198 protein-coding genes, 5 tRNA genes, 3 pseudogenes and 1 riboswitch are annotated in these 210,393 nt (G+C 69.8%); of the genes and pseudogenes, 102 read left to right on the top strand and 104 right to left on the bottom strand.

Features of this window, described 5'->3' with window-relative positions:
- Positions 1 to 18: 18 nt before the first annotated feature.
- Positions 19 to 498 carry an Lrp/AsnC family transcriptional regulator gene (locus AQJ67_RS23110; protein WP_062720961.1) on the bottom strand — a complete coding sequence of 160 codons (480 nt, stop codon included), beginning with the start codon at positions 496 to 498 and terminating at the stop codon, positions 19 to 21.
- A 127-nt stretch (positions 499 to 625) separates the two neighbouring features.
- Between AQJ67_RS23110 and hppD the strand changes: the two genes are divergently transcribed.
- The 3 genes from hppD to AQJ67_RS23095 all read left to right on the top strand — a co-directional run bounded on the left by hppD (position 626) and on the right by AQJ67_RS23095 (position 3,026).
- Positions 626 to 1,771: a 4-hydroxyphenylpyruvate dioxygenase gene (gene hppD, locus AQJ67_RS23105; protein WP_062720960.1), complete on the top strand. Its 1,146-nt coding sequence runs from the start codon at positions 626 to 628 to the stop codon at positions 1,769 to 1,771.
- A 155-nt stretch (positions 1,772 to 1,926) separates the two neighbouring features.
- Positions 1,927 to 2,787 (top strand): phage baseplate protein, encoded by an 861-nt coding sequence (locus tag AQJ67_RS23100; protein ID WP_062720959.1) that lies wholly within the window; start codon positions 1,927 to 1,929, stop codon positions 2,785 to 2,787.
- A 20-nt stretch (positions 2,788 to 2,807) separates the two neighbouring features.
- Positions 2,808 to 3,026: a hypothetical protein gene (locus AQJ67_RS23095; protein ID WP_062720958.1), complete on the top strand. Its 219-nt coding sequence runs from the start codon at positions 2,808 to 2,810 to the stop codon at positions 3,024 to 3,026.
- Here the strand turns inward: AQJ67_RS23095 and AQJ67_RS23090 are convergent.
- On the bottom strand, positions 2,984 to 4,513 hold the full coding sequence (locus AQJ67_RS23090; protein ID WP_079056103.1) for a tetratricopeptide repeat protein: 1,530 nt from the start codon (positions 4,511 to 4,513) through the stop codon (positions 2,984 to 2,986). The genes AQJ67_RS23095 and AQJ67_RS23090 overlap by 43 nt on opposite strands.
- A gap of 103 nt (positions 4,514 to 4,616) precedes the next feature.
- On the opposite strand from AQJ67_RS23090, the gene AQJ67_RS23085 reads away from it, so the two are divergent.
- Positions 4,617 to 6,023, top strand: coding sequence for an FAD-binding oxidoreductase (locus AQJ67_RS23085; protein ID WP_062720957.1), 1,407 nt, complete (start codon positions 4,617 to 4,619; stop codon positions 6,021 to 6,023).
- Between the two features lie 10 nt (positions 6,024 to 6,033).
- Here AQJ67_RS23085 and AQJ67_RS23080 read toward each other — a convergent pair whose 3' ends face one another.
- Complete coding sequence (locus AQJ67_RS23080; RefSeq protein WP_062721077.1) at positions 6,034 to 6,447, bottom strand: SsgA family sporulation/cell division regulator; 414 nt, start codon at positions 6,445 to 6,447, stop codon at positions 6,034 to 6,036.
- A 296-nt stretch (positions 6,448 to 6,743) separates the two neighbouring features.
- On the opposite strand from AQJ67_RS23080, the gene AQJ67_RS23075 reads away from it, so the two are divergent.
- Both AQJ67_RS23075 and AQJ67_RS23070 read left to right on the top strand, forming a co-directional pair.
- Positions 6,744 to 8,303, top strand: a complete 1,560-nt coding sequence (locus AQJ67_RS23075; RefSeq protein ID WP_062720956.1) for an RDD family protein — start codon at positions 6,744 to 6,746, stop codon at positions 8,301 to 8,303.
- A gap of 89 nt (positions 8,304 to 8,392) precedes the next feature.
- Positions 8,393 to 9,067: an RDD family protein gene (locus AQJ67_RS23070; protein ID WP_062720955.1), complete on the top strand. Its 675-nt coding sequence runs from the start codon at positions 8,393 to 8,395 to the stop codon at positions 9,065 to 9,067.
- A gap of 54 nt (positions 9,068 to 9,121) precedes the next feature.
- Here the strand turns inward: AQJ67_RS23070 and AQJ67_RS23065 are convergent, their stop codons facing one another.
- Positions 9,122 to 9,373 carry a hypothetical protein gene (locus tag AQJ67_RS23065; protein WP_062721076.1) on the bottom strand — a complete coding sequence of 84 codons (252 nt, stop codon included), beginning with the start codon at positions 9,371 to 9,373 and terminating at the stop codon, positions 9,122 to 9,124.
- A 398-nt stretch (positions 9,374 to 9,771) separates the two neighbouring features.
- Between AQJ67_RS23065 and AQJ67_RS23060 the strand changes: the two genes are divergently transcribed.
- On the top strand, positions 9,772 to 12,117 hold the full coding sequence (locus AQJ67_RS23060; protein ID WP_062720954.1) for an immune inhibitor A domain-containing protein: 2,346 nt from the start codon (positions 9,772 to 9,774) through the stop codon (positions 12,115 to 12,117).
- Between the two features lie 123 nt (positions 12,118 to 12,240).
- Positions 12,241 to 12,585 carry a hypothetical protein gene (locus AQJ67_RS23055; RefSeq protein WP_062720953.1) on the top strand — a complete coding sequence of 115 codons (345 nt, stop codon included), beginning with the start codon at positions 12,241 to 12,243 and terminating at the stop codon, positions 12,583 to 12,585.
- A gap of 77 nt (positions 12,586 to 12,662) precedes the next feature.
- Here AQJ67_RS23055 and AQJ67_RS23050 read toward each other — a convergent pair whose 3' ends face one another.
- Both AQJ67_RS23050 and AQJ67_RS23045 read right to left on the bottom strand, forming a co-directional pair.
- Positions 12,663 to 13,253 (bottom strand): isochorismatase family protein, encoded by a 591-nt coding sequence (locus AQJ67_RS23050; RefSeq protein ID WP_062720952.1) that lies wholly within the window; start codon positions 13,251 to 13,253, stop codon positions 12,663 to 12,665.
- 138 nt (positions 13,254 to 13,391) lie between these two features.
- Positions 13,392 to 14,750, bottom strand: coding sequence for a nicotinate phosphoribosyltransferase (locus AQJ67_RS23045; RefSeq protein ID WP_062720951.1), 1,359 nt, complete (start codon positions 14,748 to 14,750; stop codon positions 13,392 to 13,394).
- A 109-nt stretch (positions 14,751 to 14,859) separates the two neighbouring features.
- On the opposite strand from AQJ67_RS23045, the gene clpS reads away from it, so the two are divergent.
- Together clpS and AQJ67_RS23035 are read left to right on the top strand one after the other, a co-directional pair.
- Positions 14,860 to 15,177, top strand: coding sequence for an ATP-dependent Clp protease adapter ClpS (gene clpS, locus AQJ67_RS23040; protein ID WP_030053518.1), 318 nt, complete (start codon positions 14,860 to 14,862; stop codon positions 15,175 to 15,177).
- A gap of 41 nt (positions 15,178 to 15,218) precedes the next feature.
- On the top strand, positions 15,219 to 15,827 hold the full coding sequence (locus tag AQJ67_RS23035; RefSeq protein WP_062720950.1) for a DUF2017 domain-containing protein: 609 nt from the start codon (positions 15,219 to 15,221) through the stop codon (positions 15,825 to 15,827).
- A 69-nt stretch (positions 15,828 to 15,896) separates the two neighbouring features.
- Here the strand turns inward: AQJ67_RS23035 and AQJ67_RS23030 are convergent, their stop codons facing one another.
- Complete coding sequence (locus AQJ67_RS23030; protein ID WP_062720949.1) at positions 15,897 to 16,241, bottom strand: hypothetical protein; 345 nt, start codon at positions 16,239 to 16,241, stop codon at positions 15,897 to 15,899.
- A gap of 497 nt (positions 16,242 to 16,738) precedes the next feature.
- Here AQJ67_RS23030 and AQJ67_RS23025 point away from each other — a divergent pair, with 497 nt between their 5' ends.
- From AQJ67_RS23025 to AQJ67_RS23010, 5 genes are all read left to right on the top strand, one after another.
- Entirely contained in the window at positions 16,739 to 18,172 is a 1,434-nt protein-coding gene (locus tag AQJ67_RS23025) for an amino acid permease (protein ID WP_062720948.1), read from the top strand.
- A 136-nt stretch (positions 18,173 to 18,308) separates the two neighbouring features.
- Positions 18,309 to 18,731: a M67 family metallopeptidase gene (locus tag AQJ67_RS23020; RefSeq protein WP_062720947.1), complete on the top strand. Its 423-nt coding sequence runs from the start codon at positions 18,309 to 18,311 to the stop codon at positions 18,729 to 18,731.
- A 110-nt stretch (positions 18,732 to 18,841) separates the two neighbouring features.
- Positions 18,842 to 18,937, top strand: coding sequence for a putative leader peptide (locus AQJ67_RS50460; protein WP_316959376.1), 96 nt, complete (start codon positions 18,842 to 18,844; stop codon positions 18,935 to 18,937).
- Between the two features lie 116 nt (positions 18,938 to 19,053).
- A complete protein-coding gene (locus tag AQJ67_RS23015) occupies positions 19,054 to 19,332 on the top strand; it encodes a MoaD/ThiS family protein (protein ID WP_062720946.1) in 279 nt (92 codons plus the stop codon).
- A gap of 5 nt (positions 19,333 to 19,337) precedes the next feature.
- Entirely contained in the window at positions 19,338 to 20,288 is a 951-nt protein-coding gene (locus AQJ67_RS23010) for a PLP-dependent cysteine synthase family protein (protein WP_062720945.1), read from the top strand.
- Positions 20,289 to 20,342: 54 nt separating this feature from the next.
- On the opposite strand, the gene AQJ67_RS23005 is transcribed toward AQJ67_RS23010, so the two are convergent.
- Positions 20,343 to 20,804: a type II toxin-antitoxin system PemK/MazF family toxin gene (locus tag AQJ67_RS23005; RefSeq protein ID WP_062720944.1), complete on the bottom strand. Its 462-nt coding sequence runs from the start codon at positions 20,802 to 20,804 to the stop codon at positions 20,343 to 20,345.
- Positions 20,805 to 20,994: 190 nt separating this feature from the next.
- Here AQJ67_RS23005 and AQJ67_RS23000 point away from each other — a divergent pair, with 190 nt between their 5' ends.
- Positions 20,995 to 21,186 carry a hypothetical protein gene (locus AQJ67_RS23000; RefSeq protein WP_062720943.1) on the top strand — a complete coding sequence of 64 codons (192 nt, stop codon included), beginning with the start codon at positions 20,995 to 20,997 and terminating at the stop codon, positions 21,184 to 21,186.
- A gap of 33 nt (positions 21,187 to 21,219) precedes the next feature.
- Positions 21,220 to 21,468 carry a hypothetical protein gene (locus AQJ67_RS22995; protein WP_159058810.1) on the top strand — a complete coding sequence of 83 codons (249 nt, stop codon included), beginning with the start codon at positions 21,220 to 21,222 and terminating at the stop codon, positions 21,466 to 21,468.
- A 202-nt stretch (positions 21,469 to 21,670) separates the two neighbouring features.
- Here the strand turns inward: AQJ67_RS22995 and AQJ67_RS22990 are convergent, their stop codons facing one another.
- The 3 genes from AQJ67_RS22990 to AQJ67_RS22980 all read right to left on the bottom strand — a co-directional run bounded on the left by AQJ67_RS22990 (position 21,671) and on the right by AQJ67_RS22980 (position 24,505).
- On the bottom strand, positions 21,671 to 22,855 hold the full coding sequence (locus AQJ67_RS22990; protein ID WP_062720941.1) for a hypothetical protein: 1,185 nt from the start codon (positions 22,853 to 22,855) through the stop codon (positions 21,671 to 21,673).
- Positions 22,852 to 23,991: a hypothetical protein gene (locus AQJ67_RS22985; RefSeq protein WP_244190556.1), complete on the bottom strand. Its 1,140-nt coding sequence runs from the start codon at positions 23,989 to 23,991 to the stop codon at positions 22,852 to 22,854. The genes AQJ67_RS22990 and AQJ67_RS22985 overlap by 4 nt, the downstream gene beginning before the upstream one ends.
- Positions 23,992 to 24,067: 76 nt before the next feature.
- On the bottom strand, positions 24,068 to 24,505 hold the full coding sequence (locus tag AQJ67_RS22980; protein ID WP_062720939.1) for an ATP-binding protein: 438 nt from the start codon (positions 24,503 to 24,505) through the stop codon (positions 24,068 to 24,070).
- Positions 24,506 to 24,735: 230 nt separating this feature from the next.
- Between AQJ67_RS22980 and AQJ67_RS22975 the strand changes: the two genes are divergently transcribed.
- From AQJ67_RS22975 to AQJ67_RS48655, 3 genes are all read left to right on the top strand, one after another.
- Positions 24,736 to 25,587 (top strand): helix-turn-helix domain-containing protein, encoded by an 852-nt coding sequence (locus AQJ67_RS22975; protein ID WP_062720938.1) that lies wholly within the window; start codon positions 24,736 to 24,738, stop codon positions 25,585 to 25,587.
- Between the two features lie 10 nt (positions 25,588 to 25,597).
- Positions 25,598 to 25,789 carry a hypothetical protein gene (locus AQJ67_RS22970; protein ID WP_062720937.1) on the top strand — a complete coding sequence of 64 codons (192 nt, stop codon included), beginning with the start codon at positions 25,598 to 25,600 and terminating at the stop codon, positions 25,787 to 25,789.
- 286 nt (positions 25,790 to 26,075) lie between these two features.
- A complete protein-coding gene (locus AQJ67_RS48655; RefSeq protein WP_062720936.1) occupies positions 26,076 to 26,663 on the top strand; it encodes a hypothetical protein in 588 nt (195 codons plus the stop codon).
- 139 nt (positions 26,664 to 26,802) lie between these two features.
- On the opposite strand, the gene AQJ67_RS22960 is transcribed toward AQJ67_RS48655, so the two are convergent.
- Positions 26,803 to 27,066 (bottom strand): hypothetical protein, encoded by a 264-nt coding sequence (locus AQJ67_RS22960; RefSeq protein ID WP_062720935.1) that lies wholly within the window; start codon positions 27,064 to 27,066, stop codon positions 26,803 to 26,805.
- Between the two features lie 1,457 nt (positions 27,067 to 28,523).
- Here AQJ67_RS22960 and mycP (AQJ67_RS45455) point away from each other — a divergent pair.
- The 8 genes from mycP (AQJ67_RS45455) (at position 28,524) to AQJ67_RS22920 (ending at position 35,031) form a co-directional block, all read left to right on the top strand.
- A complete protein-coding gene (mycP, locus tag AQJ67_RS45455) occupies positions 28,524 to 29,732 on the top strand; it encodes a type VII secretion-associated serine protease mycosin (RefSeq protein ID WP_079056119.1) in 1,209 nt (402 codons plus the stop codon).
- A 146-nt stretch (positions 29,733 to 29,878) separates the two neighbouring features.
- A complete protein-coding gene (locus tag AQJ67_RS22950) occupies positions 29,879 to 30,349 on the top strand; it encodes a hypothetical protein (protein WP_062720933.1) in 471 nt (156 codons plus the stop codon).
- A gap of 9 nt (positions 30,350 to 30,358) precedes the next feature.
- The gene (locus AQJ67_RS22945) at positions 30,359 to 32,167 is read left to right on the top strand and encodes an alpha/beta hydrolase (protein WP_062720932.1); all 1,809 of its coding nucleotides are present in this window, start codon (positions 30,359 to 30,361) and stop codon (positions 32,165 to 32,167) included.
- A 79-nt stretch (positions 32,168 to 32,246) separates the two neighbouring features.
- Positions 32,247 to 32,666, top strand: a complete 420-nt coding sequence (locus AQJ67_RS22940) for a hypothetical protein (RefSeq protein WP_062720931.1) — start codon at positions 32,247 to 32,249, stop codon at positions 32,664 to 32,666.
- A 267-nt stretch (positions 32,667 to 32,933) separates the two neighbouring features.
- Positions 32,934 to 33,302 (top strand): WXG100 family type VII secretion target, encoded by a 369-nt coding sequence (locus tag AQJ67_RS22935; RefSeq protein WP_062720930.1) that lies wholly within the window; start codon positions 32,934 to 32,936, stop codon positions 33,300 to 33,302.
- Positions 33,303 to 33,385: 83 nt separating this feature from the next.
- The gene (locus AQJ67_RS22930; protein ID WP_062720929.1) at positions 33,386 to 33,682 is read left to right on the top strand and encodes a WXG100 family type VII secretion target; all 297 of its coding nucleotides are present in this window, start codon (positions 33,386 to 33,388) and stop codon (positions 33,680 to 33,682) included.
- Positions 33,683 to 33,827: 145 nt separating this feature from the next.
- The gene (locus AQJ67_RS22925; protein WP_062720928.1) at positions 33,828 to 34,520 is read left to right on the top strand and encodes a hypothetical protein; all 693 of its coding nucleotides are present in this window, start codon (positions 33,828 to 33,830) and stop codon (positions 34,518 to 34,520) included.
- 139 nt (positions 34,521 to 34,659) lie between these two features.
- Positions 34,660 to 35,031 (top strand): hypothetical protein, encoded by a 372-nt coding sequence (locus AQJ67_RS22920; protein WP_244190555.1) that lies wholly within the window; start codon positions 34,660 to 34,662, stop codon positions 35,029 to 35,031.
- A 258-nt stretch (positions 35,032 to 35,289) separates the two neighbouring features.
- On the opposite strand, the gene AQJ67_RS22915 is transcribed toward AQJ67_RS22920, so the two are convergent.
- The 4 genes from AQJ67_RS22915 to eccD all read right to left on the bottom strand — a co-directional run bounded on the left by AQJ67_RS22915 (position 35,290) and on the right by eccD (position 40,049).
- Positions 35,290 to 35,574: a hypothetical protein gene (locus AQJ67_RS22915; RefSeq protein ID WP_062720927.1), complete on the bottom strand. Its 285-nt coding sequence runs from the start codon at positions 35,572 to 35,574 to the stop codon at positions 35,290 to 35,292.
- A gap of 125 nt (positions 35,575 to 35,699) precedes the next feature.
- Positions 35,700 to 36,962, bottom strand: a complete 1,263-nt coding sequence (gene mycP, locus AQJ67_RS22910) for a type VII secretion-associated serine protease mycosin (RefSeq protein WP_062720926.1) — start codon at positions 36,960 to 36,962, stop codon at positions 35,700 to 35,702.
- 15 nt (positions 36,963 to 36,977) lie between these two features.
- A complete protein-coding gene (gene eccB, locus AQJ67_RS22905; protein WP_062720925.1) occupies positions 36,978 to 38,522 on the bottom strand; it encodes a type VII secretion protein EccB in 1,545 nt (514 codons plus the stop codon).
- Positions 38,523 to 38,582: 60 nt separating this feature from the next.
- Complete coding sequence (gene eccD, locus AQJ67_RS22900; protein ID WP_062720924.1) at positions 38,583 to 40,049, bottom strand: type VII secretion integral membrane protein EccD; 1,467 nt, start codon at positions 40,047 to 40,049, stop codon at positions 38,583 to 38,585.
- Positions 40,050 to 40,424: 375 nt separating this feature from the next.
- Here eccD and eccCa point away from each other — a divergent pair, with 375 nt between their 5' ends.
- A complete protein-coding gene (gene eccCa / locus AQJ67_RS22895) occupies positions 40,425 to 44,390 on the top strand; it encodes a type VII secretion protein EccCa (RefSeq protein ID WP_079056101.1) in 3,966 nt (1,321 codons plus the stop codon).
- 513 nt (positions 44,391 to 44,903) lie between these two features.
- On the top strand, positions 44,904 to 45,656 hold the full coding sequence (locus AQJ67_RS22890) for an MBL fold metallo-hydrolase (protein ID WP_062720923.1): 753 nt from the start codon (positions 44,904 to 44,906) through the stop codon (positions 45,654 to 45,656).
- A gap of 134 nt (positions 45,657 to 45,790) precedes the next feature.
- Here AQJ67_RS22890 and AQJ67_RS22885 read toward each other — a convergent pair whose 3' ends face one another.
- The 3 genes and pseudogenes from AQJ67_RS22885 to AQJ67_RS49485 all read right to left on the bottom strand — a co-directional run bounded on the left by AQJ67_RS22885 (position 45,791) and on the right by AQJ67_RS49485 (position 48,553).
- On the bottom strand, positions 45,791 to 47,056 hold the full coding sequence (locus AQJ67_RS22885) for a PTS transporter subunit EIIC (RefSeq protein WP_062720922.1): 1,266 nt from the start codon (positions 47,054 to 47,056) through the stop codon (positions 45,791 to 45,793).
- Between the two features lie 209 nt (positions 47,057 to 47,265).
- A pseudogene (locus tag AQJ67_RS22880) lies at positions 47,266 to 48,365 on the bottom strand (PTS transporter subunit EIIC).
- On the bottom strand, positions 48,365 to 48,553 hold the full coding sequence (locus AQJ67_RS49485; protein WP_244190554.1) for a hypothetical protein: 189 nt from the start codon (positions 48,551 to 48,553) through the stop codon (positions 48,365 to 48,367). Before AQJ67_RS49485 ends, AQJ67_RS22880 begins: the two are co-directional and overlap by 1 nt.
- A gap of 127 nt (positions 48,554 to 48,680) precedes the next feature.
- Between AQJ67_RS49485 and AQJ67_RS22875 the strand changes: the two genes are divergently transcribed.
- From AQJ67_RS22875 to rdgB, 4 genes are all read left to right on the top strand, one after another.
- Positions 48,681 to 48,914 (top strand): PTS sugar transporter subunit IIB, encoded by a 234-nt coding sequence (locus AQJ67_RS22875; protein WP_062720921.1) that lies wholly within the window; start codon positions 48,681 to 48,683, stop codon positions 48,912 to 48,914.
- Between the two features lie 112 nt (positions 48,915 to 49,026).
- On the top strand, positions 49,027 to 49,779 hold the full coding sequence (gene rph / locus AQJ67_RS22870; RefSeq protein WP_062720920.1) for a ribonuclease PH: 753 nt from the start codon (positions 49,027 to 49,029) through the stop codon (positions 49,777 to 49,779).
- A gap of 151 nt (positions 49,780 to 49,930) precedes the next feature.
- Entirely contained in the window at positions 49,931 to 50,335 is a 405-nt protein-coding gene (locus tag AQJ67_RS22865) for a hypothetical protein (protein ID WP_062720919.1), read from the top strand.
- Positions 50,336 to 50,464: 129 nt separating this feature from the next.
- On the top strand, positions 50,465 to 51,070 hold the full coding sequence (gene rdgB / locus AQJ67_RS22860; protein ID WP_062720918.1) for an RdgB/HAM1 family non-canonical purine NTP pyrophosphatase: 606 nt from the start codon (positions 50,465 to 50,467) through the stop codon (positions 51,068 to 51,070).
- An 8-nt stretch (positions 51,071 to 51,078) separates the two neighbouring features.
- On the opposite strand, the gene AQJ67_RS22855 is transcribed toward rdgB, so the two are convergent.
- Both AQJ67_RS22855 and bcp read right to left on the bottom strand, forming a co-directional pair.
- A tRNA-Leu gene (locus AQJ67_RS22855) sits at positions 51,079 to 51,165 on the bottom strand.
- Positions 51,166 to 51,204: 39 nt separating this feature from the next.
- The gene (gene bcp, locus AQJ67_RS22850) at positions 51,205 to 51,672 is read right to left on the bottom strand and encodes a thioredoxin-dependent thiol peroxidase (protein ID WP_062720917.1); all 468 of its coding nucleotides are present in this window, start codon (positions 51,670 to 51,672) and stop codon (positions 51,205 to 51,207) included.
- Between the two features lie 95 nt (positions 51,673 to 51,767).
- Here bcp and AQJ67_RS22845 point away from each other — a divergent pair, with 95 nt between their 5' ends.
- From AQJ67_RS22845 to AQJ67_RS22835, 3 genes and pseudogenes are all read left to right on the top strand, one after another.
- Positions 51,768 to 52,097 (top strand): DUF3618 domain-containing protein, encoded by a 330-nt coding sequence (locus AQJ67_RS22845; RefSeq protein WP_062720916.1) that lies wholly within the window; start codon positions 51,768 to 51,770, stop codon positions 52,095 to 52,097.
- Between the two features lie 55 nt (positions 52,098 to 52,152).
- Positions 52,153 to 52,509, top strand: coding sequence for a GroES family chaperonin (locus tag AQJ67_RS22840; RefSeq protein WP_048583239.1), 357 nt, complete (start codon positions 52,153 to 52,155; stop codon positions 52,507 to 52,509).
- 58 nt (positions 52,510 to 52,567) lie between these two features.
- A riboswitch (guanidine-III (ykkC-III) riboswitch) is annotated at positions 52,568 to 52,637 on the top strand.
- Positions 52,638 to 52,670: 33 nt separating this feature from the next.
- A pseudogene (locus AQJ67_RS22835) lies at positions 52,671 to 53,022 on the top strand (DMT family transporter).
- A 16-nt stretch (positions 53,023 to 53,038) separates the two neighbouring features.
- Here the strand turns inward: AQJ67_RS22835 and AQJ67_RS22830 are convergent.
- Complete coding sequence (locus AQJ67_RS22830; RefSeq protein WP_062720915.1) at positions 53,039 to 55,447, bottom strand: transglycosylase domain-containing protein; 2,409 nt, start codon at positions 55,445 to 55,447, stop codon at positions 53,039 to 53,041.
- Between the two features lie 235 nt (positions 55,448 to 55,682).
- Here AQJ67_RS22830 and AQJ67_RS22825 point away from each other — a divergent pair, with 235 nt between their 5' ends.
- The 4 genes from AQJ67_RS22825 (at position 55,683) to AQJ67_RS22810 (ending at position 59,208) form a co-directional block, all read left to right on the top strand.
- On the top strand, positions 55,683 to 56,483 hold the full coding sequence (locus tag AQJ67_RS22825; protein ID WP_062720914.1) for an ABC transporter permease: 801 nt from the start codon (positions 55,683 to 55,685) through the stop codon (positions 56,481 to 56,483).
- Between the two features lie 106 nt (positions 56,484 to 56,589).
- Positions 56,590 to 57,354 (top strand): ABC transporter permease, encoded by a 765-nt coding sequence (locus AQJ67_RS22820; protein ID WP_062721073.1) that lies wholly within the window; start codon positions 56,590 to 56,592, stop codon positions 57,352 to 57,354.
- 9 nt (positions 57,355 to 57,363) lie between these two features.
- The gene (locus AQJ67_RS22815) at positions 57,364 to 58,380 is read left to right on the top strand and encodes an ABC transporter ATP-binding protein (protein WP_062720913.1); all 1,017 of its coding nucleotides are present in this window, start codon (positions 57,364 to 57,366) and stop codon (positions 58,378 to 58,380) included.
- Positions 58,381 to 58,413: 33 nt separating this feature from the next.
- Positions 58,414 to 59,208 carry a DUF1707 SHOCT-like domain-containing protein gene (locus AQJ67_RS22810; protein WP_062720912.1) on the top strand — a complete coding sequence of 265 codons (795 nt, stop codon included), beginning with the start codon at positions 58,414 to 58,416 and terminating at the stop codon, positions 59,206 to 59,208.
- A 43-nt stretch (positions 59,209 to 59,251) separates the two neighbouring features.
- On the opposite strand, the gene AQJ67_RS22805 is transcribed toward AQJ67_RS22810, so the two are convergent.
- Positions 59,252 to 60,589, bottom strand: coding sequence for an SGNH/GDSL hydrolase family protein (locus AQJ67_RS22805; RefSeq protein WP_062720911.1), 1,338 nt, complete (start codon positions 60,587 to 60,589; stop codon positions 59,252 to 59,254).
- A gap of 339 nt (positions 60,590 to 60,928) precedes the next feature.
- Here AQJ67_RS22805 and AQJ67_RS22800 point away from each other — a divergent pair, with 339 nt between their 5' ends.
- Both AQJ67_RS22800 and AQJ67_RS22795 read left to right on the top strand, forming a co-directional pair.
- Positions 60,929 to 62,191, top strand: a complete 1,263-nt coding sequence (locus AQJ67_RS22800; protein WP_062720910.1) for a DUF445 domain-containing protein — start codon at positions 60,929 to 60,931, stop codon at positions 62,189 to 62,191.
- Between the two features lie 98 nt (positions 62,192 to 62,289).
- Positions 62,290 to 63,855: an MFS transporter gene (locus AQJ67_RS22795; RefSeq protein WP_062720909.1), complete on the top strand. Its 1,566-nt coding sequence runs from the start codon at positions 62,290 to 62,292 to the stop codon at positions 63,853 to 63,855.
- A 66-nt stretch (positions 63,856 to 63,921) separates the two neighbouring features.
- Here AQJ67_RS22795 and AQJ67_RS22790 read toward each other — a convergent pair whose 3' ends face one another.
- Positions 63,922 to 65,412 carry an alginate lyase family protein gene (locus AQJ67_RS22790; protein ID WP_062720908.1) on the bottom strand — a complete coding sequence of 497 codons (1,491 nt, stop codon included), beginning with the start codon at positions 65,410 to 65,412 and terminating at the stop codon, positions 63,922 to 63,924.
- A gap of 137 nt (positions 65,413 to 65,549) precedes the next feature.
- Between AQJ67_RS22790 and AQJ67_RS22785 the strand changes: the two genes are divergently transcribed.
- Positions 65,550 to 65,909, top strand: a complete 360-nt coding sequence (locus tag AQJ67_RS22785) for a VOC family protein (protein ID WP_062720907.1) — start codon at positions 65,550 to 65,552, stop codon at positions 65,907 to 65,909.
- A 394-nt stretch (positions 65,910 to 66,303) separates the two neighbouring features.
- Here AQJ67_RS22785 and AQJ67_RS22780 read toward each other — a convergent pair whose 3' ends face one another.
- The 3 genes from AQJ67_RS22780 to AQJ67_RS22770 form a co-directional block, all read right to left on the bottom strand.
- The gene (locus AQJ67_RS22780) at positions 66,304 to 66,603 is read right to left on the bottom strand and encodes a hypothetical protein (protein WP_062720906.1); all 300 of its coding nucleotides are present in this window, start codon (positions 66,601 to 66,603) and stop codon (positions 66,304 to 66,306) included.
- A 54-nt stretch (positions 66,604 to 66,657) separates the two neighbouring features.
- A complete protein-coding gene (locus AQJ67_RS22775; protein ID WP_062720905.1) occupies positions 66,658 to 67,155 on the bottom strand; it encodes a hypothetical protein in 498 nt (165 codons plus the stop codon).
- A 197-nt stretch (positions 67,156 to 67,352) separates the two neighbouring features.
- Positions 67,353 to 68,210: an LLM class flavin-dependent oxidoreductase gene (locus tag AQJ67_RS22770; protein WP_062720904.1), complete on the bottom strand. Its 858-nt coding sequence runs from the start codon at positions 68,208 to 68,210 to the stop codon at positions 67,353 to 67,355.
- 192 nt (positions 68,211 to 68,402) lie between these two features.
- On the opposite strand from AQJ67_RS22770, the gene AQJ67_RS22765 reads away from it, so the two are divergent.
- A complete protein-coding gene (locus AQJ67_RS22765) occupies positions 68,403 to 68,915 on the top strand; it encodes a hypothetical protein (protein ID WP_062720903.1) in 513 nt (170 codons plus the stop codon).
- Here AQJ67_RS22765 and AQJ67_RS22760 read toward each other — a convergent pair.
- The gene (locus AQJ67_RS22760) at positions 68,886 to 69,785 is read right to left on the bottom strand and encodes a class I SAM-dependent methyltransferase (RefSeq protein WP_079056100.1); all 900 of its coding nucleotides are present in this window, start codon (positions 69,783 to 69,785) and stop codon (positions 68,886 to 68,888) included. The genes AQJ67_RS22765 and AQJ67_RS22760 overlap by 30 nt on opposite strands.
- Before the next feature lie 152 nt (positions 69,786 to 69,937).
- Here AQJ67_RS22760 and AQJ67_RS22755 point away from each other — a divergent pair, with 152 nt between their 5' ends.
- Positions 69,938 to 70,399 (top strand): Lrp/AsnC family transcriptional regulator, encoded by a 462-nt coding sequence (locus tag AQJ67_RS22755; RefSeq protein WP_062721071.1) that lies wholly within the window; start codon positions 69,938 to 69,940, stop codon positions 70,397 to 70,399.
- A gap of 161 nt (positions 70,400 to 70,560) precedes the next feature.
- On the opposite strand, the gene AQJ67_RS22750 is transcribed toward AQJ67_RS22755, so the two are convergent.
- Positions 70,561 to 70,974: an SsgA family sporulation/cell division regulator gene (locus AQJ67_RS22750; protein ID WP_062720902.1), complete on the bottom strand. Its 414-nt coding sequence runs from the start codon at positions 70,972 to 70,974 to the stop codon at positions 70,561 to 70,563.
- A 207-nt stretch (positions 70,975 to 71,181) separates the two neighbouring features.
- Between AQJ67_RS22750 and AQJ67_RS22745 the strand changes: the two genes are divergently transcribed.
- Together AQJ67_RS22745 and AQJ67_RS22740 are read left to right on the top strand one after the other, a co-directional pair.
- Positions 71,182 to 73,068: a sigma-70 family RNA polymerase sigma factor gene (locus AQJ67_RS22745; RefSeq protein ID WP_062720901.1), complete on the top strand. Its 1,887-nt coding sequence runs from the start codon at positions 71,182 to 71,184 to the stop codon at positions 73,066 to 73,068.
- 261 nt (positions 73,069 to 73,329) lie between these two features.
- On the top strand, positions 73,330 to 74,064 hold the full coding sequence (locus AQJ67_RS22740) for a dienelactone hydrolase family protein (protein WP_062720900.1): 735 nt from the start codon (positions 73,330 to 73,332) through the stop codon (positions 74,062 to 74,064).
- A gap of 304 nt (positions 74,065 to 74,368) precedes the next feature.
- On the opposite strand, the gene AQJ67_RS22735 is transcribed toward AQJ67_RS22740, so the two are convergent.
- The 12 genes from AQJ67_RS22735 to AQJ67_RS22685 all read right to left on the bottom strand — a co-directional run bounded on the left by AQJ67_RS22735 (position 74,369) and on the right by AQJ67_RS22685 (position 82,288).
- Positions 74,369 to 74,569, bottom strand: coding sequence for a hypothetical protein (locus AQJ67_RS22735; RefSeq protein ID WP_062720899.1), 201 nt, complete (start codon positions 74,567 to 74,569; stop codon positions 74,369 to 74,371).
- 115 nt (positions 74,570 to 74,684) lie between these two features.
- Complete coding sequence (locus AQJ67_RS22730; RefSeq protein WP_062720898.1) at positions 74,685 to 75,422, bottom strand: YqeB family protein; 738 nt, start codon at positions 75,420 to 75,422, stop codon at positions 74,685 to 74,687.
- A 326-nt stretch (positions 75,423 to 75,748) separates the two neighbouring features.
- Positions 75,749 to 75,991, bottom strand: coding sequence for a hypothetical protein (locus AQJ67_RS22725; RefSeq protein WP_062720897.1), 243 nt, complete (start codon positions 75,989 to 75,991; stop codon positions 75,749 to 75,751).
- Positions 75,992 to 76,232: 241 nt separating this feature from the next.
- Entirely contained in the window at positions 76,233 to 76,838 is a 606-nt protein-coding gene (locus AQJ67_RS22720; RefSeq protein WP_062720896.1) for a DUF5753 domain-containing protein, read from the bottom strand.
- Positions 76,835 to 77,251, bottom strand: a complete 417-nt coding sequence (locus tag AQJ67_RS22715) for a hypothetical protein (protein WP_062720895.1) — start codon at positions 77,249 to 77,251, stop codon at positions 76,835 to 76,837. Before AQJ67_RS22715 ends, AQJ67_RS22720 begins: the two co-directional genes overlap by 4 nt.
- A gap of 84 nt (positions 77,252 to 77,335) precedes the next feature.
- Complete coding sequence (locus tag AQJ67_RS22710) at positions 77,336 to 77,773, bottom strand: glycine-rich domain-containing protein (protein WP_062720894.1); 438 nt, start codon at positions 77,771 to 77,773, stop codon at positions 77,336 to 77,338.
- Between the two features lie 768 nt (positions 77,774 to 78,541).
- Positions 78,542 to 79,372: a helix-turn-helix domain-containing protein gene (locus AQJ67_RS22705; RefSeq protein WP_079056098.1), complete on the bottom strand. Its 831-nt coding sequence runs from the start codon at positions 79,370 to 79,372 to the stop codon at positions 78,542 to 78,544.
- Positions 79,356 to 79,889, bottom strand: coding sequence for a DUF6879 family protein (locus tag AQJ67_RS22700; RefSeq protein ID WP_062720892.1), 534 nt, complete (start codon positions 79,887 to 79,889; stop codon positions 79,356 to 79,358). Before AQJ67_RS22700 ends, AQJ67_RS22705 begins: the two co-directional genes overlap by 17 nt.
- Positions 79,873 to 80,082: a hypothetical protein gene (locus tag AQJ67_RS49480; RefSeq protein ID WP_079056097.1), complete on the bottom strand. Its 210-nt coding sequence runs from the start codon at positions 80,080 to 80,082 to the stop codon at positions 79,873 to 79,875. The genes AQJ67_RS22700 and AQJ67_RS49480 overlap by 17 nt, the downstream gene beginning before the upstream one ends.
- A 614-nt stretch (positions 80,083 to 80,696) precedes the next feature.
- Positions 80,697 to 80,948, bottom strand: coding sequence for a hypothetical protein (locus AQJ67_RS22695; protein ID WP_062720891.1), 252 nt, complete (start codon positions 80,946 to 80,948; stop codon positions 80,697 to 80,699).
- Between the two features lie 290 nt (positions 80,949 to 81,238).
- Positions 81,239 to 81,442, bottom strand: coding sequence for a DUF397 domain-containing protein (locus tag AQJ67_RS22690; RefSeq protein ID WP_062720890.1), 204 nt, complete (start codon positions 81,440 to 81,442; stop codon positions 81,239 to 81,241).
- Positions 81,443 to 82,288: a helix-turn-helix domain-containing protein gene (locus AQJ67_RS22685; RefSeq protein ID WP_062720889.1), complete on the bottom strand. Its 846-nt coding sequence runs from the start codon at positions 82,286 to 82,288 to the stop codon at positions 81,443 to 81,445.
- Between the two features lie 219 nt (positions 82,289 to 82,507).
- Here AQJ67_RS22685 and AQJ67_RS22680 point away from each other — a divergent pair, with 219 nt between their 5' ends.
- Entirely contained in the window at positions 82,508 to 83,134 is a 627-nt protein-coding gene (locus tag AQJ67_RS22680; protein WP_062720888.1) for an ATP-binding protein, read from the top strand.
- Between the two features lie 27 nt (positions 83,135 to 83,161).
- Here the strand turns inward: AQJ67_RS22680 and AQJ67_RS22675 are convergent, their stop codons facing one another.
- The gene (locus tag AQJ67_RS22675) at positions 83,162 to 83,983 is read right to left on the bottom strand and encodes a hypothetical protein (protein ID WP_062720887.1); all 822 of its coding nucleotides are present in this window, start codon (positions 83,981 to 83,983) and stop codon (positions 83,162 to 83,164) included.
- Between the two features lie 546 nt (positions 83,984 to 84,529).
- Here AQJ67_RS22675 and AQJ67_RS22670 point away from each other — a divergent pair.
- The 4 genes from AQJ67_RS22670 to AQJ67_RS45440 all read left to right on the top strand — a co-directional run bounded on the left by AQJ67_RS22670 (position 84,530) and on the right by AQJ67_RS45440 (position 89,001).
- Complete coding sequence (locus AQJ67_RS22670; RefSeq protein ID WP_062720886.1) at positions 84,530 to 85,237, top strand: hypothetical protein; 708 nt, start codon at positions 84,530 to 84,532, stop codon at positions 85,235 to 85,237.
- Positions 85,238 to 85,325: 88 nt separating this feature from the next.
- Complete coding sequence (locus AQJ67_RS22665; protein WP_341846164.1) at positions 85,326 to 86,684, top strand: ParB N-terminal domain-containing protein; 1,359 nt, start codon at positions 85,326 to 85,328, stop codon at positions 86,682 to 86,684.
- On the top strand, positions 86,681 to 88,498 hold the full coding sequence (locus tag AQJ67_RS22660) for a DEAD/DEAH box helicase (protein WP_062720884.1): 1,818 nt from the start codon (positions 86,681 to 86,683) through the stop codon (positions 88,496 to 88,498). Before AQJ67_RS22665 ends, AQJ67_RS22660 begins: the two co-directional genes overlap by 4 nt.
- 53 nt (positions 88,499 to 88,551) lie before the next feature.
- Complete coding sequence (locus AQJ67_RS45440; RefSeq protein WP_079056096.1) at positions 88,552 to 89,001, top strand: very short patch repair endonuclease; 450 nt, start codon at positions 88,552 to 88,554, stop codon at positions 88,999 to 89,001.
- Here the strand turns inward: AQJ67_RS45440 and AQJ67_RS45435 are convergent.
- From AQJ67_RS45435 to AQJ67_RS22645, 4 genes are all read right to left on the bottom strand, one after another.
- Positions 88,945 to 90,288 (bottom strand): DNA cytosine methyltransferase, encoded by a 1,344-nt coding sequence (locus tag AQJ67_RS45435; protein ID WP_079056095.1) that lies wholly within the window; start codon positions 90,286 to 90,288, stop codon positions 88,945 to 88,947. The two genes, AQJ67_RS45440 and AQJ67_RS45435, sit on opposite strands and share 57 nt — an antisense overlap.
- A gap of 174 nt (positions 90,289 to 90,462) precedes the next feature.
- Complete coding sequence (locus AQJ67_RS22655) at positions 90,463 to 91,470, bottom strand: tetratricopeptide repeat protein (RefSeq protein ID WP_062720883.1); 1,008 nt, start codon at positions 91,468 to 91,470, stop codon at positions 90,463 to 90,465.
- Positions 91,471 to 91,567: 97 nt separating this feature from the next.
- Positions 91,568 to 91,960, bottom strand: a complete 393-nt coding sequence (locus tag AQJ67_RS22650; RefSeq protein WP_159058809.1) for a hypothetical protein — start codon at positions 91,958 to 91,960, stop codon at positions 91,568 to 91,570.
- Positions 91,961 to 92,105: 145 nt separating this feature from the next.
- Positions 92,106 to 93,578, bottom strand: a complete 1,473-nt coding sequence (locus tag AQJ67_RS22645) for a glycoside hydrolase (protein ID WP_062720881.1) — start codon at positions 93,576 to 93,578, stop codon at positions 92,106 to 92,108.
- 287 nt (positions 93,579 to 93,865) lie between these two features.
- On the opposite strand from AQJ67_RS22645, the gene AQJ67_RS22640 reads away from it, so the two are divergent.
- The 4 genes from AQJ67_RS22640 to AQJ67_RS22625 all read left to right on the top strand — a co-directional run bounded on the left by AQJ67_RS22640 (position 93,866) and on the right by AQJ67_RS22625 (position 97,016).
- Positions 93,866 to 94,678 (top strand): class E sortase, encoded by an 813-nt coding sequence (locus tag AQJ67_RS22640; RefSeq protein WP_062720880.1) that lies wholly within the window; start codon positions 93,866 to 93,868, stop codon positions 94,676 to 94,678.
- A 61-nt stretch (positions 94,679 to 94,739) separates the two neighbouring features.
- Positions 94,740 to 95,063, top strand: coding sequence for a DUF6412 domain-containing protein (locus AQJ67_RS22635; protein ID WP_062721070.1), 324 nt, complete (start codon positions 94,740 to 94,742; stop codon positions 95,061 to 95,063).
- A 228-nt stretch (positions 95,064 to 95,291) separates the two neighbouring features.
- Positions 95,292 to 96,011 carry a YidC/Oxa1 family membrane protein insertase gene (locus AQJ67_RS22630; RefSeq protein ID WP_062720879.1) on the top strand — a complete coding sequence of 240 codons (720 nt, stop codon included), beginning with the start codon at positions 95,292 to 95,294 and terminating at the stop codon, positions 96,009 to 96,011.
- Between the two features lie 147 nt (positions 96,012 to 96,158).
- Positions 96,159 to 97,016 (top strand): fumarylacetoacetate hydrolase family protein, encoded by an 858-nt coding sequence (locus AQJ67_RS22625; RefSeq protein ID WP_062720878.1) that lies wholly within the window; start codon positions 96,159 to 96,161, stop codon positions 97,014 to 97,016.
- Between the two features lie 374 nt (positions 97,017 to 97,390).
- Here the strand turns inward: AQJ67_RS22625 and AQJ67_RS22620 are convergent, their stop codons facing one another.
- The 3 genes from AQJ67_RS22620 to AQJ67_RS22610 all read right to left on the bottom strand — a co-directional run bounded on the left by AQJ67_RS22620 (position 97,391) and on the right by AQJ67_RS22610 (position 100,086).
- Positions 97,391 to 98,245 (bottom strand): LLM class F420-dependent oxidoreductase, encoded by an 855-nt coding sequence (locus tag AQJ67_RS22620; protein WP_079056117.1) that lies wholly within the window; start codon positions 98,243 to 98,245, stop codon positions 97,391 to 97,393.
- A gap of 228 nt (positions 98,246 to 98,473) precedes the next feature.
- Complete coding sequence (locus AQJ67_RS22615; RefSeq protein ID WP_062720877.1) at positions 98,474 to 98,998, bottom strand: heme-degrading domain-containing protein; 525 nt, start codon at positions 98,996 to 98,998, stop codon at positions 98,474 to 98,476.
- Entirely contained in the window at positions 98,995 to 100,086 is a 1,092-nt protein-coding gene (locus AQJ67_RS22610) for a Gfo/Idh/MocA family protein (protein WP_062720876.1), read from the bottom strand. Before AQJ67_RS22610 ends, AQJ67_RS22615 begins: the two co-directional genes overlap by 4 nt.
- A gap of 48 nt (positions 100,087 to 100,134) precedes the next feature.
- Here AQJ67_RS22610 and AQJ67_RS22605 point away from each other — a divergent pair, with 48 nt between their 5' ends.
- The 5 genes from AQJ67_RS22605 (at position 100,135) to AQJ67_RS22585 (ending at position 104,804) form a co-directional block, all read left to right on the top strand.
- Positions 100,135 to 101,418 (top strand): ROK family transcriptional regulator, encoded by a 1,284-nt coding sequence (locus AQJ67_RS22605; protein ID WP_425264172.1) that lies wholly within the window; start codon positions 100,135 to 100,137, stop codon positions 101,416 to 101,418.
- Positions 101,419 to 101,640: 222 nt separating this feature from the next.
- Positions 101,641 to 102,516: a hypothetical protein gene (locus AQJ67_RS22600; RefSeq protein WP_062720875.1), complete on the top strand. Its 876-nt coding sequence runs from the start codon at positions 101,641 to 101,643 to the stop codon at positions 102,514 to 102,516.
- Between the two features lie 193 nt (positions 102,517 to 102,709).
- The gene (locus AQJ67_RS22595; protein ID WP_062720874.1) at positions 102,710 to 103,489 is read left to right on the top strand and encodes an HAD-IIA family hydrolase; all 780 of its coding nucleotides are present in this window, start codon (positions 102,710 to 102,712) and stop codon (positions 103,487 to 103,489) included.
- Between the two features lie 104 nt (positions 103,490 to 103,593).
- The gene (locus AQJ67_RS22590) at positions 103,594 to 104,136 is read left to right on the top strand and encodes a hypothetical protein (RefSeq protein ID WP_062720873.1); all 543 of its coding nucleotides are present in this window, start codon (positions 103,594 to 103,596) and stop codon (positions 104,134 to 104,136) included.
- Between the two features lie 2 nt (positions 104,137 to 104,138).
- Positions 104,139 to 104,804: a class F sortase gene (locus tag AQJ67_RS22585; protein ID WP_062720872.1), complete on the top strand. Its 666-nt coding sequence runs from the start codon at positions 104,139 to 104,141 to the stop codon at positions 104,802 to 104,804.
- A 264-nt stretch (positions 104,805 to 105,068) separates the two neighbouring features.
- Here AQJ67_RS22585 and AQJ67_RS22580 read toward each other — a convergent pair whose 3' ends face one another.
- On the bottom strand, positions 105,069 to 105,848 hold the full coding sequence (locus AQJ67_RS22580; RefSeq protein WP_062720871.1) for a GAF and ANTAR domain-containing protein: 780 nt from the start codon (positions 105,846 to 105,848) through the stop codon (positions 105,069 to 105,071).
- A 164-nt stretch (positions 105,849 to 106,012) separates the two neighbouring features.
- Here AQJ67_RS22580 and AQJ67_RS22575 point away from each other — a divergent pair, with 164 nt between their 5' ends.
- Positions 106,013 to 107,044, top strand: a complete 1,032-nt coding sequence (locus AQJ67_RS22575) for a glycoside hydrolase family 6 protein (protein WP_062720870.1) — start codon at positions 106,013 to 106,015, stop codon at positions 107,042 to 107,044.
- A gap of 97 nt (positions 107,045 to 107,141) precedes the next feature.
- Here AQJ67_RS22575 and glxA read toward each other — a convergent pair whose 3' ends face one another.
- From glxA to AQJ67_RS22555, 4 genes are all read right to left on the bottom strand, one after another.
- Entirely contained in the window at positions 107,142 to 109,079 is a 1,938-nt protein-coding gene (glxA, locus tag AQJ67_RS22570; protein WP_062720869.1) for a radical copper oxidase GlxA, read from the bottom strand.
- Complete coding sequence (locus AQJ67_RS22565) at positions 109,076 to 111,115, bottom strand: glycosyltransferase family 2 protein (RefSeq protein WP_062720868.1); 2,040 nt, start codon at positions 111,113 to 111,115, stop codon at positions 109,076 to 109,078. Before AQJ67_RS22565 ends, glxA begins: the two co-directional genes overlap by 4 nt.
- A gap of 326 nt (positions 111,116 to 111,441) precedes the next feature.
- Positions 111,442 to 112,158, bottom strand: coding sequence for a FadR/GntR family transcriptional regulator (locus tag AQJ67_RS22560; protein WP_062720867.1), 717 nt, complete (start codon positions 112,156 to 112,158; stop codon positions 111,442 to 111,444).
- 205 nt (positions 112,159 to 112,363) lie between these two features.
- Positions 112,364 to 112,437: transfer RNA gene (locus tag AQJ67_RS22555), tRNA-Lys, on the bottom strand.
- A gap of 184 nt (positions 112,438 to 112,621) precedes the next feature.
- Between AQJ67_RS22555 and AQJ67_RS22550 the strand changes: the two genes are divergently transcribed.
- The 5 genes from AQJ67_RS22550 (at position 112,622) to AQJ67_RS22530 (ending at position 118,422) form a co-directional block, all read left to right on the top strand.
- Complete coding sequence (locus tag AQJ67_RS22550) at positions 112,622 to 114,151, top strand: peptidoglycan-binding protein (RefSeq protein WP_062720866.1); 1,530 nt, start codon at positions 112,622 to 112,624, stop codon at positions 114,149 to 114,151.
- A gap of 57 nt (positions 114,152 to 114,208) precedes the next feature.
- A complete protein-coding gene (locus AQJ67_RS22545) occupies positions 114,209 to 115,318 on the top strand; it encodes an SPFH domain-containing protein (protein WP_062720865.1) in 1,110 nt (369 codons plus the stop codon).
- Positions 115,319 to 115,516: 198 nt separating this feature from the next.
- Positions 115,517 to 116,122 carry a lytic polysaccharide monooxygenase auxiliary activity family 9 protein gene (locus AQJ67_RS22540; protein ID WP_062720864.1) on the top strand — a complete coding sequence of 202 codons (606 nt, stop codon included), beginning with the start codon at positions 115,517 to 115,519 and terminating at the stop codon, positions 116,120 to 116,122.
- Positions 116,123 to 116,214: 92 nt separating this feature from the next.
- Positions 116,215 to 116,706 (top strand): DUF3592 domain-containing protein, encoded by a 492-nt coding sequence (locus tag AQJ67_RS22535; protein ID WP_062720863.1) that lies wholly within the window; start codon positions 116,215 to 116,217, stop codon positions 116,704 to 116,706.
- A gap of 63 nt (positions 116,707 to 116,769) precedes the next feature.
- A complete protein-coding gene (locus AQJ67_RS22530; protein WP_062720862.1) occupies positions 116,770 to 118,422 on the top strand; it encodes a long-chain-fatty-acid--CoA ligase in 1,653 nt (550 codons plus the stop codon).
- Positions 118,423 to 118,542: 120 nt separating this feature from the next.
- On the opposite strand, the gene AQJ67_RS22525 is transcribed toward AQJ67_RS22530, so the two are convergent.
- From AQJ67_RS22525 to ehuB, 6 genes are all read right to left on the bottom strand, one after another.
- A tRNA-Lys gene (locus AQJ67_RS22525) sits at positions 118,543 to 118,616 on the bottom strand.
- A gap of 110 nt (positions 118,617 to 118,726) precedes the next feature.
- Positions 118,727 to 119,485 (bottom strand): IclR family transcriptional regulator, encoded by a 759-nt coding sequence (locus AQJ67_RS22520; protein ID WP_062720861.1) that lies wholly within the window; start codon positions 119,483 to 119,485, stop codon positions 118,727 to 118,729.
- A gap of 178 nt (positions 119,486 to 119,663) precedes the next feature.
- Positions 119,664 to 120,440: an ectoine/hydroxyectoine ABC transporter ATP-binding protein EhuA gene (gene ehuA / locus AQJ67_RS22515; protein WP_062721067.1), complete on the bottom strand. Its 777-nt coding sequence runs from the start codon at positions 120,438 to 120,440 to the stop codon at positions 119,664 to 119,666.
- Between the two features lie 10 nt (positions 120,441 to 120,450).
- Positions 120,451 to 121,101, bottom strand: a complete 651-nt coding sequence (gene ehuD, locus AQJ67_RS22510) for an ectoine/hydroxyectoine ABC transporter permease subunit EhuD (RefSeq protein WP_062720860.1) — start codon at positions 121,099 to 121,101, stop codon at positions 120,451 to 120,453.
- Positions 121,101 to 121,832, bottom strand: a complete 732-nt coding sequence (gene ehuC / locus AQJ67_RS22505; protein ID WP_062720859.1) for an ectoine/hydroxyectoine ABC transporter permease subunit EhuC — start codon at positions 121,830 to 121,832, stop codon at positions 121,101 to 121,103. Before ehuC ends, ehuD begins: the two co-directional genes overlap by 1 nt.
- A complete protein-coding gene (gene ehuB / locus AQJ67_RS22500) occupies positions 121,832 to 122,761 on the bottom strand; it encodes an ectoine/hydroxyectoine ABC transporter substrate-binding protein EhuB (protein WP_208615024.1) in 930 nt (309 codons plus the stop codon). The genes ehuC and ehuB overlap by 1 nt, the downstream gene beginning before the upstream one ends.
- Positions 122,762 to 122,808: 47 nt before the next feature.
- Between ehuB and AQJ67_RS22495 the strand changes: the two genes are divergently transcribed.
- Positions 122,809 to 123,303, top strand: a complete 495-nt coding sequence (locus AQJ67_RS22495) for a DUF3830 family protein (protein WP_062720857.1) — start codon at positions 122,809 to 122,811, stop codon at positions 123,301 to 123,303.
- On the opposite strand, the gene AQJ67_RS22490 is transcribed toward AQJ67_RS22495, so the two are convergent.
- Entirely contained in the window at positions 123,284 to 124,693 is a 1,410-nt protein-coding gene (locus AQJ67_RS22490) for an amidase (protein WP_062720856.1), read from the bottom strand. The two genes, AQJ67_RS22495 and AQJ67_RS22490, sit on opposite strands and share 20 nt — an antisense overlap.
- A gap of 23 nt (positions 124,694 to 124,716) precedes the next feature.
- Positions 124,717 to 125,700 carry a D-2-hydroxyacid dehydrogenase gene (locus AQJ67_RS22485; RefSeq protein WP_062720855.1) on the bottom strand — a complete coding sequence of 328 codons (984 nt, stop codon included), beginning with the start codon at positions 125,698 to 125,700 and terminating at the stop codon, positions 124,717 to 124,719.
- Positions 125,701 to 125,905: 205 nt separating this feature from the next.
- On the opposite strand from AQJ67_RS22485, the gene AQJ67_RS22480 reads away from it, so the two are divergent.
- From AQJ67_RS22480 to AQJ67_RS22470, 3 genes are all read left to right on the top strand, one after another.
- Positions 125,906 to 126,715 (top strand): maleate cis-trans isomerase family protein, encoded by an 810-nt coding sequence (locus tag AQJ67_RS22480; RefSeq protein ID WP_062721066.1) that lies wholly within the window; start codon positions 125,906 to 125,908, stop codon positions 126,713 to 126,715.
- A gap of 73 nt (positions 126,716 to 126,788) precedes the next feature.
- Positions 126,789 to 127,520, top strand: a complete 732-nt coding sequence (locus AQJ67_RS22475) for a maleate cis-trans isomerase family protein (protein ID WP_062720854.1) — start codon at positions 126,789 to 126,791, stop codon at positions 127,518 to 127,520.
- A gap of 374 nt (positions 127,521 to 127,894) precedes the next feature.
- Positions 127,895 to 128,983 carry an LLM class flavin-dependent oxidoreductase gene (locus tag AQJ67_RS22470; protein ID WP_062720853.1) on the top strand — a complete coding sequence of 363 codons (1,089 nt, stop codon included), beginning with the start codon at positions 127,895 to 127,897 and terminating at the stop codon, positions 128,981 to 128,983.
- Between the two features lie 32 nt (positions 128,984 to 129,015).
- On the opposite strand, the gene AQJ67_RS22465 is transcribed toward AQJ67_RS22470, so the two are convergent.
- A complete protein-coding gene (locus tag AQJ67_RS22465) occupies positions 129,016 to 130,914 on the bottom strand; it encodes a putative bifunctional diguanylate cyclase/phosphodiesterase (RefSeq protein WP_244190551.1) in 1,899 nt (632 codons plus the stop codon).
- A 345-nt stretch (positions 130,915 to 131,259) separates the two neighbouring features.
- Between AQJ67_RS22465 and AQJ67_RS22460 the strand changes: the two genes are divergently transcribed.
- Positions 131,260 to 132,666: a M6 family metalloprotease domain-containing protein gene (locus AQJ67_RS22460; protein ID WP_062720851.1), complete on the top strand. Its 1,407-nt coding sequence runs from the start codon at positions 131,260 to 131,262 to the stop codon at positions 132,664 to 132,666.
- Positions 132,667 to 133,192: 526 nt separating this feature from the next.
- Here AQJ67_RS22460 and AQJ67_RS22455 read toward each other — a convergent pair.
- The 8 genes from AQJ67_RS22455 to AQJ67_RS22420 form a co-directional block, all read right to left on the bottom strand.
- Positions 133,193 to 133,266, bottom strand: a tRNA-Lys gene (locus tag AQJ67_RS22455).
- Entirely contained in the window at positions 133,257 to 133,832 is a 576-nt protein-coding gene (locus AQJ67_RS22450; RefSeq protein WP_062720850.1) for a bifunctional DNA primase/polymerase, read from the bottom strand. Before AQJ67_RS22450 ends, AQJ67_RS22455 begins: the two co-directional genes overlap by 10 nt.
- Positions 133,833 to 133,965: 133 nt before the next feature.
- Positions 133,966 to 134,331 (bottom strand): hypothetical protein, encoded by a 366-nt coding sequence (locus AQJ67_RS22445; protein WP_062720849.1) that lies wholly within the window; start codon positions 134,329 to 134,331, stop codon positions 133,966 to 133,968.
- Between the two features lie 143 nt (positions 134,332 to 134,474).
- Complete coding sequence (locus AQJ67_RS22440; RefSeq protein WP_159058807.1) at positions 134,475 to 134,648, bottom strand: hypothetical protein; 174 nt, start codon at positions 134,646 to 134,648, stop codon at positions 134,475 to 134,477.
- A complete protein-coding gene (locus AQJ67_RS22435; RefSeq protein WP_062720847.1) occupies positions 134,645 to 135,982 on the bottom strand; it encodes an AAA domain-containing protein in 1,338 nt (445 codons plus the stop codon). The genes AQJ67_RS22440 and AQJ67_RS22435 overlap by 4 nt, the downstream gene beginning before the upstream one ends.
- On the bottom strand, positions 135,979 to 137,583 hold the full coding sequence (locus AQJ67_RS22430) for a hypothetical protein (RefSeq protein WP_062720846.1): 1,605 nt from the start codon (positions 137,581 to 137,583) through the stop codon (positions 135,979 to 135,981). The genes AQJ67_RS22435 and AQJ67_RS22430 overlap by 4 nt, the downstream gene beginning before the upstream one ends.
- Positions 137,574 to 138,707, bottom strand: a complete 1,134-nt coding sequence (locus AQJ67_RS22425) for a hypothetical protein (RefSeq protein WP_062720845.1) — start codon at positions 138,705 to 138,707, stop codon at positions 137,574 to 137,576. The genes AQJ67_RS22430 and AQJ67_RS22425 overlap by 10 nt, the downstream gene beginning before the upstream one ends.
- Positions 138,658 to 139,668: a phosphatase PAP2 family protein gene (locus tag AQJ67_RS22420; RefSeq protein WP_062720844.1), complete on the bottom strand. Its 1,011-nt coding sequence runs from the start codon at positions 139,666 to 139,668 to the stop codon at positions 138,658 to 138,660. Before AQJ67_RS22420 ends, AQJ67_RS22425 begins: the two co-directional genes overlap by 50 nt.
- Positions 139,669 to 139,855: 187 nt before the next feature.
- Between AQJ67_RS22420 and AQJ67_RS22415 the strand changes: the two genes are divergently transcribed.
- On the top strand, positions 139,856 to 140,452 hold the full coding sequence (locus AQJ67_RS22415; protein WP_062720843.1) for a histidine phosphatase family protein: 597 nt from the start codon (positions 139,856 to 139,858) through the stop codon (positions 140,450 to 140,452).
- Positions 140,453 to 140,491: 39 nt separating this feature from the next.
- Here the strand turns inward: AQJ67_RS22415 and AQJ67_RS22410 are convergent, their stop codons facing one another.
- Positions 140,492 to 141,970, bottom strand: coding sequence for an NsdA family TPR-like regulatory protein (locus AQJ67_RS22410; protein ID WP_062720842.1), 1,479 nt, complete (start codon positions 141,968 to 141,970; stop codon positions 140,492 to 140,494).
- 300 nt (positions 141,971 to 142,270) lie between these two features.
- Here AQJ67_RS22410 and AQJ67_RS22405 point away from each other — a divergent pair, with 300 nt between their 5' ends.
- Both AQJ67_RS22405 and AQJ67_RS22400 read left to right on the top strand, forming a co-directional pair.
- Positions 142,271 to 142,726, top strand: coding sequence for a hypothetical protein (locus AQJ67_RS22405; protein WP_208615023.1), 456 nt, complete (start codon positions 142,271 to 142,273; stop codon positions 142,724 to 142,726).
- 46 nt (positions 142,727 to 142,772) lie between these two features.
- Positions 142,773 to 143,642, top strand: a complete 870-nt coding sequence (locus AQJ67_RS22400; RefSeq protein WP_062720841.1) for a spermidine synthase — start codon at positions 142,773 to 142,775, stop codon at positions 143,640 to 143,642.
- Positions 143,643 to 143,657: 15 nt separating this feature from the next.
- Here AQJ67_RS22400 and AQJ67_RS22395 read toward each other — a convergent pair whose 3' ends face one another.
- On the bottom strand, positions 143,658 to 144,188 hold the full coding sequence (locus AQJ67_RS22395; protein WP_062720840.1) for a hypothetical protein: 531 nt from the start codon (positions 144,186 to 144,188) through the stop codon (positions 143,658 to 143,660).
- 146 nt (positions 144,189 to 144,334) lie between these two features.
- Between AQJ67_RS22395 and AQJ67_RS22390 the strand changes: the two genes are divergently transcribed.
- The 4 genes from AQJ67_RS22390 to AQJ67_RS22375 all read left to right on the top strand — a co-directional run bounded on the left by AQJ67_RS22390 (position 144,335) and on the right by AQJ67_RS22375 (position 148,340).
- Positions 144,335 to 145,039, top strand: coding sequence for a response regulator transcription factor (locus AQJ67_RS22390; RefSeq protein WP_062720839.1), 705 nt, complete (start codon positions 144,335 to 144,337; stop codon positions 145,037 to 145,039).
- Positions 145,036 to 146,439 carry a sensor histidine kinase gene (locus AQJ67_RS22385; RefSeq protein ID WP_062720838.1) on the top strand — a complete coding sequence of 468 codons (1,404 nt, stop codon included), beginning with the start codon at positions 145,036 to 145,038 and terminating at the stop codon, positions 146,437 to 146,439. The genes AQJ67_RS22390 and AQJ67_RS22385 overlap by 4 nt, the downstream gene beginning before the upstream one ends.
- Positions 146,440 to 146,559: 120 nt before the next feature.
- Positions 146,560 to 148,035 carry a glycoside hydrolase family 18 protein gene (locus AQJ67_RS22380; protein WP_062721064.1) on the top strand — a complete coding sequence of 492 codons (1,476 nt, stop codon included), beginning with the start codon at positions 146,560 to 146,562 and terminating at the stop codon, positions 148,033 to 148,035.
- 11 nt (positions 148,036 to 148,046) lie between these two features.
- Positions 148,047 to 148,340, top strand: a complete 294-nt coding sequence (locus tag AQJ67_RS22375; RefSeq protein WP_062720837.1) for a trypco2 family protein — start codon at positions 148,047 to 148,049, stop codon at positions 148,338 to 148,340.
- A 147-nt stretch (positions 148,341 to 148,487) separates the two neighbouring features.
- On the opposite strand, the gene AQJ67_RS22370 is transcribed toward AQJ67_RS22375, so the two are convergent.
- The 4 genes from AQJ67_RS22370 to AQJ67_RS22355 all read right to left on the bottom strand — a co-directional run bounded on the left by AQJ67_RS22370 (position 148,488) and on the right by AQJ67_RS22355 (position 153,285).
- On the bottom strand, positions 148,488 to 149,906 hold the full coding sequence (locus AQJ67_RS22370; RefSeq protein WP_107122952.1) for a GH1 family beta-glucosidase: 1,419 nt from the start codon (positions 149,904 to 149,906) through the stop codon (positions 148,488 to 148,490).
- 132 nt (positions 149,907 to 150,038) lie between these two features.
- Positions 150,039 to 150,941, bottom strand: coding sequence for a carbohydrate ABC transporter permease (locus AQJ67_RS22365; protein ID WP_062720835.1), 903 nt, complete (start codon positions 150,939 to 150,941; stop codon positions 150,039 to 150,041).
- Entirely contained in the window at positions 150,938 to 151,966 is a 1,029-nt protein-coding gene (locus AQJ67_RS22360) for a carbohydrate ABC transporter permease (RefSeq protein WP_062720834.1), read from the bottom strand. Before AQJ67_RS22360 ends, AQJ67_RS22365 begins: the two co-directional genes overlap by 4 nt.
- Entirely contained in the window at positions 151,963 to 153,285 is a 1,323-nt protein-coding gene (locus tag AQJ67_RS22355) for an ABC transporter substrate-binding protein (RefSeq protein WP_062720833.1), read from the bottom strand. Before AQJ67_RS22355 ends, AQJ67_RS22360 begins: the two co-directional genes overlap by 4 nt.
- Positions 153,286 to 153,656: 371 nt before the next feature.
- Here AQJ67_RS22355 and AQJ67_RS22350 point away from each other — a divergent pair, with 371 nt between their 5' ends.
- Entirely contained in the window at positions 153,657 to 154,712 is a 1,056-nt protein-coding gene (locus tag AQJ67_RS22350; RefSeq protein WP_062720832.1) for a LacI family DNA-binding transcriptional regulator, read from the top strand.
- A gap of 147 nt (positions 154,713 to 154,859) precedes the next feature.
- Here the strand turns inward: AQJ67_RS22350 and AQJ67_RS22345 are convergent.
- From AQJ67_RS22345 to AQJ67_RS22330, 4 genes are all read right to left on the bottom strand, one after another.
- Positions 154,860 to 154,932, bottom strand: a tRNA-His gene (locus AQJ67_RS22345).
- A gap of 107 nt (positions 154,933 to 155,039) precedes the next feature.
- Positions 155,040 to 155,642 carry an oligoribonuclease gene (gene orn / locus AQJ67_RS22340; RefSeq protein WP_062720831.1) on the bottom strand — a complete coding sequence of 201 codons (603 nt, stop codon included), beginning with the start codon at positions 155,640 to 155,642 and terminating at the stop codon, positions 155,040 to 155,042.
- Between the two features lie 154 nt (positions 155,643 to 155,796).
- Entirely contained in the window at positions 155,797 to 157,023 is a 1,227-nt protein-coding gene (locus AQJ67_RS22335; RefSeq protein ID WP_062720830.1) for a GlxA family transcriptional regulator, read from the bottom strand.
- 377 nt (positions 157,024 to 157,400) lie between these two features.
- Complete coding sequence (locus AQJ67_RS22330; protein WP_062720829.1) at positions 157,401 to 157,715, bottom strand: hypothetical protein; 315 nt, start codon at positions 157,713 to 157,715, stop codon at positions 157,401 to 157,403.
- 356 nt (positions 157,716 to 158,071) lie between these two features.
- Between AQJ67_RS22330 and AQJ67_RS22325 the strand changes: the two genes are divergently transcribed.
- Both AQJ67_RS22325 and AQJ67_RS22320 read left to right on the top strand, forming a co-directional pair.
- Positions 158,072 to 158,599 carry a universal stress protein gene (locus AQJ67_RS22325; RefSeq protein ID WP_062720828.1) on the top strand — a complete coding sequence of 176 codons (528 nt, stop codon included), beginning with the start codon at positions 158,072 to 158,074 and terminating at the stop codon, positions 158,597 to 158,599.
- A 116-nt stretch (positions 158,600 to 158,715) separates the two neighbouring features.
- Positions 158,716 to 159,282, top strand: a complete 567-nt coding sequence (locus AQJ67_RS22320) for a GPR1/FUN34/YaaH family transporter (RefSeq protein WP_062720827.1) — start codon at positions 158,716 to 158,718, stop codon at positions 159,280 to 159,282.
- Positions 159,283 to 159,443: 161 nt separating this feature from the next.
- On the opposite strand, the gene glmS is transcribed toward AQJ67_RS22320, so the two are convergent.
- Positions 159,444 to 161,261: a glutamine--fructose-6-phosphate transaminase (isomerizing) gene (gene glmS / locus AQJ67_RS22315; protein ID WP_062720826.1), complete on the bottom strand. Its 1,818-nt coding sequence runs from the start codon at positions 161,259 to 161,261 to the stop codon at positions 159,444 to 159,446.
- Positions 161,262 to 161,275: 14 nt separating this feature from the next.
- Entirely contained in the window at positions 161,276 to 161,533 is a 258-nt protein-coding gene (locus AQJ67_RS22310; protein WP_062720825.1) for a hypothetical protein, read from the bottom strand.
- A 185-nt stretch (positions 161,534 to 161,718) separates the two neighbouring features.
- Here AQJ67_RS22310 and AQJ67_RS22305 point away from each other — a divergent pair, with 185 nt between their 5' ends.
- The gene (locus AQJ67_RS22305) at positions 161,719 to 163,293 is read left to right on the top strand and encodes a purple acid phosphatase family protein (protein WP_062720824.1); all 1,575 of its coding nucleotides are present in this window, start codon (positions 161,719 to 161,721) and stop codon (positions 163,291 to 163,293) included.
- 33 nt (positions 163,294 to 163,326) lie between these two features.
- On the opposite strand, the gene AQJ67_RS22300 is transcribed toward AQJ67_RS22305, so the two are convergent.
- The gene (locus AQJ67_RS22300; RefSeq protein ID WP_062720823.1) at positions 163,327 to 164,211 is read right to left on the bottom strand and encodes a DUF4429 domain-containing protein; all 885 of its coding nucleotides are present in this window, start codon (positions 164,209 to 164,211) and stop codon (positions 163,327 to 163,329) included.
- A gap of 123 nt (positions 164,212 to 164,334) precedes the next feature.
- Here AQJ67_RS22300 and AQJ67_RS22295 point away from each other — a divergent pair, with 123 nt between their 5' ends.
- The gene (locus tag AQJ67_RS22295; protein WP_062720822.1) at positions 164,335 to 165,909 is read left to right on the top strand and encodes a beta-N-acetylhexosaminidase; all 1,575 of its coding nucleotides are present in this window, start codon (positions 164,335 to 164,337) and stop codon (positions 165,907 to 165,909) included.
- A gap of 134 nt (positions 165,910 to 166,043) precedes the next feature.
- Here the strand turns inward: AQJ67_RS22295 and AQJ67_RS22290 are convergent, their stop codons facing one another.
- From AQJ67_RS22290 to AQJ67_RS22245, 10 genes are all read right to left on the bottom strand, one after another.
- Complete coding sequence (locus AQJ67_RS22290) at positions 166,044 to 167,816, bottom strand: IucA/IucC family protein (RefSeq protein WP_062720821.1); 1,773 nt, start codon at positions 167,814 to 167,816, stop codon at positions 166,044 to 166,046.
- Positions 167,813 to 168,355 carry a GNAT family N-acetyltransferase gene (locus tag AQJ67_RS22285; protein WP_062720820.1) on the bottom strand — a complete coding sequence of 181 codons (543 nt, stop codon included), beginning with the start codon at positions 168,353 to 168,355 and terminating at the stop codon, positions 167,813 to 167,815. Before AQJ67_RS22285 ends, AQJ67_RS22290 begins: the two co-directional genes overlap by 4 nt.
- A complete protein-coding gene (locus AQJ67_RS22280; RefSeq protein WP_062720819.1) occupies positions 168,352 to 169,635 on the bottom strand; it encodes a lysine N(6)-hydroxylase/L-ornithine N(5)-oxygenase family protein in 1,284 nt (427 codons plus the stop codon). Before AQJ67_RS22280 ends, AQJ67_RS22285 begins: the two co-directional genes overlap by 4 nt.
- Positions 169,619 to 171,061: a lysine decarboxylase DesA gene (gene desA, locus AQJ67_RS22275; RefSeq protein ID WP_062720818.1), complete on the bottom strand. Its 1,443-nt coding sequence runs from the start codon at positions 171,059 to 171,061 to the stop codon at positions 169,619 to 169,621. The genes AQJ67_RS22280 and desA overlap by 17 nt, the downstream gene beginning before the upstream one ends.
- A 140-nt stretch (positions 171,062 to 171,201) precedes the next feature.
- The gene (locus AQJ67_RS22270) at positions 171,202 to 172,011 is read right to left on the bottom strand and encodes a siderophore-interacting protein (protein ID WP_062720817.1); all 810 of its coding nucleotides are present in this window, start codon (positions 172,009 to 172,011) and stop codon (positions 171,202 to 171,204) included.
- 141 nt (positions 172,012 to 172,152) lie between these two features.
- Complete coding sequence (locus AQJ67_RS22265) at positions 172,153 to 173,199, bottom strand: ABC transporter substrate-binding protein (RefSeq protein ID WP_062720816.1); 1,047 nt, start codon at positions 173,197 to 173,199, stop codon at positions 172,153 to 172,155.
- Positions 173,200 to 173,397: 198 nt separating this feature from the next.
- Positions 173,398 to 174,558 (bottom strand): acyl-CoA dehydrogenase family protein, encoded by a 1,161-nt coding sequence (locus AQJ67_RS22260; protein WP_062720815.1) that lies wholly within the window; start codon positions 174,556 to 174,558, stop codon positions 173,398 to 173,400.
- Positions 174,559 to 174,564: 6 nt separating this feature from the next.
- Positions 174,565 to 175,503: a hydroxymethylglutaryl-CoA lyase gene (locus AQJ67_RS22255; RefSeq protein WP_062720814.1), complete on the bottom strand. Its 939-nt coding sequence runs from the start codon at positions 175,501 to 175,503 to the stop codon at positions 174,565 to 174,567.
- Between the two features lie 2 nt (positions 175,504 to 175,505).
- A complete protein-coding gene (locus AQJ67_RS22250; RefSeq protein ID WP_062720813.1) occupies positions 175,506 to 177,434 on the bottom strand; it encodes an acetyl/propionyl/methylcrotonyl-CoA carboxylase subunit alpha in 1,929 nt (642 codons plus the stop codon).
- Between the two features lie 14 nt (positions 177,435 to 177,448).
- A complete protein-coding gene (locus tag AQJ67_RS22245) occupies positions 177,449 to 179,065 on the bottom strand; it encodes a carboxyl transferase domain-containing protein (RefSeq protein WP_062720812.1) in 1,617 nt (538 codons plus the stop codon).
- 96 nt (positions 179,066 to 179,161) lie between these two features.
- On the opposite strand from AQJ67_RS22245, the gene AQJ67_RS22240 reads away from it, so the two are divergent.
- The 4 genes from AQJ67_RS22240 (at position 179,162) to AQJ67_RS22225 (ending at position 182,714) form a co-directional block, all read left to right on the top strand.
- The gene (locus AQJ67_RS22240; protein WP_062720811.1) at positions 179,162 to 179,758 is read left to right on the top strand and encodes an SACE_7040 family transcriptional regulator; all 597 of its coding nucleotides are present in this window, start codon (positions 179,162 to 179,164) and stop codon (positions 179,756 to 179,758) included.
- Positions 179,759 to 179,820: 62 nt separating this feature from the next.
- Entirely contained in the window at positions 179,821 to 180,504 is a 684-nt protein-coding gene (locus tag AQJ67_RS22235; RefSeq protein WP_062720810.1) for a DedA family protein, read from the top strand.
- Positions 180,505 to 180,625: 121 nt separating this feature from the next.
- Positions 180,626 to 181,783: an acyl-CoA dehydrogenase family protein gene (locus tag AQJ67_RS22230; RefSeq protein WP_048584058.1), complete on the top strand. Its 1,158-nt coding sequence runs from the start codon at positions 180,626 to 180,628 to the stop codon at positions 181,781 to 181,783.
- Between the two features lie 64 nt (positions 181,784 to 181,847).
- Positions 181,848 to 182,714, top strand: a complete 867-nt coding sequence (locus tag AQJ67_RS22225) for an acyl-CoA thioesterase (protein ID WP_062720809.1) — start codon at positions 181,848 to 181,850, stop codon at positions 182,712 to 182,714.
- Positions 182,715 to 182,780: 66 nt separating this feature from the next.
- Here the strand turns inward: AQJ67_RS22225 and AQJ67_RS22220 are convergent, their stop codons facing one another.
- Together AQJ67_RS22220 and AQJ67_RS22215 are read right to left on the bottom strand one after the other, a co-directional pair.
- Positions 182,781 to 183,572 carry a phosphatase gene (locus AQJ67_RS22220; protein ID WP_062720808.1) on the bottom strand — a complete coding sequence of 264 codons (792 nt, stop codon included), beginning with the start codon at positions 183,570 to 183,572 and terminating at the stop codon, positions 182,781 to 182,783.
- Positions 183,573 to 183,646: 74 nt separating this feature from the next.
- Positions 183,647 to 185,323, bottom strand: a complete 1,677-nt coding sequence (locus AQJ67_RS22215) for a helix-turn-helix domain-containing protein (protein ID WP_062720807.1) — start codon at positions 185,321 to 185,323, stop codon at positions 183,647 to 183,649.
- Positions 185,324 to 185,514: 191 nt separating this feature from the next.
- Here AQJ67_RS22215 and AQJ67_RS22210 point away from each other — a divergent pair.
- From AQJ67_RS22210 to AQJ67_RS22200, 3 genes and pseudogenes are all read left to right on the top strand, one after another.
- Positions 185,515 to 186,992 (top strand): annotated as a pseudogene (locus AQJ67_RS22210) (sodium:solute symporter family protein).
- Between the two features lie 54 nt (positions 186,993 to 187,046).
- Positions 187,047 to 188,027, top strand: coding sequence for an agmatinase (gene speB / locus AQJ67_RS22205; RefSeq protein ID WP_062720806.1), 981 nt, complete (start codon positions 187,047 to 187,049; stop codon positions 188,025 to 188,027).
- A complete protein-coding gene (locus tag AQJ67_RS22200; RefSeq protein ID WP_062720805.1) occupies positions 188,024 to 189,712 on the top strand; it encodes a thiamine pyrophosphate-binding protein in 1,689 nt (562 codons plus the stop codon). Before speB ends, AQJ67_RS22200 begins: the two co-directional genes overlap by 4 nt.
- On the opposite strand, the gene AQJ67_RS22195 is transcribed toward AQJ67_RS22200, so the two are convergent.
- Positions 189,702 to 189,947 carry a hypothetical protein gene (locus AQJ67_RS22195; RefSeq protein WP_062720804.1) on the bottom strand — a complete coding sequence of 82 codons (246 nt, stop codon included), beginning with the start codon at positions 189,945 to 189,947 and terminating at the stop codon, positions 189,702 to 189,704. The genes AQJ67_RS22200 and AQJ67_RS22195 overlap by 11 nt on opposite strands.
- Positions 189,948 to 190,107: 160 nt before the next feature.
- Between AQJ67_RS22195 and AQJ67_RS50225 the strand changes: the two genes are divergently transcribed.
- Positions 190,108 to 190,533 carry an effector-associated constant component EACC1 gene (locus AQJ67_RS50225; protein ID WP_167366217.1) on the top strand — a complete coding sequence of 142 codons (426 nt, stop codon included), beginning with the start codon at positions 190,108 to 190,110 and terminating at the stop codon, positions 190,531 to 190,533.
- Positions 190,520 to 193,282: a serine/threonine-protein kinase gene (locus tag AQJ67_RS22185; RefSeq protein ID WP_062720802.1), complete on the top strand. Its 2,763-nt coding sequence runs from the start codon at positions 190,520 to 190,522 to the stop codon at positions 193,280 to 193,282. Before AQJ67_RS50225 ends, AQJ67_RS22185 begins: the two co-directional genes overlap by 14 nt.
- A 63-nt stretch (positions 193,283 to 193,345) precedes the next feature.
- On the opposite strand, the gene AQJ67_RS22180 is transcribed toward AQJ67_RS22185, so the two are convergent.
- Both AQJ67_RS22180 and AQJ67_RS22175 read right to left on the bottom strand, forming a co-directional pair.
- Positions 193,346 to 194,155 carry an endonuclease I family protein gene (locus tag AQJ67_RS22180; RefSeq protein WP_062720801.1) on the bottom strand — a complete coding sequence of 270 codons (810 nt, stop codon included), beginning with the start codon at positions 194,153 to 194,155 and terminating at the stop codon, positions 193,346 to 193,348.
- Between the two features lie 209 nt (positions 194,156 to 194,364).
- A complete protein-coding gene (locus tag AQJ67_RS22175) occupies positions 194,365 to 196,683 on the bottom strand; it encodes an ArnT family glycosyltransferase (RefSeq protein ID WP_062720800.1) in 2,319 nt (772 codons plus the stop codon).
- A gap of 152 nt (positions 196,684 to 196,835) precedes the next feature.
- Here AQJ67_RS22175 and AQJ67_RS22170 point away from each other — a divergent pair, with 152 nt between their 5' ends.
- Complete coding sequence (locus tag AQJ67_RS22170; RefSeq protein ID WP_062720799.1) at positions 196,836 to 197,297, top strand: hypothetical protein; 462 nt, start codon at positions 196,836 to 196,838, stop codon at positions 197,295 to 197,297.
- A 7-nt stretch (positions 197,298 to 197,304) separates the two neighbouring features.
- Here the strand turns inward: AQJ67_RS22170 and AQJ67_RS22165 are convergent, their stop codons facing one another.
- A complete protein-coding gene (locus AQJ67_RS22165; protein WP_062720798.1) occupies positions 197,305 to 197,520 on the bottom strand; it encodes a DUF397 domain-containing protein in 216 nt (71 codons plus the stop codon).
- Positions 197,513 to 198,307, bottom strand: a complete 795-nt coding sequence (locus AQJ67_RS22160) for a helix-turn-helix domain-containing protein (protein WP_062720797.1) — start codon at positions 198,305 to 198,307, stop codon at positions 197,513 to 197,515. The genes AQJ67_RS22165 and AQJ67_RS22160 overlap by 8 nt, the downstream gene beginning before the upstream one ends.
- Before the next feature lie 117 nt (positions 198,308 to 198,424).
- Between AQJ67_RS22160 and AQJ67_RS47760 the strand changes: the two genes are divergently transcribed.
- Positions 198,425 to 198,610 (top strand): hypothetical protein, encoded by a 186-nt coding sequence (locus AQJ67_RS47760; RefSeq protein WP_159058806.1) that lies wholly within the window; start codon positions 198,425 to 198,427, stop codon positions 198,608 to 198,610.
- A gap of 8 nt (positions 198,611 to 198,618) precedes the next feature.
- Positions 198,619 to 198,954: a hypothetical protein gene (locus AQJ67_RS22155; RefSeq protein WP_062720796.1), complete on the top strand. Its 336-nt coding sequence runs from the start codon at positions 198,619 to 198,621 to the stop codon at positions 198,952 to 198,954.
- On the opposite strand, the gene AQJ67_RS22150 is transcribed toward AQJ67_RS22155, so the two are convergent.
- Positions 198,915 to 199,409, bottom strand: a complete 495-nt coding sequence (locus AQJ67_RS22150; protein ID WP_062720795.1) for a nucleotidyltransferase domain-containing protein — start codon at positions 199,407 to 199,409, stop codon at positions 198,915 to 198,917. The genes AQJ67_RS22155 and AQJ67_RS22150 overlap by 40 nt on opposite strands.
- A 135-nt stretch (positions 199,410 to 199,544) precedes the next feature.
- Between AQJ67_RS22150 and AQJ67_RS22145 the strand changes: the two genes are divergently transcribed.
- From AQJ67_RS22145 to AQJ67_RS22125, 5 genes are all read left to right on the top strand, one after another.
- Positions 199,545 to 200,336 carry a serine hydrolase gene (locus AQJ67_RS22145; RefSeq protein WP_062721063.1) on the top strand — a complete coding sequence of 264 codons (792 nt, stop codon included), beginning with the start codon at positions 199,545 to 199,547 and terminating at the stop codon, positions 200,334 to 200,336.
- 53 nt (positions 200,337 to 200,389) lie between these two features.
- Positions 200,390 to 201,460, top strand: a complete 1,071-nt coding sequence (locus AQJ67_RS22140) for an esterase-like activity of phytase family protein (protein WP_062720794.1) — start codon at positions 200,390 to 200,392, stop codon at positions 201,458 to 201,460.
- A gap of 92 nt (positions 201,461 to 201,552) precedes the next feature.
- On the top strand, positions 201,553 to 205,314 hold the full coding sequence (locus AQJ67_RS22135) for an ABC transporter ATP-binding protein (RefSeq protein WP_062720793.1): 3,762 nt from the start codon (positions 201,553 to 201,555) through the stop codon (positions 205,312 to 205,314).
- A 106-nt stretch (positions 205,315 to 205,420) separates the two neighbouring features.
- Complete coding sequence (locus AQJ67_RS22130; protein WP_062720792.1) at positions 205,421 to 205,813, top strand: hypothetical protein; 393 nt, start codon at positions 205,421 to 205,423, stop codon at positions 205,811 to 205,813.
- Positions 205,814 to 205,972: 159 nt separating this feature from the next.
- On the top strand, positions 205,973 to 207,418 hold the full coding sequence (locus AQJ67_RS22125) for a S28 family serine protease (protein ID WP_062720791.1): 1,446 nt from the start codon (positions 205,973 to 205,975) through the stop codon (positions 207,416 to 207,418).
- A gap of 31 nt (positions 207,419 to 207,449) precedes the next feature.
- On the opposite strand, the gene AQJ67_RS22120 is transcribed toward AQJ67_RS22125, so the two are convergent.
- Both AQJ67_RS22120 and AQJ67_RS22115 read right to left on the bottom strand, forming a co-directional pair.
- Positions 207,450 to 208,115: a hypothetical protein gene (locus AQJ67_RS22120; RefSeq protein WP_062720790.1), complete on the bottom strand. Its 666-nt coding sequence runs from the start codon at positions 208,113 to 208,115 to the stop codon at positions 207,450 to 207,452.
- A 131-nt stretch (positions 208,116 to 208,246) separates the two neighbouring features.
- Positions 208,247 to 210,103 carry a glycoside hydrolase family 3 protein gene (locus AQJ67_RS22115; RefSeq protein ID WP_062720789.1) on the bottom strand — a complete coding sequence of 619 codons (1,857 nt, stop codon included), beginning with the start codon at positions 210,101 to 210,103 and terminating at the stop codon, positions 208,247 to 208,249.
- Positions 210,104 to 210,393 lie beyond the last annotated feature (290 nt).

The raw sequence follows: 210,393 nt of genomic DNA, 5'->3' as shown, positions 1-210,393 counted from the left end.
TGTCGTTCGGATCAGGCCCTAGCTCTGCTCCCGGTCCTCCGCCGCCTGCTCCACCAGCGGGATGATCCGCAGCGGAACGGGGTTCTCCATCACGATCGCGGTAGAGGCCCGGACGATCCCATCGAAACCGACAACCCGGTCGATCACACGCTGGAGATCGGCGTTGGAACGCGCCACGAGACGGCACATCATGTCCCCGGTCCCGGTGGTGGTGTGCAGCTCCAGGACCTCCGGCACGGTCGCCAAGTGCGCCCGTACGTCGGCCCCTTGCCCCTGTCGGATCTGCAGCGTGGCGAAGGCGGTGACGGGATACCCGAGCGCGGCCGGATCAACCTCGGGACCGAACCCGCGGATGACTCCGTTCGACTGAAGCCGGTCCAGTCGCGCCTGCGCGGTCCCGCGGGCCACCCCCAGCCGCCGGGACATCTCCAGCACCCCGATCCGCGGCTCCCGCGCGAGCAGCACGATGATCCGCCCGTCCAGATGATCGATCGCCACAGCAGCCTCCCGAGTGGGTGGTCATCCTGTACAGAAAGCCCGCCGAAGCGGGTCCCTCGCTGAGCAGATTGCCCAGCCCTGAACCAATCTATTGCGCACCTTGCCGTGCCGGAGTGAGGCTGCGCCTATGACGCAGACCACACACCACACTCCCGACACCGCCCGGCAGGCCGACCCCTTCCCGGTCAAGGGAATGGACGCGGTCGTCTTCGCCGTGGGCAACGCCAAGCAGGCGGCGCACTACTACTCGACCGCTTTCGGCATGCGTCTCGTGGCCTACTCCGGACCGGAGAACGGCAGCCGCGAGACCGCGAGCTACGTGCTGGAGAACGGCTCCGCCCGTTTCGTCCTCACCTCCGTCATCAAGCCCGCCACCACCTGGGGCCACTTCCTCGCCCAGCACGTGGCCGAGCACGGCGACGGCGTCGTCGACCTCGCCATCGAGGTCCCGGACGCGCGCCGGGCGTACGAGTACGCGCTCGAACACGGCGCCACGTCCGTCACCGAGCCGTACGAGCTGAAGGACGAGCACGGCACGGTCGTCCTGGCCGCCATCGCGACCTACGGCCAGACCCGCCACACCCTCGTCGAGCGCACCGGCTACGACGGCCCGTACCTCCCCGGCTATGTGGCGGCGAGCCCCATGGTCGAACCGCCCGCCCAGCGCACCTTCCAGGCCATCGACCACTGCGTCGGCAACGTCGAGCTCGGCCGGATGAACGAATGGGTCGGCTTCTACAACAAGGTCATGGGCTTCACGAACATGAAGGAGTTCGTGGGCGACGACATCGCGACCGAGTACAGCGCGCTGATGTCGAAGGTCGTGGCCGACGGGACGCTCAAGGTCAAGTTCCCGATCAACGAGCCCGCCATCGCCAAGAAGAAGTCCCAGATCGACGAGTACCTGGAGTTCTACGGCGACGCGGGCGTCCAGCACATCGCGCTGAACACGAACGACATCGTGGCGACGGTCCGGACGATGCGCGCGGCCGGCGTGCAGTTCCTCGACACCCCGGACTCGTACTACGACACCCTCGGCGAGTGGGTCGGCGACACCCGCGTCCCCGTCGAGACCCTGCGCGAGCTGAAGATCCTCGCCGACCGCGACGAGGACGGCTATCTGCTGCAGATCTTCACCAAGCCGGTCCAGGACCGTCCGACGGTCTTCTTCGAGATCATCGAGCGGCACGGCTCCATGGGCTTCGGCAAGGGCAACTTCAAGGCCCTGTTCGAGGCGATCGAGCGGGAGCAGGCCAAGCGGGGCAACCTCTGAGGCCCGTCGCGGCAACCTCTACGGCCTGTCGCGGCAACCTCTGAGGCCGGTGCGCGGCCTGTGAGTTCGTAGAAAGCGCAACCATTCCGGCCCGCTCGGGCCTCTCCAGTCGTGCGGGCGTCACGGGGCGCCCGCACGACCTCGGGGAGACGAGAGTGGCCGACCCCTTCGACCTGTCCACGGCGGCCGAGCGCTGGCTGTGGAAGAAGGACACGCTGAAGGAACCCACGATCCTTCAGTCCTTCGCCTTCGACGAGGCGAACGAGCATCTGTACGTCCTTCAGCTCACCCGGGGCGGCTCCCCGGCCGGCGACCTCTGCCTCAACCGGCTCGACCACCACGGCAAGCGGCTCGGCCACATGTACCTGCGCGGCTTCGGACACGGCGTCAGCATGGGCGTACAGCGCACGTCCGACGGCACCGTGTGGATCTGGACCGAGGCCGCCGCCAAGAACGGCTACGGCACCGGCGTCACCCGCTTCCGCTTCTCCGACGGCGCCGTCCGCACCCGCGACGACGTCAAGGTCCGCCACCCCGTCCCCGGCTCCACCCACAACCAGCCGTCCATCTGCATGGCCTCGCAGCGCATCGCCGTCCGCCACCACGTCGACGGCCGCCCCCGCTACCGGATCTGGGACCTCGACGCCTTCGTCGCCCGCGACTACGCCGACCCGATCGCCGACTTCCCGCAGACCGGCGCCCATCCCGACCCGAAGGTGCCGTTCCAGGGGTACGCCCTGCACGGCGACCACCTCTACCAGGTGGCCGGGACCGCGTACGACGCCAAGACCAACCCGCCGGCCAGGCGCGGCAACGTCCACCTCTCCTGCCTCGACATCCGTACCGGCGAACTGCTCGACCGGCAGCGCACCGAGGCCGGCTACTCCCTCGACCACCGCGAACCGGAGGGCCTCGCCGTACTCCGTGGCTCCCGGCCCCGGCTCTGTCTGGGCCTCGCGTCCGGGCCGGCGGGGGACCGCAGGTTCTCCCTCTACTACAAGCCGCACACCGGTTGAGGCGGCCGTACGCCGACCCCATGGCCAGGATCAACGACGTGGGCGGTACGCAGGGGTTCGGCGCCATCGACACCGCCGGCGACACCGATCCGTTCCTCGCGGACCGGGAGGCCGCGAACCCCGCGCGGTCCTCGCCGAGTTCGGCCCGTGACGCGCAACGCGCTGATCGGCACGGCGGCGGTGGGAAAGCCCCGGGTCACTTCCGCCGCGGCTTGGCGTCCATGTCCGGTACGTCCTGAACGGACGGCTCCCCGAGCTCCTCCAGCGCCGCCTGTGCCAGCGGCACCCGCGTCGGCGAGAAGTGCGGATTGATCCGCAGCGCCTCCTCCAGGTGCCGTCGCGCCGGCCCCGCCAGCTCCAGCGACCGCTCGATCATCCCCCGGTGATAGGCGTACAGCGCGCTGCGCACCCCGCCCCCCTTCTGCCGGTCGGTCGCCCGCCGGGCGAACTTCAGCGCCTCCTTGTCCTCCCCGGCCCGGTGCAGCGCCCACCCCAGCGCGTCGGCCACCGGGATCCCCGGCTGCCGGCGCCACTCGACCCTGAGCCGCCGTACGGCCATCTCCGTGTCGCCGTGGTCCGCCTCGTAGAGGCCCAGCACCAGCTCCTCGTCCACCCCGCCGGCCGCGGCCCGCGCCGCCCGCTCGCGCAGCAGGTCGTACTGCACGCGAGCCGCCTGACCCAGCCCCAGCGACTCGTACAACTCGCCCAGTTCCAGGGCGTATTCGGGCCGCGGCTGCTTGGCGAGGGCCGCCCGGTAGGCGTTCAGGGCTTCCGTCGAACGGCCCAGTGCCGCCAGCGTCCGCCCCTGCCCGGCGAGCGCGGCCCGCTGGTCGGGGTCGAGGCGCACCGCCTCCTGGAAGTGGCGCAGGGCCACCTCCAGGTCGCCGCGTTCCCAGGCGAGTTGCCCGGCCCGTTCGAGATACGCCGCCCGCTCGGCCGGGGCCCCGGTGGCCGCCGCAGCGTCGGAGAGGGCCGCCGCCGCGTCCTCCCGCCAGCCCCGGTCCCGGTAGAGGGCCGCCGCCCGGGCCTGCACCGCCGGTCCGGAGCGCAGCTTCAGCAGCCGGTCCAGGGTCCGCTTGGCGGCCCTGTAGTCACCCATCCCGGTCTGCGCTTCGATCAGCAGCGGATACGTCGTCCACCGCTTCCGGTCGACCTTCAGCGCCGCCTCGCCCCACGTCCGCGCCGCGTGGAAGTCCCGTCGGGCGTTGGCCAGCGCCGCCATGCCGTCCAGCGCCTCGGCGTTGCGCTCCCGCACCCGCAGCGACGCCCGCAGCGCGTTCTCGGCCTTCGGGTAGTTCGCCGGGTCCGCGGTCCGCCGCCCCTGTTCGACGTACGCCGCCCCCAGCACCGCCCACGCCCGGGCGTCCTTGGGATGCGTCCGCAGGTGGGTCTCGTGCTCGTCGATCAGCAGCGCCAGATCGGGCAGCGCGGCGGTCACCCCCGTGGTGACGGCGGCCAGCGCCTGCGCCCCCGGTGCCGGCGGGGCGGCCCGCGTCCCGCTCGGTCCCCACGGCAACAGCGTCAGCACCCCGCCGAGCACGGCACACCCCGCGACGGAGGCGATCAGCACGCGCAGCCGCTTGCGCGGGCGGCGGTCCGGCGGGCCCTGCCGGTCGTTCGCGGCGTCGTTCTCGGACCCGGCGTTCTCAGAGCCGGTGTTCGCAGACCCGGTGTTCGCAGACGCGGTGTTCGCAGACCCGGCGTTCTTCGGGGCGCTGTTCTCCATGGCGATCACTGTGCGTGAAACCTTGCGTCAATACGACGACCACACCCGTCCGACCCCGGCTGCCGTACTCGGGGTTCACACCGATGGCCCCGGGTGTCACTCTGTGATCATGAGCCGTACCGAAGCCGCACTCGACCAGGCCCGGGGTGACCTCACCGAGCGGCTGCTCGCGGGCCTGCCCGCCGAGGCCGTCCTCACCGACCCCGACATCACGGCCTCCTACGCCAACGACATGGCCAGCTTCTGCCCGGCCGGCGCCCCCGCCGTGGTCGTGCTGCCGCGCACGGCCGAAGAGGTCCAGCACGTCATGCGCACCGCCACCGAGCTGCGCGTCCCGGTCGTCCCGCAGGGCGCCCGCACGGGCCTGTCGGGCGGCGCCAACGCCTCCGAGGGCTGCATCGTGCTGTCCCTGACCAAGATGGACCGCATCCTGGAAATCAACCCGGTCGACCGCATCGCCGTCGTCGAGCCCGGCGTCATCAACGCCACGCTCTCCCGCGCGGTGGGCGAACTCGGCCTGTACTACCCGCCGGACCCCTCCAGCTGGGAGATGTGCACGATCGGCGGCAACATCGGCACGGCCTCCGGCGGCCTGTGCTGTGTGAAGTACGGGGTGACGGCGGAGTACGTCCTCGGCCTGGACGTCGTCCTCGCCGACGGCCGCCTGATGACCACCGGCCGTCGCACGGCCAAGGGCGTCGCCGGATACGACCTGACCCGCCTGTTCGTCGGCTCCGAGGGCTCGCTCGGCATCGTCGTACGGGCCGTCCTGGCGCTGAAGCCGCAGCCGCCGCGGCAACTGGTGCTGGCCGCCGAGTTCGCGACCGCGGCGGCCGCCTGTGACGCGGTGTGCCGGATCATGGAGGGCGGGCACGTCCCGTCGCTGCTGGAACTGATGGACCGTACGACCGTCAAGGCGGTCAACGACATCGCGAACATGGGACTGCCGGAGACGACAGAGGCCCTCCTCCTGGCCGCCTTCGACACCCCGGACCCCACCGCCGACCTCGCGGCCGTCGGCGCGCTGTGCGAGGCGGCCGGCGCCACCCAGGTGGTCCCGGCGGACGACGCGGCCGAGTCCGAACTCCTGCTCCAGGCACGGCGGTTGTCCCTCACCGCGCTCGAAGCCGTGCGGGGCGTGACGATGATCGACGACGTGTGCGTGCCACGGTCCAGGCTCGCCGACCTGATCGAGGGCGTCGAGCGGATCGCCGACAAGCACCAGCTCACCATCGGCGTCGTCGCCCACGCCGGTGACGGCAACACGCACCCCACCGTCTGCTTCGACGCGACCGACGCCGACGAGTCCCGGCGCGCCCGCGAATCCTTCGACGAGATCATGGCGCTCGGCCTGGAACTCGGCGGCACGATCACCGGCGAGCACGGCGTGGGCGTCCTGAAGAAGGAGTGGCTGGCGCGCGAGATCGGCCCGGTCGGGGTCGAGATGCAGCGCGGGATCAAGCAGGTCTTCGACCCGCTGGGCATCCTGAACCCGGGCAAGCTGTTCTGACCGGCAGGGCTCACTGGGCGAGCAGCTGGTCGAGCGCGTCGTCGATCCCCAGCTGCTCGCCCTCGGCCCCCGGCGGCACCAGCCGCAGCGTCCGCTCCAGCCACGCCGACACCTGCGCCGCCGGCGCCTCCAGCAGCGCGTCCCCGTCGGGCGAGCTCAGCCCCATGAGCACCAGGCTGCGCCCGTCCACCTTCGACGGCCACACCCGCACGTCCCCGTGCCCGCTCGGCCGGAACACCCCCTCCACGAGCAGGTCGCGCGAGAAGGTCCAGTGCACCGGGTGGTCGGAGTTGGTGTGAAAGGCGACGTGCACGGCGTACGGGTCGTCCCTGTGATAGCTCAGCAGCGCCGGCACGGGGATGCTCCGCTCGGGCGACAGCACGAGCCGCAGCTCCAGCTCGCGCTCCACGACGGTCTGATGCATGGCGTCCATGTCCTCTCTCGTGACTCGTACGAGCCCTGAGAGCGGGCCCGTACGAGTGGAGAGGGAGCAGCCCCCCGATTCATTACGCGACTTCCCAGAACTTTTTCCCACGCCCCTCCCAGCCCTGCCCCAGCCCTGCCCCGAGCCGCTCCCGGGCCGGGTTCCGCTCGTGTGCGGTACGTGTGCGAGGTTGCCCGGAAAGGAGTGGGTCCTACGGGACGGGCGGTGCTTGTTGCGTCGGTCTGATAGATGTGGAGGCCCCTATTTGACCCACGAGCAGATACCGGACGACGGACATGAGCGCCCCAACCCCGGCCCCCGGTGACGACAGGCCCCGCGAAGGGTATTACCCGGACCCGTCCATTCCTGGATATGTCCGGTACTGGAACGGCGCCTCCTGGGTGCCGGGCACCAGCCGTCCGGCGCCGGCGGACGGCGAACCGCTCGCCCCGCCGCCGGGCGCCCACCCGGACGGGCCCGCCGCCCCGGCCGCCTCGGTCGAGGAGACCGGCCCGCACTTCTTCGACGAGGAGCCGACGCAGGAACCCGCGTCGGGCCAGGCCCGGCACGGCAGCCGCCCGGAACCCGCGTCGGGCCAGGCCCGGCACGGCAGCCGCCCGGAGCCGGCGTCCGCGTGGGGCGCCGACCCCGCGCACCAGGGCGGCTTCGGCGGCGACCAGGACCACCGCGTCTCCTGGGGCGCCCCGCAGGAGCCCGACCCGAGGGACCCGCGCGCGGCGGCCCAGCCGGACGGCACGGCCGCCGTCCCGCCCGCCGAGCCGGACGCCGCCTCCGGTGGCGTCGCCTCCGGGGACACGTTCATGATCCGTCGGCCCGTGCCGGGCGGAGCGCAGTCCTCCGGCACCGGCATCCCCAACCCCGGCGGCCCCGCCCCCGCCGACGGCACCATGGCCATCCGCGCGGTGTCCCCGCACACGGGGGCGCAGGGCGGAAGCACGGGCGCGTCCGCCGGATCGGGCGCCGCACGTACGGACTCCGCGGCCGGCGCGCCGCAGGGCCCCGGCTTCGGCGCCGGGAAGGCCGCCGCCGAACGGGCCGCGGTGGCCCAAGGACAGGCCCAGACGGCCGCCGGAGCCGCTGCCGCCGCCCAGGCGGCCGGCGCCTCTCCCACGGCCCTCTCCGGCCCGCAGCAGGCCCAGCAGGCGGCCGCCCCGAGCATCCCGCAGCAGTCGGGCGGCCCGCAGTCCGCGGCGGACGCCTCCGGCGCGCCCATGACGTCGGGCCCCGGCGGCGGCCAGTCCTCCTGGGCGCAGCAGGTCCACCGGCTCGCGGGCCCCGGCGAGGATCAGCCGGTCGCGCCGTGGAAGCCCCCGACCTTGGACCCGTTCCAGGCCGCCGCCATGCGCCAGGCCGCCGCCCGCCCCGCCGGTCTCGGCAAGCGGCTGGCCGCACGGCTGCTGGACACGGTCGTCCTGGCCGCCGTCACCGCGGTGGCCGCCGTACCGCTCGGCACCAAGGCGCTCGACCACGTCAACGGCAAGATCGACGCCGCCAAGCTGTCCGGCGAGACGGTCACCGTGTGGCTGCTCGACGGCACCACGTCGGTCTACCTAGGCATCATCCTGGCCGTCCTGCTCCTGTTCGGCGCGGCCTACGAGGTCCTGCCCACCGTCAAGTGGGGCCGCACGCTGGGCAAGAAGGTGCTCGGCCTGGAGGTGCGGGACATCGAGGCCCACGAACCCCCGGAGTTCGGCGCGGCCCTGAAGCGCTGGCTCGTCTACAGCATCCCCGGCCTGCTCGTCGTCGGTGTCGTCGGCGTGCTGTGGTGCGTGTTCGACCGGCCCTGGCGCCAGTGCTGGCACGACAAGGCGGCGCGTACGTTCGTCGCGGGCTGACCGCCTACCGCGAACGGCCCGGAAGATTCCGTACCCCGGACGGCCCCGCGCCGGATGCGAAGCCGGACGGTTCGCGGTCGACTCGGGCCATGAGCAGCGAACCGCCTCCCGGCTCCGGTCAGCAACCCCCGGAAGACGATCCGTTCAGGAAGCAGCCCCCGCCGCCCGAGGGCGAGGGCTCGGGTCCGCCGTACGGTGACCAGCCCCCGTACGGCGGTCAACCCCCGCCCTACGGGGGCGGCCCCTACGGCGGTGGTCCCTACGGCGGTGACCCGTACGGCGGCGGAGGCGGGCCCGCCGACCCCCTCGCCGGGATGCCGCCGCTCGCCGACAGCGGCAAGCGCACGCTGGCCCGCATCATCGACATGATCCTGGTGGGTGTCGTCGTCTGGCTGCTCACCTGGGGATTCGGCGTCACCGAGTACAACGTCGACACCGACCAGGTGGAGTACGGCAAGTCCTTCGTGCAGTCGCTGGTCGCCGCCGTGCTGTTCATCGGCTACGACACCGTCATGACTGCCCGGACCGGGCAGACGCTCGGCAAGAAGCTGCTCAACATGCGCACGGCCAACCTCGACAACGGCGCCACCCCGTCCGTGCAGACCTCGCTGATCCGGGCGGCGGTGCTGTGGATCCCGTTCGCGTTCTGCTGCGCCTGCATCTGGACCGTGATCTGCGGCGGCTGGAGCTTCTTCGACAAGCCCTACAAACAGGGCCTGCACGACAAGGCGGCGAAGACGGTTGTCGTCAGCACCGGCAACTGACGGACGGCAGGCGGCCGTACGACCGACGCGCGGCCGGCGCCCGGCCGACCCGCGTCAGGACTGCGTCAGTACGGGTTCCTCCGCCTGTTCGCGTTCGGTGGGAGCGGGCTTGCGGACCGCCACCACGCGGGGCTTTTTCGGCATGGGCACCGTCATGGCGACCAGCAAACCGAGCAGGAGCGCCGCGACGGCGATGACCGCGATCCCCACACCCGTACTCGTCTGTGACAGCAGCAGCATGGCGAGCGTCGAGAAGATCACGGTGCACGAGCCGTAAGCGAGCTGTGCGGCAGTCGGACGAGGCATGATCATCGTGTCCTCGGAATCAGGGGTGCACGGGGGTCTCGGCCTGGCTTTCCGCCGACGTCCGGGCGTTCCGCCATCCGACTCTAACCGCGTGCATGCCCGAGAGGAACAAACCGTAAGCGTGACCTAACCAACAGTGCCGGTGCACAGGGGGCGCACGGAGTCATCGCGTCCAACAGGTGGACGGCGCAACGCGCCCGTCGTCGAAAGGTGGTTGTCCGCTAAATGAACATCAACTCCGCATAGTGCAATTGACCTGTCCAAGTCAAGGTCTGTTTTTTCTGCTTAACCTCTAGTCAAATGTCGTCACTTGACTACACGCGTTGATCAGGCGCCCGCGGAACCTCCAGGACCAGGAACCCTTCCTTCCGCGCGCCCGGACGCGGGGGAGGAAGCAAGTGACCAGTAGACCCTGGACGTTCAGAACGGCGGCAACAGCCGTCGCGCTCACGACGGCGGCGGCGACGTTCTCGACCTTCGCGGTGGCTCAGGCCGACGAAGGCGCGCCGGCGTCCGTGGAGCGGCACGACCCGGCGGAGCACACTCACGCCGACCACAACCTCGACGGCCCCATGAGCCGGACGCAGGAGGCCCAGCGCGAGGAGGCCCTGAACCAGGTCATATCCGGCCGGAGCAAGGTCACCAAGCGCGACGGCTCGCAGGTCGTCGAGCTCAAGAGCAAGAAGGGCGACAGCAAGTACGTCGAGCTGGGCCGCGAGAAGACCGACAAGATCTTCACGATCCTGGTCGAGTTCGGCGACCAGATCAGCGAGTTCGGCGGCACGCCCGGCCCGGCCCACAACCAGATAGCCGAGCCCGACCGCGAGAAGGACAACTCGACCGCCTGGCAGGCGGACTACAACAAGAAGCACTTCGAGGACCTCTACTTCGGCACCGGCAACAAGACCGAGTCGCTGAAGAAGTACTACGAGAAGCAGTCCTCGGGCCGCTACTCGGTCGAGGGCGAGGTCACCGACTGGGTGAAGGTCCCCTACAACGAGGCCCGCTACGGCAACAACGCCTGCGGTGACACCAACTGCGCCAGCGTGTGGAACGTCGTCAGCGACGGTCTGAACGCGTGGGTCGCCCAGCAGAAGGCGGCTGGGCGGACCGACGCCGAGATCAAGGCGGACGTCACACAGTTCGACCAGTGGGACCGCTACGACTTCGACGGCGACGGCGACTTCAACGAGGCCGACGGCTACATCGACCACTTCCAGATCGTGCACGCCGGTGAGGACGAGTCCGCGGGCGGCGGCGCCCAGGGCGAGGACGCGATCTGGGCCCACCGCTGGTACGCGTTCGGCACCGACGCCGGTGCCACCGGCCCCGCGAACAACAGGCTGGGCGGCGCGCAGATCGGCTCCACCGGCATCTGGGTCGGCGACTACACCGTCCAGCCGGAGAACGGCGGCCTCGGCGTCTACGCCCACGAGTACGGCCACGACCTCGGTCTGCCGGACCACTACGACACCGCCGGCGGCGAGAACTCCACCGGTTTCTGGACGCTGATGTCCTCCGGTTCCTGGCTGGGCACCGGCAAGAAGGAGATCGGTGACCTGCCCGGCGACATGACCGCCTGGGACAAGCTCCAGCTGGGCTGGCTCAACTACGACACGGCCAAGGCCGCGACGACGTCCGAGCACAAGCTGGGCCTGGCCGAGTACAACACCCGGCACAAGCAGGCCCTCGTGGTCAACCTGCCCAAGAAGGCCGTCACCACCGAACTCGTCACTCCCGCCCAGGGCGCGACCCAGTGGTGGAGCGGCAGCGGCAACAACCTGAAGAACACGCTGAGCCGGTCCGTCGACCTGACCGGCAAGTCCTCCGCGAGCCTCACCCTGGACGGCTGGTGGGACATCGAGAAGGGCTACGACTACCTCTACACCGAGGTGTCGACCGACGGCGGCGCCAACTGGACGGCGATCGACGGCACCGCGAACGGCAACCCGATCAGCCGTGACGGCAGCGACAAGCCCGCGCTCGACGGCACGGTGGACGCGTACCAGAAGCTCGTCTACCCGCTGGACGCCTACGCCGGCATGAAGATCGACCTGCGCTTCCGCTACGCGACCGACGGCGGCCTGGCGATGAAGGGCTTCGCGGCCGACCGCATCACGGTCACCGCCGACGGCTCCGCGGTCTTCTCGGACGACGTCGAGAGCGTGGACAACGCCTGGACGGCGACCGGCTTCTCGCGCATGGGTGCCTCGTTCACCAAGGACTACGCGCAGTACTACATCGCCGAGAACCGTCAGTACGTGTCGTACGACAAGACCCTGAAGACGGGCCCGTACAACTTCGGCTTCTCGTCGACCCGTCCGGACTGGGTGGAGCACTACGCGTACCAGAACGGCCTGTTGATCTGGAAGTGGGACACCTCCCAGGCGGACAACAACACCAGCCAGCACCAGGGTGTCGGTCTGATCCTCCCGGTCGACTCCCACCCGACGCCGCTGAAGTGGTCCGACGGCACGCTGATGCGCAACCGCATCCAGTCCTACGACTCGCCCTTCAGCACGTTCCGCACGGACGGCATGACGCTGCACAACGCGGACGTCGCGACCCGGATCCCGTCGCGTGCCGGGGTGCCGGTCTTCAACGACCACACCAGCACGTACTACAGCGCCGAGACGCCCACCGCGGGCGTCAAGATCACTGACACCAACACCAAGATCAAGATCATCAAGGAGCCGCGCGACGGCTCGACGATCACGGTCGAGGTCGGCGCCGCAGTGAAGTAAACGGCATATTCGCAGGTCAGAGCGCGATCGGCGGCAACCCTCTTGGCGGGTTGCCGCCGGTCGTGTTTAGGTGCACCCTGTGTTTCCGTTATTGACACCGACTCGCACGGGGGTGTGACCAGCATGGCCGCAGGAGGTTTCTGCAAGCTGCCGACCGGCAGCGTGGTGGTGGCTCTGAACCTGCCCAGACCCATCGCCAACGGCACGGGCAGCGTCCGTGTCCTCGTCCACGCCCAGAACCGCGCCCGAGCCCTGACCAGGCTCCGCAACCTCGGCATGCGCGCGGTCTACCTGCGCGGCAACGCAGCCCCACCGTCGCCCGACGAGATCACGGCCGTCCTGCACCACCCCGACGGCCTGATATGGCGCACGGCCCCTGACAACGGTGTCGCCCTGGGCCCTGAGCTGGCCCAGGAGCTGTGGCACCCGATCCGAGCGCTGCTGAGAAGGCCCGCTGCAACGCCGTAAGGGGCGCGGGGAACTGCGCGACCAGCCACGACGGGGCCGCACCCGCCAGGCGACCGGTCAAGGCACCCCGTAGGGCGCTACGCGACGACCGGCTTTCCGGACAGCTCGACGCCGGCCTCCCGCATGTCCTCCAGCGCCCGCTCCGTCGTCTCGGAAGCCACCCCGGCCGTCAGATCCAGCAGCACCTGCGTACGGAACCCCTCCCGCACCGCATCCACGGCAGTGGCCCGCACACAGTGATCCGTGGCGATCCCCACCACGTCCACCTCCGAGACATCCCGCGCCCGCAGCCAGTCCGCCAGCCGCACCCCGTTCTCGTCGGCCCCTTCGAACCCGCTGTACGCCGCCGCGTACGCCCCCTTGTCGAACACCGCGTCGATCGCGCCGGAGGCGACCGCGGGGGCGAAGTTCGGGTGGAACCCGACACCCTCGGTACCGGCGACGCAGTGCGCCGGCCAGGAGTGGGCGAAGTCGGGGTTGGTGGAGAAGTGACCGCCGGGGGCGATGTGGTGGTCGCGGGTGGCGACGACGTGCTGGTAGCCGGACCCGGCCGCCTGCCCGATCAGCTCGGTGACGGCGGCGGCCACGTCGGCACCGCCGGCCACCGCGAGGCTGCCCCCCTCGCAGAAGTCGTTCTGCACATCTACGACGATCAAGGCGCGGCGCATGGTCGGTGTCCTTCGGTTATGGACGCTGGGGCTGGGACGGTGGAAAAGGCTGCTGGCCCGGCCGTGAACTTCCGAGCCTAGAGACTTCGGGTGCGCTGCGGGAGGGGGCATGGCGCGCGCACGCCGGGCGCGCTCGCTTCACGCCCCCGTCCGGCTCCCCGAGCGCCCGTTGACATACTCGGTCGGGATGACAGGTTCCCCGCGCGAGAGCTGCGTGGCGGACAGCGGCAGATTCGCGCGAGCGGCCGTGTGCCGGTCCCGTACGACGTCCAGCGGCTCACGGGCCACCACGTCACCGCCCTCGATCAGCCGCACCAGCAGCTGCCGGTCGGCGAGCCCGTCCGGAACCGGCCCGGTGCCGACGACCTCGGCCTCGGCGACGCCGTACTCGTCGAGGCGGCGCGCGGCCCACTTGCGGCCGCCGACGGACGTCTTCCCGCCGCTCGACTTCTTCGCCACCGGCACCAGCGGCGCCGCGGCGTCGCCGGACTCGGCGCGGGCGACCAGCTTGTAGACCATCGAGCAGGTCGGATGCCCCGACCCGGTCACCAGCTGGGTGCCGACGCCGTACGCGTCCACCGGGGCCGCCGCCAGCGAGGCGATGGCGTACTCGTCCAGGTCGGAGGTCACGATGATCTTCGTGCCGGCGGCGCCCAGCTCGTCCAGCTGCTGGCGGACCCGGTGCGCGACCAGCAGCAGGTCGCCCGAGTCGATGCGCACGGCGCCCAGCTCGGGCCCGGCGACCTCCACGGCCGTACGGACCGCCTCGGCGACGTCGTAGGTGTCCACCAGCAGTGTGGTGCCGCGGCCCATGGAGTCCACCTGGGCCCGGAAGGCGTCGCGCTCGCGGTCGTGCAGCAGGGTGAAGGCGTGGGCGCTGGTGCCGACGGTGGGAATGCCGTAGCGGAAGCCGGCGGCGAGGTCGGAGGTGGAGGTGAAGCCGCCGAGGTAGGCGGCCCTGGACGCCGCCACCGCGGCCAGCTCGTGGGTGCGGCGGGCGCCCATCTCGATGAGCGGGCGTTCCCCGGCGGCCGACGCCATCCGGGAGGCGGCCGCGGCGATGGCGGAGTCGTGGTTGAGGATGGAGAGGATCACCGTCTCCAGCAGCACGCACTCGGCGAAGGTGCCCTCGACCCGCATGATCGGCGAGCCCGGGAAGTAGACCTCGCCCTCGGGGTAGCCCCAGACGTCGCCGGAGAAGCGGTAGTCCGCGAGCCACTTCAGGGTCTGCTCGTCGAGGATGTTCCGCTCGCGCAGGAAGCCGAGGACGCCGGCGTCGAAGCGGAAGTTCTCGACGGCGTCCAGGACCCGGCCGGTGCCGGCCACGACGCCGTAGCGCCGCCCCTCGGGCAGCCGCCGGGTGAAGACCTCGAAGACGCTGCGCCGCTCGGCGGTGCCGGCCTTCAGGGCGGCCTGAAGCATCGTGAGCTCGTACTGATCCGTGAAGAGCGCCGTCGAGGGAACATCCACCGGCAGCCCAAGGTCCGCTGTGTTCATGACTAGGGATGGTACCCCCATTTCGTCACTCTGACGATTTGTGCGGCCGAGGTCACAACAGGCGCCCTTGCCCAGCCCGTTTGTGCGACCACCCCCCTCGGGTGGCAGCATGGGCTCTGTGACGTCACCCGCACCCCTGGAGATCGAACGCACCGAGTCGGCGGAGGAGGTCTTCGCCGTCCCCGAGCCGGACGTCCCCTGGGTCACGATCGTCCACAACGACCCGGTCAACCTCATGAGCTATGTGACCTACGTCTTCCAGTCCTACTTCGGCTACACCAAGGACAAGGCGACCAAGCTCATGCTCGACGTCCACCACAAGGGCCGGGCGGTCGTCTCCAGCGGTACCCGCGAGGAGATGGAACGCGACGTGCAGGCCATGCACGGCTACGGTCTGTGGGCCACCCTCCAGCACGACCGCAAGTGACCCGTACGCCCGCGCAGGACCGGAAGTAGCGAATCGTCCCTATGCCAGGAACCTTCGAACCGCTCCCCGGCGGCGGCGCGGCCGTCGCCCTCGACGACGTCGAGATCTCCATCATCCGGTCGCTGGCCGTCCAGCTCCTGGAACTCATCGGCCCCGGCCCCGCCGCGGACGCCCCCGACGACCCGCTCGCCGAGCTGTTCGCCGACGGGCCGAGCGAGCCGCCCGCCGACCCGGTCCTCAGGCGCCTGTTCCCGGACGCGTACGGCGACCCCGAGGGGACACCGCAGGCCAAGGAGGCCGAGGAGCAGAAGGCGTACTCCGCGGAGTTCCGCCGCTACACCGAGAACGACCTGCGGGCCGGCAAGCGCGACAACGCCCTCGCGGTGGTCCGCGCCCTGGACGAGCTCAGCTCCGCCTCCGCCGGCGAGGGCGGCGCGGTGCTCAAGCTCTCCCCGGAGGAGTCCCAGCGGTGGCTCGGCGCCCTCAACGACCTGCGTCTCGCCATCGGCTCCCGGCTGGAGATCACCGACGAGGACGACACCGACCTGCTCTACCGGCTGCCGGACGAGGACCCGCGCAAGCCGATGGTGATGGCGTATCTGTGGCTGGGCGGACTCCAGGAGACGCTGGTCGCGACGCTCATGCCGTGAGGTCTCCGCGGGACGGCCAGTGGGCCCTGCCGTCCACCGGCAGGGCCCACTGGCCGTCGTTCGATTCAGTCAGTTCAGCAACGCGGTGATGCAGCCGGTCGCTCCCGCACCCACGGCCTGCTTGGCGACCTTGCTCGCCAGATCCTTGTTGAACCTGCCGACGACCAGCGAGATCGCGGCTCCGACCGACGCGTTGACGAGGCACTTCTTCGTCTTCTTGCTCATCTTGAGTCCGCCGACCAGCAGCGCGCAGGACTCCTTGTCGCCGTAGTGGCACTTGCTGGCGGCGATGTCCTGCCAGGTGTCGATCCTGGGCGTCCGCGACGTCGAGCTGTGCTGCGGCTGGGCGACGGCCGGGGCGGCCCCCAGGGCCAGCGAGCCGAGTACGGCGAGGGAGACGATCTTGAGCTTCATTGGTGTTCCCCTGTGGTGGTGCGTGGTGCGAGCCCGCGGTGGCGGTCGACCACCGCTGGTCAGCGGCCCGCGCCGAGCACGCTAGGAGCGTTGGCATGTGCAAGGCCAGAAAATTGATCAAGATCTGAGGAATGTGCCGGCCTCGGGGTGGGGACGTTTTTTGTTCATCTGTTAACCATTTGCGATTCAGCGTCTGTTCGCTCAGGGGATGCTCAGATCCGAATAACGATCCAGTCACCACCCAGGCTCCTTGTGCGGCGGTTTGCGCCTCATGTCCGGACCTCCTTGTGGCGTGGGCCACGCCGCTCCGGTCGATCACTGCAACGGCCGTGATAGATCTTCTCGACCGCCCGGGGACGCCACCCCTGTCCACGGGGGCGCCACCATGCCGGCGGATCGTCGGCTCGGCACCGCTCCATCCACATCCGGGGGGGATCGTGACCCGATCCGGGGCCGCTTCGCAGGCTCGGATCACCATGGAGAAAGGCGCACCATTCATGACCTCAGTGCAGGTCGACAAGCATCGTGACGGCGACGGGGCCGACGGTGCCGCGACGGAGGACGGCGAGGGGTATCAGCGCGGGCTAGGGGCCCGGCAGATCCAGATGATCGCCATCGGCGGTGCCATCGGTACCGGCCTGTTCCTCGGTGCGGGCAAGGGCATCTCCAAGGCCGGGCCCAGTCTGATCCTGGCGTATGCCATCGCGGGCCTCGTGATCTTCTTCATCATGCGGGCGCTGGGCGAACTGCTGCTGTACCGCCCGGTCTCCGGCTCCTTCGCGGACTACGCCCGTGAGTTCATCGGTCCGTTCGCGGGGTTCGTCACCGGCTGGACGTACTGGCTGTTCTGGGTCGTCACCGGCATCACCGAGGTCACCGCCGCGGCTGCCTACATGACGTACTGGTTCGACATGCCGCAGTGGGTCTCGGCACTGATCTTCACCGTCATCCTCTACGGCGCCAATCTGATCTCCGTGAAGCTCTTCGGTGAGCTGGAGTTCTGGTTCTCGATGGTCAAGGTCACTGCGATCATCGGCATGATCCTCATCTGCGCGGGCATCCTGACGCTCGGCTTCTCGGACGCCGGCGACACCGCTTCGGTGACCCACCTGTGGAGCGAAGGCGGATTCTTCCCGCACGGCATCGGCAGCACGCTGATGACCTTGCAGATGGTGATGTTCGCCTTCCTCGCCGTCGAGCTGGTCGGCGTCACCGCGGGCGAGTCCAAGGACCCCAGGACCGTGCTGCCCAAGGCGATCAACACCGTGCCGTGGCGTATCGCCGTCTTCTACGTCGGCGCCCTGATCATGATCCTCTCGGTGGTGCCCTGGACCCAATTCCAGCCCGGCATCAGCCCCTTCGTGGCCGCCTTCGAGAAGATGGGCCTCGCCGCCGGCGCGGGCATCGTGAACTTCGTCGTCCTGACCGCCGCCCTGTCGTCCTGCAACTCCGGCATGTACTCCACGGGCCGCATGCTGCGCAATCTCGCGCTCAACAGCCAGGGGCCGAAGCTCTTCACCGGGCTCACGAAGAACGGCCTGCCGCTGGCGGGCACCACGTTCTCCGCCGCGCTGATGCTGGTCGGTGTCTGGATCAACTACCAGTGGCCGGGCAAGGCGTTCGACTACGTGGTGTCCTTCGCGACCATCTCCGGCATGTGGGCCTGGATCGTCATCCTGATCTGCCAGCTTCGCTACCGTGCCAAGGCCGACCGCGGCGAACTGCCCCGGTCGGAGTTCCGGACGCCCGGCGCCCCCGTCACCAGCTGGTTCGCGCTCGCCTTCATCGGCATGGTGATCGTGCTGATGGGCATCGACAAGGACGCCCGTATCTCGCTGTACTGCGCACCGCTGTGGGGGCTGATCCTCGGCGTCTCCTACCTGGTGCTCAAGCGCCGCAATCCGCAGGCCGCGGCGTTCAACAAGCGCTGACGAAGCCTCCCCGAGGACGTCCAGCAGGGCGGGGCACTCGTGGCGCCCTCTTCCGCTGCCGCTCAAGGCGTCCGGTATATGGGCCGCCCCGTACCACTCTTCGGTACGGGGCGGCCCTCTGCTTATCCTGACGAGCATGCTGACCATCACCCAGGCCCTCGTCGACCAGATCGTCGCCCACGCGCGCAAGGACCACCCCGACGAGGCGTGCGGCGTCGTCGCGGGGCCGGCCGGCTCGGACCGTCCCGAGCGCTTCATCCCGATGCTGAACGCCGCGATGTCGCCCACGTTCTACGAGTTCGACTCCCAAGACCTGCTCAAGCTCTACCGCGAGATGGACGACCGCGACGAGGAGCCCGTGGTCATCTACCACTCCCACACGGCCACCGAGGCCCACCCCTCGCGCACCGACATCTCCTACGCCAACGAGCCCGGCGCGCACTACGTCCTCGTCTCCACGGCCGACACCGACGGCCTCGGCGAGTTCCAGTTCCGCTCCTTCCGGATCGTCGACGGCGAGGTGACGGAGGAGGAGGTCAAGATCGTCGAGGCGTACTGAGCCCCCCCGACGGCCGACCTGAACAGCGCGGTCTCACTCTCCGGCCCTCATCCGTCCGCGATGTGGGATCACATTCCAAAAGCCGGACCGGGAATCGATACGATGACCCCATGGTTTTCCACGACGTGAGCGAAAAGACGCCGGGCATGCTGCTCGTGGCGCGGCTGCACGTCGACCTGTGCAGGCTCGCCAGCGCCATCTGTTGACGCGACACCCTGCCGCCGTACGGCCGTGAGCCGCGGCGCTGCACGACGCACCACCCCTGCTGCACTTGCGCTGCCGCGCGCCCCCGACTGACTACTCCCGACAGGAGCCCTGAGCCATGGCCATCGAGGTCCGCATCCCCACCATCCTCCGCACCTACACCGACGGTCAGAAGGCCGTGGAGGGCAACGGGGGCACCCTCGCCGAGCTGTTCACCGACCTCGAGACCCGGCACACGGGCATCCAGGCCCGCATCGTGGAGGGCGAGCAGCTGCGCCGCTTCGTCAACGTCTACCTGAACGACGAGGACGTCCGCTTCCTCGACGGCATCAACACCAAGCTCGCCGACGGCGACAACGTCACGATCCTGCCGGCCGTGGCCGGCGGCATGGCCTGATCCGGATGCGTTACGACTCCCCGCTGGCCGCGGTGGGCAACACCCCTCTGGTGTGCCTGCCGCGGCTGTCGCCGTCCGCCGACGTCCGCATCTGGGCCAAGCTGGAGGACCGCAACCCCACCGGCTCGGTCAAGGACCGCCCGGCCCTGCACATGATCGAGCAGGCGGAGAAGGACGGCCGTCTGACGCCGGGCTGCACCATCCTGGAGCCCACCTCCGGCAACACCGGCATCTCCCTGGCGATGGCGGCGAAGCTCAAGGGCTACCGGATCGTGTGCGTGATGCCCGAGAACACCTCGCAGGAGCGCCGGGACCTGCTCGCGATGTGGGGCGCGGAGATCATCTCCAGCCCGGCCGCGGGCGGCTCCAACACCGCCGTACGGGTAGCCAAGGAACTCTCCGCCGAGCACCCCGACTGGGTGATGCTCTACCAGTACGGCAACCCGGACAACGCGGGCGCCCACTACGCCACGACCGGCCCGGAGATCCTCACCGACCTCCCGTCGGTCACCCACTTCGTCGCCGGCCTCGGCACCACCGGCACCCTGATGGGCGTCGGCCGCTACCTGCGCGAGCACAAGCCGGACGTCAAGATCGTCGCGGCGGAGCCCCGCTACGACGACTTGGTCTACGGCCTGCGCAACCTCGACGAGGGCTTCGTACCCGAGCTGTACGACGCCTCCGTCCTGACCACCCGCTTCTCGGTCGGCTCGGCCGACGCGGTCACCCGCACCCGTGAACTCCTCCAGCAGGAGGGCATCTTCGCGGGCATCTCCACCGGGGCCGCGCTGCACGCCGCGATCGGCGTCGGAAACAAGGCGGTCAAGGCGGGGGAGTCCGCCGACATCGTGTTCGTCGTGGCCGACGGCGGCTGGAAGTACCTCTCGACCGGCGTCTACACGGCCGCCACGACGGAGGCGGCCATCGAGACCCTGCAGGGACAACTCTGGGCGTGAGCCGGCCCGGTCGGCCCAGGGTCCGCGAGGCCCTGGCGGGCGAGTGACGGCGCCCTACGCGAGGTGACGGACCTGGTCCCACACGACCGGGTCCATCACCCCCACCCGCCGCCGGAAGTCCGACACCGGTACGTCCCGAAGTTCGCCCGTCTCCAGGAAGCTGGCCCGCCCCCGGGTGTCCCCGACGGAGCCCGGCGGCAACGGGATCACGCCGTAGCGCTCGTCCCGGTACTTGCTGGTGATCTTGGCGACGGTGACCCGCTGCCCGCGCACCGCGAGCACCAGACACGGCCGGTCCTTCGCACCGGGCCCGTCCTCGTACGGCACGTTCGCCCACCAGATCTCCGCAGGCGCGGGACGCGTGCCCGCACGCCCCCGCGAACGCCCCGCGGGCCGCCCGGGCGGCCGGCTGCGTCGCCCCTTCGGCCGACGCCCACGCCCCCACCCGTCGAGGAGCGTGGCGACCAGCGCCAGCAGCACCACCGCCGCGAGCGCGAGCCACCATGACGTGTCCATACGCACGAAGGTACCGGCGCCCGCCGCCCCGCGCGCGCCTCAGTGGTTCTCACGGTTTCGCGGCGATTCCCGCATCGATGTGCCCTCGATGTGCCCTCGATGTGCCCTCGATGTGCCCTCGATGTGCCCTCGGCTGGATGCCCGGAGCGGGGCGCACACTGGAAAGACAACCCCGAGGGGGCTGGTCACGATGACTCTCCGCACCATCGCCCATCACCTTGGTCTGCCCGTCCGGCGCGATCCGCAGGAGGTCGCGAAGATCATCGAGGGGCTCCGGCCCAACCTGGACGAGCTTCCTCACGACAGGCGGGAGCGGCTCGCTGCCGAGTGGACCAAGGTCCTCAGTGAACGGCACTGGCACCGGCCATACCTCCGGGACTGAGTGCCGTGTCCTCTGCGCGAAGAAGTGATCACCATGGCCGGCGACGACAAAGAACTCACGTTCGCGGAGGAGATCGACCCCGACCTGGCGAAGATCCTGGCCGAGATCCGCGAGTACTGCGAGACCATGCCGCCCGAGGAGGCTCTCGATCTGATCGACAAGTGCAGGATGGTCGTGGCGCTCTACCGTGATCTCTGGCAGCTGGACGGCGACGCGGCCGATCAGACGGGGTCAGGTTCGTTAGAGCCGGGAGGGGCGCCGGAGGCCCTGAGCTCCCGTTGACATACGGGGGTCTTCGAAGTGAGCCGGGGCACAACCCGCACCGCCCGGTCCCGTCAGAGGCATCCGGCCCATCGGCAGCCCCTCTGAACAGCGAGGGCCCTCCTCGTAGACAGCGCCCCGGCATTCGAGCGGCCGAGGGCATGGCGTTTCGCATCATTGCGGCACGACGGCCGGGCGGGAGTCAGCGGCTCCCGCCCCCCGGCTATGGCAGTTTCAGCTTCAGCGGGCCGCAGCCGAGGCGGGTAGCCTCGGCCTCGACGTAGCGGGGGAAGAGGGTGCGCACGTCCGCGCTCATCCCGCCGTCGTTGGCCTGTACGAGGAACACGGTCGTGCCCGCCTGGCAACGGGCCCGGAAGACACCGAGGTTGGGGCCGAGACCGCCGTAGCCGACGGCGGAGGTCACCTGGTCGCCCTCGTGCAGCGTCATCCCAGTGAAGATCGCGGCCAGCCGCGGGTCCTCGACGGTCATCAGGCGCTGCTTCCATTGCGAGCCGGTGATGTCGCGGTCGCAGGTGCGTACCGGGCCGTCCCCGTCGGTGATCATGGGGTACTTGCTCGGCTTCCGCTTCTTGCCCAGGGTCAGCCCCTTGATGCCGCAGAGCGCGTCCGGCTTCTCCGTGCGGGTGTAGCGGGCGGCTTTCGGAAGGCGTTCGACCGGATCGGCGATCGTGCCCGTGCAGCCCAGGTCCGCACTGACCTTGTTGACGAGCTTCACGACCATGCGGGCCATCGAATCCCGCTCCTGGGGTCGCGGCTCCATGTCGCTGATCCAGTTGCCCTGGGCGATGTCCACGACGGTCGGCCCGTCGAAGTCGTCGGGGCGGCCCAGGCAGCCGTCCGGGATGGCGAGCCAGGCGCGGTTGTCCGAGGCCATGCCCAAGAGGCCGCCGCCGAGCGGGGTGAGGCGGGCGGAGAGGAACTCGTCGGCCCACTTGCCGTCGTCGCCGGCCCGGTCGTCCAGCCGGTGCACCCGGGCGGTGAGCGCCCATTCATCGCCGTCGCTGTTCGTCAACTGGCAGCTGCCGATGGGGCCGTCCATGGAGCGCGCACCGTGCAACACGGGCGCCTCGACCGCCTTGACGTTCTCCGGCTCCCGGAACGTCGTGGCAAGGTCATCGCGGGACAACGCGCCCCAGCACACCTCGTCCGGCGCGAACGGCCCGGCCTGCGCCTGCCAGGCCATGCCGCCGGCACCGAGCAGCACCCCGGCGAGCCCTGCGGCCAGCAGTGGCCGGACCCGGCCGCGCAGCAGCCTGCGCCAGTGCCAACGCTGACGGCGTCGGCGCCACCGCTCCCGGCGCAGGCGCCGATACCGCTCGCTGAGCGACTCCCGGTCGGCGGGCACGGGCTGGTCGTAGCGGTTCGGCTGGTCCGCGGTGCTGCTCACCGGGCGGCTCCCTCGGGGGCGATGGGGGCGCAGCCCAGGCGGGCGGCGGCCGCGTTGGCGAAGGCGGCGAGGTGGTCGGGGTCGGTGGAGGCGCCCATCAGGAAGGTGGTGGGCCGGCCGGCACAGTCGGCTCGTACGATCGCGTGGTCCTCGCCGAGGGAGCCCGTGCCGCGCCAGCCGCGGGCCACGGGGCGTTCACCCGCGATGCCGTCGAACACCGCGACCAGCCGGGGCTGCGCGACCATCGCCAGCTGCAGGTACGGCACACCGTCGCCACGGACGCTGCACGTCTGCAGGTCGCGGGTGACCGCGCCGGTCTGGTCCGTGATGTCCTCCGTGCCGAGGCTCAGGCCGCGGATGCCGCAGACGTCTTCAGAGGCGCCGTAGATGTCCTCCGGATTGCCCGGCAGGTCGTAGACGGGCGAGCTGACCCTCAGCGGCTCGTCCGGCTCGCAACCGGCCGCCGCCATCCCACGGTTGGCCGCCGCGACGAGCAGCACCGCCGCCTGTTGGGCGCCGCCCAGATCCGCCGGATCGTTCTGGCTGTACGAGGGGCCGCTGGCGTAAGTGCCGGACGCGTCCATGGTGACGACGGTCGGCCGGCCATCAGGCGTGTCGCAGGACTTGGGGAGCACCAGCAGACCGCCACCCCCGTTCACCGTGCCCGGCAGGCCGTCCGGGAGCGGAACCATGTCACCGCCCAGGAATCCGTCCTGGACCATCGCCAGCCGGTCCTCCGCGGCCTTGGGGACCGGGCCGTACGTGACGGACACCTGCTGGCGGATGGAGACCTCGTCACCGTCGTGGCGGCTCTTGTAGTCGCCGGCGATGGTGAGCTCGCAGCTGCCGGTCGGACGCTGGCGGGTGGGCGCGGTCTCCTCGCTTGTGCGTGCCCCGTCGTCATCCTCGCCGAAGGCCTCGTCGCCGAGGAAGCCCGGACCGCTGTCCTCCTCCCACGCACCCCAGCAGTAACGCTCCTTCGGCCACGGCCAGGTGTCCGCCGCCCATGTCCCGAGACCGGTGCCCGCAAGCGCGAGCACCAGCGCGGATATCAGCAACAACCGTCCACGCCTGCCGTCCGGCAGCGCCCGCCGCAGCCGACCAGGCACCGCGGACGCCTCGTCTGTCTCACTCACCCCGTGATCCCCCTTCGGCGCAGGATTTTATCCCCGTCGTCAGTCGGGAGCAGGCTCGCTCCGACCCCGCATGACCTCACTCCCGCCCGGCGGCGTCGGACAACTCGAACCACACGACCTTCCAGCCGGGCGTGGGGGAGCGGTCGATCACCGGGTAGCGGCCCCATGCGTCCGCCAGCGCTTGCACCAGGTAGAGGCCGCGGCCGAAGTCCTGGTCGGGGGTGCAGGGTAGGGGGTCGGGGAGTTCCGGATGGTTGTCCATGACTCCGATGCGTACGACGGGTACCGCGCGTACGGCGCCGGGGCGGGAGCGGAGTCTGACGGTGAGCGGGCCGTCGGAGTGCTTGACGCCGTTGGAGACGAGCTCGGAGGTCAACAGCTCGGCGGTGTCGGTGAGTTCGGGTGTGTGGGCGTGGCCGAGGAGTGCGGTGCGGATGGTGTGGCGGGCGATGTGGGGGGCTCGCTGGTCGTTGGTGAGGTGGAGGTGGCATTGCCAGGTGGCGGGTTCGGGCATGGGGTCTGTCCTCGCTGTTCGGGGGAGGGGGGCAGTCGGTGGCTCGTCTCCCTGGCGCGGCCTGCCCCTCCCAGGGAAGGAGGGCGCGGGCAGGGGCGCGCGACGCACTGCCAACTGCCGTGTGTAGCTTGTGCGTTACTGACTGTAGGGCATGGGGGGCTATGTTGCCCTCACGTCGGGGAAACTGAAGCCCCTATGTGGGGTGCCGCACGCCACGAGAAAGGAACGGCATGGCAGCGAGGACGTCGCCGACGGAGCGCCAGAAGAGGCTCGGGGCGGAGGTGCGTAGGATCCGCACCGCTGCCGGCGTGACCGGGGAGTACGCCGCAGGCCTCCTCGGCGTGGACCGGGGCAAGATCTCCAACATCGAGTTGGGTGCGCGCCCCATCAGCCCCGAGCGGCTGCGCACGTTGGCCTGCAACTGTGACTGTGACGACGAGGCGTACATCAACGCCCTGATGGAGCTGGCGCAGCCCGCCGAGCGTGGCTGGTGGGAGAGGTACCGCGGCAGTCTTCCGGCCGGGCTCCTCGATATTGCCGAGTTGGAGCACCATGCGGTGCGGTTGCGCAGCGTGCACCTGATCCACATGCCTGGCCTGCTGCAGTCCAGTGATCACGCTCAGGCCGTCTTCAGGGCCGCGATGCCGCCGCTGCCCGAGCATGAGATCGCCCTGCGTCTTGCTCACCGACTTGAGCGCCAACGGGTCCTCGAAGGCGAGAACCCCATCGAATACGTCGGGATACTGCACGAGGCGGCGCTGCGTATGCAGTTCGGTGGGCGCAAGGTCGCCCGAGCGCAGCTGGAGTACTTGCTCGCCATGTCGGAGCGGGCCAACGTGTCACTGAGCGTCATCCCTTTCGAAGCGGGCTCCTTCCCGGGCGCGGGGCAGACCGTGATCTACATGGAAGGGCCCGTGCCGAAACTCGACACGGTTCAGATCGACAGTGCCCACGGCCCGGAATTTCTTTACCAGGAGGCCCAGTTGTCCAAGTACCGAGCACAACTGGACTGGATGGAAGAGCGCGCGCTGTCGCACCAGGAGTCGCATGACTTCATCCAGGACATCGCCAGCCACCTCTGAGGAGACGACCATGGCCGACATCACGTGGGAAGAGCCGTTCTGTGCCGAGGGTTCGGCCTGCTTCCGCCTTGGCGTGGACGGTGACGGCAATGCCTACGTGGCCATAGCCGGCGCCGAGGACACCTACCTCACCGACACCCGCGAAGCCCTCCGGACGCTGATCCTCGACATCAAGGCGGGCAAGGTGGACCACCTCCTCTGAGGCGCCGTGCCGCCGCCGTGAGGGCCTCAGGTGTTCGCATCACGAAAACCCAAGTGCTGAGCGGTATGCGACATCGCGAGAGGGCATCGGCTGGTGGGCATGATTTTCAGCCATCGACGGTGCCATTGACCGCATTACCTGTCACTGATTCGTGACGTTCGGACGTGACCGGCTGTGCCCAACTTGCCCTCATGTAAGCCCACTTGCATGCGCGAAGTGAGTGTACGAATTGTCAGTGCCCGTAGCTAAAGTGACAGCTGACGCTTTGGCTAACGGGGAGGGTGCTGTGGCGGACGACGGGGCGATCGACGTACCGGTGGCGGACCCGGCCGCATACGCGGAGGGCTTTTGGGGACCGGCTGCGTCGGCGGCCGCAGATGTGTTCGGCGTCGAGTCAGGCCTCCAGACAGCCGTCTCGGCTGTTGGTGATGTCATCACCGAGCTGCAGTCGTTCACGAAGTTCCGGGACCGTATCGATGCGCTGCTGCGGGAGCTGCAGGAGGGCCCGGCGGGTCCGAAGCAGGTGGGGCAGGATGCGATGGCGCGGGCCAGTTTCGGTGGCGGAGCCGGTGGCTGGGGCGAGGCGGCCGGCGTGTTCACCTCGTACGAGACGGTGATCTCGGAGTTGGAGAAGCTGTCCAAGCTGCTCACGGACTCCATCGAGGGCATGAGCATCGCGGTCTTGGCCTCGCACAAGGGCTACGAGAACGTGGATGCGGACGTCCGCCAACGCATGCTGGCGATCAGCACGGGCACGACGAAGCAATACGGCGGTAGCTACGAGCCGCAGGTTCCGGCTGGGACAGGTGGGGAGACCACGAAGCCAGGCGGCACCTTGGGAAGCGGCGACACGTCCGGAGCATCGGGCTTCTGACTGACGGCCGCTCACGCAGTACGGGGACACACGGGGACTACGGGGACACGCGGGGAGACGAGATGGGCAAGGCGGGCAGGGGCAGCGGCCGGACGTCGTTCGAGGGCATGAGCCACGAGGAGATGCTGGCCTGGCTGGATCAGGCCGACGCGGGCGCGGTCGTCGCCGCCGCGGCCAAGCTCAAGAAGGTCGCCGCAGAGATCGAGAAGGCGGGCGAGGAGCTGAAGACGCGCCCGCAGTGGGTGGCCTGGAAGGGCAAGGGCGCTGATGAGTTCCGCAGTTGGAGCGGGGATCTGGCGAACGCGACGTTGAGGCTGGCGGAGTACAGCGCGGGCGCGGCGAAGTGGCTGGACCAGGCAGCCAGCACGATCGCGAATGTCCAGGCGTCGATTCCCCGGAACACGAAGTACGGTCAGTCCCTCCTGAACACGGCGCAGGCCAACCTCGAAGCGGCGAAGGCCGCGCCGAAGGACCCCGATGCGGCGTCCGCTGCCCGTGACTCCACCCGGGACATTCAGGCGGTCATGGGCCAGCGGGAGGCGGACCGGCAAGAGGCTGCCCAGCATATGAGGAAGCTCGGCGAGTCGTACACGTTGTCCGCGCAGCAGATGGACGCGTTGGAGAAGCCGCGTTTTCCACCGCCGCCCAAGGCTGTGCTGCCGCCGAAGGACATCATCACAAGTGAAGGTCTCGCGCGTTCTGGTGGTGCCGCTGGCACAGATGGAACCGGCACTACCGGATCGGCTACTGGCGAACGTGCCTATGGCTCGGTAAGCCCAGGTAATGGAGCTGGTGGGTCGGTTGGCGCTCCCGAGAACTCCGGCCATGCTCCCGGAACCCCTGCCGGGGGAACCCTGCGCCCGCATTCCCCCACGGGAGTGGAGATCGACAGCGTCGCTACCTTGCCCGAGGCGCCAGTTGCGCCGTCGGGGCCGCCGAGTGGCCCGCCACTCGCAGGAGGACGACCGGATGGACCGACGACCATGCCTCCTGGAGTGGTACCTCCGGTGGTCGGAGGTACGCAAAAGCCGACCAGCCCTTCAGCTGGGGCAGGCCGCCCCACTCCTGGAGTCCGGCCGCCGGTGCCCCCTGGGCAACGTCCGATGGGCACCGGGCCTTCCGTCCAGCGCCCCACAGCAGGAGGAGGCATCACGGGCGGGCGGCCAGTGCCCCCGTCTCCGGGACGGGCCAATGGCGGCATCCCTCGGGGCACGGTGATCGGCGGTGAGGGTGTGCATGGCCGTGGCCCCGCGGGCCAGCCCGTCGGTACAGGAAGGCCTGGGACCGTCCAGGGCGGATCGGGGAGTGGCCGTCGCATCGCAGGACAGCCCGAAGGCATTGTTGGTGGTCGCCCTCAGGGGCCGGGCGGCGTGAACGCCCGCCCCATCAGTGCCGGCGGCTCCACCACGGCACGGGGCACGACTCCCGCCACGCCAGGCGGCGGGACGGCTGGTCGCCGCTTCTCCCCGGAAACTGGAGGCATCGTCGGCGGCCGTCCGCAGCAGGCTGGGACGGGGAGTACACGCCCCTTCACCCCAGGCGGCTCTGGAGCGGTACACGGTGCTCCCGGAGACAGCAGGCGTCCTGCAAACCCTGCAGCTCAGGGCGGAACGCGCGGCGAACGGGCAGCTTCAGGCGCGGCACGCCGGCCAGGCGAGCCACAGCAGGGGGCCGGACCGGTTGGCCGTGGCGGACATGCGGTGCCGCCGGGCTCTCGCCCCGCCGAGTCCCGTCGTGAGGATCGCAGAGGCGAGCGCCCCGACTACCTCACCGAAGACGAAGAGACCTGGCAGCAGGGCGCTCGTCGCGCGACACCGCCCGTCATTGACTGAACTCATAAGGATCGCAAGAAGAATGCCGATGCCCACCAGCAACACGCAGCGTCTCACTCAGAGGACCCTGATCCCGGGAGTACTGGCAACCCTGCTGGTGGGTATCGCCGCCGCGCCGTCCCATGCGGAGTCCATCCGTTCCAAGCAGTGGCATCTGACCGCCATGAAGGCGGAAGAGATGTGGAAGATCACCAAGGGGGAGGGCGTCACGGTCGCAGTCATCGACAGCGGGGTCGACGACAAGAACCCCGATCTCCCCGGGCGGGTGCTGGAGGGAAAGGACTTCGCGCCAGAAGCGCCGGGCGATCAGCACACTGACTACCGCAGCCACGGGACAGGTATAGCTGGATTGATCGCCGGAACCGGCGAGAGCGGGGCCGGGGATGGAGCTTTCGGCCTCGCCCCAGGGGCGAAGATCCTGCCCATTCGGGTACCACTGAACGCCACCGTATTCGCCAAAGCGATCAGGTATGCCGTCGATGCAGGAGCCAAGGTCATCAATATTTCCATGGCGGGAGGAGGAACCGCCGTATGGAAACCAGAGAGCGAGGCTGTGAAGTATGCCTTGAGTAAGGGAGCTTTGATCTTCGCAGGCGTTGGCAACGACGGAGACTCTTCTCTCGCTTACCCTGCCGCCACTCCAGGAGTCGTCGGAGTAGGGGCGATCGGCCAAGACCTCCGCAAGACCGCCGAGTCACAGTACGGTCCCCAGGTAGACCTGACCGCGCCGGGCACCGATTTGGTCCACGCTTGCCGTTACAAGACGGGCCTGTGCAACTCCCATGGCACGAGTGGCGCCACCGCCCTTGTCTCGGCAAGCGCGGCTCTGATCTGGTCGAAGCACCCAGGTTGGACCAACAACCAGGTCCTCAGGGTGATGCTCAACACCGCTGGCGGACCAACGAGCGGCGCGAAGCGGAACGACTCCATCGGCTACGGAATCGTGCGTCCACGGATCGCCCTGACGACTCCCGGCGATCCCGGCCCAGCCGACGAGTACCCTCTCCCAGACCTTGCCGCTGCAGACGCCAAGTCCCCGTCCCCACAGGCCTCTGAGCCCGCTGGAAACAAGAACGAGGAAGACAAGCAGTCCGCCGCCGTCCCCGCACGCGACGACGACAGCGACACGGCGCTCTGGATCAGTCTGGGCGTGGGCGCTGCCGCCCTACTGGGCGCTGCAACCGCCATCCCTCTAGTGCGCGCCCGACGCCGCAACACGACGTCCAACGTTCACTGAGTACGGATACTCAGTCGCGCTGGTGGCAGATGCGGATGGGGCACGTGATGCAGCGGCACTACCGTATTTCGCGACCACCGCAGCGTCGCGGTCGCACGTTCACAACCGTTCGACGGCATTGAACAAGACACGGGGAGGGGCCACGCATGGCGTGGGACGAATGGGAGCAGCTCAAGGCTGCGGTGGCCGAGCGGCACACCGCGCAGGTGCAGCTCAACCAGTTGCCGGCCGACCAGGGGAGCAGCGGCACGAGCGGTGTCTACGGTCCTCCTTCCGGCAGGATGCGGTCGGACAGGGACGCGTGGTCCAAGGCGGGGCAGGGCGTCGGCGCGCTGCGGGGGAACATCAGCACGGCGCTGACGAAGCTTGAGGACGGGCAGAAGGGTTTCGGTGGTGACTCCGGGTGTCTGACTGCTGCCGCCCAGCGGGACGTGTACGGCTCCTGGGAGCGCTACATCAAAGATGTGAGCGGGCGGTGCGAGACGCTGGCGGAGCTGTTCGAGAAGGTGGGCAACGATCTGTTGAGGACCGACGAGGCGATCAAGGGTGAGATTGCTCGGGTGGAGGTCCAGTACAAGGACACGCCTGGCGTCGGCGGCCAGGCCGGGGGCCGGTGATCGGAGACCATGGACTACACGACACTCAAGGCCCTCAGGCCCTCCGAGTACTCGGACGCGGCGGACGGATATCGCAGAACCAGCGACATGGCCAGCGCGGCCAAGGACCGCATCGAGAACCAGATCGCCGCGGCCCTGCAGAAGGACAACGAGGGCGAAGCACTGGACTCAGCGCTCAAGCAACTGCGTGAGCTGGGAGGGAACCTCCACTACGTGCAGGTGGAGTGCGGTCTGGTCGCCACGGCGCTCGACGGGTTCGCATACGAGTTGGAGGCGGCCAAGAAGAAGTTGGAGGCGGCGGTCGAGGGCGCGCAGGCCCAGAGGCTCACCGTGCACTCTGATGGCTCGATCAGCTATCCGCCAGGCGGGGAGAAGGCTGACGGCAAGCTCTCCGTCGGCGGCACGGTGACCGGTCTGACGGACTCGGTGGCCTCCGCCGTGGGCCGTCAGGCGGCCAACGTCGACCCCAATCCCAACCACCTTCTGGCACGGGACTACGCCGACCAGATCGCCACCGCTATCGAGGAGGCCACGGAGGCCGACGAGAAGTGGGCGCCGAAGCTGCAGGCGTTGAAGGCCGATGACGACCTGACCGTTAGCGACCGGGACTGGGCCGATGCGTCCTCGGACACGAAGGGTGTGCAGACGGCAGGCAAGGAGTACCTCGACTCGCTGCCGCAGCCTCCCAAGGACGGCAGTCCCGAGGACAATGCGGAGTGGTGGAAGAAACTCAGCCCCGAGGAACAGGCTGCGTGGATATCCACCAACCCGGAGACTGTCGGAAAGCTCAACGGACTGCCGTCAGAGGTCCGGGACGAAGCCAACCGCATCGTTTTCAGCGAGACGCGCGCACGCCTCCAGATGGAACTGGACTCCATCCCGAAGTCGCCGACCAATGAGTGGACGTGGATCACATCGGGTCCGTACCCGTCCAAAGTGCACACCGACGAATGGATGGAGTGGTATCGACAGTACGGCGACCGCCAACAGCAGCTGAACACGACCCTCAAGGGAATGCAGTACATCCAGGATCGATTCGATCGAACCGGTGAAGGAGGCCTGCCCGAGGCGTACCTGCTCGGCTTTGATCCAACTGGACTGGGTGATGGAAAGGTCATCATCGCCAACGGTAATCCAGACCAGGCGGACCATACGGCTGTTTATGTCCCCGGTACGTTCTCCGGTCTCGATAAGATTGGGGAAGGAGATAACCACGGAGACATCGGTCGAGGGGAGCGGCTATGGTCGGAGAGCAACACGTTCTCTCCGACCCAGAAAATCTCTACGATCACCTGGCTCGACTACAACGCCCCGGACAGTATCGTTCCACAAGCAAGTAGCGGCAAGTACGCGGAGGAGGGCGGTCCGCGTCTGTACGACTTCCTGCAGGGGAACAGGGCAGCCCACGAGAACGTCACTGGTAGCACTGCCCATACGACGGTCATCGGGCACAGCTATGGCAGCACGGTTGTGGGTGTTTCGGCACAGTCCGGGAGTTGGAACGACTCGGTGGCGGTCAACGACTACATCTTCGCCGGGAGCCCGGGCGTCCAAGCGGACCACGCAGCAGATCTAGGGGCGGGTGCGGATCATGTTTGGGCGATGGGCGGTCCTGGAGATGACCAGGTTGTCCGGCAAGGCGGTCGTCTGATGGGGCTCGGCGACAACTTGACCATTCCCACCGATAAATCGTTTGGTGGAAACGTCATGAAGAGCGACTCGGACGGGCACAGCGGATTCTGGAATCAGGAATCCGTGAGCCTCAGTAATCAGGCCGCTGTGATCACCGGCAATTACCATAGGGTTGAACTTGAATAGGCGAATTTGGGGATTTGCACACGCTGCTGCGGCCTGTGCTCTGCTGGCTGCATGCGCGCAGGGAAGTGAGGCATCCGGAATGAAAGTGCGCGATGGGGATACGGTCAAGGCGGAGACCGAGCAGGCATCCAGTCAGATCCTGGAGATGATGGCCCTCAAGGGTAAGGTGACCGACACTGGGGCCATGGCCATGGGGTGCACAGACGACGACTCGGACGAGGAAGTCTACCGCGCCCGCCATTCCTGGAGCGTCTATCAGGTTCCTGTCGCGGACATGGAGAAGGCCATGAACCGCGTTCGCGACGGCCTGCCCAAGAAGGGCTGGAAGATCGTAAAGGACGGCGTGGACGACAGCCCAGCCAAGAGTCCGCAGATCATCGCCGAGTCCAAGGGGAAGGAATTCGCGGTGGATGTTCGGCTTTACGATGAGCGAAAGTACAGCGACAATCCTTCACTCATCAAGGTAGCAGTGGAATCAGCCTGCTATCGGTCCAAGTGATTTCGACTCCCGCCTCTCCGGCGTGGCGCAAGCCGATGATGCCTTTGTCAAGACCTGGCCCAAGCATTACTAGGACACCGCGGGGTGGAGACGCTGCCAGCATCGAAGTCGATCTTCATTCCTCCGACGGGCGATGTTCTGAGGGGTGGGGCTCAACTACGGAACCACTACGCGGCGAAGCGTGACGAGGCTGCTACGAAGCCCCTGCGGCCTCTCCAAGCCGTCGAGCCCACCACAACACCGGAAAGCACCAGAAGGGAAAAATAAATGGCAGGAACCCAGAAGGTCACAGATGACGTACTGCGGAAGTTCGAGCAGGAACTCAACGAACGCTTCGGATCGGTGAAGCAGCAACTGCAGCAGCTGCACGCCGTGATCGACGGCGTGGAAGGCAAGTGGCAGGGCCAGGGCGCCGTGTCCTTCGACCGCAAGCAGACTGAAATCAACGAGCGCATGGCCTACATCGGCAACCTGCTCGTCCGCTTCCAGAGCGCGGTCAACGACAACCGCCGCATCGCCGGCAGCACCGACGAAGAGATCTTCCAGGCCCTGGCAGGCATCGACACCGGCTCCGCTTCCGGCTCAGCCGGGGGCACCGCCCCGGCCAGCAAGACCTCGGCCTTCTCCGGCATGTAACTCGCGCACGGCCGGGCGGCGCCCCAACCGGCGGTCGCATCAGCACCTCAACACATCAGCCATGAAAAGCAGTTGGAGGAGCCATGGCAGTAGACAACGGCACAATGCTCGTCACCTACGCGGAACTTGAGAGGGCCGCCGGGGACATCACCAGCCAGGCCAAGAAGCTGGACACGGACCTGGAAGCCCTCCAGCAGCGGATGAAGGACCTCTCCGCCTTCTTCGAGGGCGAGGCCAAGACCGCAGCGGACGGTCTCCACCGTGAGTGGGACATCAAGGCCAGGGAGATCCACCAGGCCCTGAACGCCATCGCGAACGCGGTACGCGAGGCGAGCGCGGCGTACAGCGCTGCGGACAGGAAGGCTGCCGCCAACTACTGACGGTCAGCGACTCAGCGGAGCTTGCTTCAGGGTGGGTACGCACGGGAGGTACCCACCCTGAGTGGCTTCGGCTGAGTACGTGCACCGACTCCCGCTGGGTATCCGCGCCCATCCAGCGCGCTCCTCGCAGGCATACCGTCCCCCTATGCCCGAGCAGACCGTACCGACCAGCACCACCACCGCATCGACTGGGTCCAGCTCCCCCTCTACCGGCCTCACTGCCCTCGGATGCGGTTGCGCCGCGCTCATCGGCATACCCCTGGTGGCCGTACTCGTTCTTATCGGCACGCTCGCCTGGGACAACCGGGGATCGTCCGACTTCCCCCGCGTCGCTCCCGAGGACATGGCGAGCCGCGTTTTCAAGCGCTCCCAGGAGGCGTACGACGTCATGGGGTTCAAGCGCACGGTGGAACCGGGAGTCGAGGACATCGGCGTCAGCACGGAGAACACGCTCAGCTCCGACCTTTGCTGGACAAGCGGTTCGCTGGGGCTGGAGGACAAGACCGTCGACGGCGCCTACGAGATGAGCCACGACTGGGCGCTGGACCACGTGCCCGCGAGCCAGGCCGTCTCCGGCCTCCGCCGACTGGACCAGCACTTGAAGGACGACGGCTGGGAGGTCACGGCCTACCGTGAGGGCGGGCAAGCCAAGTCCTGGAACCTGTACGTGCAGCGGGATAACGAGGACGAGCGGATGTCCTTCACCTGGTACCCGGACCGGGAGTACTTCACCGGCGGCGCCACCATGCCTTGCGCCTACGATCCCGGATGGGAGACCGGCGACACCGACCCGTCCGACGACCGCCAGACGCCACCCGTCCTCGGGCCCGGGCAGTAGGGCGGAACCCCGTTCCAGGATTCCGTGGGTGACATGTCCAGTTGAGTACGAGTCCGCTTGAGGTGAGTATCCGGCCCCCATTCCGTGGCGCTGTCTTCGCGACGAAGATCGCGCACACCTCACAAGGAAGGAACCGACGGTGAATCTGAGCCCCAAGGCCCACGCCGCCCTGTACAGCCCCTATCGGCCGACACACCAACCCAGCCGGGGCGAGACCGTCGTCGCCCTGCTGGCCGGCGGACTGTGGGCGCTCACCCTCGGGTCACTTGCCTGGTTGACGTTTCTCGTGGGCATGGTGGCGGTCTGGGGAGCGGCGGCAGGGCAACCGATCGGAGACCTCCTGCGACCGTTCTTCCTGACCGTCGCCGCCGCTGCCGCCACGCTGATCGCCCTCGCCTTCGCGCCCGGCATTCGCCGTCTCGCGCCGGCGACCCGTCTGCTCTTCCTGGGCGCCCTGGCATGTCCGGTACCCACCTGCCTCGCGATCCTGACCTGGACTCAGACCGGCTGACGGCGCACCAGGGCGACTGCCCCGGGCGCACGACCTCCCCGAGCATTGTGGCCGCGAGCCCGGCGCGGTCTCATCGTCGCTGGCAGGACGCCTGGAGGCGCTACGGGGCGACAACGACGATCCCGTCGGCTGGGAGTTGCACCAGCTGCACGCCGTGTCAAGCGTCGCAGCGACGTCGACAGGGATTCGAGTACGGTCGCGCTGATGGCCGAGCAGGACCAAGGGCGGGGTTCGTGACGTACGCGTCCAGGATTCCCCTCACTTGGCCTCTGGCTTGGTTTGGCGGGCCAGGCGGAACAGGACCTGGGAGTACACGATGGTCGTTGCCCCGGTGATCGTCGGGATGACCGCGAGCGCGAGTATGCCCACCAGTGTGTGGCTGTCTTCGGCGTATCTGCCGAACATGCCATATCCCCGGTCGTCGTCCATCAGCCACCGATAGCCGAACCACCCCCACATCGCCAGCGACAGCAGCATCCACCCGATCGACCACTTCTCGATCCGATGCGCGTCCCGGCGGAACTTTTCCATGTCGACTGTCATCTCTCTCCCCGTTCAGCGGTGATCAGTGGCCAGTTCACCACGCCCCGTACATGACCGCGGCAGAGCCCTCATGTTCACGTAGGCACCCGTTGGCCCCTGGTGGTGCAGCACTGCCATGAAAACCGTCACTTCAGCCCTTTGACCTGCGACGAGCCCTCGGCCCTCCTCCGGCCGTCCCGCATCGCCACAGACCCGCCCGCGATGACTGCCACCAGTAGCAAGCTGCCCACCACCACATAGGTCCCGAGCCGTACCGCCCGTTCCTGCGGGGTTTCTCCGAGCGGGAGTTGAGCCACCGTGGGGGCCTCGGCGCGCCCGGCACCCTCGTTGCTCGGTACCGGGTGGTCGATCGGTTTGTCGTCCTCGGTCAGGGCGCGTACGGGGTCGACCACACCCCAGCCGACCAGACGGTCATGGCCGGGGATGGAGCGTTCCGCGGTCTGCATGATCTGGGCGGCGATCTGCTTCTGAGTCCAGTCCGGGTGCTTGGCTTTGATGAGGGCGGCGACTCCGGCGACGTAGGGCGCGGAGAAGCTGGTGCCGTTGTCGGCGCAGTGTCCCCCGCCGGGGACGGTGGAGACCATGTCGACGCCGGGGGCGGCGACGTCGACGAAGTCGCCGGACTGGGAGAAGGCGGCGCGTTCGTTGTTGCGGTCGGAGGCGGCCACGGCCAGGACGCCGTCGTATGAGGCCGGGTAGGTCTTCTTCACGTTGCCGTCGAGGCCGTCGTTGCCCGCCGAGGCCACGATGACGATGTTCTTGGCCAGGGCGTTGTCCACCGCGCCTTTCAGCGTGGAGGTGGCTGTGATCGGGTTGACCGTGTCCTGGGAGATGTTGATGACGTCGGCCTTGGCCTCGTTGGCGGCGTGATTGATGGCCCTGGCCAGGCTGTCGGTGTCGCCGTGGCCCTCGGCGTCGTTCTGCTGGATCGGGATGATCGTCGCCTCGGGGGCGAGGCCGACGAAGCCTGTGCCCTTCGCCGGCCTGGCGGCGATGATTCCGGCGACCTTCGTGCCGTGACCCACGGTGTCGGTGGTGCCGTTGTCGCTGCCGCGCTCGATTTTGTTGCCGTTGTCGTCCTTGAGGTTCGGCGGCAGATAATTGCGGCCGCTCTTGACGTCCACCGCCGGGGCGAGCTGGCGGTTCTTGACGTCCACACCGGTGTCGATGACCGCGACACGGACACCCTCGCCCGTGGACTGCTTCCACAGCTCGTCCAGCATGACCCGTTGCAGCGCCCAGGGGCGGCCCTCGTATGTCTTGCCCGGGAAGGTGCACTGACCGGCCGTGCCGGCGGCGGTGGCGATGGGCGCCGGGGACGCCGCCGCGAAGGCGAGAGCGGCGGCGGCCGTTCCGACGATCCGGCGCACGCGGGGATGCCTACGCATTGCTCGGTCCGCCTCTCACGAGCCCTGCGGCTGTCGTGCCGCGCCCGTCGACAGCCGCGGCCCCGTGGGCAGGAACGCCGACCAGGCGGCCGGGATCGGGGCCGGTGTGACGTCTTTGTAGCCGAGGCGGTTCTGTGCCTGCTGCGCCTCCTGCAGTGCCGCCTCGCGCTGTTCCCGTCGCTCTGTGGCCGAGCCGGAGGAGCCGATGCCGGCGTCGTCCGACTCGCTGTCGCCGTTGGACTGCATCGCATAGCGCAGACCGGTGTCGGTGACCAGGAAGAAGAAGCCGGAACGGGTCGACGAGCCCGTGAACTGGCGGAAGAACTGGCCCGAGCCGGGAGTGACGTACGCGCTGCTCGAACCGGTGGGGAGGGTGGCCGGGAAGTCCTTGCCCGCCCAGGTGCTGAGGGTCGTGGCGCCATTGTCCTGGTCCACGTCGCGCAGAATGTTGCACACGGTGTTGCGGCTGCCCTCGTCGGTGCTCGCCGAGTTGACCGGCTCAGGCTTCTGCTGGGGCCAGGTCTTCTCGGCGCCGAAGGGTGCCCCGGGTGTGAAGCTGCCGGCGCTGACGGGCGTCGCACGGCTCGCCTGTCCGAGGTCGGTCAGGGCTTTGCTGCTGAGCAGGAGCTTCGCTGTGAAGTCGGAGACCGGGGCGACCCGTCCCCGCAGGACGACGTACTGCTGGATCCTGGTGCCGGAGGGGGCCTGGAGGACCATGCCCACCTTGTTGGCCGCCGTCGGCAGCTGGCCCTGGATCCCGGCGTCGGCGCCGGGCCGGCCCGGGATCTCCGGGAAGGTGATGGGGTCGCCCTTGTGCAGGGTTGCCAGCCAGCCGGCTGACACCCGCTGGGGCTCCAGGCCTTCGCCGACGACTGTGCGCAGCAGCAGTTCCTCGTTCTGGACGGGGTACGCCGTCCCCTTGGCGTCGACGACGTAGCGGGTGCGCTCCGGGCCCGGGCCTTCCACGTACATCAGCTCGCCGCCGCGCAGCCGCTCCGCGCCCTCGGTCCGGTCCATGTCGCGAGCGGCGAGGACGAAGGCCGCCTTCTGGATGGCACGGCCGCCTTCGCCAGGGCGCTCGCAGACCACCCAGCGCTTCTTCGACCCGGCTTCGCCGGCATCGGGCAGACGGTCGGGGGCATAGGGGATACCGAGGGTGGGGCCGTGCGGGATCTTGCCGTTGTCGAGGACCGATTCGTCGACGTTGATGACCTTGCCCTTGTCGGGCGCCAGCAGCAGCTTCGCCGAGGACATGTTGAGCACCGGGTGCAACTGCGTCTTGTCGTCGGTCGTCAGGATCACGTACCGGGTGGTCGACTTGCTGGAGATGATGATGTTCTCTTCGGGCTTGTCCCAGCCCTGCGGTGCGGCGGGCTTGAACATGCCCCAGGCCCCGAAGGCCGCGAGGACGACCGTCGCGACGATCGCGCCCGGCACGACCGCGCGCAGGGGGCGGGGCCAGCCCTCTTCCGTGCCGTTCGGATTCGGCTGCAGGAACTGGCCGACCAGGCGCCGCCGCGCGAAGGTGTAGGCGTTGAGCTCATCCCGCCGTGATGCCATCGTTCTGCTGCCTCTTTCCCCCGCTGGTTGTTCTGGTTGTTCTGGTCCCGTACGAGGAACTCACGATGAGAGCGAGCGCATCTGCTGGTAGGCGCCGAAAACCGCAAGACACAGCGGCAGCAGCGTCAGCAGCACGAAACTCTCGGCGATCTCCAGGAATCGGCCCCAGAACGGGGTGACCCCCTTGCGGGGAACGATCAGCGCGATCGAGGCGATCGCCCCGGCGACGACGGCGACCGCGACCGACAGCCACACCAGCCTGACCGCCATGGCCGTGCCGTCACCCCGTAGAGCCTCCAGGACCATTCGGCCGGGCGGGTTGAGGGAGAGCCCGAGCCCCAGGAGCACCAGCGAGGCAAGGCCCGCCGCGAGCGTGCAACCCACCTGAACCGTGTGCCGGAACAGGTGGGCGCGCATCAGCAGGGCCAAACCCGTGGCGAACGCGAGGAGCTGGGCCCAGACATCGTCGGAGAACCCGAGTACCGCGGCTGCAGCCGCTGCGATCAACGCACATCCGCCCACCAGGCCGAGCAGCAGCTCGTGGCCGCGCCGCGCTTGCGCGGCGATGCGCTCGGCGTCGATGACGGCCGACACCTCAGCGGCTTCATCATCGGTGTCGTCGTAGTCGCTGCCGATGGCGGTGCGCGGCGGGTCGAAGCCGATGGGAAGGCGGGCGAAGCGGGTGGCCAGGCCCGGCAGGAAGGCGAGAGCGCCCAGGGCGAGCGGGGAGCAGACCGCCGCGATCTCCGCCGGCCGCATTTCGGCGAGGATCGCGACGAACGTCAGCAGCATGCCGATAGCCGAAGCGAACGCAAAGGCGACGAAGGGGCCGTCGCCGCTCGGTGTGAGGAAGACCAGTACCACGGATCCCACCAGCACGGCGGCGCAGGCGAGCAGGAACTGCAGCCTGCCGATGCCCTCCCCGGCCGGCAGCGCGAGCAGACCGCTGCCCGCGACTCCCAGGTTCGCGAGGGCGCCGACACCGAAGGCCACCGACGAGCCGCGGTCGTCGTACACCCGGGCGCGGACCGTGGCGATCGCCAGCAGGACCAGGCCCGAGACCGCGGCCACGATGCCCGGAAGCCCGTTCATGTCGTGCCGGACGTCGGAACTCCAGGCCACGAAGGCGAGCAGCATCAGCAGCACACAGCTACCGAAGAGGCCTGCGGTGCGCAGGAGTTCGTCGTTCCACAGCGTGCGGTCGCGGGTGACGGCGCTGGCCGTGGCGTGCGAGACGTCGTCGAACACCGCGGGCGGGAGGGAGTCGGCGAAGGGACGCAGCAGGAGGAAGTCGCCGTCGGCGATGCGCTGTGCGGCGAGCGAGCGTGCCTCGTCGAGCACCGTGCCGTCCCGGCGTACCAGGTGATAGCCGACCGGGGCCCCGGGCGCCGGCGTCTGTCCGGACAGGCGCAGGATCTCCGGGAAGAGGTGCGCGAGGGGAATGTCGTCGGGCAGTGCCACATCGATCCGACTGTCGGGTGCGGCCACGATGATCCGGCGGAAGCCGGTGCTGCGAACGGTCGGCATCCCTGGTCCCCAGTGCTGCCCCGGTCCCGGATGAGCCCCCGCCCCCGGATGGCCCCCTGGTCCCGGGTGACCGCCGGTGTTTCCTGCCGCTCGAACTGTCGCAGGCACGTACTTCTCCCCCTCGCGGTGCTTCTCAACTCGCGGGCCCCGCCCCTGTCCCGTTCGTGTGTCCGTTCCCGCGCCCGCTCCCATTCGGGTTCCGAATTTCCGTGAATGACCCCGAATTCGTTGGTTGTTCGCGGGTGCGCACACGCGTGGCCGTCACCCTACCGTCCGCAATGTCAGTGCCCGCCAGTAGGATCCGACCCGGATGGAGTCGGCGCCACGGGGGTGCGGACAAGGGCTCTTGAAGTCCGCGAGGGGGACGGGTCAGCTTTGAGCCAGATCGTCGTCAAACGGCCACCAAGGACTTTGCCGACCGAGGTGCCCGCCGATCCAGTGCAGTTGCAATCCCCGCCCGAGCTGCCCAGAGGGCAGCAGGAGGGCGCGCTGATGCAGCTGCTCCCCATGCTGGGCATGGGTGGGTCCGTCGTCTTCTTCTTCATGACGCCGAACCCGGTGATGCGCATCATGGGCATGGTCATGATCGCATCGACGATCGCCATGGCCATCGCCATGCTCGTCCGCTACCGGCGCGGCACCCAGGGCCAACTCGCCGATATGCGACGGGACTACCTGAAGTACCTGGCCAAAACCCGTCGCACGGTGCTGCGTACGGCCCGGCTTCAGCGCGACGCCCAGTTCTATCTGCATCCGGCTCCCGAACAGTTGTGGGCCCTGGTCGCCGAGGGCAGCCGCGTCTGGGAGCGGCGTATCAGCGACGACGACTTCGGGCAGGTCCGGATCGGTCTGGGTGGCCAGCAGCTCGCCACCCCCTTGGTCGCGCCCGAGACCGCTCCGGTGGACGAGCTGGAGCCGCTCACCGCCGGGGCCATGAAGCAGTTCCTCACCGCCCACAGCACCATCGAGGGCCTGCCCATGGCGATCTCGTTGCGGGCCTTCTACCACCTCACCCTCAGCGGGGACGAGACTCACGTCAGGGCATCGGCGCGCGCGATGGTGGCATCCCTGGCCTCTCTGCACTCTCCTGACGACCTGGTCGTCGCCATCGCCGCCGGGCAGGACGCGGCCTCGCACTGGGAGTGGGCGAAGTGGCTGCCGCACGTCCGGACCGAGGGAAGTGACGGAGCGGGCAGCCGCCGTCTGATCACGTCCACCGCCCAGGATCTGGAGCTGCTGCTCAAGGAGGAGCTCGAAGGGCGTCCCCGGTTCCAGGCCGGCGGCCAGCCCCTCCTGGAACAGCCGCATGTCGTCGTCGTACTCGACGGAGAGACGCTGTCGCCGTTGTCGGCGCTGGCGGCGGCCGAGGGACTGCAGGGGGTCACGATCGTCGAGGTCGTGCCGGGCAGGCTCACCGGTGCACGCGGCGGTCTCTCGGTCGTGGTGCATCCGCATTCCTTGCGCCTGGAGTCCGGCGACGGCCTCGTCTACGAAGGGACGCCCGACCGTCTCAGTCACGAGGCGGCCGAGGCGCTCGCACTGCAGCTCGCGCCCCTGTACATGGCGTCCGGCGGCGACGCGGACGAGCCGCTGCTCGCCAACCTGGAGTTCACCGACCTCCTCGACCTGGACGACGCGGAATCCGTGGACGTCGGCCGTACGTGGCGCCCGCGCTCCCGTGCCGAACGCCTGCGGGTCCCGATCGGGGTCGGCGAGGACGGCACCCCGGTGATGCTGGACCTGAAGGAAGCCGCGCAGGACGGCATGGGCCCGCACGGCCTGTGCGTCGGCGCCACCGGATCCGGGAAGTCCGAGCTGCTGCGCACCCTCGTGCTCGGCCTGGCGGTGACCCACTCCTCGGAGACGCTGAACTTCGTCCTCGCGGACTTCAAGGGCGGTGCCACCTTCGCAGGGATGGCTGACCTGCCGCATGTCGCCGCGGTGATCACCAACCTCGCCGACGACCTGACCCTCGTGGACCGCATGGGCGACTCCATCCGCGGAGAGCTCAACCGCCGCCAGGAACTGCTGCGCCGGGCGGGCAACCACGCCAACATCCACGACTACGAGAAGGCCCGCTCGGCCGGCGCCGCGCTGGATCCGATCCCGTCCCTCGTCCTGGTCATCGACGAGTTCAGCGAACTCCTCACCGCCAAGCCCGACTTCATCGACATGTTCGTCCAGATCGGCCGCATCGGCCGCTCCCTGGGCGTCCACCTGCTGCTCGCCTCGCAGCGCCTGGAGGAAGGCCGCCTGCGCGGTCTGGAGACCTACCTGTCGTACCGCATCGGACTGCGGACGTTCTCCGAGTCCGAGTCCCGCGCCGCCCTCGGTGTGCCGGACGCGTACCACCTGCCGAACGTCCCCGGCTCGGGCTATCTGAAGTACGGCACCGACGAGATGGCCCGCTTCAAGGCCGCCTACGTCTCGGGCGCGCACCGGCCCTCTTCGGCCCGGGCCACCGCAGGGGACGGTCAGCTGCCGGTGGACCGCCGTCCCGTGCCCTTCACCGCGGCCCCCGTGCCGGTGCAGTACGTCCAGGCCGACCCCCGGGCCCAGGTGCCGGACCCGCGAGCGGGCGGGGACGACGCCCTGGCCGACACCGTGCTCGACGTCATCGTCCGCCGACTGACCGGGCAGGGCCCGGCCGCGCACCAGGTGTGGCTCCCGCCGCTGGACAACCCTCCGCCGCTGGACGCCCTCCTCCCTGGACTCGCCGGGCAGCAGGACCGAGGCCTGACCCAGCCCGGCTACGAGGGCGCGGGTCGTCTCATCGTGCCGCTCGGTGTCGTCGACAAGCCCTTCGAGCAACGGCGCGACGCGCTGTACCGGGACTTCTCCGGGGCCGGCGGCCATATGCAGATCGTCGGCGGCCCGCAGTCGGGCAAGTCGACGCTGCTGCGGACGATCATCGCCGCGTTCGCGCTGACCCACACTCCGCACGAGGTCCAGTTCTACGGGCTGGACTTCGGCGGTGGCGGCATGTCCGCCGTCTCCGGACTGCCGCACGTCGGCGGGGTCGCCTCACGCCTGGACCCCGAGCGGGTGCGCCGCGCGGTCGCCGAGGTGTACGGCATCATGACGCGCCGCGAGGAGTACTTCCGCAGCGCCGGTATCGACTCCATCGCCACGTTCCGCAGGATGCGGGCGCGCGGTGACATTCCGGTGGCGGACCAGCCGTGGGGTGATGTCTTCCTGGTCATCGACGGCTGGGGGAACTTCCGCACGGAGTACGAGGCCCTGGAATCAGCCGTACTCGACATCGCCGCGCGCGGCCTTGGCTACGGCATCCACCTGATCCTCACCGCCTCCCGCGCCATGGAGGTCCGCGCCAACCTCAAGGACCTGCTGATGAACCGCCTCGAACTGCGGCTCGGCGACCCCATGGACTCCGAACTGGACCGCAAGGCAGCCGGAAACGTCCCGGCCGGCGTGCCCGGCCGAGGCGTCACACCCGAAGCACTGCACTTCATGGCAGCGGTTCCCCGCATCGACGGCATCCACTCCGACGACAACCTGTCCGAGGCGACCGCCGCCATGAGCCGCGACGTGGACCGCCACTGGACAGCACCCGGCGCGCCGGCCGTCCGTCTCCTGCCACGCCACCTCCCCTTCGCCGACCTGCCCGCAGCCCTTGCGGAGCCGGACCGCGGCGTCGCCTTCGCCCTCGACGAGAACAACCTCGAACCCGTCCACGTCAATTTCGACCAGGACCCCTTCTTCCTCGTCTTCGGCGAGAGCGAGTCCGGCAAATCCAATCTCCTGCGCCTGCTCATCAAGCAGATCACCGGCCTGCACAACGGGGACTCCTGCAAACTCTTCGTCATCGACAACCGTCGCTCGCTCCTGGACGCCACCCCGGCAACCCACCTGGCCGAGTACGTGCCCATGTCCAACGCCATGGACCACCACGTGGAGGCCCTGGCCGACCTCATGCGCCGACGCACGCCCTCGCCCGAGGTCACGGCCGACCAGCTGCGGGCACGCAGCTGGTGGAGCGGCCCGACGATCTACGTGGTGGTCGACGACTACGACCTGGTTTCGACGTCCAGTGGCAACCCTCTCGCCCCGCTCACGGACCTCCTCCCGTTCGCCCGCGACGTCGGCATCCGCTTCATCGTCGCCCGCAACACCGCGGGTGCCGGCCGGTCCTCGTACGAGCCCTTCATGCAGCGGATCAAGGAGCTGGGCGCGCAGGGCGTGGTGCTCTCCGGCGACCCGAACGAGGGCGACATCCTCGGGAACGTACGCCCGCGCACGATGCCGACGGGGCGGGGGATCTTCGTCTCGCGACGGCGGGGCAACCTGTTGGTGCAGACAGGGCTCATCGGAGTGGAGTGACTGCGGTACCGGGAGTAATGGTCGCTGCAACGCCGCTGAGCGCACGAGCGTCGCCGCCACTCCCTGAGTGAAGATCGACGTTCGGGACTGGACAGGGTGAACGGTCTGGCCCCGTGGCGCCAGGAAGGCCCAGCAGAAGGGCAAGCTTGCCCACGTCCCGTCGTTGCCGCTCACCTGAAGGCGTACCCGGCGAAGCAGGACGGGCACTCGGCTCCACGCTCTGAAGCACACGTGTACAAGCGCCCTGATCAGGCACGCCAAGGGCTCCAGGACCGTGGCGGCCCGGCTGGGCGGCACCGTGGCCGCAGCAATGGCGATGCGCCCTCGGATCATGGCCGAACACCTGAACCCCAGGTAACCCGTATGGCAGCGCCGCACAGGTGAGTTCGCCCACAACAGCCCTTGGCGGAGGAGCGACCGGAGGTTTTGCGCCTTACGCTCGACGAACCGCACGACCCCCGACGCCCCTGTCCCCGATCTTCTGGATTTCCCGCCAGCGGAGGTTTCTGTTTCATGAAGCTCACCGTCGTCGGCTGCTCGGGGTCGTTCCCGTCCGCGGAATCGGCCTGCTCGAGCTACCTCGTCGAGGCCGACGGCTTCCGGCTGCTTCTCGACATGGGCAACGGCGCCCTGGGCGAGCTGCAGCGCCACTGCGGTCTCTACGACCTTGACGCGATCTTCCTCAGCCATCTGCACGCCGACCACTGCATCGACATGTGCGCGTATTTCGTCGCGCGCTACTACCGGCACGACGGCGGCCGCTGCGACCCGATCCCGGTCTACGGACCCGAGGGCACGGAACAGCGCCTGACCACCGCCTACGCCGACACCCCCACCGCCTCGTCCATGAGCGAGGTCTTCGACTTCCACACGGTCAAGCCGTCCACCTTCGAGATCGGCCCGTTCACGGTGCACACGGAACGCGTGGCCCACCCGGTGGAGGCGTACGGCATCCGGATCGAGCACGCCGGGAAGATCCTGACCTACTCCGGTGACACGGGCATCAGCACGGCCCTGGACGAACTCGCCCGTGACGCCGACCTGTTCCTGTGCGAGGCCGCCTTCACGCACGGCAAGGAGAACATCCCCGACCTGCACCTCAACGGCCGTGAGGCAGGTCAGACCGCGGCCCGCGCGGGCGCCCGGCGCATGGTCCTCACCCACATCCCGCCGTGGACCGACCCCGAGGTCAACCTGGCCGACGCGCGCGAGGTCTACGACGGCCCGGTGGCGCTGGCTGCGCCCAGGCAGACGTACGAGATCTAGCCGGTCGGGATCAGTCCGGTCGAGAGCCGGACCGTGGTGGAACAGCCCGTACGGGGTTCAGGCCCGTATGTGCGCGAAGGCCCCGGAACCTTCCCGGTTCCGGGGCCTTCGCCGTTGTTCGTGGGCCGCCCGGCCTACTTCGCCTCCGCCTTCTGGAGTTCGGCGAGTTCCTCGTCGGACTCGCGGCCCGGCGTCGGCAGGTTGAACTTGGTGATCGCGAACCGGAAGATCACGTAGTAGACCACCGCGAAGCACAGGCCCACCAGGGCCAGGCCCCACGGGTTGGTCGCGATGCCCAGGTTCAGACCGAAGTCGACCGCGCCGGCCGAGAAGCCGAAGCCGTCCTTCATGCCGAGCGCCCAGGTGAGAGCCATCGAGACGCCGGTGAGGACCGCGTGGATGGCGTACAGGACCGGCGCGATGAACATGAAGGTGAACTCGATGGGCTCGGTCACGCCGGTGACGAAGGACGTCAGCGCGAGGGAGAACATCATGCCGCCGACGACCTTGCGGCGCTCCGGGCGGGCGCAGTGGACGATCGCCAGACAGGCGGCCGGCAGCGCGAACATCATGATCGGGAAGAAGCCGGTCATGAACTGTCCGGCGCTCGGGTCACCGGCCAGGAAGCGGGCGATGTCACCGCTCTTGCCCTCGTACTCGCCCGCCTGGAACCACGGGAACGAGTTCAGCAGGTGGTGCATGCCGATCGGGATCAGGGCGCGGTTGGCGACACCGAATATGCCGGCGCCGACGGCACCCGAACCCACCAGCCACTCACCGAAGTTGTGCAGGCCCGTGCCGAGGACCGGCCAGATGTAGCCGAAGACGATGCCGATGACCAGGCCCGCGAAGGCGGAGATGATCGGGACCCAACGGCGGCCGCCGAAGAAGCCCGCCCAGTCCGGGAACTTGGTGCGGTGGAAGCGCTGGTACAGGAGGGCCACGACGATGCCCATCACCACACCGCCGAGGACCTTGGCGTCCACCGGTGCGTCGACCATCACGACCTTGCCGTCGACGACCTTCGCCACCTGCGGCAGGTTCGGGTCGGTGAACGTGCCGAGCACGTTCTTGAAGACCAGGTAACCGACCACGGCCGCGAGCGCCGTCGAGCCGTCCGACTTCTTCGCGAAGCCGATCGCGATGCCGACGGCGAAGAGCAGCGCCATGTTGTCGAGGATCGCGTTGCCGCCGGCCGCCATGAAGCCCGCGATCTTCGTGAGGAACGCGGGGTAGTCCGGGTCGCCGAGCATGTCCTCGTTGCCGAACCGGACCAGGAGGGCGGCTGCGGGCAGGACCGCCACCGGCAGCATGAGGCTACGGCCGATGCGCTGCATCACAGCCATCGCGGCGGCGCCCTTTTTCTTGTCGGCCGCCGGAGCGGCGCTGGCCGTGGTCACAACTTCCTCCAGGGGGTCCCCCCGGCCTTAGGCTGGGGAAGAGGGCATGGCGCCGCCCGGGGACAGAAGGAGACGGCGGCGTCTGGTCTACACCACTGAGTGGTGTAGACCTGTTGTAGCACGGTGGGGGCGATATAAGGAACCCGTGAAACCCGCAACCGGAGTGCTACGCGCAGTGCCTGATCCGTGCCTGATCCGTGGACCTCTGGTCAGCTCTTCGTGACGTCCTCGACCTCTTCCTCCGGTTCCCTGCCCGGAGTTCTGAGATCGAACTTCGTGATCGCGAAACGGAAGATCGCGTAGTACACGACGGCGAAGCAGAGGCCGATCGGAATGATCGCCCAGGGTCTCGTGGCCAGCTGCCAGTTGATGATGTAGTCGATCAGGCCGGCCGAGAAGCTGAACCCGTCGTGGACCCCCAGCCCCCAGGTCACCGCCATGGACACACCCGTCAGCAGGGCGTGCACCACGTACAGCAGCGGGGCGATGAACATGAACGAGTACTCGATCGGTTCCGTGATGCCCGTGACGAACGACGTCAGCGCCACCGACGTCATCAGACCGGCGATCTCCTTGCGGCGGTGCGGCTTGGCGCAGTGCGTGATGGCGAGGGCCGCGGCCGGCAGCGCGAACATCATGATCGGGAAGAAGCCCGTGGTGAACAGGCCGGCGTTCGGGTCGCCCTGGAGGAACATGTTGATGTCGCCGTGCACGACCTCGCCGTCGGGTGTGGTGTAGCTGCCGAACTGGAACCAGATGGGCACGTTCAGGAACTGGTGCAGCCCGATCACCAGCAGCGCGCGGTTCGCGACCCCAACACGCCCGCGCCCCAGGCGCCCAGGTCCCGCATCCAGTCGCTGAAGCTCTCCAGCGCGTCACCGATCGGCGGCCAGACCCACAGGCACAGCACCGCGAACACGATCGCCACGAACGCCATGATGATCGGGACGAGCCGCCGCCCGTTGAAGAAGCCGAGCCAGTCCACCAGCTTCGTGCGGTGGTAGCGCTGCCAGAAGAAGGCCGCCAGCAGACCGATGACGATGCCGCCGAAGACGCCCGGGTTCTGGTACTCGTACTCCACCCCTGTCACGTCGGTCGCGGCGCACCCTAGGGGAACGATCTCCCTCGTCCCGGGCGGGCAGTCCTCCGGGAACTCCTGAAGCACGCTGTAGTAGACGAGAAACCCCGTCACCGCCGCCAGCGCCGTCGAGCCGTCCGCCTTCTTCGCCATGCCGATGGCCACGCCTACGCAGAACAGCAACGGCAGTCCGAGCGAGCTGTCGAGGAGTCCGCCGCCCGCGCCGTCCATCACCTTCGAGACGTTGTCCCAGCCAGGCCGTCCGCCCCGAACACGTCCGGCTGGCCGAGGCGGTTGAGGATGCCCGCGGCCGGCAGGACGGCGATCGGGAGCTGGAGGCTGCGGCCCATCTTCTGCAGCCCCTGGAACGCGGCCTGCCACCGCCGGCGGGCGGGGGAGGTCTCGGTCTCGGCACTCATGGGTTGGCGACCGCCTGTCAGGTGGTGTAGACCAGTTACCGACGATTGGGTTGCTGTGACGTCATCCTTCGGTACGCACCACGCAACCGCTCGTACAGTTGAGCCAACAGTGCGTGAGGAGACCGAAATGGCCAGCAAGGCTGAGAAGATCGTCGCCGGGCTCGGCGGCATCGACAACATCGAGGAGATCGAGGGCTGCATCACCCGGCTCCGCACCGAGGTCAGCGACCCCGCCCTGGTCAACGAGACCGCCCTCAAGGCCGCCGGCGCCCACGGCGTCGTGAAGATGGGCACCGCCATCCAGGTCGTCATCGGCACCGACGCCGACCCGATCGCGGCGGAGATCGAAGACATGATGTGAAGCGCGGGCATCGTCCCGGGGTTCAGCCCCTGAGGGACTCCCGGCCGCACACCTGAGGGCCCCTTCCCACCACGGGAGGGGCCCTTCCCCGTGGGGGGCTAGGCTCAGCGCCATGGCAGCTACCTCAGTCCCCCGAATCGACGGCCGCACCCCCGGACAGCTCCGCCCGGTCACCATCGAACGCGCCTGGAGCAAGCACGCGGAGGGCTCCGTCCTCGTCTCCTTCGGCGACACGAAGGTCCTGTGCACCGCATCGTTCACTGAAGGCGTCCCGCGCTGGCGCAAGGGCAGCGGCGAGGGCTGGGTCACCGCGGAGTACGCCATGCTGCCCCGCGCCACCAACACCCGCGGCGACCGCGAGTCCGTACGCGGCAAGATCGGCGGCCGTACGCACGAGATCAGCCGCCTCATCGGCCGCTCCCTGCGCGCGGTCATCGACTACAAGGCGCTCGGCGAGAACATGATCGTCCTCGACTGCGACGTCCTCCAGGCCGACGGCGGCACGCGTACGGCGGCCATCACCGGCGCGTACGTGGCGTTGGCGGACGCCGTCGCCTGGGCGCAGGGCAAGAAGCTGATCAAGGCCGGCCGCAAGCCGCTCACCGGCACCGTAAGCGCCGTCTCGGTCGGCATCGTCGGCGGCGTCCCGCTCCTCGACCTCTGCTACGAGGAGGACGTGAGGGCCGACACCGACATGAACGTCGTCTGCACCGGCGACGGCCGCTTCGTCGAGGTCCAGGGCACCGCCGAGGCCGAGCCCTTCGCCCGCGAGGAGCTCAACGCCCTGCTGGACCTTGCCGTTTCCGGCTGCGGGGAGCTGGCGGAACTCCAGCGCAAGGCACTTGATACCGTCCTCGAAAAGTAAAGGGCGCACCAAGAAGAGCCGCAGCTCCGGGCAACCGAGCGGCCCCGCGTGGCGTCATTACGGGTACGGGCGTACGGCACACCGCTGTACGCCCGGCCAGTGACCAAACGGGGGCCCTGCGAGGCCTGGGAGCAGGGAGGGAACGTCAACCATGGCCACGAGCCGACGCCGCCGGAGCCGTATCGCCACAGTCGCCGCAGCCATTGCGGCGGTCGGACTGACGGCCGGGCTGACCACCGGCTGTGACGCCGTCAGCAAGGCGATGGACTGCGTCCAGACCGCCGACGCCATCGCCGACAGCGTCACGGAACTCCAGCAGGCCGTGGAGAGCGCCGCGAACGATCCGACGCAGTTGGAGGAGTCGTTGACCTCCATCGACAAGAACCTCGACAAGATCGGCGACAAGACGGACGACGCGGACGTCAACAAGGCCGTGGACGATCTGCAGACGGCCGTCACCAATGTCCGTGACGCGGTGAAGAACGGTGACGAGACGCCGGACATCAGCCCTGTTACGGATGCGGCGGGTGAGCTGACCAAGGTTTGTACGCCGTAGCGTCTGCGTGGCTGGGTGGACGGGCGGCTGCGGGTTCGTTGTGGCTGGTCGCGCCCCGCGGCGGAGCCGCATATCGATACAGCCCCGCGCCCCTGGGGGGCGCCTTCGGCGCCCCGGGATACTGGGGCCATGACTCGTCTCATCCTCGCCACCCGTAACGCCGGGAAGATCACCGAGCTCCGCGCGATCCTCGCCGACGCTGGTCTCGATCACGACCTCGTCGGCACGGACGCCTACCCGGAGATCCCCGACGTCAAGGAAACCGGCGTCACCTTCGCCGAGAACGCGTTGCTCAAGGCGCACGCCCTGGCACAGGCGACCGGGCTGCCCGCCGTCGCCGACGACTCGGGGCTGTGCGTCGACGTGCTGAACGGCGCCCCCGGGATCTTCTCCGCCCGCTGGGCCGGGCGGCACGGGGACGACAAGGCGAACCTGGAGCTGCTGCTCGCCCAGCTGGGCGACATCGATGACGTCCACCGTGGCGCCCACTTCGCGTGCGCCGCCGCGCTGGCCCTGCCGGACGGTACGGAGCGGGTGGTCGAGGGGCAGCTCAAGGGCACCTTGCGGCATGCGCCCGTCGGTACCAACGGGTTCGGGTACGACCCGATCCTGCAGCCGGAGGGGGAGAGCCGGACCTGTGCCGAGCTGAGCGCCGAGGAGAAGAACGCCATCAGCCACCGGGGCAAGGCGTTCCGGGCGCTCGTGCCGGTCGTACGGGAACTGCTCGCTCAGTGAGCAGTAAGTGGTGCGGCCGGAGGGACTCGAACCCTCACGGGTGTTACCCCACTGGGACCTAAACCCAGCGTGACTGCCAATTCCACCACGGCCGCGTGACCTTGCCCGGCCATGCTACTGGCCGGGCCGGGTGGTCAGATGCCCAGATCCTTGATGATCTTCGCCACGTGGCCGGTCGCCCGCACGTTGTACAGCGCCCGCTCGACCTTGCCCTCCTCGTCCACGACGATCGTGGAGCGGATGACGCCCAGGTAGGTCTTGCCGTAGTTCTTCTTCTCGCCGTAGGCGCCGTAGGCCTCGGTGACCGTCTTCTCCGGGTCGGCGAGCAGTGTGACCTTCAGGGACTCCTGCTCGCGGAACTTGGCGAGCTTCTCCGGCTTGTCGGGGGAGACGCCGATGACGTCGTACCCCGCGCCGGCCAGCAGCTCCAGGTTGTCCGTGAAGTCGCAGGCCTGCTTGGTGCAGCCGGGCGTCAGGGCCGCCGGGTAGAAGTACACGATGACCTTGCGGCCCTTGTGGTCCGACAGGGACACCACGTTGCCGTCGGCGTCGGGCAGGGTGAAGGCGGGGGCCACGTCCCCCGGCTGGAGTCGCTCGCTCATCGAACCAGCGTAACCGGGGAGCCTGACAGTGCGGTCCGGCGTGGAGCTGACAGACTGTCCGGAAACAGCATCAGCTTCACTTCGGAGGCCGAACCGTGGCGGACACGTCGGACACCAGAACCCCGGCGCAGATCGAGGCGGACATCAAGGCCCGTCGCGCAACGCTGGCCGAGACGCTCGACGAGATCGGGGTGCGTGTGCACCCGAAGACGATCGTCGGCGACGCCAAGGCCAAGGTCGTCTCGAACATCGACCACACGCTCGGACGGGCCTACGTCGGGGTCAACCGGGCCGTGAGCGATGTGCGGGCCAAGTTCACCGACGAGGAGGGCGCGCCCCGGCTGGAGCGGATCGTGCCCGTGGCCCTCGTCGCCGTCGGTCTCGTGGGCCTGCTGGCCCTCGGCACCCGGCGCCGCAGGGGCTGAACGACGGCGGACCCGGCGGCGGACCCGGGCGGCAAAGGCAGGTAGGTTCAAAGGCGTGAGCGCCAACAGAAACGAGCACAGCAGCCAGCACGACAAGCTGCCCATCCGGATGCTGCACGACCGTGTACTCGTGCGGCAGGACACCAGCGAGGGTGAGCGGCGTTCCGGTGGCGGCATCCTCATCCCCGCCACCGCGGCCGTGGGCCGCCGGCTGGCCTGGGCCGAGGTCGTCGCGGTGGGGCAGAACGTACGGACCGTGGAGACCGGCGACCGGGTCCTGTACGACCCGGAGGACCGCGCCGAGGTCGAGGTGCGCGGCGTCGCGTACGTGCTCATGCGCGAGCGCGACCTGCACGCCGTGGCCGCGGACCGGTTCGAGGGGTCCGAGGACTCGACGGGGCTCTATCTCTGAGCTACCTCTGGATCGACGGTCGGAAGGGGCTGGTGGCTTTTGTCACCAGCCCCTTCCTCGTTTCTTTACTAGCTTTGAAGGCCCCCGACGAGACGCGCCGTACCGGGTGAAGGCAAAGACGACGCACCGCCAGGTTTCCGTCTTTGTGAGAGGTGCTCGTCATGGCCTGGGTCCTGCTCGTCGTCGCCGGTCTGCTGGAAGTCGGCTGGTCGGTCGGCATGCTGTGCTTATCTGGGGGACACCCCCAGACCCCCGTACACCGACGGTTTCACCCGCCTCGTCCCCAGTGTGTTCACCGGCGCCGGCATCGTCGCCAGCATGGTGCTGCTGTCGTACGCCGCGAAGTCCCTGCCCATCGGCACCGCCTACGGCGTGTGGGTGGGCATCGGCGCGGCCGGTGCGGCGGTGGTCGGCATGGTGGTGCTGGGGGAGCCGGTCACCGCCGCGCGGATCTTCTTCGTCTGCCTGCTGCTGGTCGCCGTCGTGGGGCTGAAGGCGACCAGCGGTCACTGAGCCGGTCGCCCGGACCTCACTGTCTGCGGGTGGTGCCCTGCGGTCCGACGGTGGTTCCCGTCGTCCCTCCGCCGCCGGTGTCCGTGCCGCCGGTGGAGGTGTCGCCGCCCGTGCTGCCCCCGGTGTCGGTCCCGCCGGTGGACGTGTCGCCCGTGGTGCCGCCGTCGGTGCTGCCGCCGGTGTCGGTCCCGCCGGTCGTCGTGTCGCCCGTCGTACCACCGTCGGTGGTCGTGCCGCCGTTGTCGGTGCCGCCGGTCGTCGTGTCGCCCGTGGTGCCGCCGTCCGTCTGGCCCGGCGTCTCACCGCCACCGGTCTGGCCCTCGGTGTCCTGGCCGCCGGTCGTCGGGTCCCCGGTGGTGCCGCCGTCGTTCTGGCCGCCGGTGCTCTGGTCGCCCTGCGTCGGGTCCGTCGTCGGGTACTGCGGCTGGTCGGCGCCCTCCTGGAGCTCCAGGTCGAAGTCGCGGACCGGCTTGTCCTTCAGCGCCGTCTTCGTGTACTGCGCCCAGATGTCGGTGGGCGCGCCACCGCCGTTGATGCGGTCCAGGCCCATCACGCCGTACAGCGACTTGTGCTTCGCCGTGTCCGGGTCCTGGCCCATGACGGAGACGACGGTGGCCAGGTCGGGGGTGTAGCCGGCGAACCAGGCGGCGGTGTCCTCCTCCGCCGTACCGGTCTTGCCCGCGGCCGGACGGCCTGCGGCGAGGGCCGCGGTGGCGGTGCCGCTGTCGACGACGCTCTGGAGCACGGACGTCGTGGTGTCGGCGGCCTCGCGGCTGATGACCTGGGAGGTCTTGCGCTCCGGCAGCTCGATGACGTCGGCGCCGTCCTTGGTGACCCGGTCGATCATGGTGTACGTGCCGTGCTTGCCGTGGTTGGCGAGCGTCGCGTAGGCCTCCGCCATGTCGAGGACGCTGGCGGTGGCCACGCCCAGCGCGATGGACGGGGACGGGTACAGCTCCGGGGTGCTGGTGGGCAGGCCGAGCTCGACCGCGGTGTCCTTCACCTTCTCCGGGCCCACATCGACGGCCATCTGCGCGTACACCGCGTTGACGGAGCTGTTGGTGGCCGAGCGGACGGTGATGTCGCCGTAGGAGTGCTGGTCCTCGTTCTCGGGGTCGTAGGTCCTGTCGGTCCAGCCCTGCACGGGGCGCTTGTTGGTGCCGTCATAGATCGTGTTCGGGGTGATCTGGCGGCCGTCCTGCGTGGTCGACTCGTTCTCCACGGCGGAGGTGAACACGAACGGCTTGAAGGTGGAGCCGACCTGGAAGTCCCGGCGGGTCGCGTTCGGGGTGTACTGCTTCACGTAGTCGATGCCGTTGTACATCGCGACGACCTTGCCGGTCTTCGGGTCGACGGAGGCACCGCCCGCGCGGACGTAGTTGTCGACCTTGTTGTTCTTCTTGTCCAGCTTGGACATCAGCTGGTCGTTCACGGCGTCGACGAAGGCGTTCTGCTTGTCCTTCTGGAGCGTGGTGGTGATGCGGTAGCCGCCGGCCTCCAGGGAGTCCTTGTCGACGATCCTGTTCTGGGTCAGATAGTCCTTCACGATCTGCACGATGTAACCGCGCTGACCGGAGAGGTTGGTGGAGGTCGAGGCCTCCTTCGGCATCGGGAACTTCATGCCCGCGCGCTCGGACTCCTTCAGCCAGCCCTTGGTGACCATGCCGTCCAGCACGTAGTTCCAGCGGGCCACCGCCGCGGACTTGTTCTCCGGGTGGGCGATGACGTCGTACTCGCTGGGCGCGTTGACCAGCGCGGCCAGATAGGCGGCACGGGCCGGGTCGAGATCCCCCGCGTCCATGCCGTAGTAGGCCTGGGCGGCGGCCTGGATGCCGTAGGCGTTACGGCCGAAGAAGCTGGTGTTGAGGTAACCCTCGAGGATCTCGTCCTTGCTCTTCTCGCGGTCCAGCTTGATCGAGATGAAGAACTCCTTCACCTTGCGGGTGACGGTCTGCTCCTGACGCAGGTAGTAGTTCTTCACGTACTGCTGGGTGATCGTGGAGCCCGACTGCTTGCCCTTGCCGGTGACGGTGTTCCACCCGGCGCGCAGCATCGCCTTGGGGTCGATCGCGGACTCGGTGTAGAAGTCGCGGTCCTCGGCGGCCAGGATCGCGTGCTGGGCGTCCTTGGAGATCTGCGCGAGCGTCACGTTCTCCCGGTTGACCTCGCCGTCGCGGGCGATCACCGACCCGTCCGCGTACAGATAGACGTTGGCCTGCTTGGTCGCGAGGGCGTTGGCCGGCGGGATCTTGACCATGGAGTAGCCGAGGAAGAACAGGCCGGCGAGCAGGAGCGTGCCGATGACGAAGGTGCCCAGCACCATCCGCCAGGTCGGGATGATCCGCCGCCAGCCCGTCCTCTTCGGCCGCTTGGGCTTCACGTTCGGCTGCTGCGCCTGCGGCTGCGGCTGCGGCTCGTCGCTCATCTCGTGCACGGACTCCTGTTTCGCGTCGTACGTTCCCGTACGCCTCGTACGCCTACTGCGCCCCCATTGCTGAAGACTCTCGCACCGGGCGTTCCGTTCCCGGAATCGGGAGCGTGTCTGCGGAAAGTGAGCAGACTCTCGTGCCGCGCCGCCCGGAAATTGCCTGGCAGCCCGTGCCTCGCGCGCACTAGGCTCCTGCGCTTCGGTGCCGGCGCGGGCGAGGAGGGCTGTGGATGTGGGATCGGGGCGGTTGTACTTAGCCGTCGCTGTGGGCGGATTCAGAAGATACGCGACCTATCGGGCGGCGACGGCGGCCGGGGTGTTCACCAACACCGTCTTCGGCGTGATCCTCGTCTACACCTACCTGGCGCTGTGGGACGAGAAGCCGCATCTCGGCGGCTACGGCCAGGCGCAGGCCGTCACCTATGTGTGGCTCGGGCAGTGCCTCTACGCGACCCTGGCCATCCAGGGCGGCGGCGCCGAGAAGGACCTGATGGAGCGCATCCGCACGGGTGAGATCGCCGTCGACCTGTACCGGCCGGCCGATCTCCAACTCTGGTGGCTGGCGGGCGACGTGGGGCGGGCGCTGTTCCAGATGCTGGGACGCGGTGTGCTCCCGTTCCTGTTCGGCGCCGTGTTCTTCCCGATGGCGCTGCCGACGGAGATCACTCCGTGGCTGGCCTTCGTGGTGACCCTGCTGCTCGCGACGGTCGTCAGCTTCGCGATCCGCTATCTGGCGGCCCTGAGCGTGTTCTGGCTCATGGACGGCATGGGCGTCAACCAGGCGTTGATGATCACCGGGATCTTCTTCTCCGGCATGGTGCTGCCCCTGAACGCCTTCCCGGGCGCCTTCGGCGAGATCGTGCGGGTACTGCCGTGGGCGGCGCAGCTCCAGATGCCGGCGGACGTGCTGATGGGGGAGACCGACCCCTGGCGGGCGTACGCCTTCCAGGCGGCGTGGGCGGTGGTGCTGCTCGCGGCCGGACGGCTCGTGCAGTCGGCGGCGACGCGGCGGGTGGTGGTGCAGGGTGGTTGAGACCTCCGCGAGCGGAACGGCCCGGACCGCCGGAACCGGGGCGGGCGAGCCCTTCGGGGGATCCAGGGCGGGTGAGGCGCTGCGGGCCTACCGGCTGATCGCCGGGATGTGGATCCGGTCCTCCATGACCTACCGGACGTCCTTCGTCATCACGGTCCTCGGCAACCTGCTGGTGACCGGCCTGGACTTCGTGGCGATCCTGCTGATGTTCTCGCAGGTCGACTCGCTGGGCGGCTGGTCGCTGCCCGAGGTCGCCTTCCTGTACGGGCTGTCGGCGACCGCGTTCGGGCTCGCCGATCTGACGTTCGGCTCGATGGACGTCCTGGGCGGCCGGATGCGCGACGGCTCCTTCGACATCCTGCTGGTGCGGCCCGCCCCGGTGCTCGCCCAGGTCGCGGCCGACCACTTCGCGCTGCGCCGGCTGGGCCGGATCACCCAGGGCGTGCTGGTGCTGGTCTGGGCGCTGTTGACCGTCGACGTCGACTGGACCGCGGCGAAGGTGCTGCTGGTGCCGATGATGCTGGTCAGCGGCGGGGTGATCTTCTGCGCGCTGTTCGTGGCGGGCGCGGCGTTCCAGTTCCTGGCGCAGGACGCGGCCGAGGTGCAGAACGCGTTCACGTACGGCGGCACCACGCTGCTGCAGTACCCGCCGACCGTGTTCGGCAAGGACTTCGTGCGCGGGGTGACGTTCCTGCTGCCGCTCGCCTTCGTCAACTGGGTGCCGGCCGCCTATGTGCTGGAGCGGCCGTATCCGCTCGACCTGCCGCACTGGGCGGCCTTCTTGTCGCCGCTGGTGGCGGCGGTGTGCTGTGCGCTGGCCGGTCTGGCGTGGCGGGCCGGGCTGCGGTCGTATCGGAGTACGGGAAGTTAGGGGCGGACCATGGCGGACACGAACACGGACCCGAGCACGCAAGCCGGGGCGGACACGGACGCGTTCATCGAACTCGACGGTGTCGAGAAGGTCTTCGACGTACGCAAGAAGACCGGTTTCCTGAAGCGGGAGCGGCGGCAGGTGCGGGCCGTCGACTCGATCTCCTTCACCGTGCCGCGCGGCGAGATGGTCGGCTACATCGGGCCGAACGGCGCCGGGAAGTCGACGACGATCAAGATGCTGACCGGCATCCTGACCCCGAGCGGCGGCCGGCTGCGCGTGGCCGGCATCGACCCGTCCCGCGAGCGCACCCGGCTCGCGCACCGCATCGGCGTCGTCTTCGGCCAGCGCACCACCCTGTGGTGGGACCTCCCGCTGCTCGACTCGTACAAGCTGATGCACCGCATGTACCGCATCCCGGACGCCCGTTACCGGGAGAACCTGGACCGTCTGGTCGAACTCCTCGACCTGTCCGCCCTGTTGGACGTCCCGGTGCGCCAGCTCTCCCTCGGGCAGCGGATGCGCGGCGACATCGCGGCGGCGCTGCTGCACGATCCGGAGGTGCTGTACCTGGACGAGCCGACGATCGGCCTGGACGTCATCTCGAAGGCCAGGGTCCGGGAGTTCCTGCGGGAGTTGAACGCCGAGCGGGGCACGACGGTGCTGCTGACCACGCACGACCTCCAGGACATCGAGCAGCTGTGCTCACGGGTGATGGTCATCGACCACGGGCGGCTGATGTACGACGGTCCGCTGGCCGGCCTGCACGAGGTGGGGGACAGCGAGCGCGTCCTGGTCGTCGACCTGGAGCGGGAGCTGCCGCCGATCGAGGTGCCGCCCGCGCGCGTGGTGAAGGTGGAGGGGCCGCGGCAGTGGCTGGCGTTCCCGGCGGCCGAGTCGGCGGCGGTGCTGGTGGCGCGGGTGGCGGCGGAGTATCCGCTGGTGGACCTGTCGGTGCGGGAGCCGGACATCGAGACCGTGATCGCCAAGATGTACGCGGAGCAGGCGGAGCGGGCGATCTCGTAGCCCCGGGGCGGGGTAGCTCGTAGGCTGCTGTACATGACCGACGATGCCGAGCTTCGCGCCTCCGACGCAGATCGTGAACGAGTCGTTGAGGTCCTGCAGGACGCCCTCGCGGAGGGGCGTCTCGACATGGAGGAGTTCGAGGAACGCCTGGACGCCACGTACAAGGCTCGCACGTACGGCGAACTGGCCCCGCTGACCCGTGACCTGCCCGTCGGCGTCGTGGCCGTTCCGAAGGTCGACATGGTGAAGAAGTCGGCCGGCTCGGACGCGAGTTGGGCCGAGCGGGTCGTCGGCGGCGAGGGGTCGTCGGCGTGGGGCGTCGCCGTGATGTCGGAGTTCCAGCGCAAGGGGCGGTGGACGGCACCGAAGCGGTTCGACTGTGTCGCCTTCTGGGGCGGCGGGACGATCGATCTGCGGGAGGCGGACTTCGCGGACCGGGAGATCGTGATCAACTGCGTCGCGATCATGGGCGGCGTGCAGATCGTGGTGCCGCCCGGGGTCGAGGTCGTGGTGCGCGGGATCGGGATCATGGGCAGTTTCGACCACCGTGAGCAAGGGGTCGCCGGGGATCCCGGCGCGCCCCGGGTGATCGTGACCGGGTTCGCCTTCTGGGGCGGCGTCGGCGTCGAGCGCAAGCGCACGCGGGAACAGCGTCAGGAGCTCCGCGAGGAGCGCCGCCGGGAAAGGCTCGCGCGACGCGAGGAGCGACGGGACCTGCGGGAGTCGGTCCGGGACGGGCGGTACGAGACGCACCGGGAGATGCTGGAGGAGCACCGGGACCTGTGGCGGCACGGGAAGCGGGGGGCCCGGGAGCGGGGCGAGGACTGAGCCGGCAGCCGGGGCCGGATGTCCGCACAGCTCCCCGTGGCCGCTACAGCTCCGCTGGGGCCGCGCCCTTCAGGTCCTTGAGGTCGAAGGTCTCCGCCATCCGCTCGTAGCCCCTGTCGCTCGGGTGGAGATGGTCCCCCGAGTCGTAGTCGGGGCGGAACTTGCGGGGGTTGTACGGGTCCCGCAGGGCCTGGTCGAAGTCGACGACCGCGTCGAATACCTTGCCGGTGCGGATCTGGGCGTTGATCCGCTGGCGTACGTTCTCGCGGGCGTCGGTGTAGCCGCGGTGGCCCTGGAACGGCATCAGGGTGGCGCCGATGACCTTCAGGCCGCGGGCGTGGGCCTGGCGGACCAGGGTGCGCAGGCCGTTCAGGATGCGGCTCGGGTCGGCGAGCTTCGGGGTGCGCAGGATGTCGTTGACGCCGAGGTCGATGACGACGACCTTGACGTTCGTCCGGGAGAGGACGTCGCGGTGGAAGCGGCCGACGCCCGCCTGGTTGTCGGCCGGGCGCCCGGCGCCGCTGGCGAGGATCTGGTTGCCGCTGATGCCCTGGTTGACGACGCTGTAGCGCGGCACGTCCTGGCCGGCCGCGACCGCCGCGCGCAGCCGGCGCGAGAGGACGTCCGTCCAGCGGCGGTTGGCGTTCTCGGTGGACGTGATGCCGTCGGTCAGGGAGTCGCCGAAGACCACGACGGTGCCGTCGGACTCGTGGCTGAGGACGTCCAGCGCGGTCAGGTAGCGCCAGGAGCCGACCTTCCCGGTGTACGCCACTCCGGTCGTGTCCTCGGTGAGGTCGCCCTCCGCGACGTAACTGGTCTGGCGGGCGTGCGGGTGGAAGGTCACCGGGCCGGACGGGGTGGGCGAGAAGGTGGTGACGAGGATGTCGGTGTCCGCGGGGATCGCGAGGCGCACGGCGTCGCTCAGCACCTGCCGCCCGGGCGGGATGACGACACTGGCGCCGCCGCCGAAGGTCAGCCGCCGCATGGTGTCCGCGACGGCCGCCGCGGTCCCGGTGCCCGCGGCGACCGCGATCGACGCGTGCGTGAGGGTCAGCGCGGACTGGCCGTAGAGGTTGGACAGCGTGATCCGCACGCTCGTGCCGCCGACACTCGTGTGGACGACGTTGCGCACCGAACGGCCCGCCAGGCCCTCGACCTCGGTGCCGGGCTCGGCGCCGACCGGCGAGGCGGACCAGGCGCCGACCCAGATGCCGGTGGAGGCGGGTGCGGCGGGGTCGCGCGGCGCGCCTTCACGGACGGGAGCGGTCCTGTGGGTGGCGCTGCCCTCGTCGGAGGCGACTCCGACATATATGGCGGTCGAGACCGCCACGATCAGGGCGATTACCTCCGAAAGCAGGGCATAACCGTAATGCCTGGTCATGCGGTGCGTATCTCCTCGGGCGGATGGGAGCCCGAGGCTCCGATGTGATCACCTCATGATGCGTCATAAGGCAGAGAGGAGTTGCACAGACCCCCCATTGGGCCGCCGGAGTTCACCCGGACTTCGCCATCGACCTCCCCCCACCGGAACAGACGCCGGGAACTCTTGGTTCGTTCCAGGAGTCGGTCAGGAAGGGACAATGTGTTGCGGGGGATCCTGGACGGGTGGAGCGGAATGGAACGTACAGATCCGGATGAAACGGGAACGCCTGGCGTAGAGATGCATGCCCGGTCGGATGCCGCCGATAACCGGCGCGTCCCCGCCTCGGCCGTTCGTGCGATGAACACGTTCACCGCCGCCGACGAGGAGAAGCAGCGCGGCGTACGGCGCATGAAGATCACCGCGACCGGGCTGCTGCTCTTCGTGGCACTCGTGTACGTCCTCGCCAAGGTCGCCTCGAACCAGGGCGCCGGCGACTGGGCGCACTACGTCGCGGCGGCCGCCGAGGCCGGCATGGTCGGCGCGCTCGCCGACTGGTTCGCGGTCACGGCCCTGTTCCGCCACCCCCTCGGCCTGCCCATCCCGCACACCGCGATCATCCCCAACAAGAAGGACCAGCTGGGCATCTCCCTGGGCGAGTTCGTCGGCGAGAACTTCCTCTCCGAGGACGTCGTACGACAACGCCTGCGCGCCGTCGGCATCGGCAGTCGCCTCGGCGCCTGGCTGGCCGACCCCGAGCACGCCGACCGGGTGACCGCCGAGCTGTCGGCGGCGCTCCGGGGCGCCCTGACGGTCATGCGGGACTCGGACGTCCAGGCGGTCGTGGGCGAGGCGATCACCCGGCGCGCCGACGCCCAGGAGATCGCGCCCGGCATAGGGAAGATGCTGGAGAAGATCGTCGCCGACGGCGGCCACAAGCGGGCCGTCGACCTGATCGTCGCCCGCGCGCAGAACTGGCTGATCCTGCACGACGACGAGATCATGCACGCGGTGCAGGGCGGCGCCCCCGGCTGGACCCCGAAGTTCGTCGACAAGAGGGTCGGTGAGCGGGTCTACAAGGAGCTGCTCCGCTTCGTCACCGAGATGCGCGACATGCCCTCCCACCCGGCCCGTGGCGCCCTCGACCGCTTCCTCACCGACTTCGCCTCCGACCTCCAGTCCGACACCGACACCCGCGCGCGGGTCGAGCGGCTCAAGGGCGAGGTGCTGGGGCGCGGCGAGGTCCAGGACCTGATCGCGTCCGCGTGGACCGCCGTACGCTCGATGATCGTCTCGGCGGCCGAGGACGAGCGCAGCGAGCTGCGGCTGCGCGTGCGTGCCTCGCTGCTGTCGCTGGGCGCGCGGATGGCGGTCGAGCCGCGGCTCCAGGCCAAGGTCGACAGCTGGGTGGAGGGCGCGGCGGTGTACGTCGTCACCACCTACCGCAAGGAGATCACCTCCCTGATCACCGACACCGTGGCCGGCTGGGACGCCGAGCACACGACGCGCAAGATCGAGGCGCACATCGGCCGCGACCTCCAGTTCATCCGGATCAACGGCACGGTGGTCGGCTCGCTCGCCGGGCTCGTGATCTACACGGTGTCGCGGGCGCTGGGCGCGTAGCGGGAGCGTGCCGGGGGGTAGAACCGGCGTTCTCAGGGCACTCGACACGGGTTCCGCTCGACGAGGAGCGCCGAGGGGGAGTGCCGAGGAGGGGGCCCATGACCACCGCAGATGCCGGGACCGGCCGCACCATCACGACCGACATCCCCGCCCGCCTCGACCGCCTCCCGTGGTCGCGCTGGCACTGGACGATCGTGATCGGCCTCGGCACCGTCTGGATCCTCGACGGACTGGAAGTCACGGTCGTCGGCAACATCGCGCCCCGCCTCTCCGAACCCGGCAGCGGACTGCCGATCACCTCCGGCCAGGTCACCGGTATGGCCGCCGCGCTGTACGTGGCCGGCGCCTGCCTCGGCGCCCTCTTCTGGGGCCGCCTGACCGACAAATGGGGCCGCAAGCAGCTCTTCATGATCACGCTCGCGGTGTATCTGGCGGCGACGGCCCTGACCGCCCTCTCCTTCGAGACCTGGTGGTTCTTCCTCTTCCGCTTCCTGACCGGCTTCGGCATCGGCGGCGAGTACGCGGCGATCAACTCCGCGATCGACGAACTGATCCCGGCCCAGTACCGCGGCCGCGTCGACCTTATGATCAACGGCAGCTTCTGGCTCGGCGCGGTCGGCGGCTCGCTGCTGTCGATCGTCGCGCTGAACACCGCTGTCCTGCCCGCGAACCTCGGCTGGCGGCTGACGTTCGCGCTCGGCGCCGTCCTCGCCCTGGTGATCCTCCTGGTCCGCCGGCACGTCCCGGAGAGCCCCCGCTGGCTGCTGATCCACGGCCGTGACGACGAGGCGGAACGGATCGTGTCCGACATCGAGCACAAGGTCGAGGCCGAGCGGAACGAACCGCTGCCGCGCGCCGAGGGCGAGATCACCATCCGCCAGCGCCGGAGCGTGTCCTTCGTGGAGATCGGCCGCACGGTCTTCTCGAAGTACCGCAGGCGGGCGACCCTCGGGTTCTCCCTCTTCATCGGCCAGGCGTTCCTCTACAACGCCATCACCTTCGGCTTCGGCGCCATCCTCACCACGTTCTTCGACGTGCCGAGCGGCAACACCGGCTACTACTTCGCGGTCATCGCCGTCGGCAACTTCCTCGGCCCGCTGCTGCTGGGCAAGCTGTTCGACACGGTCGGCCGCCGGGTCATGATCTCCTCGACCTACCTGCTCTCGGGCCTGCTGCTGTTCGGCACGGCCTGGCTGTTCGACCGGGGCTCGCTCAGCGCGACCACGATGACGGCCTGCTGGTGCGCGGTGCTGTTCTTCGCCTCGGCCGGCGCCTCCAGCGCCTACCTCACGGTCTCCGAGGTCTTCCCGATGGAGACCCGCGCGATGTCCATCGCCTTCTTCTACGCCCTCGGCACCGCGGCCGGCGGCATCAGCGGCCCCCTGCTCTTCGCCGACCTCACCGAGACGGGCAAGGTCGGCGACACCGTGCTCGCCTTCCAGATCGGCGCCACCCTGATGTGCCTGGCGGGCCTGGTCGCGGCCTTCCTCGCGGTCCGCGCCGAACGCCGCTCGCTGGAGGACATCGCCCGCCCGCTGACGGCGGTGGCGAAGCCGTCCGCGGCGAAGGCGACGGGCGCGACGGGGGCGACGGGGGCGACGGGCGCGACGGGAGCGATGGGCGCGACCGGGGCGACGGGAGCGACGGGCGCGACCGGAGGGTGAAGGACCGGCCCCGGCGCCCCCCGTGGTGGGAACCGGGACCGGAGATCGCGTCCCTTCGCGTGCCCCTTACTGGGGCTGGGAGGACGAGGCCTCGCGCTGGCCCCGGCCCCGACGCCGCATCAGCAGCAGGCCACCCGCGAGAGCGGTGACACCCGCGGCGGCCGTCCAGCCGACGACGTCGTTCGAGCCGGTCGCGGCGAGGTCACCGCCCGTGGCGGCGGAGGCGGACGCCGAGGGCGATGCCGCGCCCCCGCCCTGCGGCCGGGCGTCCGCCCCCGCACCGGCCGACGCACCGGCCGAGGCGGACGCCGCCGGACTCTGCGAACCGCCCGAGCCCGTGCCCGTGCCCGTGCCCGTCCCCGTGGCCCGCTCCCGCGTGAACGCCAGCGTGCCGAAGCCCAGTTGGTCGTAGCCGCCGCTGTTGGGCCCGTAGTCCCCGCCGCCGCCCTCCGGCGCCGACTTCGCGGCGATCCGCGTGAGGTACGTCGCCGAAAGGCCCCGGCGCTTGGTGTAGTGGTTGGCGATCATCGCCCAGATCGGGCGGACCATCGCCGGGTCCACGGGTGCGGCCTCGGTGACGGTCTCCGACCCCGACCAGCCGTTGATCGCGCCCTTCTTACGGGTGTTCGCGGTGAACGGCACGTCACCGCCCAGGGCCCACTTGGCGACGTACTGGGCGCCCTTGAGGAACCGGCTGTCGTCGTAGCCGTACAGGTCGATGCCCTGGTTCCAGGCCATCTCGCAGAAGGTGCCCATCAGGCCGACCCCGAGCAGCGCGTGCCCCTGGTCGCGGCCCGCCTCCAGCCACTCGGCGAGTCCGTCGTCCTGCACGACGGGGATGGCGTGCCTGATCGACCCGAGCCCCTCGCCGTGCTTGAAGTACTCGACGGCCCGGGCGACCTGGGCCCGGTCGTCGCAGAAGATCCCGGAGGCCAGGACGCAGGCCATGGCGGCGAGGTCCCAGTTGGTCCAGTAGTTGGAGACGACGGCGCCGTTGTGCCGGACCAGGAAGTCGTCGCTGAGCGAGGCGAAGCAGCTGCTCAGCATCTCCTTGAACCGGTCGAGCTCGAAGTCGGGGTGGTCACGGACCAGTTCGGCGGCGTTGGCGATCTGGTAGCCGTACAGCCCGGCGGCCAGGAACCGGTCGGCGCTGCCCTGCACGCTCGTCAGCTTCGCCGACCAGGCGTTGAGGATCGCGACGGCCGTGTCGGCGTGCGCGCTGTCACCGCTGACGTGGTGCCGCAGGGCGTTCTGGTAGGCGGCGTGGACGTCGTTGTAGAGGGTGCGGTAGTTCTCGGGCGACCCCGTGCCCCGGTACACGACCTCCTGCGGGTTGGCCGCCCAGCCGCTCTGCGCGTGCCGGTTGGCGGTCAGCTTGGCGAACCCGGCGGTGTAGGGAGCGGCGCCCGCCTTCACCTTGGCGGCCATACGGCCGAGGTCGGCGCCGGTGTGCAGAAGGCCGGGGTGGGCGTAGGCGCCGGCCGCCAAGGCAGGGCTCGGCAGCACGGCCGTACCGATCCCGACGGCTCCGGCTGCCGCGCCCGCGGCCTTGAGCATGCTCCGGCGGCTGATCTGTCGTGTCACGTCGTCATTCCTCGCGTGCCTGCGGCTGGGGACGGTGAGGAGACGGGGGAAGACTGGGGGCGATAACAAAAAGTCCGCCACCGACCAGGAGAGACCAGGAGCCGCATCCGATGACCGTCCGCAGAATCGTCCCCAACCACCAGGTCACGTCCGAGGAACAGCTGGAGACCAGCCGCGACTTCTACGCCCTGCTCGGCTTCGAACAGGTCATGGACATGGGCTGGGTGACAACCATGGCGTCCCTCACCAACCCCACCGCCCAGATCAGCTTCTTCACCGAGGAACGCACCGCCCCCGTCGTCCCCGACCTCAGCGTCGAGGTCGACGACGTCGACGCCGTGTACGCCCAGGTGGTGGCCTCGGGCGCCGAAATCGTCCGCGAGCTCCAGGACGAGGAGTGGGGCGTACGCCGCTTCTTCGTACGCGCCCCGACCGGCCACGTGGTGAACGTACTGACCCACCACGCCTAGACGGCACGAATCGATACGCTGCCCAGCAACGCCCTAAAGGGGGGGGCGGGGCTGTATCGATATGCGGCTCCGCCGCGCGGGCGCGACCAGCCTCGATGGCGCAGGCAGCCGCCAGAAGCCCATTCGCGGCACCCCGCCAGGCGTCCGACGGCACGGCAACGCCCCTAAAGGGGCGCGGGGAACTGCGCGACCAGCCACGATGGCGCCGCAGCCGCCGGACACCCATTCGCGGCATCCCACAATGCGCGATGGTGCCGCAGCCGCCGGACACCCATTCGCGGCATCCCACAATGCGCGATGGTGCCGCAGCCGCCGGACGGCGATCCGCGGCATCCCACAATGCGCGATGGTGCCGCAGCCGCCGGACGGCGATTCACGGCGCCCCCACCGGACGCTACCGGCGGTCCGCCACAGCCCAGGACGCCAGAGCCACGACCCCCGCCACCCCGAACACCGCCGGCCACGCGCCGACCTTCTTCGCCAGCGGATGCGACCCGGCGAAGGCGGCGACATACGCGGCGGTCAACGCCCCCGCCGCCTTCCCGCCCGCCTGCCGCCGCCACTGCTGCGCGGCCGCGGCCCCCGCGACGGCCAGCACGGCCCCGCCGAGCTGCCGCTTCCTGGTCCAGCGAGCCACGCCGTACCCACCCACGAGCCCGCCGGCGGCGACCACCGCGCTGGGAACCTTCGCCATGTCTGCCTCCGAACACCACGGCCGACCGCTTCAGCCGAGCCTGGACATCCGAGGCTAACCGGCCCGCTGCCCGCGGAACTCGGCACGGGCCCGCAGCTCTGACACGTACGCCGAGCCGATCACACCCCCGGCGCCGGCGAGGGCGAGCCCGAAGACGGCCGGGTTGACGTACCCCGGCACGTCACCGTTGTCGTAGCTCCCGCCGTCGCTGGTCTCGCAGACGAACCCGAGCGGGATGTACGTCACCTTGTGGTCGACGATCTCGATGCCCTGCCGGCTCCGCTCCTGCCAGCCCGCCGTACGGCAGGACCGGGCCGGCGACGAGTCGGTGCCGCCGTCCTCCGCCGTCATGACCGCGCCGCACACGGCGAGCAGCCCCCACGCGTACAGAGCACACGCCCCCGCCCCCGCGAGGGCGGCGAGACCGCGCAGTACGGCGGGAGCATGCGCGCGCCGCAGCCCGTGGTCGGCCAGCGTGCGGCCGCCGTATCCGCACAGCCCCACGCCGACGATCACCGCGACCACGACGAACAGCAGGATCAGCAGGAACACGCGGCCTCCAGGCAGGGCGGACGACGACGGGTGCGCCGAGTCCAACAGGACCCGACACACCCGGCTGTGGCGGACGCCATAGTTCCGGCAACAGCGGTGTCACAGAAGCGGGTTCACGGGTACGGCTTCACGGATACGGCTGCACGGGTACGGCTTCACGGATACGGCTTCACGGATACGGCTTCACCGATACGGCTTCACAGCAGGTCGGCCAGGCGGTCCACCTGGTCGGGGTCGACGCCGTAGCAGTAGAGAACGACCTCGTCGGCGCCCAGGCCGGCGAAGGCGCCCAGCGCGGCGCGGATCTCGGCGGGGGTGGTGAGGAGGCCGGCGACCATGCGGTCGGCCATGCCGGTGAAGGCGTAGTACGCGTGCATCCGGGCACGCGCGTCGTCGACCACGTCCGGCGGGCCGAGCGCGACGTTCACCTGGGCCACGAGACGGGGCCGCCCGTCGCGGCCGTACTCCTTCCAGAACCCGCGGACGGTGTCGAACAGACCGCCCGCCCAGGAAGGCGCCGCCGCGCAGAGGAAGCCGTCGCCCCAGCGCGCGACGCGTTCGAGCGCGGCGGGCTGGAAGCCGCCGAAGAGGATCTCCGGGCCGCCGATACGCGCGGGCACCGGGCCGATGGGACCGACGCCGTCGCCGTACGGCTCTCCGTGCCACAGGCGGCTCATGACGGCCATCTGCTCGTCGAGGCGCCGCCCGCGAGTGCGCAGGGCGGTGCCCGTGGCCGCGTGGTCGTCGTCCCGCCCGCCGATCCCCAGGCCGAGGACGAACCGCCCCCCGGTCATCCGGTCCAGCGTGGCCGCCTGCTTGGCCAGCAGGGCGGTGTCCCGCAGCGGGGCGAGCAGCACCTCGGTCTGGACGCGGACGCGTGAGGTCGCGCCCGCGAGGACGGCCAGGGCGACCAGCGGCTCCGGGTTGTCGTAGACGAGCCGGTCGAGCAGCCCGAGCGTGCTGAAGGGACCGGCGTCGGCACGCCGGGCCCAGGTGAGAAGGGCGGCCGGGTCGCCGATGGGCAGACCGATGCCCACGTCTGTACGGACGTTCATGAAGGGGCCTCCGAATGAGGGGTCGACAAGGACTGCCGCCCCTCCTGCACCTCCACGAGGTGGGACGCTCCCGCTCTGCGGCTTCCTTCCGGGGAACGTCTCTTCGAAGTGAACTCACTGTAGGACGGCCCGTTTCGGCGCGACAAACCATTTGTGCGGCGGGACACGGCACGGATGAGCCACCATCGCCGGATGCGCCCCGCCCATCGAGCCGACGACGAACCTCCCGAGCACGCCCGGTTCGCCGCTTACACCCTTCAGCTGGAGCAACTGGAGCAACTGGAGCAACTGGAGCAACTGGAGCAACTGGAGCAACTGGAGCAACTAGAGCACCTGGAGCACCTGGAGCACCTGGAGCTGGATCACCTGGAGAACCCCACGCCCGACGAGGAAGCGGCCCTGGTCCGCCGTATCCTCACCGACCCGGACCGGACGATGGCCGAGTCCGCCGTGACCCGTCACCTGGACCGCAGGGCCGCCGCGAGCCACGCGACCCCCGAGTACACCGCCTGGGCCGAGTCGATGGCCGCGGCGACGGCCGGTCACGCCTTCCTGGCCGACCGCCTCCGTGAGTGGGCGCTGCTCGCCGAGGCACCGGGCACACCGGCCCCCGCCCTCACCCTCCTCGCCGACGAGGGCCGAACGAAGCGGATCCGCCACCTGGCGCGGGCAGGCCTACGGCTCCGTCGAGGGCCTCGGCCCTGAGCCCCGAGAGGTCCCGCGTTCGAGGACGACCGTCCGCATCCCCCCGGCCCCGCTCTCCTCGTGCCGCACCCGCAGCCCGGCCGTGCGGAGCTGGTCCAGCACCCAGGCGTGGGAGAGCCGCAGTTTGCGGTAACTCCGGGCCGTGAGGGTCCAGTTGGCGTCGGGGCCGTCGGCGTTGCGGGTGTGGATCAGGTCGTGGACGAGGACGGTGTAGTCGTCGTAGTCGTCCGGATACTCCAGGAAGCACGTCATGATCCGGTCCTCGGTGGCCCGGACCGGCAGGAACCGGTCCGTCCCCGTGAGCGGGACCGTCAGATCACGGTAGGCGAACACGGCCGTCCCCTCGGGCGCCAGCGCGGCGGCGACGTCGGCGAAGAGGGCGGCCACATCCCCCCGGGTCGGCAGATGGGTCAGCGTGTCACCCAGACATACGACGGCCTGCGCCGACCCCGGCCGTACGAACTCCCGCAGCGCGGTCCGCACATCCGCCCGCACCACCCGCACGGCCGGTACCCGGGTGGCGTGCGCGGCGAGTTCGTCCAGCAACGGCCGGCTCAGATCGACCGCGAGGACGGAGTCGAAGCCCAGCCCGGCCAGCGCCAGGCTCGCCTGCCCCGGCCCGCACCCCAGATCCACGGCGAGCGCCCCGGCCGCCGGTCCGATCGCCGCCCCGGGAGTGACCCCCCACCCCGAGAGAGCGGCCCCCTGCCCCGCGGCGAGCGCGTCGAGATCGCCCCCGAGCATCCAGGTGTAGTGCTCGGCGAGAAACCGGTCGTAGTGGTCGACGGCCTGGGTGACGGCTCGGTCGAGGCCTTGGCCGATTCCTTGGCCGATGCTTTGGCCGACCGGTCGTGCGGCGGCGGTCGTCATGGACGAGGGCTCCCTTCGGTCCGGCGGCGGGGGAGGAGGAGGTCGAGGGGGTCGAGGCGGAGTCCCGCAAAGCCGTGGGAAATCTATTGCGCGGTACGGGAGTTGAGCGCCTCGGCCGAACCAAATTCGGAACCGCGGGAAGAATGACGGCCATGGACGACACTGATTCGGCGATCCTCACCCATCTCCAGCGCGATGCACGGCTCACCAACCGCGAACTCGCCCGCAGGGTCGGCATCGCACCCTCCACCTGCCTGGAACGGGTCCGCGCCCTGCGCGCCCGCGGAGTGATCACCGGCTACCACGCGGCCGTACAGCCACGCCTGCTGGGCCGCTCGCTCCAGGCCCTGGTCTTCGCCCGGCTGCGCCCGCTGAGCCGCGAGGTGATCGAGGCCTTCGAGAGCTACCTCACCCAACTCCCCGAGGTCGTCTCGGTCTTCGTGGTCTCCGGCGACGACGACTTCCTCGTCCAGGTGGCCGTCCCGGACATCGAGCATCTGCACGCCTTCCTCATGGACCGCTTCAGCGCCCGCCGCGAGGTGGTGAGCTTCCGCAGCTCGGTGATCTACCGACAGACGGGCACGCGCGTACTGGAACCGATCGTGACTGACTGACGGACCTGACGGACCTGACGGACCTGACGGACCTGACGGACCTGACGGACCTGAGGGACCTGACGGAAGGGACCTGAGGGACCTGAGGGACCTGACGAAGGCCGACTGGCCGACTGGCCGACTGGCCGACTGGCCGACTGGCCGACTGGCCGACTGGGGCCTCACACGCCGTCGAGGAGGGACATGAGGCCGTGGTCGAGTTCCGGCCCCAGCTCCTCTCTCCCCGGCTCGACGACGGCGTACGACCGTTGCAGAAACCGCCGGAGAGAAGCCGTCCCGAACCGGATCGCCGCCATGCCGTGCGGCGCGTGGAACTCGACGACTGTCCGGGACCGCCCGCACGGCCGTATTCGTACGTCCCCGATCCCGGCCGCCGCGTCCAGCCCCTCCTCCAGCAGCGAGCGGGCGAACGTCCAGGTGACCCCGCCCTCGTCGGCCGAGACGTGTGCCGGGAAGTCGACGTGCACGGCGAAGGGTTCGGCGGCGAGGTAGCGCAGCGTGGGGCGGATCGGAAGCTGGGCGGAGCCGGGGGTGACGAGGCGGGCGCGAACGGGCTGTTCGAGGGTGAGGCGCATGGACGTTCTTCTCCACGGTCGGGTCTACTGCCGGTCTCTGTGCGCTTTCTCGACCACGCGGCAGCCCTGTTGATTACGGGGAACGACCCGCCCGTGCCTGTGATCTAACTCACGCGAACCATTTACTTGAGATTTTAGTCATCTACGCTGACAAACTCGTCCGCCCCTCAGCCCACCGCCCCAGCAGGCAACCGGAGCGTTCCAGCCATGTCCGACGGTTCCGCCAAGGTGCCCGCCCAGGCGACACCTCCCGTGTCCACCACCGCCTCGTACGCCCGTATCTACGAGGAACAGCAGCCGCGCCTGGTCGCGTTCGCGCGCTCGCTCACCCGCAACAACTCCTGGGCGGCCGAGGACCTGGTCGCTGAGGCGCACTTCCGCGTCTGGCGGCGGCTGTCGGCGGGCCACGAGATCGAGAACGTACCGGCGTACCTGATGACGACCGTGCGGCACCTGGCGGCATCGGCCGGCGGCGAGACGCGCGAGACCCCGCACCACGACCCGCAGGTCGCCGAGCGGGACGGGGCCGCCGCCCACACCGAGGGCATGACGGACCCGGCCGAACAGGTCTCCTCGGTCGACCTGTTGGTGCGGGTGCTGGGCCAACTGCCCGAGCGCTGGGTGCAGGCCCTGTGGCTCGCGGAGGCGGAGGGTCAGCCGCTGGAGACGGTCGGGCGGCGCATCGGCGCCAAGGAGGGGGCGACGGCCGTACTGCTGCACCGCGCCCGCGAAGGCATGCGGCAGGCCTTCCTCCGTTCCCAGACGGCCGCCCCCGACGACCCCGCGTGCGAGGTCCACTGGGTGCGCATGCCGGCGTACGTCCGCGGCAACGCGACCCCGCGCCAGTCGGAACGCCTGCTCGCCCACGTGGACGCCTGCGCCGACTGCCGCGGCCGGCTCGCGGTACTCATGCGCGCCAACGACCGGCTGCCCGCGCTGGTCGGCCCGGCCCTGCTGGTCTTCGGCCTGGGCGCCGCGGGCAAGTTCCTGCTGCCGCTGGCCGCCGGGTCGGCGGGGGCGACGGCTGCCCTCGGCGGTCAGGTCGGAAGCGTGCTGCACGGGGTCCGCCAGGCGGTGACCGGAGGTGGGGCGGGTACCGCGAAGGTGCCTGCCGCCGTCGCGGCCGGCGCGACCGTCACCGGCATGGCCCTCGCGATGGTCCTCGCCCTCGGCACGGGCGGCTCCACGCCGACGCCTGCGCCGCCCCGGGTGCCCCTGGCGGAGGCGCCGGTGGCGCAGCCGTCGGAGGGGGGCGGGGCGGGGGAGCCGGGAGTGCGCGAGGGCCCGGGCCCGGGGTCGGCTGGATCGGCCGGGGCGCCCGAGGTGAAGCAGGCCGAGCAGCGCTGGGCGGGTGGTGGGGCTGAGGTTCTGCGTGCCGGGGTTCTGCGTGCCGGGGTTCTGGGTGCCGAGGTCGGCGGTTCGGGTACGGCGGGGAATGGGGCTGCGGGCGAGTCGGGGGCCGGGGTTGAGGCGGGGTCCGGGGCCGGGGGTGGGGGCGGCGCTGGAACTGGAACTGGAACTGGAACTGGAACTGGGACGGTGGTTGAGGTGGAGCCCGGTCCCGGGGACGTGCAGCCGCCGGCTGTCGAGCAGCCGCCGACCGTCGATGAGCCGCCGACCGTCGATGAGCCGCCGGCCGTCGATGAGCCTGCGCCGAGCCCTGCCGAGCCGGTGACCGAGCCTCCGGTAGAGGCGCCTGAGGTGCCGGTGACGCCCGAGGTGCCGGTGACGCCGGGGGAGGAGGTGCCGTACCCGGAAGGGCCGGACGCCCCGGACGCGCCGACCACGCCAGTGGTCCCGGACGCGCCGACCACACCGGACGCCCCGGAGGCCGAGGCGCCCACGCCACCTTCACCGGAGCCGGTGACTCCAACTCCCGTAGAATCAACGCCTGTTGAGGAGCTTCCGGAAGTCCCGCAGCCGCCGGAGGTCCCGCAGCCTTCGGAAGCCCCGCCGTCTCCGGAGACCCCGCAGCCTCCGGAAGCCCCGCAGCCTCCCGAGACCCCGGACACCCCCACCCCTCCGGCGCCGACGGACCCCGTACCTGCCCCGCAGCCCGCGCCCGAGAACCCCGGCGACGACTGCGGGAACTGACCAGACGGGCAGCCAAGTCACCCTTCCCGCAAACCGCGCCACGGAATGGGCGTGCTGGCGTCGGCTCAGTTCGGTCGACTAGGTTGCGGGGATGACTACCGGGACGGCATCGCGCCACACACGGATCGGTGACCCGGTGTTCTTCTGAGCGCCGTGCGGGCCAGTGCGAGCCCGCTGTTCGACCGAGGATTTCGCGCTGCCGCGCGGGCGCCCCCTCCGTCGTGTTGATCACAGGACACATCAACCACGACAGGAGAGTTCATGCCCACCAAGATGCTGCAGATTCCCACTGCGGACGGCCAGGCCGATGCCTTCGCCGCCTTTCCCGACGATGGCGAACGGCACCCCGGGGTGCTGATGTACGCGGACGGCTTCGGCATCCGGCCCGTGCTGCGGGAGATGGCCCGCGAACTGGCCGACCACGGTTACTACGTTCTCGTCCCCAACGTCTTCTACCGGCACGGCCCGGCACCTGTGGTCGAACTTCCCGAGCACATCGGAGAAGAGGCCCGGACGACGGTCATGGGCCGGCTGATGCCCCTGATCGAGGCGCACACCATCGAACGGACCCTGCGTGACGCCGACGCCTACCTCAGGTTCCTCACCACCCAGCCCGAAGCCGGCGCCGGACCCGTCGCGGTGACCGGCTACTGCATAGGCGGCCTCCTGGCGGTGCGCACCGCCGTGGCCCACCCCGGCCAGGTGGCCGCCGTCGCCGCGTTCCATGCCCCCGTGGGCGCGGCCGGGCCCGACAGCCTGCGCCGCCTCATCGCCCAGGTCCACTTCGGCCACGCGGAAACCGACCTGACGCCCGAAGCCCTCGCCGAACTCAACCAGGCCCTGGACGCCGCGGGCGTCGACCACACCTCGGAGATCTACCCCGACACCGTCCACGGCTTCACCATGGCCGACACCGACGCTTTCAACCCCGCCGCACTGCAGCTTCACTGGGACCGCCTGCTCCCCCTCCTCGGCCGCACTCTGTCCAACTGTTGAGGCTCCGGCCCGGAAACCGAACCTGAAGTGCACGGCTCCGCAGTCCCGGGGTGTGTTGCGAGAGTGCTGGTCACAGCCACAACGCGATGGCCGCGACCAGCACGGCCGCTCCGAGGCGAACGGCAAGCTGGTCCACGCGGGCCGCGCCGGATGCCCTCCGGGGGCGCGGCCCGCGTCCGCATCAAGGCCGACAGCCTGGTCGCAGTCGCAGTCGCAGTCGCAGTCGCAGCCGATAGTCGCAGCCGCAGCCGCAGCCGCAGCCGTAGCCGTAGCCGTAGCTGTGGCCGTACGACCTCGATCAGCTCTAGTCCGAGCTGGACCCCGAGTTCGAGCCCCACCCCGACCCGCGACGAGAACGCCGCGACGCCCGCACCAACTCACCCATGCCCAGGGTCACCGCGGCCACCGCACGCACCCAGCGCGGCCCGCCCCGAGAAGCCCACACCACACAGACGCAACCGCCGACGGCGAGCACGAGAACGCCGACCAGCAAGAGCACGATCATGCTCAGCCCCCTTCTTCCACTACGGTCGGCGCAATCCTCTCAGCCCAACGGCCCCGCCCCCATCGCGCCTCATCTTCCCCCGAACCCTCCCCGAACCCTCCCCGAAGCCCGTACCTCAGGACCGCGGCGGCATCCGCCAGTACTGCCGATGCTTCTCATCACGTATGACGACACCCAGCCGCAACAGCTCCCCGCGCAGCTCCCGGGCGTCCTCCGAGTTCTCCTCCTTCTTCCGGGCCTCCTGCCGAGCCCGGAGCAAGGCATCGGCCCCCTCGGGCAGCCCGGGCATCCCCGGAACCCAACGCCGGAACTCCTCCCGATGCGGATCCTCGTCCGCCCACCGATACCCGTGCTGGGCAAAAGCCTCGGCCACCCGTGCCCAGGACAGACCGCAGGCCTCCCGAGCGAGCTCCATACCGTCCGGCCCCAGCAGCACAAGCTGCTTGCCGTCCCGCACGACCACATCGATCTCGTCGCGCCCGAACTCCTGCGAGGAGTCCCTGACACCGAGGACCACGCGCCCGGCGGACACGCTCACCGACAGCGACTCATGCACGGCGACGAACCCGACGACCAGCCCCAACCCCGCCCCCACCCCAACCCCACCGATCCCGAGCCAGGGCTCCGGCACGGACGTCAGCAACTCGGCCGGCCCCTGCAACGGTGCCCACGACAACGTCACCAGCCACTCGGCAAGGAGGGTGACCAACCATCCGATCCCGCCCCCGCACGCGACACAGAACAGAACCAGAAACCAGGCCGACTCCGCGAGCACGGTCACTTTCCCGCCCGAACGGCCGTCCCCCCAAAGGCCCTCCACCCGCGCCGTCCCACCGCTGTCCCCCGAGCCCATACCACTCCCCACTCTCCCCGTCGTGTCCCCGACAGCCTGTACGGCGCAGTCCGCCCGTCCCAGTGCCCCAACGAGTCTGCCGAGGGGCCGGCCGCCCCACCATCGGCCGAAGGTCTACGACGTACGACTTTGGTCGACCGCACGGATGCACGACCGCACGGATGCACGACCGCATAGATACACGGCCGCATGGATGGACGGACGCATGAACACACGGATGCAGGGACGCATGGATGCCCACCGAAATGCAGGGGCCCCGGCGCCGGGCACTGTCGCCCGGGCACCGAGGCCCCTTTCGACGAACTACGCGACGGATCGCGGATCGCTCAGTGGTGGCCGCAACTGGAACCGACGTGGTTGTACTGCGCGCCGGGGTGGCCCTCACCATTGAGCACATTGCCCGCAAGGCCGTTGAGCGCCCCGACCTGACCAAGAAGACTGAGGTCAAAGTCGTGCGACTTACAGCCGTGACCGTCGTATGCAGGCTGGGCTGAGGCAGTGCCGGTGGCTATGAGGCTCAGGGTCCCGACCATCGCGGCCGCAACAGCGGCCTTCTGAAGCTTGCGCATTTCTCCTCCTTGGGTCGAGTTAGAGCGCACACCTAAAGATCCATATTGCGCTCATTTCGGAGGCTAATCCGATATGCCCGACACCGCTCATCGAAGCTGCCATACGGGCCACGCCCGTGAGGCCCCATCAGCTTGCCCCCCATCCCCCGAAAGGCGGCATCGGTCCGGGGTCGGAGTCCGCCCTCCGCCCGGTGAGGGCGCATCAGCTCTGCCAGAGCGTGGCGGGAGGGCTACGAATCCGTCATGCGTCGCTCCAGAAGGCCAGGGCCTTTCTGATCAGTTCCTTGGCGGCGTCTCCGTAGGCTGCTGCCTCGGTCAGGGCGCTGAACGCCTTCTCGTGGAGGGCGAGTTCGTCTGGATTGGTGATGTCCACTCCGGAGGAGACGAGTTCGTAGTGGGCCCGGTCGTCCCCGTGCAGATTGAAGCCGGGCATAGGGACCACGCTCACTTCGGCGGCGGTGGGAAGCACGCCGAGGGTGAGGGAAGGCAGGTCGATGTCGCGCAGAAGCCGCTCCATTTGGCCCCGCATCACCACCGCCCCGCCGATGTTCGTGTACAGGGCCTGTTCGCCGAGGACCACCTCGTAGTGATGCTCACCGTCGTACAGCACCTGCTGACGCTCCATCCGTTTGGCAACGCCCGCCGACACGTCGTCCGGAACACCGAGAAAGTCGACGACCCGACGCAGGATCGCCGTCGCGTACGCCTCGGTCTGGAACGTCCCCCAGATCATGGTGGGGACGTACGCCTTGCCATGCCTGGACCGGCGATACCAGTCGATGACCTCGCTCTGGATGTCTTCCGTACCGGTGGCCAGCCGCTGCTGCCACGGGATCAAACTGCTCAAGATTGCCCCTCCGGGCTGTCACTTTCCACAGCCGACACTGCCCGTGGGGCGAACAGGGCAATCCGGCCGGTCATGAGGACGTCGTGGTTGACGAAGAGTGCGTCGAGATCAAGGCGACGGCGGATATACGCCGTCCACGTTGCGTTGGGCAGGTCGGTGTGTGCGTTGACCATGCGGGCGCGGCTCGCCTGAGTGAGAATCCAGCGGGCCCGGTCCTGGTCGGCGGTACGGCTGCCGAGGTCGGAAGCCAGTCGCCACAGCGCGTCCCCGTCGCTGTGGTCATCGACGACGGTCACGAGGCCGATGTCACCCATGGCGCGCTGGTCGGTGGACTGCGTGGTGTACGCGACGGTGAGGGCTTCGAGCGGGAAGACGGTCACGCGGCTCGTCGCGGTCAGTTTGGTCAGGGGCAATGGGTGAAGTCCGTTCTGGCGCACGAGGGGGGCAGCCCTGCAGGGGGCGGGCCACTCCCTGCAGGGAGTGGTTGGAAGAACGGATCAGCAGCAGGGGCCGTCGCCGCAGCAGGTCGGCGCGTTGCAGTCGGCAGCGGTGCCCCACAGGCGGTCGTCCACTGCGAAGCCGGCGGTCCGGATCTTGGCCACGACGTCGGTCATCAGGCCGCGGGTCCGGGTCTTGCTGTTCGGCTGGTGGTGCAGGAAGTAGCCGAACTGCTTCTCGCACCACTGGGCGTACCAGTCGGTGTGCAGAATGAGCGTGTGCCAGCCGGGGTCGACCAGATGCGACGGTGCCATGATGGCGCCCTTGCCGGTGGTGCCCATGACGTAGACCAGGGCGAGGGCTTGGTCTACGACACGGTCGGCCACGCAGCGTTCCAGGCCGTACTCATCGGCGCAGAAAGCAGCGAGCATGTCGAACTCGGGTTGGGTGACGAGAGAGCGACCCGCGCGCGATTCGGTGGTGACGGCGGTGGTCATCGCGTCGCTCCCTTCCTGATCGTTCCCAGTGCTGACGGGATTGTGTAGAACACTAATTCACCTCACTGTTTGGATGATTTTCGGGTCGCCCTCTCCCTGAGTTCCTATATGCACTGTCGAGTGCTCGAGGAGAGGGAACTTGAGAGCCGCTGGGGGCAAGCGAGTGTGCGTTCCAGCAATGGCCAATGACAGAAGTTCAATCCGATGCGTGCTGGACGAGCCGCTGTTGGCCGATGTCGAGCAGTTGGCGCACGGCCTGGGCCTGCACAAGTTGCCGAGGATCCATGCGCGGGATGCCTGGATACGTGCCGCTGTGCAGATACGGACGGTTTCGCGGTAGTCCCATACCCAAGCCGGCGTGCCACTCCGAGCAATCCACTCGGAGATCAGTCTGTCCATGCCTGCCGTCGTCAGCACGGCAACTCCCGTCGCCGAGCGCGCAGTTTCCGCTCGGACTTCCTGATCTGGAATCCAGGTAGCGGCACACTGCTCATGATGCGTGCGCTTCTGTCTGATGCTTTCGTAGCTCCCAATTTGCGTCAGATTCTGCTCTGTGGTGGCCGCGGGAGCGGGCATTTTCCCTACGAACGCACATGCTGAGGCATGCACCACATCCTGGTACGGCTCCTGGCTCAGCAGGAAGTTCCGTAAGTCCGTGTCCCTTGGGCTTCTGTGGACCGGCCATCAATCCTCCCTGGCTCTATGGCGAGTCCATGATTCATCAGGACTCCGGAGGATTCGAGCGATATTCCGGTTACGGAATAAAGATCACCGGCAGGCGTTCGCCCACTGATTTAACAGAGTTCGCGCCTCGTCGCCGAAGCAAGCATGCTGTTCGAAGGAGGTGAACACGGCGAGATATTCTGAAACATCGCGGGGGTCTCGAAAGACCATCCGGCCGGTGAAGTTCTCGACCGTGGCCAGTCGGTCGTCGTAGACCGTGAACGTGTTCATCGGGCCACGTGCCATTACGGTTCCCGCTGGAATCACGCCGATGTGAAGGTTTGGCAGGTGGGACAGCGACACCAGGCGGTCAATCTGCACCGCCATGGCGGACGATGGCACGATCGCCCACCGAGCCGCCTGCTCCGTCAGGACAAAAGTGAAGGCCTTTGACGTGTCGTAGAGAACAGCCTGGCGCTCTAGCTTGCGTGCCACAGTCCTCGACGGGTCGCCTGGAGTGTGAGAAAGGCTGGCGCGGATGTATTCAGGCGTGGCCAGCAGGCCCGTCATCATGGAAGGGAGGAAGTAGCGCAGGTTAGCTGACTCCTGCTCAAGGGAAGCCAGTTCGGTCTGCCGCTTCTCCATTCCGCGGCGCCAGGACGAGCGTTTGTCCTGCCACTCGGTGTTCGCGATCCGTGCGAGAGCCGTAACGTCCGCCACTATATCGGCGGGAGCGTTGAGAGCGCGGAGGATACGTTCGACGTCGATGAGATTGGGCGTCTTCTTGCCGGTCTCGAACTTACTGATCTGACTCTGGGACATGTTGCAACGCCGAGCGAGCCGGTCGCCGGTGAGACCGGCTCGCTTGCGCAACTCCCGGAGTGTTTGTGCGAGGTCGGATCTCGACTGACCGAGTTGCTCAGGTTCGAAGGTCACCTAGTTCTTTCACGTACACGGAAAACGGAACCGAGTGAGCCAGCGCAATGCGCTTCCACTCCAAGTACGGAGCAATGTCACCCGTGAACATCTCGCGGCTGATCTGCGTCCCGTCCGATCGGAAATTCAGGTGCACTATTCGCGTCGCGTCGAACATCCACCAGTCGGTTCCTGTTAGGGGGAGTCCGTAGTCCTCCTGCGTGACGTCCAGGATCCGGATGTCCTCGCCGGCCCCGATGTTTCCGGGAATTCCCCACGCGAACTGGTATCGCTGGTAGTCCGTCAACGGCTTCCGAACGATCCGCACTCGCCCAATGGTGCGGCCTGAGGTCACGTATCCGCGAACCCGCTCATGCCAGCGAGCATTATGATCCGCAGGCTTTTGCTCACCGCGCAGGAAGCGGTCGATGTGCTCGGCTTCCCTGGGCATGGTGTAGATGGGTTGCGCCTCGAACCGCCACGCGTCACGTTCGTACGCGTCGAACGTCCTCCGCCACTCATCACCATCCAAGAGCACGGACTGCCTCCTTGAGCACCGACTCAGGGATCTCCACCAGGGCCTCACCCTCCGGAGCCCGGAAGGCATCCGACACGTTCCCCTGGACCACGATGGAGCCGGTTGCCGTGCGGTAGACGTTCGGGCAGTCGTCGTCATCGCAGTTGGGCCCGTTCACAGTCCCAGTGAGTCGAGTCAGATCCTCGCGCGACATGGAACCCCCTTCTTGTTCCGCCCTGCGTGGGCGGCTCCCGGATGACGCTACGGAGTGCGTTGTCCCTCGTCCACGGGGGCTCTGGAATATTCCCGATCTGGCATAAATGATCTCTCGGGCGGGGTAAGTGCCGGTCGGATCGAAGCGAGCTGCATGCGACAGACGAGCCGCCCGTACACGGCCACTGCTGCCACACCGTCCCGATGATCGTCAGGCTGGCCCAAGCCCCGTCATTATGAACATGCACGCGACAGCGCTGGCGTAATGGTTGTCTACGGGTGTCGTCGCGCTGACGCGGAGGCCGTTGGGGCTGAGTGACGAGGGGAGGAACTACTCAGCGGGAAGACCGTCGTCAGGTGTAACCGCGACGATGGCCACGGTGGGAGGCGGTGGCGCCGGTGTATACACGTACGCCACTGCCAACCCTGGCACTCCGCCCCGGGGCTCGATCTTCGTCTTACGGCCTTCGGTGCCGTCCTGGCGGGCTGGCCCGAGAAGGACCCCAAGCCTGGGCACCTGTTCCAGTTCCCGCCGGAGTGCCTCCAGCGCTTGCTCTGCTCCGCGAGCTTTCGCCCGATCTACCGCCCGAACCGTGACGGCTGCGATCACGCTACTCACCGGCCCTGTGCCTCCCGCTTCAGCCGTGCCGCGAGGTCGATACCCTCCTGCACTGCCATGTCGAAGTCAGGGTCCTGGTAGAGCCGAATCCTGCCCCGGTAGTCGACGATGACTGTGGCGACAGCATTTAGGTCCGTTTCTGACGAGGCTTCCAGTGCACGCTGGAGATCTGCTTCGAAGGCCTCCAGGTCTCCTGGAAAGCCGTGTCCGAACCGAAGAGCTACTCGAATGTCGCCGATGGTCTTCACGACAGCGCCGCTGGCCCGGGCGTCTCCGCGTATTGTGCGCTCACGATCGTCTGCTCCTTGCTGTCTGCTGTCCTATGCACGAGTGTCCTACAGCGGAACGAGCGCGGCTGTGGAGACTCCCTCTTCACTGCGTCAAGCGTCCGTGCTCCAGACCGCCACACAGGAATGCATGCCAGGCGCCGCGACCAACAGCGATGATCGGCCCCGTCTCCAACCACAGCGGAGGGTGGCTGCCATCGGCTGCTGACATGCCCATCTTGCGTACGCCATCAGCACGGGTGTGAAGCTCATCAGGCCAGGTGAACGGCAGCCAAGAAACTGGCCCATGCCCTGGCCGAGACCGCGAGGTGCGGATGTGCAGGCCGCTTGGAGTCCCGCACGAGCACGCCGAAGGGGGCGAAGGCGGCCTCGACGCACTCAGTCGTGTTGCCGCCGCTGTACGACGACTTGAACCAGACCTCATCGGCGTGGGTGGGCTGAGGGCCGAGGGACATTTACAGCTCCTTACGGGCACGATGGATCACAGCGGAGGATGCCTCCATGTCCAACGCTTGTGCCCGGAGGTACTCGAACGCAAGTCTGTATCGCTCCAGTTCCTCATCCTTCTCCAGGAAGAGGGAGCCGGTGTGGAAGTCGACATACACCACGTCGAGTGCCTGCTCGGTGCCGCCGATGATGACAAAGCTGCCAAGGGCCGCGGCGTGCGCTCCCTTGGAGAAGGGCAGTACCTGAAGCGTGATGTGAGGGGACTCGTTCGCTTCGAGTAGTAGATCGAGCTGCTCTTTCATGATCTGGGGTGACCCGACGACCCGGCGGATCACGGACTCGTCAAGGATTGCCCATAGATGTAGCGGTTTCGGGCGGGTGAGGATCTCCTGCCGCTTCATACGGATGTCGACGAGCCGCTCGATCTCCGCTGACTCCAGGGGGACTTCGTTCGCCTTCTGCAGCGCCGTGCTGTATGCCCGGGTCTGCAGGAGGCCAGGCACGTAGACGCAAGAGAAGTGACTCTCGCGAACGGCGTCGTCCTCAAGGGTCAGGAGCAGGTTCATGCTCTCTGGGATGGAATCGGCGAAGGAGCTCCACCAGCCTTGCTGCTTGGCATCCTTCGCGAGCCCGACAACGGCCGTGCGCTCCGCCTCAGTTGCCCCGTACTCGCGGCAAAGCGCGTCGACAACGATCCACTTGACCGGCCCGGCCTGGGTCTCGTACCTGCTGACCGTTGCCTTGGATACGCCGACAAGCTGGCCGGCCTCCTCAAGTGTCAGCCCTTTGCGGGCACGCAACTTGCGCATCATTGCACCCAGTTGGCGGCGGCGGGTTGTGGTCCGTTCCGGCATGCGGCTCCTTCGCCATGCGCCGGGCTGCGGCGCGGAAATCCCCATCAGGCTAGACAGTGCGGTGGTGGGCCCACCATCAGATTCACTCGATGGATTCTCGTGAGAAGTTACACGGTGAGAGTTCTCTGTGTCATGCTCGGTGACGGAATCGCTACGCCGTGCAGCCGTGCGGACACGGCAGGCGCAGCATGCGCGTGGCCCGTGAGGGAGGAGCCGGCCATGTCCGGCCATGAAGTCATCGAACCCCGACTCCGCTGTGTTCTGCCTTTTGAAGCGGTGCCGCTGGAGGTCGGCCTCCTCCGGAGAGCGGCCGCCAAACAGCTGAGCCAGTGGGGCATCCCTGCCGCAGTCGAGGAAGCGGAGTTGCTTGTCACGGAGCTGGCTACCAACGTCATCAAACACGTCGGTGAAGGAGTCGCCGCGACTCTAGTTCTGGAGTGGCGCGACGGGAGACTGCGGGTCGAGATGCACGACAGGAGCGAAGCCTTCCCCGCCGCCTCACCAGGCAGCTGGGGAGATGAATGCGGACGCGGCCTTCACTTGCTCGCGGCGCTCAGTGCGGCCTGGGGCACTGCCCTCACGGCGGCGGGCAAGTCGGTGTGGTGCGAGGTCGCGGTCGATTCCATGGGGATGTGCCGAAGGATCGAACGGGCCGCTGAAGCGCTGGAGCGGTATGGGAGCGCGGTGGTGCCTCCGCCTCATGGCCGGTATGCGCGCATGCGTCTGGAGGACGCCGCGGTCGCGCTGATCGCCGATCTCCTGCACTGGACAGCGGCCTGTGGCGGCGACCCGGATGGCGTCCTGGATCAGGCTCAAGTGCGCTACGAAGGGGAGGTCGCCGCGTAAGTGCCGTAAGCCCCAAGCGTGAGCCGATCACAGCATGGCGCGGGCACGAAGCAGGGCGCCGGCGTCATCGGGGGCGCCACGGTCATGGAGTTCCGCCGCTACGAGGACGACGTCCTGATGACTTTGGTCCCGCCCGTAGATATGGATCAGGTCCTCGGCGAGCGCCCTCTCCTGCTGGCGACGCAACAGGCACAGGAGTGCCGCTAGCTCTCCGTGGCTAGCTGTGCGCACCATGTGATGCAGGAGGGGTACGGTGCCACCTTGCCGGCTGCTCTTCCTGAGGGCGTCCGCCTTGCTTGCGATGTTCCGTGCGGCACGCTCATCAGTGCTACTCCGCTGCCGGTACCCGTCTTGCCGGGGGACCGGCAGCGGACCTGGTTCAGTTGCTCTGGTCGGTGCCGGATGGAATCCAAGGCCGGCCCGCCTTGCCGTCCGTGAGGCAGCAAAGATGCCGAGCCGTGTGTTTTCCTTCCTGAGCCGGTCAATCTCGGTCTTAGAGTGATCGCGGTGTTGCTCCAGCTCGTCCCTTTGGGCTGCCAGTTCGTCGCGTTGCGCCTCCAGGGCACGGAGCTGCTCGGTCAGTGTCCGCCGTGCGGCACTCTCAAGCGTCTGCCGAGTCGGGCTGTCGGCGGGAGTGTCCACTGAGGGTATGCCTGTGGTTCGGATGCCTTCCTCGCCCATCTCGGCCCTCAGTTTCTCCAGCTCAGCGCGCAGGTGTACGCAGCTGTCGCAGTGATCCGCGTTCGCTCGTTCCCTCAGGTCCCGCAGGTTGGTGAGAGTGATCTCGGAGGGGAAGGCGCTGCCCGCGTCCTTGCGGGCGAACGTGTGTATCCGCTCCAGCAGCTCCATCGCCGGGACGGAATTTCCGCTCAGGAACCGGGATAGTGACGTCTCGGAAATTCCTATACGTTTCGCGGCTTGTGCCTGGGTTGGCTTCAGAACGCCCCCCTTTGTCCTGCTTTCCCCTGTCAGGTGACGGCACAGCTGCTGAATTCGCAGGGCCAGGGCCCGCTTCCCCGGTGGAACGTCACTGCTGATGCCCTTCGTGGCCCAAGCGTGGCTGGCCTGGCTGTGCGTCATGTCGCAGTCTTCCTTTCTCCGTGATTCCTGCGCGGCGGTGGCCGGTCAAGCTCAGGCTGCGGCCGTTGCAGATTGTGCCGCAAGGAATGAGAGGTTCGCTTGCTCTTTTTGTCGCAAGAGTTACGTCATTGACTTCTCGATGACCGGCAGTGCAAGAATTTTCCTAGGCAATCGCTCGTGGCGTCACCGCAGGTCACGCAGCGGGGGGCTTGTTGCATCTACGGGGTGCTTTATGTGCGCTTTGGGTGTGGCTTGTTTTTGGTGGCGGCTTACGTCCACCTTTGTCGTCGTCACACGGATCTGGAGGATCAGCAGATGACGCTGCCGTCTTGGCAGAGCGAGAACCTGGGAAGCAAGGTGCGTACGGCCCTGTGGCTTCTGCAGGTAGTGGGGGTAGGCGGGACGTTCAAGAAGGTAGAGCTGCGGGAGGCTTTTCCCGACGTCGCGCAGATCGACCGGCGGTTGCGGGACCTCCGGGATCACGGCTGGCAGATCGACACGAGCCGTGAAGATCCGACGCTGACCCAGCAGGAGCAGCGCTTCGTCGCCGCAGGCACGGAGGTGTGGCTGCCCGGGCAGGCCAAGGCACCCAAGCACAAGGCGAGCATTACCGCGGCGCAGAGGGCCAAGATCCTCGCGGCCGACAACTACATGTGCCGTGCGTGCGGAATCGGCGCCGGCGAGCTCTACGAGGACACCGTCACCCCGGCGGTGCTCAACGTGGCCCGGCGCAAGGTGGTGTTGCCGGACGGCTCCACGGACTTCCAGACCGTGACGGAGTGCAAGCGGTGCGGCCTGGGGACCGGCGAGCGGACTGTCGAGCTGGCCCAGGTGTTGGCCCAGGTGCGCGCGCTCTCTCCGATGGAGAGGCAGGCGCTTGCCGCCTGGACCGAGGCTGATCAGCGCACGCTCGGACAGCTGGAAAAGGCGTGGGGCCTCTACCGGAGCCTCCCTGAGGACTCGCGTAAGGCCGTGGCCGCAGAGCTGGCCGATGACACCGAGCTTGACCACGACAACGACTGACGGAGCGGAGACGACGATGGTGCGCGAGTTTGCCCCGCCGCCGCGGGCGGACGAGTTCAGTGAACGGATCAAGACGAAGGTACGGGAGGTGCGCGACGCCGGCGGCACCCGCGAGACCGTGACGGTCGACTGGAACGAACAGCAGGCTCATATCGAGGTCATCGATCTCCCGCTCAGCGGCCTGTACCTCAACCCCGGCACACATCGGATCCGGGCCCAGCGCAGTCACGACCCCGTCCGTGACGAAGGGCTGGACAAGGATCCGTGGAGCGCGGAGAGCCAGGACTACCTTCGTTTCCTCCTCCAGGCATCGCCGGCTGACCCCAGTCTCCGCGACATCGACTTCGACACCCTCAAGGAGAGCCTGAAGCAGTTCGGTCAGAACGATCCTGGGCTGGTCACCCATCACGGCATCCTGGTCAACGGGAACACGAGGGCTTGCGCCCTGCGGGAACTTGGCGTGCAGTCGATGCGGGTTGGGGTGCTTCCCGAGTCGTTCACGTGGGCTGACATCAACGCCGTCGAGCTGTCCTTGCAGCTCCGCAAGGATCACCGCCGCGACTACTCGTATGTCAACCGTCTGCTCGCGATGGAGGAGCAGGCTGCCCTCGGGCGGACCCCGGATCAGATCGCCAAGGCGTTTCGGATTCAGGTGAAGACGTACCACCAGGAGCGCTGGATCCTGACCACGATCCGGGATCTGATCGAACGCAGTGCGAGCGGCGGGGGCTCCAAGCTGCGCCTGGTCGACTGGGAAGGCGCCCAGGAGCGACTGAAGGAACTGCAGCGGCTCTACATGAAGCTGGAGTCGGTTGACCGTGACCAGGCTGAAGTGCTCAAGGAATGGCGGCTGGCCGCCATCCTCCTGGACTTCTCCAAGACGGATGTGCGGCACATCGACGAGCACTTCCTCAAGGAGGGGCTCGGCGACATGCTTCCGGCCCCGGATGCTTCCGGTTCGTCGGTTCCTGAAGCTGCCGGGGTAGTCATTCCCGGCCTGGGGCTTACGGTGCCGGCTGCCTCTTCGGCTGTCTCGGCGGCTCGTGCGCTGAACGACCGGCTCCTGAGGGCCAAGGCTGTGGTGGGTGCCGGCGCCCCTGGCCTCGCGGACAGCGAGAAGGCCGAGAAGCAGGGAACGATCGCTGAGGCGAAGGATGCTTTCGACAAGGCCATCGAGGCGGCCGGCCGTAGTACGCGCCTGCGTAAGCGCAAGCAACTCGCTCCCGCCCGGCTTGCCGAGGCATGCGCCAGCATCGACCAGTGTGTGGCCGATCTCGTGCAGGCGCGGTCGTCCCGCAGCCTGGACGAGGAAGCGTTCGACGACGCTGTCCTCAACCTCCGCTCCAGCCTGCGCAAGCTGGCACAGCAGGCCGGCCGGGGCCTGCCCGACCCCGGTGACGGGGTCACCTGGCTGCTCGAAGCCGCGACGGTGGAGCCCACGGCATGACGCTCAGCTCTGAGGGAACCTCCCTGCGACTCGGTTTCGACGAGACGCGCACCCGTGTAGTACTGCGTACCACCGATGAATACCAGCAGGCTCTCGTTCAGCTGGCCGCCCGTTTTCGTACGGGCGGCCAGCTGGGCCCTCTCAACGCGTCTATCGCGCTGGATGAACTCCTGGGGGACCTCGGGGCGCTCGGAAGCTGGCCACACCCGCAGGGCGTCGAGTGGGAGCCCGAGCTGGGCGCGCTGGTGGCCGGCGTGGTGCAGGACGCGAACACGGTCAAGCAACGGCTGGATGAGTCTCCGGGGCCCACGGAGATTGCCCCCGGCGCAGTGCGCGGCCTTCTCGGAGAGACATGGCGAGGCGAGCTCAGCGAGTTCCAGCTCCGTGACATAGCCAAGCTCCTGTCCCTTCAGCATGGCGCCAATTTCAGCGTCCCTGGGGCGGGAAAGACCCGTGTTGCTCTCGCCGTCTACGCGGCTCAGAAGACACAAGGGCGGGTAAGCCGCCTGCTGGTCGTCTGCCCCAAGTCGGCCTATGAGTCGTGGCGTTACGAAACCGCCGTGTGCTTCCAGTACGCCCTGCGAACGCATGTGCTTGACGGCTCGATGGACCAGTGGACGGAAGTTCTGATCGTCAATTACGAGCGCCTTGACCGCTCGCTCGGCCTGCTGGCGGGGTGGCTCAAGGCTGGGCCTGCGATGATCATCCTGGACGAGGCACACCGGATGAAGCTCGGTGCGCGGGGCACCTACGGAGCTGCCTGCATGGCGCTGGGACCGCTGGCCGCGCGTCGCCTCATCCTCACGGGAACACCGGCACCGAACGGGGCCAAGGATTTGGAGAACCTGCTGGGCTTTGTCTGGCCGGGACATGGCCAGCGCACAGTGGTCCAGGCCGTTGCCGGGGGCGACCTCGCGCATGCGAGCACAGTCCTGAGGCCCCTGTTCACCCGGACGACCAAGCATGAACTCGGCTTGCCCCCAGTGCAGTTGGGCCTGCGCTATGTGGATATGCCGCCACTCCACGACGAGATCTACGAGTCGCTGACGCAGGGTGCGAAGGCTGAAGGAGCACGAGACGATCTCAGTGCTCTGGGTAAGACGGCGCTCCGCTTGCTGATGGCCGCGGTCAGTCCCGCGCTCCTGCTGGAAGGCGGGAGCAAGTATGAGCCTCTGGCGTACCAGCTCCCGCCTCTGGAGATCCCGAAGAACAGCTCCCTGTACTCGCTCATGCAGTCCCTGCCCGACCACGAGCTGTCGCCCAAGTACAAGGAGGCCGTCGCGATCATCGCGGAGAATGCCGCGCGCGGCCGGAAGACCTTGCTCTGGACGACCTTTGTCCGGAGCCTGACGACCCTGGAGCGGATGCTGGAGAAGTACAGTCCAGCCGTCGTTTACGGGGGTACGCCGGACCGTGATGAACAACTCAGGCGCTTTCGCGAAGACCCAAGCTGCATGGTGCTCATCTCCAACCCGGCCACCCTCGGTGAGGGCATCAGCCTGCACCACGTCTGCCATGACGCGGTTTACGTCGACCGGGACTTCATGGCCGGCAGGTTCCTGCAGAGTCTTGACCGCATTCACCGCCTCGGCCTGGCACCGGACACTGAGACCAGGGTCACTGTCCTGGCGGCCCGCAAGACGATCGATGAGGTGGTGGCTCACAGGCTTGAGAAGAAGCTCGACTTCATGGGCCGGATCCTTGATGACCCGACGGTTCAGCAGCTCGCGGATCTTGAAGAGGAACCCTCCGTCGGGGCAGGGCTGGCGCCGGGCGATGTGGAAGCACTGCTGAGCCATGTGGGGAGCCGCTGACTTACCGCAGGTTCGTGCCGACTGGACCGGAGCGCCTACTACCCTCTGGAAGTGTGACGAACGAATCCGAGTGGGTTGCGCCGGAGGGGTCGTGGGCCTCATCCGCGGCGCGACGGCGCAACATGCAGGCGATTCGAAGCCGTGACACGAAGCCCGAACAGTTGATCCGTCGGCTGGTGCACGCCAAAGGACTTCGCTATCGTGTCGCGGCCCGCCCGCTACCAGACCTTCGCCGGACGGCTGACCTGGTATTCCGGCCGACGAAGGTTGCGGTGTTTGTCGACGGATGCTATTGGCACGGTTGTCCTGAGCATTACGTACCTCCGAAGACGAACTCTGGTTACTGGTCGGAGAAGGTCCTCCGCAACGTTACGAGAGACCGTGATACGGACCAGCGGCTGACCGAGGCGGGGTGGCTCGTGCTCCGCTTCTGGGAGCACGAGCCGTCAGGAACTTGCGCCAGCCAGATTGTCGACACGGTTCTGGCGCGCAAGGCGCGCTGACACGGAAAACTCCATTTGTTCTGCCTGAGGGCCGGAAATTTCCGGGGAATTGCTGCCGGTTGACTCCATGACGTACTTCGCCAGCAGTTCGGTCCGGTGCTCGGGACGCAGAACCGCAGCAATGGCACGACCCACGGCTTCGGCGACCGGCGGCGGAAAGGCGTTTCCGACCTGGCGGTAACGCGCGGTCTTCCCGCCTCGGAATTTCCAGTCGCGCGGGAATCCCTGAATGATTGCCGCTTGCTCAACCGTCAGCATAGGGCCGGTTGGTCTGAAAATGTCACGCTCCGGGTTGCATTCCTTACGGTCGTTCGCAACTCCCATGGCGTCCACATTCATGGCTGCCCAGGCGCGTTTGGCGCGGGTCGGGCCGAGGTCTGCTCCACCATGCTTCTTGGAGCCGCCCACCAGGGTGGGGGCGATTCCCCGCCCTGCGGCGGCGGCTTTCTCAGCCGCGTCGTACCAGTCGTCGTACACGTTTTTGCCGGTGCGATCGTCTGGTTTGGCAGGCTGGCCGTACTGATTCAGCTCCCAGTAGTCTTCGCAGCGCTCACGCATGGTCTCCCGGAGGTGCGTGAAAACCGTCGCTTCGTCGGCTCTAAGGCGCACCGGCCATTCGAAATTATGCGGACTCTCGTCCAGCGCGTCCTTGTGAATAGCGACGAGGATTGCTCGCGGACGCAGTTGCGGTACACCGAAATCCTTGGCGTCGAGCCGTCGCCACACCTTACGCATGGCGATATCCTGCGCCTTGGGTGATTTATTGGGATCGATATCTGGAATCACATAACCCGCGTCGCGCAGGCGATTCAGGATCTTGATCCGATATTCGATGAAAAACTCTGGAGGTTCAAGGATGCCGCGCACGTTTTCGATCATTACGGCTTTTGGCTGCAGTTCTTCAATGATCTTCAAAGCTGCCGGGAACAGGTCGCGGTCATCATCTTCCCCCAGTCGTTTCCCAGCCAGGGAAAAGGGAGGGCAGGGTACTCCACCGGCCAGGAGATCAAGATCTCCTCGTCCTGGATCTAGATTCTTCCTGAGGTCGGAGTCCAGGAAGTCGCGGACGTCCATGGGGTCAATCTGCAGTGCCTTTTCAGGATTCCATCCGGGCCAGTCTCCGACATTTGCGCGCAGCGTGTTCACAGCGTGAGGGTCCCATTCCACCAAGGCGCTGTGGTTGAATCCCGCCTGGTGCAGCCCAACGGCTTGGCCGCCTGCACCCGCACAGATCTCTATCGAGGTCAGTGCCTGGGTGAACTGGGGGCGTTCATGGCCGCTGGACATGACTCTCCTTCTGGTGGCGGTTCATGCGAGAGCTGGTCATCTTCCCACGGCAACCCTCGGTGCGAAGAGTCTCGCACTCATCGGAGCGCGGCTGCGTACCCACCCGCCGGGAGATGTGACGGGTACGAGCTAACGATGTGTCCCGGCTGGAGACAAGAGTGCGATGTTCTCGCCTCAGCTATGGCAGGCGCGGTATAGCCTCTGGCTCCCGCACCAGCACTGCGCCCCCCTGTCCGGCGGCCAGGCGGTTGCCCGCCCCCGCGCCGCCAACGTAGTCGCATACTGCGGCAGCAGCGTCGCATCCTCCGGTGAGGCCAGTTCCGAGGCCGCGAAGGCCTCGTACGAAGGCACTGTCCCCGTCACGATCCCCAGGTTCGGGGTGCCCGAAGAGGCCAGTTCCCTCAGGGACCCCTCTATCGTCTGCAGGTGCTCCTCATGCGAGGGGTACTCCACCGCCAACGACGGATACGCGGCAACCAGCTCCGCCAGCTCACCCGCCGTCCAGTGGAGCACCGCCACCGGGAACGGGCGGGACAGGGCCTCCCGGTAGGCGCCCAGTTCCGCGCGGAGGCGGGAGATCTCGGCCTCCAGTTCCGCCGGGTTGTCCGAGCCCAGGGACCAGACGCGCTTGGGGTCGTGGAGTTCGTCCAGGGAGACCGGCATGGAGTGGAGGGTGTCCGCGAAGGTGTCCCACTCGTCGTGGGGTACGCCCAGCATGCGGCGTACGCGGTGGCGGCCGAAGAGGAGGGGGTGGGTGGCGTACGGGGGCTCCGGTACGTCGGTCAGGAGGAGGGTCACGCCCTGGGTGAACGTCTCCTGCGCCTGCTCCAGCTCGTCGTGGGACTCCAACGCCTCCGCGACGATCACCCACGGGGCCGGGTCACGCGGGGCGGCGGCTCGGACGCCTTCGATGATGGCCCTGGCCTCTGCCTCGTGGCCGTACTCCCAGAGGTTGGAGGCCTTCAGGGCCCGTACCAGGTGGGGGTCGTCCAAGGGGGTCGACGACGACAGCAGGCGGTCGTAGAGCGCGGTCGCGGCGGGGCGGTCGCCGGACAGTTCCAGGTGGGCCGCGGCCTGGAGGAGCAGGGCCTCGGCGTCCTCGGGGTAGAGGCCGGCGGTTCGCTCCAGGCGTGCCGCTTCGGCGGTGTGGTCGACGTTTTCGGCAGGCGTGTCGGGGCGCATGGCAGACACCGTACTGGCTGGGGGTGGCGGTGCGGAGAACGGAGGTCGGAAGAGGGTGCAGATATTGCCTGGTCGAGGCGGGCGCCGTCGGTCTTGGTCACGCCTTCGCCAGGCACAGCAGCAACAGGAACGGCACCGGGATCAGTGCCGCCGTCGCCAGCCATCTCCCGGGGCGGTCGTCGGCTCGGCGGCGTGGGCCCAGGACGTCCACTGTCAGCACCGCGAGCAGCAGGATCGCTCCCGTCACCGCCAGCAGGGACATCATCACCGGTGCGTGATCGAGGGTGTGGTAGTCGCAGTTGGACGTGTCCGGCCTGGGCGCGAAGGCGTCGCAGGTCGAGGGCAGGTAGTTCGTCAGCAGCCAGTACGCCGAGTACAGCGGGATGATCGCGGGCAACCCGATGGCCAGGTTCGCCAGCGCGGGCGCCACCAGGCCGGGGCGGCGGCGCCCACGCTCGTCCTCGCTCCTGCTTCCACCTGCCGCTTCCACGGCTGCTTCTACGGCTGCTTCTACGGCTGGTTCTACGGCTGGTTCTACGGCTGGTTTCGTCATGTGACGCACGACGTTCCGGGAACGCCTCCGGTTGCGTCACACCCGCCCCGTCAGATCACCGCCCCGTCAGATCACCGCCCCGTCAGATCACCACCCCGTCGATCTGCAACGTCTGCACCGCCTTCGCCGCGAACGGCACCGCGACCGACTTACCGCTCAGGAACGTGTTCGAGTACGACCGGTACTGGTCGCCGCCCGTCGTCACCGTGTTCCAGCGGGGGACCAGGCCGCCCGAGCCGCCTGACACCGTCGTGAAGCGCGACAGGTCGAAGGTCAGGGTCTGGGCCGAGGTCGACGTGTTCACCGCGACGATCACCAAGCGGCGCGCGGCCGCGTCGTAGGCCGCCGCCGCGTAGCTCACGCCCGTGTCGAGGATCCTCATCCCCGGGCGGATGTGGCGGCTGAACTGCGCCATCACGTAGTACTTGGTCTGGATGGTGGTCGGCTGGAGGGTGTTCGCGTCGTAGGCGATCATCGCCCAGCCCGTCGACGGGTCCATGACCTGCCAGTAGCACCAAGCTGTCGGGTGCAGCCAGCGGAAGTCGTAGCAGAGGTTCGAGGCCAGGGTCAGGCCCGTGCCGTCGCTGTCGCCCGTCTCCGAGTTCCAGAGCTTCTTGCCGGAGGTCGTGACGACGTCCGTGTAGAGGAGGTCGCGGCGGCCGCCCGAGCCCTGGTAGCCGTGTACGTTGACCTGGCTGACCAGGGCCTTGGTGGCAGAGTTGAAGGACGACCATGTCGAGCGGGCCGTGTCGATGTTCGTCTCGTCCGAGGCCGCGATGCGTACGCCCGTCAGGCCCCGCTTGTCCAACTCGCTGCGCATGTACGGGAGTACGGCCGCCTGGACCGCCGGGTCCATGTGGCAGCCCTCCTGGGTGCCGGTGGCGGTCCACCAGGTGGAGGCCGGCTCGTTGAAGGGGTCGACCGTCGCGAAGTTCACGCCCCAGTTCGACTTCGCGTACAGGGCCGTCGCCGCCAGGTGCGAGGCGTGCTGGCGGTAGTTCCAGGTCTGGAGGTTGTTGCCGCCGCCCGCCGCGCCGGAGGGGTTGTGGTTGGAGCACATCCACCACATGGGGGAGTTGGCGAAGAGTTCCGTGGTCGCGCCGCGCGCCGTCGCCTTCTGGAGCATCGCGCGCTGGTTGGCGTCCGCGGTCCAGTCCCAGGCCGAGGAGGTGGGGTCCTCGTTGTTCCAGTCCTGCCAGAAGCCCTCGATCTGCTTGAAGCCGGGGATGTTGGGCGAGGCGACCATCGACTCGCCGTTCACGGTGTTCCAGCTGGACGCGCCGAGGTTGTAGCGGGCGATGTTGAGGCCCAGGCCGGGGAGGCTCGTGCCGTTGTAGGTCACCGAGTTGGTGGTGAAGAAGAGGTCGGCGAAGTCGTTCCGGTTGCCGAAGACGTTGGCCCACCAGGCCAGGGAGGTGCCCCAGCCCTCCCAGGTGCCGTACGACGTGCCGGGGTTGACGGCGATGGTCGCGTCCGCGTGTGCGGTGCCTGTCGCCAGGGCGCCGCCGACGAGGGCGCCGCCTGTCGCCGCCAGCAGAGTTCTGCGTCGGATCATGACTTCTCCGCTTCGTTCAACGGCCGGTGTCGGGGGTGTCGTCGTCGAACCGGCTCCGTGGCTGGTCCCGCTGATGCCGACAGGAAGCATCGGGTGTGACGGGTGAGGTTGTCGAGGGTTTCAACAGCCCTTTCTCAAACCTGTGGAGGAAGTGGGAGGAAGTGTTCGGGGGACCGGACAGCGGCCTTGAACCTGACCGCCTGCGCACGGGTCTGGAGACCTTTCGCCCGACCCCCTATCGTGCGACCCCCTATCGTGCGGGCGGCCCCGGTGAAGGAGGCTCACGGATGGTGCGGGTTCGCGTCGTGCGGCACAGCGGGCTTCGGCGTCGCGCGCTGCGGCGGCGCGTGCTGTGGAGTGGCGGGGAGGCCCTCGTCACCGTCGGGGTGGTGCTTCTGCTGCTGGTCGTGCATCAGGTGTGGTGGACCAACCGGGAGGCCAGGGAGGGGGCCGAGCGCGAGGTCCGGGCGCTGGAGCGGGCCTGGGACGGCGGGGGTGGCTCGGGTGGCGACTTCCCTACGGCCGGTGCGCCGCCGCCCGCTTCGTCGGCCCCGGCCCCGGCTTCGGCTACGGCCACGTCCGCGCCCGCCGCCCCGCCCGCCGGCTCGCCCGACCGGGCCGCCGTCGCCGCCCCGCCCTCGCCCGACTGGTCCAGGGCCTACGCCATCCTCACCATCCCCCGCCTCCACCTCCGGGTCCCGGTCGCCGAGGGCGTCAGCAAGAGCCGGGTCCTCAACAAGGGCTACGTCGGCCACTACCCCGGCACCCAACAGCCCGGCCAGGCCGGCAACTTCGCCCTCGCCGGGCACCGCAACACCCACGGTGAGCCCTTCCGGTACCTCAACCGGCTCGCGCCGAAGGACACCGTGCGGGTCGAGACGCGGAGCGCGACGTACACGTACGCCGTCGACAAGGTCCTGCCGCAGACCACGGCCCGTGACGGGAGCGTCCTGCGGGCCGTCCCGCACTCCACCGTCCGGCCGGGCCACGGCTACCGCGACCCCGGCTACTACCTCACCCTCACCACCTGCACACCCGAGTACACGTCGAAGTACCGGCTGGTGGTGTGGGGCAAGCTGGTCTCCATGAGGCCACGCTGAGGTGCGTGTAACGTACGAACATCAGGGCGAGCAGAACCAGTACGGACGGGAGGGGCAGCCGATGATCCGCAGTGGGTCCGGTCTGCGTCTGCGTCTGCGTCCCGCCGCCGCGCTGGTGCTCCTCTTCCTCGAGGTCGTGCTGCTCGACTCGGGCACCCTCTCCGCGACCGTCGCGCTCGCGGCGACCGCGGCCGCGAGTTCCGCGTTCGCCGTCTGCTCGCTCCTCGCCTCGCGCGCCGCGCCCGCCGTGCCGCCGACCCGGGTGCGTACGGCCATCCGCGACCGGGCCCGCCGTACGGCCTTCCTGCCACAACGCGACCCCGACGCCTCCGGCCGGCCACGGCCCAGGGCGCCCGGACACGCCCTCCCGGCGACCGTCGCGTAGGCAGACAGGCACGCACGCACGCACCGCATCAGCGACAGCGACCAGCTACCGGCGACAGCGCGCCCGTAGCAGCGCATCAGCAACAGTGCGCCAGCAACAGCGCGTCAGCAACAGTGCAGCGCAACAGCGTCCAGCCTGTGACCCGCGCGGGTCGTCATGCCGTCATTCCGCCATGCCGCTTCCGGCATGGTCCGTTCCGGCACGACGAGACCCTCGGAGGGCTCACCCATGTCCGTTTTCGCCGACCTTGTTCAGCGGCTTGCCGATCTGCTCCAGCCGCTGTTCGGCGCGTCCGCGGCCGCCGCCGCGATCGTCCTGTTCACCGCGTTCGTACGACTGCTCGTGCATCCGCTGTCCCGGGCCTCCGCGCGCGGGCAGAAGGCGCGGACCGAGTTGCAGCCGAAGATCGCCGAGCTGCGCAAGAAGCACGCCAAGAACCCCGAGAAGCTCCAGCGGGCCGTAATGGAGCTGCACGCCGAGGAGAAGGTGTCGCCGCTGGCCGGATGCCTGCCAGGGCTGTTCCAGCTGCCGGCCTTCTTCCTCCTGTACCACCTCTTCTCGAACACGACGATCGGCGGAGAGGCGAACGAACTGCTCACCCACCAGCTGTTCGCCGCGCACCTCGGTGACCGGTGGGCCGACGCGCTCGGCGACGGCGGGGTGCTCGGGGGAGCGGGGCTCGTGTACCTCGGGCTCTTCGTGGTCGTCGCCTGCGTCGCCGCGTTCAACTACCGCCGGACGAAGCGGATGATGGCCGCGAATCCGGCCGTGCCCGTGCCCGTGGTCGACGGGCAGCCGGTGCCGGGGATGGGCGCCATGAGCAAGGTCATGCCGTTCATGTCCTTCTTCACGCTCTTCACCGTGGCGGTGGTGCCCCTGGCGGCCGCGCTGTACGTGGTGACCAGTACGACGTGGAGCGCGGTGGAGCGGGCCGCCCTCTACCGCTGAGCCGGAGCGGCCCGGCGCGTGCCCCCGGGCCTACGGTCCAGTACGTGAACCGGGTATTGCGGAGTGGCCGTCGACCTTGGAGGATCGACCAGTCCTCCGATGGCTGCACCCGTCGGCGGGCGCACGCGATCGAGGGAGATTGTGATCATGAAGCTGCTGCGAGTCGGTACGGCGGGAGTGGAGACGCCTGCGTTGCTCGACGCCGAGGGGGTCCTGCGGGACCTCTCCGGTGTGGTGCCGGACATCGACGGGCCGCTGCTCGCGGACGACGCGGCGCTCGGCCGGATCCGGGCCGCCGCGGAGGCCGGGGAGCTGCCCGCGCTGGACGCGGACGGGCTGCGGATCGGGCCGCCGCTCGCCCGGATCGGCAAGGTCGTGTGCATCGGGCTGAACTACCACGACCACGCCCGCGAGACCGGCGCCGAGCCGCCCGCCGAGCCGGTCGTCTTCTTCAAGGCCGCGGACACCGTCGTGGGCCCGAACGACACCGTGCTGGTCCCCCGCCGGTCGGCGAAGACCGACTGGGAGGTCGAGCTCGCGGTCGTCATCGGACGTACGGCCCGGTATCTGGAGTCCGCCGAGGAGGCGCTCGCGCACGTCGCCGGGTACGCGGTGGCGCACGACGTGTCCGAGCGGGAGTTCCAGATCGAGCGGGGCGGGACCTGGGACAAGGGGAAGAACTGCGAGACGTTCAACCCGCTGGGGCCGTGGCTGGTGACGGCGGACGAGGTACCGGATCCGCAGAACCTCTCGCTGCGGCTGTGGGTCAACGGGGAGCTGAAGCAGGACGGCACCACGGCCGAGCAGATCTTCCCGGTCGCGGAGGTCGTGCGCTACGTCAGCCAGTTCATGACGCTGTACCCCGGTGACGTCATCAACACCGGTACGCCGGCGGGGGTGGCCCTCGGGCAGCCCGAGCCGAAGCCGTTCCTGCGGGCCGGGGACGTCGTGGAGCTGGAGATCGAGGGGCTCGGGCGGCAGCGGCAGGAGTTCAAGGACGCGTAGGCGCTCCGCTGGGAGAGCCCGGAGGGTCGGGAGAGCCGGAGAGCCGGAGAGCCCGGAGGGTCGGGAGAGCCGGAGAGCCGGAGAGCCCGGAGGGTCGGGAGAGCCGGAGAGCCGGAGAGCCCGGAGGGTCGGGAGAGCCGGAGAGCCGGAGAGCCCGGAGGGTCGGGAGAGCCGGAGAGCCGGAGAGCCCGGAGAGCCGCAGGGCCGGGAGAGCCGGAGAGCCGGGAGCCCGCGCCAGGGGGGGGCGAGCGGGGCCGAGTGCCGGCCCGTCCGGCGCCGGCTCCGTGCTGATGTCCTGAGAGGCGCGGAGCCGTACGCCGACACAGCCCTGCGCCTCCGGGGGCATCAGCCCCCGGAGGGGCGGCCGGTCCCGGTCACGCCAGCAGTGAACTGATCCGGCGCCACGCCTCCCGTGGAAGTGCCTCGCGCGAACCGCCGTCCACCACCTGCAGGGCCACGTGGTCCGCCCCGGCCGCGACGAAGGTGTCGATCCGCTTCCGGATCGCGGCCTCGTCGCCCCACGCGAACACCGCGTCGATCAGGCGGTCGCTGCCGCCGTCCAGCAGATCGTCCTCGGTGAAGCCGTGGCGCAGGAAGTTGTCGGTGTAGTTCGGCAGGGTGAGGTAGATGGCCAGGGAGCCGCGGGCAAGGGTGCGGGCCCGGCCCGGATCCGTCTCCAGAATCACCTTCAACTCCGGGGCCAGGAGCGGGACTTCGCCCAGGATCTCGCGGGCCCGGGCGGTGTGCTCGGGGGTGACCAGGTACGGGATCGAGCCGGCCGCCCGATCGCGGGCCAGGCCCAGCGTCCTGGGCCCCAGGGCCGCCAGGAGACGGCGGTCCGAGGGAACGCCGGCCTCGTCCAGCTCGTCGAGATAGGCGACCAGCGCCGAGTACGGGCGGCGGTACTGCTCGGCGAACTTCGCGTGGCTGACACCGAGACCGAGGACGAACCGGCCCGGATGCGCCCCCTCCACCTCGGCGAAGCCCGCCGCGCTCCCGGCGGCGTCGTACTGCCAGATGCTCTGGATGCTGGTGCCGACGGCGAGCGTCGACGTGGCCTCCAGGAGCGGCAGGGCGTGGCGGGCGGCGCTGCTGCCGCCCAGCCAGACGGCGCCGTAGCCCAGCTGCTCCAACTCGGCGGCGGCCTCGGCGAGTTCGCCGCGTCGGGCCGGGTCCTCCGAGCGCAGGCCGGCGCTCCAGATGCCGTGGCGTCCGACGGACCTCTTCAAGGCGCCATCGGCCGGGCTGTCGGTCACGCGGCTGTCGGTCACGCGGCTGTCGTTCACCGGGCTGTCGTTCACCCGGCTGTCGGTCACGCGGCTGTCGTTCACCGGGCTGTCGTTCACCCGGCTGTCGTTCACCGGGTTGTCGGCCACTACGCGGTCACTCACGACGCTGTCCCTCCGGTCGGTTCCCGTACGGGGGTGCCAACCGGAGGGTGCCGCCGGTTCTTCCCGTCAGCGCTTCAAGAACTCCTCAAGGGCCTCCACGACGAGCCGGTGGTCCTCCAGCTGCGGCAGCCCGCTCACCGTCACCGACCCGACGACCCCGACGCCCTCAACGTTGATCGGGAACGAACCCCCGTGCGCCGCGTAGACGTCGGGGTCCAGGCGGGAGGAGTCCTCGAACGTCGTGCCCTTGGCGCGGAAGCGGGCGCCGACCACGTAGGACGAGGCGCCGTAGCGCTCCACGACCCGGCGCTTGCGGGCGATCCAGGCGTCGTTGTCGGGGGTGGAGCCGGGCAGGGCGGCGTGGAAGAGCTGCTGGCCGGCGCGGTGGATGTCGATGGCGACCGGAGCCTGGCGCTCGCGGGCCAGCTCGACCAGCAGGGAACCCAGGGCCCAGGCGTCGTCGTAGCTGAACTGACGGAAGATCAGGCGGCGTTCCTGGGCCTCCAGCTCCTCCAGGGGCGGGGTGAGTTCCGGGTGGAACTTCGGGGTGATCTCGGGGTTGTGCGTCTTGTGGGTCTTGTGCGTCGTCACAGGGTCACCGCCACTCCGTCGTGGGCCGAACGACGCGCCGCCTCCAGCACGTCGAGGGCGGCGGCCGCCTCCAGGGCGGACACCGGGTTGGGGCCGCCGGCCAGCAGTGCCTCCGCCACGGCCGCATAGTAGGCGGGGTAGTCGCCGGGGAGGGTGGGTTCGGCGCGGCCGCCGCCCGTCAGCGGGGACTCTCCCCCAGAGGGGGCACCCCCAGCGCCCACCCGGCCCCACATCGACTCGGGTTCCGTGCCCCACTCCGCGCCCGCGCCGGGCCGCTGCCCCTCCCGCAGCGCCGCCTCCTGCGGATCGAGGCCGTACTTCACATAGCCCGCCTTCGAGCCCAGCACCCGGAAACGCGGGCCGAGCTGGGCGGTCGTGGCGGAGGCGTACAGGTGTGAGCGGACGCCGTTCGCGTGCGTCAGCGCGATGAACGTGTCGTCGTCCGTCTCCGCGCCGGCCCGGCGGACGGCCGCCTCCGCGTACACCTGGGTGACCGGGCCGAAGAGCACCAGAGCCTGGTCGACGACATGGCTGCCGAGGTCGTAGAGCAGACCTCCGATCTCTGCCGGGTCGCCGGACTCCCGCCAGCCGCCCTTGGTCTGCGGACGCCAGCGTTCGAAACGGGACTCGAAGCGCCATACGTCGCCCAGTGCGCCCTCGGCCAGGAGTCGACGCAGGGTCAGGAAGTCGTTGTCCCAACGGCGGTTCTGGAAGACGGACAGGAGCAGCCCGCGCTCCTCCGCGAGCGCCGCCAGGTCGCGTGCCTCGGCCGCCGTGCCGGCGATCGGCTTGTCGACGACGACCGGGAGGCCCGCCTTCAGGGCGGCCGTCGCGAGCGGGACGTGCGTCTTGTTGGGGGATGCGATGACGACCAGGTCGAGGTCGGCGGCGCGGGTGAGCAGCTCGTCGGGCGTGGCGACGACGCGTACGTCCGGGTGCTCGGCGGTGGCCTGCTTCTGCCGCTCGGGGTTCGACGTGACCACCGTGTCCAGGGCGAGCCCCTCGGTGGTGGCGATCAGCGGGGCGTGGAAGACGGAACCGGCCAGGCCGTAGCCGACCAGGCCGACGCGGAGGGGAGTAGCACTCATACAGCCCACTTTCGCAACGCTGTTGCCAAAGTGCAAGCGCCGAGGACAATGGACGGCGTGAACAGGACGACGGACGGTGTGGACGGTGTGGACCGCGGGGACGGTGTCGGGGGCGTGGCCCGTCGGAGCCGCGACTCGATGCGGCTGGGTGCCCTGCGCAGTCACAACACCGCGCTCGTGCTCGACCTGCTGCGCACGGCCGGCCCCGAGGGCATCAGCCGGCTCGAACTCGCCGAGCGCACCGGCCTCACCCCGCAGGCGGTCAGCAAGATCACCGCCCGGCTGCGGGAGGACGGACTCGCGGCGGAGGCGGGGCACCGGGCGTCCACGGGCGGCAAGCCGCGCACGGTGCTGCGACTGGTGCCGGAGGCCGGGCACGCGGTGGGCGTGCATCTGGACCGGGACGAGCTGACGGCCGTGCTCTGCGATCTGACCGGGACCGTGGTGGCTCGGCGCCGGGCCCCGCTGGATCTGGGGGCGGGCGCGGAGACGGTCGTCGAGCGGGCGGTGCGTGCGGTGGGGGAGCTGACGGCGGGGGCGGCCGACGCGGCGGGCGATGCGCTGGTGGCCGGTGCCGGCCCTCGGCCGGGCGCCGTGCTCGGTGTCGGTGTCGCGCTGCCCGGGCCCCTCGACCACCGGCGCGGGGTGCTGCACCGGGTCACGGGGTTCCCGGAGTGGAACGGCTTCCCACTGCGGGACGTGCTGGCGCGGCGCCTCTCGCTGCCGGTCGTCGTCGACAAGGACACCAACGCCGCCGCCCTCGGACTCGCGGTCGGCGGCGAGACCGCGTCCGGCACGTCCTTCGCGTATCTGCACTTCGGCGCGGGCGTCGGCGGAGGGCTCGTGATCGGGGGAGCGGTGCACCGGGGGGCCCGCACGGGCGCCGGGGAGTTCGGGCACCAGGTCGTCCAGCTGGACGGCCCGCCCTGCGAGTGCGGCAACCGCGGCTGCGTCGAGGCGCTGTGCCTGGCCGCCGTGGCGCGCGGCGACCTGGCGGAGGCGGCTCGTGTGCTCGGCACGGCCGTCGGCAACCTGGTCGCGCTGCTCGACGTCGACCTCGTCCTGCTGGGCGGCCGCACGGTCGCCGCCGCGCCGGACACCTTCGTACGCGGCGTCGCCGCCGTCCTCGACGAACGCGCCCGGCGCGCGGGCGAGGAGGCGGTGCCAGTACGGGTTGCCTCCGGCGGGGGAGCAGGGGGAGCAGGGGGAGCAGAGGCAGGCGGAGAGGGCGATGAGGGCAGGGCCTTGAGCAGCGCCGGCGGTGAGCGCGGGGTCGCCGAGGGGGCCGCCCAGCTGCTGCTGGCGCCGCTGTTCGGGCGTGCCGAGGGGTGACGGGGCGCCTGCGCTGACCGGGGTACGCGCGCCGGACGGCGTGTGCCCGAGGGACGTAGAGCGTGCCCTGATCGACATCGCGCATGCCCTGATCGACGGTGCGCGTGCCCTGATCGACGTAGAGCGTGCCCTGATCGACATCGCGCATGCGCTGATCGAGCGGACTTTCGATGCCGTACGGAATGGCGCCGCCCGATCCCCGCCCCCACCCGGCATGGTCATGTGTTCATGCGACTACTGCACTCACCCGCTCCCCTCTGCCTCGCAGCAGCCGCCCTTCTCGCCGCTGCGCCCCCGGTGCGCGCGGAACCTCCCGTCGCGCTGCCTAGCTGCGTCACCGACGACGGGGACTTCCCCCTCACCACCCGTCTGCACGGCGGCCCCGACTCCTACACGGCCGGCGGCGGATTCGGCACCTGGTACCTGGACCTCACCAACACCACCGGCCGGACCTGTACCGGCATCCACCCCGTTGTCGTCCTCGTCGACGGCAAACGCGCCCTCAAGCCGTCCCAGCCCCGACTGGAGTTCTACGGGACCCCGAAGGGCAGCCCGAAGCGCCCGGAAGGGCCGGTCGAAGCCGGTAGCCCGGCCGGGGACCGCCCCCTCCCCGTGCGCTTCGAGACCACCGACGAGGACGAACTCGTAGGCGCCTTCGACGGCTTCGACGGGTTCACCGTCGGTCCCCGCAAGACCGTCACCGTCAAGGTCCGGCTCGCGGTCACCTCGGACGCCGTACCGAACGAGGTCACCGCCAACGCGGCCGTCGTACAGCGCCACGACGGCGACGGCGACTGGGTGGGCCAGTCCAACGACTACCGCTTCACCATCGACGCCGAGCCGGCCGACGCCCCCGACGCGACCGGCCCCTCCGACCCGGCCGCCCCCGCGGACCGCGACTCCTCGACCGACCCGGCCGCCTCCGCCGCCCCGAACCCCTCGACCAGCCCCCGCACCGGCGCCGCCGGGAACGAGCTCTCCCTCGCCGACGAACTCGCCCGCACCGGCCTCTTCCCGCCCCCCGGCGCCACCCTCGCCGCCACCGCGGCCTTCGTCCTCGCCGGTGGCGCGCTCCTGCTCGCCCGGAGGCGCCGCTGAGACCCCTCTTCCCGCCCGCGCTGCTGCTCGCCGAGGAGGCGACGTGAGCGGCGGTATGCGCGTCGACTCCGCGTGGTTCTGGGTGATCGACGGGGTCAGGATCAGCCACTCCTGATTACCCTGGGGACGTCGGTACGGCGTGGTTCCGGCGCCCCCCGCTCATCCGCACGTACGCCAGGAGAGTCCCAGCACCATGGCAGACCGCAAGCCCATCGAGTCCTGGCTCACCGACATGGACGGTGTGCTCATCCACGAGGGCGTACCGATCCCCGGCGCCGACGCCTTCATCAAGAAGCTGCGCGAGTCCGGCAAGCCCTTCCTCGTCCTCACCAACAACTCGATGTACACCCCGCGCGACCTGCACGCCCGGCTGAACCGCATGGGCCTGGACGTGCCGATCGAGAACATCTGGACCTCGGCGCTGGCCACCGCCAAGTTCCTCGACGACCAGCGCCCGGGCGGCTCGGCGTACGTCATCGGAGAGGCCGGCCTGACGACCGCGCTGCACGACATCGGCTACATCCTCACCGACCACGAGCCGGACTACGTCGTCCTCGGCGAGACCCGCACCTACTCCTTCGAGGCCATGACCAAGGCGGTCCGCCTCATCAACGCCGGCGCCCGGTTCATCTGCACCAACCCCGACGAGACGGGCCCGTCGACCGAGGGCCCGCTGCCCGCCACCGGAGCCGTCGCCGCCCTGATCACCAAGGCGACCGGCAAGCAGCCGTACTTCGCGGGCAAGCCCAACCCGCTGATGATGCGGACCGGCCTGAACGCCATCGGCGCCCACTCCGAGTCCAGCGCTATGATCGGCGACCGCATGGACACCGACGTCCTGGCCGGCATCGAGGCCGGTATGCAGACGTTCCTGGTCCTCACCGGCCTGACCCTGCCCCACCAGGTCGAGAACTTCCCGTACCGGCCGTCCAAGATCGTGGACTCCATCGCGGACCTCGTCGACCGGATCTGAAACGCCCGGCACGCGCGACACAACCCGTACGGAGCAGTGCGGGCCCCGCTGAGGATGCGGGGCCCGTGCCGCGGGGGGAGTCTCCAGATAACTGGAGGTTCACGATGGGATCACTGCGCGTCACCCTCTGTGCCATCGCCGCCCTGGGCACGGCCGCCGTCACCCCGGCGGCATACGCGGCGGACGGGGGTGGTGTCTCGGTCAGCCCGTCCGCACCCCGCCCCGGCGGCGACATCGCGCTGCTGGTGAGCGGATGCCAGGAGAAGACCGCCCTGGCCGTCTCCACGGCGTTCGTCGCCGACGCCCGCCTCACCGTCGGCGCCGACGGCACCCTCGTCGGCCAGAGCCGTATCCGCTCCACGCTCACGGCGGGCACGTACGACGTGAAGGTCGCCTGCGGGGACACCTCCCGCGCGGGCGCCGTCACCGTCGCCCGGAAGGGGCCCCGGCCCGCGGCCCACGCCTCCCCCGTCGCCCCGGTCGAGGCCGGCGGCGGTGGCACCGCCCACCTCGCCGTCGTGGACGCCCGCGCGGCCGGCCCCGGCACGGCGCACACCGTGACCGGGCTGGTCCTCGCCGGCGTCGCCGCGACCGCCGTGGCGCTGCGCAGCGCCCGCCGGGGCCGCGGACAGGGCAGGCCGCACTGACCATGTCCGACCACGAACGCCCCGCCCACGGCGGCCGCCTCGTGATGGGCTTGGCCTGGGCCGTGCTGCTGCTCGGCCTGTGGCTGTGGGGCCGGGAGCTCACCGGCGTGCGGCAAGGCATATCCGCAGCCGTCTCGGGCGACGTCGCGGCCGTCGGCCGACCGCCCCGCCTGGACCTGCCGCCCGCCGCCCACCCGCTCGGCGACGCGCTCCCGCAACGCCTCGACATCCCCGGCCTGAAGATCCAGGCCCCGGTCGTCGCCCGAGGCCTCGACGCCCACGGCGCCATCGCCGCCCCGCCCTACGACCAGGCCGCCCACGTCGGCTGGTACGCGGCCGGCGTGAAGCCCGGAGCCGCCGGCGTCGCCCTCCTGGTCGGCCACGTCGACACCCAGACCCGCCCGGCCGTCTTCTACAAGCTCAGCACCCTCAGACCGGGCGCCACGATCCGCGTACTGCGCGACGACGGCAGCCTCGCCGAGTTCACCGTCGAGGACGTCCAGGCCGTCCCCCGAGCCGGTTTCGACGCCCACCAGGCCTACGGCCCCCACCACTCGGGCCGCTCCGAGCTGCGCCTGATCACCTGCGGCGGCACCTTCGACCGGACGACGCAGCGCTACACGGCGAACGTGATCGTGTCGGCGTACCTGACCGGCACAGGTCTGTGAGGACGGCACCGGCGCGTACCTGGCCCGGTCGACGGCCCGCTCCCCCCGAAGCCGTCGACCGGACCGGTCCTCGACCGCGCGCGCACGGGTTGCGGGAGTAACCCGGCGACCGGCGCGGGAGGCCTTGTGATGACCAGAGCGGGGGATGGTCCGACCGGGGGCTGGGGTCGTCCGGAAACGACTGTAGAACGGAAGACGGCCCCGGCCTAGAGGAAGTTCGACAGGGGACTACGCGCGTCCCTCGTCCTACGCGCGTGCCTCCTCCTACGCGCGTCCCTCGTCCTGCGCCCGTTCCGCCTCCCGGCGCAGCTCGGCGTCGTCCGCGACCCGGTCGACGACCTCACCCGCCACCTGGTCCAGCGGCACCCGGCGGCGACGCGCGTACTGCCGCAGCGCCACGAAGGCGTGGTCGGCGTCGGTGTTCCAGCGCTCGGCGAGCATGCCCTTGGCCTGCTCGATGCGAACCCTGCTGGACAGGGCCTGCTGCAACTGACCGGCGAGGGTGCGGCATTGGACGTACGCCGTGTGGTTCTCCAGCCCGAGGGCCGCGCAGTCGGCGATGAGCTGGGCCAGCCGCAGCGTCGTACCGTCGTCCGAGCGGGAGCCGTCGGGCAGGGCGCGGACGAAGACGTTGAGCGCGCCCAGCGGCCGCTGATCGCGCAGCAGCGGAACCGCGAACGTGGCCGCGATGTCGTGGACCAGCGCCCGCTCGGTGAACCCGGGCCAGCGGGCCGCCGCCCGGGCCGCCCGGATCGACACCGGCGGCACCGGCCGCCCGGAGCCGTAGCTGTCCAGACAGGGCCCGCCGTCGCGCTGGGCCTCCAGCAGATCACGAGCGACCGCCTGATGCGCGCTGCTCGCCGCCAGCGACACCGTCCGGCCCCCGTCGATCAGCATGAACCCGGCGGCCTGCGCGGGCAGTAATCGCACACAGTGGTCGGCGACCGCCGATAAGTAGGGCCCGGCCTCGAACCCGTCCGCGAGGGTGTCCGCCGTCCCCACCAACGCCTCCGCCAGCCGGATCTCCCGGGTGGATGGGTGCATGACCGCACACTCCCCTTCCCCTGTTCCTCGGTTCCCCTGTTGCCGCCCCCCGGAGCCGTCTTAGTGGCTGTAACAGCTCCCCGACAAGGCTCGGCGACCTCGTGTGCCCCACGACACGTATGTCAGGATTGAACCTTGGAACAGAGCACCCGAGGGGGAGCTGGATGTACCTGAAGAGGGGGGCCTGGAGGGGGGCTCGCGCGCGGACTTCCGCGATGGTGCTGGGGGCGGCACTGCTGATCGCGGGCTGTTCCTCCGGGGACGGCGAGGAGCCGGACGACAACGCCGGCGCCGGGATCAGCCAACAGCCCAAGGAGACCGACCCGTTCTGGGTGAACCCGGACGGGAACGCGGCCGAGCAGGTGGCGGCCTACGAGAAGGCCGACAAGAAGGAGGACGCCGAGAAGATCCGCAAGATAGCCCAGCAGCCGACCGGCGAGTGGATCGGCCCGGAGAACCCGGAGCAGGAGGCCCGCGGCTACACCGAGGCCGCCGACAAGGCCGGCCGTACGGCCCTGCTGGTCCTCTACAACATCCCGCACCGCGACTGCGGCCAGTACTCCCAGGGCGGTGCCGCCGACGGCGACGCCTACCGGGCCTGGATCGACGGCGTGGCCAAGGGGATCGAGGACCGTTCCACGACGGTGATCCTGGAGCCGGACGCGGTGCTCCACCTGGTGGACGGCTGCACCCCGGGCGAGTTCCACGAGGAGCGCTACGACCTCCTCAAGGGCGCCATCACCAAGCTCAAGTCCCTGAAGAACACCAAGGTCTACCTGGACGCGGGCAACGCCGGCTGGGGTCATCCCGACCAGATCTTCGAGCCCCTGAAGTGGGCCGGCATCGACCAGGCGGACGGCTTCGCCGTCAACGTCTCCAACTTCTACACGACCAAGGACTCGATCGCGTACGGCAAACAGCTCTCCACCAAGGTGGGCGACAAGCCGTTCGTCATCGACACCAGCCGCAACGGCAACGGCCCGTACACCGGGGGCAACCCGGACGAGCGCTGGTGCAACCCACCGGGCCGCGCACTGGGCGAGACCCCGACGACCAAGACGTCGGACCCACTCGTGGACGCCTACGTCTGGGTCAAGCGCCCCGGCGAATCGGACGGCGAGTGCAAGGGCGGCCCGAAGGCGGGCGAGTGGTGGCCGGAGTACGCCTTGAAACTGGCGGAGGCCACAACCCCCTAGGGGCGCGGGGCTGTGACATATGCGGCTCCGCCGCGTGTGCGCGAACAACCACAACGCTCCCGCACCCGAAGAACGAGGTGCGGGAGCGCTTCGGTATCTACGGCACCTTGACCCACTGTGCCTTGCTGGGCGTCCCCTGGTCATCCGTAACAAACAGCATGTACCACCCCGACGGAACCAGATTCCGATTCGTCGGCACACTCACCGTCAGCTTGTCCCCGGACTTCTCGAAGTCCAACTTCACCGACCGCTGATCGACATCCGTCACATGCGTGGACGCACTGGGCCGCATCAACCGCACATTCTCGATCGACGACGCGTGCCTCGAGGTGAACGTCCCCGACCCGCCCCGCTTGATCGTCTGCGGCCCACCCGACAACGACGGCTGAGCGTCCCGGTACAGATACGGCGGCGTGTAGATCTCGATCCGCTGCTCGAACTTCCCCGGCTTGGTGTTCGCCTTGTCGGCATACAGCGAGTCCGACCCGAAGAACATCACCCGCCCGTCGGGCAACAGGATCGACCCCGAGTGGTAGTTGCGGCCCACCAGCGGATCGGCGACCCGGTCAAGGGTGCTCGCCCCCGGCCGGTACAGGTGCGCCTGAAGGATGTTGGAGTCCCCGCGCCCCCGGTAGTCCTCGGAGCCGCCGGACACCAGCACACTGTCGTCCGGCAGCACAGACGCCTGCGGATACCGCGTGCCCTTCTCCAGCGACGGCCCGTCCACGAACTTCGGGTCGTCGTCGCTCAGATCGATCAGCCGCGTCTTCTCACTGGACTCCTTGGACTCGCCGACGCCACCGCCGCCGATCACCATGTACTTCTCGTCCTGCGCCGGCGGCAACAGCACCGTGCCCGAGGTCTCCATCAGCTTGGAGTCGCTCAGCCCGGGCAGCTTGCTGAACTTGTTGGTGTCCACGTCCCAGATGCCCGGGTCGCGGCCCACGTCGTCAGGCCCGTAGCCCGCGTTCGACCCCGAGTAGAAGATCTTCCCATTCTCCAGCGGGAACAGCGCCGGGTACGTCGGGAACTGACGCACCTTCGCCGTGTACGTCCACTTCTTGGTCTTCGGGTCGTACACCTCGTTCTTGCCCGGCACCAGCTGCCCGATGTCGTCGAGGCCGGAGACGCTGAGGATCTTGCCGTCGCTCAGGGTGGTGAGCGTCGGGTACCAGCGGGCCTCGTGCATCGGGTCGACCTTGATGTACTTCTCGGCGACCGGGTCGAACTCATAGGCGTCCCGGATGCCCTGGAAGTCCTTCTTGTCGAGGGCGATCTTCTGCGCGATGCCGTACGTGTTACGCGCGTCGGCACCGGACAGCCCCTGAATCCGGTAATTGTCCTGGGTGCCGGTCTGGTGCTTGACGCCCTTCTTCTGCGCCTCGACATAGATCCGGCCGAGACCGGGGTCGTTGCGCAGGAACTTGCCGGTCGCCTTGTCGAAGACCTTCTTCGCGCGCGGCACCAGCACCGGGTCCTTGGAGACGAACGTCTTGCCGTTCTCCTTGCCGGTGAACTTGGTGCCCGCGGGCAGCGTGATCGGCCGGTCCGGGTTCTCGTTGTGGACGATCATCAGGCCACCGGCCTTGGTGACGTCACCCTTGAGCTTCTCGTACCGCTTCGTCCCGCCCGCGATCAGCAGGTTGCCGTTGGCCAGCTGGGTGTGGCCGGTGCAGAACAGGTCGTTCGGCGTCGGCACCTTCTTGATCGTGCCCTTGACCGGGTCCCAGATCCGGGTGTCGTACTTCTTCGCGTCGAAGTTGTCCTGGTTGTTGCCCGAGCCCGCGATCAGCAGCACCTTGCCGGTGTGCAGAAGCGCCGCGTGAATCGTGTTCTGGCGGTACTCCTCCGGGAAATCGATGATCTCCCACTTGCCGTTCTCGGCTTTGTACTCGGGTCTGTTGATCTGGTACTGGTGGTATTTCTCGGTGCCGACGCGATAGAGCCACGGCCCGTTCATTCCGGCCAGCGCGAGTACCACCGCCGTACCTATCGCGAGTCGACGGGCGCGGCGGCGGCCTGCACGGTCGTTCATTCCTTACGTCCCCCAAGTCCACCAAGGGCGATCTGCATCGTCTGATCGCTACCACTACTGCCCGACGCGGCCCAACTCGGCTTGTGCTGCGGCGCGTGTGGTGCGTGCGTGCCATGCGCGGTGTGCGTGCCATGCGCGGCGTGCGGGGCATGGGACGCGTGCTGCGCGGGCAGCGGCTGCGGCTCCGGCTGGTACGGCGCGGACGACTGCGCCGGGGCGGGCTGTGCCGGCACGGGCGCGGCGGGCTTCTTCTTCTCCTGCCGCAGCATGTAGCGCCAGGCGAAGATCGGCGTCGCCGTGATCAGCATGGCGAACGTCGCCCAGATGATCATCGCCGGGTGCGAGTGGCCGTACACGAAACCGGCGGTGATCGAACCGCCGAAGATCGCGATGAAGTACCAGTGGTAGCGGAAGGTCCCGAACCAGCGGTCGGGGCTCGCGGAATCGCCCTTGGGCGTGACCACGAACTTGCTCTTCTTGCGCAGCGCGGAATCGATCAGCGCCTTCGCGTACAGCGGCGCCGACAGCGCGGACATCACCATGCCGGCCACACCGCCGGAGCCCTCGGGCTCGTGCGGCGAGACGTTGTGGCGGCGGTTCCAGACGTACAGGCCGATCTGGAGCGCGGAGGCGTTGCCGTAGAGCATCAGCCAGATCGTCGGGTCGATGTTCACACCCGAGGCGCCCAGGCCCAGGAACAGCGCACAGCTCAGCGCGGCCAGGATCCAGTTCAGGGCGGACATCGGGTAGAAGATGATCATCATCGTGTAGTTGAAGAGCTTGCTCGGCGGCAGCGAGTACCAGCCCTTCCAGTACTGCTTGAGGATCGTCTCGTACGTCCCTCGCGACCAGCGCATCTGCTGGGTGAAGAAGTCGGTCCAGGCGCTCGGACCCTCACCCACCGCGAGCACGTCCGGCGTGTACACCGAACGCCACTTCTTCCCCGTCGCCGGGTTCTTGTGGCGGTGGATCTCGAACCCGGTCGCCATGTCCTCGGTGATCGAGTCGTACAGACCGCCGATCTGCTTGAGCGCCTTGATGCGTACGGCGTTCGACGTACCCACGAACATCGGGGAGCCGTACTTGTTGCCGGCGCGCTGGATGAGGGCGTGGAAGAGGAACTGCTGCGATTCGGCGGCCTTGGTGACGAAATTGTCGTAGTTGCCGTACACCTGCGGGCCGATGACGAAGCCGACGTCCGGGTCGCGGAAGAAGCCGAGCATCCGCTCCAGGTAGTTGGGCAGCGGTACGTGGTCGGTGTCGACCGAGGCGAAGAAGTCGTAGTCGTCGCCGTGGGCGTCGAGCCAGGCGTTGTAGTTGCCGTGCTTGGTCTTGGCGCGGTGCGGGCCCTTGGCCTGGTTCCACTTGGCGATGCCCTTGCGGGAGAAGTGGCGCACGCCGAGCCGCGCGCACACCTCCTTGACCTCCGGGTCATCGCCCTCGTCCAGCAGCCAGACGTGCATCAGACCCCGGTGGCGCAGCTTGACGGCCGCCTCCAGGGTCTTCGTCACCATCTCCAGCGGCTCCTTGCCGGGCACGAAGGAGGTGAGGAAGGCGACTCTCGTGCCGGTCTCCGGCACCACCGGGATCGGGTCGCGGGCGACCAGCGTGGCGTGCGCGTTGGACAGCACGTTCATGCAGCGGAAGAACTCGATCAGACCGATCGAGACGAGCATGACTATGTCGAGCGCCGGCAGGAAGTCGAAGGCCGGGTAGTCCCGCTCGGTCCAGTGCTCTGGCTGGAGCAGCCAGAACAGCAGGACCAGGGAGAGCACCGGCGCCGCGGCCAGCATCAGCGCGACCCTTATCCGGTGCGGCTCCTGCGAGATCAGCGAGCGGTACTCGACCCGGTACGGCTTGTTCGGGTCGGGCTGAGTGAGGGGACCGGCCAGCCGGCTGTAGTGCTCGTAGTCGTACTTCGGCAGCGTCTTCTTGATCCGGCGGAAAGCTCCGGTCCTGGTCTGTGACGGCACCCTGAGCTGGGTGGTTTGAGACGGGTCGAAGTTCTGCCGGGCGCCCGTCGGCGTCGACGTCATGAGTCATCCCCCCACACGCGGGTCACCCGCGTGTCTGTCGGTTCCTTTACACCTGTTCCGGTCCCCCTCGACCGTTCACAGGCGTATCAGTGGTGGGCCGCAGTCACCACATCTTCTCCACCATAGACATGGAACAGCGACCTTCCGGTTGCATCATGCCCCCCTCGGCATGCGGTCATGAACAGGGCCCCCTATGCCCCGGCGAAAACCGGCAACCGGCTCCTTGCCCCCCAACTGCCGCGTATCCGCAGCATCTTGAAAAACCAATCACCAGGGTTCTACGTCGTTCCACATGATCGCAAGATGCGAAACGAGGTGTTTACCGGTCATACGCGCTCATTGTGGCACCTGTGGGGGTCTTGTGTACCCGTCGTGGATACGCGGGCGCGGATGTTGCCGAAGTGCTCCCGTATGGCCTCCTCCGCCCGTATCGCATCGCCCGACCGCACCGCCTCCACGATCTCCCGGTGCTGCCGGCAGGTGACCAGGGGATCCTGCGGGACGCCGCCGAGATCGGTGTGGACGCGGTGGAAGGCGTCCCAGAACGCCTCCATGACCTCGCCCAGCAGCGCGTTGTCCAACCCCCGGTAGAGAGTGGCGTGAAACGCCCGGTCGGTGTCGGCGATCCCGTCGCCGCCGCGCGCCGCCTGCTCTTCCATACGGTCGACGAGCGCGTCCAGTTCAACGAGGTCGCCCTCCGGCACCCGCCCCGCGAGCCGCGACACCAGCCCCGTCTCCACGGCCTCCCGCAGCTGCACCAGCTGCAGCAGGGTGTCCTCGCCCCGGTAGTGCCCGGCGACGGTACGGAAGGCCAGCCCCTCGATCATCGGCGCCAGCGACATCGTCCCGACATAGGTCCCGAACCCGTGCCGGATCTCCACGATGCCCATCGCCTGCAACCCCTTGAGCGCCTCGCGCACGGAGTTCCGACTGGCGCCCAGATGCTCCATCAGCTCGGGCTCCGTCGGCAGCGGGGCCCCGGAGGCCAGCCGGCGATCGATGATGAGCCTCTTGATCCGCTCCTGAAGGTCACGCGCTGCCATGACCAGAGCGTATCCGGCCAAACACAAGAAAGACCCCTCGCTTGCACGAGGGGCCTTGCTTGTCTGTGCGCCGCCAGGGACTCGAACCCCGGACCCGCTGATGCTGCATTTCCCGGGGGATAACCCCCGGACCCCCAGCCGCCTCTGGGGGGGGCGGCTGCATAAGCGAAGGCCCCCCGCGGTTGCGAGAGGCCTTCCCTGTCTGTGCGCCGCCAGGGACTCGAACCCCGGACCCGCTGATTAAGAGTCAGCTGCTCTAACCAACTGAGCTAGCGGCGCGTGCTGACGGCGTTAACTCTACATGACCTCGGGGGGTGGTCCGCACCGGCGGAGGAGGGAGGGGGAGGGGGCCCGGAGGGCCGTAAACCATTCGGACCGTCAACATGCGCGTCCGGAAGACAGTTGAGAAACTGACGACGTGCCCAGCCGCGGACATTTTCAACTGGAGTGTGAAGGGAATCGCATGGAGACTCGGACTCCGGTATTCGAGGAATTCGATCCGGCGAGTGACTGCGACTGCCCGGGATGCGTTCACTGGAGACGTGTCCTGCCGCATTCCACGACCGGCCGACACCCCGCCGCCCACCGAGCACTGATCCTCGCCGCAGCCGCTTCCAGCGCCCTCGCCGTAGGCCACACGGCCCCGGCCGTCGCCGCTCCCCACGCCCCCGCCCGCCCGGCCGTCCCTGCAGGTGACGAGCCCAGCACCCCCCAGGGGGGCATGGCCCCGCTGCACGGCCCGGGCGGGCAGTCGGCCCAGCCGTCCGGCCCGGTCAAGACGCCCGCCACCACCCGTGCCGAGATCATCAAACGGGCCAAGAAATGGGTCGCGGCGAAGGTGCCGTACAGCATGTCCAAGTACTGGTCGGACGGCTACCGACAGGACTGCTCCGGCTTCGTCTCGATGGCCTGGAAGCTGCCCGGAAACGAATGGACCGGCAGCCTGGGCCAGTACGGAGTACGCATCGCCAAGAAGGACCTGCAGCCCGGCGACATTCTGCTGTTCCACAATCCGGCGGACCCCGAGAAAGGATCGCACGTCGTCCTTTTCGGCGGCTGGACGGACCATACGCACACCTACTACGTCGCCTACGAGTCGGCACCCCCGCACGCCCGCCGGCGGACCACCCCGTACGCCTATTGGAGCCACTCCGACCGCTATCTCGCCTACCGTTACAAGGGGCTGAAGAGCACCGCCACGGGCACGAAACCGGAGACCGAGAAGCCGGAGACCGAGAAGCCCGCCGCCGAGAAGCCCGCCACCGAGAAGCCAGCCGCAGAGAAGCCCGCCGCAGAGAACCCGGTCACCGGGCAGCCCGACTCCGGCACCGAGCAGACGGACCCCGGGGCGCCCGAGGTCGGGAAACCGGGGGCCGCCAAGCCCGGGACCGCCACGCCCGGAACCGCCACGCCCGCGACCGCCACGCCGGACGCGTACCCCGGGCCGGCGCACTTCGGTGCCGGGGCCAACAACAAGCACGTCACCCGGCTGGGCAGCCTGCTCGTCGAGCGCGGCGCCGGCCGGTTCTACACCACTGGCCCCGGCCCGCGCTGGACGGACGCGGACCGCAGGGCCACCCAGGCCTTCCAGCAGGCGCAAGGCTGGCGCGGCCAGGACGCGGACGGGCTGCCGGGGCCGCGGACATGGGCGCTGCTGGTGACCGGCAAGGGCAAGGACATCCCGGGCCCGGGCTCGGCCGGCACCCCCGCCCCGGCCGCCACCGCCACCCCCGCCGAGCCCTCGTCGCACGGGGTGCCGGGATACCCGGGGCGGGCCATGTTCCGGCCCGGCGCCGACAACCAGTACGTCCTGCGGCTCGGCAGACAACTCGTGAAGAAGGGGTTCGGCAAGCACTACAAGACGGCGCCGGGATCGCGCTGGGACGAGTCGGACCGCCGTGGCGTCGAGGCGTTCCAGCGGGCGCAGGGCTGGCGGGGCGGCGCGGCGGACGGCTATCCGGGGCCGGAGACCTGGCGGCGGCTGTTCGCGTAACCCGACATCCCGGCAACCACTGTTGTGACGCATCTGGCGCGGAGGCTGGAGGCACGGATGACCACGACCACTTCTCACACGCCCGAGCCCGACGGACCGCTACGGCCCGCACGGCTGATCCAGAACGAGGCGACCACCGAGATCCCCGTCCACCTGCTGTTCCGTGACGAGGCCGGCCCGGTGTCCGTGCCGCTCAGGCCGACGGTCGTGGCACGCCGGCAGGGCACGGGCGAGCAGCCGCGGGTGCGCCGCCCGGTCCAGCCCAAGCCGCGCCCCGAACCGCGGATCGACCCGGAGCTGGTGGAGCGCCCGGCCCGGGTGCTGCCGGGCGCGGCGGGCGTGCTCGCCGGGGTCTGCGGGGCGGCCGGGTGCCTGGCCACCTCGTGGTGGGCGGGGGTGCTGCCGCCGCTGGCGGTCGACGCGCTGGGGCTGCCGGCGTCCGCGGGGGCCGGGTTGGGGCCGGCCCAGTGGGCGGCGTACACGGGGGCCGGGGCCGTAGGGCTGTTCGGGCTCGGCGGGCTGACCCGGGGGCGGACCGGGCGGGCCTGGGTGCTCGGGCTGTTCGGCCGCTACCGGGGGACGGTCCGGCGCACCGGCCTGATGTGGGTCAACCCGCTGCTGCTGCGCCGCCGGGTCGACGTACGGCTGCGGCACTGGCGCAGCGAGCCGATGCCGGCGGCGGACGGGAACGGGGTCGCGCTGCGGGCGGTCGTCCTGGTGGTGTGGCGGGTGAAGGACACCGCGCGGGCGACGCTCGGGGTGGAGGACCACGAGTCGTATCTGCGTGACTGCGTCGAGGCGGCGCTGGCCCGGGTGCCGGTGGAGATGCCCGGTGCCATGCGGGGCTCGGCCGAGGCGGCCTCGGAGACGCTGACCCGTTTGGTGACGCGGGACGCGGGGGCGGTCGGGGTCGAGGTGTTCTCGGTGCGGCCGGCGCGGGTGGAGTACGCCCCGGAGGTGGCCGCCGCCATGCACCGGCGCCGGATCGCCGCGCTGGACGCCCAGGACCGGGCCACGATGGTCACCTCGGTCGTCGACTCGGTCGAGGACACGGTGACCCGGCTGACCATGCGGGGCCTGGTCGAGCTGGACGACTACGAACGCAAGGCGCTGGTCAAGGATCTGACGGTGGCGTTCTGCGCGGGACGGGGGGAGACGGCCCCCTGACGCCCTCCGGCAGACGCCCTCCGGCAGACGCCCTCCGGCAGGCCGCCCTCGGTCACGACGCCCTCCGACACCTCTCTGACGGCCCGTCGAACATGTTCCTCGATTGGTATGGACATGTTCAACGCTCAGCAATAATCTGAGACTTGGTCTAGACCTGCAAGCTCGCCGAACTTCCCCCACGTTCCCAGGAGCAGCAGCATGCGCAGAAAGACCAAGCTGTACGCAGCCGCACTCGGACTCACCACGGCCGGAGCCCTCGCGCTCTCCAGCGGAGGCGCGAGCGGACACGGCTACACCGACCTCCCCGTCAGCCGGCAGAAGCTCTGTCAGAACGGCACCGTGACCAACTGCGGCTCCATCCAGTGGGAGCCGCAGAGCGTCGAGGGACCGAAGGGCTTCCCGGGCTCAGGACCGGCCGACGGGCAGATATGCAACGCCGGCCTCGGCCAGTTCAGCCAGCTCAGCGCCCCGAAGACACCGTCCGGCGCCGCCTGGCCCACGACCAGGGTGACCGGCGGTCAGAACTACACGTTCCGCTGGCAGTTCACCGCCATGCACGCCACCACCGACTTCCGGTACTACGTCACCAAGCCGGGCTGGAACCAGAACCACAACCTGTCCCGGTCCGACCTCAACCTCACGCCGTTCTTCACGGTCCCGTACAACGGCCAGCGGCCGCCGTCCACGCTCTCGCACAGCGGCCGGCTGCCGTCCGGGCTGAGCGGTCATCACGTCATCCTCGCCGTGTGGACCGTCCACGACACGGGCAACGCGTTCTACGCGTGCTCGGACGTCACGTTCTGAGGTTCTCTTGAGTCAGTGTCCCGGCCGGCGTGGGTAGGTTCCTGCCACGCCGGCCGATCGGGGCCGGCGTACCGACCTCGGGGGACTGAACGATGGACGTGTTCTTCTACGTCATTCCCGGCCTGATCATGGCCGTGGCCCTCTTCATGGCGTACCGCGTGGTGCACCGCTCGCTGCAGATGCGCAGTGCGTGGAACAGCGGGCTGACCGCGCAGGCACGTTGTCTGCGGTCGTACACGACGGTGAGCGGCGGCGGCCGTGACACGTCTGTGCACACCACGCTGCATCACGTGTACGAGTTCACCGCGCGCGACGGCCGCCTCGTCCGTTTCGAGGAGGAGGGCGGCCCGGGGACGACGGTCGAGGGCGACCTCGTCACCGTTTACTACGCCGAGGGCGCGCGGGTGGTGGCCACAGCCCATGCGCCGGGCCGGGTCAAGCAGGCGGCGGGCGCTTTCGGCATGCTCGTGTTCCTCGGAGTGGTCGTGGCGTTCTGCTGCGGCTTCATGGTCACCTACAACGACTTCTCCTCGGGCGTGGACGAGACGGGGATCGTGGAGGAGACGGGGTTCGGGGACTTCTGAGGGCCGGACTCCCGGCCACCAAGCCCTCCCCATCTGACGTACCGTCAACTACCGTGCGCCCTCATGGAGTCCACTACGGGACGCACGGTGGCAGAACTCGTGGCGGCGCGGTGGGGTGATCACCGGCCGGGGCTGTGGTTCGAGGGCGGGGCGCTCACCCAGCACGAGGTGGCGGCCGGGGCCGCCGTCCGGGCGGCGCTGCTGACCGACCTGCTGCCCTCCGGCGCCGAGCCGCACCTCGGCGTCCTCCTCGACAACACCCCCGAGTACCCGATGTGGTTGAGCGCGGCGGCCCTCGCAGGCGCCGCCGTCGCCGGGATCAACCCCACCCGCCGGGGCCCCGAACTCGCCCGCGACATCCTGCACACGGAGTGCCGGGTCCTGATCACCGAGCGGACCCACCTGCCGCTGCTCTCCGGCCTCGACCTCCCCGGCGTCCGCGTGCTGTTGACCGACTCGGCGGAGTACGACGCCCTGCTCGCCCCGTACGCCGACGCCCGCCCCGACCCCGCTCGCGCCACCCCGCACGACCGTCTCCTGCTGTACTTCACCTCCGGCTCGACCGGCGCCCCGAAGGCCGCGATCTGCACCCAGGGCCGCCTGGCCGCCGCCGGCCGCTCCCTGGTCGAGCAGTTCGGCGTCCGGTCCGACGACGTGCACTACGTCTGCATGCCGATGTTCCACGGCAACGCGGTGATCGCCGACTGGGCCCCCGCCCTCACGGCCGGCGCGGGCGTGGCCTTGCGGCGCCGGTTCTCGGCGTCCGGGTTCCTGGCGGACGTACGGGCGTACGGGGCGACGTACTTCACCTATGTGGGCCGGGCCGTGCAGTACCTGCTCGCGACCGAGGAGCGCGAGGACGACCGCGACAACCCCCTCCGGCTCGGCTTCGGCACCGAGGCCGGGGCCGTGGACGCGGCGGCCTTCGAGCGGCGGTTCGGTGTGCGGCTGGTCGAGGGGTACGGCTCCTCCGAGGGCGGGGCCGCGATTCCGTGGGTGCCCGGGACGCCCCGTGGTGCCGTCGGGCGGGCCGGGCCGGGGCTCGTCGTGCTGGACGCGCAGACGCGGCAGGAGTGCCCGACCGCCGTCTTCGACCCGGCCGGGCGGCTGCTTAACGGCGACGAGGCGATAGGGGAGCTGGTGAACCGGGCGCCGAACCCCTTCGAGGGGTACTGGCGCAATCCCGAGGCGGAGGCCGAGCGGCGCCGGGACGGCTGGTACTGGACCGGCGACCTCTTCTACCGGGACCGCGACGGCTACCTGTACTTCGCCGGCCGCACGGACGACCGGATCCGGGTCGACAGCGAGAACCTGGCCGCCGCGATGATCGAGAACATCCTCGCGCGGTACGAGGGCGCGGACGCCGTCGCCGTGTACGCCGTCCCCGATCCGGTGACCGGGGACCAGGTGATGGCGACCATCGCCGGGACCTTCGACCCGGTGGCCTTCACGGCCTTCCTGACCGCCCAGCCCGACCTCGGCACCAAGATGGCGCCCCGCTTCGTACGGGTCGTGAAACGGATGCCGGTCACAGCCACGAACAAGATCCACCGGGCACACCTACGGAAGGAAGGCGTGCGGTGCACCGACCCGGTGTGGTGGCGGCCGCCCGGACAGCGGACGTATCAGCGACTGAAACACGCCGAAGGACCCCTCGCTCCCACGAGAGGTCCTTCACCGGTGCGCCGCCAGGGACTCGAACCCCGGACCCGCTGATGCTGCATTCCCCGGGGGACAACCCCCGGACCCCCGGCCGCTCCCGCAGGCCCCGGTGCTGGATGTTTGGACCCGGATACGCCGAAGGACCCCTCGCTCCCACGAGAGGTCCTTCACCGGTGCGCCGCCAGGGACTCGAACCCCGGACCCGCTGATTAAGAGTCAGCTGCTCTAACCAACTGAGCTAGCGGCGCATGACTCTCGCCGACCGCGTTCACTGTGCTCTCGCGGCTGGCGACGAAGAAAATACTACCTGGTCCCGAGGGGTGCTTCTGACCACCGCCGCGCTGGCCGGGCGGTGCTCCTAGATCGCCAGTGACAGCAGCACCGGCGCCGCGTTCCGGTTCAGCGCGTCCGCGGCCTGGCGGAGCCGGTGGGCGTGTTCGACCGGGAGGGACAGGGCGAGGCAGCCCACGGAGGAGCCGGCCGTGATCGGGACGGCTGCGCACACCGTGCCCACCGCGTACTCCTGGAGGTCGAGGTGGGGGACCGTCGGCGGCTGGGACTCCAGGCGGGAGAGCAGGACCCGGTCGCTGGTGATGGTGCGCGAGGTGAGGCGGGCCATCTTGTGCCGGGAGAGATGGTCGCGCCGGCCGTTGTGGTCGAGCTGGCCGAGCAGGCTCTTGCCGATCGCGGTGGCGTGGGCGGAGTAGCGGAAGTCGACCCACTCGTTGACCACGGGGGTGGCCGGACCGGCGGCGAACTGGTCGATCCTGATCTCGCCGTCGACGTACCGGCTGATGTAGACCGCGGCGCCGACCGAGTCGCGCAGCCGGTCCAGGGTGCGCTGCAGGTGCTCCCGCAGGGCCTGCTCGCGGCCCTGGGCGGAACCGAGGCGGCTCAGCGCGGCGCCCGTCGCATACGCGCCGTCGCCGACCTGCTCGACGTAGCCCTCGCGGCGCAGCATCAGCAGGAGGCCGGTCAAGCGCTCCAGGCCGATGCCGGTGTGCCGGGCGAGTTCGGTGTCGGTGACTCCGGTGCTGTGCCGTGCCACGGTCTCCAGGACGCGCAGGGCGTCCTGGGCCGAGTGGTGCGGCGTCGTCGGCTCGTGCTGGAGCGCCACGGTTCCCCCTGCGGTCGCACGTCGCTTCTCATGGTCAGGGTTCGGTTCGGGTCGGCCAATCTCCTTCACGATAACGGGCAAGAGGCTTGTAGTGAGCGCTTGTTGTCGAGATTGCGACGCCCTCAACTGCGGCACCGGCACTCTGGCATATGCCGAGGTCAAGGGCCCCGGCGCAGACTCACAGCACAGCGCTGAGAAACTCCCGCGTACGGTCGTTCTCGGGGTCGTTGAACATCTTTTCCGGGCTGCCCGACTCGATGACCCGGCCGGAGTCGAACATCAGGACCTGGTCCGAGATGTCCCGGGCGAAATTCATCTCGTGGGTCACACAGAGCATCGTGATGTCGGTGGTGCGGGCGATGTCCCGCAGCACGTCCAGGACGCCCGCGACCAGCTCCGGGTCGAGCGCCGAGGTCACCTCGTCGAGCAGCAGCACCTGCGGCCGCATGGCCAGCGCCCGCGCGATGGCGACCCGCTGCTGCTGGCCGCCGGAGAGCTGGGTCGGACGGGCGTCGCACTTGTCGGCGAGGCCCACCATGTCGAGCAGCTCACGGGCGCGGGCCTCCGCCTCGTCCTTGGACAGGCCGAGGACGGTGACCGGGGCCTCGGTGATGTTGCGCAGCACCGACATGTTCGGGAACAGGTTGAACTGCTGGAAGACCATCCCGATCTTCTTGCGGACCTCGCGGATCTGCTTCTCCGGCGCCGGGAAGAGCTTCTCCCCGGCGACCGTGATCGTGCCCTCGTCCGGCTTGAGCAGCGTCATCAGCAGCCGCAGGATCGTCGTCTTGCCGGAGCCCGACGGGCCGATCAGCGTGACGTGCTTGCCGGAGTTCACGGAGAAGTCGAGGTGGTCGAGGACCGTGTTCGCCCCGAACCGCTTGGTGACCTGCTCGAACCGGATCAGCTCGGTGCCGTCCACCGGCGGGTTGGCGCTCGCGTCGGGATCTTTCATCAGCGGGGTGTCAGCGGACAAGGCGTCGCTCCAGGGCTCGTACGAGAAGGGAGGCCGGATAGGCGATGAGGATGAAGGCCACACCGATGACCGTCAGGGGCTCGGTGAACTGGAAGTTCTGCTGCGCGAACAGCCGCGCCTCGCCGAGCATCTCCATGACCGTGATCGTCATCAGGATCGGGGTGTCCTTGAGCATCGCGATGACGTAGTTGCCGAGGGCCGGCACCACGCGGCGGATCGCCTGCGGCAGGATCACCACCCGCCACGTCCTCGTCACCGGCAGGTTCAGCGCCGTCGCGGCCTCCCACTGACCGGCCGGCACCGCCTCGATGCCGGCCCGGTAGACCTGCATCGTGTACGTCGAGTAGTGCAGCCCGATCGCGAAGACACCGGTGGTCAGCGCCGAGGCCGTGACGCCCCACTCGGGCAGCACGTAGAACAGGAAGAACAACTGCACCAGCAGCGGGGTGTTGCGGATGAACTCCGTGACCGCCCCGACCGGCCAGCGCACCAGGCGGCTCGGCGTGCGCATCAGCAGCGCCCACACCAGGCCCAGCGCGAACGAGATCAGCGAGCCGAGGGCCAGGATCTGCAGCGTGAGCAGCAGCCCGTCCCAGAACTTCGGCATGAAGTCGGCGACAGCGCCCCAGTCCCAGGTCATCAGGAAGCACCTCCGAGCGAACCCGCGGCGCCCACGCCCGTCGTCTCAGGACGGTGCAGCTCCTGGTCCGGCGTACGCCCGATCTGCTTGCCGACCCCGGCCTTGAGCCTGCGTTCCAGTCCGCGCATGCCGCGCGTGAGCAGGAAGGCGATGACGAAGTAGATCACCAGGACGTAGGTGTAGATCTCCGCGCTCTCCTGGAGCGCGAGGCGTACCAGGTTGGCGCTGAAGGCCAGGTCGCCCATGCCCATGACGGACACCAGCGCGGTGCCCTTGAGCAGCTCCACCAGCAGGTTGGTGAAGGAGGGGATCATCTCCGGCACCGCCTGCGGCAGCAGGATCAGCCGCATCCGCTGCCACGGCGTGAAGCTGAGCGCGATCCCGCCCTCGCGCTGCGCCGGGTCGACCGCGTTGAGGGCGCCGCGCACGATCTCGGCGCCGTACGCCCCGTAGGTCAGTCCGAGCGCGAGGGTGCCGGCCCACAGGGGCACCAACTGCCAGCCGAACGCGACCGGCAGCACGAAGAACACCCAGAAGATCATGATCAGGGCGGAGGTCCCGCGGAACACCTCGGTGTAGACGCCCGCGAGGAAGCGGACGATCCACAGCCGGTGGGTGCGGGCCATGCCGACCCCGAAGGCGACCGCCGTGGCCACCAGTGCGCTCAGCACCAGCAGCTGGACGGTGATCCATATCCCGTTGAGTACGAGTTCCCAGAGTCCCGAGGTCATCAGCCCGCTCCCCCTCCGCACAGCTCCTTGGCGGTGAGGTCGGTCATCTCGGCCTCGGTGAAGCCGAACGGCTTGAGGATGCGGAACAGCTCGCCGCTCTTCTTCAGCTTGTGCAGCTCGACGTTGAAGGCGTCCCGCAGCGCGGTCTCCGTCGGCCGGAAGGCGAACGCGCCGCCGTCGACGTGCGGTTTGCCGCCGACCAGGGGCGCGAAGGCCTTGGTGGACTCCGCCTTGGCCGACTTCTTGACGACCTCACGGGTGGTCAGCGCCGTACCGGCGAAGACGTCCACGCGCCCCGCCTCCACGGCGTTCAGCCCCGCCACCTGGTCCGGCACGATCAGGATGTCGCTCTCCTCGTACCCCGCCTCGACGGCGTACTGGATCTCGGCATAGCCGGTCCCGGTGGCGAACTTGGCCTTCTTCTCGACGACGTCCTTGTAGTCGTGCAGCCCCTTCGGGTTGCCCTTGCGCACGATGAAGGAGTCGAGCATCTGGTAGTCCGGGTCGGAGAAGATGACCTGCTCACAGCGCTCGGGATTGACGTACATCCCGGCGGCGACGACGTCGAACTGCTGCGAGCGCAGCCCGGGTATCAGCGACCCGAACTCGGTGGGCACGGGCTGCACCCGGTCCACGCCGAGCCGCTTGAAGACGACCCGGGCCAGCTCGGGCGCCTCGCCGGTGAGTTCGCCGTCGCGGTCGATGTACCCGAAGGGGATCTCGCCCGCGATCCCGAGCCGTACGACGCCGGCGGCCCGCAGCCGGTCGAGCAGCTCGCCGCCCTCCTTCGTGGAGGCCGTTGCCACGCGTGAGCAGCCTGCCGCGCCCAGCGCGCCGAGCGCCGCCACCCCCGCGAGCAGCGACCGGCGGGTTGGGGTGCCCGATCTGTGTCCGACATGTGTTTCGACATGTTCCAGTGGTGGAGCCATGGCGGCGCGGCTACCCGAGACCATGCGATGTATGCACAGTGGAATGCATGACTGAACGGTTCATCGAGGTGTCACTGGTCAAGCGGGGCATCCGCTGCACGGCCAAACTCCTGGACGACCGCGCCCCGCTCACCTGCGCGGCCGTCTGGGACGCCCTGCCCCTGACCGGCGACGTCTACCACGCGAAATACGCCCGCAACGAGATCTACGCCCTCTTCCCGCCCTTCGCGGAAACGGAGCCGCCCCTGGAAAACCCGACAGTCACCCCCATCCCAGGCGATCTGTGCTATTTCGCCTTCGCCGGCACGGAACTGGGCACGAAGTCCTACGGCTACGACCGCGAGGTCCGCCCCGGCACGACGGTGGTCGACCTGGCCCTGTTCTACGAGCGCAACAACCTGCTCATGAACGGCGACGTGGGCTGGGTGCCCGGCATCGTCTGGGGCCAGATCGTGGAGGGCCTGGAGGAGATGGCCCAGGGCTGCAACGACCTGTGGCGGTCCGGGGCGCTGGGGGAGTCCCTCAGCTTCCGGAGGGCGTGAGCCCGGCCACGCCGGCCTCGTAGAGGGCGTGCGCCGCCCGCAGGACGAGATCGTCCCGGTGCCGGGCGGCTACGAGCTGGAGGCCGATCGGCAGGCCGTCCCCGTCGGTGCCGACGGGGACGGTGGCCGCCGGCTGCTGGGTCAGGTTGAAGGGGTACGTGAACGGTGTCCAGCCGGTCCACCGGCGATGCCCCGAGCCCTTCGGGACCTCGATGCCCGCCTCGAAGGCCGTGAGCGGGAGGGTCGGGGTGACGAGGAGGTCGTAGGTGTCGTGGAACCGGCCCATGCGGCGGCCCAGTTCCATGCGGACGTCGACCGCTGCCAGATAGTCCAGCGCGGTGAGCCGGCCGCCCACCTCGCAGATCTCCCGCAGCCCGGGGTCCAGCAACTCCCGCTGATGCGGCCCGAGATGCTGGGTCACCCGGGCCGCCCCCGTGAACCACAGGGCGTGGAAGGCGTCCACCGGATCGGTGAAATCGGGGTCGGTCTCCTCGACGTACGCCCCCAGCCCCGCCAGCCGCTCCACCGCCCGCCGCACCGCCGCCGCGACCGCCGGACGGACCGCCACCTGCCCGCCGAAGGAGGGCGAGTAGGCGACGCGCAGACCGCGTACACCGCCGGCGAGACCCGCCACGAACGAATCCGGCGCGGGTGGGAGCGCCGACCAGTCGCGGGAGTCGGGCGTGCCGATGACGTCCAGGAGCAGCGCCGCGTCGGCAGCGTCACGGGTCATGGGCCCGACGTGCGCCAGCGTGCCGAAGGCGCTCGCGGGGTACAGCGGGACCCGGCCGTACGTCGGTTTCAGGCCGAAGATCCCGCAGAAGGCGGCGGGGATCCGCACACTCCCGCCACCGTCCGTGCCGAGCGCCAGCGGCCCCGCGCCGAGCGCCACCGCCGCCCCCGCGCCGCCGCTGGAGCCGCCCGCGGTGCGGGTCGGGTCGTGCGGGTTGCGGGTGACACCGGCCAGGGGCGAGTCGGTGACGCCCTTCCAGCCGAACTCGGGCGTCGTCGTCTTGCCGAGGAACACGGCGCCGTGCGCGCGCAGCCGGGCCACGGAGGGGGCGTCCTCGTCCCAACGGCCCTGCTCCGGGATGGTCTTCGAACCCTTGCGCGTCGGACCGCCCCGCATCAGCAGGATGTCCTTCACGGTGACCGGAACCCCGTCGAGCAGCCCGGCCGGTTCACCGCGCCGCCACCGCTCGGCCGACTGCTCGGCCCGCGCGAGGGCCGCGTCGGCGGTCAGCCGGACGAAGGCGTTGACCCCCGGCTGGATCTGCTCGGCCCGCTCCAGGGCGGCTCGGGTGGCGTCGACGGGACTGAACTCCCCTTCCCGGTAGCCGTCGAGGAGTTGTACGGCGGTCAATTCGGTCAGTTCCGTCAGGTCCGTCATGCGTCGCCCTCCAGCTGTGGACTTCAACGTCCGGGTACGTACCCGCGCTGCTTGTCGACCACGTTCAGCAGTGGCCTGCCCGCTGCCCACCGCTCGTACAACTCGACGAACTGACGGCCGAGTTCATCCCGCCAGCCGATCGTGTCCCCGCTCATGTGCGGCGAGACGATCAGGTTCGGGACGTCCCACAACGGACTGTCCGGCGTCAGCGGCTCGTGCTCGAAGACATCGAGCGCCGCCCCCGCGATCCACCGCTTGCCCAGGGCCTCGGCCAGCGCGTCCTCGACGACCAGCTGGCCGCGCCCGACGTTCACGAACCGGGCGGACGGCTGCATCACCCCGAAGCGGCGGGCGTCGAACATGCCGTACGTCTGCTCGGTGAGCGGCGCGGCCGCGATCACCCAGTCGGCGCGGGCGATCAGCCGGTCGAGGTCCTCGGGACCGTGGATGCCGGTCCGCGCGGCCCGGCCCACCAGGGCGGTCGTGACGTCCAGCGCCTTGAGCGTGCGGACGATCGCCCGCCCGATGGGCCCGGACCCGACCACACACGCACGCGTGCCGCCGACCCGCTGCCCCTCACGGTGCCGCCACTCCCGGGCGCCCTGGAGCTCCAGCGTCCGCGGCAGGTCCTTCGCCATCGCCAGCACCAGCGCGGCGACGTACTCGGCGATCGGCTGGTCGAAGATCCCGCGGGCGTTGGTGACCACGGTGTCGGACTCGGTGAGTTCCGGACACATCAGATGGTCCACGCCCGCACTCGCCGTGTGCACCCAGCGCGGCCGCGGACCCGCACCGGGCCAGGCGTGCCGTACGGCGTGCGAGGCGAAGTCCCAGACCAGGAGCACATCGGCGTACGGCAGCCGCTCGGCCAGCGTGTCCTCGCTCGCGTGCTCCACGCGGGCGCGACCGGTGAGGCGGCCGAGACGGGGGAGGGGATCGGCGTCCAGGACGAGAAGCGTGGGCGGGGCGTCGGAGGCGGGCGGCGGACCGGGGGTGGGTGCGGTCATGCGGGGCGTCTCTCCGGGGTCGCGGGGGCGTGTGTCGGCCGGGGTGTGCGGGGCCGTTCCCCGGCGTTCCGGTCGTGGGGAGGGCCGTCTGACATGCGAGGTTTGACCACGCTCGCACCCGAACCTACCTTCGTCAACACGGGCGTACGTACGGTCCGTTGCTCACCCGTATCTCGTAGTGAGGGCGGTGCCTGCCATGAGCAGCCTGGACATCTCCTTCCTCGGCGGACCTCGACCCCAGCGTGGGGTCGGAGTCGTCGCCCCCTTCGACTTCGCGTTGGACCGGGAACTCTGGCGCTGGGTGCCGGACGAGGTCTCGCTGCACCTGACCCGAACGCCCTACGTGCCGGTCGAGGTCAGCCTCGACCTGGCCCGCATCGTCAGCGAGCACGAGACGCTGAGCGACGGCGTCCGCACCCTGACCGCCATCGCCCCCGAGGTGGTCGCCTACGCCTGTACCTCCGGCAGCTTCGTCGGCGGCATCGCGGGCGAGCGGGCCATGTGCGAGGCGATGACCAGGGCGGGCGCGGTGCCGTCGGTCACCACGTCCGGGGCGCTGCTGGAAGCGCTGACCGAGCTCGGCGTACGACGGGTGGCGCTCGTCACCCCGTACACCGTGTCGGTGACGAGGGCGCTGGAGGAGTACGTCGCGGAGGCGGGGACCCTGGTCACGGGCTGTGCCTTCATGGGACTGACCCGGCACATCTGGAAGGTGCCGTACCGCGATGTGGCCGACATGGCCCGCCAGGCCGTACGCGGTGCCGCCGACGCCCTCTTCATCAGCTGCACCAACCTCCCCACCTACGACGTGATCCCCCAGCTGGAGGCGGAGCTGCGCATACCGGTTCTCTCGGCCAACCAGGTGACGATGTGGGCTGCGCTGCGTCGGCTGGGTACTCGCGCGGTGGGGCCGTACCAGGCGCTGATCGATCCGGCGGCACGGATCGACCCGGCGGCGCGTGGCGGTACGGCACTTCCTGAGGTACCGGATGTACCTGAACAGGAACAGCAGTAGGAGAAACAGGCAGCAGCAAGGGCAAGCAGCGAGCCAGCGAGCCAGTGAGCGAGCGAGCAGCAGAAGGGCTGACATGACCGCACTCGGATTTCTCTACCCGGGCCACTCCGCCGAGGACGACTACCCGCGCATCGAACAACTGCTCGCCAGCGACATCCGGCTCGACCTGGTGCACACCGACATCGGCGAGGACGCGCACCGGGTGGACGCACTGCTGCGGATGGGTTCGGCGGAGCGGCTCGCGGCGGGCGTGGAGGCGCTACGGCTGACCGGCGCCGAGGCGGTCGTGTGGGCCTGCACCAGCGGCAGCTTCGTCTACGGCTGGGAGGGCGCCCACGAGCAGGTCCGCACCCTCGCCGTCACGGCGGGCATGCCGGCGTCGTCGACGTCCTTCGCCTTCGCGCACGCGGTCCAGGAACTCGGGGTGCGGCGCGTCGCGATCGGCGCGACGTACCCCGACGACGTGGCCGGCCTCTTCGCGGACTTCCTCCGCGCGTCCGGCACGGAGGTGGTGTCGGTCCGCGGCTCCGGCATCATCACGGCGACGGAGGTGGGCACCTGGGGCGAAAAGGAACTCTTCACCCTCGCCCGGGAGGCCGACCACCCCGACGCCGAGGTGATCCTCCTCCCCGACACGGCCCTCCACACCGCCTCCCACCTCCCCGCCCTGGAACACCTCCTCGCCAAGCCCGTCCTCACCGCCAACCAGGTCACCGTCTGGGAAGCCCTGAGGCTGACGGACCGCCGCGTGAACGCTCCACAACTGGGCTCTCTCTTCACCCGAGAGCCAATCGTCCAGGCCTAGCCCTCGCCGTGGTGGCTTGCGCTGACTCTTCGACGAACGGTTGCTGGGGGCTGGTCGCGCAGTTCCCCGCGCCCCTTTCGGGGCGCTCTCCAGCCAGCCCGTCCCGGCGCTTGAACAAAGCCGCCCCCAGCCCCCACCCACCCGCAGGGGGCAACGCGGCCCCACCCCCCCCAGCCCGTCCGGCGCTTGAGGACGAGGCCGTTCAGGCCGATGGGGGGTCCAGGGGGCGCAGCCCCCTGGCGGGGTCGAAGGGGCGGAGCCCCTTCAGGGATGGGACGGGTAGGGGCGGCGGGGGCGAGGGAATAAACCGGAGCCACCCTCCTGTTAACGCCGAACGCACACCACAAGAGCCAAGGCAACCCCAGGAGGCACAAGTGCCGGCAGCAGAGATCCGGGCCACCCCCCAAGGCACCGCCCCGGCCCCCCTCTCCGTACTGGACCTGGTGACAGTCAGCCAGGGCCACACCGCCACCGACGCCCTCCACACCAGCGTCCAGCTCTCCCGCCTCGCAGAGACCCGCGGCTTCCACCGCTACTGGGTAGCCGAACACCACTCCATGCCCGGCGTGGCCTCCTCGTCCCCGGCGGTGATCCTCGCCCACATAGCCGCCCACACCACCCGCATCCGCCTCGGCTCAGGCGGCGTGATGCTCCCCAACCACGCCCCCCTCGTCATCGCGGAACAGTTCGGCACCCTCGAAGCCCTGGCCCCCGGCCGCATCGACCTCGGCCTGGGCCGAGCCCCCGGCACCGACGGCGCCACAGCGGCCGCCCTCCGCCGCACCGACCACCCGGGCGAGGGCGCCGACGACTTCCCCGAACAGCTCGCCGAACTCACCCGCTTCCTCGACGACGACTTCCCCGACGGCCACCCCTACCGCCGTATCCACGCGGTCCCCGGCCCCGTCCAGTCGACGTCCCCCGGCGGCGTCCAGTCCCCGCACCGCCCCCCGATCTGGCTGCTCGGCTCCTCCGGCTTCAGCGCCCGCCTCGCCGCGACCCTCGGACTGCCCTTCGCCTTCGCGCACCACTTCTCGGCCCGCAACACCATCCCGGCCCTGGACCTGTACCGCGAGTCCTTCCAGCCCTCGGCCGTCCTGGACCGCCCCTACGCCCTCATCGGCGTATCGGCCCTGGCCACCGACGACGAGAAGGAGGCCCGCCGCCAGGTGAAGGCCGCCGCCCTCAGCATGATCCGTCTGCGCACCGGCCGCCCCGGCCTGATCCCCAGCCCCGAGGAAGCCGAGGCCCACGAATTCACCCCGCTGGAGCGCGAGTTCGCCGACTCCTGGAACGCCAACGTGATCCACGGCACCCCGGACGAGGTCCGCACCGGCCTCGACGACCTCCACAAGCGCACCGGCGCCGACGAGCTGATGATCACGAGCAACGCCCCCGGCATGGACGTACGCCTGCGTTCGTACGAACTCATAGCGGACGCCTACGACTTGCCGACCACCTGACCGCCCCCTCGGGAGCGTGTCGCAGCGCGGCGTCAGACACGTACCCCCAGCAACTCGGAGATACGATCCGGCGACACCGGCCGCGAATACAGCCACCCCTGCCCGGTGTCGCACCCGATCCGCTGTAGCCGCGAGGCCTGCGCCAGCGTCTCCACGCACTCCGCGGTGACGGTCAGCCCGAGCCGGTGGGCCAGATCGATCATCGCCTCGACGACGACCTCGTCGGCCGGGTTCGGCGGGACGGCCGCGTTGTTCTCGCTCTCGTACTGGAAGCCCCGTACGAAGGAACCGTCCAGCTTCAGCACCGAGACCGGCAGCCGGCTCAGATAGGCCAGGTTCGAGTAACCGGTGCCGAAGTCGTCGATCGCGATGCGTACGCCCATGTCGCTGAGCGCCTGGAGGTCCTGGATCGGCCGGCCCGCCGAGCCCATCACCGCGGACTCGGTCAGCTCCAACTGGAGCAGATGCGGGGCGAGTCCGGTCTCGTCGAGGATGCGGGCCACGTCGGCCACCAGGTCGGAGTCCCAGACCTGGCGGACGGCGACGTTCACGCTGACGAAGATCGGCGGCTCGTCGGGGTGGGCCAGCTGCCAGGCCTGGGCCTGACGGCAGGCGGTCGCCAGGATCCAGCGGCCGAGCGGCACGATCGAACCGTCCTCCTCGGCCAGTCCGATGAACCGATTCGGCGCCAGTACGCCGAACTGAGGATGATTCCAGCGGACAAGCGCCTCGACCCCGCGCAGCCGTCCGTCCTCCATGCTCACCAGGGGCTGGTATTCCAGCGCGAACTCACCGCGCTCGATGGCGGGGCGGAGCGTGGAGGCGAGGGCCTGGCGGGTCATGAGGTGGGCGTTGCGCTCGGGGTCGAAGAGGGTCCAGCGGTCCTTGCCGTCGGCCTTCGCCCAGTACAGCGTGGTGTCGGCGGCCGCCATCAGGGCGGAGGGAGTGGTGCCGGCGGCCTGGCGTTCCACGACGCCGATCGAGGCCGACACCGAAAGACGCCGGCCGCCCAGGTCGAAGGGGGCCCGCAGCGCGGCGAGCACCGACTCGGCGAGGTCGGCGAGTTGCTCGGTACCCGTGGAGTCCTCGACGAGCAGGGCGAACTCGTCCCCGCCGAGCCGGGCCACCAGCGGCGGGATCGACCGGGTCTGGCCGGCCTCCTCGGCACAGTGCGTGAGCCGTTCGGCCACGGCGGCCAGCAGCTTGTCGCCGACGCGGTGGCCGAGGGTGTCGTTGATCGCCATGAAGCCGTCAAGGTCCAGGTAACACAGGCCGATTCGGCCGGTGGTGCCGCTCTCGTCGTACGACTCCACCTCAAGGGCGGCCGACAGACGCTCGAAGAACAGGGTGCGGTTGGGCAGCCGGGTCACCGGGTCGTGCATCTCCAAGTGCCGCAGCCGGTCCTGGAGTTCACGGTGGTCGCTGATGTCGGCGACGGAGAGCAGAACGCCGCAGGGCTCCTCGCCGGGCAGCGGCGCCACCGTGACCTGGACCCACAGGGAGTGCCCGTCCGTGTGTTTCAGGCGCCGTGTGCACCGCAGTTGGGCCTGGCGGCCGCGCAGCACCTCCCGATACGCGTGCCAGGCGCGGGCGTCGGAGGCGAGGTCCACCAGATCCGCGGCGAGGGACCCGGCCAGCTCACCGGGGGCCGTCCCCAGCAGGTCGGCGAAGGAGGCGTTGGCTTCGGTCACCAGGCCCTCGCGGTCGACCACGGCCATCGCGAGCGGCGCGGCGGAGAACGCGGAGGAATAGGGCCAGGAAGGGGATGGCAGCCCGGTGGCGACACGGGGCGGCGCTTCGGTACCAAGGGATGGCTGGGTGTTACTCTCTGTGACGGCTGCCCCGATGAGGCCTGCCGCGGGCGTCGGCCCTTCGGACGTTCCGCTCACCGCTCGCTCCCGCAGTGCACTCGATCTTCGGATGGGTCTCATCGGAATGGCCGGCCGGTTGGACGGGGGTGCCCCCTGCGGCCGCCGGGCCGTGTCCGTGCAGGAAAGTGTCAGGAAAGTGTGCCGATCATAGAGGCTGGCCCGGAGGCCTTCCACCTACTGTCCAGTCTTCCCGCCTGACGCGCTCTTCTGACAGATCGTTTCTGCCCGCACCTGGACAGCTTCTTCGAACCCCCGACCAGTTGTGACGTTCCGTGAGCGATTCGGGGGTGTCGGTTCTGACGGCCCCTCGGTCCTCTCACCCGTCTGGTGCAGCTGAACAGGACGTAGTACGACAATCCGACACAGGGTGGATGCGGTGTCCCGCGAACCGCTCCGGAGGTCCCCGTGCCGCGTCAGCTCCCCCTGCTCCGTGGGACGGGCCTGCTGCGGGACCGGCACCGACTGCGCAGCACCGCGGCCGTGTTCACCACGATGTCGGCGCTCGCCGCGACCTCCCTGGTCGCCGGCCCCTCGGTCGCCGAACCCTTCGACACGGCACCCTGCGCCCTCAAACGGACCGCGGCCCACCACTCCGAGGGCCTGGACACCTGGAACGCCGCCTATCCGCGCCCGACGCGGGAGCTCGACGCGGTCATGGTGTTCCTGTCCTTCCCGGACGCGGCCCCCCAGACGACACCCGCCGAACTGACGGCCGACCACTTCCCGGCCACCACCCGCTTCTTCGAACGCGCCTCCTACGGCAGATTCACCCTGCGTCCGCATCCGCTCCACCACTGGATCCGGATGCCGAAGCCGTCCACCGCGTACGCCATACAGCGTGACTGGCGGGTCGCCGACCGGGCCGCCTATTTGCGGGACGCGCTCGCCGCGGCGGACCGTGAGGTCGACTTCTCCCACTACGACATCGTCTACTTCGTCGCCGACCCGGACGCGCCCGGCGTCGACTCGGACGCCACGAAGGTCGTCAACCTGGACGCCCCGCTGCGGGCCGACGGTACCGACATCCGGCGCGTCGTCACGGTCTTCGAGAACCATCCGCCGGACCGGCTGGTCCTCGCCCACGAGACCGGTCACGTCTTCGACCTGCCCGACCTGTACCACCGCCCGGTCGACGGCAAGGGCGACTGGGACACCTATGTCGGCGACTGGGACCTGATGGGCAGCCAGTTCGGGATGGCACCGGATCTGTTCGGCTGGCACAAGTGGAAGCTGGGGTGGCTGGAGCCGCGACAGGTGGTGTGCGTGCAGGGGCGGGGCGGCGGACCCGTACGGCTGACGCTGGAGCCGCTGTCCGCGGCGCCGGGGATTCCGGTGCGCACGGGTGCGGCCGGGTCGCCCGGCGCGTTCGGGGCGGGCGGCTCGCCCGAGGCTCCCGACGCGTTCGGCATGCAGGGCGCGCTCGGGGAGTACGGCCCGTCCGGGGCGTACGGTGGTGTCCCGGGCTTCGGACTGGGCAACGGCATCAAGCTGGCCGTCGTCCCCACCGGCACGGAGAGCGCCCTGGCCTTCGAGGTGCGCGGCCCGGTGGGCAACGACATGCAGACCTGCCGGCCGGGGGTGCTGGTGTACCGGGTGCGCAGTGAGACCGAGTCCGGGGGCGGGCCGGTCGAGGTGATCGACGCCCATCCGCACAGCGAGGCCTGCTGGGAGGAGTCCGTGTACCCACCGCTCGCGGACGCGCCGGTCGGCCTCGGCGAGAGCTTCACGGTGCCGGAGGAAGGCGTACGGGTGGACGTCGAGGGACGGACCGTCTCGGGGGCGTGGACCGTGCGCATCACCGCGATCGGGTAGCGCGTGCGCCGGGTACGGGGTCGCGTGGCCGGACAGATGTACGCCGGATGGCAGCGGTACGCCTTGTGGACCACTTGTGCGCCGGGGCAACGCGGAACCGTAGCCACGACGAGGGGTGACGGGCGAGGGCGGGGGGTGACGGCGGGGGGCGAGGGGCGTTCACCCGTGAGCGCCGGAAAGTCACCCGCGAAACGCGAAGGCCCCCGCAGTTGCGAGGGGCCTTCACCGTCTGTGCGCCGCCAGGGACTCGAACCCCGGACCCGCTGATGCTGCATTCCCCGGGGGACAACCCCCGGACCCCCGGCCGCCCCTGCGGAGCCGGGAAAAGCAACCTCTAACGCGAAAGCCCCCCGCAGTTGCGAGGGGCCTTCACCGTCTGTGCGCCGCCAGGGACTCGAACCCCGGACCCGCTGATGCTGCATTCCCCGGGGGACAACCCCCGGACCCCCGGCCGCCCCTGCGGAGCCGGAAAGTCACCCGCGAAACGCGAAAGCCCCCCGCAGTTGCGAGGGGCCTTCACCGTCTGTGCGCCGCCAGGGACTCGAACCCCGGACCCGCTGATTAAGAGTCAGCTGCTCTAACCAACTGAGCTAGCGGCGCCTGCTGACGTCGTAGACCTTAGCATCCTGATCCGGGTGGGGAAAAATCGATATCCGCACGGCCGCGCGGGCCGCCCGGACGGCCGCCCAGAGCAGCACCTCCGGCCCCGGCAACCAGGGATTACGCGTGTCCGGGGCGACCAGCCAGCGGGCGCCGGAGGGGGTGTCGGTGGCGGACCGGGCCGGGACGGTCACCGCGTCTCCGGTGCCGTGGCACAGCAGCGCCGGGACGTCGCCCGCGCGGCCGAGCTCCTCCCACCGCAGCAGCGACGGCAGCCGCTGGGCCGTGCCGGGCGCGGCGAACAGCAGCATCCGCCCCCGGAACATCGCCACCGGCCCCGATCCGGGCCCTTCCTCCCACAGCTGGTCGACCATCCGGCGCCCGAAGACCGCGGGTGCGCTCACGACATCGAAGACGGAACCGCAGGCCAGCACCATGGGGGCCGTCGGCCGCTCGTCCCAGAAGGCCCGGGCGCTGCGCGGATACGGTTCTGCGGAGGCGAGCCAGGCGGCGCCGTCCGCGGTGAGGGAGGCGGTCGAGAACGGGGCGTTGGGTGCGCTGCTCATGACAGCTACATCTACCGACGGTGAGCGGGCCGTTCCCGAGAGTTCCGGGAAACCGGGACAGGGCGGGGTGGCAGGGCGTATCTTGCCCGCCTGGCATATGCCATCGACGGTGTCGGGGCGCCGGGTGGCCGGGTCACACCGGGTCGACGTGCCCGGGACCCTCGACCCCCCGCATCAGATCCCGGCCGAACTCCACCATCTTCTTGGCATAGTCCTCGGTCCACTCGGCCCGCGCGGCGATGTCGGCCGGCGTCAGACGGTCGAACCGCCGGGGATCCGCCAGCTGGGCCGCCGCGATGGCCTGGAACTCCACCGCACGGTCGGTCGCCGCCCGGAACGCCTGCGTCAGCTCGGTCGCCCGCGTCAACAGCGCCCGCGGGTCGTCGATCGACTCCAGGTCGAAGAAGTGCTCCGGGTCGGCTGCCACCTGCGCGGGCTCGAAGAGCAGGGGCGCGGGGCGTAGCCGCGGTTCGTTCCGACGCGGCGTGGGCTCCGCCATGTCTTCTCCTTCTCTTACGTCGACGATCTCGTGGACCACCAAGGACATCTCACCGAGGACATCTGTGGACCGATCCACCGTCCATTGTCCCGCGCCCACGCAAGGGGGCGTCGAGCGCAGGTCAAAGGGGGTGCCATGAGGAATCAGCCGGGCCGCCACCCCACCCGGTGCTCCGCCAGTCGCGCCAGCACGGCGTGGTTCGCCTCCCAGTCGTCCGGGCTGTGTTCATCGGCCGCCCCCGGCGGCGTGCCGGACTCCGTCCGGCGGACGGGCGCTGTGGTGATCGAGCCGATCGTGCGGGTGCGGTTTGTGTTCACGGCCGCCACCCCACCCGGTGCTCCGCCAGTCGGGCGAGAACCGCGTGGTTCGCCTCCCAGCCGTCAGGAAACTTCACCAGCGTCCCCAACTGCACCGGCTCCGTCGACGGATAGTCGTCCAGCAGGTCGCTCACCCCCGCCCGGCACACCACGATGCAGGCGTGCCGGTGGCGGGAGGCGAGGACGCACAGGCGGCCTGTCTCCAGGTGGAAGGCGGTGGCGTCGGGGCGGCCGGAGAGGGGGTGGAGGACCACGGTCACGTCGTACTCGCGGCCTTGGAGACGGTTCGCGGTGTCGACGGTGACGTCGGTCACGCCCAGCTCGGTCAGCGCGGCCCGGACGGAGGCCGCCTGGTCCCGGTGGGCCGTGCCGACCGCGATCCGGTCGGCGGTGAGGGGCGCGGCGTCGGGTGAGCGCTCCGACGTCGCCGCCCCGCCCCGGTCCAGCAGGCGCCGGACGACCGTCGCCACCGCCCGTACCGCCTCGGGGTCCGTGCGCGGGGTGTGCCGGGCGGGCAGCTCCAGCAGGCCCCAGCCCGACTCCGCCGCCTCGTCGATCACCCGGTCGGGACCCGAGCCGTCCGACGGGACCGCGAAGGACAGGGTGCGGTCGCCGTGGTCCGTGCCGCTGCGGAACGGGGTGTACGGGTAGAAGGCCCCGGAGACCAGCGGCGCGGCGGAGGCCGGGAGCCGCCAGGAGACCGGCAGGCGGTGCTGGGGCAGTTCGGGGTTGTGGGCCAGAAGGGTGGTCACGGCGGAGGCCGACGGGTCGTACGACAGGCCCGCCCACTGCTCGCTGCCGACGATGGAGAAGGGGTCCAGCTGGCCGGGGTCGCCGACGAACAGCGCCCGCTCGAACAGGCCCGCCACCGCGAGCAGCGAGTCCGAGCGCATCTGGTAAGCCTCGTCGACGATCGCGTGCCGCCAGGGCTCGTCCACCTTCACGTGCGCCCACTTGGCCGCCGTCGAGATGACGACCGAGAGGCCGTTCAGATCGCCCGCCTTCGCCGACTTGCGTACGTTCGGCAGGTCGTCCAGCGCCTTGTCGTACGGGTCGGCGTCGCTGCTGTGCAGCCGGCCCACCGGCAGCTCGGGGTTCTTCTCGGCGAGCCTCAGCACCAGGTCGTCGACCTGGGCGTTGGTCTGCGCGACGACCATCAGCGGGCGCCCGGCGTCGGCGAGTTCGAGGGCCGCGCGGACGACGAGCGTGGACTTGCCGGCGCCGGGCGGGGAGTCCACGACGACACCGCGCGCGGTGCCGTGCAGCGTGTCGCGGAGGATCGCGTCGGTGGCCTCGGTCGCCGCGGCACCGGGGTCGAACACGGCGGCGGTCACAGCACATCCTCCTCGGTCAGCGGATCGGCGGCCTCGGACTCCGGCTCCCCGGGCGGACCGCCGTGCGTCCACGGCGTCTGCTCCGGGTCTGGCAGCTTCGCGCCGCCCCGCTGCTCGTGCTCGAACAGCGTGAAGCACAGCACATCGCCCTTCTCGGGCACCGACCCCTCCTCCGGCTCCTTGCCGCGGCCCATCTTGTCCAGCACCCGCAGCACGATCAGCGCACTGTCGTCCTCGGCGTCCCCCTCGTATCCGACGAACTCCGCCGACTGAGGCTTCCCACCCAGGGACCGGAACACCTTCGCCCGCTCGCCCAGATGCGGTCGGTCGTCCGTGCGAACCGTCACCAGCGGGCGAGGACTGGGCCGCTTGCCCTCGCTGTACGCCATCACGACATCGGTGACCTCGCCCGCGAACGCCTCCCCGGACAGCCGCCGCCCCGCCATCACCAGCGGGTCGTCGAGCGCCTCCTGTGCCTCCAGCCGGGCCTGTTCGCGCTCGCGCGCGGCGAGCTTGTTGGCGGCGGTGACCGCGTCGTCGTGGCGCGGCTGCGGGGGCTCGCCGGCGACCACGCGGTCGCGGTGCCCGGTGAAGGACCAGCGGTCGCGAGTCCACCGCTCCTCGACCCGCGCGGCCTCCGGCAGCTCCCGCAACCGGTCGAGGCCCCGCCACACCGCGTCCCAGGTGGGCCGGGTCCGGCTCGCCACGAGGGCGCGGATCTCCCGCTCGGCGGCGGTCAGGTCACCGAGCCGGTCGTCGGCCTCCAGCCCGTCCTCGGCGGCGGCCAGGGCGGTGCGGGCGCGGTCGTAGCGCTCGATGGCGGGGGCGAGCAGCTTGTTGTCGAACGCCGGGTCGGTGGCGGGGCCGGCGGGCGGGCACAGCAACTGGCCGTCCCGGTCCCGGGCGAGCTCCGCCCGCAGGGCCGCCTCGGCGCCCGTCTCACCGTCCGGCAGGTCGATCCACGCCAGCAGCGCGCCGAGATGCTGGTCCTCCAGCGTGGACTGACCGGTCGCCCAGTGCCGGGCCAGTACGTCCGTCATGGCCAGCAGCAGCGAGGACCCCGGCACCCGGGCCCGCTCGGCGAAGTGGGTCAGCCACCGGCCGAGCAACGGCACGCGCGGAGGCGCGGGGTAGGGGGCCTCCGGGTCCTGCTCCGCCGTACGCCTGAAGCGCATGGAGCGGCCCAGGAGCCGGACGAAGTCGACGCCCGCGCGGCTCGGCACGATCAACTGCGGGGCGTCCGCGCACAGTTCCACCTCGACCTTGACCCGCTGGCCGGTCTCCGGATCGGTCTCGTTGCGCTCGGCCGCCTCCACGTCCTCGGCGTAGGCGTCGATGTACGGCAGGACGACGTCCGCCAGCTCGGCCAGGAACGCGAACCTGAGGTCGCGGTCGCGCGGCTGCGGGACGACCAGCAAATGCGGGGCGTCACGGTCCGTGCCGACGAGCGCGCCGAGCGGGGCACCGGCCTCACCCGCGGTGGTGAGCGGCACGAAGACCAGCGGCCGCTCGGACAGCCGACGGTGGCGGACGGTCGCGGCGGGCTGGGCGCGGCCCGTGCTGACGGCTTCCAGTCGGGCGAGAGTGGAGATCAGCGACACGCGGCCACCGCCTCCGTGCCGAGGGCCTCCGCCCGCAGTCGCGCCGCCCTGCGCAGGGCCGCCACGGCAGGATCGTCCGGGTCGCCGGACTCGCCGCGGGCCGCCGACAGGACGCTCTCGACGGTCGTCAGGTCACCCAGCTCGGCCCGCACCGAACGGCCCAGCGACGTCACCGCGCCGGACGCGCGGGACCGGGCGCGGCAGTGGAAGGCCAGCTCACAGGCGGACAGACACTCGGGCGCGTACGTCGCCGGAACCGACTCGACGGCCGCCGTCAGGTCGGCAGCGGGCAGTTCGGGGGAGAAGCAGACGCCGTCGGGGAGGGCGTCGGCGATGTCCTCGATACGGGTGAGACGGGCCAGCTGGCGGGCGGTGACCGCACGCTGCTTGCGGACGTCGACGGCGGAGGCGGTGGGGAGGTTGGAGAAGTCCTTGGGGCAGACAAGGAGGACGCGGTGGCGCACGCGCGGGGCGGGATCCAGCCGGGCGGCGACCTGCTCCAGCGCCAGTACGTAGACCGCCGACTGCCGTGCTGCCGCGCCTACCTTCGCCGGGTCCGCCGAACCGTCCAGCATCGGGAAGGACTTGATCTCCACGACCGTCCAGCTGCCGTCCGGGTGCACCACCACCGCGTCCGGCTCCAGGAAGGCGGGCGAGCCGGCGACGTCCAGCGCGAGCATGGGGTGGTCGAGCAGCGTCCACTCGCCGTGGGTCCCGGTGGCTTCGCGCAGCGCGAGTGCCGTACGGGCTGTGCGGCCCTCGGGGCCGGTCGCGGTGAGCTCGGGCACGCGCGCGCCGGCGGGCGGTTCGGCCGAGCGGTCCAGCTTTTCGTGGACCAGGCGCAGCAGCTCCGCTCCGCCGTCCGCCTTGACCTTGGCCTCGAACGCGTTCCCGCGGGTGAGGGCGAACTGCGACTGTCCGAAGGCCGACGGTGAGCCGAGCGCGCTCGCCAGGGCCGCCTTGTTCACCCCGGCGCCGTCCAGGATCGCGCGCCGCTTGCAGCCGGGGTTGGCGGCGAGGGCGGCCAGGGCGCGCGCGTCGAGCGCCTTGGCCGGTACGTCGGGACCGCGCAGCTCAGCGAGCCGGTGCCGGAGCGCCGTCCCCCGCGTCCTGGGGAGAGGCACTCGGCTCGGCTCCGGATCCGCCCCGGGACTCGCGCTGCCGTGGAATTCGCTCACCCGCGGAAGTCTGGCATCCGCCACTGACAATCGAGGAAGAAGTGTCGTCCGAGGCCACGGTGACGGTCTCGCGCGTACCCTTCGCGACCGTGCCGCCGGAGCCCGTTCCGGCCGCCGCGACGGGGGCGGTTTTCGCCCCGAACCGCGCCCGGACTCGGTCCGAGGCTCGCAGGACGTACGGCGTCAGCAGCAGTCCGACGCCCATCACGGCGGCGCCCGCGACCGCGTCGAGGAAGTAGTGGTTGGCGGTGCCCATCACGACGATCGTGGTGATCAGCGGGTAGGCGACGGCCGCCACCTTCGTCAGGCGCGTCCCGCCGTACCGCCACAGCATCACCCCGCACCACAGCGCCCAGCCGACGTGCAGGCTCGGCATGGCCGCGTACTGGTTCGTCATACCGCCCATGCCCCGCGGCGCGCTCGCCTCGCCGCCCCACCAGCCGTACGAGCTGTACTGCGCCATCGTGTCCACGAAGCCGTGGCTCGCGGCGAGCAGCCGGGGCGGGCAGGTGGGCAGCAGGGTGAAGCCGATCAGGCCTATGAGGGTCGAGGTCATCAGCCAGGTGCGGGCCGCGCGGTAGTGCACGCTGCGGGACCGGAAGATCCAGACCAGGAGCACGGGGGTGACCAGGTAGTGCAGCGACGCGTACCAGAAGTCGGCCGGGACGCCGAGCCAGGGCTCGCGGGTGAAGAGGCGGTTGAGGGGGTGCTCCGCGTTGAGGTAGAGGGCCTTCTCGATGTCCAGGATCGCCAGGCCGTGGTCGACGGCGTGGCTGACATCACCCCGGGCGAGGAGCCGGCCGGCCGAGTAGCAGGCGTACACCAGGAGTATCAGCGGCAGCTCGGTCCACCAGCGCAGGCGGGTCCGCGGCGTCGCCTCCACGCCAGCTGTCTCGGCGCGTGGCATCCGATCGCCTCCCCTTTCATGTCGCGGCGCCCGGTTGACCGGTCGCACCACTTTACGGTGTATGCGCGCGCCCCCTTCGGGGGGCCCCGGCCCTCAAGACGCAGAGATCGCCCCCCGGGTTGCCCCCGCACAGCGTGCGGGATGATGGACGGGTCCCGCCTCTCATTTCTCCCGGAAGGGCACCTCCATGGCACCGCGCATCCTGCTGGCCCGGCACGGACAGACGGCCTGGTCGCTGTCCGGCAAGCACACGGGCAGGACCGATGTGCCGCTCCTGGAGGAGGGCCGCCGGGGTGCGAAGCTGCTGGGGGAACGCCTGCACCGGCCGCCGTACGACGGCCTCGCCCAGGTCGAGATCCGCACCAGCCCGCTGGCACGCGCGCGTGAGACGTGCGAACTCGCCGGCTTCGGTGAGCGGGCGCGCACCTGGGACACGCTCATGGAGTGGGACTACGGCGCCTACGAGGGCATGACACCCGCGCAGATCCAGGCCGTGCGTCCCGGCTGGCTCATCTGGCGCGACGGCGTACCGCAGGGCGAGAGCCTGTCCGAGGTGACGGCCCGGGCCGACGAGGTGGTGGCATGGGCGCGCGAGGCCGACCGTGACGTGCTGGTCTTCGCGCACGGGCACATCCTGCGGTCCATAGGCGCGCGCTGGCTGGGGCTGCCGCTCGACTTCGCGGCACGGATCCGGCTGAACCCGACGTCGCTGTCGGTGCTGGGATGGGCGTACGGGGAACCGGCGATCGAGAGCTGGAACGACCTGGGGCACCTGGCGTTGTAGCCCCCGCGAGCGCGGGCCCCGCCGGTCACGCCCCGTCGGTCACGCCATGCGTGGCACGCTCGCGTGCCGCTCCAGAAACGCCGACACACCGGTCGCTCGGCGGTGCGGCAGCAGCACCCGTGCCGTGCCCGCCAGCATCGTCTGGACCCGCGATGACTGCACCTGGTCGAGCAGGTCCAGCACCCGCATCCCGGCCGCGGCGGCCTCGTCCGGGCGACCGCCCCGGGCCAGGTCGTCCGCCAGTTCCGCCGTGTACAGCGCGATGTTGCGCGTGAAGTGCGGATCCTGGAGCTGCGCCGCGCGCGCGGCGTGCCGCGCCGCCCGCTGCCAGTTGCCCAGTATCGACCAGCACTGCGCCTCCAGAGCCTCCAGCTCGGCCTCCCCGTAGAAGCTCATCCACTCGGGGTCCGCTTCCGAGCCGCCCCGCTCGTAGAGGGCCTGCGCGCGGACGAGGGCCTGTTCGCAGCCGGTGCGGTCGGCGAGCCCGGCCCAGCCGCCCGCCTCGCGCAGCGCCAGCAGCGACATCAGGCGGGGGGAGCCGAGGGGGCGCGCCGCGCGCTGCGCGGCCTGTGCCGCCCGCACCGCCTCACGCGGCCGGCCCGCGTCCCGGGCCAGGAACGACATGTTGCAGAAGGCGTGCGCCTCCAGCGCCGGGTCGCCCGCCATCCGGGCCGTGGCCAGCGCTTCCGCGTAGTGCGAGCGGGCGTCGTCGAAGCGGCCCGAGTCGTGCGCCAGCCACCCGACCGAGATGGCCAGTTCACCCGCGCCGGAGTGCAGCCGGTCGCCGATCGCCTGCCGGGTCGTACCGGCGTCGAGCAGCTCGTACGCGGCCCGCAGCGGGGCGGCCGCGCGCCGGTAGAGGCCGTCGGCGCCGTGCCGGTCGTCGAGCAGCCGGATCCGGCGTACCGCTTCCTCGAGCGCGTCCGCCTCGTGTCCTCCGACACGTCGGACGGGACGCTCGACGGCCGCGGCGTCGAAGGCGAGCCCCAGCGGGCTCAGCGAGGCGGCGGCCACTGTGGCGCCACCGCCGGTCATGAATGCGCGACGCAGCACGTCGCTCTCCTCGTGGATCTCGTGATTCTGGTGGTTCTCGTGGTGCTGTTCCGGAACGTACGGGTCGTGCGGGTTCGTCGGGTCATACGGCTCGTGGCCGCCCCATGTCTCACTGGTGGCGCACGCCGAGCTCGTGGTGTGCACGAGGGGCGCGTCCTCGGCGGTGAGCGCCCGGCGCCCGCGTACGGACGAGCGGGGCGCGAAGCCGAGGTCGGTGAGCGTGCGGCCGGGGAACATATGCAGGAACACCCGTTCGTACGCGTAGTTGGGGCAGCGGATCTCGCCGGCCTCGACCCGCCCGACGTAACGCGCGTCACAGCTGACCCGCTCACCGATCTCGCGAGCGGCCCGCCGTACCGCCGCGGCGAACTCGGCCGGCGAGCGCTGTCCGCGCAACTGCCGGAATGCGAGATTCGGCCTCGGTGGCCGGGAGGGCTGGGACGAGGTCAGCTCTGACGACGCCATGGCCGGGTCCTCTCATGAACCGTCGAACCATGCCGCAGCGAGGACGAGTTGAACCGGATGTCCGTACCGGATACCCGTACCGAATGTCCGTACCGAATATCCGTACCGAATATCCGTGTGTGCCCTTGCTGTCGGCGGGCATGAACGTACCTGCTGTAGCGAACCCGCCACGCAGCGTTTGGCTACAAAACGGATATCTCATACGTGATCTGCCATGAACTGCCATCCTTTGCGGCGGACTTCCGCCGTAGCCGTTGACGTCGCGCCGCGTTGAACTCTGCGGACTGCACAAGGGGTTCCGTGGTGGAGGTCGGGATGGAGACCAGCCAGAGCATCGCTCCGCATGCACCGTCGGCAACGGCGGGGCACGCGTCGGCCGCGGAGTGCGGCGAGCCGCCGGAGGCGGGCTGCGACGTGGTCACGGTTCCGGCGCGGCAGGGCCTGGAGGCGGTCGACATCCTGCGGCGCGGGACGGCCGGGGACGCGGTGGGACCCGTACTGCACGACGGCGGTGGCGACACCCTCGGCTTCGTGGTCCCGTCGGGCACCGCGGCCGCCTGGGACGTGCCGGGCAGCACCTGTACGGAGACCGACGGCCGCGGACTGCGCCTGAACCTCAATCCCGAGCCGCCCGTCGAGGGCTCGGACTGGCTTCTGCCGCCCGGCGAGGCCGACCTGGCGACGGATCCCGCGGTGCTGCGGGCGGCACTGGGAGAGGCCGCGCGGCTGCTCGAGGCGGCCGACAACTGCCGGTGACGGCGCTGGTCGGGCGGCGCCGCGTGCCGCTTGCGACAATGACCGCATGGGAAAGTCCAGGAACGCCAGGCGCCGGTCGGCCGCGGCCGAACCGGTCGTCGAGCGCGTCGACGGCGGCCTCGCCGAGCTGATACCCGACCCGGACCGCGCCCGGGCCTGGACCCTCCTCATCGACGGGGCCCCTCAGTCGCACGTCGACCTGGACGACCCGTCCCACCTCTCCTTCGAGTACCAGCGGCGCCTCGGGCACGTCATCGACCTCGCCGCCCCACCGGGCAGACCCGTACGGGCCGTGCACCTCGGCGGTGGCGCCTTCACGCTCGCCCGCTATGTCGCCGCCACCCGGCTCCGGTCCACCCAGCAGGTCGTCGAACGGGACGCCGCCCTCGTCCAACTGGTGCGCAGGGAACTGCCGTTGGATCCGGGCGCCCGGATCAGGGTGCGGTCGACGGACGCGCGGGACGGGTTGGCCAAGGTGCCCGACGGGTGGGCCGACCTCGTCATCGCCGACGTCTTCAGCGGGACCCGGACCCCCGCCCATCTGACCTCGACGGAGTTCCTCGACGACGTCCGCAGGGCCCTCGCGCCAGGTGGTGTCTACGCCGCCAACCTCGCCGACGGCCCGCCGCTCGCGCACCTGCGCGGTCAGATCGCCACCGCCGCCGACCGGTTCGCGGAGCTCGCACTGGTCGCCGACCCGGCCGTACTGCGCGGCAAGCGCTTCGGCAACGCCGTCCTCGTCGCCTCCGACCGCCCGCTCCCGGTCGCCGAACTGACCCGTAGCGCCGCCTCCGACCCGCACCCCGCGCGCGTGGAGCACGGCAAGTCGCTCACCGACTTCACCGGTGGCGCCGTGCCCGTGACCGACCTCGCGGCGGTGGCCTCCCCGGCGCCGCCCCCGTCCGTGTTCCGGTGACGGTGTTCCGGTGACTCAGTAGTTCCCGATCTCCACCCGCGGCGGCCCGTCGTGCCAGGTGCAGAACACCGACACCCGGTCCGCGCCGGCGCCGAACTCCACCCGGATCCACGTCTCCGTCTTCCACACCTGCATAGACCAGCCCGCACCCGGCGTGGCCGAGACGAGGGACGCGTCGCTCGGGCCGATGTCGAAGACCACCCGGCCGCCGTCGGTGTCGTAGCTCTTGACCTGGCCGGACGTGGCAGGGGAGGGGCTGGTGCTCTTCGGTGGTGCCGTCGAGGGGTCCGGGGTGCGGGGCGTCGCGGGCGGCTTCGGCGAGGGGCTCGCGGGGTTCGACGGACCCTTCGAGGGGGTCGGCCGGTTCGTCGACGACGCGAGCGGCTTCGACTCCTGGGTCGTCGCGTCGGCGGCCGTGATGGGCAGGGCGCGAGGGCGGTCGTACACGGTGCCCGCCATCACCGTGTGGACACCCCACCACGACAGCGTGACCGCCGCGCCCGTGGCGAGCGACCAAGCCAGTACGTGTACGAGTCCTCTGCGCATCGCGGGCCATACTGCCTCACGCGTCCCGAGCGTGTCGCGCCGTTGTGCGCGGGCGTGGAGTTGCCCACACACCTCTGTTTGTCCACAGGTGGTGAGTTGTCCACAGGCCCGGACCGGGCTCGGGCGCATGGCGTACGGTGCGGCGCATGGCAAGTGTGCTCGTGGTCGAGGACGACCAGTTCGTACGCTCGGCGCTCATCCGGCACCTGACCGACGCCGCCCACACGGTGCGCAGCGTCGGTACGGCACTGGAGGCGCTGCGCGAGGTCGCCCATTTCCGTTTCGACGTGGTGATTTTGGACCTCGGTCTGCCCGATCTGGACGGCTCCGAGGCCCTGAAGATGCTGCGCGGGATCACGGACGTGCCGGTGATCATCGCCACCGCCCGGGACGACGAGGCGGAAATCGTCAGGCTGCTGAACGCCGGGGCGGACGACTATCTGACCAAGCCGTTCTCGGTGGAGCACCTGTCGGCCCGGATGGCCGCCGTGCTGCGCCGGGCCCGGTCGGGCAGCGCGGAGGCCGCACCGTCCAGCGTGCTGCGCGTCGGCGGTCTGACCGTCGACCCGCTGCGCCGCCAGGCCGAGTTGGACGGAGCGAGCCTGGACCTGACCCGCCGCGAGTTCGACCTGCTCGCCTTCCTGGCCGGCCGGCCCGGGGTCGTCGTGCCCCGCAAGGAGCTGCTCGCCGAGGTGTGGCAGCAGTCGTACGGCGACGACCAGACCATCGACGTCCATCTGTCCTGGCTGCGCCGCAAACTGGGCGAGACCGCCGCCAACCCGCGCTATCTGCATACCCTGCGGGGCGTCGGCGTGAAGCTGGAACCACCCGTGGGGGAGCCGCCGCGATGAGGTGGGCACTGGTCAAGGTCTGTCTGGCGGTCACCACCATGGTCGTGGTCGCCTTCGCCGTCCCGCTCGGACTCGTCATCCGGGAGATGGCCCGCGACCGCGCCTTCTCCAACGCCGAGCGGGAGGCCGCCGCCGTCGCCCCGGCCCTGTCCATCACCACCGACCGGGACCAGCTGGAGCGGGTCGTCGCCTCGGCCGGATCGGACGCGGGTATGGCCGTGCACATACCGGCCTCCGGTGACACGGCAGCCGTCGACCTCGGACGGCGGCGCGCAGCCGCCGACGACATCGCGACCGTGCGACGGCTGGGCCGCGCCTCCACCAGCGAGGTCCCCGGCGGCTCCACGCTGCTCCAGCCGGTCGCGCTGAGCTCCGGTGAGATCGCCGTCGTCGAGGTGTACGTCCCTGACGCGGAGGTCACCAACGGCCTGGCCACGGCCTGGGCGGTGCTCGCCGGGGTCGGCCTCGCGCTGATCGTCGGATCGGTCGCGGTCGCGGACCGGCTGGGCGTACGGATGGTGCGGCCCGCGCAGCGCCTGGTCGAGGGCGCGCACGAACTGGGGGAGGGCAAGCTGGGCGCCCGGGTGCCCGAGGAGGGGCCGAACGAACTGCGGCTGGCGGCGGTGGCGTTCAACTCGATGGCCGACCAGGTGGTGCAACTCCTGGCGAATGAGCGGGAGTTGGCGGCCGACCTGTCCCATCGCCTGCGTACTCCGCTGACGGTGCTGCGGCTGAACGCGGCCTCGCTCGGGGACGGTCCGGCCGCCGAGCAGACCCGCGCCGCCGTCGCCCAGCTGGAGGGAGAGGTCGACAAGATCATCCGTACGGCGCGGGAGGCCAAGCCGCAGACGGTGGCGGCCGGTCCGGGGGCCGGGTGCGACGCTGCCGAGGTGGTGCGTGAGCGCATGGCCTTCTGGTCGGCGCTGGCGGAGGACGAGGGCCGCAAGGTGCGGGTGGCCGGCGTGGAGCGGCCGGTGCGGATACCCGTGGCCCGGGCGGATCTGGCGGCCGCGCTGGACGCCCTGCTCGGCAACGTCTTCCGGCACACCGCCGAGGGCACGGCGTTCGCGGTCGACGTGCACAACGGCGAGGACGCGGTGATCGTGCTGGTCTCGGACGCGGGGCCCGGCATCTTGGACCCCGAGGCGGCGATGGCGCGCGGGCGGGGCTCGGGCAGCGCCGGCTCGACCGGGCTCGGCCTGGACATCGTGCGGCGGCTCGCGGAGTCGACCGGCGGGGACGTACGGATCGGGTCGTCGGTGCTGGGCGGGACCGAGGTGCGGATCTGGATCCAGCTGAACGGACGGGCGCCCGTGCGCAGGGGGCACCGAGGGGCGGTTCGAAGACGCCGCCCCGGCAGATTGGTCTCGACCTTTAACCGTCCCCGATCCCTTCCTTAAGCGCACCCTAAGGTCCTCAACGCCGGTCTGGATCAGGGCTTTTGCCCGATTCCGGATCGCTAGCGTGCTGCCGCACCCCACCCCTCGGGAACCCCCGTGATGAGCGAAGGCAGGCACGTGATGAGTACGCACCGGCGCAAGGTCAGCGGCAGGAACAAGGCGATCGGCGGTCTCGTCGCCGCGTCCGTGGTCGGCGGCGGCGCGGTCCTGTTCACGGGCACCGCCCAGGCGGCCGGCATCGGGGCGGCGTACACGAAGACCAGTGACTGGTCGACGGGGTACACCGCGCAGTACGTCGTCACCAACAACAGTGGCGGGACCGAGAAGGAGTGGACGCTGGAGTTCGACCTGCCGGCGGGCTCGAAGCTGAGCTCGCTGTGGAACGCCGAGTCGAAGGTGAGCGGGCAGCACGTCACCGTCACGCCGCCCAAGTGGGACCGGGACGGGCTCGCGGCCGGTGAGTCGGTGACCGTCGGCTTCGTGGTCAACGGCAAGGGCTCCCCGGCGGCCTGTCTGATCGACGGCGCCAAGTGCTCCACGGACGACGGCGCGACACCCGAGCCGAGCGGCCGGCCCACGTCCACCGGATCCGCCACGCCGACACCGAAGCCGACGGCCACGCCCACCCGGAGCACGCCCCCGACCCCGACCCCCACCGCCAAGCCCTCGGAGACCCCCGGCACCGGAACCGGAACCGGCGCCGGCGCCGGCTTCGCCCCGTACATCGACACCTCCCTCTACCCGGCGTTCGACCTGGCGGCGAGCGCCGAGGCCACCGGCGTGAAGAACTACAACCTCGCCTTCGTCACCGACGGCGGCGGCTGCACCCCGAAGTGGGGCGGCGTCACCGACCTCGGCACCGACGCGGTGGCCGCGCAGATCGGCGACCTGCGCGCCAAGGGCGGCGACGTCCGTGTCTCCTTCGGCGGCGCGGCCGGCAGCGAGCTGGCGACGACCTGCTCCTCGGCGCAGGCGCTGGCGGCGGCGTACGGCAAGGTCGTGGACGCGTACAAGCTGACCAAGGTCGACTTCGACGTCGAGGGCGGCGCGCTGCCGGACAAGGCGGCGAACACCCGCCGCGCCCAGGCGATAGCCGAGCTCCAGCAGCGGCACCCGGACCTGGACGTCTCCTACACCCTCCCCGTGATGCCGGAGGGCCTGACCCAGCCCGGCGTCGACCTCCTCGCCGACGCCAAGCGCAACGGCGTGAAGATCGACGCCGTCAACATCATGGCGATGGACTACGGGCCCGCGTACAGCGGCGACATGGGCACCTACGCCGAACAGGCGGCCACCGCCACCCAGGCCCAGGTCAAGAGCGTCCTCGGCCTCTCCGACAGCGCGGCCTGGAAGACGGTCGCCGTCACCCCGATGATCGGCGTCAACGACGTCACCACCGAGATCTTCAAGGTCGACGACGCCACGCAACTGGTGAGGTTCGCCCAGTCCAAGGGCCTCGGCTGGCTGTCGATGTGGTCGGCGACCCGCGACAAGCAGTGCGCGGGCGGCGAGAAGCCGGCGGCGGACGCGACGTGCAGCTCGATCCTCCAGGAGAAGTTCGCGTTCTCGAAGGCGTTCGCGGCGTACGGAAAGTGACGCCTGGTGACATGATCCGTGAGTTGCGGGAACAGCTGACCAGTGCGGTGGCGGACGGCGACGGCAGGATGCTGCGCTTCGAGCTGGGTCCCGTCGAGGTCGAGGCGTCGGTCGCCGTCACACGGGAGGGCGGCGGGGACGCGAAGGTACGGCTGTGGGTCGTGGACGCCGGGGCGAGCGGCAAGTACGGCCACGCCGAGACACAGCGGATCACGCTCACGCTCACTCCGAAGGTGGTGCCGTCGGGCGGCGGTACCGCACAGACGGCGTTGATCGCGGGTGACGCGGTCGACGGCGAGATCTGAGCGAGGGCTGCGCGCGGACGCCCCCGCCCAGCTCGCCGCTGGAGTTCCGCGAGGAGGGCCGTGCGCGGAGTTCCAGACCGCACGGAGTGCGGCACGTCCCCTCCTCGTGCCGCACCCCGCACTCCGCCCCCGCTCCGCCCCCGTCCGCTAGAGCTCCGTCTCCACCCCCGGCAACACCCCCGTCCGAGCCGCCTTCCCGTACCAGTACGCACTCGACTTCGGCGTCCGCTCAAGCGTCGAGTAGTCGACGTACACGGCCCCGAACCGCTTCTCGTAGCCGTACGCCCACTCGAAGTTGTCCATCAGGGACCACAGGTAGTAGCCGCGGACGTCGGCGCCGTCGGTGATGGCGCGGCGGACGGCGGCGAGGTGGCCGTGCAGGTAGGCGATGCGCTCCGGGTCGTGGACGCGGCCGTCGGGGTCCGGCTTGTCGTCGTAGGCCGCGCCGTTCTCGGTGATGTAGAGCGGCAGGCCGGGAGCCTCCCGGGAGTAGCGCATGATCAGGTCGTGCAGGCCGGTCGGGTCGATCGTCCAGCCCATCTCCGTGCGCTCACCCGGGGTCTGGTGGAACGTCACGTCGTCCGCGCACGGCCACGGCGAGTGCTCGCTTGCACCGTGCCCGTCCGCCCGCGGACCGCTGACCTCCGTCTCCGCCGCCGACACCAGCGCGGGGGTGTAGTAGTTCAGCCCCAGGGCGTCCAGCGGCTGGTTGATCTTGGCCAGGTCGCCGTCCAGGACGTACGACCAGTCCGTCACCAGCTCCGTCGCCGCGTACAGCGACTCCGGGTACACGCCGTGCAGGATCGGGCCGTGGAAGACGCCGTTGGCCAGGTCGTCGATCTTCCGGGCCGCCGCCAGGTCCGCCGGGTCCTGCGAAAGCGGCCGCACCACGGCGGAGTTGAGGCTGAGCGCCACCGAGTTGCGGGCCGGCATCACCGAGCGCAGGGCCTCGGTGCCCAGGCCGTGCGCCAGGTTGAGGTGGTGGGCCGCCCGCAGCGAGGCCGCCGGTTCCGTACGGCCGGGCGCGTGCACCCCCGAGCTGTAGCCCAGGAACGCGCTGCACCACGGCTCGTTGAGCGTGATCCACTGCTCCACGCGGTCGCCGAGCGCCGCACCGACGATCTGCGCGTACTCGGCGAACCGGTACGCCGTCTCGCGCTCCGGCCAGCCCCCCGCGTCCTCCAGCTCCTGCGGCAGATCCCAGTGGTAGAGGGTCACGGCGGGCTTGATGCCCTTCGCCAGCAGCTCGTCCACCAGCCGGCGGTAGAAGTCCAGACCCCGCTGCACGGCCGGGCCGCGGCCCGTCGGCTGGACGCGCGACCAGGAGACCGAGAAGCGGTACGCGCCCAGGCCGAGATCGGCCATCAGCGCCACGTCGTCGCGGTAGCGGTGGTAGTGGTCGACAGCGATGTCACCGTGCTCGCCGCCGGCCGTCTTACCCGGTGTGTGGCTGAAGGTGTCCCAGATCGACGGGGTACGGCCGTCCTCCCGCACCGCTCCCTCGATCTGGTACGCGGACGTCGCCGCACCCCAGAGGAAGGCGGGGGGAAAGGAGACGGAGGACATGGGTTCAGGCATGGAAGCGCTCCCATAAGGGGTCTGGAGACCGACGGGTAGGAGGGGGGAAGGTGGTGCAGGGGCCGAGGCGGCGGTGACCCGGCCCCCGGAGTCGTACGGCCGAAGCGGGGTGGGCGCGCGTCAGCCCTTGACCGCGCCCTGCATGATGCCGCCGACGATCTGCTTGCCGAACAGCAGGAAGGCGATCAGCAGCGGCAACGTGCCGAGCAGGGCGCCCGCCATGATCACCGCCTGGTCGGGGACATAGCCGGTGCCGAGGGAGTTGAGCGCGACCTGCACGGTCGGGTTCTCCTGGTTCAGGGCGATGATCGGCCACAGGAAGTCGTTCCAGGCGAACACGAAGGTCAGCAGGCCGAGGACGGCCATCGCCGGCCGCGCCGCCGGGAACACCACGTGCCAGACGACCCGCAGACTGCTCGCGCCGTCCACCCGCGCCGCCTCGATCAGCTCGGTCGGCAGTGCCTGGAGCAGGTACTGGCGCATGAAGAACGTACCGAAGGCCGTGCACAGCGTCGGCAGGATGACCGTCTGGAGCTGGTTCGACCAGCCGAGGTCCGCCATCCACAGATACAGCGGTACGACGGCCAGCTGCGGCGGGATCATCATCGTGCCGATCGTCAGCATCAGCAGGAGACCGGAGAACCGGAACCGGAGCTTGGCGAAGGCGAAACCGGCGAGCGTGGCGAACAGGACCGTGCTGATGGTGATCATGCCCGCCACGAAGATGGTGTTGAACATCGCCGTGCCGAGCCCGCCCTCCTCCCACGCCCGTTCCATGTTCTTGAACAGGTTGCCGCCGAACCACAGCGGCGGCGGGGTCTCCGCGAGCCGCCGGTCGGTGCGCGAGGCCGCGATCGCCGTCCACACCAGCGGGGCAAGCGAGACCAGCGCGAACACGGTCAGGACGACGTAGGTGAGCGGACCGGCGTGCAGCTGCTTGCCGGCGCCCATCACCCGGGGCCGTTCGCGCCGGGTCTTCGCGGGCGGCGAGGACTGAGGAGTCGTCAGTTCGGTCGCGGTCATTGGGACTTCCTCAGCCGTCGGGACACCAGCAGTTGGATCACGGCGACGATCAGCAGGATCAGGAACATCGACCAGGCGATGGCGGAGGCCTTGCCGAGGTTGCCGATGATCCAGCCCTGGTCGTACATGTACAGACCGAGCGTCTGGTACTGGTGCTCGGAGCCGCCCTTCGAACCGGACACCCCGCCGAACAGCAGCGGCTCGCCGAAGAGCTGGGTCGCGCCGATCGTCGAGACGACCACCGTGAACAGGATCGTCGGCCGCAGCTGCGGGATCGTCACATGCAGGAACTGCTGCCAGCGGTTGGCACCGTCGATCGCCGCCGACTCGTAGAGATCGGCCGGGATGGCCTGCATCGCCGCCAGGTAGATCAGCGCGTTGTAGCCGGTCCAGCGCCAGATCACGATCGAGGAGACCGCGAACTGCGAACCCCAGTCGGACTCACGCCAGTTCACCGGGTCGATCCCGACGAACTCCAGCAGCCAGTTGATCATGCCGCCGTCCCACGAGTACAGCAGCACGAACACCAGCGTCGCCGCCGCCACCGAGGTGGCGTAGGGGGTGAGCATCACGACCCGCCACACGGTCGAGCCGCGCAGCTTGTAGTTGAGCAGATGCGCCAGGCCGATCGCCATCAGCAGCTGCGGCACCGTGGAGATCACACCGATGGTGAACGTGTTCCACAGCGCGTTCCAGAAGAAGTCCGAGGACAGCAGGTTCTGGTAGTTGTCCAGGCCGGTCCAGGTCTGGCCGTCCAGGTTGGACAACTGCACGTTGTGCAGCGAGTACCAGGCCGTGTAGAGCAGCGGGACGAGCGAGAACGCCCCGAACACGATGAAGAAGGGGGCGACGAACGCGTACGGCGACGCCTTCATGTCCCAGCGGTACAGCCGGCTGCGCCAGGAGTCCTTCCCCGGCGGGGGTGTACCGCGACCCTGAGCGCGGCCGGCCGCGCCCGGCTGGTCACCGGGCGCGGCGTCGGCGCTCGACGCGGGGTGCGCGAGAGCCTGCTTGGGGCTGGTCACTGGCCGAGCACGTCCTTGATCTCCTCGGACGCCGCGTCCCAGCCGTCCTCAGGGCTCTTGCCCTTCTGCTCCACCTGGAGGATGCCGATGTCGGTCAGGGCCGTGTTGATCGCCTGGTCCTTGATGCCGAAGTACTGCGACGGGATGGTCTTCGCCGAGTCGGAGAAGATCTGCGTGATCGGCGCGTTCGAGAAGTACTCCGTGGTGGCGGCCGCCGGCTTCAGGGTCGAGTACGCCGACGGGGTCGACGGGAAGCTCGCCTGCTTGGCGAAGACCTTCGCCTGCTGCTCGGGCGCGGTCAGCCACTTCGCCAGCGCGATGGCTTCCTTCTGGTGCTTGCCCGAGGCCGGCACGCCGATGAACGAACCACCCCAGTTGGCCGCGGTCGGCGCGGCCGCCACGTCCCACTGGCCCTTGCCGGACTCACCGGACTTCTCCAGGATGTAGCCGATCATCCAGGCCGGGCAGGCCACCGTGGCGAAGGTGCCGTTCGCGTAACCCTGGTCCCACGGCTTGTCGAACTGCTTCAGCTTCGCCGACATGTCGCTGGTCGCCACGTCCATGGCGACGTTCCAGGCCTTCTTGACGCTCGCCGACTTGTCCCAGGTGACGGTGCCGTCCGTCTGGTAGTAGCGCTCGGGCTCCCCGCCGAGGGCCGCGTTGTAGACCGAGGAGGCGGAGTCCACGAACTTGGTGCCGCTCGGCGCCTTCTTCATGTACTGCTTGCCCAGGTCGACGTACTTGCCCCAGTCGCCCTTCCACTGCTCGGCGAGCTTGGTGCGGTCGGTCTCCAGACCGGCCTTCTCGAACAGGTCCTTGCGGTAGCAGATCGCCATCGGGCCGACGTCGGTGCCGAGCCCGATCTGCTTGCCGTCCTTGGTGGTGGCCTGGGCGTTCTTCCAGTCCAGCCACTGCGACTTGTCGACCTCCTTGCCGAGGTCGACGAACTTGTCGGCCTGCGTCTCCACGGCCTCGGTGATGTTCATGACCTCGATGGCCTGGACGTCGTCGGCACCGGAGCCGGCCTGGAGCCGGGTGAGGACCTTCGGCCAGTAGACGTCGGTACGGGTGGTGACGTTCTCCTTGATGGTGATGTCGGGGTTGAGCTTCATGTACTCGTCGTAGAGGCCGGCCTGCTTGTAGCCGAAGGTGCCGAAGGTGCCCACGGTGAGCGTGGTCTTGCCGCCGCCGTTGCCTCCGCCCTCGCCCGAGTTGCTGTCGTCCGAGTCCTCGGCGCAGCCGGCGAGCAGCCCTGTCGTCAGCGCGGCTGCGACCGCGAGGGTCACCAGTCTGCGGGACCCGCGGGTACTCGTGCGCATTGCGTCCTCCTGTTGCCTGACGTGCCGACCCCCCGGCCAACTGCACTGTTGGGCCCGTTCGTTGAACTCGCTTCGGCTCGGGCGGGGAACGTGCGGGATGTGTATGTGTCAGGTACTGTGGGAGCGCTCCCACAGGTGATGAGTTGAAGGTTCGTCGGTCCGGGCGGGGGTGTCAAGGGTGGTGGAGCGGAGTTCTGTGTTCAGTTATCGGGCCGTTAACTGGACCCGCTGAGTCCGTCCGGCGAGCGAGGACGAGGCTGTTCGGGCCGATGCGGGGGCCTCGGGGTGGTGGACCCGGGGACGGTCACTTTATTGGCGGGACTGTTAAATTCCAGGCCAGCGTAAGGACAACGGCGGGAAAGGCGGGGCCCATGGCAACCCACGGAACGCGGGGCCGTAGCGGCGGTCGGCCCACCCTCGAAGAGGTGGCGGCCCGTGCCGGCGTGGGCCGGGGCACCGTCTCCCGCGTGATCAACGGCTCGCCCCGGGTCAGTGACGCGACCCGCGCGGCGGTGGAGGCGGCGGTCGCGGAACTCGGCTACGTCCCCAACACGGCGGCCCGCGCCCTGGCGGCGAACCGCACGGACGCCATCGCGCTGGTCGTGCCCGAACCGGAGACACGGTTCTTCGCGGAACCCTACTTCTCGGACATTCTGAAGGGCGTGGGCGCCGAACTCGCCGACACCGAGATGCAGCTGCTGCTGATCTTCGCGGGCAGCGACAAGGAACGCCGCCGCCTCGCCCAGTACCTGGCCGCCCACCGCGTCGACGGCGTCCTGCTGGTCTCGGTCCACGCCGACGACCCGCTGCCCGACCTGCTGTCCCAGCTGGAGATCCCGGCGGTGATCAGCGGCCCCCGCTCCGCCGCGGAGAGCCTGACCTCGGTCGACTCGGACAACTACGGCGGCGCCCGCTCGGCGGTGGAGCACCTGATGTCCCGCGGCCGCACGAGGATCGCCCACATCACCGGCCGCCTCGACGTCTACGGCGCCCAGCGCCGCGTCGACGGCTACCGCGACGCCCTGCGCGACGCGGGCCACCCCGTGGACGACCTGCTGATCGAGCCGGGCGACTTCACGGAGGAGGGCGGCCACCGGGCGATGCGGTCCCTGCTCTCCCGCTGCCCCGACCTCGACGCGGTGTTCGCGGCCTCGGACGTGACGGCGGCCGGCGCCCGCCAGGTCCTGCGTGAGGCGGGCCGCCGTATCCCCGACGACGTGGCGTTGGTCGGCTACGACGACTCCGCCATCGCCCGCCACATGGACCCGCCCCTCACCAGCGTCCGCCAGCCCATCGAGGAGATGGGCCGCCGGATGATCGACCTGCTCCTCACCGAGATCGCGGACCGCCGTCCGGCGATGTCGAGAGGCCTGGAGCGGCCGCAGATGGTGCTGGCCACGGAGTTGGTGACGCGGGCGTCGTCGTGAGCGAGCACGCCTGGTGCCGTACGGCGTCGGACTGTCCGGCGCCGACGTGCTCGTGACGGGGGCGTTCGTGACGGGGGCGTTCGTGACGGGGCGCGGAAAAAGCTTCAGCCGGTGACTTCGTTTCCGAAGCCACCGGCTGAAGACCAGGGTGAGTGACGGGACTCGAACCCGCGGCATCCTGGACCACAACCAGGTGCTCTACCAGCTGAGCTACACCCACCACGACCGGCTTTGGGTTTCCCCGACCGGCCGAGAAAAAGTGTACAGGGTCCGAAGGGGTGCTCGCGCACAGATTCCGCGGCGCCCCCCACAGCACCCCTCCCATCCCTACTGAGCAGGCAGAACGTGCTTCGCGGCGATCGACTTCGCGGTGTCCGAGTCCGGGCCGGGCAGCGGCACGAAGACGGCCTCGCGGTAGTAGCGGAGTTCGGCGATGGACTCGCGGATGTCGGCGAGGGCGCGGTGGTTGCCGTTCTTCTCCGGGCTGTTGAAGTAGGCCCGCGGGTACCAGCGCCGGGCGAGCTCCTTGATCGAGGAGACGTCGACGATCCGGTAGTGGAGGTAGTCCTCCAGAGTCGGCATGTCGCGCAGCAGGAAGCCGCGGTCGGTGCCCACGGAGTTGCCGCACAGCGGGGCCTTGCCGGGTTCCTTCACGTGCTCGCGCACATACGCGAGGACCTGCTCCTCGGCGTCCGCCAGCGTCGTGCCGCCGGCCAGCTCGTCGAGGAGTCCGGACGCGGTGTGCATCTGACGCACCACCTCCGGCATCGTCTCCAGCGCCGAGTCCGGCGGGCGGATGACGATGTCCACGCCCTCGCCGAGGACGTTCAGCTCGGAGTCGGTGACGAGGGCGGCAACCTCGATGAGCGCGTCGTCGGACAGCGAGAGGCCGGTCATCTCGCAGTCGATCCACACCATGCGATCGTTCATGCGAACACCCTACGGCTGAGGTCCGCTTTTAGGGGTGCCCGGTGTCGCAGGCGACGTACCAAGGGGCTGCCGCCCCCTGGCCCCCCGCTTCGGCCCGGACGGCCTCGTCCTCAAACGCCGGACGGGCTGGATGGGCCCGTCCGGCGTTCGTCGTTCACGCTCCGCTGCGCTGGCCCGGCAGGGTCGCCCGGCCGCCGACATACAGTTCGCGCCCGTGCTCAGCGGCCGCGGACGTACCCACGGGCGCCGGTGTCCGGCGGGTCTGCAGCGGTACCGGGCCGCCCTCCGAGTAGGGGGCGGGCGGTGGGCCCTGCTGGACGGTGGGGCCCGTCGGGGGCTCCGTGTCCGTCGGCCGTTCGGACTGGGGACGGCGGGCACGGTACGCCGCCCGGTACGCGGCCGGGGACGAGCCGAGCTGGCGGCGGAAGTGGCCGCGCAGCGCCACCGGGGAGCGGAAGCCGCAGCGTCCCGCCACCTCGTCCACCGAGTAGTCCGACGTCTCCAGCAGCCGCTGCGCCTGAAGCACCCGCTGGGTGATCAGCCACTGCAGCGGGGCGCTGCCCGTCAGTGAGCGGAAGCGGCGGTCGAAGGTGCGGCGGCTCATGTACGCGCGGGCCGCCAGCGTCTCGACGTCGAACTGCTCGTGCAGATGCTCCAGCGCCCAGGCGACGACCTCGGCGAGCGGGTCGGCGCCGATCTCCTCGGGTAAAGACCGATCGAGGTAGCGCTCCTGACCGCCGGAGCGGCGCGGCGGGACGACCAGGCGGCGGGCGAGCGCTCCGGCCGCCTCGTTGCCGTGGTCCGTCCGCACGATGTGGAGACAGAGATCGATTCCGGCCGCGGTGCCGGCCGACGTCAGGACGTCGCCGTCGTCGACGAACAGCTCGCGCGGATCCACGTGCACCGACGGATAGCGCTTGGCCAGCGTCGGTGCGTACATCCAGTGTGTCGTCGCGGGACGGCCGTCCAGCAGGCCCGCCGCGGCGAGGACGAAGGCGCCGGTGCACAGTCCGACTATGCGGGCGCCTTCCTCATGCGCCCGGCGCAGCGCGTCGAGCGCGTCCTCGGGCGGCGGCGAGGTGATCGAACGCCAGGCCGGCACGACGACCGTGCCCGCCCGTGAGATCGCCTCCAGGCCATGCGGCGCCGAGAGTTCCAGGCCTCCTGTGGTCCGCAGGGGGCCTTCCTCACCGCCGCACACCAACAGGCGGTAGCGCGGTACGCCGGCGTCCTGGCGGTCTATCCCGAACACCGACAGCGGTATGGAACTCTCGAAGATGGGGCCGCCGCTGAACAGCAGCACCGCGACGATCTCCTTGCGGCGTCGCCCGGAAAGCTTCCGGGCCGCGGCTTCCGGCGCGGCAGTGGAGTCGTGGCTCATACTGCTAAGCCCCCCTCGGTGGTCGCGGCTCCTCGGTTGTGTCGCTCCTGCACGTTTCCCCTCGGTCCTGCACGAGTCCCCCGCCGTAGACAGTCAAGATCGAATCTACTGTGTCGCGTCACGCCTGAGTGGCCGGTTCGGCACTCGGTAGATTGTCGACTTGGCAACTTGGCGTGAAGCATTCGATCACGAAGCGTTGCACTCCCGGGCCGTGCAGGGAAGTGCGCCTTGTCGCAGTGGCCAATCCACGTAGGGTGCGCAGACCCCCTGAGGCCCTTTCCGTGCAGGTGGAACGGGGGTTGGGGGGTGTTCTGGGTGGGGGATGCCTGCCCGTCAGAAGTTGGCTGAAAAGTGGCGTGCCGGGGTGTGAAAACCGGTCAGCCGACCGGTGTATTTCCCCCGGTGTGACGTCCGCCTCGATGAGCCCCGGTTCCGGTCCGGTGATGGCGACCGCGACGCCGGGGCGACGGGCCCGCCTCGCCGGCCTTGATCCGCGCCGCGCCGCGCTCCGACTGTCGCAGCAGCAGCCGGCACACGGCCGTCACGGCCGCGAGGCCCAGGGCCGTGCCCGTGGCGCCGGCGAGCGAGGTGCCGTACCAGAGGAGCACCACCGGGACCAGGACGCAGCTGAAGGCCGCCCAGCGCACCACATCGGTGGCGCTGTCCTCGGAGGGCGTGCTGGGTCCTGACATGCGTACGTGCTCCCTGGGCTGCCCGGTCGGTGGCTCAGGGAGATCAACGCGGGTCCGCGCGGTCGGTCACTGGTACGCGCGGGTAGGCGGCCGTCCGGCGGGGAGAGAAGTTGAACCCTGTGCAAACCGCCTGTACACCGCAGCAACCATTGCGTTACGGGCGCACCCTCGTGCATGCTCCCTGGAACCCGCCCCGACCGTGCGCGGGGATCTGGGCTAAGGAGGCGTGCCGCCGTACCCTTGGGGTATGGGGTTGGGAAGACCATTCCCGGACACAGCTCCGCCGCACTTGCTGGATCCGTCAGCGAGCTCCGCTCGCGGGCCCACCCATAAAGGATCAATACGCCGAGACAGCCATGGCCGGTCACGAATTCTTCGAACCAGCGGACCGCAAGCGGCCGGTAGCCGACCCCACGGCGTCCGAGCCCCTGGCGGCGGAACAGTCACGCCATTCCTGCGATCCCGCTTTCAAGCACGGCGTTGTCGTCGGCTTCGACGGCTCCACCTCCAGTGAGCGCGCCCTCGCGTACGCCATCGGCATGGCTCATCGCTCCGGGTCGGGCCTGATCATCGTCCACGTCGCCAACCGGCTGCCCACCACGGTGTGGGCCGGCTGCGAGCCGCCGGTCTTCGTCGACGTACCGGACCACCGCACGGAGGTGCTCGGCCTCGAACTCGCGTGTGCCGACTACCTCGCCGAGGTGCCCTGGATCCTGGTCGAGCGCGGTGGTGACATCTGCCACGAGCTCGAAGAGGTCGGACAGGAGTACGAGGCGGACGCGATCGTCGTCGGCTCCACCCACGGGATCGTCGGGCGGATCTTCGGTTCCGTGGCGGGGCGGCTCGCCAAGCGGGCCAAGCGTCCCGTCGTTGTCATTCCGTAACTCGCCGTTCTCCCAGGTGAGATGTGCAAATCTACTCGTGCGTAGAGGTGTTTGTGCCCTTGTGAAGGGCATATAACGCTCACCGCACAACTGCACATGCATGAAGGGAGCCCGCCGTGGACAACGACGTCTCTGCGGGAAGCGGAATCACCACCGTGGTCGGCCGACTCGCCCTGGGAATCACCCTGTTGGCCTTCGGGCTGGGGTACACCGGTGTGATCGACGGTGTGTCGGCTGCTGACGCCGTATCAATCGCCCAGTATGTGGGCGGCATCGCCCTCTTCGTCGCCGGGCTGATGGCCCTCCGAGACCGTGACTCCGCGAACGGGACCGCGTTCGTGGTGCTCGGCGCCCTGTGGTTCACCTGGGCCGTCTCCGCGGACGCCCAAGTCTCCGCCAACGCCGCCGGGTTGTTCCTGCTGCTGTTCGCCCTGGTGGCGCTGTCTCTCACGCTGGCGGGTGGGGATCAGCTGGGGCAGGGGGCGTACGGGCTGTTCTTCGTGGCTCTGGTGCTCTTGGCTGTCGCCGACTTCGCCGGGAGTGACGGGCTCACCAAGGTGGGCGGCTGGTTCGCCGTCGGTGCGGGTGCGGTGGCCTGGTATGCGGCCACCGCGGCTCTGGCGCACTGGCCGACCGCGCTTCCGGGGCGGGCGGCTGGGCGGGGTGTGACGGCCACCGGGTAGCTGCCGCCGGCTGGGGGTTGGGCGGCCCCCGGCGATGAGAACGGACCCCCCCGTGAGTGTGGCATCACGTGGGGGTCCGTTGTGTTTCGTTGGCCTGTGCGGGGCGGTGGGGGCTGGTCGCGCAGTTCCCCGCGCCCCTAAAAACCAAAAGCCAAAAGCCTCTACTCGACCGTTACCGACTTTGCGAGGTTGCGCGGCTTGTCGATGTCCCTGCCCAGGGCCAAGGCCGTGTGGTAGGCGAGGAGTTGGAGGGGGATGCCCATCAGGATGGGGTCGAGTTCGTCCTCGTTCTTCGGGACGACGATCGTCTGGTCGGCCTTTTCCTGGGGCTGGTGGGCGACCGCGAGGATCTTGCCGCTGCGGGCCTTGATCTCCTCCATGGCGGCGCGGTTCTTCTCCAGGAGGTCGTCGTCGGGGACGATCGCGACCGTGGGGAGAGCGGGCTCGATGAGGGCCAGGGGGCCGTGCTTGAGCTCGGAGGCCGGGTAGGCCTCGGCGTGGATGTAGGAGACCTCCTTGAGCTTCAGGGAGGCCTCGCGGGCGACCGGGTAGCCCCGGACGCGGCCGATGAAGAGCATCGAGCGGGCCTCGGCGTACTGCTGGGCCAGCTTCTCGATCTCCCCCTCCTGCTCCATGATCTCGGCGATCTGGGCGGGCAGCTTGCGCAGGCCCTCGATGATGCGCTTGCCGTCGCGGACGGAGAGGTCGCGGGTGCGGCCGAGGTGCAGGGCGAGGAGCGCGAAGGCGACCGTCGTGTTCGTGAAGCACTTCGTCGAGACGACGCAGACCTCGGGGCCCGCGTGGACGTAGACGCCGCCGTCGGCCTCGCGGGCGATGGCCGAGCCGACCACGTTCACCACACCGAGGACCCGCGCGCCCTTGCGCTTCAGCTCCTGGACGGCCGCCAGGACGTCGTACGTCTCACCGGACTGGGAGACGGCGATGTAGAGGGTGTCGGGGTCGACGACCGCGTTGCGGTAGCGGAACTCCGAGGCCGGCTCGGCGTCGGCGGGGATACGGGCCAGCTCCTCGATCATCTGGGCGCCGATCATGCCCGCGTGGTAGGAGGTGCCGCAGCCGAGGATCTTCACGCGGCGGATCTGACGGGCCTCGCGGGCGTCCAGGTTGAGGCCGCCGAGGTGCACGGTGGAGAAGCGGTCGTCGATGCGGCCGCGCAGGACGCGGTCCACGGCGTCGGCCTGCTCGTGGATCTCCTTGTGCATGTAGGTGTCGTGGCCGCCCATGTCGTACGACGCGGCCTCCCACTCGACCGTGGTGGGCTCGGCCGTGGTGCGGGTGCCCTCCGTGGTGTAGGTGCGGAAGTCGTCGGCCTTGAGGGTGGCCATCTCGCCGTCGTCGAGGGTCACTATCTGGCGGGTGTGGGCGACCAGAGCCGCGATGTCCGAGGCTACGAACATCTCCTTCTCGCCGATGCCGAGGACGACCGGGGAGCCGTTGCGGGCGACGACGATGCGGTCCGGGAAGTCGGCGTGCAGGACGGCGATGCCGTACGTGCCCTCGATCAGGCGCAGGGTCTCGCGGACCCTGTCCTCCAGCTTCTCCGCCTGCGAGCGGGCGATGAGGTGGACGAGGACCTCGGTGTCGGTCTCGGAGAGGAACTCGACGCCGTCCGCCTCCAGCTTGCGGCGCAGGTCGGAGGCGTTGTCGATGATGCCGTTGTGGACGACGGCGACCTTGCCCTCGGCGTCCAGGTGCGGGTGGGCGTTCACGTCGGAGGGGGCGCCGTGGGTGGCCCAGCGGGTGTGGGCGATGCCGGTGGTGCCCTTGAAGCGCGCCGGGACCTTGGCCTCCAGGTCACGGACCCGGCCCTTGGCCTTGACCATCTTCAGGGCGGGCGCCTTCGGGGAGGAGACGACCACGCCGGCCGAGTCGTAGCCGCGGTACTCCAGGCGCTGCAGGCCCTCCAGGAGGAGGGGAGCCACGTCACGCTTCCCGATGTATCCGACGATTCCGCACATATATACAGGTATCCCTAGCCGTAGACGATCCGGCGCAGCTGGCGGAGCGTGAGCTCCGGCGGTGCCACCGTCCGGTATTTCAGGTCCGCCTCGATCCGTTCGAAGATCGTCGCGTTCACCAGGCCCTGGGCCTGGAGTTCGCGGTGGCGGCGACGGACGAACTCCTCGGTCGTCTCGTCGAAGTAGGCGAGCACGTCCTGGATCACCCGCGTCGCCTCGCCCCTGCTGAGGGGCGTGCTGCGGGTCAGGTGATCAACGAGGTCGTCGTGCACTCGGTAGATCCTGGGGTATCGGGGACCGCTTCGCAAGAATCCTGCCCGATTTCGGGCAGCCACCTGTGGGATCTCTTGGCGCAACATTGGAGCTCTCATGGAAGGCTGTTCCGGAACCGTCCATGCCTCGGCCCGCATCCCGTTGCCTGAGGGGACGAGTTTCGGACGCCATGGACATTCCTCGCATGGGTGTACCCCAGCAGCTGGCCGAGCGCATGAGCATGGCCGAACAGCACGAGTACCTGCGCGCCAAGTTCTCCCGGCGCACGATGATGAGAGGCGGCGCCGTCACGCTCGGCGCCGTCGCGGGGGGCGCGTTCGTACCGGGCGCCACCGCTCAGGCGGCCACCACCCAGGCCGTTCCGACGCAGACGGCCCCGCGCACCGAGACCGTCGACGGCGCGCTCGTCGCCCCCTTCGGCCGCCACCTCGCCTACGGCAACGACCCGCGCACCGAGATGACCGTCTCGTGGCAGGTCCCGGTCGCCGTGAAGAAGCCGTTCATCCGGATCGGCGCCCACCCCTGGGACCTTTCCCGCAAGATCGAGGCCGAGGTCCGCACCCTCTACACCCCGGCCGGCGTCGGTGCCAGCGCCGACCACACCCAGTACTACGTCCACGCCAAGCTGACCCACCTGCGCCCCGGCCGGACGTACTACTACGGCGTCGGCCACCAGGGCTTCGACCCCGCCGAGCCGCACCTGCTGGGCACCCTCGGCACCTTCACCACCGCCCCCGCGCACAAGGCGCCCTTCACCTTCACCGCCTTCGGCGACCAGGGCGTCAGCTACCACGGCCTCGCCAACGACAGCCTGCTGCTCGGCCAGAACCCGGCCTTCCACCTGCACGCGGGCGACATCGCCTACGCCGACCCGTCCGGCGCCGGCAAGACCGCCGACACCGGCTTCGACTCGCGCGTGTGGGACCAGTTCCTCGCCCAGACCGAGTCGGTCGCCAAGTCCGTGCCGTGGATGGTCAGTTTCGGCAACCACGACATGGAGGCCTGGTACTCGCCCAACGGCTACGGCGGCGAGGAGGCCCGCTTCACGCTCCCCGACAACGGGCCGGACAAGAAGCACCTGCCGGGCGTCTACTCCTTCGTCTACGGCAACACGGCGATCATCTCGCTCGACCCCAACGACGTGTCCTTCGAGATCCCGGCCAACCTCGGCCTCTCCGGCGGCACCCAGACCACGTGGTTCGAGGCGCAGCTGAAGAAGTACCGGGCCGCGCACGACATCGACTTCGTCATCGTGTTCTTCCATCACTGCGCCTACTGCACCTCCACCGCGCACGCCTCGGAGGGGGGTGTGCGCCAGGAGTGGGTGCCGCTGTTCGAGAAGTACCACGTGGACCTCGTCATCAACGGTCACAACCACCAGTACGAGCGGACGGACGTGATCAAGAAGAACGAGGTCGCCAAGAAGCTGCCCATCGGCGGCACGGCGTACCCCGAGACCGAGGGCGTCGTCTACGTGACCGCGGGCGCCGCGGGCCGCAGCCTGTACGCGTTCACCGCGCCCGACTCCTACGAGGGGCACGAGCACGAGCAGGACTCCGTGGCGTCGTTCGTCAACCTCAAGGACGGCAAGCAGAACGAGACGGTCGCCTGGTCCCGGGTGCGCTACCTCGACTACTCGTTCCTGCGGGTGGACGTCACCCCGGCGCCGAGGGGCCGCTACACGACCCTGAAGGTGCAGGGCATCGCCGAGACCGGGGAGCGGATCGACCACTTCACGGTGGCCCGCCGGGCCAAGTAGGCCCCGCACGGCCCCGCACGGGCCCGTACGGGACTACAGCCGCTTGAGCACCGCCTGCTTGGCCATCGTGAACTCGTCGTCCGTGAGCACACCCGTGCGGTGCAGCTCACCGAGTTCGCGTAGGCGGCGCAGCAGGGCGTCGTGGTCGTCCTCGGCGGACGTGACCGGAGGGAAAGGCAGCTCCGGTCGCGGTCCCGGTACGTCCGTGGCGGCGACCCTGGCCGGATGCGGGAGGCGGGCCTGGACCGCCGCCGCGACCAGGGCCATCAGCGGGTCCTTCTTGAAGCCCCACAGCTCCACCGCGTTGGGGTCGTACTTGGGCGGGGCCTTGGTCGGCGCGTTCCGCACGGTGAAGCGGAGGTGGCCGTTCTCCAGGCCCGCCGCCGGATGCCACTCCACCCCCGTGATGTCGGCGAGGGCAAGGGTGCGGGAGCCGGCGGCGGCCTTGGCGTCCTCCGTCTTCCAGTTCCACTCCAGCCGGATGTGCTCACCGTCGAAGGTCGCGGTGCCGTCCCCGGCCGAGACCGACAGGGGGAGCGACGGCCCCGGCAGCAGATACGCGTCGACCGGGTCGGCCGCGACCTGGTCCAGCAGCAGGGCGCCTCGTACCTCCTCCACGAAGTACTCCGCGACGCCGTACCGGTCGGACTCGACGATCAGCTGATAGGGGTCGTGGGGCTCGGCGAGCCGGCCGCCCGTGGCGTGCAGCAGCGGGTCGGAGCCGTCGCGCAGCCGCAGCCGGAGCCGCCCGGCCTTCTTGCCCTGCTCGAAGGAGACCCCCGCCAACGCCCCCAGGGGGACGGTCAGTTCACCCAGCGTCTTGCGGAACAGGCTGACGTTCTTGTCCCGTCCGGGGGTCAGCCTCAGGGCGTCGCCGTCGAAGACCCACGTGCCGTCCCTCTGGATGATTTCCGCCATGGGGTGGATTGTTCCACCAGTCTCACGAGAGAGTGGTCCAGACCTCTTGGAGTGCAACGGCTCAAGGGCATCGGCTCAAGCGCATCGGCTCAAGGAAGGGACACGCTTGTGAGAGTCGGCAGTGTGAGACCGCACCACAGAACGTTCCGCCTGCTGGGTTCCCTGCTGCTGGTCGCGATGGGCGCCTCGGCGACGGGAGCCGCTCCCGACCGGGCGGCCTCGCCCACCCCGCTCGACCGGGTGGTCCCCGCGCCCGCCTCGGTCGACCCCGGCGGATCCCCGTACCGGATCACCCGCGACACCCACATCCGCGTGGACGACTCCCGCGAGACCCGCCGCGTCGGGGAGTACCTCGCCGACGTCCTGCGCCCCTCCACCGGCTACCGGCTCCCCGTCACCGTAAACGGCTCCGGCGGTATCCGACTGCGCCTGGCCAAGGGCCCGTTCGGCGCCGAGGGCTACCGCCTCGACAGCGGCCGGGGCGGCGTCACCATCACCGCCGCGGGCGCCGCCGGCCTCTTCCACGGCGTGCAGACCCTGCGCCAGCTCCTCCCGGCGGCCGTCGAGAAGGACTCCGTCCAGCCCGGGCCCTGGCTGGTCGCGGGCGGCACGATCAAGGACACCCCGCGCTACGGCTGGCGCGGCGCGATGCTCGACGTCTCCCGGCACTTCTTCACCGTCGACCAGGTCAAGCGCTACATCGACCAGCTCGCCCTGTACAAGATCAACAAGCTGCATCTGCACCTCAGCGACGACCAGGGCTGGCGCATCGCCGTCGACTCCTGGCCGCGGCTGGCCTCGTACGGCGGCTCGACACAGGTGGGCGGCGGCCCGGGCGGCTACTACACCAAGGCCGACTACAAGGAGATCGTCCGGTACGCCTCCTCCCGCTATCTGGAGGTCGTCCCCGAGATCGACATGCCAGGCCACACGAACGCGGCGCTCGCCTCGTACGCCGAGCTGAACTGCGACGGTGTCGCGCCTCCGCTCTACACCGGCACCGAGGTCGGCTTCAGCTCGCTGTGTGTCGGCAAGGACATCACGTACGACTTCGTGGACGACGTGATCCGGGAGCTCGCCGCGCTCACGCCGGGCCGGTACCTGCACATCGGGGGTGACGAGGCGCACTCCACGAGTCACGAGGACTATGTGGCGTTCATGGAGAGGGTGCAGCCCCTCGTCGCCAAGTACGGCAAGACGGTGGTGGGGTGGCATCAGCTGACCGGAGCGAGCCCCTCGCGGGGGGCTCTGGCGCAGTACTGGGGGTTGGACAGTACGAATGCCCAGGAGAAGGAGCAGGTCGCGGCTGCCGCGCGGAACGGGACCGGGGTTGTTCTGTCTCCGGCTGACCGGGTCTATCTCGACATGAAGTACACCGCTGATACGCCGTTGGGGCTGGACTGGGCCGGGCTGGTCGAGGTGAAGCGGTCGTACGACTGGGATCCGGGTAACTATCTGCCTGGGGTGCCCGCTTCGGCGGTTCGGGGTGTCGAGGCGCCGATGTGGACGGAGACGCTAGGGAAGTCGGCCGACCTTGAGTACATGGCGTTTCCGAGGCTGGCGGGGGCGGCCGAGTTGGGGTGGTCGCCGGCTGCCACGCATGACTGGGAGAGGTACAAGGTTCGGCTTGCTGCGCAGGGAGCGCGGTGGGAGGCGTTGGGGATTAATTTCTACCGGTCGCCTCAGGTTCCTTGGTGATTCGTCGTCTGCGGGCCGGTGGGGGCTGGTCGCGCAGTTCCCCGCGCCCCTAAAAAACCCGGCGCGCCCGCCCTGGACATATAGACGTGCACCCCGGAGGACCGTACTCCGGGGTGCACGTCTGCCAGGGGGGCTTACAGCCCGGCGATCGGGTTCTTCAGGTTGCCCACCAACTGCAGCGCCCCCGCCGGATCCGCCAGATCCACCATCTGCTTGTTGTTGCGGAGCTGGAGGCGGTTGAGGCAGGACAGGGCGAACTCGGGGGTGAACATGTCGTACTGCTTGAACTTGTCGGCGAGTTCGGGCACCGAGTGCTGGTAGTCCCGGGTGACCTCGGCGACCGTGCGCCAGAAGTCGTCCTCCGCCAGGATTCCCTCGGCGGCGAGGTTCGCGGCGAGGAAGCGGAAGAAGCAGTCGAAGACGTCCGTGAAGATGGACAGGAGCTTCTTGTCCTCCGGGACCTCCACGCGCAGCCGCTCGACCGTGGGCGGGAGTACCGCGTCCGGGTCCATGACGGCGATCTCCTCGGCGATGTCCTTGTAGATCGCGCGCTCGACGACGCCGTTCTTCAGGACGAGGATGACGTTCTCGCCGTGCGGCATGTACACCAGGTCGTAGGCGTAGAAGCTGTGCAGGAGCGGGGTGAAGTACGCCCGCAGGTAGCGGCGCAGCCACTCCGTGGGGGCCAGGCCCGACTGCTCGATCAGGGCGCCGGCGAAGGAGGCGCCCTCGTGGTCGACGTGGACGAGGGAGGCCATGGTGGCGAGGGACTCGCCGTCCTGGAGGGAGGAGACCGGGCTCTCGCGCCAGAGCGCGGCCAGCATCTTGCGGTACGGCGAGTAGCGGTCGGTCGCGGCCTCGTACTCCAGGTGCCGGTAGCCGACGGCGGCGCGTTCGCGGATGATCGACAGGCCGGTCTCCCGCAGCACGGGGTCGTTGTCGATGAGCTGGGCCAGCCAGTCGTTGATCGCCGGGGTCGCCTCCATGTACGCCGCCGAGAGGCCGCGCATGAAGCCCATGTTGAGGACGGACAGGGCCGTTTTGACGTAGTGCTTCTCGGGGCTGGACTGGTTGAAGAAGGTCCGGATGGACTGCTGGGCCAGGTACTCGTCGTCGCCCTCGCCCAGGCAGACCAGGTGCTTCTGGGCGACCTCGGCGGCGAAGGTGACGGTGAGCTTGTTCCACCACTGCCAGGGGTGGACCGGGATGAGGAGGTAGTCGGCCGGGTCGAGGTCCTGGTCGCGCAGGACGGCGTCGAAGCGGTCGACGGTCTCGGCGCCCAGTTCGTCGCGGACGAAGGACTCGTACTCGATGCCGACGCCGGCCGTGAACGCGGCGCGCGAGCGGTGGGCGGCGAGCCAGACCAGCCGGACGGGGCTCGCGGTCTCGGGGGCGTACGACAGGTACTCGTGGATGCCGAAGCCGAGCCGTCCGTTGTTGGCGACGAAGCAGGGGTGGCCCTCGGTCATGCCGGTCTCGATGGCCTGGAAGCCGCTTTTCACCAGCTCGGCGACCGGGACCTGGGGCTTGGTGAGCTTGTAGCAGGTGCCGGAGAGGGTGGAGGAGATCTCCTCCAGGTAGACCGGCAGCACCTCGTCGCTCAGGCCCAGGGACTTCTGGAGCTCGATGAAGAAGTCCAGGGCGGCGAGCGGGCGTTCGGCGCCGTCGCGGTGGCGGGTGATCGAGTCGGCGTCGACCTGCCAGTGGTCGAGGGCGCGGACCGTGGCCGTGAAGGTGTAGCGGGTCAGGCCGTCGTCGCTGCGGACGACGTAGGTGCCGTCGCCGGCGGCTTCCGGCGTGATGAGGCGCTCGTGGGCGAACTCGGCGAGGGCCTTGCGGATCAGGAGGCGGTTGGCCCGCGCCCAGCGGTGGGGGGACAGATGCGCTACGGCGTCGGACAGGGTCATACGGCTACTCCTATGGCGGCCATGAATTGCTCACGCGTGCAGAAGCTCAGCAGCGCGCGCTTCTCCGGCTTCTCGATCTCGCGCTCGGGCACGAAACCGACGGCTTCGTTCAGGGCGTGGACGGCCTTGTTGGAGACGTCCGGCTCGACGACGACGCGCCGCACCTCCGGGTCCTCGAAGAGGTGCGCCATCACGGCCGTGATGACGGACCGGGTGAAGCCGCGGACGGGCTTGTCGGTCGGCGGCGTCAGGAAGTGCATGCCGATGTCGCCCGGCTGCGGCTCGTACAGGCCGACCAGTTCGCGGTGGGCGGGGTCGTACTTCTCCATCAGGAAGGCGGGCACACCCTCCTGGAGGCCGAGCAACGCGTGGTGGTGCTCGTCGGCCGCGATCTCCATGTAGGCGCGCTCGACGTCCACCAGGCTGGCGTCCTGCATCATCCAGAAGGCGGCCTTGGGGTGGGTGACCCAGGCGTGCAGGAGCTCGGCGTCCTTCAGGGGGTCGAGGGTGCGGAACGTGAAGGTGTCTGTGGTGCTCATACCGAGAACTCCTGGAACGCGATCGTCTTCTCCACCGGGTAGTACTCGGTGCCGAGCAGCTCGCGGATGATGTACGCGTTCCGGTACGGGCCCATCCCCAGGTCGGGGCTGGTGATGCTGTGCGTGTGGACGCCGGCGTTCTGCAGGAAGATCCCGCGGCCGGTGACGTCGACGGCGTAGTTGCGGGCGACGTCGTAGTTGCCCTGGGAGTCGTACACCAGACGGTCGCGCACGGGCTTGAGGAACTCAGGCTCGGCGTACTTGTAGCCGGTGGCCAGGACCAGGCCCTGCGAGTCGAGCTCGAAGTCCTTCTGCTGCTCCTCCTGCCGGAAGGAGAGGGTGTACGTGCCGTTCTCGTAGCGCGCGCCGTTCAGCGCGGAGTTGGTGAGCAGGCGGGTCGGCACGGGACCGCCGAGGTTCTTCTGGTAGAGCAGGTCGAAGATCTCGTTGATCAGGTCGCCGTCGATGCCCTTGAACAGGCCCTTCTGCTCGGCGGTGAGGCGGTAGCGGGTCGCCTCGGGCAGCTCGCGGAAGTAGTCGACGTACTCCGGGGACGTCATCTCCAGGGTGAGCTTGGTGTACTCCAGCGGGAAGAAGCGCGGGGAGCGGGTCACCCAGTTCAGCCGGTAGCCGTGGACGTCGATCTCGCTGAGCAGGTCGTAGTAGATCTCCGCGGCCGACTGTCCCGAGCCGACCAGTGTGATCGACTCCTTCTTCTGGAGCTCCGCCTTGTTCTGCAGATAGCGGGAGTTGTGGAGGAAGTCGCCGCCCAGGCCCTGGCAGGCCTCGGGTATGTAGGGCGGGGTGCCGGTGCCGAGGACGAGGTGACGGGCGCGGTAGGTGTCACCGGCGGCCGTCCGCACGACGTACAGCCCGGCCTCTTCGTCGTACGTCACCTCGGTGACCGTCGTGCCGAAGCGGACGTTGCTCAGTTTGCTGGCGGCCCAGCGGCAGTAGTCGTCGTACTCGACCCGCAGCGGGTAGAAGTTCTCGCGGATGTAGAACGAGTACAGCCGGCCCTTCTCCTTCAGGTAGTTGAGGAAGGAGTACGGCGAGGTCGGGTCGGCGAGCGTGACCAGGTCCGACATGAACGGGGTCTGGAGGTGGGCGCCGTCCAGGAACATGCCCGCGTGCCACTCGAAGTCGGGCTTCGACTCCAGGAAGACACCGTCGAGCTCGGCTATGGGCTCGGTGAGGCAGGCCAGGCCGAGGTTGAAGGGGCCGAGCCCGATGCCCACGAAGTCATACGTTGTGGTCGGGTTGTCAGGACGCGCGGTCAAGGGACTCTCCCAGGTACTGCTCGGCGTGGCCGGCGATCAGGTCGAGGACGGCGGCGATGTCTTCGGTCGTCGTCTCGGGGTTGAGCAGGGTGAACTTCAGGTAGTGGCGGCCCTGGACCTTGGTGCCCGCGACCACCGCGGCGCCGGAGGCGAACAGGGCCTTGCGGGCGTAGAGGTTGGCGCGGTCGATCTCGGCGGGGTCGGTGACGGCCGCCGGTATGTAGCGGAAGACCAGGGTGGACAGGCTCGGCTCGACGACGACGTCGTAGCGCGGGTCGGCGGCCAGCAGTTGCCAGCCCTCCGCCGCCAGGTCGCAGACCTCGTCGAAGAGCTGCCCGATGCCGTCGGCGCCCATCACACGCAGGGTCATCCACAGCTTGAGGGCGTCGAAGCGGCGGGTGGTCTGCAGGGACTTGTCGACCTGGTTGGGGATGCGCTCGGTGACCATGCGCTTGGGGTTGAGGTACTCGGCGTGGTACGTCGCGTGGCGCAGGGTCGAGGCGTCGCGGACCAGCACGGCGGAGGAACTCACCGGCTGGAAGAAGGACTTGTGATAGTCGACGGTGACCGAGTCTGCGCGCTCGATGCCGTCGATGCGGCCCCGGTACTTCACGGAGGCGAGCAGCCCGCAGCCGTAGGCGGCGTCGACGTGCATCCAGGTGCCGAACTGCTCGCACAGCTCGGCGATCTCGGGCAGCGGGTCGATGGAGCCGAAGTCGGTGGTGCCCGCGGTGGCGACGACGGCCATGGGGATCAGGCCGTCCTTCCGGCAGCGCTCCAGCTCATGGGCGAGCGCGACGGTCTGCATCCGCTTGTCGTGGTCGACGGGGATGGAGACCACGGCGTCCTGGCCGAGGCCCAGCAGTTTCGCGGACTTCTTCACGCTGAAGTGGCTGACCTCGGAGGCGAAGATGCGCAGTTTGGCGAACGAGTCGCTCTTGGCCTCCTCACGGGCCAGCAGCAGCGCCTGGAGGTTGGACTGGGTACCGCCGGAGGTGAAGACACCGTCGGCGTTCTCGCCGAGCCCGATGCGGGCCGTCGTCCAGTCGATGAGCTTGCGCTCGATCAGGGTGCCGCCGGCCGACTGGTCCCAGGTGTCCAGGGAGGAGTTGACGGCGGAGAGGATCGCCTCGCCGAGCACGGCCGGGATGACGACCGGGCAGTTGAGGTGGGCGAGATAGCGGGGGTGGTGGAAGTAGATCGCGTCCCGGAGGTAGACGTCCTCCAGCTCGTCGAGGACCGCGGCGGTGTCCAGCAGCGGCTTGTCGAGGTCGATCGCGTCGATGGCGGGGGAGAGGGCGTCGACCGTGACGCCGGTGAACGGACGGTCGGTGGCGGCGAGTTTGGCTGCCACCCGCTCTATACCTTCGGTCACGGAGCGGCGGTACTGCTCCGCGGTCGTGTCATTGAGCAGGTGCGAGCGCATGGGGAGGTCCTCCGGTGGGGACGGGCCGTGAAGTGCGGGGGTTGCGACTGGCGGAGTGCAACTTAGGTTAGCCTAACCTAAGTAACTCGGGATGAGGGCAGCCTCGACCGTGACCGTGATCACTCCGGTCTCAGGAGTAACTACTCCGCGGCGCGCAGCTGTTCTTCGGTCATCCCGTGCCGCCAGTAGCCGACGAACGTCACCCGACGCCGGTCGACCCCGCGTTCGCCGACGAAGTGCCGGCGCAGCGCCTTCACCCGGCCGGACTCGCCCGCGATCCAGACGTACGGGTGGTCGGCGGGCGGGAGTTGGTCGGCCCGGACGGCATCGAGCCCGTCCTCCCGCACCAGCCAGGTGATCTCGGCGTCCGCCTCCGTCACCAGGTCCTGGATGTCCCCGGCGTCGCTCACCTCCAGCCACACCCGGGCGCGGGTGCCGGCCGGCAGGGCTTCGAGGATGGCGGAGACGGCGGGTACGGCGGTCTCGTCGCCCCAGATCACCACCAGGTCGGTGTCCTCGGGCGCCCGGAACCGGATCGCCCGGTTGTCGGCGACGGCCGGCCCGAGCAGCAGGACCCGATCACCTGCGCCGGCCCGGGAGGCCCACTCGGACGCGGGCCCTGCCGGGGTGTGCAGGACGAAGTCGATGTCGATCTCGTCGGGGTTCCGGCGCAGGGCGCGCAGCGTGTACGACCGCATCACGGCCCGTACGTCGTCCGGGAGTTCCCGCCACCCCTGCCACCACCCGTCGCCGAGTTCCAGGGGGACCTGCGGCTCCGTCTGGTGGGGGTGCGGCAGGAACAACGACAGGGACTGGTCGCGCCCGTCGGAGAAGAAGTACGCCAGATCGTCCCCACCGAAGGTGACCCGGACCATGGACGGCCCGAGCCGCCGAGTCCGTACGACCTGAAGGGAGAAGAAGCGGAACGGGGCGGCTACGGCGGTGGTCATGGGGGTAACTCCTGAATCGACGTCAGGGATGCCAACCTGCTTTTCAGGGGCGCGGGGCGGTATCGATATGCGGCTTCGCCGCGTGGGCGCGACCAGCCACAACCGACCCGCAGTCGCCCCACAGCCTCAAGTGGCTCTTTCTCAGGAGACCTTCTTGGCCTTTTCGATCGCCTCGGCAAGGCTGGTCAGCAGCGGCGTGCACTTGTCGTACGACAGAATCGGCTCGGGCGACCGGGCGATGACCTGCCCCGCCTTCACCGCGGGCAGCTTCTTCCACGTCGCCTCAGTGATGTCGGCGGGCTGGATCGTCGAGGACCGGTCGTCCATCATGATGATGTCGGCCGGGTACTTGTCGACGTTCTCCCAGCTCAGCGACTCGAACCAGCCGCCACCCTCCTTCTTGGCGCTCTCCGGCGGCTCGACGAAGTTCACGCCGAGGGCCTTGAAGTACTCCAGGTCGATGGAGAGGTTCGTACCGGACACGTAGAAGATGTCCTGGCTGGCCGACCCGGCCATCACCTTGATCTCGGGGCGGGCCTTCGCGGCCTTGCGCAGCCGCTCGGCCGCGGCCTCGAAGTCCTTCTTGGCCCGCACGACCTTGTCGGCCTTCAGGTCCGCGCCGAGGGACTCGGCCAGCGCCCACATGCGCTCCAGCGGCTGGGTCAGCTGGCGGTCGTAGACGGAGACGGCGACGCTCGGGGCGAGCTTGGCGATCTTGTCCTTGGACGCCTCGGGGACGTACCAGAGGGTGCCGGCGCTGTCGAAGGTCGTGCTGAGGAGGACCTCGGGGGCGAAGGCGGCGTACTTCTCGACGTTGAACTGGTCCCAGACGTTGCCGAAGACGGTCAGCTTGCTGACGTCCATGTCGCCGGCCTGGACGTCGGCCTTGCCGTCCTGCGTCTTGGTCGGGCCGAAGACGCCCTTGACCTCGATGCCGTAGTCGTACAGGGCGGCCGCGACACCGACGAAGGCGACGATCTTCGTCGGCACCTTGTCGAGCTTCACCGTGGTGCCGCGGTCGTCCTTGAAGCTCCAGGGGCCCGACTTCGCGGCGGTCGTCTCCTCGCCGGAGCCACCGCTTTTCGCGTCGTCGTCTCCGCAGGCCGCGAGCACGGCCCCGAGGCCGAGTGCGCCGCCCGCGGCGAGGATGCCGCGGCGGGTGAGGTGGGTGGCTCTGGCGTTGGACATGGCTACGCTGCTTTCGAACAGGGCGGATCACGCGCCGGACAATTCGAAGGTAGGTTAGCCTAACCTGAGCTGATGTCCAGGGGTGGGGGCCCTTGTGATCGCAGATGTGCGCAGGCTGTGAGGCCGCCACATAAGCCAACAAGGCCCAACGACCTTGTAATCGAGGGTCGTTGAGCCTTGCTCAAGTGGTCGTCCGGCTCAGCCCACCAGCCCCAACTCCCGCGCGATCAGCATCCGCTGCACCTCGCTCGTGCCCTCGCCGATCTCCAGGATCTTGGAGTCCCGCCACATCCGGGCCACCGGGTACTCGTTCATGAAGCCGTAGCCGCCGTGCACCTGGGTGGCGTCGCGGGCGTTGTCCACGGCGATCGTGGAGGAGTACAGCTTGGCGAGCGCCGCCTCCTTCTTGAAGGGTTCTCCCGCGACCAGCCGGGAGGCCGCGTCGCGCCAGGCCAGGCGGGCCGTGTGGGCCTTCATCTCCATGTCGGCGATCTTGAACTGGACGGCCTGGTTGGCGCCGATGGGACGGCCGAAGGCGTGGCGTTCCTTGGCGTACTTCACCGACTCGTCCACACAGCCCTGCGCCAGCCCTGTCGCGAGGGCCGCGATGGCGATGCGGCCCTCGTCGAGGATGCGCAGGAACTGCGCGTAGCCGCGGCCCTCCTCGCCGAGCAGGTTGGCCGCCGGGACCCGGACGTCCGCGAAGGACAGCTCACGGGTGTCGGAGGCGTTCCAGCCGACCTTGGAGTAAGGGGCGGCGACCGTGAAGCCGGGGGTGCCGGAGGGGACGATGATCGACGAGATGAGCGGCTTGCCGTCGGGCTTGCGGCCCGTCACGGCCGTCACCGTCACCAGGCCCGTGATGTCCGTGCCGGAGTTGGTGATGAAGCACTTGGTGCCGTTGATCACCCATTCGTCCGTCTCCGGGTCGAGCCGGGCCGTCGTGCGGGTCGCGCCCGCGTCCGAGCCGCCGTCGGGCTCGGTCAGCCCGAAGGCGCCGAGGACCTCACCGGAGCACAGCCGCGGCAGCCACTCCCTCTTCTGCTCCTCCGTGCCGAACAGATGGATCGGCATCGCGCCGAGCGAGACACCCGCCTCCAGCGTGATGGCGACCGAGGAGTCCACGCGGGCCAGCTCCTCCAGCGCGATGCCCAGCGCCAGATAGTCGCCGCCCATGCCGCCGTACTCCTCCGGGAACGGCAGGCCGAACAGCCCCATGCGGCCCATCTCCCGCACGATCTCGTACGGGAACTCATGACGCTCGTAGAAGTCGCCGATCTTCGGCGCCACGACGTCGTGGGCGAACTGCTCCACCGTACGGCGGAGTTCCTCCAGTTCGGGGGTCAGACGGTGGTCCATGGCTGTTCACTGCTCCTTGTGGGAGAGGGCTCGTACGGTGCGGGACGGGCTGGGCCGGCCCAGTTGTCCGGCCATCCACGCGCTCGTGGCGACGAGACGGCCGAGGTCGACCCCGGTGTCGATGCCGAGGCCCTGAAGCATCCACACGAGGTCTTCGGTGGCGAGGTTGCCGGTGGCGGACTTGGCGTACGGGCAGCCGCCGAGGCCGCCCGCGGAGGCGTCGATCGTGGTGACGCCGTGTTCCAGGGCCGCGTAGGTGTTGGCGAGCGCCTGGCCGTAGGTGTCGTGGAAGTGCACGCCGACAGCTGCCGCTGGGATGCCGGCTTCCTCCAGTGCCGTCAGGAGAGCTGTCACGTGCCCCGGGGTGGCCACCCCGATCGTGTCGCCGAGGCTCAGCTCGTCGCAGCCCATGTCGAGCAGGGCCTTGCAGACCCGCACCACCTGCGGGACGGGGACCTCGCCCTCCCACGGGTCGCCGAAGCACATCGACAGATAACCCCGGACGTGGACGCCCTCCGCCTTCGCCCGGGCCAGCACCGGCTCGAACATGGCCAGTGCCTCGTCCACCGTGCGATTGAGGTTGGCCTTCGCGAAGGACTCCGTGGCGCTGGCGAAGACGGCGACGCGCGTGGCGCTCAGAGACAGCGCCCGGTCGAGCCCGCGCTCGTTCGGCACGAGGACCGGGAGGTGTACGCCCCTCAGGTCCGCGATGAGCGGGAACAGCTGCTCGGCGTCGGCGAGTTGGGGGACCCACTTCGGGTGGACGAAGCTGGTGGCCTCGATCGTCGTCAGGCCCGCGTCCGCGAGGCGGCGGACGAACTCCGCCTTGACCTCCGTCGGCACGGTCGTCTTCTCGTTCTGCAGCCCGTCGCGCGCGCCGACCTCGTGGATGCGGACCCGGGCGGGCAGGTTGGCGGCCGATACGACCATGGGGAGCCCGGTCATGGTCACTCCACCTCCTCGTGCGGGGCGATCACGGCCAGCACCTGGTCCATGGCGACCGTGGTGCCCGGTGTGACGTCTAGTTCGGCGACCGTGCCGGCGTGCGGGGCGGAGATGACGTGCTCCATCTTCATCGCCTCCACCACCAACAGGCTCTGTCCGGCGGCCACTTCGTCCCCGACGGCGACCTTCACCACCGTCACCGTCCCCGGCATGGGCGCGGTGAGCGAGTCGGCGCCCGCGTGGGCGGCCCCGGTCAGTGAGGCGGCCACCGGGTCGTGGTCGCGTACGTGCCAGGCGTCGCCGTCCCGGCCCAGCCAGTCGCCCGCCCGGTGGAAGGTGTGGCGGACGCCGTCCAGGGTGACGGCCACGCGGTCGTCCGTGACGGCGGCGGAGCCGCGCGGGACGTACTCCACCGGGCCCTGCACCCGCAGGTGGAACCCGACCGGCCTGGCCGTCCCGCCGAGACGCCAGCCGCTCGGCACCGAGAAGGGGTCCGTCCAGCCGTCCCCCTTCGGCAGCAGCGCCTCCGCGCGTACGCCCGCCGCCGCCTCGTAGACCTCGTCGGGTACGTCCGTGGCGACCAGGTCGTCCACCACGCGCTCGACCAGGCCTGTGTCCAACTCGCCCGCGACGACCGCCGGATGCGCGAGCAGCCGCCGCAGGAACCCGGCGTTGGTCTGCACCCCCAGCGTGACCGTCTCCGCGAGGGCCGCCCGGAGCTTCCTGAGCGCGGTCGCGCGGTCGGGGCCGTACGCGATCACCTTGGACAGCATCGGGTCGTACAGGCTGCCGACCTCTGTGCCCTCGCTGAGCCCGGAGTCGGTGCGGATGCCGTCGCCCTGGGGCTCGCGCAGCCGCAGCACCGTGCCGCCGGAAGGGAGGAACCCGCGCGCGGGGTCTTCCGCACAGATACGGGCCTCGACCGCGTGCCCGGTGAGCGTGATGTCGTCCTGCTCGTACGGCAGTTGCTCGCCCGCCGCCACCCGCAGCTGCCACTCCACCAGGTCCAGCCCGGTGATCAGCTCGGTGACCGGGTGCTCCACCTGGAGGCGGGTGTTCATTTCCATGAAGTAGTACGACGACGGGTCGCCGCCCGGCACGATGAACTCCACCGTGCCCGCACCCCGGTAGCCGCACGAGCGGGCCGCCTGCACGGCCGCCTCGCCCATCGACGCGCGCGTGGCCTCGTCCAGCAGGACGGACGGCGCCTCCTCGATGATCTTCTGGTGCCGGCGCTGGAGGGAGCACTCGCGCTCCCCGAGGTGGACGACGTTGCCGTGGCCGTCGGCCAGGACCTGGATCTCGATGTGCCGGGGCCGGTCGACCCACCGCTCGACGAGGAGCGTGTCGTCGCCGAAGGAGGCGCGGGCCTCGCGGCGGGCGGCGGCGATCTCGTCGCCCAGCACGGCCTCGTCCCGCACCAGCCGCATACCCTTGCCGCCACCGCCCGCGGAGGGCTTGAGCAGCACGGGCATGCCGATCTCGCGGGCGGCGTCGGCGAGTTGGCCGTCCGTGAGTCCGCTGCCGCTGGAGCCGGGCACGACCGGCACCCCGGCCGCCTTCACCGTCTCCTTGGCGCGGATCTTGTCGCCCATGAGGGAGATGGCGTCGGCGGGCGGCCCGATGAAGACGAGCCCGGCGTCGGCGCACGCGCGCGCGAAACCGGCGTTCTCCGCGAGGAAGCCGTAGCCGGGGTGGACGGCCCGGGCGCCGGTGCGGGCGGCGGCCTCCAGCAGCCGCTCCACGGACAGATAGCTCTCGGCGGCGGGTGCCGGCCCGAGCCGTACGGCGGTGTCGGCCTCGCGGACGTGCCGCGCGTCGGCGTCCGCGTCGGAGAAGACGGCCACCGAGCGGACACCCAGCGAGCGGAGCGTACGGATGACCCGTACCGCGATCTCGCCCCGGTTGGCGACGAGCACTGTGTCAAACATGGGTTCCGTCCCCCTCACATCCGGAAGACGCCGAACTGGGGGTCACCCAGGGGCGCGTTGGCACAGGCGGTCAGGGCGAGGCCCAGCACCTGACGGGTCTCCAGCGGGTCGATCACACCGTCGTCCCAGAGGCGGGCGGTGGCGTAGTAGGCGTTGCCCTGGCGCTCGTACTGCTCGCGGATCGGCGCCTTGAAGGAGTCCTCGTCCTGCGCGGGCCAGGACTCGCCCCGCGCCTCCAACTGGTCCCGCTTGACCGTCGCGAGGACGGAGGCGGCCTGCTCGCCGCCCATCACGGAGATCTTGGCGCCCGGCCACATCCACAAAAAGCGCGGCGAATACGCCCGCCCGCACATCGAGTAGTTCCCGGCGCCGTACGAACCGCCGACCACGACCGTCAGCTTCGGCACGCGGGTGCAGGCCACAGCGGTGACCATCTTGGCGCCGTGCTTGGCGATGCCGCCCGCCTCGTAGTCCTTGCCGACCATGAAGCCGGAGATGTTCTGCAGGAAGAGCAGCGGGATGCCGCGCTGGTCGCACAGCTCGATGAAGTGGGCGCCCTTCTGGGCGGACTCGGAGAACAGGATGCCGTTGTTGGCGACGATGCCGACCGGGTGGCCGTGGATGCGGGCGAAGCCGGTGACCAGGGTCTGCCCGAACTCGGCCTTGAACTCCGAGAAGCGCGAGCCGTCGACCACGCGCGCGATGATCTCGCGTACGTCGTAGGGGGTGCGGGAGTCGACGGGGACGGCGCCGTAGAGGCCGAAGGGGTCGACCTTGGGCTCCACGGCGGGCTGGACCTGCCACGGGAGCGTCCCGCGCGCGGGGAGGGTCGCGACGATGTTCCGCACGATCCGCAGGGCGTGCGCGTCGTCCTCGGCGAGATGGTCGGTGACACCCGACACGCGCGCGTGGACGTCGCCGCCGCCGAGCTCCTCCGCCGTGACGACCTCACCGGTGGCGGCCTTCACCAGCGGGGGGCCGCCGAGGAAGATCGTGCCCTGGTTACGGACGATGACGGCCTCGTCGCTCATGGCGGGAACGTAGGCGCCCCCGGCCGTGCACGAGCCGAGCACGGCGGCGATCTGCGGGATCCCGGCGCCCGACATCCGGGCCTGGTTGTAGAAGATCCGCCCGAAGTGCTCGCGGTCGGGGAAGACCTCGTCCTGCATGGGCAGGAAGGCGCCGCCGGAGTCGACCAGGTACAGGCACGGCAGCCGGTTCTCCAGGGCCACCTCCTGCGCGCGCAGGTGCTTCTTCACGGTCATCGGGTAGTACGTCCCGCCCTTGACCGTGGCGTCGTTCGCGACGATCACGCACTCGCGCCCGCTGACCCGCCCGATCCCGGCGATGACACCGGCCGCCGGTGCCTGGCCCTCGTACATGCCGTCGGCCGCGAGGGGAGCGAGCTCCAGGAAGGGGGAGCCGGGGTCGAGGAGGGTGTCGACGCGGTCGCGCGGCAGCAGCTTGCCGCGCGCGGTGTGCCGGGCGCGGGCCTTCTCACCGCCGCCCAGCCGGGCGGCGGCCAGCTTGCCGCGCAGCTCCTCCACGAGCGCCCGGTGGGCCTCCTCGTTGGCCCGCCAGGCCTGAGACGCGGGATCTGCCGCGCTCACAAGCTCCGGTGCCTCGTGCATCCTGCGGTCCCCTCACCAGTGGTCGACCAGTTAATGAGCGTTAACGCATTTCCTTCAGGTTAACGACCGCTAACCTCCCTGTCTAGAATTGCTTCCATGGCCACCAGAACCGACGCCCCCACCCGCCGCGAGCAGATCCTCAAGGAGGCCGCGCGGCTCTTCGCCGAACGCGGATTCCACGGCGTCGGCGTGGACGAGATAGGCGCCGCCGTGGGCATCAGCGGCCCCGGTCTCTACCGTCACTTCGCCGGCAAGGACGCGATGCTCGCCGAGCTCCTGGTCGGCATCAGCGGGCAGCTGCTGACGGGCGCCAAGCGGCGCCTCGCGGAGGCCGACGGCGTGCCGCCCGAGGCGGTCCTCGACTCCCTCATCGAGGGCCACATCGACTTCGCCCTCGACGACCGCCCCCTCATCACCCTGCACGACCGCGAGCTGGACCGCCTGCGCGACAGCGACCGCAAGCTCGTACGCCAGCTCCAGCGGCAGTACGTCGAGCTGTGGGTGGACATCGTCCGCAAGGTCTACCCGGACCTGACCGAGCCGACCGCCCGCTCCGCCGTCCACTCGGTGTTCGGCCTGCTCAACTCGACCCCGCACCTGGGGCGACCGGGCTCGCTGCCGGGCCGGGGGGTCACGGCGGAGCTGCTGCACCGGATGGCGCGGGGGGCGTTCGGGGCGGCCGGGGTGGCGTGAGCCGTCCGCGGTACCCGGCTCACTCACGCGGCCCTTAGGTCAAGACTTAGTAAAGTGGCGGCGTGATCATTGCTGCTGCGGCCGACGCCCCCGTCGGCGGAGTCGCCGGCTGGGCCGCCGACCTGATGGAGAGGCTGGGCGGTCCTGGTGCCGGGCTGGCCATCGCTCTGGAGAACCTCTTCCCGCCGTTGCCGAGCGAGGTGATCCTGCCGTTGGCGGGGTTCACGGCGAGCCAGGGGCGGATGGACGTCGTCGGCGCCGTCGCCTGGACGACGGCGGGTTCGGTGGCGGGTGCGCTGGCCCTGTATCTGCTGGGTGCGCTCTTCGGCCGGGAGCGGCTGATCGCGGTGGCGGCGCGGCTGCCGCTGGTGAAGGTCGCGGACGTGGAGCGGACCGAGGCGTGGTTCCTGCGGCACGGCACCAAGGCCGTGTTCTTCGGCCGCTTCGTGCCCATCTTCCGCAGCCTGATCTCGATACCGGCCGGGGTGGAACGCATGCGGCTGCCCCTGTTCCTCGCCCTCACCGCGGCCGGCAGCCTCATCTGGAACACCGCCTTCGTCGCCGCCGGGTACGCACTGGGCGCCCGCTGGCACGAGGTCACCGACCTGGTCGGCCTCTACTCCAAGGTGATCCTCGCGGCCGTGGTCGTCGCGGTCCTGGTCCTCGTGGCCGCACGGCTGCTGCGGGCGGGGCGCGGCACGCGGCGGCGTACGGCCCGGCGGAGCGAGGAGGACGTGCGGCTCTGAGTGCGGCGAGTGCGGCGAGCGTGACGAGCGTTACGGACCTCGACCTCTGGACGCCTGTGGATACTCGCCGGTACGGTTGAGTGAGCAAGCGCTTAGACATGGACGTGTGGAGGTGGCGGCGGTGCGCCGTACGGTGTTCAGTGAGGATCACGAGGCGTTCCGGGAGACCATCCGCGCCTTCATCGAGGCCGAGGTCGTCCCGGTCTACGACGAGTGGTTCGCGGCGGGCCAGGCGCCCCGCGACTTCTACTACAAGCTCGCCGAACTGGGCGTCTTCGGCATCCGCGTCGACGAGGAGTACGGCGGCGCCGGCATCGACTCGTACAAGTTCGAGGCGGTGATGTACGAGGAGACCGCCCGCGCGGGTGTGCAGTTCGGCGGCTCCGGCGTGCACGTGCTGCTCGGCCTGCCGTACATCAAGATGCTCGCCTCCGACGAGCAGAAGAAGCGCTTCCTGCCGAAGTTCGTCTCCGGTGAGGAGATGTGGGCGCTGGCGATGACCGAGCCGGGCACCGGCTCCGACCTCGCGGGCATGAAGACCACCGCCAAGCTCTCCGAGGACGGTACGCACTACGTCCTCAACGGCGCCAAGACCTTCATCACCGGCGGCGTCCATGCCGACCGCGTGATCGTCTGCGCCCGCACCGACGCGCCCAGCGCCGAGGACCGCCGCCACGGCATCTCCCTGTTCGCCGTGGACACCAAGTCCGAGGGCTACTCCGTCGGCCGCAAGCTGGACAAGCTCGGCCTGAAGACCTCCGACACCGCCGAGCTGGCGTTCGTCGACGTCAAGGTCCCCGTCGAGGACCTCCTCGGCGAGGAGAACAAGGGCTTCTACTACCTGGGCCACAACCTCGCCTCCGAGCGCTGGGGCATCGCCTTCGGCGCCTACGCGCAGGCCAAGGCCGCCGTGCGGTTCGCCAAGGAGTACGTCCAGGACCGCACCGTTTTCGGCAAATCTGTTGCATCTTTCCAGAACACCAAGTTCGAGCTGGCCGCCTGCCAGGCCGAGGTCGACGCCGCCGAGGCCGTCGCCGACCGCGCGCTGGAGGCCCTGGACGCCGGTGAGCTGACCCCCGCCGAGGCCGCCTCCGCGAAGCTCTTCTGCACCGAGGTCGCGCACCGCGTCATCGACCGCTGCCTCCAGCTGCACGGCGGCTACGGCTTCATGAACGAGTACCCGATCGCCCGCCTGTACGCGGACAACCGCGTCAACCGCATCTACGGCGGCACCAGCGAGATCATGAAGTCGATCATCGCCAAGGACATGGGCCTGTAACCACCGGGTCCGTCCGCACCCGGGCCGGTAAGGCTCCTGAATTCCTGCCAGTAGAAAAGGTGCCATGAACCAGGCACTACAGGGTCTCCTCGATCTGCTCGACCTGGAGCAGATCGAGGAGGACATCTTCCGCGGCCAGTCCCGCTCCGCCGTCGTCCCGCGCGTCTTCGGCGGTCAGGTCGCGGCCCAGGCACTCGTCGCCGCCGGACGCACGGTCCCCGCGGACCGGCCCGCCCACTCCCTCCACGCGTACTTCCTGCGCATGGGGGACCCGGGCGCGCCCATCGTCTACAACGTCGACCGCATGCGCGACGGCCGCTCCTTCACCACCCGGCGCGTCGTCGCCGTCCAGCACGGCAAGCCGATCTTCGCCCTGTCGGCCTCGTTCCAGGTGCACGAGGAGGGCATGGACCACCAGACGCCCATGCCGCCCGCACCCGACCCGGAGACGCTCCCCACCTCCGAGGCGCGGCTGCGCGGCTACGACCATCTCGACGCGGACGTCGTCGAGCGGTTCCTGGAGGCACGCCGGGCGGTCGACCTGCGCTATGTCGACGAGCCGCCGTACGGCCGCTTCGGCGAGCCCCGCGAACCGCACTCCCAGGTCTGGTTCCGCACCAACGGCAAGCTGGCCGACGACCCGCTCCTGCACGTCGTCCTCGCCACCTACGTCTCCGACATGACCCTCCTCGACTCCGTCCTGCTCGCGCACGGCCGGGGCGGCTGGGCCGTCGGCGACGTCGTCGGAGCCTCGCTGGACCACGCGATGTGGTTCCACCGCCCGTTCCGCGCGGACGAGTGGCTGCTGTACGACCAGGAGTCGCCGTCGGCCCACGGCGGGCGCGGCCTCGGCCAGGCCCGTATCTATACCCAGGACGGGCAGCTGGCGGTCTCGGTGATCCAGGAGGGCGTGGTCCGGATCCCGCGGTGACGCTCGCCGGCCTCCGGGCCGGACCCGTCACCCGGCCCCCTCCCCCGACGCGGCCCGGTACGACCCCTATTCGACCAGGCCCGCCTCACGCAGCAGGTACGCCGTCATCGGGTCGTAGTAGCGCGGGCTGACCACGTGGTCGTCCAGCGGCACCACCACCTGTACGGTCCCCTCGGCCTCCGCGAGGAACAGCGCCGGGTCGTTGCAGTCCGCGTATCCGAGCGAGTCAACCCCGTGCTGACCGGCGTAGCCCGCCCAGCCGTGGTCGGCGACGACCAGGTCCGGCAGCGGACGCTCCTCGCGCTCCAGGCCCGTCAGGATGGCCTTCATCGGGTCGCCGGAGTGGGTGTGCCAGAGGGTGGCGCCGTGTTCGAGGACCGCCACGTCGGCGAACTGCATGACGTAGCCCTCGTCCGTCTGGAGGCCCTCGGGGATCACCACGATCTCGCAGCCCGCCGCCCGCAGTGCCTGCGCCGTCGCGCGGTGCACGTCCAGCAGACCGCCCGGGTGACCGGTCGCGAACAGCACCCGCTGCTGTCCGTCCGCCGCCTTGCGCAGCCGGGCCGCCATGCGCTCCAGCGCGGCCACCGTCAGCTCGGGGTCGATCGTGTCCTGGCCGTGGCGGTGCTCCGCGTCGTCGTTCACGCCGACGCGCTCGGCCATCACCGCGAGGACGTCCTGCTCGTCGGTCCAGCGTTCGCCGAGCTCCAGGCCGAGCCAGTAGTGGCGGTTGCCGTTCGCCAGCTGGCGGTAGTGGGAGAGGTTGTTCTCGCGGGGAGTGGCGACGTCGCCCGCGATACGGGTTCTGACGAGATGGTCGACGAGCTCGGCGCGGCTGGGTGTCCCGGGTATCGGCATGCCTCCCATTGTGAGGCAGACAACTGTGGGAAAGCCCGGCTCCGGGGCGCGTGCGACGCGGGTCACTGTGTGGATCACCCCACGCCGTGCCGCAGGGCGAACCACAACTCCATCCGTACGTCCGGGTCGTCCAGGTCCGTGCCGAGGAGTGCCGCGCAACGGGCGATCCGCTGCCGGACCGTGTTGCGGTGGACGGACAGGGCGACGGCCGTGCGGTCCCAACTGCCGTGCAGGGAGAGCCAGGTACGCAAGGTCTCCGTCAGGGGCGGGGTGAGGGGCGCGAGCAGGGCGCGGGCGTGCGACTGCGCCTCGTCCGGGGAGAGCAGGTCCGTGAGGGCCGGGCGGTGGGTGCCGTGCCGGAACAGGGACGTGCGGGTGGCGCGGGCGCGGGACAGGGCCCGGGCCGCCTGGGCGTCGGCCGCCGGCCACTCCTCGGCGGACGCGGGGGCGCTCACGCCCAGGGTCCAGCCGGGCTGCGGGGCCGGTTCACGGTCCGCGGGGGCGAGGACGCGTACGGCGTCCTGCGCGAGGTCGACCAGCGGGGAGCCGAGGGCCGCGCCCAGGGCCGAGGCCGCCACGGGGTCGCAGGGCTGGGTGTCGGGGCGGCCGTGCACCACGACCCAGCGGTCGGCGCCGAGGAGCGGGGCCACCGCCCGCGGCTCGGCGCCCAGCAGCAGCCGTACGAGCGCCGACGACCGGGCCGCCCCCGAACCGCTCTGGTGCTCGCCGGTGAGGAGGGAGAGGAGCACGGCGGCGACGGAGGCGATGGTGTGGTCGCCGGGGTCCCGGCGTGGGGCGGCGACCCCGAGGACGAAGCCCTGGCCGGCCCCGAGGGCGTAGGCGGCGAGGTGGGTGCCGGCGAGGGTGTCGGTGGCGGAGGTGGGGGCGGGGGAGGGCGTGGTGGGCGCGGAGGATGCGCGGCTGCCGGTCGTGGCGGGGGCGCCGGTGCTGGGGAGTGGGGCCTCGGGCCGGGTGCTCTGCCCTGTGGTGGGGCGGCCGGGCGTCCCCGCGGCGTCGAGGGCCGCCGCTCGCGTGACCTCCGGTCCGCTGGTCTGCCGCGCGGTCCCGCTGCCGGACGCACCCGCGACCGTATCAGCGCCCACAACCGGCCGTACCACCCCCGCCAGCTCGACCAGCGCCGCACGCGCCGCATCCCCCGGCGTCTCCCGTCCCGCCTCCCCGATCACCGCACCCTCCGGCCCGTACAGCACCGCCCAGCCGCCCACCCGCTGGGCCAGCTGCCGCAGGACCGCCCGGACCGGATCAGGGCGTGAGGCCGCGGCGGCCAGGCTCTGCTGGGCCTCGGTCACCCGGCGCAGTTCGGCGTGGCGGGCCCGCGCCATGAGCTGCCAGACCGCGCGGGCCACGCCCGAGAAGGTGGTCCGGGGCGGGACCTCCAGCAGCGGGAGGCCGTACGTGTCGCAGGCGGCCACCAGGGCGCGCGGCACCGTGTCATGGACCGGGGCGAGCCCGAAGCCCAGCGCCGCGCCGCCCGCCGCCACGATCCTGGAGACGTAGTCGTCGAAGTACGTCCCCGAACCCGCCGCCTCCGGGATGTGTACCCCGGCCGTCAGCAGCAGCTCGCCGCCCAGCAGATACGGATACGGATCGGCCATCTCCGAGGTGTGCGCCCAGTGCACGGCCGGGTCCGCGTCCGGCGGGCCGGCGATCCGGCGCAGGCCGAGGTCCTCGCGGGCCAGGAGCGCCGAGAGCGGTACGGGTGGGGTGGGCGGAACGGCGGGATCCGGCATGGGACGTTTCCTACACTCGCGCAGTCTCAGATGGATGAAACGTACACTTCGCAGTCACTTTCCGGCCACCTACTGTCGTTGCAGACCGGCAGCCGCGGGTACGGGCGGATGTCCCCGCGAGCCGCTGCCGACGTCCCCACCCCCCACTTGCACGACACGCCACCGGGATGTTCGCGAAGGAGGCCCTCAACATGGCCGTCGACTACACCGTCATCGTCGTCTATCTGGCCGGCATGCTGGCCATGGGCTGGTGGGGCATGCGCCGCGCCAAGTCCAAGAGTGAGTTCCTGGTAGCGGGCCGTCGCCTCGGCCCGGCCATGTACTCCGGCACCATGGCGGCGATCGTCCTCGGCGGCGCGTCCACCATCGGCGGTGTCGGACTCGGCTACCAGTACGGGCTCTCCGGCGCCTGGATGGTGTTCACGATCGGCCTCGGGCTCCTCGCCCTCTCCGTCTTCTTCTCCGCCCGCATCGCCCGGCTCAAGGTCTACACCGTCTCCGAGATGCTCGACCTGCGCTACGGCGGCCGGGCCGGCGTCATCTCCGGTGTCGTCATGTGGGCGTACACCCTCATGCTCGCCGTCACGTCGACCATCGCGTACGCCACGATCTTCGACGTCCTCTTCGACATGAACCGCACCGTCGCGATCGTCCTCGGCGGCTCGATCGTCGTCGCCTACTCGACGCTCGGCGGCATGTGGTCGATCACCCTGACCGACATGGTCCAGTTCGTGGTGAAGACCATCGGTGTGCTGCTGCTCCTGCTCCCCATCGCCGTCGTCAAGGCCGGCGGGTTCAGCGAGATGAAGGCCGAGCTGCCGACCGAGTACTTCGACCCGCTGGGCATCGGCGGCGAGACGATCTTCACCTACGTCCTGATCTACACCTTCGGCATGCTGATCGGGCAGGACCGGCCATACCTCCCCAGCGCGTGTTCACCGCCCGCAGTGACAAGACCGCCAAGTGGGGCGGCACCGTAGCGGGCACCTACTGTCTCGTCTACGCCCTCGCCGGCGCCGTCATCGGTACGGCGGCCAAGGTGCTCTACCCCAGGCTCGGCAGCGCGGACGACGCCTTCGCGACCATCGTCAAGGACGAACTCCCGGTCGGCGTACGGGGGTTGGTGCTGGCCGCCGCCCTCGCCGCCGTGATGTCCACCTCCTCCGGCGCGCTCATCGCCTGCGCGACCGTCGCCAACAACGACATCTGGTCACGGCTGCGGGGAGCGGTCCGCAAGGCCGAGGACACCTCCGGCGAGCATGACGAGGTCAAGGGCAACCGCGCCTTCATCCTGCTCATGGGCCTCGCCGTCATCGGTACGGCCATCGCGCTGAACAACGTCGTCGAGGCGCTGACCGTCGCCTACAACCTGCTGGTCGGCGGACTGCTCGTGCCGATCCTCGGCGGGCTGCTGTGGCGCCGCGGCACGGCGCAGGGCGCGCTCGCCTCGGTCGTCGTCGGCGGCGTAGCCGTGATCACCCTGATGGCGACCCACGGCATCCTGGCCAACGAACCGGTCTACTACGGCCTGCTGTCTTCCCTCGCCGCCTATGTCGCCGTCTCCTTGATGACAAGGCCGACCGACGCGGCCGTCCTCGCCGCCTGGCGTGAGCGCCTCGCCGGGCGGGATCCCGAACTCGTGTCCGAACCGGTGTCGGCTCCCCAGTAGAGTCACCAGCAGAAGTACATACGCGACGAAGCGTAGGAAAGAAGGCATTTCACGATGACTGGCAACGAGACCCCCCGCGGCCCCGTCGACTCCTCCCGCATCCCGCGGTACGCCGGACCCGCCACCTTCGCCCGGCTGCCCCGCCTCGACGAGGTCGGCCGCGCCGATGTCGCCGTGGTCGGCGTGCCGTTCGACTCGGGGGTCTCGTACCGGCCGGGCGCCCGCTTCGGCGGCAACGCGATCCGCGAGGCGTCCCGGCTGCTGCGCCCGTACAACCCGGCGCAGGACGCCTCCCCCTTCGCCCTCACGCAGGTGGCGGACGGCGGCGACATCGCCGTGAACCCCTTCAACATCAACGAGGCCGTCGAGACCGTCGAGGCCGCCGCCGACGACCTGATCGGAACCGGCGCCCGTCTGATGACCCTGGGCGGCGACCACACCATCGCGCTGCCGCTGCTGCGCTCGGTCGCCAAGAAGCACGGCCCGGTCGCGCTGCTCCACTTCGACGCCCACCTCGACACCTGGGACACGTACTTCGGCGCCGAGTACACCCACGGCACGCCGTTCCGCCGCGCGGTCGAGGAGGGCATCCTCGACACCTCCGCCCTCTCCCACGTCGGCATCCGCGGCCCGCTCTACGGCAAGCAGGACCTCACCGACGACGAGAAGATGGGCTTCGGCATCGTCACCTCCGCCGACGTCTACCGGCGCGGCGCCGACGAGGTCGCCGACCAGCTGCGCCAGCGCATCGGCGACCGCCCCCTGTACATCTCCATCGACATCGACTGCCTCGACCCGGCCCACGCCCCCGGCACCGGCACCCCCGAGGCCGGCGGCATGACCTCCCGCGAACTGCTGGAGATCCTGCGGGGCCTCGCGTCCTGCAACCTGGTCTCCGCCGACGTCGTCGAGGTGGCGCCCGCGTACGATCACGCCGAGATCACGTCGGTGGCCGCGTCCCACACGGCGTACGAACTGACCACGATCATGTCCCGCCAGATCGCGGCGGCCCGTGAGGAGAACGAGGGCAAGTGACCCACGACCACGACCTGGTGCTCCGCCCGACGGAGGAGCAGACCGCCGCCGCACTGAATCCTCCCGCCGGCCGCAACGGCGGAGACCTGGTCGTGGAGACGCTGGCCGGGCTCGGCGCGACGACCGTCTTCGGGCTGCCCGGCCAGCACGCGCTCGGCATGTTCGACGCGCTACGCCGCTCCGACCTGCGGTACATCGGGCTGCGGGTGGAGAACAACGCCGCCTTCGCGGCGGACGCGTACGGCCGGATCACCGGCGAGGCCGCCCCGCTGCTGCTGTCGACGGGCCCGGGCGCGCTGACCTCGCTGGCCGCGCTCCAGGAGGCCGCGGCCGCCTCCGCCCCCGTCCTGGCGATCAGCAGCCAGATCCCGACGGCGGGGCTCGGCGGCGGCCGCCACGGCTACCTGCACGAACTCCCGGACCAGGCGGCGTCGTTCCGGGGCGTGGTGAAGTCGGTCCACACGGTCCGTACCCAGTCCCAGATCCCCTCCGCGATCGAGGCGGCCTGGAAGTCGGCGCTGACGGCCCCGCACGGCCCGGTGTGGGTGGAGATCCCGCAGGACGTGCTGCTGGCCGCGACGTCGATCCCGGTGGTGACGGGCGGCGACGCGTTCCCCGAGGACCTGCCGCCGCGCCCCGAACTGACGGCGGTGGCCGCCCACCTGCTCTCCCGCGCCGCCCGTCCGGCGATCATCGCGGGCGGGGGAGTGGTCCGCGCCGACGCCTCGAAGAAGCTGCGTCAGCTGGCGGAGACACTCCAGGCGCCGGTCGTCACGACCCCCGGCGGCAAGGGCGCCTTCCCCTGGACGCACCCGCTGTCCCTCCAGTCCTGGATCGAGGACCGGCACACCACGGACTTCCTGGAGGACGCCGACGTACTCCTCGTCGTCGGCTCGGGGCTGGGGGAGTTGTCGTCCAACTACCACACGTTCAAGCCGCGCGGCCGGGTCATCCAGATCGAGGCCGACCTCGGCAAGCTGGAGTCCAACCACCCGGCGCTGGGCATCCACGCGGATGCGCGCCTCGCGCTCCAGGCGCTGCTGGAGACGGTGTCGGAACGGGAGGACGTCACGGCGCCGGAGCGGGTGCGTGAGGTGCTCGGGAAGGTGTCGGAGCGGATCGGCGCCCAGGAACTCGCCCTGGAGCAGGACGTGTTGGCATCGGTCCGGCGCGCCCTGCCCGCCGACTCCCCGTCCTTCTGGGACATGACGATCCTCGCCTACTGGGCCTGGTCGGCCTTCGACGCCAAGGGCCCCAACCACATGCACTCCGCCCAGGGCGCAGGCGGCCTCGGCTACGGCTTCCCCGCCGCCCTCGGCGCCGCCGCCGCGGACCCGACCCGCCCCGTGCTCGCGGTGTCCGGCGACGGAGGCGCCCTGTACTCGATCGCCGAGCTGGCCACGGTCCGCCAGTACGACCTGAACGTCACCTGGCTCATCGTCGACGACGGCGGCTACGGCATCCTGCGCGAGTACATGACCGACGCCTTCGGGCAGGCCACGGCGACCGAGCTGACGCGGCCGGACTATGTGGCGCTGGCGGAGGCGTTCGGTGTCCCCGGGGTCCGTACGACCCCGGAGACGCTGGAGGCGGATCTGGCGAAGGCGCTTCAGACCCCCGGCCCGTCGGTGGTCGTCCTCCCGGCGGTGCTGCGGATGTTCGCGCCGACGCACCTCACGACATGATGACCCAGGAGCCCTGCTCCTGCGTGTTGTGGTCGCGGTTGTAGCAGGCGTCGTCCACCGCGGGACCGGTCCACGGTGCCGCCATCGGGACGAGCGCGAGTGCCTGCCTGCAGAGGTTCGGAGTGGTGTAGCCGGCGATGGTGACACGGCCCCGGTCACCGTCGTCGGCGTGGGCCGGGGCGGCGATGACGAGGGCTGCCAGGGTGAGCGCGGCGAGCGCGCTGATCTTCTTCATAGCCGGGTCAACGGTGGTGGATCGGCGCAGGTCATTCCGCTGTACAGGTGGTGACCGGACGCGTCATGGCCTGATCCGCCGATCGCCTGGACGGCACCAGGGTGTCCGTCTAGTCTCCTGTGCATCTACTGCCCGGGGGAAGGTGCGGTGTCACTGCACTATGACGGTTGAACTTCGCGTGTTTCTGAGCGGCAGCGAGCAACTGGAAAGCCTGCGCGAGTGGATGGACGGGCACAAGGACGTCGAGGTCCGGCCGGTCGCGCAGCCGGCCGCGCCCAACAGCCAGGGAACGGTCTGGGACTTCCTCGCGGTGGCCTGTGCCGCGGGCGGCCCCCTCGTCGTCGCGGTACACGCGCTGCAGGTGTGGATCGGCGCGCAGACGACGGACATCGAGATCGAGGTCGGCGACCGGCGCTTCAAGGTGACCGGCCGCAACGCGCAGGCCGTCCTCAAGGACGTCATCGAGACGGCCAAGTCCCTGGAGCCGCCGGAGGACCCGGAGGCCCCGGAGGACCCGGAGGACCCGGAGGACCCGGAGGCCCCGGCGGACCCGGACGACCCGGAGGACCCGGATGACCCGGCGTGACGACATCGACTTCGGTCGGTCGCGCGCCATCCTGCTGGGAACGTCCGAGTACACGGCCGGCTTCGAGGACCGCAGGCCCATGCCCGCGGCCCTGCACAGTCTCAAGGAGATGCGCGGCCTGCTGACCGGCCCGGGCGAATGGCCCAAGGACCGCATCAAGACGTTCCAGAACCAGCGCGACAGCAGCAAGGTGCTCAGGGACATCGTCCAGCTGATCGACGACGTCGACGACGTCCTGCTGTTCTACTACGTCGGCCACGGCCAGCTGCTGCACCGCAGCAACGGCCGGTTCGACCTCGGGCTCGCCCTGACCGACACCAGCGAGGACGCCGCGCATCGCTCGCTGACCTCGCTGCGCTTCCGTGAACTGCGCGAGCAGATAGAGCGCAGCAACGCCCGTATCAAGATCTTCATCCTGGACTGCTGCTGCGCGGGCATCGCCACCCGGTACGCCGACCCCGCCGCCAACGTCACGGCCTACGCCGACAGCGCCACCCCGGCCCGCGGCGCGGGCACCTACATCTGGGCCGCCTGCGGGCGGTCGCAGCTGACGTACTTCGAGGACCGGAAGGGGGGACTGACCTACTTCACGAAGTCCCTCGCCGAAGCGGTCCGTGAGGCACACGGCGAGCAGTCCCTCGGGGCGACCGTCGCCAACCTCCACGACGACGTCCGGCGCCGGCTGCGCGAGGCCAGCATCCAGAACGCCGGTGACCCGCCGGTGCCCGATCTCCTCTACAGCGGCCGGCCCGACCAGTTCCTCTTCGTGCGCGGTCAGGTGGCGCTGCGCGGCGGCGAGGAGTTCCGCTACGAGTCGCTGAAGAAGGGCGATCCGCACAAGGTCGGCCCCTACGTCCTGCACGCGCGCCTCGGCATGGGCGGCGCCGGCCAGGTCTTCCTGGCGTTCACCCCGGGCGGGCAGCCGGTCGCGGTCAAGGTCCTCAAGGCGGAGCTGGGCCAGGACCGGGAGTTCGCGGACCGCTTCCCCCGCGAGATCGAGGTCGCCCAGCGGGTGCGCAGCAGCGATGTCGCCCAACTGGTCAACGCCGACCCGCTGGCGAGCGAACCCTGGCTGGCCAGCACGTATGTGTGCGGGCCCTCCCTGCTCGAACTCGTCCGGGAAGCGGGCCCGTTGCCCGGCCAGGACGTCATGCTGATCGCCTCCGGCATAGCCCGCGCGTTACGGGCCATCCACGAGGCCGGCGCCGTGCACCGGGATCTGAAGCCCGCCAACGTGATGCTGGACGAGACCGGGCCGAAGGTCATCGACTTCGGGATCGCCAAGTCCATCGCGGCCACCCTGATGACCCGGACCAACGTGCAACTGGGCACCCCGGCCTACCGGTCGCCCGAGCAGGCGACGGGCCGCAAGTCGATCACCGCCAAGTCGGACATCTTCACCCTCGGCTCCACGATCTACTTCCTGGCCACCGGCAAGGACGCCTTCCAGGCCGAGGACCCGCTCGGCATCATCCACCTCATCGCGAACGAAGAGCCCGACCTGAGTGGGCTGAGCCCCGAAGTCCGTGACCTGGTCCGGTGCTGCCTGGCCAAGGACCCCGACCGACGGCCCACGGCGGCGGAGGTGGTGGGGCTCTGCGCGGCGGCGGCCGGCCCCGTCACCCCGGGCGCCTATCTGCCGGTCCGGATGGCCGCCCCCGCGATCCACTCCCGCAACCAGGCCCTGCGCCGCCTGATGCAGGCCGCCGACGTCCCCCGGCCCTCGCAGCAGCAGCCTCCTGCCTTCACACCGCCGCCGGACGGGTCCGCGGGGCCGGACCTGGGCCCCGGGATCGTGATCACGCCCCCGCCGCCACCCCCGACCGGCAACCCACAGGCTCGGGCCGTGCTCCTCGCCGTACTCGCCGTGGTCTGCGCGATACTCCTGGTCTGGCTGCCCGGGCACCTGGCCGACGGTGACGACGGAGACGGCAAGGGCGGTTCGACGCTGCCGACGTCGGACACCTCGTCGTACACCGAGCCGGACCCCACCGACGAGCCCGAACCGACGGACGATCCCACGACCGATCCGGTCGACACACCGACACCGACACCGACCGAGTCACCGAGCCCGACGAGCCTGATGGAGACGGCGGACTCGGGTGACTGCCTCGCCAACGACGGGACGTACGCCAAGCCGGACCTGCGCTTCGCCGACTGCGGAGCCGGTGTCTTCAAGGTGGCGCAGGCACTCGACGGCACCTCGGACACCGGCGAGTGCTCCGACGTCGCCGACACCGACTACTCCGTCAGCAACTCCTATGTGGACCGCGTGCTCTGTCTCACCTACCAGAACGGCAGCGCCTATCACGCGGAGCCCGGTGACTGCGTCTACGGCCCCAACGCCCGGGGCACCAACTGGTCCGCGCAGGGGTGCAGGACCGGCAACTTCACCGTGAAGGCACGCCTGACCGGCACCAGCGACAAGTCCCGCTGCGAGTCGTACTCCGGGGTCGAGCAGACCCTCACCACGACGACGAAGTGGGACGAGCTCGACGTCGTGCAGTGTCTCGCGATGAACTTCCCCAACGCGGCCGGCCGGGCGCCCGTCGGCTCCTGCCTGCTGATGACCGGCTCCGGACAGAACACCGACTTCCAGAACGCCGCGTGCGCCCAGGCCAACGTCAGTGTCGTCGGCCGCGTGTCCCAGTACTACAACGTCTCCTACTGCGGTTCGTACGGCTGGACCACGTGGCGGTCGGGCGACTTCCCGCAGATCGCCTACACGGTCTGCTTCAAACGCATCTGACCGACGGGACGCAAAGGGCTCGGCCCCCTTGCACGGAAGTGAGGCCGAGCCCTTCGGGCGCGTCTACCAGATCGCCTCGACCCACTCCGGGTGGTCGATGAACGGGTTGCGGTTGTGCTGGTAGGAGTCGTAGATGACCTCGTTGCGGCGCTCCTCGAAGGCGCTCGGCGGGTCCGCCTCGTTCCAGGCCTTCAGGACGGAGAGCTTGCCCATGTAGGGGTTGGAGCCGTTGTTGACGTTCTCGTTGGGCTCCAGGTCGGCCCAGCCGTCGTCGCCCTCGTAGCGCACGGCCATGTAGAGGATCATGCGGGCCACGTCGCCCCGGTCCGCGGCGCGGGGCGCGAAGGAGTCGGAGTCGACGGTGCTGCCGCCGCCGTTGGTGACGGCGCTGCCGCCGTTGTCGAAGTCCAGGTTGCCGCGGATGCTGTTGACCTGGACGTCGCAGGCGCGCAGGTGGTGCAGGTCCGTGCCGGGGCCGATCGCCTCGCCGAAGTCGCCGTGGGACTTGGCCCAGGTGTGCTCGCGGTTCCAGTTGCCGGTGCTGCCGCCGTTGAGGGACTTGCTGCGGGAGACACCGCTGTACAGCAGGATCACGTTGTTGGTGTTGTTCGGATCCTGGTCGGCGGCCTTCAGCGCGTCCCAGACCGCCGAGTACGAGATCTTCGTCTGATCGCTGATGATCGTGTGCAGCGAGTCCTTCAGCGCCGTACCGGTCTTGCCGATCGCGTCGGCGTAGTACGTGTCGTCGTACTCCGTCGTGGTCGCGGCGGCCGGGGAGGCCATGAGCGCCGGGGTGGTGAGGCCGACCAGGACGGCTGCCGTCGTCAGCGCCACGGACTTCCAGCGGCGGTTGCGTATGTGTGTCGCCAGCATGTGGGGTGTCCCATCTACGCGGGTTGAATGGAGGCGGCAAACGGGAGAGTGGCATGGACATGTGGTGGTGTCGAGGGCTTGCACGTGTCCATTGGGTGACGGGAAACCGCAAATCGGGGCTTGTCTACGCGAGTTGCTGCGCGAACGGGAGTGTGAAGGGGCCCCCGACAGGGAGCCGGGGGCCGTTCACACGAGGAGCCGAGTCGGTGTCAGCTGACGTCCGACGCGTCCAGGCGGTAGATCGTCGACTGGTTGCTCTGCGAAGAGGAGGATGAGGATGAAGAGGGCGAAGAGGGTGAAGAGGACGAGGAGTTGGTGCTGTACTCGCTCTCCTTCACCGCCGTCCCGTTCTTCTGGACCCAGGCCGTGACCTCGGAGCTGAGGGTGCTGCCGCCGCCCATGCCGCCGCCGCCACCGATCTGGATGTAGTGCAGTTCGCCGTTCTTCACCAGCTCCTTGAGCTTGGCCGGCGTCATCGCGTTGTCGCTGCCGGACCAGCCCCACATGGAGATCACGGGCTCACCGCTGCTGAGGATCAGCTGGGCCGCGCTCTGCGAACTCGACACCGCCAGCAGCCACTTGGCGCCGTCCTGGTGCTTCTTGAGGTACCTGATGAGCTCGCTGCTCGCGCCGCCGCCTATGCCGCCACCGCCGCCCATGCCGCCGGGGGCGCCGCTGGTGCCGGTACCGGTGCCGCCCGGGGCCGTACCGCCGGGAGCCGTACCGCCCGTCTCGCCGGTGGCGTTGGGCGGCGTACCGCCCGTCTCACCGGTGCCGCCGGGGGCCTGGCCGTTCTGGCCGTCCTGGCCCTGCTGCGGCCCGCCCGGGAAGCCGCCCTGCTGCCCCTGCTGCCCGTCCGCCTGGCTGCTCTGCCCGTTCTGCCCGTTCTGCTGAGTGCCGCCGCCCGGCATCTGGCCGCCGCCGAAGCCGCCTCGGCCGCCGCCACCGCCCCCACCGGGGCCGCCGCCGAAGCCGCTGCCCGTCGAGGGGCCGGCCGTCGGGTTCGTACCGCCCATGCCGCCGCCCGAACCGGACGGCACCGACCAGGCGTACGCGGCGGGACCCGCGACCGCCGCGACGATCGCCGCCACCACGGAGGCGGCCAGCAGCCGCAGCCGCAGCCGCAGCCGCAGCCGGTTCCCGGACGCGGACCGGAAGACGAGCAGGCCCACGATCGCCAGCGCCATGACGACGGCGATCACCGGCCACAGCCAGGTGTTCCAGCCGGAGGCCCGCCGCAGCAGTACGACCGCCCAGACGGCGGTGACCGCCAGCCCCGCCGGCAGTACCCACGCCCATCGCTTGTCGGCGCGGAACGCGCGCAGCAGCATCACGCCGCCGCCTCCGCACAGCGCCGCGATGCCCGGGGCGAGCGCGGTCGTGTAGTACGGGTGCATCGTGCCTTCGGCCATGGCGAAGGTCAGGTAGTGCAGGGCAGTCCAGCCGCCCCACATCAGCAGCGCGGCACGGGTGAGGTCGGTGCGCGGGGCGCGGCCGCACAGCACGAGGCCGCCGACGCACGCGAGCGCCGCGAAGGGGATCAGCCAGGAGATCTGGCCGCCGAGGATGTCGTTGAAGAGCCGTCCGATGCCCGCCGTACCGGAGAAGCCGCCGCCCCCACCGCCACCGCCTCCGCCGTTGCCCTCGCCGCCGAGGATCCGGCCGAGGCCGTTGTAGCCCATGATCAGGTCCCAGGCCGTGCCGTCCGTCGAACCGCCGATGTACGGGCGTTCGTCGGCGGGCACGAGCGAGACGGCCGCCGCCCACCAGAAGCTGGAGACGGCGAGGGCGACACCGGCGATGAGCAGATTGACGATCCGCTTCACGAGCTTCGGCTTGGCGGCGTAGAGATAGACCGCGAAGACGGCGGGCAGCGCGATGTAGCCCTGGAGCATCTTCGTGTTGAAGGCCAGCCCGAAGCAGACCGCGGAGCCGACCAGCGGCAGCAACCTGCCGTTGTGCACGGCCCGCAGGGCGAGTGCCGCGCCGCCTGCCATCAGGAACACCAGCAGCGTGTCGGGGTTGTTGTCACGGTTGATGGCGACCGTGATCGGGGTCAGCGCCAGCACCAGCGCGGCCACCGTCGCCGCGCCGTGGCCCCACACCCGCTTCACCGAGGAGTGCAGGATCCAGATCGTCGCCAGCGCGACCAGAACCATCGGCAGCATCATCTGCCAGGTGCCGTAACCGAGGATCCGGCACGACAGCCCCATCACCATCAGGGCGAACGGCGGCTTGTCGACGGTGAGGAAGTTCCCCGCGTCCAGCGAGCCGAAGAACCACGCCTTCCAACTCTCCGTACCGCTCAGCACGGCCGCGCTGTAGAAGCTGTTCAAGCTGGAACCGGAGAGGTTCCACGAGTACAGCGCCGCCGCCATGATCAGGATCGCGATCAACGCGGGCAGCGACCAGCGCGGCGCCTTGTCCGGGGGAACCGGGGGTTGGGCCTCCGACGGGGCCCGCGGGGGCACGTCGGTGACGGTCACGGTCGGGTGGGGGTGGGGGTGGGGATCGGTGGCTGATGTCACCAGGGCATCGTGGGCGGCGGGGGTGGGTGCGGGCTGTGCCGTAGCTGGCCGTTCGCTGTGGATACTCAAAGGGCTCTGCAAAGGCTGGTGCTCGGGTGGGGCACCCGAGATGCCGTTTCCTCAGGCCAGCGGTCCCATGGAAACCTGTCGGCATGGATACGTTCGCATCCCGCCTGGACAGTGCACGGGTGTGGGTCGATGCCGCCATCGAGGAATCGCAGGAGGGGCGCTGGGTCCGTGATGCCGTGGAACGGCGGGTGATGGCGGACATCAGCGCTGCGACCAACGCCCTGCACGGCGGTCGATCGGCGCCGTTCACCGAGGACGCGTGGCACGTGCGTATCGGGCGAATCGCCAACTGGGCCGGTGTGCTCCGGCTGGCCGCCAGGGCGGGCGGATGGGAACTCCGACCCGTCGTCGGGCACATCCCCGTACACCCCGTGGGCATGGCCGAGCTGTTGTCGGGAATTTATGCGATCGGCGAGCAGGGCGAGCGATGGATGAGGCAGCTCCGAGAGGGCCTCCCGCCACCAGAGGACGAGATCGCTCAGGCCGAGGGTTTCCTGACCGGGCCAGGTTCGGTCGAGGACCTTGAGCTGTTCTTCTACGACTGACGACCGGTCAGGGCCGTGATTCCTTGAGGGCGGCGACAAAGGCCGACCAGTTGGCGGCGGAGAACATCAGCGCCGGGCCGTGCGGCACCTTGGAGTCGCGGACGGGGACGCCGGCGGGGTGGTGGTCGAGGACTTCGAGGCAGCTGCCGGCCTCGTTCCCGCTGTGGGACGACTTGCGCCAGCCACTCAGCTTGGCGGCGTTCGAGATGGTTCGGTCAGTCATGGTGTCCGTAGTCCTTCGCTGTTGCCCTCAGCAGGGCCAGTGACTCCTTCAACGGCAGTGCGTCGCTGAGCGCAAGATCGTATCGGCTCTGCAACTCGTGGACCACGGAAGGGGAGTCGTGCACCTTCCCCAACCGCTGCCCTTCCGTGTACGCCAGAGGTGGCTGGTCCTCGAACCACATCAGCGTGAGCATGCTCTGCATCATCGGATGCAGACCCACACCGAACGGCATCACATGCACGCGGATGCGTCCAGCCTCCGCGAGACGAACGACGTGCATGATCTGCTCCGCCATGACTTCCTGGCTGCCTACAGGGCGTCGCAGCAGCGTCTCGTCCAGCAGCGCCCACACCACGGGCATCACCGGATCGTCGAGAATCTTCGCTCGCTCAAGGCGTGTGACAACGCGCCTGTCACATTCCTCGTCACTCACCGGAGGGAACGCCGAGCCCAGGACCGCAGTTGCGTACTCCTTCGTCTGAAGGATGCCTGGGAAGTACGTCAGGCCGAACTCCCGGATCATCACCGCCTGCTGTTCGAGTGCGAGCACTGCCTCGAAGTAATCGGCAACCGCCTCGTCGTCCTGCGGCAGGAAACTGCTCAGCACATTCCCCGTGCCCAGAGCCGTATCCAGCCGCCGCGCATCCTCCCGCGACGGCACCCGCCTCCCCGCCTCGATATGCGCGATGTGCGAACGCGTCATGAACGCCCGGTCGGACAGCTCCTCCTGCGTCAGCCCCGCTGCCTCGCGTTGCTGCCTGAGCCAGTCACCGTACGTATTGCCCATGGTCAACTCCTTTGTGACAGGCGCTTTGTCACACCGAACCCTCTGGCGAGGCTAGCCGGGTCGATCCCAGTCTGTGAGGTGATCGCTACAGAACGCGATCGGAATGGAGTTCGTGAAATGCGTCGTCTCATCGGCCGTCTCTTCCGGCGACGACCACGCCGGCATCCGGCCACCACTCCCGTCGGGCCGACCGTCCGGCACATCGGCGCCCGGCCCGCGCAGGCGGCGCATGCGGCCGTCGTGCTCGGAGTCGGTGTCGGGTCGGTCGGTCTGCCCTCATGGGTCGTAGGGGGCGCCAAGTGACGGCGGACATGCGACTGCTGCCCTGGACCGGGGCCGAGGGCAAACCCTGCTATCTCGTGGGTGACGGCACCGGCCCGGTCTCCCGCCTGGCCGACACCGTCGAGAGCGTGCAGCTCGACATGGCCGACAGTCTCCTCGGCCACGCGGCCGACCTGCTCACCGACAGCGGGGCCACGCCCGCACAACTCCGGTTCCTGCTCGCCCGGATGAGCGAGGCGCTGACTGATGTCCGGCGCATCGCGGAGAGCCGGGGGGCGAGTCATCCCGTCCTCTTCCCTGCCCGCGACGACTCCGACCCCAGGGATCAGAAGTGCGTGGCGACCCCGAACACCCGCCGCAACTGAGCCATGTCATGCCGGTCGCGGTCCGCCGGCTCGTACCCCTGGTGGAAGTGGACCTGCTGCTCGGCGGACAGACACGGGACCGGTGTGCCGGCGATGCTGCCCGTCACGAAGGCGGAGGCGGGGTAGTGGAAGGGGTGCGAGGGGTCGAGGGAGGCCTGGTTCGCGGAGCCGTCCTCGGTGAAGAGCAGGGGGTGGAGGTCGACCTCGCGGCCGTCCGGAGCCCTCATCACGAAGCGGACCGGGCGCCAGTCGAGGGTCTCCACGAAGCCCGCCTCCGCGAGGACTGACAGCACCGCGGACTCCTGCTCCTGGCGGTGCATCAGGTCCAGGTCCCGGTGGTCGCGGGTCTGCTCGCCGATGAGGGCGTCGATGCCCCAGCCGCCGCCGATCCAGATATCGGCCCGCGCCCTTCGGAGCAAGGACAGGACGGACAGTGCGCCGTCAGCAGTCATCATGCGTACAACCTTTCATGCGTGCTCGTTGGTCAGAGGGACATGACCAACGGGAGAACGAGCAAGAGCGAGAAGTCAGGGCGCGTTTCGGCACGCGCCAGAGCGGGCGTCGCGGCTGGTGTGGGCGTCGGCGTGGCCATGGCGTCCATAGCCGTCGCGGCCCCCGCCGTCGCGGCCCCCGCCCCCACCGTCAGCTGCACCTCCGCCAAAGCGGGCCTCGCCGCCAAGCTGAAGAAGGACATCACCGCCGCGCTGGCCAACCGCAAGGGGACCATCGCGGTGGGTCTGTACGACCGTTCCACCAACACCACCTGTGCGCTGAGGGCTTCGAGTGCCTACGACTCGGCCAGCGTCGTCAAGGTCACCGTGCTCGCCGCGCTGCTGTGGGACGCGAAGAAGCACAACCGGTACCTCACCGACCGTGAGGTGTCGCTCGCGAAAGCCATGATCACCAAGTCGGACAACGCGGCGACCAGCACGCTCTGGAAGCAGCTCGGGCTGACGAAGATCAAGGGCTTCCTCGGCGCCGCCGGCATGACCCAGACCAAGCCCGGCGCGAACGGCTACTGGGGGCTGACCCAGATCACCGTCACCGACGAGCAGAAGCTGCTGAAGCTGATCACGGCCAAGAACGCGATACTGAGCGACAACTCCCGCGCCTACATCCTGAAGCTGATGGGCCAGGTCGTCTCCTCGCAGCGCTGGGGCACCCCGTACGGAGTGCCGTCCGGCGTCACCGTCGCCGTCAAGAACGGCTGGCTGCAGCGCGCCACCCAGGGCTGGCGGGTGCACAGCGTCGGCGCCTTCAAGGGACGCGGTCATGATTACGTGATCACCGTGCTCACCCACGGCAACAGCACTATGAACTACGGCATCACGACCATTCAGGGCGTCGCCAAGGTCATCCACAAGGACCTGGCCGCGAGCTGAGGCTTCACGAGGCGGCCCACCCCGCGTCACCCACCCGTCCTACGGTGACCCCCATGCGCCTGAGAACCGTACTCGCGACCGCCACCGCGGGCCTGGCGGCGGCCACGTGCCTGACCGCCGCCGGCCCGGCGAACGCCGACGTCCACGCCGACGTCCACGCCGACCTCCACGCCGTCACCGCCACCACGCCGGACAGCCACGCCTGTTCGCCCGCCGTCTCCGTCGACCGCTTCTCCGACGCGCTCGACAAGACCACGTACGACGGCACCTTCGTCGGGAACCTCTCCGCCCTCGCCGTGGACCGGGACGGCTCCCTCGCGGCCGTCTCCGACCGCTCGGCCCTGTTCGCCCTGGACGGGAAGACGCTCGCACCCCGGGCCGTCGTCCCGCTCGCCGACGAGAGCGGCGCCGCCCTCGACTCCGAGGGCCTCGTCGTCGACCGGGACGGCACCCGGCTGATCTCCTCCGAGACCGAGCCCTCCGTACGCCGCTACTCCCGCGACGGCAGGATCCTCGACCGCCTCCCCGTGCCGGACGCCCTGAAGGTCGCCCCGGCCGGCCGCGCCGTCTCCAACGGGACCTTCGAGGGCCTGACCCTGCTCCCGGGCGGCCGTACCCTGCTCGCGTCGATGGAGTACGCGCTCGCCGGGGACAGCGCCGGCATCGTCCGCTTCCAGACCTGGCGGAGGGCAGAGGGCGGTCACTTCCGGCTCTCCCGCCAGTACGCCTACCGCACGGATGCCGGTCTCGGCGTCCCCGAGGTCCAGGCCACCCCCGACGGCCGCCTCCTCGTCCTGGAACGCGGCTTCACCGCGGGCGTCGGCAACACGGTCCGCCTCTACCTCGCCGACCCGCGCCGCGCCACGGACACGAGCGGTGTCGAGAACCTCACCGGGCAGGACGGCGTACGGCTGATCAAGAAGACACCGCTCGCCGACATCGTGAACTGCCCGTCACTGGGAGCGACCGCCAAGCAGCCCCAGCCCAACCCGCTCCTCGACAACATCGAGGGGATGGCGATCACGGGGTACTCGAAGGGACGCCTGAAGGTGCTGCTGGTCAGCGACGACAACCAGAACGCCGCACAGACGACGCGGTTCTATTACTTGCGCGTACGGATCTGAGCGCACCGCCCCCGTTTGTTGCGGCGGGATGAAATCGGCCCTCGTCGGCGTTGGTGCCTTCCGGCAGACCAGGACGAACGGAGGGCACCCGCGTGGCAGCGCATCAGGGGGAGACCGGGGAGACCAAGGGCCGGCCGACTTGGGCGCGCAGACTGGCGGGGTACGCGTGGCGGTACCCCAAGGACGTCGTCCTCGCCCTGGGCTCCTCCCTCGCCGGTATGGCCGTCATGGCCGTCGTCCCGCTGATCACCAAGGTGATCATCGACGACGTGATCGGCGACCACACCCGAGGCATGGCCCTCTGGGCCGGGCTGCTCATAGCCGCCGCGCTCGCCGTGTACGTCCTGACCTACATCCGCCGCTACTACGGCGGCCGGCTCGCCCTCGACGTCCAGCACGATCTGCGCACCGACATGTTCGGGACGATCACCCGGCTCGACGGGCGGCGGCAGGACGAGCTGTCCACCGGGCAGGTCGTCGGGCGGGCCACCAGCGACCTCCAGCTGATCCAGGGCCTGCTCTTCATGCTCCCGATGACCATCGGGAACTTCGCGCTCTTCCTGATATCCCTGGTCGTCATGGCGTGGCTGTCCCTGCCGCTCACGCTGGTCGCCCTCGCGGTCGCCCCCGCCCTGTGGTGGATCGCCAAACGCAGCCGGACCAAGCTGCACCCCTCCACCTGGTACGCCCAGGCCCAGGCCGCCGCCGTCGCGGGCGTGGTCGACGGGGCCGTCAGCGGCGTACGCGTGGTGAAGGGGTTCGGGCAGGAGGAACAGGAGACCGGGAAGCTCAGGGACGTCAGCCGGCGGCTCTTCGCGGGGCGGCTGCGCACCATCCGGTTCAACTCGAAGTACACCCCGGCGCTCCAGGCGGTCCCGGCGCTCGGCCAGGTCGCCATGCTCGCGGTCGGCGGCTGGCTGGCGGTGCGCGGGCACATCACGCTGGGCACGTTCGTCGCCTTCTCCACCTACCTCGCCCAGCTGGTCGGCCCGGTGCGCATGCTCGCCATGGTCCTCACCGTGGGGCAGCAGGCCAGGGCGGGCACCGAGCGCGTCCTGGAGCTGATCGACACCGAGCCGTCGATCAAGGAGGGCACCAAGACGCTGCCCGCCGACGCGCCCGCGACCGTCGAGTTCGACGACGTGTCCTTCGGCTACGACGACTCCACCGGCACGACCACCCCCGTCCTCGACGGCCTCAGCTTCGAGATCCGCCCCGGCGAGACCCTCGCCGTCGTCGGCTCCTCCGGCTCCGGCAAGTCCACCGTCTCCCTGCTCCTCCCGCGCTTCTACGACGTCACCCGCGGCGCCGTCCTCGTCGGCGGCCACGATGTCCGCGAGCTGACCTACGACTCGCTGCGGGCCGCGATCGGGCTGGTGCCGGAGGACTCCTTCCTCTTCTCGGACACGGTCCGCAACAACATCGCGTACGGCCGCCCCGACGCCACCGACGAGGAGATCCGCACAGCCGCCCGCGCCGCCCAGGCGGACCGCTTCATCGCCGAGCTGCCCGACGGCTACGACACCACGGTCGGCGAGCACGGCCTGACCCTCTCCGGCGGCCAGCGCCAGCGCGTCGCGCTCGCCCGCGCGATCCTCACCGACCCCCGGCTGCTCGTCCTCGACGACGCGACCTCGGCGGTGGACGCCCGCGTCGAGCACGAGATCCACGAGGCGCTGAAGCACGTCATGGAGGGCCGGACGACCCTCCTCATCGCGCACCGGCGCTCCACCCTGGGCCTCGCCGACCGCATCGCCGTCCTCGACGCCGGCCGGCTCGCCGACATCGGCACCCACGAGGAACTCCAGCAGCGCTCCGCCCTCTACCGCCGCCTCCTCACCGACCCCGACGAACTCGGCGGCGTCTCACCCGGCCACGCCCAGCCCGCCTGCCCGCAGGAGGACACCTCCGTACGCGACGAGCTGGACGCCGAGTTCGACGCCGAACGCGGGGTGACCCCGAGGCTGTGGACCGGCGACCGCGAACCCAAGGACCAGGCGCTGACGGAGTCCCCGGCCACCCCCGAGCTCCTCGCCCAGGTGGAGGCGCTGCCCCCGGCGACCGACACCCCCGACATCGACGAGGCCGAAGCGGTCCGGCCGGAGCAGTCGTACGGCCTGAAACGGCTGCTGCGAGGCTTCGGGCCGCCGCTCCTGATCAGCCTCGGCCTGGTCGCCATGGACGCGGGCATGGGCCTCCTCCTCCCCGTCCTGATCCGGCACGGCATCGACTCCGGCGTCACACAGGTGGCCCTCGGCGCGGTCTGGGCGGCCTCCCTGCTCGCGCTGCTCGCGGTCACCGTCCAGTGGGTGGCGCAGATCGGCGAGACGCGGATGACCGGGCGCACCGGCGAACGCGTCCTGTACTCCCTCCGGCTGAAGATCTTCGCCCAGCTCCAGCGGCTCGGACTCGACTACTACGAGCGGGAGTTGACCGGCCGGATCATGACCCGGATGACGACGGACGTCGACGCGCTGTCGACCTTCCTCCAGACGGGCCTGGTCACCGCCTTCGTCTCCGTCGTCACCTTCTTCGGCATCATGGTCGCCCTGCTGGTCCTCGACCTCCAGCTCGCGCTCGTCGTCTTCGCGACGCTGCCGCCGCTGATCGTCGGGACCTACTTCTTCCGCCGGGCGAGCGTGAAGGCGTACGAACTCGCCCGTGAGCGCGTGTCGTTGGTCAACGCCGACCTCCAGGAGTCGGTGTCCGGGCTGCGGATCGTGCAGGCCTTCCGGCGCGAGCGGGACGGCGGCGCGCGGTTCGCCGAGCGCAGCGACAGCTACCGGCAGGCCCGCATCCGCGGACAGTGGCTGATCTCGATCTACTTCCCGTTCGTGCAGTTCCTGTCGTCGGGGGCCGCGGCGGCGGTGCTGATCGTGGGTGGCGCCCGGATCGAGGCGGCGACTCTGACGACCGGTGCGCTGGTGGCGTACCTGCTCTACATCGACCTGTTCTTCGCCCCGGTCCAGCAGCTCTCCCAGGTCTTCGACGGCTACCAGCAGGCCACGGTCTCGCTCGGCCGCATCCAGGAGCTCCTGCGGGAGCCGACCTCGACGAAGGCGGCCGAGGAGCCGCTGGAGGTGCTGTCGCTGCGGGGCGAGGTCGCGTTCGAGGACGTGCGCTTCACGTACGGGGCGGACGAGGAGGCGCTGAGCAGCGTCGACCTGCGCATCCCGGCCGGGCAGACGGTCGCGTTCGTCGGCGAGACGGGTGCGGGCAAGTCGACCCTGGTCAAACTGGTGGCGCGCTTCTACGACCCGACCGGCGGCCGGGTGACCGTCGACGGCGCGGACCTGCGCGCCCTCGACATCACGTCGTACCGGCACCGTCTCGGGGTCGTCCCGCAGGAGGCGTACCTCTTCCAGGGCACCGTCCGTGACGCCATCGCCTACGGCAGGCCGGACGCCACGGACGCGGACGTGGAGGCGGCGGCCCGCGCGGTCGGCGCGCACGAGATGATCGCCACCCTCGACGGCGGCTACCTCCACGAGGTCGCCGAACGCGGCCGCAACCTCTCCGCCGGCCAGCGCCAGCTGATCGCCCTCGCCCGCGCCGAACTGGTCGACCCCGACATCCTGCTCCTCGACGAGGCGACGGCCGCCCTCGACCTGGCCACGGAGGCCCAGGTCAACCAGGCCACGGACCGCGTCGCCGGCCGCCGCACCACCCTCGTCGTCGCCCACCGCCTGACCACGGCCGCCCGTGCGGACCGGGTCGTGGTGATGGATCACGGGCGGGTCGCCGAGGACGGCACGCACGAGGAACTGCTGGCGCGGGGCGGGCGGTATGCCGAGCTGTGGCGGACCTTCGTGGGGGAGGCCGAGCCGGAGGAGCCCGCGCAGATGGCCGGGTAGGGGCCGGTGCGGGCGTGACGGGCGGGGCCGGTGTGCAACCATCCGGCATACGTCGTGCGTCCGTACACCAGTACGCTCATCGCCGGTGTACGGGGAGGACAACCAAGTGGACAGTGGTGCGATACGCCGACGACTGGCCGTCGGTCTTGCGGTGCTGACCGCGTCCGGGCTGATCGCGGTCGCGGCCCCGACGCAGGCCCAGGCCGCGGACGCCACGCGCTGCGAGGGCCGCAAGGTCAGGACGTACCCGTTCCCCACCGGCACCCTGTACGTCTACAGGAAGCAAGGCCACGTCTGCGCCATCGTCCTGCCCAGGCGCCCCGGGCGGGAGCAGACGATGACGGTCAGCGTGCAGGCGTACCGGGCCATGCGGGTGACCGACGAGGGCCAGTACACCCGCCGGGCCGGTCCGGTCACCGTCCATGCGGGGCAGCGGTGTGTGTGGGTGAAGGGCCGGGTGGGGAGCGGGTCGGTGAGCAAGGGCTGGATCCTGTGCTGATGCCGACCGGCTGATTCACGCCTCTGCCGAGCCCCCGCCGCGCCTCCGCTTCCGCTTCCGCTTCCGCTTCCGCTTCCGGGAATTCTCCATCTTCCCTGGTGTGCCGGGGAGTTGCTCCGATAGCTTCCGCACGCACATCTGACTCACAAGGGAGGGTGCATGCGGAAGGCGCTCAGATGGCTGCTGGCGCTCGGCGTGCTGATCGGCACGTTGGGCACGGCGGGAACGGCGGGCACCGCGGGGGCGGCCACCACCGCCCGGTCGGCGGCCACCACCACCGACATCAAGGACCGGCTGCTCTCCATACCGGGGATGAGCCTGATCGAGGAGAAGCCGTACCCCGGCTACCGCTTCTTCGTCCTCAACTACACCCAGCCGGTCGACCACCGGCACCCGTCCAAGGGAACGTTCCAGCAGCGGATCACCGTGCTGCACAAGGACGTCAGCCGGCCGACGGTCTTCTACACCAGCGGCTACGACGTCTCCACGACACCCAGCCGCCGCGAGCCGACCCAGATCGTGGACGGCAACCAGATATCCATGGAGTACCGCTTCTTCGCCCCGTCCCGGCCCGACCCGGCCGACTGGACCAAGCTGGACATCTGGCAGGCGGCCAGCGACCAGCACCGCATCTTCAAGGCGCTGAAGAAGGTCTACGACCGGAACTGGATCTCCACGGGCGGCTCGAAGGGCGGCATGACCGCCACCTACTACGAGCGCTTCTACCCGAGCGACATGGACGGCGTCGTCGCCTACGTCGCCCCCAACGACGTCGTGAACCACGAGGACTCCGCCTACGACCGCTTCTTCGGACACGTGGGCGCCAAGGAGTGCCGCGACCGGCTGAACGCCGTACAGCGCGAGGCACTGGTGCGCCGGGAGCCGCTGGAGAAGAGGTACGCCGCGCTGGCCGCCGAGAACGGCTACACCTTCCGCACGGTCGGTAGCCTGGACAAGGCGTACGAGGCGGTCGTGCTGGACTACGTCTGGGGCTTCTGGCAGTACAACCTGCTCCAGAACTGCGCCAACGACACCCTGATCCCGCCGGACGCGAAGAACGCCACCGACGACCAGATCTGGACGTCCATCGACACGGTCTCCGGCTTCTCCTTCTACACGGACCAGGGCCTGGAGCCGTACACGCCGTACTACTACCAGGCGGCCACCCAGCTCGGCGCGCCGACGATCCACTTCCCGCACATCGAGAAGAAGTACCTGCGCTACGGCTACCAGCCCCCGCGGAACTTCGTCCCGCAGGACATCCCGACGAAGTTCCAGCCGCGGGCCATGCGTGACGTGGACACCTGGGTACGGCACAACGCCCGCCACATGCTCTTCGTCTACGGGCAGAACGACCCGTGGGGCGCCGAGCCGTTCCGCCTCGGCAAGGGCGCGCAGGACTCGTACGTGTTCACCGCCCCCGGCGCCAACCACGGCGCCCGCGTGGACGGCCTGGTCGGCGGCGAGAAGGCCCTCGCCACGGCCCGCATCCTGCGGTGGGCGGGCGTCCCGGCGACCGCCGTGAACCGGGCGGAGCCGCTGGCGAAGTACGACGCGAGGCTGGACGTGCGCGACGTGGAGCGGGAGCCCACCCTGCGCCCGTGAGCCCGGTGCCGCGCCCGGCCCCTGTGCGCCGTCACACGGGCCGGGCGCAGCCCACCGGCTTCTCGCCGCCCAACTGGACGTACAGGGCCGTCGACAGCGGGCACTTCGCCCGCTTGTCCACGGCCTTGGTCACCCTGTACTCGGGCCGCTGCTTCCCCTTGCCGTCGCACGACGTCTCGCGCACCTGGCCGTCGCCGGAGCTGTAGACGCAGTCGCCGACGATCGTGCGGGGACCGCCTCCGCCGCCGGGGTCGCCGGGATGGGGCGGGGCCAGGTTGCGCATGCAGGCGTAGCCCTGCGGGATCGCGCCGTCGCCGTCCTCGTCGGAGGTCCGGCTCTGCTCGCTGATGTGCAGCACGAAGTCCGTGGTCCCCGGGCACACCGGCCCGTCGCCCACTGTGCCGTCGTGCCGGGACACGACCCGCGCCGCCGCCCGTTCACCGGTGCACGGCACCTCGGTGAAACTGGTCGTACCGAAGGAACTGCACTCGTCGACGCCGAGGAACACCGCGCCGTACCCGGCGGGCCGGGTCGGCGACGTCACCCGCCGCTCACTGTGGCCGACGCTCGAACTTCCGCTCTCGCCGATCCGCCCGTCCTCCGCCGCCGCTCCCGACGGACTCTGGCATCCCGTCAACAACGCGGCGAGCAGCACCAGCAACGCCCAGGCCACCCCCACGGCACTTCTCCCACGCATCGCACTCCCCCCGGGTACCCCCGCCCAGCGTGACCCGCCGCAGCGGGCGCACGCCAGACATGTGGGGTCCTTTGCGTCGGTTGGGGGTGAGTACGCCCGTTGTGTGGCGTACGGGCGCTACGCCCAAAGCGCTAGCGGCGCCTGTACGACAGTCCGTGGCCGACCGGATACAGCACCCGCGCCGGATCGTCGGCCCGCTGCACCGGCACCGGCAGCCTCCCGCGCGGGGATACCCGCCCGGCGATCACCCGTGCGGCCGCGCGCAGTTCGACGTCGGTCCAGGAGTAGGTCGCCAGGCAGGCGGGCACGGCCGGCAGGTGGGCCACGTCGTACGGGTTGCGGATCGCCACCGCCACCACCGGCCTGCCCGTCGCGACGAGCTGCTCGACCAGGGCCTTCTGTGTACTGCTCGCCGTGACGTTGTACGTCCCGACCACGACCGCGTCCGCCGCCCGGGCCGCCTCGACGGCCCTGGCGATCGTGCTGGAGGAGGGCGCCGTACCCGTGGACAGGGCGGTCGCCGTGAAGCCCAGTTCGGTGAGGGCGGTGGCGAGCACCCCGGTCGGCGGTCCTGTCGTGCCGGACGGGGAGGCCGGGTCGGCGCCCACGACCAGGACCTTGGGGTGGGTACGGCGGGAGAGAGGGAGCAGCGACCCCTCGTTGACCAGCAGGGTGGTCGTCCGCTCGGCGATCCGGTCGGCGGTCGCGAGGTGGGACCGGGTGCCGACGTTGCGGTCGACCCCGCCCTGGCTGACGTACGGCTCGTCGAACAGCCGTAGCTTCGCCTTCAGTCGCAGGACGCGCAGGATCGATTCGTCGAGCCGTGCCTCGGTCAACTCGCCGCCCTGGACGGCCTTCAGCACCGCGTTCCACGCGACGTCGAGGTTCGGCGGGTTGAGCAGCTGGTCCACGCCCGCCTTGAGCGCGAGGACGGGGACGCGGTCGTCGCCGTACTTCGTCCGTACGCCCTCCATGCCGAGCGAGTCGGTCACCACCAGCCCGTCGTAGCCGAGTTCCTCGCGCAGGATGCCGGTGAGGATCGGGCGGGAGAGGGTGGCCGGGTCGCCGGAGTCGTCGAGGGCCGGGACCATGATGTGGGCGGTCATGATCGAGTCGATGCCGGCGCGGACGGCGGCCCGGAAGGGCGGTGCGTCCAGGCTCTCCCACTGGGCACGGGTGTGGGTGATGACCGGGAAGCCGTAGTGACTGTCGACGGCGGTGTCGCCGTGCCCGGGGAAGTGCTTGGCGGTGGCCGCGACCTGCCGGTCGTGCGGCGAGCGCTGGTATCCGGCCACCTCGGCGGCGACCATGCCGGCGACGGCGGCCGGGTCGGCGCCGAAGGAGCGGACGCCGATGACCGGGTTGGCCGGGTTGACGTTCACGTCGGCCACGGGGGAGTAGTTCTGCCGGATGCCGAGCGCCCTGAGTTCCTGTCCGGCGATCCGGCCGAGGGTACGGGCGTCGGAGCGGGAACCGCCGGCGCCGATGGCCATGGCGCCCGGGAACAGGGTGGCGGGCTCGCCGACGCGGCAGACGATGCCGTGTTCCTGGTCGGTGGAGATGAGGACGGGCAGGCCGCGCGGCTGGGTGAGGGAGGCCCGCTGGATGCCGTTGGACAGGTCGGCGATCTGGTGCGGGTCCCGGGTGTTGTGCGCCCACGTGAAGTAGATGATGCCGCCCACCCGGTACCTGGCGACCAGCTCGGCGGCGGTCCGGACGCCGATCTCCTTGAGGTTGGCGTCGATGTCGGCCTGGTCGGGGGTGGTGGCGGAGTGGCCGTAGACCCGCATGACGAAGAGCTGGCCGACCTTCTCGGGCAGGGTCATCCGGGCGATGAGGGCGCGGAGTCTGCTGTCGTCGGGGGCGGAGGCGTGCGCGGTGCCGCCGAGGGGGAGGGCGAGGGCGAGGGCGGAGGTGAGGCCGGTGGTGGCCGCGAGGACCGTACGTCTGGTGGGTCTCGCGGTGTTTCCTGGGCTGGTGTCGGGCACGTGCGCTCCTTCCGGAGGTGGTGCGCTGAAGGAAACTTCCGAGAAGTCACCAATAACCGGGAAGTTTCTGCCAGTCAAGGGAGTGCACCGTGACCGAGGAGGGGCCGTCATCGGCGCAGTTGGAGGGGGGGCGCGCCGATGACGGCGTGCTGCCGGCCGCGGTACGGCGGAGAGGGTTGGTCAGCTATCGCAGCCAGCAGCGAGGGCCGACACCGCACCACGGTGACTCTCCGGCAGCGCGGGGGTTGGACGGGCGGGGGTGGGGCTGGGTTCCCGGCTGCGACCAAGAG

Source organism: Streptomyces caeruleatus, from assembly GCF_001514235.1.
Lineage (GTDB): Bacteria > Actinomycetota > Actinomycetes > Streptomycetales > Streptomycetaceae > Streptomyces > Streptomyces caeruleatus.
Note: the sequence above shows the minus strand (reverse complement) of the source record. Positions and strands in the feature narration are given on the sequence as shown.

Coding starts and splice junctions, on each gene's coding strand:
- AQJ67_RS23080 (WP_062721077.1), bottom strand. CDS start 6,447: ATGCATCAGACCGTCGTGGAGCGCGAGCTGGAGCTGCGGCTCGTGCTG.
- AQJ67_RS22925 (WP_062720928.1), top strand. CDS start 33,828: ATGCCCGAGCAGACCGTACCGACCAGCACCACCACCGCATCGACTGGG.
- AQJ67_RS22605 (WP_425264172.1), top strand. CDS start 100,135: ATGGACGGCGTGAACAGGACGACGGACGGTGTGGACGGTGTGGACCGC.
- AQJ67_RS22765 (WP_062720903.1), top strand. CDS start 68,403: ATGCGCCCCGCCCATCGAGCCGACGACGAACCTCCCGAGCACGCCCGG.
- AQJ67_RS22290 (WP_062720821.1), bottom strand. CDS start 167,816: ATGACCCTGTCCGACGCCGTAGCGCATCTGTCCCCCCACCGCTGGGCG.
- AQJ67_RS22585 (WP_062720872.1), top strand. CDS start 104,139: ATGTCCGACCACGAACGCCCCGCCCACGGCGGCCGCCTCGTGATGGGC.
- AQJ67_RS22795 (WP_062720909.1), top strand. CDS start 62,290: ATGACCACCGCAGATGCCGGGACCGGCCGCACCATCACGACCGACATC.
- AQJ67_RS49485 (WP_244190554.1), bottom strand. CDS start 48,553: ATGAGTGCCGAGACCGAGACCTCCCCCGCCCGCCGGCGGTGGCAGGCC.
- AQJ67_RS22400 (WP_062720841.1), top strand. CDS start 142,773: ATGGGAAAGTCCAGGAACGCCAGGCGCCGGTCGGCCGCGGCCGAACCG.
- AQJ67_RS22805 (WP_062720911.1), bottom strand. CDS start 60,589: ATGACCAGGCATTACGGTTATGCCCTGCTTTCGGAGGTAATCGCCCTG.
- AQJ67_RS47760 (WP_159058806.1), top strand. CDS start 198,425: ATGCGTCGTCTCATCGGCCGTCTCTTCCGGCGACGACCACGCCGGCAT.
- AQJ67_RS23010 (WP_062720945.1), top strand. CDS start 19,338: ATGCGTTACGACTCCCCGCTGGCCGCGGTGGGCAACACCCCTCTGGTG.
- AQJ67_RS22800 (WP_062720910.1), top strand. CDS start 60,929: ATGAACACGTTCACCGCCGCCGACGAGGAGAAGCAGCGCGGCGTACGG.
- AQJ67_RS22350 (WP_062720832.1), top strand. CDS start 153,657: ATGGCAACCCACGGAACGCGGGGCCGTAGCGGCGGTCGGCCCACCCTC.
- AQJ67_RS22655 (WP_062720883.1), bottom strand. CDS start 91,470: ATGCGCCCCGACACGCCTGCCGAAAACGTCGACCACACCGCCGAAGCG.
- AQJ67_RS22875 (WP_062720921.1), top strand. CDS start 48,681: ATGGCCAGCAAGGCTGAGAAGATCGTCGCCGGGCTCGGCGGCATCGAC.
- AQJ67_RS23035 (WP_062720950.1), top strand. CDS start 15,219: ATGCCAGGAACCTTCGAACCGCTCCCCGGCGGCGGCGCGGCCGTCGCC.
- AQJ67_RS22545 (WP_062720865.1), top strand. CDS start 114,209: ATGACCACGACCACTTCTCACACGCCCGAGCCCGACGGACCGCTACGG.
- AQJ67_RS23005 (WP_062720944.1), bottom strand. CDS start 20,804: ATGGACACGTCATGGTGGCTCGCGCTCGCGGCGGTGGTGCTGCTGGCG.
- AQJ67_RS45435 (WP_079056095.1), bottom strand. CDS start 90,288: ATGTCCAGCGGCCATGAACGCCCCCAGTTCACCCAGGCACTGACCTCG.
- AQJ67_RS22355 (WP_062720833.1), bottom strand. CDS start 153,285: ATGCGCACGAGTACCCGCGGGTCCCGCAGACTGGTGACCCTCGCGGTC.
- AQJ67_RS22975 (WP_062720938.1), top strand. CDS start 24,736: ATGGCAGCGAGGACGTCGCCGACGGAGCGCCAGAAGAGGCTCGGGGCG.
- AQJ67_RS22995 (WP_159058810.1), top strand. CDS start 21,220: ATGGCCGGCGACGACAAAGAACTCACGTTCGCGGAGGAGATCGACCCC.
- AQJ67_RS22610 (WP_062720876.1), bottom strand. CDS start 100,086: ATGAGTGCTACTCCCCTCCGCGTCGGCCTGGTCGGCTACGGCCTGGCC.
- AQJ67_RS22155 (WP_062720796.1), top strand. CDS start 198,619: ATGCGACTGCTGCCCTGGACCGGGGCCGAGGGCAAACCCTGCTATCTC.
- AQJ67_RS22590 (WP_062720873.1), top strand. CDS start 103,594: ATGGGATCACTGCGCGTCACCCTCTGTGCCATCGCCGCCCTGGGCACG.
- AQJ67_RS22475 (WP_062720854.1), top strand. CDS start 126,789: ATGACCGCACTCGGATTTCTCTACCCGGGCCACTCCGCCGAGGACGAC.
- AQJ67_RS23015 (WP_062720946.1), top strand. CDS start 19,054: ATGGCCATCGAGGTCCGCATCCCCACCATCCTCCGCACCTACACCGAC.
- AQJ67_RS22120 (WP_062720790.1), bottom strand. CDS start 208,115: ATGCGTGGGAGAAGTGCCGTGGGGGTGGCCTGGGCGTTGCTGGTGCTG.
- AQJ67_RS22530 (WP_062720862.1), top strand. CDS start 116,770: ATGGAGTCCACTACGGGACGCACGGTGGCAGAACTCGTGGCGGCGCGG.
- AQJ67_RS22180 (WP_062720801.1), bottom strand. CDS start 194,155: ATGCTGGCGACACACATACGCAACCGCCGCTGGAAGTCCGTGGCGCTG.
- AQJ67_RS22675 (WP_062720887.1), bottom strand. CDS start 83,983: ATGGAGCTGCTGGAGCGGATACACACGTTCGCCCGCAAGGACGCGGGC.
- AQJ67_RS23095 (WP_062720958.1), top strand. CDS start 2,808: ATGGCCAGGATCAACGACGTGGGCGGTACGCAGGGGTTCGGCGCCATC.
- AQJ67_RS22970 (WP_062720937.1), top strand. CDS start 25,598: ATGGCCGACATCACGTGGGAAGAGCCGTTCTGTGCCGAGGGTTCGGCC.
- AQJ67_RS22535 (WP_062720863.1), top strand. CDS start 116,215: ATGGACGTGTTCTTCTACGTCATTCCCGGCCTGATCATGGCCGTGGCC.
- AQJ67_RS22365 (WP_062720835.1), bottom strand. CDS start 150,941: ATGACCGCGACCGAACTGACGACTCCTCAGTCCTCGCCGCCCGCGAAG.
- AQJ67_RS22575 (WP_062720870.1), top strand. CDS start 106,013: ATGTACCTGAAGAGGGGGGCCTGGAGGGGGGCTCGCGCGCGGACTTCC.
- AQJ67_RS22260 (WP_062720815.1), bottom strand. CDS start 174,558: ATGGACCACCGTCTGACCCCCGAACTGGAGGAACTCCGCCGTACGGTG.
- AQJ67_RS22305 (WP_062720824.1), top strand. CDS start 161,719: ATGGGTGTACCCCAGCAGCTGGCCGAGCGCATGAGCATGGCCGAACAG.
- glxA (WP_062720869.1), bottom strand. CDS start 109,079: ATGAACGACCGTGCAGGCCGCCGCCGCGCCCGTCGACTCGCGATAGGT.
- AQJ67_RS22240 (WP_062720811.1), top strand. CDS start 179,162: ATGGCCACCAGAACCGACGCCCCCACCCGCCGCGAGCAGATCCTCAAG.
- AQJ67_RS22195 (WP_062720804.1), bottom strand. CDS start 189,947: ATGAAGAAGATCAGCGCGCTCGCCGCGCTCACCCTGGCAGCCCTCGTC.
- AQJ67_RS22810 (WP_062720912.1), top strand. CDS start 58,414: ATGACCGACGATGCCGAGCTTCGCGCCTCCGACGCAGATCGTGAACGA.
- AQJ67_RS22950 (WP_062720933.1), top strand. CDS start 29,879: ATGGCGTGGGACGAATGGGAGCAGCTCAAGGCTGCGGTGGCCGAGCGG.
- AQJ67_RS23070 (WP_062720955.1), top strand. CDS start 8,393: ATGAGCAGCGAACCGCCTCCCGGCTCCGGTCAGCAACCCCCGGAAGAC.
- AQJ67_RS22730 (WP_062720898.1), bottom strand. CDS start 75,422: ATGGGCTCGGGGGACAGCGGTGGGACGGCGCGGGTGGAGGGCCTTTGG.
- AQJ67_RS22690 (WP_062720890.1), bottom strand. CDS start 81,442: ATGTCCCTCGGCCCTCAGCCCACCCACGCCGATGAGGTCTGGTTCAAG.
- eccD (WP_062720924.1), bottom strand. CDS start 40,049: ATGCCGACCGTTCGCAGCACCGGCTTCCGCCGGATCATCGTGGCCGCA.
- AQJ67_RS22285 (WP_062720820.1), bottom strand. CDS start 168,355: ATGAGCACCACAGACACCTTCACGTTCCGCACCCTCGACCCCCTGAAG.
- AQJ67_RS22445 (WP_062720849.1), bottom strand. CDS start 134,331: ATGGCGGAGCCCACGCCGCGTCGGAACGAACCGCGGCTACGCCCCGCG.
- AQJ67_RS22410 (WP_062720842.1), bottom strand. CDS start 141,970: ATGGCGTCGTCAGAGCTGACCTCGTCCCAGCCCTCCCGGCCACCGAGG.
- AQJ67_RS22215 (WP_062720807.1), bottom strand. CDS start 185,323: ATGCCGGATCCCGCCGTTCCGCCCACCCCACCCGTACCGCTCTCGGCG.
- AQJ67_RS22945 (WP_062720932.1), top strand. CDS start 30,359: ATGGACTACACGACACTCAAGGCCCTCAGGCCCTCCGAGTACTCGGAC.
- mycP (WP_062720926.1), bottom strand. CDS start 36,962: ATGCGTAGGCATCCCCGCGTGCGCCGGATCGTCGGAACGGCCGCCGCC.
- AQJ67_RS23020 (WP_062720947.1), top strand. CDS start 18,309: ATGCTGACCATCACCCAGGCCCTCGTCGACCAGATCGTCGCCCACGCG.
- AQJ67_RS22865 (WP_062720919.1), top strand. CDS start 49,931: ATGGCCACGAGCCGACGCCGCCGGAGCCGTATCGCCACAGTCGCCGCA.
- AQJ67_RS22495 (WP_062720857.1), top strand. CDS start 122,809: ATGACTGAACGGTTCATCGAGGTGTCACTGGTCAAGCGGGGCATCCGC.
- AQJ67_RS22685 (WP_062720889.1), bottom strand. CDS start 82,288: ATGCCGGAACGGACCACAACCCGCCGCCGCCAACTGGGTGCAATGATG.
- ehuA (WP_062721067.1), bottom strand. CDS start 120,440: ATGAAAGATCCCGACGCGAGCGCCAACCCGCCGGTGGACGGCACCGAG.
- AQJ67_RS22140 (WP_062720794.1), top strand. CDS start 200,390: ATGCGCCTGAGAACCGTACTCGCGACCGCCACCGCGGGCCTGGCGGCG.
- AQJ67_RS23045 (WP_062720951.1), bottom strand. CDS start 14,750: ATGAACACAGCGGACCTTGGGCTGCCGGTGGATGTTCCCTCGACGGCG.
- orn (WP_062720831.1), bottom strand. CDS start 155,642: ATGAACGATCGCATGGTGTGGATCGACTGCGAGATGACCGGCCTCTCG.
- glmS (WP_062720826.1), bottom strand. CDS start 161,261: ATGTGCGGAATCGTCGGATACATCGGGAAGCGTGACGTGGCTCCCCTC.
- AQJ67_RS23055 (WP_062720953.1), top strand. CDS start 12,241: ATGGCCGCAGGAGGTTTCTGCAAGCTGCCGACCGGCAGCGTGGTGGTG.
- AQJ67_RS22980 (WP_062720939.1), bottom strand. CDS start 24,505: ATGCCCGAACCCGCCACCTGGCAATGCCACCTCCACCTCACCAACGAC.
- AQJ67_RS22745 (WP_062720901.1), top strand. CDS start 71,182: ATGTCCGACGGTTCCGCCAAGGTGCCCGCCCAGGCGACACCTCCCGTG.
- rdgB (WP_062720918.1), top strand. CDS start 50,465: ATGACTCGTCTCATCCTCGCCACCCGTAACGCCGGGAAGATCACCGAG.
- AQJ67_RS22785 (WP_062720907.1), top strand. CDS start 65,550: ATGACCGTCCGCAGAATCGTCCCCAACCACCAGGTCACGTCCGAGGAA.
- AQJ67_RS22915 (WP_062720927.1), bottom strand. CDS start 35,574: ATGACAGTCGACATGGAAAAGTTCCGCCGGGACGCGCATCGGATCGAG.
- AQJ67_RS22820 (WP_062721073.1), top strand. CDS start 56,590: ATGTGGATCCGGTCCTCCATGACCTACCGGACGTCCTTCGTCATCACG.
- AQJ67_RS22560 (WP_062720867.1), bottom strand. CDS start 112,158: ATGGCAGCGCGTGACCTTCAGGAGCGGATCAAGAGGCTCATCATCGAT.
- AQJ67_RS23025 (WP_062720948.1), top strand. CDS start 16,739: ATGACCTCAGTGCAGGTCGACAAGCATCGTGACGGCGACGGGGCCGAC.
- eccB (WP_062720925.1), bottom strand. CDS start 38,522: ATGGCATCACGGCGGGATGAGCTCAACGCCTACACCTTCGCGCGGCGG.
- AQJ67_RS22270 (WP_062720817.1), bottom strand. CDS start 172,011: ATGACCACCGCCGTAGCCGCCCCGTTCCGCTTCTTCTCCCTTCAGGTC.
- AQJ67_RS23030 (WP_062720949.1), bottom strand. CDS start 16,241: ATGAAGCTCAAGATCGTCTCCCTCGCCGTACTCGGCTCGCTGGCCCTG.
- AQJ67_RS22450 (WP_062720850.1), bottom strand. CDS start 133,832: ATGAGCAGCGCACCCAACGCCCCGTTCTCGACCGCCTCCCTCACCGCG.
- AQJ67_RS22420 (WP_062720844.1), bottom strand. CDS start 139,668: ATGCCACGCGCCGAGACAGCTGGCGTGGAGGCGACGCCGCGGACCCGC.
- AQJ67_RS22380 (WP_062721064.1), top strand. CDS start 146,560: ATGAGTACGCACCGGCGCAAGGTCAGCGGCAGGAACAAGGCGATCGGC.
- AQJ67_RS22185 (WP_062720802.1), top strand. CDS start 190,520: ATGACCCGGCGTGACGACATCGACTTCGGTCGGTCGCGCGCCATCCTG.
- AQJ67_RS22830 (WP_062720915.1), bottom strand. CDS start 55,447: ATGAGCGACGAGCCGCAGCCGCAGCCGCAGGCGCAGCAGCCGAACGTG.
- AQJ67_RS22640 (WP_062720880.1), top strand. CDS start 93,866: ATGGTGCGGGTTCGCGTCGTGCGGCACAGCGGGCTTCGGCGTCGCGCG.
- AQJ67_RS22755 (WP_062721071.1), top strand. CDS start 69,938: ATGGACGACACTGATTCGGCGATCCTCACCCATCTCCAGCGCGATGCA.
- AQJ67_RS22145 (WP_062721063.1), top strand. CDS start 199,545: ATGGCGTCCATAGCCGTCGCGGCCCCCGCCGTCGCGGCCCCCGCCCCC.
- AQJ67_RS23075 (WP_062720956.1), top strand. CDS start 6,744: ATGAGCGCCCCAACCCCGGCCCCCGGTGACGACAGGCCCCGCGAAGGG.
- mycP (WP_079056119.1), top strand. CDS start 28,524: ATGCCCACCAGCAACACGCAGCGTCTCACTCAGAGGACCCTGATCCCG.
- AQJ67_RS22220 (WP_062720808.1), bottom strand. CDS start 183,572: ATGCCGATACCCGGGACACCCAGCCGCGCCGAGCTCGTCGACCATCTC.
- AQJ67_RS22710 (WP_062720894.1), bottom strand. CDS start 77,773: ATGACCACCGCCGTCACCACCGAATCGCGCGCGGGTCGCTCTCTCGTC.
- clpS (WP_030053518.1), top strand. CDS start 14,860: ATGGGCTCTGTGACGTCACCCGCACCCCTGGAGATCGAACGCACCGAG.
- ehuD (WP_062720860.1), bottom strand. CDS start 121,101: ATGACCTGGGACTGGGGCGCTGTCGCCGACTTCATGCCGAAGTTCTGG.
- hppD (WP_062720960.1), top strand. CDS start 626: ATGACGCAGACCACACACCACACTCCCGACACCGCCCGGCAGGCCGAC.
- AQJ67_RS22370 (WP_107122952.1), bottom strand. CDS start 149,906: ATGTCCTCCGTCTCCTTTCCCCCCGCCTTCCTCTGGGGTGCGGCGACG.
- AQJ67_RS22580 (WP_062720871.1), bottom strand. CDS start 105,848: ATGCACCCATCCACCCGGGAGATCCGGCTGGCGGAGGCGTTGGTGGGG.
- AQJ67_RS22645 (WP_062720881.1), bottom strand. CDS start 93,578: ATGATCCGACGCAGAACTCTGCTGGCGGCGACAGGCGGCGCCCTCGTC.
- AQJ67_RS22490 (WP_062720856.1), bottom strand. CDS start 124,693: ATGACGGACCTGACGGAACTGACCGAATTGACCGCCGTACAACTCCTC.
- bcp (WP_062720917.1), bottom strand. CDS start 51,672: ATGAGCGAGCGACTCCAGCCGGGGGACGTGGCCCCCGCCTTCACCCTG.
- AQJ67_RS22395 (WP_062720840.1), bottom strand. CDS start 144,188: ATGCGCAGAGGACTCGTACACGTACTGGCTTGGTCGCTCGCCACGGGC.
- AQJ67_RS22670 (WP_062720886.1), top strand. CDS start 84,530: ATGACGCTGCCGTCTTGGCAGAGCGAGAACCTGGGAAGCAAGGTGCGT.
- AQJ67_RS50225 (WP_167366217.1), top strand. CDS start 190,108: ATGACGGTTGAACTTCGCGTGTTTCTGAGCGGCAGCGAGCAACTGGAA.
- AQJ67_RS22540 (WP_062720864.1), top strand. CDS start 115,517: ATGCGCAGAAAGACCAAGCTGTACGCAGCCGCACTCGGACTCACCACG.
- speB (WP_062720806.1), top strand. CDS start 187,047: ATGACTGGCAACGAGACCCCCCGCGGCCCCGTCGACTCCTCCCGCATC.
- AQJ67_RS22890 (WP_062720923.1), top strand. CDS start 44,904: ATGAAGCTCACCGTCGTCGGCTGCTCGGGGTCGTTCCCGTCCGCGGAA.
- AQJ67_RS22265 (WP_062720816.1), bottom strand. CDS start 173,199: ATGTCCAACGCCAGAGCCACCCACCTCACCCGCCGCGGCATCCTCGCC.
- AQJ67_RS22790 (WP_062720908.1), bottom strand. CDS start 65,412: ATGCTCAAGGCCGCGGGCGCGGCAGCCGGAGCCGTCGGGATCGGTACG.
- AQJ67_RS22750 (WP_062720902.1), bottom strand. CDS start 70,974: ATGCGCCTCACCCTCGAACAGCCCGTTCGCGCCCGCCTCGTCACCCCC.
- AQJ67_RS23065 (WP_062721076.1), bottom strand. CDS start 9,373: ATGCCTCGTCCGACTGCCGCACAGCTCGCTTACGGCTCGTGCACCGTG.
- AQJ67_RS22330 (WP_062720829.1), bottom strand. CDS start 157,715: ATGTCAGGACCCAGCACGCCCTCCGAGGACAGCGCCACCGATGTGGTG.
- AQJ67_RS22660 (WP_062720884.1), top strand. CDS start 86,681: ATGACGCTCAGCTCTGAGGGAACCTCCCTGCGACTCGGTTTCGACGAG.
- AQJ67_RS22250 (WP_062720813.1), bottom strand. CDS start 177,434: ATGTTTGACACAGTGCTCGTCGCCAACCGGGGCGAGATCGCGGTACGG.
- AQJ67_RS22780 (WP_062720906.1), bottom strand. CDS start 66,603: ATGGCGAAGGTTCCCAGCGCGGTGGTCGCCGCCGGCGGGCTCGTGGGT.
- AQJ67_RS22325 (WP_062720828.1), top strand. CDS start 158,072: ATGGCCGGTCACGAATTCTTCGAACCAGCGGACCGCAAGCGGCCGGTA.
- AQJ67_RS49480 (WP_079056097.1), bottom strand. CDS start 80,082: ATGTCGCGCGAGGATCTGACTCGACTCACTGGGACTGTGAACGGGCCC.
- AQJ67_RS22375 (WP_062720837.1), top strand. CDS start 148,047: ATGATCCGTGAGTTGCGGGAACAGCTGACCAGTGCGGTGGCGGACGGC.
- AQJ67_RS23090 (WP_079056103.1), bottom strand. CDS start 4,513: ATGGAGAACAGCGCCCCGAAGAACGCCGGGTCTGCGAACACCGCGTCT.
- AQJ67_RS22485 (WP_062720855.1), bottom strand. CDS start 125,700: ATGACCGCACCCACCCCCGGTCCGCCGCCCGCCTCCGACGCCCCGCCC.
- AQJ67_RS22565 (WP_062720868.1), bottom strand. CDS start 111,115: ATGACGTCGACGCCGACGGGCGCCCGGCAGAACTTCGACCCGTCTCAA.
- desA (WP_062720818.1), bottom strand. CDS start 171,061: ATGCGCTCGCACCTGCTCAATGACACGACCGCGGAGCAGTACCGCCGC.
- AQJ67_RS22165 (WP_062720798.1), bottom strand. CDS start 197,520: ATGACTGACCGAACCATCTCGAACGCCGCCAAGCTGAGTGGCTGGCGC.
- rph (WP_062720920.1), top strand. CDS start 49,027: ATGGCAGCTACCTCAGTCCCCCGAATCGACGGCCGCACCCCCGGACAG.
- AQJ67_RS22245 (WP_062720812.1), bottom strand. CDS start 179,065: ATGCACGAGGCACCGGAGCTTGTGAGCGCGGCAGATCCCGCGTCTCAG.
- AQJ67_RS22465 (WP_244190551.1), bottom strand. CDS start 130,914: ATGAGACCCATCCGAAGATCGAGTGCACTGCGGGAGCGAGCGGTGAGC.
- AQJ67_RS22335 (WP_062720830.1), bottom strand. CDS start 157,023: ATGAGCCACGACTCCACTGCCGCGCCGGAAGCCGCGGCCCGGAAGCTT.
- AQJ67_RS22740 (WP_062720900.1), top strand. CDS start 73,330: ATGCCCACCAAGATGCTGCAGATTCCCACTGCGGACGGCCAGGCCGAT.
- AQJ67_RS22415 (WP_062720843.1), top strand. CDS start 139,856: ATGGCACCGCGCATCCTGCTGGCCCGGCACGGACAGACGGCCTGGTCG.
- AQJ67_RS22150 (WP_062720795.1), bottom strand. CDS start 199,409: ATGATGACTGCTGACGGCGCACTGTCCGTCCTGTCCTTGCTCCGAAGG.
- AQJ67_RS22930 (WP_062720929.1), top strand. CDS start 33,386: ATGGCAGTAGACAACGGCACAATGCTCGTCACCTACGCGGAACTTGAG.
- AQJ67_RS22160 (WP_062720797.1), bottom strand. CDS start 198,307: ATGGGCAATACGTACGGTGACTGGCTCAGGCAGCAACGCGAGGCAGCG.
- AQJ67_RS22760 (WP_079056100.1), bottom strand. CDS start 69,785: ATGACGACCGCCGCCGCACGACCGGTCGGCCAAAGCATCGGCCAAGGA.
- ehuC (WP_062720859.1), bottom strand. CDS start 121,832: ATGACCTCGGGACTCTGGGAACTCGTACTCAACGGGATATGGATCACC.
- AQJ67_RS22125 (WP_062720791.1), top strand. CDS start 205,973: ATGCGGAAGGCGCTCAGATGGCTGCTGGCGCTCGGCGTGCTGATCGGC.
- AQJ67_RS22815 (WP_062720913.1), top strand. CDS start 57,364: ATGGCGGACACGAACACGGACCCGAGCACGCAAGCCGGGGCGGACACG.
- AQJ67_RS22680 (WP_062720888.1), top strand. CDS start 82,508: ATGTCCGGCCATGAAGTCATCGAACCCCGACTCCGCTGTGTTCTGCCT.
- AQJ67_RS22630 (WP_062720879.1), top strand. CDS start 95,292: ATGTCCGTTTTCGCCGACCTTGTTCAGCGGCTTGCCGATCTGCTCCAG.
- AQJ67_RS22770 (WP_062720904.1), bottom strand. CDS start 68,210: ATGAACGTCCGTACAGACGTGGGCATCGGTCTGCCCATCGGCGACCCG.
- AQJ67_RS22385 (WP_062720838.1), top strand. CDS start 145,036: ATGAGGTGGGCACTGGTCAAGGTCTGTCTGGCGGTCACCACCATGGTC.
- AQJ67_RS22170 (WP_062720799.1), top strand. CDS start 196,836: ATGGATACGTTCGCATCCCGCCTGGACAGTGCACGGGTGTGGGTCGAT.
- AQJ67_RS22935 (WP_062720930.1), top strand. CDS start 32,934: ATGGCAGGAACCCAGAAGGTCACAGATGACGTACTGCGGAAGTTCGAG.
- AQJ67_RS22735 (WP_062720899.1), bottom strand. CDS start 74,569: ATGATCGTGCTCTTGCTGGTCGGCGTTCTCGTGCTCGCCGTCGGCGGT.
- AQJ67_RS22300 (WP_062720823.1), bottom strand. CDS start 164,211: ATGGCGGAAATCATCCAGAGGGACGGCACGTGGGTCTTCGACGGCGAC.
- AQJ67_RS22550 (WP_062720866.1), top strand. CDS start 112,622: ATGGAGACTCGGACTCCGGTATTCGAGGAATTCGATCCGGCGAGTGAC.
- AQJ67_RS22625 (WP_062720878.1), top strand. CDS start 96,159: ATGAAGCTGCTGCGAGTCGGTACGGCGGGAGTGGAGACGCCTGCGTTG.
- AQJ67_RS22390 (WP_062720839.1), top strand. CDS start 144,335: ATGGCAAGTGTGCTCGTGGTCGAGGACGACCAGTTCGTACGCTCGGCG.
- AQJ67_RS22255 (WP_062720814.1), bottom strand. CDS start 175,503: ATGACCGGGCTCCCCATGGTCGTATCGGCCGCCAACCTGCCCGCCCGG.
- AQJ67_RS50460 (WP_316959376.1), top strand. CDS start 18,842: ATGGTTTTCCACGACGTGAGCGAAAAGACGCCGGGCATGCTGCTCGTG.
- AQJ67_RS22940 (WP_062720931.1), top strand. CDS start 32,247: ATGAAAGTGCGCGATGGGGATACGGTCAAGGCGGAGACCGAGCAGGCA.
- AQJ67_RS22225 (WP_062720809.1), top strand. CDS start 181,848: ATGAACCAGGCACTACAGGGTCTCCTCGATCTGCTCGACCTGGAGCAG.
- AQJ67_RS22725 (WP_062720897.1), bottom strand. CDS start 75,991: ATGCGCAAGCTTCAGAAGGCCGCTGTTGCGGCCGCGATGGTCGGGACC.
- ehuB (WP_208615024.1), bottom strand. CDS start 122,761: ATGGCTCCACCACTGGAACATGTCGAAACACATGTCGGACACAGATCG.
- AQJ67_RS22595 (WP_062720874.1), top strand. CDS start 102,710: ATGGCAGACCGCAAGCCCATCGAGTCCTGGCTCACCGACATGGACGGT.
- AQJ67_RS23050 (WP_062720952.1), bottom strand. CDS start 13,253: ATGCGCCGCGCCTTGATCGTCGTAGATGTGCAGAACGACTTCTGCGAG.
- AQJ67_RS23000 (WP_062720943.1), top strand. CDS start 20,995: ATGACTCTCCGCACCATCGCCCATCACCTTGGTCTGCCCGTCCGGCGC.
- AQJ67_RS22635 (WP_062721070.1), top strand. CDS start 94,740: ATGATCCGCAGTGGGTCCGGTCTGCGTCTGCGTCTGCGTCCCGCCGCC.